This window comes from Pseudomonas sp. 10B238 (assembly GCF_000970615.1).
Lineage (GTDB): Bacteria > Pseudomonadota > Gammaproteobacteria > Pseudomonadales > Pseudomonadaceae > Stutzerimonas.
The window spans coordinates 1-227259 of the sequence record NZ_KQ033928.1 but is presented as its reverse complement, the minus strand read 5'-3'; the positions used below and the strand labels follow the sequence as shown (position 1 = coordinate 227259).

Here is a 227259-nt window from a genome sequence, read left to right as displayed (position 1 = left end):
CCGACACGCAAAAACAGCAGGCCGAACAACTGCTTTCAGCGGTTGGGCTGGCGCTCTGGCTGGACAAGGAATCGCTGATTGATGCGGTGACCGCTGTGTCGGGCAGTGGCCCGGCGTATTTCTTCCTGATGATCGAAGCCATGATCGCGGCGGGTGAGCGAATGGGCTTGCCACGTGACACCGCGGCACAACTGACCATGCACACCGCTTTGGGCGCCGCGCGAATGGCCTGCGAAAGCGATGTCGGAGCCGCTGAACTGCGACGCCGCGTCACCTCGCCGAACGGAACCACCGAAGCGGCGATCAAAGCCTTCCAGGCGGGCGGTTTCGAAAGCCTGGTCGAGCAAGCGATGGTTGCAGCCGCACGACGCTCGGCCGAACTCGCTGAACAATTGGGCAACTAAGGAGCCTTCATGTCGCAACTCTCGCAAGCCCTGATCCTGATCGTTCAAACGCTAGGCAGCCTGTACCTGCTGATCGTCTTGCTACGCTTCATCCTGCAGCTGGTCCGGGCAGACTTCTACAACCCACTGAGCCAGTTCATCGTTCGCGCCACGCATCCGTTGCTTAAGCCATTGCGCCGCGTAATCCCCAGCATCGGCGGACTCGACCTGTCGTCGTTGGTATTGGCGATCATCGTCCAGGTCCTGCTAATGGCCGCTATCCTGATGATCGCGTTCGGCACCATCGGCAATCCGCTGCAGCTGCTGGTCTGGGCGATCATTGGCGTGACCGGGCTGTTCATCAACATCTTTTTCTATGCGCTGATCATCAGCGTGATCCTGTCCTGGGTCGCACCTGGCAGCCACAACCCCGGCGCCCAATTGATCAGCCAGATTTGCGAACCGGCACTGGCACCGTTCCGCCGCCTGCTGCCGAACCTGGGAGGGCTGGATATCTCGCCGATTTTTGCATTTCTGGCAATCAAATTGATCGACATGCTGGTCATCAACAACCTGGCGATGATGACGCATATGCCCAACATCCTGCGTTCGCTCATCTAAAACCGAAACCGCCCATAGCCTCGTGTAGCCTTTTGGGCGGTGGATCACAAAAGGCTCGATTGACCCGTACCCGGCGGCAGGGATAATCGCCCCCTACGCCATCAGGAAGCACCATGCTCATGGAACGACTCGACAGGCAGGTGGATGCCTATGTCTCCTGGAAACGCGACCTGATCCGCGAAATCACGCGTTATCGCAGCTGGCTGGCGCACAACCGACTGAACTCCGATGTGGTTGAAGCCAGACTGGACCGCGCCCTCAAACTGTTGCGCACTGACCACATCACCCTTGCGTTTGTCGGCGAGTTTTCCCGCGGCAAGACGGAGCTGATCAACAGCTTGTTTTTCGCTGGCTATGGCCAACGCATCCTGCCATCGCGGGCCGGTCGCACCACCATGTGCCCGACAGAGCTGTTCTTCGATCCACGTGCGGAACGTTCCTACATTCGCCTGCTGCCGATCGAGTCCCGCTTGGAAGACACCAGCATCGCGCAGCTCAAACGCACCCCGCACCTTTGGACCAACATTGCACTGGATCCCGCTAACCCTGACGCCATGGTCGAAGCGTTCGGCCAGGTTGCCTCTACCCGGTCGCTGCCCGTAGAGCAAGCCATTCAGCTGGGCTTCCATCCCGACGCGCTGGAGGCGTCCGATGCCGACGGGGAAGTGATGGTGCCGGCCTGGCGACACGCCATGGTCAACTTCGATCATCCGCTGCTGCGCCAAGGCTTGCGCATCCTCGACACACCCGGCCTCAATGCCCTCGGCAGCGAGCCAGAGCTCACCCTTTCGATGCTGCCAAACGCCCAGGCGGTGATTTTCCTGCTGTCTGCAGATGCCGGGGTGACGGCAAGCGACATGGGCATCTGGCAACAGCACATTCGCCAACTCGACGACGGTGGACAAAACCGCTTGTTCGCTGTGCTTAACAAGATTGATGTCCTGTGGGACGACGTATCCGGTGACGCCTTCGTCAGTGAGGCGATCCAACGGATGCAGGCCGCTACGGCGCAACAGCTGGGCATTGCCATCAAAGATGTGCTTCCACTCTCAGCAAAGCAGGCCCTGCTGGCCAAAATTCGCGGCGACGAGGACCTGCTCAAACGCAGTCAACTGGTTGAGCTGGAGCACCTGCTCTGTGAGCGCATCCTCGCCCAGAAGGAGCGCCTGCTCGAGCAACAGGTCGTGCGCCAGGTGCTCGCGCTGCTGCAAAACAGCCAGCACATCCTGACCCAGCGACTGGCCAAGGTGCGCGAGCAATGCGAACTGCTCGACAGCCATCGCCAAGACAGCGGCCAGATGCTCATGGAGCTGACAGCCCGTACCCGCCATGACCATAACCAGCACCATAAGCGTTTGCTGCAGTTAAAAACCAACCAGCGACTACTGCAACGCCAGGGCGAGCTTCTGCGTTCGACGGTGCGCCCAGAACGTCTCGAGGAGCACCTTGCCCGACTGCGTCGCAGCCTCACAGGCAGCCTGACCACACTGGGTATCAACCTGAGCATCGTGCATTTCTTCCGCTCCGTAGAGCAGGATCTCGGTACGCTTGAGCACGAGGCGGCATTGGCAAACAAGATGGTCTCGGCCATCTACCGGCGCCATAACGACGAAAACCCGCTGCACGGCGTAGACGCCCCGCTGTTCCGTCTGGCGCGATACCAGAACGAACTTAAAGCCCTGCAAAGCAAGGCCGACCAATTTCGCCTGCAGCTCAAGACCCTGCTCACCGAGCAGCGCACCTTGACCCGACGTTTCTTCGCCACCCTTGTACAAGAGGTGGTCACCATGCATCAACGGTTGCGCCAGGAGGCCGAGCATTGGGCCAACGAAGCGCTGCTTCCGCTGATGCAGCATTCGCTGGAACACAAGCAGCAGCTGGAAGCGCATATGCTGCGCCTCAAGAGCTTGGCGCAGGATAGCCAGCAAAGCAGCCAGCGCGGCCGCCTGCTGACGCGTTACAGCCTTGAGCTGGAACAACAACTGGCCCAGGCCGGCGAAATGCTGCGTCTGCTGCGAAAACCCGCGCCGATCCGCCGCCAGGGCAAAGTCGTCAGTCTCACCAGCGCCAGCATCGGCTGACACAGACGTTGCGATTGAGGATGAATTGAGGCGCGCTAACCTTTAGACTTTGCCGCCTTCTTCCAGTACGAGCCAGGGTCAATGCCCACAGCTATTCCAGCCGATTCCGTTGGTCTGGTGAGTCCGAAGGTCGCGCATTTCGCCGAGCCGCTGGCACTCGCCTGCGGCCGCACGCTGAACGCTTACCAGCTGATCTACGAAACCTACGGCGAGCTGAACGCCTCGTGCAGCAATGCCGTGCTCATCTGCCACGCACTTTCAGGCCATCATCATGCGGCCGGCTTCCATGACGCCGAAGACCGCAAGCCCGGCTGGTGGGATAGCTGCATCGGCCCGGGCAAAGCCATCGATACGAACCGCTTCTTTGTGGTCAGCCTGAATAACCTCGGCGGCTGCAATGGTTCGACCGGCCCCAGCAGCACCAATCCAGCAACGGGCAAGCCTTATGGCGCGGATTTCCCGGTCGTCACCGTGGAAGACTGGGTCAACAGCCAGGCACGCCTGGCTGACATGCTGGGCATCGAGCAGTGGGCCGCAGTGGTGGGCGGCAGCCTCGGTGGCATGCAGGCCATGCAATGGACCATGAGTTACCCGGAGCGCGTCCGCCATTGTGTGGCGATCGCCTCGGCACCCAAGCTGTCAGCCCAGAACATTGCGTTCAACGAGGTAGCGCGCCAGGCCATCTTGTCGGACCCAGAGTTTCACGGCGGGCATTTTCAAGAGAAGGGTGTAATCCCCAAGCGGGGCCTGATGTTGGCGCGGATGGTCGGGCACATCACCTACCTGTCCGACGACGCCATGGGCACCAAATTCGGCCGTGGGCTCAAGAGCGAAAAGCTGAATTACGATTTCAACAGCGTCGAATTCCAAGTCGAAAGCTACCTTCGCTACCAGGGCGAAGAGTTCTCCGGCCGCTTCGATGCCAATACCTACCTGCTGATGACCAAGGCGCTGGATTACTTCGACCCGGCGGCGACGCACGACGATGATCTGGCCAAGGCACTGTCCACGGCGAAAGCGGACTTCTGCGTTATATCGTTCACAACCGACTGGCGCTTCTCCCCGGAGCGCTCGCACGAAATCGTCGACGCGCTGATGGCAGCGCGCAAGAACGTTTGTTATCTGGAGATCGACGCCCCTCAAGGCCACGACGCCTTCCTGATTCCGATCCCTCGATATCTACAGGCCTTTCGCGGTTACATGAACCGCATCGCCGTATAAGGAGCCTATATGCGCGCCGACCTGGAAATCATCCAAGACTGGATACCGGCGGGAAGCCGCGTGCTCGACCTGGGCTGCGGTAACGGTGACTTGCTGGCCTGGCTGCGGGACAACAAACAGGTGAGCGGCTATGGTCTGGAAATCGATCCAGACAACATTGCCGCCTGCGTCGAAAAAGGCGTCAACGTCATCGAGCAGGACCTCGACAAGGGCCTCGGCAACTTCGCCAGTGACAGTTTCGACATGGTGGTCATGACCCAGGCACTGCAAGCAGTCCACTACCCGGACAAGTTGCTCAAGGAGATGCTGCGGGTCGGACGCGAGTGCATCATCACCTTTCCCAATTTCGGTCACTGGCGCTGCCGTTGGTACCTGGCCAGCAAAGGCCGCATGCCGGTGTCGGATTTCTTGCCTTACACCTGGTACAACACGCCGAACATTCACTTCTGCACATTCGAGGATTTCGAGCGGTTGTCCCACGAACTTGGCGCCCGAGTGCTCGAGCGCCTAGCCGTGGACCGCCATCACAAGCACGGTGTGGCGAGCCGCTTGTGGCCTAATCTGATTGGTGAAATCGGTATCTATCGTGTCACCGGAGCCGTCCGCTGACCGCTCATTGCTGGAGGTAATCCATGAGATCTCGTTTGATATGCCTGCTCGCCCTGCTCTTTGCGCTACCCGCCGTGGCTGAGCGCAAACACAGTGTCGGCGAATACGACGTGCACTACATCGCGTTCAATTCCGGCTTCCTGCAGCCTGACATCGCCGCCGCTGCCGGCCTCGTGCGCAGCAAGACTCAAGGCGTGGTCAACCTATCGGTGCTCAAGTCCGGCAAACCGACTGCAGCTCAGGTCAGTGGCACGGTGAAGAACCTGCTCGGTCAGGATTACCCGCTGGACTTCAAGCAACTAAAAGAAGGCGAGCAGGCCATCTACTACCTGGCTCAGTTCCCCTTCGACTCGCAAGAAACCCTGCGCTTTAACCTGAACGTGCAGCCTGCCGGCGCCCCGGCGATCAATTTCGACTTCAGCCAAGAATTCTTCCCGGACGAATGATGCTCTTCAAAGAACTGGTGCTGGCCAGCCACAACGCCGGCAAGCTAAAGGAACTGCAGGCCATGCTGGGCGACGCCGTACGCGTGCGTTCGATTGGTGAATTCAGCGACATCGAACCGGAGGAAACCGGGCTTTCCTTTGTCGAGAACGCCATCCTCAAGGCACGCAATGCAGCGCGTATATCCGGCTTGCCTGCGCTGGCAGACGACTCGGGGCTGGCGGTTGATCACCTGGGTGGTGCGCCGGGCATCTACTCGGCGCGCTACGCAGGCGGCCAGGGCGACGCGGCGAACAATGCCAAACTGCTCGACGCCCTGAAGGACGTGCCGGACGCCGAGCGTGGCGCTCAGTTCGTCTGCGCGCTGGCATTACTGCGGCATGCCGACGATCCGCTGCCGATTCTCTGCGAAGGACTGTGGCAGGGCCGCATTCTGCACAGCGCTCAGGGGGAGCATGGCTTCGGTTACGACCCCCTGTTCTGGGTGCCGGAACGTGACTGCTCAAGCGCTGAGCTGGCACCGAAGGACAAGAACCAGCTCAGCCACCGCGCGCGCGCCATGGCCCTGCTCAAGCAGCGCCTGGGGATCGCATGACCGCTGCTTCCAACGGCGGCGCTCCCGAACCGCCTGCGGTATCGCGCCTGGAACTGCCGCCGCTGGCGGCTTACGTTCACATCCCCTGGTGCGTGCGCAAATGCCCGTACTGCGATTTCAACTCCCATGCTGCTGGGGCCTCGCTGCCAGAAGACGCTTATGTCGACGCGCTACTGGAGGACCTGGATGCCGATCTGGAGCAGATACAAAGCCGCAGGCTGACGTCGATCTTTTTCGGTGGCGGCACGCCGAGCCTGTTCTCCGCCAGCGCGCTGGAACGAATCCTCGAAGGCATGCGGCAGCGGGTCGGGTTCGCCGATGACATCGAGATCACCCTGGAAGCCAACCCTGGCACGTTCGAACAGGCGAAATTCCGTGACTACCGCAGCCTCGGCATCAACCGCTTGTCGATTGGCGTGCAAAGCTTCCAGCCCGCCAAGCTGAAGGCTCTTGGCCGCATCCACGATGGTGACGAAGCGATCCGGGCCGCCGATATGGCGCGCGCGGCGGGCTTCGATAATTTCAACCTCGACCTGATGCATGGTCTGCCTGAGCAGAGCCTGGAAGACGCGCTGAGTGATCTGCGCATCGCCATTGCCCAGCAACCGACGCACCTATCTTGGTATCAGCTCACGGTCGAGCCGAACACCGAGTTCTGGAGCAAACCACCCCAGCTGCCGGAAGACGAGACCCTGTGGGACATACAGGAAGCCGGACAGGCATTACTCGCCGCGCACGGCTATGGCCAATACGAAACCTCGGCTTATGCTCAACCCGGCAGGCAGGCGCGACACAACCTCAATTACTGGACCTTCGGCGACTTCCTTGGGCTGGGCGCGGGTGCCCACGGCAAGTGGACTGCACCGAATGGCGAGATCCGCCGGCACTGGAAGACCCGCCTGCCGAAAGACTATCTCGATCCAGCGAAACGCTTCCGCGCGGGCGACAAGCAACTCGCGCAGGACGAATTGCCCTTCGAGTTCCTGATGAACGTGCTGCGCCTCACCGACGGCGTGCCTTCATTGATGTTCACTCAGCGCACCGGCCTCTCGTTGGACTTGCTGGCCGACGGACGACGGGACGCGGAAGCACGCGGCTTGCTTGAACCCGACCCACAGCGGCTGGTTGCGACCCCCAAAGGCCAGCTTTTTCTCAATGACCTGCTGCAACTCTTCCTGCCTTAAGGACCCTGCATGGATCTCGTACTCGACCTCATCGCCACCCTGTCGCGCTGGAGCCGCCACCACCTGTTCGATATTTCCCTGGCGATCATGGCGACGCTGTTTGTCCTGTTCGGCCCGGCATTGAACGCCTGGGTGCAGAAGAACATCGGCGGGCTCAATTTCGTCCTTCGCACCCTGGCGTTCGTGGTCTTCTGTGCATTGGTCTACGGACTTGGCATCATCTATCTCAGCCCCTGGCTGGCCAAGGGGTTGGCGCAATTCAACAACTACACCCTGGCGCCGGTGCTGTTGCTGGTGCTGTTCATCATTGGCGTGGTCGCTGACCGAAACTGAACTGAACTAGTCTTCTCGCAAAAAACGGTCGAGGTCCACAGGCTCGCCAGGCATTCCGTGCAGCTGGTCGCGCAGATCCTCGAACATTGGATCGTAATCCGCGTGAAATGCGAACAGCACATCCGTGTGCAGGTGCAAACCGCGCTTGCGCAAGCATTGACGGATGCGCTGCAGGAAATTGAAAGCCACGTCGCGGTGCATTTCAAACCGTTCGTCAATCGGCGTCTGATCGACCTCCCCATGAAGGTGGAACGAGGCCCATTCTGGCTTTTGCTGCGGCCCTTCGACGTGGTATTCGAGTATCAAGTGATACCCGGGAAAGCCGTCCGATGGCAATCGGCTGACTTCCACATGACCTGGTCTGAACACGGACCTTCTCCTCAGTGAATCTGGCGTTGCCTGCCAGGCGCTCTAACTGCCGTGACCGCCACGGCACGCTAACAGCTCGATGCCATGCTGACACTCTCGTTCTGACGTTTGTTGACGCCCGTCATTACCCTGTCGCACGCCTGGGCGCCCAATGTCTCCAGTGCTGATCCTAAAAGGAAACAGGAACATGGCAACGGCCTCGAAACAATTGAAACTCGGTGCACTGATAGCGCTGGTGGTGGGCTCGATGATTGGCGGCGGAATTTTTTCGCTGCCGCAGAACATGGCCGCGAGCGCCAGCGCCGGCGCGATCCTCATCGGCTGGGGCATCACAGCCATCGGCATGCTCACGCTCGCCTTCGTCTTCCAGACGCTGGCCAACCGCAAGCCAGACCTGGATGCAGGCGTTTATGCCTACGCCAAGGCGGGCTTTGGCGACTATATGGGTTTCTCGTCGGCCTGGGGCTACTGGATCAGTGCCTGGATCGGCAACGTCAGCTATTTCGTCCTGCTGTTCAGCACCCTGGGCTATTTCTTCCCGATCTTCGGTGAGGGCAACACCTTGCCGGCTGTGATCGGCGCATCACTGGTGCTTTGGGGTGTGCACCTGTTGGTTCTACGTGGCATTCAGCAGGCCGCGTTCATCAATCTGGTCAGCACTATCGCCAAGATCGTTCCGCTGATCATGTTCATCGTCATTGCCGCCATCGCCTTTCGCCTGGAGGTATTCACGGCGGACTTCTGGGGCCGCGGCAATCTGGAGCTGGGCAGCGTCATGCAGCAGGTGCGCAACATGATGCTGGTGACCGTATGGGTCTTCATCGGCATCGAGGGCGCCAGCGTCTACTCTGCGCGTGCCGAGCGACGCAGCGATGTCGGCAAGGCGACCGTGATCGGCTTCATTGGCGTGCTTGCGCTACTCGTGCTGGTCAACGTCCTGTCCATGGGAATCATGAGCCAGGCCGAGCTTGCGGGCCTGAAAAACCCTTCCATGGCGGGGGTACTGGAGCAGGTGGTGGGACGCTGGGGCGCCGTGCTGATCAGTGTCGGGCTGGTGGTGTCACTGGCCGGCGCGCTGCTCTCCTGGACCCTGCTATGCGCGGAGATCCTCTTTGCCGGGGCACGCGACCACACCATGCCGAGCTTCCTGCGCAAGGAAAATGCGAATCACGTTCCCGTCAACGCGCTCTGGCTGTCCAACGGGCTGATCCAGTTCTTTCTGATCATCACCCTATTCAGCGCGTCGACCTATCTGAGCCTGCTCTACCTCGCCACTTCGATGATCCTTGTGCCCTATTTCTGGTCCGCGGCCTACGCGTTGCTGATCAGCATTCGGGGGGAAGGCTACGAGAATGCGCCTGGTGAGCGGCGCAAGGATCTGCTGGTGGCCGCCATTGCCACGCTGTACGCACTCTGGCTCGTATATGCCGGTGGCGTGCAATACCTGCTGCTTTCCGCCCTGCTCTACGCGCCAGGCGCTCTGCTGTTCGCCAAAGCCAAGCATGAACGCGGCGAGCCGGTATTCACCACCGTCGAGAAGCTGATCTTCGCCGCGGTCGTGATAGGTGCTGGCATCGCGGCCTACGGTTTGTACGACGGTTTCCTTTCGCTTTGATCCTTTTAGGCGCCAACTGCGCCTACTCCTCGACCATTGCCACGAGCGATGGCGAACCACTGAGCACCTACCGGTGCGAAGACTGCTAGGAGAACTGCTATGACCCCGCAACCCCAGAAACTGGGTGTCCATTCCGAAGCCGGCAAACTGCGCAAGGTGATGGTCTGCTCGCCAGGCCTTGCCCACCAACGGCTGACCCCGACCAACTGCGACGAACTGTTGTTCGATGATGTGATGTGGGTAAACCAGGCCAAGCGCGATCACTTCGATTTCGTCACCAAGATGCGTGAGCGAGGGGTCGAAGTCCTCGAGATGCATAACCTGCTGACCGAGACGGTAAGCAATCCAGAGGCGCTGAAATGGATTCTTGACCGCAAGATCACTGCGAACCAGGTCGGCACTGGTCTGCAGAATGAAGTGCGCAGCTGGCTCGAGGAGCAACAGCCCCGGCACCTCGCGGAGTACTTGATCGGCGGCGTATCAGGCAGTGACCTGCCCGGCACTCACAGCGGCGAGATCGTCAGCCTGTTCCGTGATTTCCTCGGCCACTCCAGCTTCATCCTGCCGCCGCTGCCCAACACGATTTTCACCCGCGACACCAGTTGCTGGATCTATGGGGGCGTATCGCTCAACCCCATGCACTGGACAGCACGGCGTCAGGAAACCCTGCTCACCGCGGCGATCTACCGCTTCCATCCCGAGTTTGCCGATCAGGACTTCAAGGTCTGGTATGGCGACCCGGAACTTGATCACGGCCTGGCCACACTGGAGGGCGGCGACGTGATGCCCATCGGCAATGGCGTGGTCCTGATCGGAATGGGTGAGCGCAGCTCCCGCCAGGCGATCGGCCAATTGGCCCAATCACTGTTTCGCCAAGGTGCGGCCGAGCGAGTGATCGTCGCCGGTCTGCCGCGTTCGCGCTCGGCGATGCACCTGGACACTGTGTTCAGCTTCTGCGATCGCGACCTGGTGACGATCTATCCAGACGTCGTTCAGGGCATCGTCGCGTTCAGCCTGCGACCAGACGAAAGCAAACCAGGCGGCATCGACCTGCGCCGTGAAGAGGCCGGCTTCCTCGAGGTGGTAGCCGAAGCCCTCGGCCTGACGGCGCTTCGAGTGGTCGCGACCGGCGGTGACAGTTACGAGGTCGAACGCGAGCAATGGGACGATGGTAACAACGTGGTGGCACTCGAACCCGGCGTAGTTATTGGCTACGACCGCAACACGTTCACCAATACCATGCTGCGCAAAGCCGGTGTCGAAGTCATCACCATCAGCGCCAGTGAGCTTGGACGAGGCCGCGGCGGTGGCCACTGCATGACCTGCCCGATCGTTCGCGACGCCATCGACTATTGATCACGGCGCCGGGCCTGGGCCCGGCAAGCCCCGAAACACGAGGAATTCCACCATGCCCTTCAATATCCACAACCGTAGCCTGCTCAGCCTGATGCACCACAGCGAACGCGAGCTGCGCCACCTGCTCGACCTGTCCCGTGATCTGAAACGCGCCAAATACACAGGTACCGAGCGCCAGCATCTGAAAGGCAAGAACATCGCGCTGATCTTCGAGAAAACCTCCACCCGCACGCGCTGCGCCTTTGAAGTGGCCGCCTACGACCAGGGTGCCAATGTCACTTATATCGATCCGAACTCTTCGCAGATCGGCCACAAGGAGAGCATGAAGGACACCGCGCGCGTGCTGGGACGCATGTACGACGCCATCGAGTACCGCGGTTTCAAGCAGGAGATCGTCGAGGAACTGGCCCGCTACGCCGGCGTGCCGGTCTACAACGGCCTGACGGATGAATATCACCCCACGCAGATGATTGCCGACGTGATGACCATGCGCGAGCACAGCGACAAAGCACTGCATCAGATCAGCTATGCCTACCTCGGCGATGCGCGCAACAACATGGGTAATTCCTTGCTGTTGATCGGTGCCAAGCTGGGCATGGACGTACGCATCGCTGCGCCCCGCGCACTCTGGCCAAGCGAAGCGCACATCAAGGCCTGTCAGGATTTCGCCGCACAGAGCGGCGCGCGGCTGACGCTTACCGAGGACCCGATCGCAGCCGTAGAAGGCGTCGACTTCGTCCACACCGATGTGTGGGTGTCCATGGGTGAGCCGGTCGAGGCCTGGGCCGAACGCATCGAGCAGCTGCTCCCCTATCAGGTGAACACGGCGCTCATGCAGGCCACCGGTAACCCGCGCAGCAAGTTTATGCACTGTCTGCCTGCGTTCCACAACAGCGATACCAAGGTGGGCAAGGAGATCGCTGCCAAGTACCCGCACCTGGCCAATGGCATCGAGGTGACCGAGGACGTGTTCGAGTCGCCCTACAACATTGCCTTCGAGCAAGCGGAAAACCGCATGCACACCATCAAGGCAATTCTCGTCTCGACGCTTGCCGACGTATAAGTCACCGGACGTATCAGGAGGACATAGCATGCGCATCGTGATTGCACTGGGTGGCAACGCCCTGCTTCGCAGAGGCGAACCACTGAGCGCCGACAACCAGCGAGAGAATGTCAGAACCGCTTGCAGCCAGATTGCCCGCATCTCGCCCGGTAATGAGCTGGTAATCGCCCACGGCAACGGTCCACAGGTTGGGCTGCTGGCCCTGCAGGGAGCTGCCTACACGGACGTACCCGTTTACCCGCTGGATGTACTCGGTGCCGAGACCGAAGGCATGATCGGCTACATTATCGAGCAGGAGCTTGGCAATCTGCTGCCCTTCGAGGTCCCCTTCGCCACCCTGCTCACGCAAGTGGAGGTGGATGCTGCTGACCCGGCGTTCGCCAATCCGAGCAAGCCGATCGGCCCGGTGTACAGCCGCGAAGAGGCCGAACGACTGGCCAGTGAAAAAGGCTGGCACATCGCTGCCGATGGTGGACGTTTCCGCCGAGTTGTTCCGAGCCCGCGACCGAAGCGGATTTTCGAAATCAGGCCGATCCGCTGGCTGCTGGAAAAAGGCAGCGTGGTTATTTGCGCTGGCGGCGGTGGCATTCCTACGGTGTACGACCAGAACGGGCACCTGCAAGGCGTCGAGGCAGTGATTGACAAAGACCTCTGCTCGGCGCTACTGGCCGAGCAGCTCGAAGCCGATCTGCTGGTGATCGCCACGGATGTCGACGGGGTCTACCTGGACTGGGGCACGCCGCAGCAGCGCCGCATCAACGAGGCCCATCCCGACCAGCTGGAACTGTTGGGCTTTGCCGCAGGGTCGATGGGGCCGAAGGTTCAGGCAGCGTGTGAGTTTGCCCGCAACACCGGCAAAGCTGCGGTAATCGGCTCGCTGGCCGACATCGAAGCGATCGTGCAGGGCCGCGCCGGAAGCCGCGTCAGCCTGTCGGCACACGGCGTGTCATAGCCAAAAACCACAAGGGCGCCCGCGGGCGCCCCTTCTGCTCTCAGCCAGTGCTGCTTAGTTGCCGCGACGCAGCGCCGCCGGTGAGAAGTCACGCGGGCCGAGCCGGGCACTGAAGTCATACATCGACTCATTGTTATCCAGACCGTCAACAAAATAGTTGTCGTCTTTCAGGTGATAGAGCGTTTCGACGGTGCTGTTGAACATCGGCACGTCGTAATAGCTGATTGGATGGCTTTCCTGCAGCCCGATCAGCTCGCCCTTTTCATCAAACAGGTCCACAGCCAGAATCGACCAGCTGTCCTCATCGACATAGAACCGGCGCTTGTCGTAGGGGTGACTGAAGCCCTTGCGCAGTGTGGCGTCAACGACCCAGACCCGATGCAACTCATAACGCAACAGTTCCGGATTCAAGGTTCGCGGACCGACGATTTTATCGTAGGGGATGCCCTTCTGATGCACCGCGTAGCTGTTGTAAGGCACGAGCATTTCGCGCTTGGCAACCAGCTGCCACTCATAGCGATCCGGTGCGCCATTGAAGGAGTCCACCACGTCCGCTGTGGCCAGGCCGCTAGTGTCGGGCTGCAGCGAATCGTAGGCGAGCGACGGCAAACGACGTACGCGGCGATCAGCCGGACTGTAGCGCCAGGCCTTGCGTACCGCTAGCACTTGGTCGAGCGGATCCTGGACCACCAGGGCGGTACCTGACAGTTTGGCCGGCGCAGTGACACGGTACTTGTAGTACAGCGAGGTGTTGTCCAGGTCGGCCTGGCTCATGCCCTCACGGTTATAAACGTAATAGATCTGCCGATCCCGTTTGATATAGCTCGGGTTTCCGTTGATCACCACGGCCTGATTGTTCACGAAGTGAGTCTGGTCGCCCTTGTAATGCAGAACATGGTTCCAGATCACCTCCATCCCGTCCTGCGGGATGGGAAATGGAATACCCGCTGAGGCGCCCTTGATCCCGTTGCCGTTGGCGATCAGCTCGGCATTCACCGCGTTCAGTCGCGTGGCGTCATAGATGCGCTGCGGGTTGCTGGCGCTGCGACGGGTTGGAAATACCCGCATATGAAAGTCAGGATGTCGCTCGACCAGCGCTCGCAGCCCCTCCGGCAACAACGCGGCGTACTGGGCCACATTGCTCTGGTCCACTCGGTAGAGCATCGGGTCGGCAGCGAAAGGGTCCGGATGGTGCATGCCGGCTTCGTAGCCTGCAGGTGGTTGCACACCTCCGGTCCAAGCGGGAATGGTGCCGGCGGCGTTACCGGCGCGCTCAGCACCCAGCGGGGTCAGGTCCTGACCCAGGCGCACGGCCTGCATCTCGTCGACCTTGGCATGAGCCTGGCTGGCACAGGCCGCCAGCAGCAGAATTCCAAATTTCCTGTACATCTGTTTGCTCCTTGCAGCGCGGCTGGCGCGGCAGATGACGGCTCTTGCCCGCAGGCAGAGCGCTCGTTGATGCGTTGGGATCGTGCCGTCCTGGCATTTTTCGTTATTGGATCGTCCCTGGGCCGCTTGGTCGCGGCTTTGGTGGATGTAGCGGTGACACGTGTTTCTTTTCAGCGAGTCAGTCGATGCGCTCGAACTTAAGGTCCCAGACGCCGTGGCCGAGGCGCTCACCGCGCCGTTCGAACTTGGTGGTCGGGCGCTCCTGCGGACGATCAACGTACTGCCCGTTTACGGCCTGGTTACGGTAGCCAGGTGCGACGTTCATAACGTCGAGCATGTGCTCGGCATAGGCCCCCCAGTCGGTCGCCATATGCAACACGCCGCCGACCTTAAGTTTCTGCCGGACCAACTCGGCGAATGCCGGTTGGACGATGCGCCGTTTGTGATGACGACTCTTGTGCCAGGGATCAGGGAAAAACAGCAGAACCCGGTCCAGGCTCGCATCGGGGACGCATTCACGCAGCACTTCGAGCGCGTCGCAACTGTAGATCCGCACGTTAGTCAGATTCTGTGACAGAAGTCCGTTTAACAGGGCCCCTACGCCCGGCGAGTGCACTTCGACCGCAATGAAATCCTGTTCCGGCGCCGCCGCGGCCATTTCCAGCGTGGAGTGGCCCATGCCAAAGCCGATCTCGAACGTGCGTGGTGCCTGCCGAGCAAAGACCTGATCGAAGTCGCGCAACCCATCTGCCAGTTCCAGGCCGAACCGGGGCCAGCCCTGATCCAGACCTCGCTGTTGTCCTTCGGTCATGCGACCGGCACGCATCACAAAGCTTTTGATGGTGCGCATGCGCCGTTGGCCCTCGGCCGGGATTGGAGTGTCACTCATGAACGAACCTACAGATAAAAAGGACCGGCCACGCGATCGAACACGCGGCCTGAGACGGGAGGAGAAGTATTAACGGATCAGGCCTTCCAGAGGCGAGGAAGCGCTGGCATAGAGTTTTTTCGGCATGCGGCCGGCCAGGTAGGCTAAGCGGCCGGCGTCGATCGCATACTTCATGGCCTCAGCCATCAGCACGGGGTTCTGCGCATGAGCGATGGCGCTGTTCATCAGCACCGCCTCACAGCCCAGCTCCATCGCGATGGTTGCGTCGGATGCCGTGCCGACGCCTGCGTCCACAAGCACCGGCACCTTGGCCTCCTCGAGGATGATGCGCAGGTTGTATGGGTTGCAGATGCCCAAACCCGTGCCGATCAGACCGGCCAGCGGCATCACCGCAATGCAGCCCATGTCGGCCAGCTGGCGGGCAATGATCGGATCGTCGCTGGTGTACACCATCACGTCGAAGCCATCCTTGACCAATACGTCAGCGGCCTTGAGGGTTTCGATGACGTTGGGAAACAGGGTTTTTTGGTCGGCCAACACTTCCAGCTTGACCAACCGGTGCCCATCGAGCAGTTCACGGGCCAGGCGGCAGGTGCGCACGGCCTCTTCGGCGTCGTAGCAGCCCGCGGTGTTCGGCAGGATCGTGTAGCGGTCCGGCGAGATCACATCCAGCAGATTAGGCTCGCCCGGGTTCTGGCCGATGTTGGTACGGCGGACCGCAACGGTGACGATCTCCGCGCCAGAGGCCTCGATGGCCGCGCGGGTTTCCTCGAGATCCTTGTATTTACCGGTGCCCACCAGCAGACGCGATTGATAGGTGCGACCGGCAAGCGTAAAGGGTTTGTCGTGCGGAACTGGGCTCATGCGACCATCCTGTTCAGACCTAATGAAGCGAAAAGTACGCTGCTGCACGGGCGGCGTCCGGGAATATCGATTTGTGGCTCAGCCACCGCCAATGGCATGCACGATTTCGATCTGATCGCCTTCGACCAGAACCGTCGCGGCATGTTGGCTGCGTGGCACGATGTCGCGGTTGAGTTCGACCGCTAGCCGGCGCCCGGTCAGCTCCAAGCGCTGCAGCAGATCAGCCACCGACTGGCCGTCCGGGAGCTCATAGCGCTCACCGTTCAACTGGATATGCATAGTGATCGCCACCATTGCAAAAGGGCCAGCATTCTAGCCCGATCGACTCGGTCCACCAAGGCAACAGCTGCCACCATTCATCTCCACCCGGACCGCTCCGTCAATCAGCCACGCAGATTCCAGGCGGCCAGCATCAGACAGATCCAGCCGGCCAGGAACGCCGTGCCGCCAATCGGAGTGATAATGCCAAGCTTGCCGACACCGGTCAGGGTCAGCAGGTAGAGACTGCCGGAGAACAGCAGGACACCCAGCGTAAACAAGCTGCCTGCTGCGACCAGCAGACGGCTCGGCGCATGCAACGCCAGCAAGGCGATGCCGAATAATGCCAGCGCGTGGATCAGTTGATAGTGCACGCCGGTCTGAAACACAGCGAGATAGTCAGCAGCCAGGCGGCTCTTCAAACCATGGGCTGCGAACGCGCCGAGGGCGACACCGGTCAAGCCGAAGAATCCGGCGAGCATAAGAAACGGGCGAATCATTCGGGGGCCTTCCGGTCAGGGACTGTATGCACCGTTATAATGCCCGTTCTCCCAGGTTGCGACCACGCCCCATGCTTCGAGCCCTGCTACGCCGACTGACCAAACTGCTGCTATGGCTGACGGCACTGTCCGTCCTGCTGGTGCTGGTGCTGCGCTGGGTGCCGCCGCCCTTCACTGCGCTGATGGTTGAACGCAAGGTCGAATCCTGGACCGGCGGTGAAAGCATTGACCTGCAACGCAACTGGCGGCCTTGGAAAGAACTGCCGGACGACTTGAAGATGTCGGTCATCGCAGCCGAAGACCAGAAGTTCGCCGATCATTGGGGTTTCGATGTTGCGGCAATTCGAGCTGCATTCGAGCATAACGAACGTGGCGGCTCGCTGCGTGGCGCCAGCACTCTGAGCCAGCAGGTGGCGAAGAACCTGTTTCTCTGGTCGGGGCGTAGCTGGCTGCGCAAGGGCCTTGAAGTCTGGTTCACCGGCTGGATCGAGCTGCTCTGGCCGAAACAACGGATTCTGGAGGTCTACCTGAACAGTGTCGAATGGGGCAATGGGATATTCGGTGCCGAAGCAGCTGCACAACATCACTTTGGGATTGGCGCACCCTACCTATCCGTCAATCAGGCTAGCCAGCTGGCCGCTGTACTGCCTAACCCTCGGGAGTGGGATGCCGGCCAACCCGGTCCGCACGTGCGCAGTCGCGCCGCCTGGATTCGAAAGCAGGTGAGGCAATTGGGCGGCAGCGGTTACCTGAACAAACTACAGGCGAGCGAGGCACGCTGAAGGCAAACCGGAACGATACGGCGACGGGTCGGCTCCAGCACCTCAGCGCCCTCTCACACGCAAGATCACTAGCCGGTACGCTCTGTCGGGGCGTTATGGCAGTGCGCCATCTCAGCGAGTAAGCTGCGATGAATATGTGGCGAATGCCGGGCCACAATCCGCATGTAAGGGCGGTCGCCAGACAGGCGTCTGATATTCTCGCCACTCGTCACTAACGCACGGCAGGCAGCATGAGCGAAACCAGTGCACCTTTCGGCAAGGTGCGGCAGTTCTTTCACTGGCGTAACAGCATCGCCTGGCTTGTACTGGCGTTAGCGCTGTTGGTACAGCTTGCGCTTCTCAATCATCTTCAGATGAAAGAAGAGCGGGCCGCGCTCAAGCAGTTCGACTTGCTGGTGAACACGACCATTGAAGCCATTCAAAAACGCATGACCGACCACGAGCAGATTCTGCTCGGAGCAGCCGGGCTGTTCGACGCCGCCGGAGAGGTATCGCGAGAACAATGGCGTGAATACAACGACCGGCTGCAATTGGCCGAACGCTACCCGGGCATTCAAGGTGTCGGTTTTGCCAAGGCCCTATTGCCGTCGGACCTCGAAGCGCATGTGCAGAACATCCGGGCTGAGGGATATAGCGACTACGATGTCTACCCGCAAGCGGCGGACCGCTCGCTCTATACGCCAATCGTCTTCCTCGAGCCCTTCCGTGATCGCAACCTGGCCGCTTTCGGCTTTGACATGTTCTCCGAGCCGGTTCGCCGACAGGCCATGCTCAGCGCTGCCGAAACTGGAACCACCCAGATTACCGGGAAAGTGACGTTACGCCAGGAAACCCACGGCAAGGTACAAGCAGGCGTCCTCATGTACGTGCCGCTGTACAGTGATGGGGAGCCGTTAACTGCCGTGACACAACGCCTGCAAGCGCTAAAGGGCTTCGTCTACAGCCCTTATCGGCTCGACGACCTGATGCGGGGCATTCTCGGCGCAGCCAATCCGAACCTCAGCTTGCGCATTTACGCAGGCGATACCGAGCAAACCGAGCAGCTTATCTTTGCCAGTCGAGATGCACCTATGGCCGGGCAAGCCCAGTACAGCAAGGAAGTGCAGCTGGGTCTTTATGGCCAGACATGGACGCTGCGCCTGGAGAGTCGGCCGGCCTTCGAGCAGTTCTTTCACACCAACAAAGGGCTGATAGCGGGCCTTGGTACTGGCCTGAGCGCACTATTGTTCCTCCTGACGTTTTCGTTGTCGCTCAGACGCCGCCGTGCTGAGGCGCTGGCCCAGCAGATGACCGAAGACATCCGGGAAAACAAACGTGCCCTTCAGCTCAGTGAAGAGCGCCTAAGCCTTGCGCTCAAAGGCAGCAATGACGGGCTGTGGGACATGAACCTGGATGCCGGGACCTTCTATGCATCGCCGCGCGCCTGGCACATGCTCGGCTACCGTCCCGGCGAGCTCAGTTCGGATCTCAAGCTCTGGGAGCGACTCGTCGTAGCCGAGGACCTGCCTCAAGCGCGGACCCAGCTGGCCCGGACCATGCTCTCCCCAGTCGATCACTTCACCACCGAGCTACGCCTGCAGCATAAAAGCGGCAAAATCACGCCTGTGCTGATCCGCGGCTACATTCAGCGCGACCGCAACGGCCAGCCGCTGCGCATTAGCGGCACCAGCATGGACCTGACCGAACACAAGCGCATCGAACAGATGAAAGACGAGTTCGTCTCGACGGTAAGCCATGAGCTGCGCACCCCGCTGACATCCATCAGCGGCGCCTTGGGCCTGATCACCGGCGGCGCTCTGGGCGAGGCACCTCCCGCCATCCAGCAGATGCTCGAAATCGCGCACCGCAACAGTTTGCGGTTGGGTTACCTGATCAATGACCTGTTGGACATGGAAAAAATCACCGCAGGCAAGATGACCTTCGATATGCGCGAGCACTCGCTGCGCCAACTGCTGGATGAGGCGCTGACCAGCAACCAGGCTTTCGCCTCGCATTTCGGGGTGAGCTGCATACTCCGCGACCCGATCAATGTGCACGTATGGGTCGACGGGTTGCGCCTGCAGCAGGTGCTGAGCAACTTTCTATCGAACGCCATCAAGTACACGCCGGAAGGTGGCCAGGTCACGCTGCATTGCAGCCAGCCCAATGCCGGCCATGTTCGCATCAGCGTCACCGATCAGGGGCCGGGCATCCCGCCAAGTTTCCAGAACCGTGTATTCGAGAAATTTGCTCAAGCGGATGCGTCCGACAGTCGCCAGAAAGGGGGCACCGGCCTGGGGCTTGCCATCACCAAGGAATTCATCGAGCGGATGGGCGGTCGTGTCGGCTTTGATACAGCCGAGGGCCAAGGCACAACGTTCTGGTGTGAGCTGCCCATAGTCGAATCGGCCACTGTGGCGCCAGACCAGGGCCAGCCTCGCCTACTGGTAATCGAAGACGAGCCGGACACCGGCCGGTTACTGTTGCTGATGCTACGCGATGCCGGTTACGCGGTTGACCGCGTTCAGAGTCTGCACGCGGCACGAGGCAAGCTTGCCAGTACCCGCTACGAGGCGATGACACTCGATTTGCATTTGCCCGACGGCAGCGGACGTGAGCTGATTGACGAAGTACGCAGCAACCCTGGCACGCGAGATCTGCCGATCATCGTGATATCGGCCGCCAGCCATTTCGAGCAGAACGCTGAAGACACGAGCATCACCTGGCTACACAAACCCATCAGCGCGGCACAACTGCTGATCGCTCTGACCGACACTTTGGAGCATTCCAAGCATTGCCGCTAATCCCGGCGATCATCCAGCTGCAGTCACCCTTCGCCGGCCAACGGCATAAAAAAAGGCGCTGCAGTTGCAGCGCCTTTGGGCTCTGGACTAGAAAGCTCAGGCTTCGGCTATCAAGCCTGGATTGAACCCTTGAGTTTGTTCATCGCATTCTTTTCAAGCTGACGAATCCGCTCCGCAGAAACCCCATACTTGGCGGCGAGGTCATGCAGCGTCGCTTTGGTATCACTCAGCCAACGCTGCTGGAGGATATCGCGGCTACGCTCATCCAGCGTGTCCAGCGCCTCGTGCAGATTCGTATTTGAGTTATCGCTCCAGTCGGCATCTTCGAGCTGCCGCGCCGGGTCGTAACGATGATCTTCGAGATAATGCGCTGGCGACTGGTAGGCGCTGTCATCATCCGCGTCGGCAGATGGATCGAAAGCCATGTCATGCCCGGTGAGACGGCTTTCCATCTCGCGGACTTCGCGCGCCTCAACGCCGAGGCTGTCGGCAACCCGCTCGACCTCGTCATTGTTCAGCCAGGCCAGACGCTTCTTCTGACTACGCAGATTGAAGAACAGCTTGCGTTGCGCTTTGGTCGTGGCAACTTTTACGATGCGCCAGTTGCGCAGGATGAACTCGTGGATTTCGGCCTTGATCCAATGCACGGCAAAGGAAACCAAGCGCACGCCCATTTCAGGGTTGAAGCGCTTAACCGCCTTCATCAGGCCGACATTGCCTTCCTGAATCAGATCGGCCTGTGCCAGACCATAGCCGGAATAACTACGGGCGATATGCACAACGAAACGCAGGTGGGCCAGCACCATCTGACGGGCGGCCTCGAGGTCCTGTTGGTAGAACAGACGCCCGGCCAAGTCGCGTTCCTGCTCGACCGTGAGCAGCGGAATGCTGTTGACCGTCTGCACATAGGCCTCGAGATTGCCTCCCGGGACCAGGGCTTGAACAGGTTGGAGATTAGATGTCATGCAGGTCCTCCAAAAATGAAGCTGCAGCAGTTTAGCACTGCCGCATGAGACTGCAAGCCTGTGGAAAAGTTTCCTTACAGCTACCTAAAGCCATATATATCAACAGGTTAGCGCGGTGAAAGCTCGTTCAAATGCCTCGCAACGGCAAGCCAAGCGCCTATGTAACCCAGCAGCACGGCTCCAAGCACAAGGGACAACCCATCGTCGGCTGGTACGCCCGCCAAGCCAAAATCACTGCCATACAAGCCAGCCAAGCCAATGACCGCCTCGTTCAACCAGCCGAGCCCATAGGCGAGCAAGCCCCAGGCAATCAGGCCCGCTCCCAGCCCGTACAACGCACCCATGTAGAGAAACGGGCGCCGCACATAGCCGTCGGTTCCGCCGACCAGTTTGACCACCTCAATCTCGGTGCGGCGGTTTTCGATGTGCAGGCGGATGGTATTACCAATCACCAGTAGCAGCGTGGCGATCAGCAACAGGCTAAGGCCGAACACGAACCGATCACCCAGTTTGAGAATAGCGGTCAGCCGTTCGACCCATAGCAGGTCCAACTGGGCCTGCTCGACCCCGGGCAAATCCGACAAGCGTTGGCGCAGCGCCTCGAGGTTATCGCGATCAACTTCGCTAGGCGTCACCAGGATCACACCGGGCAACGGGTTTTCCGGCAGTTCTCGCAAGGCCTCGCCAAGCCCCGACAGCTGCTGAAATTCCTCCAGCGCCTGTTCTCGACTGATCCAGCTGGCTTCGGACACGTCCGGCATCGCCAGGATCTGCTCGCGAAGCGCTTGCCCCTGCGTCGCATCCACATCCAGCTGCATGAACAGCGAAATCTGGGCTGCCCGCTGCCAGGAGCCACCGAGCCGCTCGACATTGTCCAGCAACAGCGCCAAGCCCATCGGCAAGCTCAACGCGACCGCCATGACCAGACAGGTAAAAAAGCTACCGATCGGTTGTTTGATCAGCCTGCCGACACTATCGACCACGCTGGCCCGGTGGCTTTCCACCCAGGCATGAAACAAGGCTTTGAAGTCCGGTTCGTCGCTTCTGGGCTGCTCGGGCTTGTTGCGTACACCGCCCGCGCGTTCAGCTGGGTTCGGGTTCTGCTCGGGTGCGCTCATCGGGTGGCCTCTCCATCGCCGATCAATCGACCACGCTGCAGTGTGAGCATGCGATGACGCATACGGGCGATCAGCGCCAGATCGTGGCTGGCAATCAGCACGGTGGTACCGAGACGGTTGATATCTTCGAATACACCCATGATTTCGGCTGCCAGCCGCGGATCAAGGTTACCGGTCGGCTCGTCAGCAAGCAGCAACGCCGGGCGGTGCACCACGGCGCGGGCGATGCCGACGCGCTGCTGCTGGCCCGTAGAGAGATCGGAAGGGTATTGCAGTGCTTTGTCCTTGAGACTGACACGCTCCAGCGCGGTCATCACGCGCTGGCCGATTTCACGCTTGTTCAAACCGAGGATTTGCAAGGGCAATGCGGCGTTGTCGAACACGGTGCGATCAAACAGCAGCTGATGGTTCTGGAATACCACACCGATCTGCCGGCGGAGAAAGGGAATCTGCGCATTGCTGATTCGCGATAGGTCCTGGCCGGCCAACAGCAGCTTGCCACTGCTAGGTCTTTCCATCGCTAGCAGCAAGCGTAACAAGGTGCTCTTGCCCGCTCCGGAGTGACCGGTGACGAAGAGGAACTCACCGCGCTTCACGTGAAAGGAAAGTTCGTGCAATCCGACGTGGCCGTTGGGATAGCGCTTGCCCACCTGTTCGAAACGAATCATGACGAGGCTCCGCCCGTCCCTTTCTCGGCGAACAGCGCGTTGACGAAGGCATCCGCCTCGAAGGTCCGCAGATCATCGATGCCTTCACCGACCCCGATATAGCGGATCGGGGTGCCGAACTGCTTGGCCAGCGCAAAGATCACACCGCCTTTGGCGGTACCATCGAGTTTGGTCAGCGCCAGGCCTGTCAGCTCGACCGACTGATTGAACTGTTTGGTCTGGTTGATAGCGTTCTGACCGGTTCCCGCGTCGAGCACCAGCAGCACTTCGTGCGGCGCCGTATCGTCGAGCTTGCCCATCACGCGACGGACCTTTTTCAGCTCCTCCATCAAATTGTCCTTCGTATGCAGGCGCCCGGCGGTATCCGCGATGAGCACGTCAATGCCTCGGGCCTTGGCAGCCTGCACTGCATCGAAGATCACCGAAGCGGAATCCGCCCCCGTGTGCTGAGCGATCACCGCGATGTTGTTGCGCTCACCCCAGATCTGCAGCTGCTCGACTGCAGCCGCACGGAACGTATCGCCTGCGGCCAGCATGACCTTCTTGCCTTCGAGCTGTAGCTTCTTCGCCAGTTTGCCGATGGTCGTGGTCTTGCCAACGCCGTTGACACCTACCACGAGGATCACGAACGGCTGCTTGCTGCTGTCGATCAGCAACGGTTGCTCGACAGGCTTGAGCAAGCTGGCCAGTTCTTCTTGCAAAGCCTTGTACAACGCGCCGCTGTCGGCCAGCTCCTTGCGCGAGACCCGGCGCGCCAGGTTCTGCATGATGGCGGTGGTGGCCTCTACGCCAACATCCGCGGTCAGCAGACGGGTTTCCAGTTCGTCGAGCAGGTCATCATCGATGGCCTTCTTGCCCAGAAACAGACTGGCCATACCTTCGCCAATGCTGGCGCTGGTCTTGGACAAGCCTTGTTTGAGCCGGGCAAAGAAGCCCAATTTGGCGGGCGCTTCTTGTACGGCCGGTGCTGGTGCAGGTTCGACGGCAATCTCAGCGAGGATTGGCGACTCGGGCACTTCCTGAGGATGAACAAGCTCCGGCGCTGGCTCGGGCTCTGCCTCCGGCTCAATCTGCAATTCAGCGTCCGGTTTAACGTGCGCAGCCTCGGGCTCCGCTTGGGTAGCCTCAGGCTCAGAACGCAAGGGCTCTTCGGCCGTCTCTACCTCGTCGGGCAAGGCCGTATCGGGCTCATCGGCGAACGGCTGGCTGTCTTCCAGCGGCTCGGCAGGCGGCGGCTCGGCCGCTGGGGTCTGCGGCTTCTTGCGAAACCAGCCAAACAAGCCTTTCTTCTCGCCAGCCTCGGCCGGCGCCTTCTTATCGTCGTTGGAACCAAACATGGAGAAGATTTTCTCAAGAGGGCGATACGCCGGCGGCCATGCCACCAGCCAGACGGGCGCTATCCTAGCACTGCGCATCGGCCTGCGCTAAGCGTGGCCATCCGCCCAGTCATCTGCATTGGCAAAGCGAGCTTTATATGCCTTTGCCCTGACACAAGGGCACCAGTACCATGGCCCGCGTGTCCTCACCAGCCGGCATTGTCGCGGGCGGGATCGATCACTGAACGAGCCTTTCTCCTATGTCTTTGATGCTACGCCGCGCCGCAGCCCTGCTACTCGGCACGTTATACCTTCCGCTGGCGATGGCTGCCGAAGCTCAGCCCACCCACGAGTTCTTCCTGGATAACGGCCTTAAGGTGATCGTACGCGAGGACCACCGGGCGCCGATTGTGGTCTCCCAGCTCTGGTACAAGGTCGGCTCCAGCTATGAGTCACCGGGGCAGACAGGCCTGTCCCACGCGCTCGAACACATGATGTTCAAGGGTAGCCGCAAGCTTGGCCCGGGCGAGGCCTCTCGCATCCTCCGTGAACTGGGCGCTGAGGAAAATGCATTCACCAGCGACGATTACACCGCTTATTACCAGGTCCTGGCGCGCGATCGCCTGGCCGTGGCGTTCGAATTGGAAGCCGATCGCCTGGCAAGCCTCAAGTTGCCGCCTGAAGAATTCGAGCGCGAAATCGAAGTCATCATGGAAGAGCGCCGGCTGCGCACCGATGACAAGCCCAGCGCGCTGGCCTTCGAGCGCTTCGAGGCCATGGCCTACCCTGCCAGCGGCTATCACATCCCGACCATTGGCTGGATGGCCGACCTCAAGCGGATGACCATCGAGGATCTGCGCACTTGGTACGAGCGCTGGTACGCGCCCAACAATGCGACCCTGGTAGTGGTCGGTGACGTCACGGTGGACGAAGTCCGGACCTTGGCCGAACGCTACTTCGGGCCAATCCAGAAACAGGAAGTGCCGAACGCCAAGCGTCCCCTGGAACTGGACGAGCCCGGCGAACGCCGACTGCGCCTGCATGTGCAGACTCAGGTACCCAGCCTGATCATGGCCTTCAACACACCGAGTCTGGCCACCAGCGAGGAGCCGAGTCAGATCCATGCGCTGCGGCTGATCAGCGCGCTGCTCGACGGCGGCTACAGCGCACGCCTGCCCCAGCAGCTTGAGCGCGGCGAGGAGCTGGTGACCAGCGCCTCAGCTTGGTACAACGCCTACGCCCGCGGCGACACACTGTTTGTTCTGAGTGCTGCACCAAACATGCAGAAAGGCCGAACGCTGGAAGAAGTCGAGGCGGGGCTCTGGAAGCAGCTGGAAAAGCTCAAGCAAACCGCGCCGTCCACCGATGAGCTGGAGCGGGTCCGCGCGCAGGTTATCGCCGGATTGGTCTACGAGCGCGACTCCATTACCCAGCAGGCCACCACCATCGGCCAATTGGAAACCGTTGGCCTCTCCTGGCGGCTGATGGACGAGGAGCTCAGCGCTCTGGAAGCCGTTACCCCAGAGGACATTCAGGAAGCCGCCCGTACCTATTTCACCCGCTCTCGCCTGAGCGTTGCCCATGTTCTACCCGAGGAGTCCAGCGATGAGTGATCGCCACCTGTTGCGTCGCGGCCTGCTCGGCCTGGCGTTGGCGTCCTGCCTCGGCCTGGCCGCCTGCACAGAAGAAGCCAGCGACGCCGCCGCATCGATTCCGGTTCCCACCGAGGAAACCGTCGCCACACCGTCCGAATCCGGACAGGCGATCGCCAAAGAGGCTGAAGAAGCTGAAGCAGCCAGCACTCAGCTCGAGTCCTTGACTGAGCTCGGCGACAAACCGTTGGCCCGGCGCGAATTGGACATCCAGAGCTGGCAGACCGACGGCGGCGCCAAGGTGCTGTTCGTCGAGGCGCACCAGCTGCCCATGTTCGACCTGCGCCTGACCTTTGCCGCCGGCAGCAGCCATGATGATGGGGTGCCCGGCACGGCAATGCTGACCAATGCCATGCTCAATGAGGGCGTCGAGGGCAAGGACGTCACCGCTATCGCCGAGGGCTTCGAAGGCCTTGGCGCGAATTTTGGCAACGGTTCCTACCGCGACATGGCTGTCGCCAGCCTGCGCAGCCTCAGCGAGGCTGACAAGCGCGAGCAAGCGCTACAGCTGTTCAGCCAGGTCGTGGGCAAACCGACCTTTCCCGAAGACTCGTTGCAGCGAATCAAGAACCAGGTCCTGGCCGGCTTCGAATTCCAGAAACAGAACCCGGGCAAGCTGGCCAGCCTCGAACTATTCGAGCAGCTGTATGGCGATCACCCCTATGCCCACTCCAGCGAAGGTACGCCCGAGTCGATCCCAGGCATCAGCGTCGCGGAGCTGCGCGCGTTTCATCAAAAAGGTTACACGGCCGGTAACGCAGTGATCGCGCTGGTTGGCGACCTCAGCCGCGAGGAGGCCGAAGCCATCGCCGCGCAGGTTTCCGCAGCGTTGCCTCAGGGCCCAGCCTTGCCGCCTCCACCCTCGCCAAGCGAGCCAACCGCCGGCACCCAGCACATCGAGTTCCCCTCCAACCAGACTCATCTGATGCTGGCGCAGCTGGGGATTCCGCGTGGCCATCCGGATTACGCCGCGCTGTATCTAGGTAACCAGATCCTCGGCGGCGGTGGCTTCGGCACTCGCCTGATGGAGGAAATCCGCGAAAAGCGCGGCCTGACCTACGGTGTCTATTCAGGCTTCAGCCCGATGCAAGTGGCTGGTCCCTTCATGATCAACCTGCAGACCCGCGCCGAGCTGGCTGAAGGTACGCTGGAGCTGCTTCAACGACTGGTTGCCGACTTCCTGCAGAACGGCCCGACCAACGCTGAGCTTGAGCGCAGCAAACGCGAAGTCGCCGGCAGCTTTCCGCTGTCCACGGCCAGCAACAGTGACATCGTCGGTCAGCTGGGCAGCATCGGCTTCTATGACCTGCCACTGACCTACCTTGAAGACTTCATGCAACAGGTCCAGGCGCTGTCGGTCGAAGACGTCAAGGCTGCGATGAACAAGCATCTGAGCCCGGATGACTTCGTGATCGTCACCGCGGGCCCGCAGGTTGAGCAGAAGCCGCTGCCACCGCCCAGCACGAAGCCCCTCGAACAACCCAGCAGCGTTCCGGAGCATTGATGGCCAAGCCACCCGTCCGTCCCTCCGCCCATGGGGGCCAGGGCCAGCTGCGTATCATCGGCGGTGAGTGGCGCAGCCGACGCTTCGGTTTTCCCGACGCCGATGGCCTGCGACCGACCCCTGATCGCGTCCGCGAAACGCTGTTCAACTGGCTCGCGCCGTACCTCTCAGGCGCGCGAGTGCTCGACCCCTTCACCGGAAGTGGTGCGCTCTACCTTGAAGCCCTCTCGCGCGGCGCCAGCATGGCACTCGCACTGGATGTGAATGCCAATGCCATTGCCAACCTGCGCAAGCATCTGGACACGCTCAAGTGCGGCCAGGGCCAGTTGCTGCAAAGCGACGCCCTGCGCTATCTCGAAACCCAGAACCCAACCCCATTCGACTTGGTGTTTCTGGACCCGCCGTTCAACAAGAACCTGCTGCAGCCCACCTGCGAGCTGCTTGAAAACAGGGGCTGGCTGGCTAAGCATGCCTGGGTCTATACCGAGAGCGAAGCTGCCCCCTCCAGTCTTGGCCTACCTGCCAACTGGCGCCTGCACCGTGAAAAGCAGGCGGGCAAAGTGAACTATGCGTTGTGGGAGCGCAGCGGCGCAGACTAAGCCTCAGAGCAGCGCTCTTCTGGCCGGGCAAAGCCGGCCAGCGTTACGGACCCGCATTGCAATCGAGCCTGGGTGACCATGCCCACCACCATTCCTGATACCAGCGCCGCACTCGAAATGGATCGCCCCTTCGCCCCGGCCAGGTGGCTGCCCGGCGGCCATCTGCAAACGCTATGGAACCCCTTCTGCCGTCGCGCGCCTCTCCTGCAACGCCGCCGTGAGCGGCTGTGGCTCGCTGACGGCGATTTCATTGATCTCGATTGGCATGGGCCGCATGAAGCGGACGCACCGCTCGTGCTGGTATTGCATGGCCTGACCGGCTCATCGAGCTCGCTCTATGTGCTCGGCCTGCAACAGGAGCTGGCGAACCGGAACTGGGCAAGCATCGCGATCAACTGGCGAGGCTGCTCGGGCGAGCCAAACCTGCTGCCGCGCGCCTATCACTCCGGTGCAAGCGATGATCTGAGCGAAGTCATAGCTCATCTACAAGCCGCGCGGCCACTGGCCCCGCTGTATGCCGTGGGCTACTCGCTCGGTGGCAACGTGCTGCTCAAATACCTCGGCGAAACCGGCCAGGCAGCACCGCTGCAAAAAGCCGTGGCGGTGTCCGTGCCGTTTCGCCTGGACCAGTGCGCCGACCGTATCGGCCTCGGCTTTTCGCGGGTGTACCAGGCGCACTTCATGCGCGAGATGGTGGCCTACGTGAAAGAAAAGCAGCGCCTCTTCGCGCGCAACGGCGATGATCTCCATCTCTCGGCACTGCAGCGTCTGGGCTCGCTGGAAGGCATGCGCACCTTCTGGGATTTCGACGGCCGCTTCACCGCCCCACTGCATGGCTATGCTGATGCAACCGATTACTACCGCCGCGCCTCAAGCCGCTACTTCCTGCCCGACATCCGCATTCCGACGCTGCTGATCCAGGCCGAAGACGACCCCTTCGTCTTCCGCCACAGCGTGCCCGAGCCTGATGAGCTATCCGCAACCACCATTCTCGAACTGCACAGGAGCGGCGGGCACGTCGGCTTCGTCGAAGGCTCCCCGCTCAAACCTCGCTATTACCTGGAGCGGCGAATACCGGAGTGGCTGAATGAGCCATAGCAGACCAGCCAGGCTTCGCTTGCCCACAGCTCATCCCGGCAGGATCGGGGCGTGTAATTTCGCCAGCAAGCCTGAAACGGCCGGACGAGCCTCGTCTGTCACAAAGCCCTCCTCGAGCGCCAGCAGTTGAAAAATGCCTCGGCGCAGCATGTTTCGGTCCATGCCCCTGTCCTCGCCTCCGCCCAACGTGCAGAGAAAAGGCACCCAGGAGGTCATGACGATCCATGCGTTGACGGCCAGCGCCTCAACTTGAGCCGGCGTCATCCGGAGGATCCCGGCATCGACAAAGCCTTGGTAGATGGTTTGCGCACTCAGCAAGTGGCGCTTGGCAAACAGCTCATAGCGTGCGGCAAGCTGGTCGTCGCCACTCAAAAGATGCTCAAGATCACGGTGCACAAAACGGTAATCCCACATCGCCGAAAGCAGCGATTCGAGGTAGCGGGTCTTATCCTCGATGGTCAGCGCCCGTCCTTCCGGCAGCTGTAGAAATCCATCGACATTTCGCTCATAGCGATCAAACAGCTCGGCGATGATCGCCTGCTTGTTACGAAAATAGTAATAGAGGTTGCCCGGCGATATCTCCAGGTGTGCAGCGATGTGGTTGGTGGTCACGCTGCGCTCGCCTTGAGCATTGAACAGCTCCAGGCTCGCTTGCAGGATGCGCTCGCGGGTGCTCGGTTTGGGTGACATGCAGAAAGCTACTTTCGTCGTGCTAAAGCCGGAACGCAAAGGTAACCCGCCATCGGGGCTGCGCACAGGTTTGACACTTTAGAGTTTTTACTCTAGAAATCGTCGATCTGTCGCCTTTCCGGAGCGCCTCTAGTGCTTGCCGACGCCGTGTATCCGCATCCCAGCCATTTCGAAGCCGAGCATTTGCAGGCGTTATTCGAGCGTCAGCGCAGCGCTTTTCAGGTCTATCCCAGCCCTACTGCCGCTGATCGTCTGCAATGGCTGGAGGCGCTCCACGATTTGCTCGCCAGTCATCAGCAGCCGGTGATCGATGGCATCAGTGAGGACTTCGGTAACCGCTCGGCAGACGAGACGCGGCTAGCCGAGATCATGCCCAGCCTGGATGGCATTCGACACGCCAAACGCCACCTGACGCGCTGGATGAAGCCCTCTAGGCGTCGTGTGGGCATGGCTTTTCAGCCCGCCAGCGCCCGCGTCGTCTACCAGCCACTCGGTGTGGTCGGCATCATCGTGCCGTGGAATTACCCGTTGTATCTGGCCATCGGCCCGCTGATCGGCGCACTGGCTGCCGGCAACCGGGTGATGCTGAAGATGAGCGAGTCCACGCCGGCCACCGGTCAGCTGCTCAAGGATCTGCTCGCACAAATCTTTCCTGACGATCACGTCGCGGTTGTCCTCGGCGAGGCAGATGTGGGTATCGCCTTTTCAAAGCTGCCCTTCGATCACCTGTTGTTCACAGGCAGCACCAGCGTTGGCCGGCACGTGATGCGAGCGGCCGCGGAAAACCTGACGCCAGTGACGCTCGAACTGGGCGGTAAGTCGCCCGCGATCGTCTCGGCCGACGTGCCGCTCGCCGATGCGGCCGAGCGGATCGCGTTTGGCAAGACGCTCAATGCCGGGCAGACCTGTGTTGCGCCGGATTACGTGCTAGTACCCCGGCCACGCATCGATGAGTTCGTCGAGGCCTATCGAAAGGTGGTTCGGCGCTTTTACCCACAGCTGGCAGACAATCCCGACTACACCTCGATCATCAACCGGCGCCAGCATGCGCGGCTGCAGGGCTACCTGGACGACGCCCAGGACAAGGGCGCGCGCCTGCTGCCGCTGTTCGAGCAAGGCCAGGAACGGCGAATGCCGCACTGCCTCCTGCTCGATGTCACCGATGAGATGCAGGTCATGCAGGACGAGATCTTCGGACCGCTGCTGCCAGTGGTGCCTTATGACGAGATCGGTCAGGCCCTCGCCTATGTCAATGCACGGCCCCGACCGCTGGCGCTGTACTACTTCGGGTATGACCGAGCCGAGCAACGCCATGTGCTGCGTCACACCCATTCCGGTGGGGTCTGCCTCAACGACACGCTGCTGCATGTCGCCCAAGATGATCTGCCGTTCGGGGGCGTTGGTCCGTCGGGAATGGGCCATTACCACGGGCACGATGGATTCCTCACCTTCAGCAAGGCCAAAGGCGTCTTCATCAAGCAACGTTTCAATGCCGCGCGAATGATTTATCCCCCGTACGGCAAGGCGCTGCAGAAACTGGTCTACAAGCTCTTCGTGCGCTGAGAAACGCAGCCGGTGACAACAACAATGATCAATACCGAGCGACCATTTTCCCGCCGCAGCCTTCTCAGGGTCGGCCTGTTTGGCAGCGCGGCCCTCGCCAGCGCTGGCCTGATCGGCAGTTTGTCCGGTTGCAGTGCCGAGCATTCTGCTGCTGGCTTCGTACAGTTGCGCGAAAGCGACCTGCCGGTGCTGCGTCGCCTGACGCCAATCATCCTTAAAGGCGCCGTCCCGGAATCGAGCATGCCCGACGCCGTGCGGGGCACCCTGACGAGCCTTGACGAGGGGCTCGCCCACTTGCCACCCGCCGTATCGAAACAAGTTTCGCAGCTGTTCGATCTGCTGAGTCTGCCGCTCACCCGCGGTCCGCTGACCGGTGTCTGGGGCGGCTGGGAGCAGGCGCAGGACGGCGAGATTCAGGCGTTTCTGCAGCGCTGGGAAAACAGCCCGATTGCATTATTGCGGCAGGGTCATGCCTCGCTTCAGCAGATGATTCTGATGGCGTGGTATGGCCGACCGGAATCCTGGCGCCACTGCGGGTATCCCGGCCCGCCGGTCATCTAGCGATGGACACGAAGACCGCTCGCCCGACCTGAGGAACCGAAATGCCTGTCACCGACCCCTTTGCCGAAGGTATCGCCCGCGGCTGGAAAACCCATGACGGTTCTCGACTCGAGAAGGACATCACGCTCGACGCCGATATCGCCATCGTTGGCAGCGGGGCCGGTGGTGCCACCAGCGCCGAGTTCCTCAGCGCGGCCGGTTACAAGGTGCTGCTGATCGAAGAAGGCCCGTTACGCAGCAGCCAAGACTTCGACATGCAGGAACCCGCCGCCTACGCCTCGCTCTACCAGGAGGCAATCGGACGGACCAGCAAGGACGGCGCCATCACCATTCTGCAAGGCCGCGCTGTCGGCGGCTCGACCCTGGTGAATTGGACATCGAGCTTCCGCACGCCAGCCGCCACACTGGAGCACTGGGCCCACGAGCACGCCGTCGAGAACCTCTCCGAACAGAGCATGGCGCCCTGGTTCGAGCGCATGGAGCAGCGCTTGGGCATCGAGCCATGGCCACTGCCGCCCAACGCCAACAATCAGGTGATCCGCGACGGCTGCGCCGCACTCGGCTACAGCTGGGCGGTAATCCCGCGCAACGTGCGAGGCTGCTGGAATCTGGGCTATTGCGGCATGGGCTGCCCGACCAACGCCAAGCAATCAATGCTGGTGACAGCCATCCCGGCCACACTGGATGCTGGCGGCGAGCTGCTCTACCTCGCCCGCGCCGACCGTCTTATGGTGGACAAGGGCCGCGTCACCGCACTGGAGTGCCTCGCCATGGATGCGCGCAGCGTTGCGCCAACAGGTCGCAAGATTAGGGTACGTGCACGTCACTACATCCTCGCCGGGGGCGGCATCAACACGCCCGCCATCCTACTGCGCTCGGATGCGCCCGACCCGCACCAGCGCGTCGGAAAACGCACTTTTCTTCATCTGGTGAATTTTTCCGCCGCACAGTTTGAAAAGGTGATCAACCCGTTCTACGGCGCACCCCAGTCAATCTATTCCGACCATTTCCAATGGGACGATGGCACCCGCGGGCGTATGTCCTACAAGCTTGAAGTACCGCCCATCCATCCGGCCCTGGCCGCGACGCTGCTTGGCCGCGCCGGTATCGACAACGCCAGGCGCATGGAGCAGCTGCCACATACCAACGCGATGATTGCGCTGATGCGCGACGGTTTTCACCCGGAGAGCGCCGAAGGGCAGGTCCAGCTGCGCAGCGACGGCACGCCCACACTCGACTACCGGATGACTCCCTACACCTGGGATGGCATTCGCCGTGCCTACCACAGCATGGCGGAAATCCAGTTTGCCGCCGGCGCCAGAACGGTCCTGCCACTGCACAACGACGCCAGCCATGCGACCAACCTCGGACAAGCGCGCCAGATGATCGACGGGCTGAATCTCGAGCTATATCGCACCCGGCTCGGCAGTGCTCACGTGATGGGCGGTTGCGCCATGGGCGAAGACCCGCGCCAGGCGGTCACCGACAGCCTTGGCCGGCACCATCAGTTGGAAAACCTGTCGATCCACGACGGCTCGCTGTTTCCCACCAGCATCGGGGCCAATCCGCAGTTATCCATCTACGGCCTCGCCGCGAAACTCTCGAGTCAATTGGCCGAACGATTGAAAAATGCGTGAACGGCTTCGTTGTGCTGACATTCCGCAGCCATCCGCTTTGATGCTTTACGCTGCCGACGCCGAGCCGCTACCATCCACCCCCCACGCATGCGTCAGGACGCCGCGATGAATCGAGTGCTGTATCCGGGAACCTTCGACCCGATCACCATGGGCCACACCGACCTGGTCGAGCGCGCCTCGCGCCTGTTCGACGAAGTCATCATTGCCGTCGCTGCCAGCCCCAACAAGAATCCATTGTTCCCGCTCGAGCAGCGCGTCGCATTGGCCAAGGAGGTGACCTCGCATCTGCCGAACGTCAAGGTCATGGGCTTCTCCACGCTGCTGGCGCACTTCGTCACCGAGCAGAAGGCCAACGTGCTGCTGCGCGGCCTGCGGGCAGTTTCGGACTTCGAATATGAATTCCAGCTGGCCAACATGAACCGCCAGCTCGTCCCGGACGTGGAAAGCCTGTTTCTGACCCCGTCTGAAAAGTTCTCTTATATTTCCTCGACTCTGGTCCGCGAGATTGCCCGACTCGGTGGCGATGTCAGCAAATTCGTCCACCCCTCGGTGATGAAGGCGCTGACCGAGCGCTACGCCTCGCGCTGAAGCAGCCAGCCTTCGCGCGGCGGATGATTGCCGACAGAAGGGTGAGCACTGCCGCGTGCACCGGGCGAGTCGATGCGGCAAAATTGGCGCATCGTTTTTACCTATGCTGCGGTCGATGCTGCAGCTGGAGTTAGCTGGATGTCCCTGATAATCACCGATGACTGCATCAACTGCGACGTGTGCGAGCCCGAGTGCCCGAACAGCGCGATTTCCCAGGGTGAGGAAATCTACGTCATCGATCCGAATCTTTGCACCGAGTGCGTCGGCCATTACGACGAACCGCAGTGCCAACAAGTCTGCCCGGTGGATTGCATCCCGCTCGATGAAAGCAATGTCGAGAGCAAGGATGAGCTGATGCAGAAGTACATGATCATCACTGGCAAAGCCTGATCGACCTTCCGACCTCGCCTTGAAGGTGAGGACGCCCGTCATTCCATACCGCTGCAAGAGCTGCCTAACCACCGTGGGTGAGGCTTCAAGTCGACCACGGCTGCTGAGCTGTTGATGCCACAAGGTAGCTGCTGGCTGCGCAGCACGTTAGAAACACAACAGCCGAAAACGACACGACCCCGCACGCGATGAAGCGGCGAGGCCGTAGAGCGAATCGGATAAACCGCCGACCCGGTAAAGCTGAACTGCGGGATCAATCCTGGCGGTTATAACCGACGCGGGTGCAACCCAGGCAGCGAGCAAAGGCCGCGGCACCTGGCTCAACAACCAGCGCATGCCCCGTCTCCTTGATGCCACCGCCCATGGCGCTGAACGGCAGGCTCACGACGAACAGGCCGGCTCCGACGACAGTGGCCGCGATCAGCAGCGGACGGGCGATCAGCAGATCGCCAACGATGGAAAAGGCTTTCGGGGCTTCGACGGTGTACATCGGATCGCCGCTGGCGTTCTGCTGTACCGATTGCGCCTGCACAGGCATCGTCAGCAGACCTGTAGTCAGGGCCAAGACAACAGCAGTGGAGCGAAACAGATTCATGGTGTGGTCCTTCAGCTGGGCGAAACGAGGCAGATGATTGTAGTGAGCGTCACTATAGCAGTGGCCGCCGGTTGTTGATCGTGAACACCGTCAATGCCTGCGCAGTGCATGGCTGATCGGTTTTTCATCGCTGGCAGCGTCCGCAATAGACACTGGCACGCTGGCCGAGGCGGATTTCGCGCAGGGTCGAGCCACAGGTTTTGCAAAAATCCCCGCCCCGACCGTAGACGAACAGCTCTTGCTGGAAGTAACCCGGCTTGCCATCGCCCCCCACGAAGTCGCGCAGCGTGGTGCCGCCGCGCTCGATGGCATAGGCCAGGATCCGTTTGATCTCGACAGCCAGCTTCAGGTAGCGCACCCGCGACACCGCACCGGCCGCTCGCCGCGGATCGATTCCGGCAGCAAACAGCGCCTCGCTCGCATAAATATTACCGACGCCGACCACCACCGCGTTATCCATGATGAACGGCTTGATCGCCATGCTGCGTCCACGTGACATCTGATACAGACGCTCTCCGTCGAACGCGTCGCTGAGCGGCTCCGGGCCCAGGCTGGCGAGCAGCACGTGGCTCAGCGGATCATCGCTCCACAGCAGGGCGCCGAAGCGGCGGGGGTCGGTGTAGCGCAGCGCCATTCCGGACTCCAGCACGATGTCGACATGCTCGTGCTTGCCCACTGGAAGATCAGCCGGTACCAGCCGCAGGCTGCCGGACATGCCTAGGTGCGCGATGAGCGTGCCCACTTCAGCCTTGATCAGCAGGTACTTGGCGCGCCGCTCAACCGACTCGATACGCTGGCCGGACAGCCGTACGTCCAGATCCTCCGGGATCGGCCAGCGCAACCGTCGCTCGCGCACGATGACCCGACTGACACGTTGGCCGACAAGATGCGGAGCGATGCCGCGGCGGGTGGTTTCGACTTCTGGGAGTTCGGGCATACAGGCAAATCGAGAAGGGAACGGCAGGCGACCTTAGCAGCTAACGCACGGCCCGGTCAGCCGACACCCAGCTCCCTAATGATGTCGCGCTGGCATTCGAAATCGTATTCGGAGAGGCCAACGTATTCGAGCACCAGCTGCGCCACGGCATCCCACTCATGGTCCTCCGGCTGATCGCCCAGTACACGATGGCAGGCGCAGATGTGCTCAGCCATCTTCAGGATCGCCAGCAACGTTTTGACTTGAGGGTCGCTCCATTCATCGTTGAACAGCGCTAGCGCGTTATGGTGATTGGCGATGGCCTCGCACAAGTGTTGCGGCAGCTTCCACGAGCGCGCCACGAAATACCCGACCACCGCATGATTGGTATTCAGCGCCCGGTTTTCGACATCTGTGATGCGCGTTTCGGCACCGACACTGGCGTAGGCCTCCTCCAGCACCCTCATATAGCCAGGAAAGCGGGTCAGCATCAGCGGGATGCCACAGTTGTGAAACAGACCGAGCGTGTAGGCCTCGTCAGGCGCCGGATGACCGATGCGCTTGGCCAACGCCAGACAGGTGCTGGCCACATCCTGCGCCGAATCCCAGAAACGGTTGAGCGTGACGATCGCCGCATCGGTCAGCTCGCCGCGGATCGATTGCGCATTGATCAGGTTGATGACTGAACGGCAACCCAGCAGGTTGACGGCCTGCTGGATCGAGGCGATGCGGTTGGCGAGGCCGAAGAACGGTGAGTTAACCGTTTTCAGCAAGGCGCCGGACAACCCTGGATCCTGGCTGATCAGGCGGGCAATGGCGCGCAAGTCGGGATCAGGCATGACCTGCTCCATCTGCAGGTCGACCATGATCTGCGGCTGCGGCGGCACGCTGATCCCCTGCAGCACGCTGCGGATCTGCTCGTCGGTGAGTTCAATGGACATAGAAAGCGGCTCAGCCTTGTCGATAGCACAAGGCCACCAAGAAAAGAGTGCGAACTTTGGCCGAGATGGCGGTCGGATTTCAAGTAGATCAATTTGAAATCCGACGAGGAGGAAAACGAAATGGCCGATTCCCTGAAAGGCAAACGCATCGCGATCCTGGTGACAGACGGTTTCGAGCAGGTCGAGCTGACTGGGCCAAAGGAGGCGCTGGAAAAAGCCGGCGCGACCGCCGAGATCATTTCGTCATCGAACGGCGAAGTGACCGGCTGGAACCACACCACGCCCGCCACTAAGTTTCACGTCGATAAGACGTTCGACACCATTCACATGGAAGACTACGACGCCGTTCTGCTTCCGGGCGGCGTGGTGAATTCCGACACCATCCGCACCGACGAGATGGCCCAGGAGCTGGTTCGCGATGCGGCACGCGCCAACAAGACCATAGCTGTGATCTGTCATGGCGCCTGGTTGCTGGCCTCCGCTGACTTGGTCAAAGGCAAGAAGATGACCAGCTGGCCGTCGCTGACCGATGACTTGAAGAATGCTGGCGCGCAGTGGGTCAACGAGCAGGTCGTGGTCGACGGCCATCTGATCAGCAGCCGCAAGCCGGACGACATCCCGGCGTTCAACGAAGCGCTGATCAAAGCCCTCGCGGCCTGACGCCACCTAGGTAACGCCGAGGCATCGCGAATACCGGTCGACCGCGACAGGCCGATGCCTCTTCTGAGCCGCCTGCTGGGGCAACTGCTCCCAGCAGCGACGGCTAACCCCAACGCCCTCCTCCATCCAGCCAGCGCTTTTGTCAGCCCTCTGGCCTATAATCGCGCCCTTTTCCCGGAGCCTCCCGATGAGCCTGCCCAGCCTGCGCCTCAAAGCCAACGCCGACCGCCGCCTGCGCGCCGGCCATCTGTGGGTCTATAGCAATGAGGTGGACACCGCAGCCACGCCGCTGAGCGGTTTTGCCGCTGGTGATCAGGCCATCCTCGAAGCAGCGGGAGGCAAGCCGCTGGGCATCGTCGGCGTCTCGCCGAACAACCTGATCTGCGCGCGCCTGCTGTCACGTGACCTCAAGCACAGCCTGGACAAGTCGCTGCTGGTCCATCGCATTCAGGTCGCACTGTCGCTGCGCGATCGCCTGTTCGATCAACCTTGCTACCGCCTGATCTACGGTGACTCGGATCTGCTGCCGGGCCTGGTGGTGGATCGTTTCCATGACCATCTGGTGGTTCAGCTGGCCTCCGCCACCATGGAGCGCAACAAGGATGCCGTGCTCGAAGCCCTGGTCCAGGTGCTCGAGCCGCGCGGTGTGCTGTGGAAGAACGACTCCAGCGCTCGCGATGCCGAAGGGCTGGAGCGCTACGTCGATACCGCGTTCGGAGTAGTGCCGGAATGGGTTGCGCTGGAAGAGAACGGCGTCAAGTTCGAAGCACCCGTGTTGCAGGGCCAGAAGACCGGCTGGTTCTACGACCACCGCATGAACCGCGCACGCCTGGCGCCCTACGTGAAAGGCAAGCGCGTGCTCGACCTGTTCAGCTACATCGGCGGCTGGGGCGTACAGGCCGCCGCCTTCGGCGCCAGTGAAGTGTTCTGCGTCGATGCCTCGGCGTTCGCGCTGGATGGCGTCGAGCGCAACGCCGCGCTCAATGGCGTTGCAGAGAAGATGACCTGCGTGGAAGGCGATGCCTTCGAAGCGATGAGGGAGCTGAAGAACGCCGAAGAACGCTTCGACGTGGTCATCACCGACCCGCCCGCTTTCATCAAGCGCAAAAAAGACATCAAGAACGGTGAAGCCGCCTACCGTCGCCTCAACGAAACCGCGATGCGTCTACTGAACAAGGACGGCATCCTGGTCAGCGCCAGCTGCTCGATGCACCTTGAGGAAGACAACCTGCAGAACATCCTGCTCGGCAGCGCCCGCCATCTGGATCGCAACATCCAGCTGCTCGAGCGGGGATCGCAGGGCCCGGATCACCCGGTGCATCCAGCGATCCCCGAGACCCGCTATATCAAAAGCATCACCTGTCGCATCCTCCCTAACAGCTGATAGCTGTCGCCAGATGAACGAAGCCCCACACCAAGACGCGTGCGGGGCTTCGTTAACCGCCTTACTCGATTCCCTTGCGCTGCTCGGTCCAAAGATAGCTGGTGCACAACCCGCAGAAGCGACCATAGAAGGTGCTGCGCGCCGTTTCATCCTCCATCAGGTGATAGCGGAACCACGCCGTTGAGGGTCCGCGGTAGGCTCCACCGTCGCCGACCGGCTCGAAGTGACTGACATATCGCCGCTCACCCCAGAACACCGGCACATTGGCCCGTGTGTAGACCGGCTGCGCGTTGAGGTACGGAAACGCGATGGTGTCGCCCCCGCCTGACATCAAAAACATCGGCCCCTTCTGATTTCGCTGCGACGACGGGTCATGCCCCAGCCCGATGGTGTAGGGCTGGATTGGCGCGGTCACGCTCACCCGATCATCCTGCCCAGCCATGATCGATCCGCCGCCGCCCTGGGAATGACCTGACGTGCCGACCCGACCGGTGTTAAGCACGCCAACGTAAGTGCCATAGGTGCGATTGCTCTCTTGTACCAGGTAGTCGAGGCAGGCCAGCATGTCCCGTCCAGTCCCGGCGTTGGACGTCTCCGCCGCTGCGACAACGAATCCATGGCTGGCCCAGTGCGATAAGAGGCCCGAATACGCAGTCGGCCCGGTCCCGGTACCGTTACCCCAAAGAATTACCGGATGCCGGACGCCGTTCTGCCCCAAGCTACTGGGACGGTAGACGCGGCAGTTCGGGCCTTCGCTGCGACTGGTTGTGGCATAGGGACCGGAGCGCTCGAAGTTCGATACCGCAGGAAAGGGCGCGCCGGGCGTATCCGGCAGCGGCGCAGCCAAGGCAGACCCGCAGATCGCCAGGCCCAGTGCAGCGGCAATGCCGCTAAGTTTGATGTCCAGCATGTGTGTTTCCTCTTGTTGTTCTGATCATGTGTATGGACGTTCGCACCAGCTCGCGATGTGAGTCGAACGCACTGCACCTCCTATGTTTCCCGCGTAACCATCGGCAGAGCGGGTGGCCAGTCGGCCCGAATCAACCCTAGCCAGCGAAAACCACCGCGCCACCTGATGCGCCCGTGCAGCGGACGAACGGCTGCGCTTCGCCCCGGCTGAATAATTCATCATTAGCTTCAGTGTTGATGCGCTTGACTCAACGCAGCATGAGCCTCGGTAATCGCGCCGTTTGGCTCGCCGACAGGAACGCGCGTAGAATCGGGCTATTCCTCGCCATCATCCCCAGGCGGGCCATGAGCCCAGGCCGCCCGAGCGATACCCCGCCTCGATCGGCCCCTCCGCACGCACGGTCACCTGCCGTTGCACGCGGCACAGGTGACGCTCACCATAAGCACTATTCGAACCGCTGATTAGCCGCAGGAACCGTCATGCCCGATTACCGCTCGAAAACTTCCACGCACGGCCGCAACATGGCCGGTGCCCGCGCGCTCTGGCGTGCCACCGGCATGAAGGACGAAGACTTCAAGAAGCCGATCATCGCCATCTCCAACTCCTTCACCCAGTTCGTGCCCGGTCACGTGCACCTGAAGGACCTGGGCCAGCTGGTCGCCCGTGAGATTGAAAAGCACGGCGGCGTAGCCAAGGAATTCAACACCATCGCGGTCGACGACGGCATCGCCATGGGCCACGACGGCATGCTCTATTCGCTGCCCTCGCGCGAAATCATTGCCGACTCGGTGGAGTACATGGTCAACGCGCATTGCGCCGACGCCATCGTCTGCATCTCCAACTGCGACAAGATCACCCCTGGCATGCTGATGGCTGCGCTGCGCCTGAACATCCCGGTGGTGTTCGTCTCCGGCGGCCCGATGGAAGCCGGCAAGACCAAGCTCGCCAGCCACGGCCTGGACCTGGTCGACGCCATGGTCATCGCTGCCGATGAAAGCGCCTCCGACGAGAAGGTCGCCGAATACGAGCGCAGCGCCTGCCCGACCTGCGGCAGCTGCTCCGGCATGTTTACCGCCAACTCGATGAACTGCCTGGCCGAAGCCTTAGGGCTAGCCCTGCCTGGCAACGGTTCGACCCTGGCGACCCACAGCGACCGCGAGCAGCTGTTCCTGCGCGCCGGCCGTACCGTGGTCGAGCTGTGCCAGCGTTATTACGGTGAAGGCGACGAATCGGTGCTGCCGCGCAATATCGCCAGTCGCAAGGCGTTCGAGAACGCCATGACCCTGGACATCGCCATGGGTGGTTCCACCAACACCATCCTGCACCTGCTGGCTGCGGCTCAGGAAGCCGAGGTCGACTTCGACCTGCGCGCCATCGACGCCCTGTCACGCAAGGTGCCGCAGCTGTGCAAAGTCGCGCCGAACATCCAGAAGTACCACATGGAAGACGTGCACCGCGCTGGCGGCATTTTCTCCATTCTCGGCGAACTGGCCCGTGGCGGCCTGCTGCACACCGACGTGCCCACCGTGCACAGCCGGACGCTTGCTGAAGGCATCGCCCAATGGGACATCACCCAGACCCAGGATGAAGCGGTACACACCTTCTTCAAGGCAGGCCCGGGCGGCATCCCAACGCAGACGGCGTTCAGCCAGTCGACCCGCTGGGACACCCTGGACCTGGACCGCGCCGAAGGCTGCATCCGCAGCGTCGAGCACGCCTATTCGCAGGAAGGTGGCCTCGCCGTGCTCTACGGCAACATCGCCCTGGATGGCTGCGTAGTGAAGACCGCGGGTGTGGATGAATCCATCCATGTCTTCGAAGGCACCGCCAAGATCTTCGAAAGCCAGGACAGCGCCGTGAAGGGCATCCTCAATGACGAAGTGAAGGCCGGTGACATCGTCATCATCCGCTACGAAGGCCCGAAAGGCGGCCCGGGCATGCAGGAAATGCTCTACCCGACCTCGTATCTGAAGTCCAAGGGACTGGGCAAGGACTGCGCCCTGCTCACCGACGGCCGCTTCTCCGGCGGCACCTCGGGCCTGTCCATCGGCCACGCTTCGCCTGAAGCCGCTGCGGGCGGCGCCATCGGCCTGGTACGTGACGGTGACAAGGTGCTGATCGACATCCCCAACCGCAGCATTCAGCTGCAGGTCAGTGATGAAGAGCTGTCCCACCGCCGCATCGAGCAGGACAAGAAAGGCTGGAAGCCTGCCGCCCCGCGCCCGCGCAAGGTGACAACAGCGCTCAAGGCCTACGCCCTGCTCGCCACCAGCGCCGACAAGGGCGCGGTGCGCAACAAGGCAATGCTGGACGGCTGATCCATCGCTGTAAAACAAGCCCGGCCTTCGCGCCGGGCTTTTTCATGGTTCGCCGATGGCCGGTTCCAGCCGAACTCCGTCAATTTCGATCGCGCTGAAGCGGGGCGCGACCAGTTCGAACTCACCCCTATCAAGAAGCTCGCCTAGCGCCTCGCCTTCCGGCAGCGCGCCTGCGGTGACGCGCAGCTGGCCAAGCCAACGCCAGCCTCCCGCAGCAATCCGTCCCAGCACTGGCACCACACGAGGCTCGCCGCGGAGCAGCAGCACTTCGAATTGGCCGTCCCGATCCAGATCCACTGCAAACAACCGACACTCTGCTAAGCATCCCTGATTGCTGACGGCACGTGCCAACGAGCCATCTTCATCCGTTACAGGTTCGCCAATCCAGGGCACTGGCGGCGCGGCTGCGACCTCCTGCTCGCGTTTCCACGCCCAATAGTGGTCCGCCTTATCAAGCCGTTGCAGATCGGCTTGCAGGCCCGTGCGCCGAGCCTCGTCTTCCCAACGCTCGCCTAGTTGCTGACGCAGCGCTTGCAGGTATCGCCGTCCCGGCTCACCCAGCTGAAAGCGAAGCGCGCCCATGTCGGTTCGCTCGACTGGCACCTCGTCACTCAGCAGACGCTGATACTGACTGGCCGCGCTCAGCTGCAGGGGGCTCAGCGCAGGCACATGCATCAGCACCAACAGGCAGGCGGCGAACAGTGCCAGAGGCGGGTTGCTCTGTCGGAGCCCGCTCAGCCACGCGGCATCACGTCGGATCACTGCTCTCACCAGTGCCAGGCCATGCACCATCGCTACGAGCGCCAGGAGCGCAGCCAACACGCGATCCGGCGTCAGCCCGTACTGGTCGATCCGCAGCCACAACGCATGCATCGCGAGGCCAGCCAGTAACGGCAGGCACAGCGAACTGGCATCCGCCAGCAACCGTAAGGGTCGCGGGTAGTGGGACCTCTGCAGCCCGTCCTGCACCACCCCGTTGAGCAGTGCGATATGCGCGAACACCAGCGCCAGCAAGATCGGCGTCGCGTGGCGTGTCGCCCAGAGCGGAGCAAGGCCGGTGAAAGGCAGGAAGACCACGAACAGCAGCAGGATCACCACCGTCAACGGCAGCAGAAAACGACACATGGCCTGCAGCACGTTGCGCAACGCATCGATGACCTGGCCACGTTCCAGCCCGATGCGCAGCCCGGCGGCGACAACGGTCGCGCTGGCGACCCAGACGAAGCCGGACGAATTGAAGAGCCGCTTGAACTGATCGACCCCAAGCATGCTGAACAGGCCCGCCCAGAGCCAGATCAACAGCCAGAACACCCCAAGCATCACGAGCGCCATGAACAGCAGCAAACCGTTGTTCCAGGCGTGACGGTAGAGCGCGCTGTAGTCGAAGCGCCAGCGATGCGCAGGGTCACGAGCCTGGATGAAGGGTGTGAGGATGTAGGCCAATGCCAGATGACTCCACAGCAGCAGCGTGCCGGTCGTTTCATCGAAGTAATACCAGCGCGGCTGATCGAACTGAACCCCAAGCCAGGCTGCCAACGCTGCGGGCAAAAGAATCGCAGGGAGCAGCAGTTTCCAGCGATCCGCCTCGCGCAATTGCCCCCAGAGCATCTGCAGCTGCCAGCCCCCCACCACGACCAACACAATCAGGGCGGAACAGAGGGACCGCCAGACAGACCCGTGCGGCCAGCTTTCGCCGGCCATCCATAGCGTCAGGCCCTGCAACAGACCCACCGCCAGATAAACCATCAGGGGTCGCTGCTCAATTACTGGTTGCATGATTTTTCCTTCAGGAAGTCGTGGCAGCGCGGTCAGGCGCAGATGATGCGGTTGCAACGTCTGAGTCTCAACATGCCGCGCTGCGCCCGTGAGGCTGGCAGGTAATTCAGCCGTCAGCCACTGGCCGTCCCGCTTTTCGTAAGAGCATGCAAACTCGCGATCAAGCTCTGAGATTCATGCTGCGCTAGAGCCCGGATCGCCAGCAAGCTGGCTCCTACAGGGGGCTGGCTATCTGAGTACAGCCTTCCGTGACCGGCCATCCCGGTTTTTGTAGGAGCGAGCTCGCTCGCGATCAAGCGCTAGACTCATGCTGCGGGAGAGCCCGGATCGCCAGCAAGCTGGCTCCTACAGAGGCTGGCGATCTGAGCACAGCCGTCAGCGACCAGCCGCCCCGCTTTTCGTAGGAGCGAGCTCGCTCGCGATCAAGCGCTGAGACTCATGCTGCGGGAGAGCCCGGATCGCCAGCAAGCTGGCTCCTACAGGGGGCTGGCTATCTGAGTACAGCCGTCAGCCACTGGCCGTCCCGCTTTTCGTAGGAGCGAGCTCGCTCGCGATCAGACCCGCGTCATCAGCCGACAGGTTCAGCTGTGCCCCATCGATGCTGCCACGTAGAATCGCGCTCTTTTTTGCTGGAGCATGCCATGAGCGCGCTGAAGTCCTCCCCCGACGAGCTTCGTAACGACCTGGTCTACGGCCTCGACGACCGCCCCCGTCCCTGGATCGCCTTTCTCGCCGCCTTGCAGCATCTGCTGGCGATCATCGTGCCGATCGTCACGCCCGGGTTGCTGATCTGCCAAGCCATCGGCGTATCTCCACGCGACACCAATATCATCGTGTCCATGTCGCTGGTGATTTCCGGCATCGCCACCTTCGTCCAGTGCAAACGCTTTGGCCCGCTCGGTGCGGGACTGTTGATCGTGCAAGGCACCAGCTTCAACTTCGTTGGCCCGCTGATCGCTGGCGGCGTGCTGATGGTCAAGCAGGGCACGCCGGTCGAAGCGGTGATGTCGGCGATTTTCGGTGTGGTGATTGCCGGCTCTTTTATCGAGATGGGCGTCTCGCGCGTGCTGCCGTTCATCAAGCGGCTGATCACACCGCTGGTAACCGGCATCGTGGTGCTGATGATCGGCCTGACGCTGATCAAAGTCGGGCTGATCAGCATGGGCGGTGGCTACGCCGCCATGGGTGACGGGAGCTTCGCCAGCCGCGAGAATCTGCTGCTCTCCGGCGTAGTGCTGAGCGCCATCGTCGTGCTCAACCGCCTGCCGGTGCAGTGGATGCGCAGCTGCGCCATCATCATCGCGCTGGCCATCGGTTATGCGTTGTCCGCCTATCTGGGCCGACTGGATTTCACCGGCATGCACGAAGCCGAACTGTTCGAAGTGCCGATGCCGCTGCATTTTGGCCTCGGCTTTTCCTGGAGTCTGTTCATCCCCATGGTGGTGATCTACCTGGTCACCTCGCTCGAAGCCATCGGCGACATCACCGCCACCAGCAAACTCTCACGCCAACCGGTGGAGGGCCCGCTGTGGATGCAGCGCATCAAGGGCGGTGTCTTGGTCAACGGTGCCAACTCGCTGCTGGCGGGCTTCTTCAATACCTTTCCCAGCTCGGTGTTCGCCCAAAACAACGGCATCATTCAGCTCACCGGGATCGCCAGCCGCTACGTCGGCATGTGGATCGCAGTCATGCTGGTGATACTCGGGCTGTTCCCAGCCGTCGCAGGCGTGCTGCAGGCCGTGCCCGAGCCCGTACTGGGTGGCGCCGCTATTGTGATGTTCGGTGCGGTAGCGGCCGCGGGCATCAACATCCTCGCGGGCATCAGGCTGGACCGGCGCGCGCTGTTGATCATTTCGGTCTCGCTGGCACTGGGCCTGGGTTTCTCCCAGGTACCAGAGTTCCTGGCAAACCTGCCGGGCGAGCTGCGCAACGTGCTTGAATCCGGCGTCGCAACCGGCGGCATCTGCGCCCTGGTGATGAACTGGTTCCTGCCCGAGTCGCCGGCAAGCACAGAGCAAGACCCGGTCTGATCAACTGGTACGCGCCTCCTGAGCGAGGCGCTGGCAGACCTCGTCGGCGATCGCCAGGGCAGCGGTCAGTCCTGGCGATTCGATGCCGAACAGATTCACCAGCCCCGCAACGCCATGCTCGGCCGGCCCGTCGATACGGAAATCCGCAGCCGGTACGCCGGGTCCACTGATCTTCGGGCGAATGCCGGTGTACGCCGGTTGCAACGCACCATCGGGCAATCCCGGCCAGTAACGGCGGATGGCGGCATAAAAACCGTCAGCGCGACTTTCATCCATCGTGTAATCCAGGCCGTCGACCCACTCCACGTCCGGGCCGAAACGCGCCTGACCGCCGAGGTCCAGTGTCAGGTGCACGCCCAGCCCGCCAGGCTCGGGCAACGGATAGACCAGATGGTGGAAAGGAGTTGCAGTCGACAGGCTGAAATAGCTGCCCTTGGCGAAGTAGCGCGCCGGCACCGATTCGGCGGCAAGCCCCGCCGTGCGCGCAGCGATCTCAGGCGCGGCATGACCGGCGCAGTTGATGACGCTGGCGGCAAGCAGCGTCATGGGCGCGTCGCCGCCGACTTCGACGCGCAACCCCGCGTCCATCACCGCCATTGCCGTGACCGGTGCATGCAGCGCCAACAGCGCGCCCGCGGCTTCGGCATCGCCTTGCAGCGCCAGCATCAAGGCGTGACTGTCGACGATTCCAGTGCTCGGCGAGAGCAATCCAGCCACGGCATTGAGCTGCGGCTCCAGCGTCTTCACCTCGTCCGCATGGAGTCTGCGCAAATCGTCGACGCCGTTGGCCAGGGCATGAGCCTGTAGCGCATCGAGCCCCGCCAATTGGGACTCATCGGTGGCGACGATCAACTTGCCGCAACGCCGATAAGGCACGCCGTGACTGTCGCAGAACGCATAGAGTGCATCGCGCCCGGCCACGCACAGCCGCGCCTTCAGCGAACCCTGTGGATAGTAAATGCCGACGTGAATGACCTCGCTGTTGCGCGAACTGGTGCCCGTACCGATAGCTGACTCAGCTTCCAGTATCAGGACCTCGCGTCCGGCCTGGGCCAGTGCACGCGATACCGCCAGCCCCACCACGCCAGCACCGATGACCACACAATCGACCTGCTCCATTCCCGCTCCCCTGCAATTAGGCGAGCGCCAGACTGCCGCAAGATCGAACCGCGGCCAAGCCTCGCTTGCCCAACATCCATACACTCATGAAAAAGGGAGCCACCATGCGCATAGGCGTCATCTCCGACACCCACGGCCTGCTGCGCCCTGAAGCCATCGCTGCGCTGCAGGGTTGCGAGCGCATCATCCATGCCGGTGACATCGGCAAACCCGAGGTCCTGGACAGGTTGCGCGAGCTGGCGCCACTGGACGTCATTCGTGGCAATGTCGACAGCGGTGATTGGGCCACAGCGGTTCCGGAGCACCTGGATTTGGAAATCGGCGGGCTGCGCATCCACGTCACCCATGACGTCAAGACGATGGGGATCGACCCGGTCGCCGAGCGGGTCGACGTGGTCATCGCCGGGCACTCGCACCAGCCCAAGATCGAGCAGGTCAACGGCGTGCTCTACCTCAACCCGGGGAGCGCCGGGCGTCGCCGCTTCACACTGCCTATCAGCCTGGCCCTGCTGGACATCGAGGACGGCCAGCCGCGTGCGCAGCTAGTGACGCTGGGTTAATCGCTCAGCTGACGCCCATATAGCGATCGCTGCGGTGATTGACTGCCAGCACCAGATTCAGTGCCACCGCGCCCAGCACCGAGAGCGCAACCTTATCCAGCGGCACGATGAACACCGCCGCCAGCACGATCAGCGCATCGATGCCCATCTGGAAGGTCCCGGCGCGCAGGCCGAAGCGCTCCTGCAGGAACAGCGCGAGGATGTTGACGCCACCGAGGCTGGCGCGGTGACGGAACAGCATCAACAGCCCGACGCCCATGGCGAAGCCGCCGAACAGCGCGGCGTAATAGATGTTCAGCTCGGCAAAGCGAATCCAGTTCGGTGTCAGTTCGGCCAGCAGCGACACCAGACCCACCGCAATGATGGTGCGCAGCGTAAAGCTCCAGCCCATGCGCCAGATCGCCAGTAGGTAGAACGGGATATTGAGCGTGAAGAACACCAGACCGAAGGGCCAGCCAGCGAAATACTTGAGCAGAAACGCCAGACCGACCGTGCCGCCAGTCAATAGCCCGGCATGGCTGTAGAAGGCAATGCCCAACGCCACCATCGCGGTGCCCAGCAGTAGCGCCAGCGCATCCTCCCAGAGCGGATGGCGGACGAAGATCGCGGCGATGGTTTCCGCCTGCTCCGCGTCCTCGCGTTCAGCGTCACGCTGGTTGACGTCCGCGTCCGCTGCGCCACGTTGCACTACGCCACGTTGCACTGCGCCCTGTTTGTCGTTCTGCATGAAAGGTGTCTCGTGAGAAGCGGAGGGAAAGCATAGAAGCTGACGCCAGGCGAGGACTTGGCGTCGGTCAAGGAAGCCTGGGGATGCCTCGGGTCAGCGACGCTGCCAGGTCTCGAAGCGATAGCCGGGCGCCTCGCCCTCGGCAGGATGTGACTGGCTCTCGGTACACTGCCATTCGGCTTCTTCGAAGGCGGGGAAAAAGGCGTCGCCTTCAGGGGCCGCATCGATTCGGGTGAGGTAGAGGCGCTGAGCCTGCCCCGATGCCTGGGCGTAGAGTTGCGCGCCGCCAATCAGCATCAGCTCCTCGACACCCTGCTCGCGCGCCCACTGCTCCGCGCGAACCAGCGCAGCGTCGAGCGTAGTAAAGGTTTCGGCACCGTCGAGCTGCAGGTCCTGCTGGCGGCTGACCACCAGATTCAGCCGACCCGGCAATGGGCGGCCGAGGGAATCCCAGGTCTTGCGCCCCATGATGATCGGCTTGCCAAGAGTCATCGCCTTGAAGTGTTTGAGGTCGGCCGGCAGGTGCCAGGGCATCGTGTTATCGAGGCCGATGACGCGGTTGTCCGCCATGGCCGCGATCATAGCGAGGGGAAGTGAGGTCTGATTCATGGCGGCGAGAATAACAGAGCGCCGGCGGAGCAGTCAGCGCCGCCAGATACACGTCAACAACATCGAACGGTCATCTTCGCTTTACCAAAGCGTCAAGCTATCGTCATTGTGACGCCTCAGGCTTACCGCTCCCCTTCCACGGAGACGCCCACAATGGCCCGCCACAGCCGCCCTACCTTGCGCCACCTGTTTGCCGCCTGCAGCCTGCTGCTGCCGATCGCCGCGTTTGCCGCCACGCCCGACGCCTCGGTCGCTGCCAAGAACGGCCGCGACGAGCCCCATCCGCTGGTCATTGCCCACCGCGGCGCCAGTGGCTACGTGCCCGAGCACACCCTTGCCTCTTACGCGCTGGCCATTCTGCAGGGCGCCGACTATGTCGAGCCGGACCTCGTCATGACCCGCGACGGCGAGCTGGTCGCCCGTCACGACAACGAGCTGGGGTTGACCACCGATGTGTCACAGCACCCCGAATTCGCCGACCGCAAGCGCACGCAAATGGTCGACGGCGTGAAGCTCACCGGCTGGTTCAGCGAAGACTTCACCCTAGCCGAGCTGAAAACCCTGCGCGCCATCGAGCGCATCCCAACGATCCGCCCCGGTAACGCGCGGCTCGACGGCAGCCTGGAAATCCCGACGCTGCAGGAGATCATCGATCTGGTGAAAACCATGCAGCTGAGCGAGCGCCGCCGCATCGGTCTGTACCCGGAAACCAAGCACCCGACGCACTTCCAGAAGCTTGGCCTGGCTATGGAAAAACCACTGGTGCGCGTCCTCCACCGCAACGGCTATGCAGGCCGCAGTGCGCCGGTCTACATCCAGTCCTTTGAAGTGGAAAACCTCAAGACCCTCAGCGGCTTGACGCAGCTGCGCCTGGTCCAGCTGTTTGGCGGTGGGCAGCCCTACGATCAGAAAGTACGTGGCAGCAAACTGACCTATGCGCAGATGGCAACCGCAGAAGGACTGAAGGCCATCTCGCGCTACGCCGCCGGCGTCGGCCCCGAAAAGAGCTACATCATTCCGCGTGACGCCAACGGCAATCTCGGCCAGCCCACCGACTTCGTGCCGAACGCCCACGCCGCTGGCCTGAAGGTGCACCCGTACACCTTCCGCGCCGAGAACGTGTTCCTTCCGGCCAATCTGCGCAACGGCGACTCCCCAACCGAGCGCGGCAATATCGAAGCTGACATACAGGCCTTCCTCGACGCTGGCATCGACGGGCTGTTCATCGATCAGCCGGATATCGCGGTAAAAGTGCGCGGGCAGTAATACCCAGCGCTACCCCGCCCGGCCAGGAGGGCCGGGCACTCCTACGTCCGGATTGTTATGCCAAGTGATCGGCGCTGAGCGAGCGAGTCAGCCGATCACGCCCGCTTGATGCAGCTCGGCCAATTCCGCTTCGCTTTTGCCGAGCACACGGGCGAGCACGCTGTCGGTGTGCTGACCGTGCAGCGGCGGCGCCTTGGCGACAACCGTTGGCGTACGCGAGAAGCGCAGCGGGCTGCGCACCATGCGCACCTCCCCGGCGACCGGATGCTCGGCGCTGATGACGAGGTCGCGGTAGCTTGCCGTTTCCGACTCCAGCGCCTGAGCGACATCCTTCACTTCACCGACCGGAATCGCCTGCGCGCGCAATGCGCCGATCAACGCCTCGTTGTTCCAGCTCGCAAAGGCATCCTGCAGTATCGGGAGCAACACTTCACGGTTCTCGGTGCGGCTCTTGTTCTGGGTAAAGCGTGGGTCGCTGTGGAGATCTGGACGCTTGAGCACGTCCAGACACAGGCGGCGATACTGCTCGTCGTTGCCCACGGCCAAGGCGATGCTGCCATCGGCGGTGTTGAACAGCTGGTAGGGCACGATGCTGGCGTGCGCATTGCCGTAGCGTTGCGGCACCTTACCCGTGTTGAGGTAGCCGGACGCGACATTGGCCAGGAAGTGCAGCGCACTGTCGGACAGCGCGATATCCACCGACTGACCGAGCCCGGACTTCTCGCGCTCGAACAGCGCCGCCAGAATGCCCTGAACCGCATTCATGCCGGTGACCAGATCGATGAAAGCCACGCCCAGGCGCATGGGCTCGCCCTCCTTGTCGCCCGTGATCGACATGAAGCCGCTCTCGGCCTGGATGATGAAGTCGTAGCCAGGCCGGTTTTCCATCGGGTTGCCGCGCCCGTATCCGGTAATCGAGCAATGGATGAGCCGAGGATTGACCGCTGCCAGCGTCTCGTAATCCAGCCCAAGGCGCTTGAGGCTCGCCGGCAGAAAATTTTCGACCACCACGTCGGCCTGCGCGGCCAGATCAAGGATCAGCTGACGCCCCTCGGGTTTACGCAAGTCCACCGCCAGGCTCTGCTTGTTGCGATTGGCGCTGAGGTAGTAGGTGGAGATGGCGGCCTTAGCCGGCGGCATCCAGCTGCGAGTGTCGTCACCCTCCAGGCTTTCGATCTTCCACACCTCGGCGCCGAGGTCCGCCAGGGCCATGGTCGACCAGGGCCCGGCGAGGATGCGTGTCAGATCCAGTACCTTGATGCCTTGCAGAACGCTCATCGACTCTCCTTCTAATCTGTACGGGCAATGGAGTCGAAACTGGCGCAAGCGGGTCGAAACCACAACAGATGGCCTGCAAACATCTGTGCGATTACCGAACCGTTTTTCGTTCATCGGACTCCCGTCAGGGTTCGATCCTTTTAAGGTGACAGCGTCGCCTGATCGCCATCCGCGCAGCCTTACAACAACTACAAGAAGAGAACACCACCATGCCCCTGACTATGAAGCGCACCCTGAGTCTGTTTCTCCTGGCCGCCACGCTCCCCCTCGCCTCGCTGGCCCAGGCCGCCGAATGGCCGACCGACACCGTCCGCCTGGTGGTGCCCTATGCACCGGGCGGGACCACGGACGTCCTGTCGCGCAAGGTTGCCGACCTGCTGCAGCAACAGATCGGCACGGTGGTCGTCGAGAATCGGCCGGGCGCCGGCTCGACCATGGCCACCGGACAACTGGCCCGCGGCGGGCGTGGCGCGGATCACACCATTCTGATGGCGTCTCCGGGGCATACCATCGGCCCGGTGATCTACAAGAAGTTGCCCTACGAGCCGGTGAAAGACTTCAAATTCATCCGTAACATCATCGAAATCCCCAACGTGATGGTGGTTCCGGCCGACAGCCCGTACAACTCGGTAGAAGAATTCATCGAGGCGGCCAAGACCAAGGAGATGACCTTCAGCTCCGCCGGCATCGGCAGCTCGATCCATATGTCCGGCGAGTTGTTCAAGACCATGACCGGCACCCAGATGACCCACGTGCCCTTCCGTGGCAGCGGTGAGGCACTGCCTGCGTTGCTCAGCGGCGACGTCGACGTCTCCTTCGAAAACATGCCGACCGTGCTCTCGCACATTCAGTCCGGCAAGCTCAAGGCGCTGGCTGTGACCTCGAAAGAGACCTCGCCCTACCTGCCGGATGTCGAGCCGCTGTCCAAAATCGGCGCGGACCTGGGCCTGGGCGAATTCGTCACGACCGCCTGGTTCGGGCTGATCGCCGATGACCAAATGTCCGACCATGCCGTCCAGACGCTGCAGACCGCACTGGACAAGGTCATGGACGATCAGGGCTTCAAGGATTTCGCCGCACAGATCGGTGGCGAGCCGGCGACCGAGGAAGGCGATGCTTTCCGTGACTATGTCGCCGAGGACGTTCAGCGCTGGCAGCGTGTAGCTGGTCAGGCCGAGCTGAACTGATCGGAGGCCGGTGATGACCACCGATGCTGCGGTGAGCCGCCCGCGCTGGGCCAATCTCAACACATGGCTGGGCGTGTTCTGGTTGATCGCGGCGCTGGTGTTTCTGTTCTACCTGGTGCCGAACCATATCGACGAAGCCCCCATGGTCGACAATCCCATGCAGTCGCCACGCTGGCTGCCCAGTGTGGCGGGCTGGCTGATCGCGGCGTTGTCGCTGGCGTTGATGGTTGAAGGCTGCTTGCGGCCGCCGGCACGGACCGCCGCCGTCGAATCCGAACGTGCACCAACCCGGCGCTGGCTGCTGATGTTGGCCGGGCTGGGCGCCTATTGGCTGCTGTTCGATCTGCTCGGCGCCATCGTCGCCGGTATTCTCGGCACGCTGCTGCTGTTTGCCGCTCATCCGGTGCGCAAGCCCTGGCTCTATCTGCTGGCGATCGCATTGCCGTGGCTGGTAAGCCTGCTGTTCATCCACGTACTGAATGTCCCGCTGCCTTCCGGCACGCTATGGAACTGACGGCGCCCTTACGCGAGTAACCGAATGGAAGGTTTTTCCGAAGTCCTGGACTTGTTTCTCAGCGTCGACAATTTCATCGCCATCTTCATCGGCGTGTTGATTGGGGTGGTCATCGGCGCGATTCCTGGCCTTACCGCGACCATGGCCGTTGCGCTAGCCCTGCCTTTCACCTTTTCGCTGGAGCCGGTGACGGCGATCCTGCTGCTAGTGGGCATCTACAAGGGCGGCATGTACGGCGGTTCGATCACCGCCATTCTGATCCACACGCCCGGTTCGCCGGCCGCCGCCTGCACGTTGCTCGACGGCTATCCGTTGACGCAGCAGGGCAAGGCGAAGAAGGCGCTGCAGATGGCGCTCTACTCATCATGCATCGCCGATGTGTTATCGAACCTGGCGCTGATCCTTTTCGCCTCCTACCTGGCCAAGGTCGCGCTCAATTTCGGGCCGCCAGAGTTCTTTTGGCTGATCTGCTTTTCGCTGACCATCATCGTCTCCATCGCAGGCGACTCGCCGATCAAGGGTCTGATCGCTGCCAGCTTCGGCGTCATCGTGTCCATGATTGGCATGGATGCGGTGTACGGCAGCCAACGCCTGACCTTCGATAACTACAACCTGATGGACCGGGTCTCCTTCGTGCCGTTGCTGATCGGCCTGTTCGCTATCCCCGAGGTGATCGATTTCTACCTGAAGAAGGCCGGCCCGCATATCCGCGCCGCCTCCAGCGGGGCTGGCCTGACGCTTGGCGAACTCAAATCCAGCCTCGTCACCATCGTGCGCGGCTCCTTTATCGGCGTGATAATCGGCGCCATTCCAGGCGCCGGCGCCACCGCGGCATCATTCATCTCCTATAGCGAAGCCAAACGGCGCTCGGCCAACCGGGCGAACTTCGGCAAAGGCGAACTCGAAGGCGTCGCCGCGGCCGAGTCAGGCAACAACGGCGTGGCCGGCGCAACCCTCATACCGCTGCTGTCGCTGGGTATCCCGGGCGATGTGATCACAGCGATCATCCTCGGTGCTTTCATGATCCATGGGCTGACGCCCGGTCCGGTGCTGTTCCAGGAAAACCTGACGTTGGTCTACGCACTGTTCTGCGGGATCATGCTGAGCTCGGCGGTGCTGCTGTTCGTCGGTCACGGCGTGATCAAGTATTTCTCACTGATCGCCGAGATCCCCAAGGCCATCCTGCTGCCCATCGTGCTGATGTTCTGCGTCTACGGTGCCTTTGCAGTGAACAACAGCCTGTTCGACATCGGCCTGATGCTGCTCTTCGGCGTGATTGGCTATCTGTTCAACCGTACCGGGTTCGCGACAGCGCCCTTCCTCCTCGGCTTCATTCTCGGGCCAATGTTCGAGGACAACCTCAGGCGCACGCTGCTGATCGGCCGCGGCGACCCGATGATCTTCTTCCGCGGGCCGATTACCTGGATCTTCATCGTGCTCACCGGCTTGTCGCTTTTCTTCGCCGTTCGGCGTTATTGGCAGGAGCGAATCCGGGCTCGTTGACCATTTCACCCTTGTGACCGGCAGCGGTTATCCTCAGGGCCGAGCCCTTCTACGAGAAACCGTGTGCCTGCACCTCTCCCAGCCTCACCGAATCCCCTCGACCGTCTCTGGCTGACCGAAGCCGTGCGCCTGCGGGAAGAACATGCCGGCCCGCTCGATGACGCCGAGGCCAACCGGCAAGCCCGTGCGCAAGGTGGGGCACTGCCAGACCTGATCGAGCATCGGGCGCTGTGGCTGGCGCGCCGCGACGGGCTGTTCGACGCGCTGCGTCATTGGCGGCAGGGCGCGAAGCTGGCCGGGTATGCGCTGATGCTACTGGCGCTGGTTACCGGGGCCGGGTTGGCGCTTGCGGCGCTGGGTGACGGAATACGGCCGGTCAATGTGTTCTGGGCACTGGGCAGCCTGCTCGGGCTGAATCTGCTGACGCTGCTGGGCTGGTTGCTGGGCTTTGTCTTCGCGGGCGACGCTAGCGGTGCATTGGGTCGGTTGTGGCTCTGGCTCAGCGAAAAGCTAGCCCGCGACGCCCGCGCGTTGCAGTTGGCGCCAGCCCTGTTGACGGTGCTGGAACAGCGACGGCTCGGGCGTTGGCTGCTGGGGCTGGGCGTGCACGGCTTATGGCTGGTTGCCATGAGCAGCGCCCTGGTGACGCTGCTCGCGCTGCTCGCCACGCGGCGTTACGGCTTTGTCTGGGAAACCACCATCCTTGGCGAAGACGCATTCGTCGGTCTGACGCAGGCGCTCGGCGTGCTGCCATCGCTGCTGGGTTTCAGCGTGCCGGACATGGCGCAGATCCGCGCCAGCGGTGATCTGGCCGACGGAGTAGAAAGCGCGCGTCAAAGCTGGGCGGGCTGGCTGGTTGGCGTGGTGCTGATCTACGGCCTGCTGCCGCGCCTGCTGCTGGCATTGCTCTGCCTGTGGCGTTGGCGACGTGGGCGGGCACAGCTGCGGCTCGACCTGCAACTACCGGCCTACCGGCTGCTGCGTGAGCGCCTTCAGCCGCCCAGCGAACACCTTGGCATCACTGACGCGGCGCCGGCAGAGTTGCATGCACCGAATGCCGGTGCGCAACTGGACGGCAGCGAGGGCGCGGTGCTGGTCGGCATCGAGCTGGACCAGAGCCAACCGTGGCCGCCAAAGCTGCCAAAAACCGTTGCTGATGCGGGCGTGCTGGATGACCGCGAGCAACGTCGGCGACTGCTCGAGCAGCTGACCCGCTTCCCACCGCAACGCCTGGCCATCGCCTGCGATCCGCGTCGTTCGCCGGATCGCGGCACCCTGGCGTTGATCGGTGAGCTGAGCCGTTGCGCGGCCCAGAGCCGTGTCTGGTTGCTGCAACCGCCCGCTGGCGAAGCGCTGGATAGCCATCGGTTGCATGATTGGCATCAGGCGCTCGATAGCCTCGGTCTACCTCATTCGGGCAGCGCACCCATGACTTGGTTGGAGACTGGCCATGATTAAGCTCGGCTCGGTTCCGCTAGAAGCCCGCTTGCTGGCTATCAAATCGGCCGCACGGCAGGGATCGCCAGCAAGCTGGCTCCTACACAAGCAGCGGATGCACGCGGCAGCCACGCAATATGCCGCGTGGCTCGTAAACGCCAACCTGGAGTCGAGGCCATGAGCGCACCTCTAAAACTCGCGCTGGTCGGACACACCAATGTCGGCAAGACCTCGCTGCTGCGCACCCTGACCCGCGACGTCAGCTTTGGCGAGGTCTCGCATCGGCCGAGCACCACCCGCCACGTCGAAGGTGCACGACTGTCCGTCGACGGCGAACCGCTACTGGAGCTCTACGACACGCCCGGCCTGGAGGACGCCATCGCTCTGCTCGATCATCTCGAGCGCATCGAACGCCCTGGCGAGCGCCTCGACGGGCCGGCCCGCACCGCCCGTTTTCTCGATGGCAGCGAGGCGCGCCAGCGCTTTGAACAGGAGGCCAAGGTCTTGCGCCAGCTGCTGGCCAGCGATGCCGGGCTCTATGTGATCGATGCCCGCGAACCGGTGCTCGCGAAATACAAGGATGAGCTGGCGGTGCTGGCCGGCTGTGGCAAGCCGCTGTTGCCGGTGCTCAACTTCGTCGCGCAAACCGGACACCGCGAAGAGCAATGGCGCGAAGCGCTGGCGCGCCTGGGCCTGCACGCGCTGGTGCGCTTCGACAGCGTGGCACCACCGATTGATGGCGAGCGCCGACTCTATGAAAGCCTGGCGCTGCTACTGGAACAGTCGCGGCCCAAACTGCAGCGGCTGATCGACGACCACGAGGCCCAGGCAGCCGCGCGGCTGAGCGAAGGCAACCGGTTGATCGCCGAACTGCTGGTCGATGTGGCCGCTTGTCGCCGCAGCGTTGCGGCGCAGCCAGACCTGGAGCGCGGCGCCATCCGTGAATTGCACGACGCCGTGCGTTCCCGCGAGCAACGCTGCGTCGAAGCATTACTGCGGCTATACGGGTTCCGTCCACAGGATGCGGCGGCCGCCGATTTGCCTCTGCTCGACGGTCGCTGGGGTAATGACCTGTTCAATCCCGAAACGCTCAAGGAGCTGGGCGTCAAGATCGGCGGCGGGATGGCGGCCGGCGCGGCCGCCGGTGCTGGGGTCGACCTCATGGTTGGCGGTATCACCATGGGCGCGGCCGCACTGCTGGGAGCACTTGCCGGCGGCGGAGCGCAGACCGCCAGGCACTATGGCAACCGCCTGTTGGGCAAACTCAAGGGCCAGCGCGAATTGACCGTCGATGATGGCGTGCTGCGCCTGCTCGCTGTACGGCAACGCCAGCTGCTCGTCGCCCTCGCCGCCCGTGGGCACGCCGCAATGGAGGCGATCCGTCTCGACGCACCGGACGACAAGGCCTGGCGCGAGGGTAAGCTGCCTGAGGCCTTGCATCGTTGCCGCGCACATCCGCAATGGTCTTCTCTGAACCCCGGCTCACGCCTGGAGCAATCCGAGCGACAGCAGCAACTGATGGAACTGGTGCGGACTCTGCAGCGCAGCTAAGCCGTTGCGGCAGTCCCTGATGTGCGGAGAGCCATGGGGATTCTGGTGGGCTGAAGCCCACCCTACATGAAGACACCACGCTCGGCCGTAGGGTGGGCTTCAGCCCACCGTAGCGCTACCGCATAAGTGTTTCACTTCCCCTAATGCCTGGACGTTGCCGGGCAGGCAGCCGGCTCCCTGCCCTCACCCACGACTGGCGCCGCCACGCTACCGAAACGCAACGCGCCCAGCGTCGCCAGCATGATCAGCAGCCCGCCGGACCATTCCGTCAGCGTCAATCGCTCCCCCAGCCAGAGCCCGGCGATAATCGCGCCGAACAGCGGCTCGGACCCCATCAACAAAGAAACACGTGTAGCGCTGGTGCGGCCAAGCGCCAGGTTCTGTACATAGAGAGCAAACAACGTGGCGAAGGCCACCAGGTACAGGGTCGCGGCCCAGAATGCCGGACTCTGCGGCAACGTCAGCAAGCCACCCGGCAGTGATAGGCCCAGTAGCAGACAACCCAACATCACAACCCCGCTTTGCACCGCCGTCAGTGCGAGCGGCGGCACCTGCTGATCAGCTGTCAGCCGTCGCGTCAGGCACACCAGCACGGCGCGCAATACTGCGGCTGCTAACATCAGCCCATCCCCCGGGTTGAGCGAGATTGCCATGCCTCCGGTCAGCAGCCAGACGCCGACCAACGACAGGGCACAAGCCACAAACAACAGGTTGCTCGGGCGCTGACGCACCATCGCCCATTCCACGAAGGGCGTGAACACCACGCACAGGCTGATGAGAAAGGCCGCGTTGCTGGCGGTGGTGAGCATCACCCCCCAGGTTTCGCAGAGAAAGATCCCCAGCATCACCAGGCCCAGCGGTAAGCCCGGCCGAATCGCGCGCAACCCATCCCCGCGCAGCTGCGGCAACAGCAGAACAAAGGTCAGCCCGAAGCGGATCGCCAGAAATCCCAGCACCGGATAGAACCACAGGGCCTGCTTGGCCACCGCGTAGCTGCTGCCCCAGATGATCGCCACCATCAGTAGCATGGCATCGGCCAGCCAGAGATTGCGTTGTGTGACACCGCGCCAGTCGTGCATGCCCATCACCCCTCTTCAGATCGAGGCGATTGTCCATTGATACGCTGAGGTCGATAATCCAGTGATTCAGCAAAGGACTTGTTCGCCATGAGAACGAATTACAGGACAACGCTGTTACCGGGAATGGCAGTGTTCGTGCGCGTGGTGGAAGCCGGCAGCTTCTCCGCCGCCGCCCGGCAGCTTGGCACCACCGCTTCGGCAGTGAGCCGCCAGGTCGCGCGGCTGGAGCAGGAGTTGTCGTTGCGGTTGCTGGAGCGCACAACACGGCAGCTGCGATTGAACGAAGCCGGCAGTGAGTTCTACGCCCATTGCAGGGCAATGCTCGACGCTGCCGAGCAGGCGCTGGCCATCGGCGAACGCCTGATGAGCCGCCCCCGCGGGCTTGTGCGCCTGAGCGTGCCAAAAGCCTACGGAAAGTTTGTCATCAGTCCGCTGATGCCGAATTTCCTGCACCGTTACGCCGATGTCGACGTGCAACTGCACATCAGCGACCAGAGCCCCGACCTGATCGAGGATGGCTTCGACCTGCTGGTGAAAGTCACCGACCAACCACCAGAAGGCCTCGCCGGCAAACCGCTTGGGCCGGTACGCCAGCTGCTCTGCGCGAGCCCGCACTACCTGCAACAGCAAGGCACGCCGCAGCATCCGCAGGAATTGCTCAGACACAGCTGCATGTTTCTGGGTGAAAACGCTGGCGACAACCGTTGGCATTTCAGCAACGGCGATCAGCAGGAAGTAGTGACGGTGCGTGGCCGCTATATCAGCAATCACAGCGAAGCGCGGCTGGATGCAGCGGTAGGGGATATCGGTATCACGGTGCTGCCGCAATTCACGGCGGCGCAAGCGCTGGCGGAGGGGCGCTTGCGCGAAGTGCTGCCGCAGTGGCGCTACACCGGCTCGTATCAGGGCGCGGCCTGGCTCCTGTGGCGACAGAACCTGCACCTGCCGCCGAAGCAGCGGGTGCTAATTGACTACCTAAGCGAGGCGCTGACCACGAGCTAAGCACCATACCGATATGTGACGGCTACTGCGGCGTGCCGCCTCTAGCGCAAAGGTAGCCAGAGCACCGAGCGGCCTTTGGCTCTTGGTGGGCTGAAGCCCACCCTACAATCTGGAAAACGAGCTCCCGTAGGGTGGGCTTCAGCCCGCCAGGGCAGTCACAGCGCCCGGCGTTTCCCCAAAAAGGATCAGTCGCGCTTGGCGACTTCCTCGGCCATGCGCGTAAGGCCCAGGTGACGCACGTCGGTGCCGCGCACCAGATAGATCACCATTTCAGCAATGTTGCGCGCGTGGTCGCCGATACGTTCCAGCGAGCGCAGCACCCAGATCACGCTGAGTACGCGAGAAATCGAGCGAGGGTCTTCCATCATGTAGGTGACCAGTTCGCGCAGCGCAGTCTTGTATTCGCGGTCGACCGTCTTGTCGTACTGCGCCACCGACAGCGCCAGCTCGGCGTCGAAGCGGGCGAAGGCATCCAGTGACTCCTGCACCATCCGACGTACCTGATCACCGATATGGCGGACCTCGACATAGCCGCGTGGCGACTCGCCGTCTTCGCACAGTTCGATGGCACGACGGGCGATCTTGGTCGCTTCGTCACCGATGCGCTCCAGATCGATGACCGACTTGGAGATGCTAATGATCAGGCGCAGATCGGAGGCCGCTGGCTGGCGGCGCGCGAGAATACGAATGCACTCTTCGTCGATGTCGCGCTCCATATGGTTGATCTGATCATCCACGTCGCGCACCTGCTGCGCGAGCCCGGAATCGGCATCGATCAGCGCAGTAACCGCATCGTTGACCTGCTTTTCCACCAGGCCACCCATGGCCAGGAGATGGCTGCGCACCTCTTCCAGCTCGGCGTTGAACTGCTGGGAGATGTGTTGGGTGTGGCTGTCTTTGCTGATCATCTGTTTCGCTCCGAGGAGGCTGCCGCTAGGCGGCTCTGGTGCGCAGCGCACCTGAAAAATTGTCGAGTTAACGTTGAGGCCCTTGGGAAATCTTCACTGGTGCGGAGGGCGCGCGCTGACAGTACGAGTAGTACGGCAAGCGCGCCCGACAAAGCCAGAGGAGATTTCCCATGGCATCAACCGTAGCGGCCGGTGATGTAGTCTTCGGTCTGCTTCTTTTCGGGATTGGTGAACAGCGTGTCGGTGTCGCCGTACTCGATCAGCTTGCCCATGTACATGAACGCGGTGTAGTCGGACACCCGCGCGGCCTGCTGCATGTTGTGGGTGACGATGACGATGGTGTACTTGGCCTTGAGCTCGTAAATCAGCTCTTCGACTTTCAACGAGGAAATCGGGTCGAGCGCCGAACTCGGCTCGTCCAGCAGCAGCACTTCGGGTTGCACGGCGATGGTACGGGCGATAACCAGACGCTGCTGCTGACCACCGGAAAGGCCGAGGGCCGATTCGTGCAGGCGGTCCTTCACTTCTTCCCACAGCGCGGCGCCCTTGAGCGCCCATTCGACGGTCTCGTCCAGCACGCGCTTCTGCTTGATGCCCTGGATGCGCAGGCCGTAGACGACGTTCTCGTAGATGCTCTTGGGGAACGGGTTCGGCTTCTGGAACACCATGCCGACGCGACGACGCAGGTCGGCGACGTCCTCACCCTTGCGGTAGATGTTGTGGCCATCGAGGTTGATGGCGCCTTCGATACGGCAGCCGTCGACCAGATCATTCATGCGGTTGAAGCAGCGCAGCAGAGTCGACTTGCCGCAACCGGACGGGCCGATAAAGGCCGTCACACGTTGGCGCGGGATGTTCATGCTGACGTTGTACAGCGCCTGCTTTTCGCCGTAGTAGAGGCTCAGGTCAGGCACTTCGATGGCCACGGCTTCGTTGGCCAGGCTCAGCGCCCGCTTGTCGCGACCCAGCGCCGAAATGTCGATGGAATGCGTCTTTGCTTGTGACATGGATGTCTCCGTATCGCTGGAGGCTAGAAGCTCGGGCTGCGATCGTTGCAGCGCCGGGCCACCAGCGGGTCTGTCGGCTATTAGTGGTCGAGCGCTTTGTATTTTTCGCGCAGATGGTTACGGATCACGACGGCCGAGAGGTTCAGCGTCGCGATCACCAGCACCAGCAGCAGCGCCGTTGCATAGACCAGCGGCCGCGCCGCCTCGACGTTGGGGCTCTGGAAGCCGACATCATAGATATGAAAGCCCAGGTGCATGATCTTCTGATCCAGGTGCAGGTAGGGGTAGTTACCGTTGAGCGGCAGGCTCGGCGCCAGCTTGACCACACCCACCAGCATCAAGGGTGCGACCTCGCCGGCGGCACGGGCCACGGCGAGAATCAGGCCGGTCATCATCGCCGGGCTGGCCATCGGCAGGACCACTTTCCACAGCGTCTCGGACTTGGTCGCACCCAGCGCCAGCGAGCCTTCGCGGAGAATACGCGGAATACGGGCCAGGCCTTCCTCGGTGGCCACGATGACCACCGGCAGCGTCAGGATCGCCAGGGTCAACGATGCCCACACCAGGCCTGGAGTGCCGAACACCGGCGCCGGAGCTGCTTCGGGGTAGAAGATCTGATCAAGCGAACCACCCAGGACGTAGACGAAGAAGCCCAGGCCGAACACGCCGTAGACGATCGAGGGAACCCCGGCGAGGTTGTTGACCGCGATGCGGATGATGCGGGTCAGCAGGCCTTGCTTGGCATATTCACGCAGGTAGACCGCCGCAATCACGCCGAACGGGGTGACGATCACCGCCATGATGATGGTCATCAGCACGGTGCCGAAAATTGCCGGAAAGATGCCGCCTTCGGTGTTCGCCTCACGTGGTTCGTCACTGACGAACTCCCACACCTTGGCAAAGTAGAAGCCTAGCTTGTCGAGCGTCGACATGGCGTTCGGGCGGTAGGCACGGACGATCTTGCCGAGGCTGATCTCCTTTTCCTGACCGTCCATGGTGCGCATGGTGATGCTGTCGCGATTGAAGCCTGTGTAGAGCGCGACCAGCTCGCTCTCGAGCGCCTTGTATTCGGCGTCCCACTGCGCCCGCTCGGCATCGAGTTCGGCCTGTGCGGCCGCATCGAGCTTATCGTCCAGCTCCAGCTTGCGGGTCTTCAGACGCAGGCGTTCCAGGCCATGGTTGATGCGACCGATGTCGACCTTTTCCAGCTTGGCGATCCCGGCATGCAGGCTGTCGATGCGGTCAATGCGCTTTTGCAGCTCTGGCCATGCGGCATCGCCCTCGGCCACCAGTTGACCGCCTTCTTTGACGTTCAACAGCTCGCCATAGAAGTTGCCCCACTCGCGGCGCTCCAGCGCCACCAGATCGGCCGGCTTGCGCTGATTGCTCAGCCACTCGCCGACGACCCAGGAGAAGTCCGCACCGTAGACCTCGCGGTTACCGACCTTGAGCAGCTCACGGGTCATGAACTCGCCGCCTTCGACGTCCACCGGCAGCCCACTGGCCGCCAGACGTGCACGCGGCACTTCTTCAGCCTGCACCACTTCGCCAGCCATCACCCGCGGCTGCGATCCCGGCACTTGGTAGTCGGCGACGATCACATCGTCCGGCCAGAAATGCTCGAGGCCGCGCACGGCGATTACCGCCAGCAGGCCGAGGGTCATGATCACGGCGATCGCCACGGCGCCCGCGTTCATCCAGACCCAGGGGCTGCCGCTCTTGATCCAGGTTTTCAGCGAATCCTTTTTCACGGATCGATACCTTTGTCGAAAACTTGTCGCAGCCGTCACCGGCTGCGTTCTTTATTACAGGCTGGCGTACTTGAGGCGCAGGCGCTGGCGGATCAGCTCGGCCAGGGTGTTCATCACGAAGGTGAACATCAGCAGCACCATCGCGGCGAGAAACAGCACGCGATAGTGAGTGCTGCCCACTTCCGATTCGGGCATTTCCACTGCGACGTTGGCCGCCAGGGTGCGCATGCCTTCGAAGATGTTGGCTTCCATGATCGGCGTGTTGCCGGTGGCCATCAGCACGATCATGGTTTCGCCCACGGCGCGGCCCATGCCGATCATCAATGCGGAGAAGATGCCGGGACTGGCGGTCAACAGCACCACGCGGGTCAGCGTCTGCCAGGGCGTGGCGCCGAGTGCCAGGGAACCTAGCGTGAGGCTGCGCGGCACACTGAACACGGCGTCTTCGGCAATCGAGTAGATCGTCGGGATCACCGCGAAGCCCATTGCGATGCCAATCACCAGAGCGTTGCGCTGGTCGAAGGGGATGCCCATGTCGTTGGACAGCCACAGGCGCATGTCACCACCGAAGAACCAGTTTTCCAGGTATCCGCTGATGGCCAGGGAGCCCCAACCCACCACAAGGATCACCGGTATCAGCAACAGCGCTTCCCAACCATCCGGCACGCTCAGGCGAATGTTTTCCGGCAGCCGGCTCCAGAACCAACCGGCGAAGAGAATCGCCACTGGCATCAGCAGCAGCAGGCTGAAAATGCCGGGCAGGTGGTTTTCCAAATAGGGCGCGAGGAACAAGCCGGCAAAGAAGCCGAGGATGACCGTTGGCAGCGCCTCCATCAGTTCGATCACCGGCTTGACCTTGCGGCGTAGCGTCGGCGCCATGAAATACGCGGTATACAGCGCGGCGCAGATCGCCAGCGGAGCGGCCAGCAGCATCGCGTAGAACGCCGCCTTGAGCGTACCGAACGCCAGTGGCGAGAGGCTCAGCTTGGGCTCGAAGTCACCGGTAGCCGACGTGGACTGCCAAACGTAGTCCGGCTCCGGGTAACTTTCGTACCAGACCTTGCCCCAGAGCGCGCTCCAGGAAATCTCCGGGTGCGGATTGTCGATCACGAAACGCTGCAGCTGGTCACCTGATTCGACCAACAGGCGCGTGGCCCGAGGCGACATGGCGGCGACGGCAGCGCCCTCTGCGACCTGCTCGGTCAGCAGCTCGCGATGAGCCGTGCTGTGGAAGATGCCCAGAGTGCCGGCGCTGTCGAGGGCAAGGAAGCCCTTGCGGCGCTCTTCGGGAAGAATTTGTGTGATCGGTTGATCGGCCAGCTGAAAGTTGCGCACGTTCTTCAGTTCAGGCTGACCGTCGTTGCTGCGCACCATGAACCACTGACCGATGCTGCCATTCGAGTCGCCGACCATCAGCGAGATGCCGCCCAGCAGCGAGGCTACCGTGGTGATCTCGCCTTTGCCGCCAAGTAGCTTGTAGCGACCGTTGAGTTGCTTGCGGCGCAGATCGAAGACATCAACGCTGGCGCGACCGCTCACGGCGAACAACCACATGTGCCGCGGGTCGATGCGCAGCGCCTTGATTGGCTCGGAGAGTTGCGGCAGATCCATCCGCTCCTCTTCAAGGCTTTTTTCACCGGTCATCAAATTTTCAGTGGAGACGATTTTCAAGGCATGCAACGCGCCATTCGTAGCGCCTGCGACCATCAGGGTCGAGCCGTTGAGACTGATGCCTGCATGCTCGATGGGCCGCCCTTGCGGATCAAGGTTCAGCGGTTGTTCACCGAAGGGGTAGTCCAGCTGCGGCGTGATGGTCTTCTTGCCTTCCGGGTAGCTGACTTTGTAATTGTGCTCTGCAACCAGCACTTGGCCGTTGCTCAGCCCCAGCACCATGCGGCGATTGCCCGGCGTGTCCTGGCCGACCGAGACGATCTGGCTGCCAGCCGGCAGCGGCAACTCTACGGTACGCAGCAGGTCGCCAGTGGGTACGCTGAAGAAACGAACGGCTCCGTCGCTACCCAGACGCATCGCCACCTTGTTCTGCTCTTCCACGGCCAGCAACAGCGGCTCGCCGGCATCGGCCAGCCAGGCCGGCTGCTGCACTTCACGCGCCTCCAGTTCGGCGCCCTGAAACATGGGCGCTACGACCTGCGCGAGATAGAAGAAAATCAGGGTGATGGCGCCAAGCACGGCGAGGCCGCCAATGGAGACATACCAGCGCGCCAGCTTGTCTTTTAATGCGCGGATACGGCGCTTGCGCTGCAGGGCCGGGGTGTTGAAATCCAGCCGCTGCACATCGGAATTCGCGCTCATGGTCTCGATATCGTTCATGCGAAGGTTCCTGGCCACTCAGGCCGCTTAAACTGCTGCGCCGTTGGCGCGAGTCGTTTCCTGGCTTGATGGCCGGTCGGGCGCCTAATTTAATGCAGCCGTGTGACAGAAAAATTACAGCGAGGTGACGTGACAACGCCCACCGGCGCAAGAAGCGTGGTGGGCGTCGAACTCAAGCCTTGCAGCGGTCGCTGCAGGCCTGAACGCTGCTGGGTTTAGTCGTTCTGCAGACCCAGGTCGCTAAGGGTCTTGTCGACCACTTTCTTCGGCAGCGGGATGTAGCCGTCCTTGACCACGACTTCCTGGCCCTGCTTCGACAGCACAAGCTTGAGGAACTCGGCGTCGATCGGGCTCAGCGGCTTGTTCGGCGCCTTGTTGACGTAGACGTAGAAGAAGCGTGCCAGCGGGAACTTGCCAGCCAGAGCGTTCTCTTCGTTGGCTTCAAAGGCTTCGCCACCCTTGGACAGGGGCACAGCGCGGACGCTGGAAGTCTTGTAGCCGATGCCTGAGTAACCGATGGCGTTCAGGGTGCTGGAGATCGACTGCACCACCGAAGCGGAGCCCGGCTGCTCGTTGACGTTAGGCTTGAAGTCACCCTTGCACAGCGCTTCTTCCTTGAAGTAGCCATAGGTACCGGAAACCGAGTTACGACCGAACAGCTGGATCGGCTTGCTCGCCCACTCGCCGGTCAGGCCGACGTCACCCCAGGTGGTGATGTCCTTTTCGCCACCGCACAGGCGGGTGCTGGAGAAGATCGCGTCGACCTGCTCGATATCCAGGCTCTTGATCGGGTTGTCCTTGTGGACGAACACGGCCAAGGCGTCGATAGCGACCGGCACAGCAGTCGGCTTGTAGCCGTACTTCTCTTCGAAGGCCTGGATTTCGTTGTCCTTCATCGGACGGCTCATCGGGCCGAGGTTGGCCGTGCCTTCGGTCAGCGCGGGCGGTGCGGTGGAGGAGCCGGCGGCCTGAATCTGGATGTTGACGTTCGGGTAGCTGCGCTTGAAGTCTTCAGCCCACAGAGTCATCAGGTTGGCCAGGGAGTCGGAACCGACGCTGGACAGGTTGCCGGATACGCCGGAGGTCTTCTCATAGGTCGGCAGTGCTGGATCAACCGCGGCCACTGCGTTGGCAGCGCCTACACCAGCGGCAACAAAGGTCAGGGCCGCCATCAAACGATTCAGTTTCATTCCATGCTCCTAGCAGGGGTGTGTCAGTGTTTGGAACGGGGGCCATTGTCTGCAGGCCGTGTGAACACTCTATGAACTGAATATGACAATCTGGTGACGATACTGAACTTTAGGCCTGCCCGGTCGCTGTGACTATCTACAGCCGCTATACTCGCCCCCGCCCGCACTGCTGCGGGCTTTTCGCGCAAGAAAAACAAACGCGCCGCGAGTCCGACCGATGAACGAATACGAACAGGAAGATCCAATCCCGCAGGGCGACCTGGCCTTGCAGCTGACCGCCCTGCCGCGTGAGACCAACGGTTTCGGCGATATTTTCGGGGGCTGGCTGGTATCACAGATGGATCTGGCCGGCACCGCCATGGCCAGCCGCGTCGCCGCCGGTCGTGTGGCAACGGTGTCCATCGACCGCATGGCCTTCATGGTGCCGGTGGCAGTCGGCGCGCAGCTTTCGTTCTACACCCAGACGCTGGATGTCGGCCGCAGCTCGATCCGCATGCTGGTGGAAGTGTGGAGTGATGACCCGCTGTCCAGCGAGTGGCGCAAGGTCACCGAGGCGGTATTCGTCTTTGTCGCCATTGATGGCAGCGGCCGCACCCGCCCGGTCACGCCACGCCGCTGAAAGCCGATCAGCGCACCACGTAGCGGTTTTTTCCGGCCTGCTTGGCTTGGTACAACGCCGAATCGGCGGCCTGATAGAGTTGTTCGGCGGTCTGCCCTGGCTGCCACATCGCAATGCCAATGCTCGTTGTGGCGCATGCGCTCTGAGCTGATGCCGGATGAGGGATGGCACGTTCAGCGAGTTCAGACAGAAGCTGCGCCGCGATGGCCTGCGCCGAGCTCTCATCGCAATTGAGCAGCAACAACGCGAACTCTTCCCCCCCGACCCGGGCTGCCAGATCCATCGGCCGCCGGGAGAAACGGCCCAGTAAGTCGCCGAAATCGCGGATCAGCGCATCGCCGGCCGGGTGTCCCAGACTGTCGTTGTAGGCTTTGAAGTTATCCAGATCCAGGAGTAGCAGCGCGAGCGGCTGGCGGTCCCGACGGGCTTGCAAGAGCGTCTGCCGCAGAGCTGCATCAAAGCTACGGCGGTTCGCCAGACCAGTCAGCGAGTCGTGCTGCGCGACCCAGCCGAGCAGCTGGCGTACCAGGAATTGCTCACGCTGCGAGTATTCATGGATGTAGCGACTGATTGCTCCGATCGTCAACAGCAACACGTAATAGCTGACCGAGATCCAATGCACCTGCATTTCGCTGGAAGAGAGGATGAGCGCGGCCATCAAGATATCGATCAGGATGATCGACGCCGCACTAATCAGCGCTCGCCAGAAGGTGATGCCGAGAAAGAAGAACGAACAGACGATCAACAGCCCAGCACCGTAGCGGAACGCCAGTTCCGTCTGGGAGACTTCGTAATGGATATCGATGCGCGCCGCAACGATCCCAACCAGCACCAGCAGCAACGGAAACAGTCGGTTGGCAACCAGCCGGACCCGCCGGTGAAAGACCGACATGAGCAGGATCGCTACACCCGGCGCCATTTCCACCAAACGCAGCAGGGTCAACTCGCGCAGCCACCTCGGGTCAGACCCGGCATATAGCTGCCGTTCGGCATAGTGATAACCGGCCACCACCAACAGCAAAAGGCAGGCACCCAGCACTTGCGCAAAGCGCGCCTGACGCCCCAAATAACGGCGAAATTCGCTTTCCAGGTCAGGTGCAAACAGCAGGCCACGAAAGCCTGCCAGCAGCTGCCTGCCATGCGGGGTATCGCGGAAATCTTCGGCAGACTGCTGTTCTAGGGGCTGCATCGACGTTGCTCAGGTGATGGCGCGGGCAATGATATCACTTAGACATTACCTCGACGGCTTTCCCGATGAACGTGCCAGCAACCGTTCCGGGGCAGATAAATCCGCATCGCTCGTCTCTTGCCGACGCCTTCACGAGACTCCACTATCGAGTCACCTGCACTGTTGGATGTATCGCGTGACCAGCCTTCTGCTCGCCCTATGGCCTCTGTTTGCCCTGATCATTGCCGGCTACTTTCTGCGCCTGCGCGACTTTCCCAACGAAGCCTTCTGGCCTGGCGCCGAGCGGATCAACTACTTCGTGCTGTTCCCGGCGCTGCTGTTCAGCAGTCTGGCCACCGCACCTTTGGACAACCCGGCGCTGCCCCGCTTGGCTGCGGCCGTGTTGCTGGCTCTGGGATTGGCGTGGGTCGTACTGCTGATCATGAAGCGCCTGCGCGGCTGGTCGGCGGCGCGCTTCGGCGCCTTTGCCCAGGGTGCCCTGCGTTTCAACACCTATCTGGGCCTTGCGGCTGTCGGCAGTCTGTTCGGCCAGGAGGGCCTGGCCATGGCCGCGCTGATGCTGGCGTTGATGGTGCCAACCGTTAACGTGATGTCGGTCTGGGCGCTGACCGCTGAACGCGGCGTCAGCGCGCGCGGCCTGCTGCTGCCGATCGCGAAAAACCCCTTGATCGTCGCCTGCGTCACGGGCGCCCTGGTCAACCTGTCCGGGTTCGGCCTGCCTGGCGGCACTGACCGGCTGCTGGGTCTGCTGGCAGCGGCCAGTTTGCCCTTGGGTTTGCTCTGTGTCGGCGCCGCCTTGAAGCCGAAGGAACTCGGAGGCGAAATTCCTGCGCTGGGCTGGAACAGTGCTGTGCGCCTTCTGGCAGTGCCGCTACTGGCCTACGCCGTCGCTCGCTTGCTCCAATTGCCTGTCATGGAAACCACCATCATCGTCCTGTTCTTTGCCCTGCCCACAGCGCCTACCGCCTACGTGCTAACCCGGCAGCTCGGTGGTGACAGCCACCTGATGGCCGGCATCATCACCCTGCAAACACTGCTCGCTGCGGCCAGCCTGCCGCTGGTGCTGACACTGCTCGAACGCTGAAAACCGTGACCGAGCGCCAGCCATCGCGGCCGTTATCGCGCTGTCGTGGTGCGGCGTTCCACTGGAACGCTGTCGGCAGCGAACGACTCGATCAAGCGCTGATAATCGCCACTGTCCTGAAGGGCTCTAAGTCCTTGGTCGAACCGCTCGATCAGCTGTCCGGCGTCCGGTCGGCTGCGGGGGACGATGAGGTGAATCGTCTGACGGCTCAACACCGAATCGGAAACATGAAAACGCCGCCGATCCACTTCGGTTGATTGCACGGCGTGGACGCCCAGCAGACGATCAGCCAAAAACACATCATCTCGGCCAAGCAGTAGCAACAACGCACACTCGCTCAGGCTCGGCGGCGAATGTCGGACCAGTACACCCCGATCAACCAGTGCCTGGACTCCGGCAGGCAGCTGCCAGCCCAGCGGGTGGCACAGCCGCCGGCCGCTGATGCCGGCAAGGTCATTGACTTCGACTGAATCCGTGGCGCGACTGAACAGATGTTGCTCGGAAACGTAGAGCGGCGCCGAGTAGAGGAAATCATGCTCGCGCTGCTCCGCACGGATATAGGGAAAAGTCGCGTCGTATTCGCCGCGAAGGGTCATCAGATAGCCCCGATTCCAGGGCTGCCAGGCAAGCGACGAGGCCAATCCGCTGCGCTCGAGCGCAGCCTGTGCGACCGCCGAGAGCATGCCGCCCCGAGGCAGTGCGCGATCAGTGAGCGGGGCGTAGTCATCGCCCGTCACCAGGCGCACATCCGCGGCATGTGCCCCCAGACTGACCGCCAGGCTCAGCAGAGCGCCTCGGCTACAAAATCCTTTCATCACCACCTTTGCCATCCTTGCGAAAACGAATGAAGCGCAACCTAGCGAATATCAAAGCCACCAACTATCAGCGCATCGGGTGCCGCTAGCGGACGACCTGGCCGCGCGACAATCGCAACAGCAGCAATGCCATGCCCACTCCAGCGGCGATCAGCACCAGTGTCGGGCCCAGATAGCCGACCAGCTCCTGCAGCCAGGCGAGCAGGTGGCGAACGATGAGCAGGTTCAGGTTTGGCCCCGCTGCGTCCGCATCAAGCCGATAGGCGCCCGCCAGCCAAATGTCATAGGCGGACCTCAGCGGCAGCAGCGTCAGTGGCAGCAACACCAGGCACACCCAGTAGCCGCTGCGCCGCCTTGGCCCCAGCAGCCCCCAGGGCCGGTAGGCCGCGCGGATCAGCTGGAAGAAACAGAGGCTGTAGTAAGCGATTAGCAACAAGACGAACGCGCCACTCCAGGATGGGGCAATCCAGAGTTCACGCACCACGACTCCAGTGAACGACAAGCTGAGCAGGCCACAGACCAGAAGAAAGAAGGTTTTCATCGCATGTCCCGGTTGTCGGTTATCGGTTGACGGCGAATCCACATCGAAACAGAAACCGAACGTGGATACGCGCAACCGTTTCACGAAACTGGCCGCGATGCGCAGCGATCATGCTCACTACGAGCGGCGGCGCACGCATCAGAACAGGCTGAGCTGATCGCCCGCCGGCTCGCTGGCCGGCTTCGGCAGGCCATCCCCCTCGCCTGTGCGCTTCGTGTCGCCTAGGCTCAGCCTTTCAGCTAGTCCGGCCGCGCGCTCGGCGCGGGTGCTTACGGCCTCGCCCAGACGCACCGGCAGCGCCCAAAGCTCCACCTTGCGCTTGGCACGGGTGATGCCGGTGTAGAACAACGAGCGCGTCAGCAGCGGGCTAGGCTGTTCCGGCAACGCCAGCAGCACCTCGGCGAATTCCGAGCCCTGGCTCTTGTGCACGGTCATGGCGAAGGCGCTGTCGTGGCTCGGCAACCGTGCCGGGGCGAAGCCGCGATAGCCCTCGTCCCCTTCGAAGAACACCCGCAGGCCCTGCTCGGTTTTAAGGCACAGGCCAATATCGCCGTTGAACAGGCCCAGAGCGTAGTCGTTCTGCCGGACCATCACCGCGCGGCCGGGGTACCAGCGTTCGCGCGCCGGCACGCCGAGGCGACGCTTGAAGCGCGCCTCCAGCGCCTCGTTGATGCCGGTGACGCCAAAGGCGCCCTCGCGCTGGGCAGTCAGCGCGCGGAAACCGTTGAAGGCCTCGAATGCGGCGGACGGCTCGGCCTGGCGCGCGGCCTGCAGATAGGGCGCGTAGCCCTGCTCGAGCCGCTCGATCAAGGCGGTCGGGCTGGGCGTCGCGTTCCAGGCGAGATCCGCACGGCCTTCCTGCAGCAGCGCGACGGTGCCTTTCGCATCGCCCGCGTTGATTCGCCGCGCCAGCTCACCGATGCCGCTGTCACCTGCGAAGCGGTGGCTGTGGGTGAGCAGGACCACCGCATCGCCCAGGCGCGAGCGCGGCGTCTCGATGGGAACATGCTGCCCGGTAATGCGTTGCAGATCGGCCGCGGCCTGGCTATCGAACCCTCGGCCTTCACAGAGTTCGGCGAACACCGCGCCGGCTTCCACGGCGGCCAGCTGGTCTTTGTCGCCGAGCAGAATCAGCCGCGCTTTGGGCGGCAGCGCAGCGACCAACTTGGCCATCAGCGCCAGGTCGACCATAGATGCCTCGTCCACCACCAGGACGTCCAGCGCCAACGGGTTAGCCGCGTCATGCCGTACTTTCGGGCTGTCGCCGCGGCTGCCGAGTAGGCGGTGCAGTGTGCGCGCCTCGTCCGGCAGGGCGTCCTTGACGGCATCACTGACCGGCAGATCAGCCTTGGCGTTGCGGATCGCTTCGGCCATGCGCGCCGCCGCCTTGCCGGTGGGGGCCGCAAGGCCGATGGCCAGGCGCCCGCCGCCGGGCTGTTCCAGCAGTGCCGCCAGCAGGCGCACCACCGTGGTGGTCTTGCCGGTGCCGGGGCCGCCGGAGATTACCGCCAGGCGCCGCCGTACTGCCTGGGCCGCGGCGAGGCGCTGCCAATCGGGGCTTTGCTGGTTGAAAGCGAACAGGCGCGCCAGGCTGTCGCTCAGTTGTTTTTCATCCACTGCTGGCGCATCCGCCGCGCGGGCCAGCAGTTGTTCGGCCAGCTGCTGTTCGTATGCTTGATAACGGGCCAGATAGAGCCGATTCCCCATGAGGATCAAGGGCGCGTAATCGCCTGGCGCGCCGACCAGGGGAGAGGCTTCCAGCTGTTCGCGCCAAGTTGCGAGCGGCGGCAGGCTTAGGTCGACTTCGGGCCAGGGGCGCTTGCCCGCCAGGCGTTCGAGCGGCAGACAGACGTCGCCGGAGGCCAGGGCCTCGCAGCAAAGCGCGGCGGCGAGCAGGACCATGTCAGGCGTGTCCGGCTCGAGGCGCTGCAAGCTGGCGACGAAAGCGCGCTCCAGTGGGCCGAACGGCAGGTCTGAAAGCAATGCCATCACACATCCCTCCACGCGGGCGGGGTCAGGCAGCACTTCAGCATGGAGCAGACAGCGGCCCGCCTTAGCCAATGAAGGCCATCGTTAAAGTGGTGGGCTGAAGCCCACCCTACAGCGCTGATATTGACCGTAGGAGCCAGCTTACTGGCGATGCTTTGTCCATTCCCCCGGATCGCCAGCAAGCTGGCTCCTACAAAAGCGGGCGATTTCCCATAGCGAGAGAGGGCTACTGCGAATCTAAGGCGCATCATCTCCCCTCCTCGAACAGATGGTCCAATGCATCGAGCACGGCATCGTCCGGCCTCGCGAAGTACACATGCCCGCCTCGGACATCCCCCGCAGGACTAGCCTGTAGGGTGGGCTTCAGCCCACCGATATGCTCAGTTGGATAAGCGCGCTGAACTGACGCAAATTGCAATCCGACGATTTCTACAAGCCCCACATGCATCACCGCCCCTCCTCGAACAATCGATCCAGCGCATCGAGCAGCGCATCGTCCGGCCGCGCGAAATACACGCCGGCTTCAGGCATGCCCCGCAGGAAGAGGTAGTAGGCGCCGCCGAGCTGCTCGTCGCGGAAATCCGCCAGCCGCTGGCGCAGGAAGCGGCGCAGCGCCACCAGATAGATCAGGTATTGCAGGTAGTAATGCTCGCCGGCCAGGGCCTGTAGCAGCCGCTCACCACCGTAGTAGCTGGCATCCGGGCCGAGCCAGTTGGATTTGTAGTCAGCGATGTACCAGCGGCCGTCGTGCTCGAAGGTCAGGTCGATGAAGCCCTTAAGAAAGCCCTTGAGGCTGTCGAATTCCAGCCGCGCCGCCGCCTCGCGCAAGGGTTCGGCGAGGCCGTTGGCCGGATCGACCAGCAACGTGCGCAGCCGCGCCACGTCCAGGTCCCGTACCGGGAAGGTGAAGCCCAGTTCCGGCAGGCGTCTGGCCGATTGCAGCGCGGCGAGGGTCAGGCCGGCGCCATCCATATCGGTGTCGAGCACCTTTTGCAGATGGCTGATGGCGATTTCCTTCCACTCCAGCGGCAGTCCGTAGGCCTGCAAAGCGGGTTCGACCAGCGCCTCCAGATCGCCTTTTCCACGCGCCCAGTCTTCGAGGATGGCGTGCAGGCAGGTACCGGCCCGAGCGCCACGGGGGAAGGCGAAGAATCCACTGCCCGGCTCGCCGGCATCAGGGATGGCCAGGGCGTCGCGGTCGGGCGCTTCCATATGCATGCCGGCTGCAAGACCGGAAAAGCTGCCGATCCGCCAGGCACTGTGGAGGCTGCGATTGAGCTGCGACAGCTGCTGAGGCGGCGCGGCGCGGCCGGGGCCCTGTGCATTGGCTTCGCGCGACTCCAGCGGCAGGCAGGCCATATGGCCTTCGCTTCCCTGCACCAGTCGCTCGATGGCCTGGCGCAGGCTGCCGCCGTTGAGGTCGGCTAGATGATTGCCCAGTTCACTCAACGGTTGCTCGCCAGGCAGTTCGCGGCCGTGTAGCAGCCAGGCCAGGGCGCTGCTGTGCAGACCTTCGTCCGCTAGGCTGCCATCCTTTTTTGGTTTGCAGAGATTCACAGGCCCCCAGTGCAACCAGAGCCGGTCGCGCGCGCGAGTCAGGGCGACATAGGCCAGGCGCAGCTGTTCGGCAAACACCTCCCGGCGGGCGCGTTCGAGGTTGTCTTCCAGCGCGTCGCTGCCGAGGTCCAGCAGCGGCTGGCCGCTGGCATCGTGGCAACGGGCGCTGTCGCGGTTCTTGCCGAGCAGTTTGCCATCCCAGAGGAAGGGGCAGAATACCAGCGGGTATTCCAGCCCCTTGCTGGTGTGGATGGTGACAATCTGCACCCGCTCGGCATCGCTTTCCAGGCGCAGCAGGGCTTCCTCACCGGCGCCTTCGCTACCGCGTTGCATGTTGAACCAGGCGAGCAGCGGCTCAAGACCCGGGCGCAGCAGGCTTTCGGCTTGCAACAGTTCACCCAGGTGCAGGAGGTTGGTCAGCCGACGTTCGCCATCGACCCGCGCCAGCAGCCGTTCGGCCACCGCCTGCTCGTCGAGCCAGGCACGGAATACGCGCATGAACCCCTGCTGCTGCCAGAGCTGGTGATAGCGCTCGGCGGCTTCGCGCTCGGCGTCCCACTGCTGCTGATCGTCCTGGCAGCGGGCGAGATCGGCAGCGCTGCGGCCCAGTAGGCGCGTGGCCAACGCATAGCGCAGCAAGCCTTCACGACCGGGCTCGGCGTAAGCGGCCAGTACTGCGGCCAGCTCAGCCGCCTCCTCACTGCGCCAGACGCTGTCACGCCCGCGGCGGACGCTGGGCACACCGCGCGCAGCCAGTTCGTCGGCAATCATCCCGGCTTGACGGTGATTGGCCACCAGCACGGCGATGTCACCCCCCTTGAGCGGTGTGAACTCGCCGTCCTTGTCGAAGCCGGCGCGGCCCTCGGCGGCACCGGCCAACTGTAGGGCGATGCGCCGGGCGGTGTCGCTTGCCGCCAGCTGCGCAGCCTCGCCCTTACCCAGCGGATCGTCACCGAGCCAGACCAGTGACAGCGACGCAGCCTCGCCCTCCTCCACCAGCCGCAAGCTCGCACGTGGCTTGTCGGCCGCGCCGACTGCTGGATAGCGCAGATCAGGTTGGGCGAACGGCTGCGGATGATCGAACAGCCGGTTCAGCGCGGCGATCAGCGCCGGCGTCGAGCGGTAGTTGGTGGGCAGGTTGAAAGGCTCGCGATCGGCCTGCTGCTTGGCCGTCATGTAAGTTGCCAGGTCCGCGCCGCGGAACGCATAGATGGCCTGCTTGGGATCGCCGACGAAACACAACGAGGCCTCGCTGGCCTTGGCATAGATGCGGTTGAATATGGCGTACTGGATCGGGTCGGTGTCCTGAAATTCGTCGATCAGCGCCAGCGGATAGGTGGCGCGAAGCGAGGCGGCCAGGTCTTCGCCGACCGGTCCCTGCAGAGCCTCATCCAAACGATTCAGTAGGTCGTCAAAGGCTAGCAGGCGCTGCGCCGCTTTGCGTTCCGGCAACTCGCGGTTGAGCCGTTCCAGCAGCGCGACTTGCAAGGCGATCAGCCGCTGCTTGCCGGCGGGCAGCGCCACGGCGACCTGATCGGCGAGTTCGTCTAGCGCATGGGCCAGTTCGCAGACGGGCGCGTCATGGCCCTTCTTGCAGGCTTTGCTCAACGCTCTGACACCGAACTTGGCCGCGCCCTCGGGTAGATCGAACATCACGGCCGGGTCGGCAAAATAGGCGTCGAGCTCGCTCCGCCAGTGCTCGAACTTGATGCCTTTGTGAGTACTCTGGCTGAGCCCACCGTGCGCCCGAAGCTCGGCGATCCAGGCGGTACCCGCTTCTCTCCACAAATCGGCGGCGCGTTGCCAAGCGGCCTCGACCGGACGCAGGTCGGTGGCGACCGGCGCACCCTGCGGTTCGACCCGCAGATAGGGCTTGCCCAGATGACTGCGCAGCCGCTGGCGCAACCAAACCGGGGTGATGCGGCTCTTGGCCAGGAAGCGCGCCCAGGCCGGATCGGCATCGGCCAGCTCGCTACGCCAGGCGTCGGCGAGCAGCGCGTCGATGATCTCGCGGTCATCGGCGGTCAGCTCGCTGTCGAAATCGCCGCCGGCTTCGAACGCGGCATCCTGCAGGGCCCGCTGACAAAATCCGTGAATGGTGAAAATCGCCGCTTCGTCGAAGCCGTGCACAGCCAACAGCAGGCGACGGCGCGAGGCTTCGTCCGGGTAGCGCGCATGCAGGCGGTTGAGGAAGTCGTCACTGCTCGGCGTGCCTTCATATACGGCGAGTAGATCGGCCAGCCGCGCACGGATGCGCTCGCGCAGCTCGGCGGTGGCCGCGGTCGTGTAGGTGACCACCAGAATCTGCCCCACCGACAGCTGCCGCTCCAGCAGCAGACGGGCATACAGCGCGGTCAGCGTCCAGGTCTTGCCGGTGCCGGCACTGGCTTCGATCAGCGAGCGGCCATCGAAGAGCGAATCGAGCAGGTCGAGTTTCATGCTTCCTCCTCGTCTTCAGCCAGGGCATCGAGCGCAGGGCCGATCAGCTCCTGCGCCAGGCTTTCGAAACGCTGGTCCAGCGGATCGCGGTCGCGGAAGGCCAGTGAATTCCAGGCGTCTTCGGCCTCGGGGGCAATGGGGCTGAACTCGGCACCCAGCCAGGCTTCACGGGCGCGCTTGCGGGCGCAGTCGAGCGGTTCACTGCCGCGGGCCGGCTTGCGATAGCCCTTGGCGAAGGCATGGCTGCTACGCGGCAGCAACGGCAGCGGTTCGCGGATGGCGCAGCGATAGGCCGCCAGCCAGGGTTCGAGGAGCTGCGCGGCATTGGCCAGCGGCCCAAGTTGCCAGTCACCAGCGGGCGACAGCATCAGGCTGTGGCGCTCGATACCGGGCGTGGCGGACAGGTTGAGCAGCAGATGGCGCAGCCAGAATGGTGGCAGGTCCCATTCGCCGAGGCGGCCGAGCTTCCAGCCAAACAGCCCGGCCGGGGTTACGCCGTCGAGCCAGCCATGCACGCGCACGCCGGCGAGGGTGATGTCCACCGGCAGCGGCTCGGGCACGGCGTCCGGGCGCAGTTCGAACAGCCGCGGCGCGAAGGCACGCACCGGCCCGCGCATCTTGCCCCACAGCGCCTGGCCCAGCTCGCCCGTCGGCAGCCAACCGGCCGCACAAGCCATGCGCCGCTCATCTTCGTCACTCCAGCCGTGTTCCATCGCCTGCAGCGACAGGCGCCGCAGGCCGTTCCAGGCCGGCATCTCCAGATCGAACGGCTCATCACTGGCGAGCGACTCCTGATCGTCAGCCAGGCGCAAACCGAGGCGTTGTTCGAGCAGGAAGCGCGCCGGGTGGCGGAAGCATTGCAGCAGCTGCGACGGCTCGATTGTCAGCCAGGCTTCGTCGGGCTCGGCGAGCAGGCTGGCGAATGGCTGCGGCTGGGTTTGCGGCGGCTCGGCCAGGCGCTGGGCGGCGCGGAACCACGGCAGCGAGAAACCGGCGCAGGCGGCAGCGCCGAAGTTGCGTGGTGAGAACGGCTGCAGCGGATGCGCGATAAGGATCTTTTCGCTGGCTTTGGGCGCTTTCGGCTGCGAGGTATCGGGGCTGGCAGGATCGCGAGCAAGCTCGCTCCTACAGACAGCGGTCATGTCCACCGCTTCGAGCACTTCGCTGAGCAGTACCGAGGGCGGCAGCACGGCGTTGTCGCGCGGGTCGCGGCCGACATAGGACAGGTACAGCGCCTCGCGTGCCGACAGCAGGGTTTCCAGCAGCAGGTAGCGATCATCGAGGCGTCGCGCACGGTCGCCGCGGCGCGGATGCCGGCCGATCAAATCGAAGCCCGACGGCGGCGTACGCCGGGGAAAGGCACCGTCGTCCAGGCCGAGCAGGCAGACCACGCGGAACGGCAGGCTGCGCATCGGCACCATGGTGCAGAAGGTCACCGCGCCGGTAAGAAAGCCCGAGGCGCCACCACCCTGCTGCAAGGCGGCGCTGAGCTGCTGGTGCACCAGTTCCAGTTCGATGGGTCGCGTGAGGTCCGCGGCCTGGGCCTGATCGCGCAATGCCGCGCAGGCTTGGGACAACAAGAGCAGCGTGTCGCCGGCTTCACGCTCGTCGAACAGGGTGTCGATCAGCACCTGCAGGTCATCGGCCCATTCGGCCAGCGGACGCGGCCGGGCCAGCTGATCGGCCAGGGTGCCGAGCCGCTCGACGAACTCCACCAGCCTCCCCAGCAACTGCCCTCGGGCCCCTTCCAGGGCATCCAGCGGCCAATGCACGCCCAGCAGCGGCGCGTTGTCACCGGCCAGTTGCGGCGGTGCGGCAAAGCCCAGCAGCAGACGATCCAGCCCCTGGCGCCAGGTAAAGGCTGATTCGTCGGGCAAGCCCAGGCGAACACGCTGGCTGCCGTCACGCCCCCAGCGCACACCGGCTTCACGCAACCAGTCGCGAAGCAGCGGTAGGTCTTCGCTTTCGATCCCGGCGCGCCGGGCAACGGCAGGCTGCTCCAGCCAGGCGAGGATTTCCTCGGCGGCAAAACGACTCTGCGCCAGCATCAGCAATTCAAGGAACGCCTCGATCAGCGGCATCTCGGCGCGCAGGCTGCGGTCAGCGAGGCTGTAGGGAATCCGCGGGCTGCCCTCGCGCGGGGCGAACACCGCTTCGATAAAGGGTGCGTAGCGCTCGATGTCCGGGGTCAGCACCACCACTTGATCAGGCGTCAGGCCCGGATGGGCAGCGAAACGCGCCAGCAGCTGGTCATGCAGGATCTCCACCTCGCGCAGCGGCGAATGAGCGATGTGCACTTCCAGCGAGCGGTCGTCCTCGGCCAGGGTGATGCGCTCATCGGGCTGGCGGGTGCGCAGGCGTAGGATGTCGTTCTGCAAGGCGTGCAGCAGGCTGTCGTCGTGCAGGTCGTCGTCTTCGGAATACAGGCCGAACTCCTGACTGCCTTCGCTGGCGGTCAGGCTGAACAAGGAATCGAAGAAGTCCCGGCCCTGCTTGCCCAAGCTCGCTAACAACGGATGGCCAACGTCGAGATACCAGTCGTCTGCTCCGCTCTCGGGCTGGCGTGCCAACTCGCGGATATCACGGATCTCGCCCCAGGCCTCACGGCTCGGGTTGAGTGCGCAGACGACCACGTCGATATGCCGCGCCAGCCCGTCGAGCACACGCAAGTGATGCGGTGGCAGGCTGCTGATGCCAAACACCAGCAGGCGCTCGGGCAGGCCGGGCAAGGGTTCGTCGCTGTAGAGCCGTTGCAGCAGATCGCCGAGTAGGCGCGCGCGGTGGGGGTGGCCGTCCTTGGTCAACTCGCGCCAAAGCAAAGCCTGCCAGGCCTCGTCCGGGCCGAGGTCCAGCGTTTCGCCACGCTCCCAGGCGGCCAGCCAGTCGTCGCGATAAAGCAGGTACTGGTCGAAGACATCGGCAATCTTGGCCGCCAGACTTAGCCTCCGGCGCTCGTCACCGCCGTCCAGATACTGCGCCAGACGCGGTGCGAGTTCGAGGTTGCCCGGATCGCAGAGCCAGCCGTACAAGCGCCAAGTCAGGGTGGTCGGGGAGAACGCCGATTGCTCCGGCAGGCTGCCGAGCACGGTGCGGCTCAGGTCCCAGACGAATTTGGCCGGCAACTGCATCTCCAGCTGCATGGCGATGCCCTGCTTGCGCGCCAGCTCCAGGGTCAGCCAGCGGCCCATGCCCTGGCTCGGCACCATCACCAGTGCCGGGGCGAAGGGGTCACTGAGCGGCTGTGCAAGCAGGCGCGTGGCCAGTTCGCCGAGGGTTTCGAGGTCAGGGGCGTGGTAGAGGCTGAGCATGGCGGCGGCTTCGACTGGATCAGCGGCCAAGGGTAACAAGTTCCGGTTGCGCAGCGGTGCTGCAAAGGCATGCGTAGATAGCCGGTGCGGCGTTCCTTCCTACTCCTTTCGCAGGAACTCAACGGTTCTTGTGTTCAATATCAATCCCCTACCCGCCATAGGATATTCCATGACAGGCAGTCCCAATGCCCCCAGCAACCTGTCGCCTGCCTCAGGCTAGGAGCAATCGATGAAATTGAACAACCGGAACCTGCTGACTCTCATGTTGGGCGCGGCCATCAGCGCGAGCCCGCTGGTCTACGCCGTGACCGACAACGCGCCAGCCAAAGGCTCAGTGGAGCGCAGCCATGCGCGCCAGGCCAGCGCGCTGCTTGAGCGCGCCACCGCTCACCTGAAGGCGAACGGACCCGAGCAGGCGCTGGCCGCGTTCAATGACCGCCAGGGGAGCTTCGTCGATGGCCAGCACTATGTGTTTGTCCTGGACCCGAACGGCACCATGCTGGCCAGTAACGGTGCGTCGCGCGCGCTGGTTGGGCTCAACGTGATGGACCTCAAGGACGCCGCCGGTAAACCCTTCATCCGCCAGATCGTCGACGGTGCCCGCACCGCTGACAGCGGCCAGGTGGACTACCACTGGCTGAACCCGGCCGACAATAAGGTCGAGAACAAGACCAGCCTGTACCGCAAGGTGGGCGATCAGATCCTCGCGGTGGGGTATTACATCCCGCGCTCTTCCGCCGAGCACGCGCAGAAAATGCTGGATGAAGCCGTAGCACTGATGAAACGTTCGGGTGGCGAGGCTGCGTTCAAGGCCTTCAACGACCCCCAGGGCGGCTTCGTGATGAATGACGAGTATGTGTTCGTTATCGGCCTGGAGGACGGCCAGTACCGCGCCAGTGGCGCTTCTCCAAACCTGGTGGGTGTCGATGTTCGCGAAGTCACCGATGCCGCCGGTACGCCGCTGTTCAAGCAGATGATCGAACTGGCCAAGAACAAGGGCAGCGGAACCGTCGACTATGTCTGGCGCAATCCGGCTACCAATGCGGTGGAGAAAAAGCACTCGCTGATCCGTCGGGTCGACGACGTGCTGCTAGGCGTGGGCTACTACTCGCCCAACTGATGCAAGCGCAGCGGTTCATGACGATTTCGTGAACGGGCGGCTGCCGACCATGGTCAACCGGATATAACCCACAGCTGACCTCCCGCCTTTGGCGAGACTGGCTGTGCCTGTTGATCATCCTGTCGCCGGAGACCCTGCCCGATGTTGACGCTGTTGCATCTGCTGTCCTCCATCGCGCTGCTGGTCTGGGGCACGCACATCGTGCGCACCGGAATCATGCGAGTGTATGGCTCGCACCTGCGCAGGTTGCTCGGCCACAGCATGGCCAACGCGCCCATGGCCTTCACGGCGGGAATCGGCGTCACCGCGCTGGTGCAGAGCAGCAACGCCACGGCCCTACTGGCCATCTCGTTCGTGGCGCAGGGTTTGATGGCGCTGCCGACCGCCTTGGCGATCATGCTTGGCGCGGACGTCGGCACTGCATTGATGGCCCGCGTGCTGACCCTGGACCTGTCGTGGCTGTCCCCGCTGTTCACTCTGGTCGGGGTCAGCCTGTTCCTTTCACGCAAACAGACCCGTGCAGGCCAGCTCGGTCGCGTGCTGATCGGCCTTGGCCTGATCATTCTGGCGCTGCAGCTGATCGTTGGCGCCGCCGAACCCATCACCGAAGCGCGCGGCATGCGTGTGCTGTTCTCCTCTCTGGCCGGCGACACCCTGCTGGCCGTGGTGGTCGGCGCGTTATTCGCGGTGCTGTCGTATTCCAGCCTCGCCGCCGTTCTGCTCACCGCAACGCTGGCCAGTGCCGGGCTGATCAGCCTGCCGGTGGCGCTGGGTGTGGTCATAGGTGCGAACGTTGGCAGCGGTGTGTTGGCCTGGCTCAATGCGACGCCGCAACCGGTGCCGGCCCGTCGGGTAGCGCTGGGCAATCTGCTGTACAAGCTCGCCGGCCTTGTGGTGCTGCCGTTCTTGCCGATGACGGTGGAATGGATGGCAACGCTCGGCTTCAGTGCGCAAACCCAGGTCATCGCCTTCCACCTGGCTTACAACTCGCTACGTTGCCTGGTGCTATTGCCAACGGTCGGCCTGATGGCCAGGCTCTGCGAGCGGGTACTGACGGAGCGGCCTCTGGATAACGGCATTGCGCAGCCGCGCCATCTCGACCCCACTGCGCTGGACACCCCCTCGCTGGCCCTGGCCAATGCCACACGCGAGACACTGCGCATCGGCGATCTGGTGGAAACCATGCTGGCACGCCTGCTCGAAGCCCTGCGTGAAGACCGTCCGGAGCCGGGCGAGGACATCCGCCGCCTGGACGACGATGTCGACGCGCTCTACAGCGGCGTCAAGCTCTACCTGGCGCGAATGCCACGCGAGGACCTGGCCGAACAGGAAAGCCGGCGCTGGGCCGAAATCATCGAGTTGGCAATCAACCTGGAGCAAGCCGGCGATATCATCGAGCACATGCTGGGCAAGGTGCAGAACCTCAAGATTTCCAAGCGGCGCTCGTTTTCCGACAGCGGGCTGGACGAGCTCGGTCAGCTGCACAGCCTGCTCAGCGCCAATCTGAGCCTGGGTCTGTCAGTGTTTCTCTCCGGTGATTCCCACAGTGCGCGCCAGTTGCTGCAGCAGAAGCGTCAGTTCCGCAAGCGTGAGCGCGAACTGGCCCACGCCCATGTCCATCGGCTGCACCAGCAGGTGGTGGAAAGCATCGAGACCAGCGCCGCCCATCTGGAGCTGATTGCCGACATGAAGCGGCTGAACTCGTTGTTCTGCAGCGCGGCGTACCCGGCATTGGAGGGCTCCGGCAGTGGAAAGCCGCGCGTCTCGGGCGAAAGCCAGGCAGTGCGAGAAACGCGGATCAAGCAGCAGCTGCCGCCGGGCAAGCCGGCCTGATCCCGACCGGTCCGATGGTCGGTGCGGGCAAGAAAAACCCCGGCGATGCAGTGCACGGCCGGGGTTGAAGTCAGCTTAGCAAACGGGTCAGTCCCGCTGCCGACGCCTCTGCATCCACACCACCAGTCCGAACAGCAACAGAGCGGGTAGCCACATCCACTCCTTGGCCCAGCGGTCGGTAGGCGCGCGCACGGCCAGAATTTCCTGATCGAACTGCAATCCGAGCTCGGCGGCAGGGCTGCCGAAGGTCACGCTGTCGATCAGCACCTTGCCGTCTTCCTCATAGGTCATCACGCCCAGCTTCTCCAGCTTTTCCGCGCCGGTCTCGCCGTTCGGGATGGCGATCAGCAGGCTGAACTCACGCATGTCACCCACGGCGTCTTCACCCCGAATGCGCAGGCGCAGCTGGCTGTCTTCCTCGACTGCTTCCAGCGCCTGGACCAACTGCGTAGGCGGTATGTCTCGGTAGGGGTCATGCACGATGTCCATCCAGAAGCCCGGACGGAACAGCGTGAAGGCGATCAACAGCAGCAGCACGTTTTCGTACCAGCGGCTGCGCACCAGGAAGTAGCCCTGGGTACCGGCTGCAAAGATCAGCATGGCCAGTGTCGCGATGACGAAGATCACCATTCCGTGCCAGAACGACACATCGATCAGCAACAAGTCGGTGTTGAAGATGAACAGGAATGGCAGCGCGGCAGTACGCAGGCTGTAGTAGAAGGCCACCACACCCGTCTTGATCGGGTCACCCTTGGACACGGCAGCCGCGGCGAACGAGGCCAACCCCACCGGCGGCGTCACGTCAGCCATGATGCCGAAGTAGAAGACGAACAGATGCACCGCGATCAGCGGCACGATCAATCCGCTCTGTGCCCCCAGTGCCACGATCACCGGTGCCAGCAGGCTGGACACCACGATGTAGTTGGCAGTGGTTGGCAGGCCCATGCCAAGGATCAGGCTGAGGAATGCCGTGAGCAGCAGCATCAGCATCAGGTTGCCCATGGACAGCAGTTCGACCAGATCGGCCAGCACCAGGCCCACGCCGGTCTGCGAGACGGCACCGACGATGATCCCGGCCGCCGCGGTGGCGATGCCGATCCCGATCATGTTGCGTGCACCGGCGATCAGCCCTTCGCGCAGGTCGATCACGCCGTCCATGAAGTTGCCGTGCGCATGAGTACCGTCGCGGCGCATCCAGGTCAGAAGCGGTCGCTGGGTCAGCAGGATGATGACCAGAATGACCGACCCCCAGAATGCGGACAGGCCAGGCGACAGGCGCTCGATCATCAGGCACCAGACCAGCACCACCACCGGCAACAGGAAGTGCAGGCCGGACAGCAGCACCGGTCGGGTCTGCGGCAGTTTTTCCAGCGGCGCGTCGGGGTCTTCGGCCGGCAGCGGCGGATTGCTCGCGGCGATTTTAAGCAGACCCAGATAGACCGCCACCAGCAGTGCCCCGACCACCCAGATCGCTGCGTCGCCCAGGGCAGGTTTGAGCCACCCGAGGCCGTAGTAGACCGTGAGCGAAACGCCGGAGATCAGCGCAACGCCAAAGGCGAAGCCGATCAGCCGCTGCATCCAGGGCTTGGCCACGTTGGCCCGTGGCAGCGCGGTGAGACCGAGCTTGAGCGACTCCAGATGAACGATGTAGACCAGTGCGATATAGGAGATCAATGCCGGCAGAAAGGCGTGCTTGATCACTTCGACGTAGGGGATGCCTACGTACTCAACCATCAGAAACGCCGCCGCGCCCATCACCGGAGGCATGATCTGCCCGTTGACAGATGAGGCCACTTCCACCGCGCCGGCCTTCTCGGCCGAAAACCCGGTGCGCTTCATCATCGGGATGGTAAAGGTCCCGGTGGTCACCACGTTGGCAATGGACGAGCCCGAAATCAGGCCGGTCATGCCGGACGCAACCACCGCCGCCTTGGCCGGGCCACCGCGGAAATGGCCAAGCATGCTGAACGCCAGCTGGATGAAGTAATGCCCGGCGCCCGCACGCTCAAGCAGCGCGCCAAAGAGGACGAAGAGAAACACGAAGCTGGTGGAGACACCCAGGGCGATGCCGAACACACCCTCGGTGGTGATCCACTGGTGGTTGGCGAGCGCTGTGAAGCTGACGCCACGATGCGCCAGCAGGCCTGGCATGTATGGGCCAGCCAGGCTGTAGCCGAGGAAGATCAGGGCAATCACCGCCAAGGCAGGGCCGAGTGCGCGGCGGGTCGCTTCCAGCAACAGCGGAATACCGATGCACGCCGTGATCAGGTCCATGGTGGTGAGGTTGCCGGGACGCTGGGCCAGCTGCTCATAAACGATGAACAGGTAGCCTGCGCTCGCGGCGGCAATCAATCCGAGCGCGATGTCGATCAGTGGCACCCGGTCGCGCGGCGAGCGCTTGAATGCGGGATAAACGAGGAATGCCAACAGCAGGGCGAACGCCAGGTGAATCGAACGCGCCTCGGTGTTATTGAACACGCCGATGCGCAGCATGAAGGGCAACGGCGAGGCGATCCACAGCTGGAACAGCGACCAGAGCAGCGCAAGGCTGGCGATCAGCTTGGCCATTGCGCCGCTGGGCAGCCGAGCACCGACGTCCTTGGCAATCAGATCTTCAGTAGAAGGATGGTTGTCTTGCATGAAATCTGGCCTGTTTTTTCAGGGAACGGAAACCGCGAAAACCCGCGGCACGAAGCACACGGGTTTTCAGGCAAATGCTGTGGACGGATAACCGTCCACAGCGATGCAGCGAGCCGTAAAGGCCGTTACATCCAGCCCCGTTCCTTGTAGTAACGCACGGCACCGTCATGCAGCGGCGCAGACAGACCGACTTTGATCATGTCTTCCGGCTTCAGATCCTTGAATGCAGGATGTAGGCGCTGGAAGCGCTCGATGTTCTCGAACACCGACTTGACCAGCTTGTAGACCACTTCGTCATCGACCTTGGACGTAGTGGAAAGCACGGCCTTGCCGCCAATCGACTGAGTGGCGCTGTCGTTGCCCTTGTACATGCCACCTGGGATTTCAGCCTTGGTGTAGTAGCTCTTCTCGGACAGCAGCTTGTCGATCTCAGGACCGGTGATCGGTACCAGAACAGCGTCGACAGTAGTGGTGGCTTCCTGAATCGCGCCATTGGGGTGACCGACGAAGTAGGTCATGGCATCGATGTTGTTGTCGCCCAGAGCGCTGGCCTGCTCGGCCGGCTTGAGTTCGGCGGCGAGCGCGAAGGCCGACTTGTCCCAGCCCTTCTCGTTCATGATCTCTTCGAGGGTGTCACGCTGACCGGAACCGGGGTTGCCGATGTTGACGCGCTTGCCTTTCAGATCATCCAGGCTCTTGATGTTGGCATCACGGCGCGCCAGGACGGTGAAAACCTCGCTCTGCAGCGAGAACACGGCACGGATGTCTTCCATGGCGCCTTCGCTCTTGAACGGCTCCAGGCCCTTCATCGCCTTGTACTGGTGGTCCGACTGCATGATGCCGAAATTGAATTCGCCGCTGCGCAGGCCGTTGACGTTCGCCACGCCGCCGCCACTGGCTGGCGCGTTGCACTTCAGGTCCTCGGCGTTACGGTTGACGAAGCGGCAGATTGACTGACCGGCAACGTAGTAGACGCCCGTCTGGCCGCCGGTACCGATAGTGACGAATTGCTCTTGCGCCTGAGCCATACCGCTCAGACCAGTCCCCGCCAATGCGGCGGAAAATATCCATGCCAAGGATTTGCCTTTCATGGATCCACTCCTTATTGGTTGTTTTGGAATTGTCCTGCAGGCCTCGTGAGCCACGCGGGAAGTTTGGAGTCTAGCAGGCCGCTGCCTCGGTAACAGCTCGGACCTCAACCTCACGGCTAATGGGCGCCCTGTGACTATGGCTATGACCCATTTGGGGATGGGGGGTTGCTCATCAGCGGAATAAACCTGAAATACCTATACAAATATCTGTACATAAATATTTATATGTATAAGATCGCCTCATAGCACAGAGCCACTATCCGACTAAAGCGGTCGGTCTTTCGGGCGGATGGCTGACCAAAGCAGCCGATATCACAATGCCATCACTCGATGTAATGCGAGTGCGCACTACAAGCAGAGCAATGTGCTGGCCGAAGCACCAACAAGGCCGTTTGAAGGCTCGGTTTAGCAAGACCGAATAGGATCCGTTTGGAAGTCCGAGGATTTCACCGCAAGGTGAATAGCAGGGTTGCGCGATGTCCAGTCTGGGCATCGGTCAAGACGTCCGTGGCGGAAAAATAATCTAGTTTCAGAGAATTCCACCATGCGCTTGAACGTACCGGTCACCGGACGCGACGTGTCCTTCAGTGAGACAGCCAACATACTGTCCACCACCGACCTCAACGGCGATATCACCTATGTAAACCCCGACTTCATTAAGATCAGCGGTTTCGAAGAGCGTGAGTTGCTCGGTCAGCATCACAACATAGTCCGCCATCCCGACATGCCCCCCGAAGCATTCGGTGACCTCTGGTCCAGCGTTCGTGCTGGCAGGTCATGGATGGGAATGGTGAAGAACCGCTGCAAGAACGGCGATCACTACTGGGTCAGCGCCTTTGTCACCCCCATCAGCCGCAACGGGAAAGTGGTCGAGTACCAATCGGTGCGGACCAAGCCGCAGGCCGCACAGGTAGCGGCAGCCGAAACGTTATATGCGCAACTGCGCGAAAAGCGGCCACCCGCCGCTCTGCGCCGCTCCCCCTTGGGCGTGCGTAGCCGCGTCGCCCTGCTCGTCGCCCTGGGTGCTGCTCCCTGCGCTATCGGGGGGGCACTGTTAGGTGGAGCAAGCCTCATAGCGGCGGTAGCGGCTGCAGCTGCGGCTACCTTGAGCGCGAGCGTCTTTGCATACATGGCGCTTGCGCCTCTGCAGCGTCTTGCTGCACAGGCTCGGCAGGTGGGGGATGATGCCGTCGGTCAGCTGGTCTACACGGGCCGCCGCGACGAGTTCGGTCAGATTAGCTATGCCATGAAACTGCTCGAAACCGAAGCCGGCGCCATGGTTGGCCGAATCGGTGATGCTTCACGCCAGCTGAGCATGCATGCACGGGAGCTGGTGGGAGCCATGGACAGCAGCGCACAGAGCGCATCGCGTCAGCAGAGCGAAACCGATCAGGTTGCCACCGCAATCAATCAGATGGCGATGAGCGTGCAGGAAGTCGCCAACAACGCCCAGCGCACCGCCGAGGCAGCCAGCCGAGCCAACAGCGAAGCTGCAACCGGTACGGATGTCGTCAATAAGACGGGGGCGGCTATCGGCCGGCTAGCTCAGGATATTCAGCACGCCGGTGATGTCATTCTCGAACTGGAAGCACACAGCAACGACATAACCAAGGTGTTGGATGTCATCCGCGGCATCGCCGAGCAGACCAACCTGCTCGCCCTTAATGCTGCCATTGAAGCCGCCCGCGCCGGCGAACAGGGCCGTGGCTTCGCTGTAGTTGCTGACGAGGTTCGTAGCCTGGCGTCTCGAACCCAGCAGTCCACCCAGGAAATCAACTCGATGATCGCGGCTTTGCAGGGCGGTGCACGTCAAGCGGTGGAAGTGATGCAACGTAGCCGAGATCAGGCCATGGAAAGTGTCGAGCAGGCTGAGCAAGCGGCACGCTCGCTCCAGGACATCAACAATCGAGTGAACGAGATCAGCGACATGAGCATGCAGATTGCCTCGGCCGTCGAGCAGCAGAGTGCCGTCAGCGAGAACATCAATCAGAACATCGTGAGCATTCGTAGCGGCTCCGATCAGCATGTAGAAAGTGGCCTGCGCAGTCGGGAGACCGCTTCGGGTGTCGCTCAATTGGCTGACAGCATGGAAATGCTGGTGCAGCAATTCTGGACACGGCGACGCGGTTAGCCGGTCAAGAAGGCTCCAGTTGACGTTCCGATGGGTGGGAGAGCCGTTAGTAGCCTAGCAGTGGTATCAAAACGACATTAGCCGTATCGTTTCGATGGCCAAACCACTGCCTGACCCTCACGGCTGCCTATGCGTCGCGATGGGTCGTTAGACGAGACCTCTCACCTGATGCGATTCCGCCGGCTCTTGCTCTGCTGCCTGTTAACCGCCTTTGCCGGCCTCATGTCGGGCCAGGCCATCGCAGCTTTTGTTCCAGGCGTCGTCAGCAAAAGCGGTGCGGAACTCCACATGGGCGAGGTGGAATGGCTACCCGGGCATCCCGATGCCGATTTCGCAACCGCTCACACTGCCCCTTGGCAGTGGCAGCCGTTAGCCAAGCCCAATCTCAAGAAACAGCGGGACGGCGCATGGGTGCGCTTCGAAGTTGATAGCAATGCCACAAGCGCCGAGCGCTGGTACCTGAGCCTGAAATGGCCTGTCCTGGACAAGGTGCGTGTACGTCTGTTCTACCCAGCCGAAGGCGAGTGGGGTCCCTTGATGCAGGCTGGCGATCACATTCCCAAGCGTGATCAACCGCTAGCAGACCACAACCTGGTCTTCCCGCTGGAGTTGCGTGGCAATGATCACGCCGTGGTGTACATGCAGGTACAAGCCCATGAACTCATGGCGTTGCCGTTGAGCATTTACGATGAAACGGCGTTCGCAGCGGAAAAAATTACCGACGTCGCGATGATCAGCCTGTTCTTCGGCGGCATGCTGGTGATTCTTCTCTACAACAGCAGCCTGTTCGTGTTCACCCGGGACGTGGCCTATCTGCTCTATGTTGCCTATCTTCTCAGCGCGCTTTTTTACGTACTCACGATAACCGGCTTCGGCCAGCTATTCCTGTGGCCCGACACGCCTGTTTTCGCCCGCCGCTTCTATGCGCTGTCGGCAGCCTTGTGTTTTTTCACCCCGTTGTTGTTCGCCAGTCGCTTTCTCAAGGTCCGAAGTTATGGCGGCTGGCCCTGGCTGGTCACCTGGGTGCTGATGGGCTACTGGGGCGTGGTGATTCTGGTCACCTTGTTCGCACCCTCGCTGGCTCGTTATCTGATGGCCGAACCGGTCGCCTTGGTTCACTGCATCCTGACGATGGCCGCCGTCATCAACCTGTGGATTCGAGGCAACCGTTCAGCACGCCTGTTCACCATCGCCTGGTCGACATTGTTGGTCGCCACCATCGCCCACCTGCTGGCGCTGGAGGGACTGCTGCCGCTGAATGCACTGACCCTGCATGGCCAGCTGATCGGTATGTTCGCTGAGTTCGTGCTGCTGTCGATGGCATTGGCCGAGCGCATTAATCACGAGCGTGACCGCCGGATCCTGGCGCAGCAGAGTGCCTTGCAAGCCTCCGATGCATTGGCGCAGGAGCGTGAGTCACGCCTCCAGGCGCAACAGCAGGCGCTAGAGATGCAGATCCGCAACAACGAGGCGCTTGAGGCGCGTGTGTACGAACGAACTCGGGCGCTGGAAGAGGCCAAGCGCGGCCTGGAGAGGGTCAACGAGCAACTGACCCGCATGAGTGTTACCGATGCGCTGACCCAGCTGTCGAACCGGGGGCATTTCGACCTGATGATCGACGAAGAGATCCGCCGCGCCCAACGCACGGAGACGCCATTGTCGGTGCTGCTGCTGGACATCGATCATTTCAAGCGGGTCAACGACACCTACGGGCATGCGTTTGGTGACGACTGCCTGCGGCTGGTAGCCGATACGCTCAAGCAACACGGCCAACGGGCCGGCGACGTGGTTGCGCGCTATGGCGGCGAAGAGTTCGTCATCGCGCTGCCAGGCATGAACAGCCGCGAAGCCGGCGAACAGGCCGAACGAGTCCGCGCAGCCGTGGCAGCGCTACGGCCCGCTCATGGCGAGCAGCGGCTGGAACTGACCATCAGCATCGGCGTGGCGACCCTGCAGCCGCCTGCGAACTGCTCCCCTTCACAATTGCTGGCGTGTGCCGATGCGGCGCTTTATCGGGCCAAACACAACGGTCGCAATCAGGTGGCAATTGCCGAAGCCGACGAGGCTCTCGAGCCGTCAGTCAACTGAATCGGGAACCGGTGGCGGGAAGCGCACCTTTACCAGCAGCCCGCCCAAGGCGCCCTGATCCAGTTCGATAGTCGCCCGGTGGGCACGAACAATTTCGCCAACGATGGCAAGACCAAGCCCGGCGCCCCGCCCTTGCTGGTGCACACGATAGAAACGGGCGAAGACCTTGGCGCGCTCCGCCTCGGGAATCCCCGGACCGTCATCCTCGACCTCCAGCACGCCCTCTTCCTTCACTCTCAGCACCACATTTCCGCCATTCGCCGTGTGCGCCAGGGCGTTATCCAGCAGATTGCTGAGCAGCTCCGTCAACAACGTCGGCTCGCCGTCGATCCATATCGGCTGATCGGCTTCCAGCGCCAGCGCGACGCCCCGTTTGTGGGCCAGCGCAGCCATGGCCAGGCCCAGTTCCCGCGCCAACTGGCTGAGGTCCAAGCACTGGGCACCGCCTTCAGCAATCGACTGCGCGCCGGTTTCGATACGCGCCAGCGACAACAACTGGTTGGCCAGATGAATCACCCGGTCGGTATGGGCTCGGGCTTCTTCAAGCGTCTCCTGCCAACGCTGCGGCTGTTGTTCACGCTGGCCGAGTTCGATCCGCGCCTTGAGCGCCGCCAATGGCGTGCGCAGCTCATGGGCAGCGTCGGCAATGAACTGCGCCTGCCGCTCGAATTGCCCGCGTAGCCGCTCGGTGAAGTGATTGAGCGCTGCCACCAGAGGTTTCAGCTCGCGTTGCACGGCCACCAGCGGTAGCGGCCGCAGATCGTCAGGCTGGCGCTGTTCGACCGCCTCGCTGAGTTTGCCCAGGGGACGCAACGCCGCGCTGACCGCCAGCCACACCAGCACCAGCGCAGCAATGGCCAGTGACCCAACACGCCACAGCGTATCCACCAGCAGGCTGCGGGCCATGCGCTCACGAGCGCCCAGCGTTTCGGCGACGCGGATTTCAGCAATGCCGTTGAGCTCCGGCTCGCTCACAGGTTGCAGAAGGCTCACCAGCCGCACACCTTCGCCCCGGAATTCTCCGTCGTAGAAGCGCGCCAGCGCGGGATAGTCGTCAGTGCGACGGATCTCGGCACCCGGCGCAGGCAGATGCTCGTAGCCGCTGACCAACCGGCCTTCGGTATCCAGCACCTGATAGTAGATGCGCCCGGCGCTGTCGTAGGCAAAGGTGTCCAGCGCCACGTAGGGCACATTGGCGCGGAGCTGCCCATCATTGGCAACCAGGCCATCGGCGATGGCGCGGGCCGAAGCCAGCAAGGTCCGGTCGTAGGCAGTGTCGGCGGCGGCGCGCCCGTTCCAGTAGGCGCTCCAACCACTGAACAGCATTAGCAGGGTCAACAGCATCGCCAGCCTGCGCAGCAACCCACCGCGCAAACTGCCAGCGCGCGGCTGTATCGCTTCAGGCATCCGCTGCCTCCAGCAGATAGCCCAAGCCTCTGAACGTCACGATGCGCACCGCGCTGCCTTCGAGTTTCTTGCGCAGCCGGTGGATGTAGATTTCGATGGCGTCGGCACTGGCGTCCTCATCGAGGCCGAACACCTGCGCCGCCAACTGATCCTTGCTCATGACCCGCCCAGGCCGTGTGATCAGCGCCTCGAGGACCGCCTGCTCCCGAGACGTCAGGCTGAGCGGCTGCCCCTGGAGGCTGAAGCGCCGCGCATCCAGGTCATACACCAGCGAACCGCAGCGCTGCTGGCGCTCGCCAGCAGCCACGCTGCGCCGCAACAACGCCTTGACCCGCGCCTCCAGTTCGGAGAGTTCAAAGGGCTTGGCCAGGTAATCGTCAGCGCCGAGATTGAGCCCATGGACCCGATCGGTGACCTCCCCACGGGCAGTCAGCATCAACACCGGCAGGGTCTTGCCACGCTCACGCAGGCGCGACAGCACCTGAAAGCCGTCAAGCCTGGGCAGGCCTACATCGAGGATCGCCAGCGCGTAATCCTCGGTCGACAACGCCAGATCAGCGGCGACGCCATCGTTGAGCAGGTCAACCGTCCATCCCGCAGCGCGCAACGCCTGCGCCACGCTTTCAGCCAGCTGGGGATGGTCCTCGACCAAGAGAATCCGCATTTGCCTGTCCTCTGCCACACACGGAACGGGCCGCCAGTGTAGCGACAAGGCACGCCGCCCGCTGCTTTCGCCCTTGAAAGCCTGGCGAAAGCTTCGCCGCCTAGGATCGGGCTCAGGTGGCTCGACCCACCTGGCGCGGCTCACGCCGCCACAACAAAAACAATAGTGGAGATTGAAGGATGCTGACTGCCGTCAGAATAAACCCCGTACGTGCTCGCCTTGCCCTCGCCGTCGCGGCTGCCTCTCTGGCGCCCATGGCCCAGGCCGATTTCATCGAAGACAGCAGCGCGACCCTGCAAACCCAGAACATCTATCTCAATCGTGATTTTCGCGAAGGCACCGGCCAGTCCAAGCGTGAAGAATGGGCGCAGGGTTTCCTGCTCAACATCGAATCAGGCTTTACCGAAGGCACTGTGGGCTTCGGCCTAGATGCCATGGGCATGCTCGGCGTCAAACTGGATTCCGGCGGTGGCCGCACCAACACCGATCTGCTGCCAGTGCGCGACGATGGCAGCACGCCGGACGAGTTCAGCCGCCTCGGTCTGACGGCCAAGGCGAAGTTCTCGGAAACCGAACTGCGTTACGGCAGCCACATCCCGGAAACGCCAGTGGTTACCGCCAGCGACAGCCGAACCCTCCCCCAGGTATTCGAAGGCACCCTGTTGGTGTCTCAGGACGTGACCGGTCTTACCCTGACCGGCGGGCGTCTGGACAAGGTCATCGACCGTGCTTCGACCAACTCTCAGGAGCTGCAGGTCAACAACAAGAACGGTCGTTTCGACAGCGCTGCCGAGGCCGATCATCTGACCTTTGCCGGCGCGCGCTATGACTTCAACGAAAAGCTCATCGGCACCTACTACGCCGCCGAGCTGGACGACATCTATCGTCAACACTTCTTCAACCTGCAGGCTGTGCAGCCGCTGAGCGAGAATTCGTCGCTGACCGCCGACCTGCGTTTGATGATCAGTGATGACACCGGCGCAGCCAATGCCGGCAAGATCGACAACCAGGCCTGGAACGGCATGGTGGGCTACAGCCTGGGCGGCAACAAGGTCAGCCTCGCCTATCAGCAAATGAACGGTGACACCGGCTACGCCTACGTCGACGGCAGCAACCCTTACCTGGTCAACTTCGTGCAGATCAACGATTTCGCCAATGCCGACGAGCGTTCCTGGCAAGCGCGTTACGACTACAACTTCGCCTCGATCGGCGTCCCCGGCTTGACCTTCCTGACGCGCTATATCTCCGGTGACAACGCCGAGTACAGCGGCGGCAGCAATGGCAGCGAGTGGGAGCGCGACATCGAACTCAAGTACGTCGTACAAACCGGTCCGCTGAAAAACGTGGCCGTACGCATGCGCAACGCCATGTTCCGTTCCGATTTCGCCCGTGACGCTGACGAAAACCGCCTGATCGTCAGCTACAGCCTGCCCATCTGGTAAAGCCGTCCACAATAAGAATCAGAGGAGACACCCATGAAGACAGCAATCCGTCGTATCGCCCTGCTCTCGTCCTGCCTGGTCCTGTCTAGCCAGCTGTTCGCCGAACCCAAGCGTCCCGAGTGCATCGCCCCGGCCAAGCCCGGCGGCGGCTTCGACCTGACCTGCAAGCTGGCCCAGAGCGGCCTGAAAGACGAGGGCCTGCTCGAATCGCCCATGCGCGTCACCTACATGCCTGGCGGAGTCGGCGCAGTGGCTTACAACGCAGTGATCGCCCAGCGAGCGGACGACCCGGCGACCATTACAGCGTTCTCCAGCGGCTCGCTGCTGAACTTGGCGCAGGGCAAGTTCGGCCGCTATGACGAGACCGACGTGCGCTGGCTCGCCGGCATCGGCACCGACTACGGCGCCATCTCGGTACGCGCTGATGCGCCCTACCAGGACCTTGATGACCTGATCGCGGCGGTGAAGAAAGACCCCAGCAGCGTGGTGTTCGGCGCTGGCGCCACCATTGGCGGGCAGGACTGGATGCAGACCGCGTTGATCGCCCGCGCCGCGGGTGTGGATCCGAAGAAACTGCGCTACGTCGCGTTCGAAGGCGGCGGTGAAACCCTCACGGCCATGCTCGGCGGTCACGTGCAGGTCACCAGCAGCGGCCTGGGCGAGGTCGCCCCGCAGCTCGAAGCCGGCAAGATCCGCATCCTCGCGGTGCTGTCCGATGATCGACTGCCGGGCAAGATGTCCGAGATCCCGACCGCCAAGGAACAGGGTTACGACATCAGCTGGCCGGTGATCCGCGGCTTCTACATGGGCCCGGAAGTCAGCGATGAAGACTTCAACTGGTGGAAGACCCAGTTCGACACGCTGCTGGCCGACGAGGACTTCGCCAAGCTGCGCGAGCAACGCGATCTGTTCCCGCTGTCGATGACAGGCGATGAGCTCACCGAGTTCGTCAACAAGCAGGTCGCCGACTACAAGGAACTCGCCGGCGAATTCGGCCTGGTCAAGTAACACCCTGCCGGTAGCGGCTTCCCGAGGGCAGCCGCTACCCGCTCCTCCCGAGGTAACCACCATGTACGTTCGTGTCTTTGCCGCGGCCTGGCTGCTCGCCTGCGCCGGACTGGCGCTGCTCGCCTGGGGTTTCGAGGCGCCCTTCGCCTACGACCCGGTCGGCCCGCGCGCCTACCCGCTACTGCTGCTGTTCCTGATGGCTTGCGGCGCGCTCTGGCTGCTCTGCAAACCACACGGCGACCCGACGCCGCCGTTCGATTGGACCATGGCCCGGCGCGCCCTGTACTGCGTCCTGGTCCTGCTGGCGTACGCATTGCTGTTCGAGCAGCTTGGCTTCGTCATCACCACCGCGCTGGCCACCTTCGCCCTTGGCCTGCTGTTCAACGGGCGCTTGTTGCCAAGCCTGATCAGCGGCGTGCTGATGGGCGTGCTGCTCTTTGGCCTGTTCGACCTGTTGCTTGATGTGCCGCTGCCGCTTGGCGTGCTGCGCTTGCTGGAGAGCTGAAAATGGAAACCTTGAATTTCTTGTGGCAGGGCTTTGACGTCGCCACGCGGCCGATGAACCTGCTGGTGGCACTGTTTGGCGCTTTTGTCGGCACCGTTGTTGGGCTGCTGCCTGGGCTCGGCCCGATCAATGGCGTCGCCCTGCTGCTGCCTCTCGCCTTTGCGCTAGGCCTGCCGCCGGAGACTGCGCTGATCCTGCTGGCCGCTGTGTACCTGGGCTGCGAGTACGGTGGTCGGATCTCGGCGATTCTGCTCAACGTACCCGGCGACGCTGCAGCTGTGATGACCACCCTCGACGGCTATCCCCTGGCACGCCAGGGCAAGGCGGGTATCGCCTTGTCGTTGTCGGCGGTCAGCTCGTTCATCGGCAGCATCATCGCCACCTGCGGTGTAGTGCTGTTCGCCCCTCTGCTGGCGAAATGGGCGGTGGCCTTCGGCCCGGCGGAATACTTCGTACTGATGATCTTTGCCATCGCCTGTCTGGGCGGCATGGTTGGCGACAAGCCGGTCAAAACCCTGATGGCCGCATTGATCGGCCTGGGTCTGGCAACCGTTGGCGTGGACTCCACGACCGGCGTCTACCGTTTCACCTTTGGCAGCGTGAGCCTGTCCGACGGCATTCAGTTCGTGATCGTGGTGATCGGTTTCTTCAGCGTCAGCGAAGTCTTGCTGATGCTGGAAAAGACCCACAGCGGCCAGAAAGCGGTCAAGGCCAGCGGACGCCTGCTGTTCAACTTCAAGGAGTTCTGCTTCACCTTCTGGACCATGGTGCGCAGTGCCCTGGCCGGCTTTGTCATTGGTACCCTGCCTGGTGCCGGCGCGACCATCGCCAGCGCCATGACCTACATGAGTGAAAAGCGCATGGCCGGCGACAGCGGCAAGTTCGGCGAAGGCGACCTGCGTGGTCTGGCCGCACCGGAAGCGGCCAACAACGCCTCCGCCTGTGGCTCGCTGATCCCGATGCTGACCTTGGGTGTGCCGGGCTCGGGCACTACCGCGGTGATGATCGGCGCACTGACGCTGTACAACATCACCCCCGGCCCACTGTTGTTCGAACAGCAGCCCGATGTGGTCTGGGGCCTGATCGCCTCGCTGTTCATCGGTAACGTCATCCTGCTGGTGATGAACATCCCGCTGGTCGGCCTGTTCTCGAAGATGCTCAGCGTGCCCAACTGGGTATTGGTCCCGGCCATCACCGCAATCAGCGTGGTCGGTGTCTACTCGGTACACAGCACGACGTTTGACCTAGTGCTGATGGTGGGCCTTGGCGTGTTTGGATACCTGCTGCGCAAGCTGGAATTCCCGCTGTCGTCACTGATCCTCGGCTTCGTGCTTGGCGAGATGATGGAAGACAACCTGCGCCGCGCGCTGTCGATCTCCGCAGGCGACCTGGGCATTCTCTGGGGCAGCCCGATCACGCTGGTGCTCTGGGCGATGGCTGCGCTGATGCTGGCCATGCCAGGGCTGCGCTGGTGGCGCCAGCGCCGTCGCGGCAAGCTGAACGAGGCGAGTGCCTGAGATGCCGCGCCAGCTGCCGGGATGGTGGGCGACGCCTCTGGTCGGCGCCCTCGGCGGCTGGCTGGCAAGCCTGGCGAACTGGCCGCTGCCGTGGATGGTCGGTTCGCTGCTGGCGGTCATTGCGGTGCGCTGCAGTGGCTGGCTGGTAAGGGAAGTCCCGCAGGGTCGGCAGGTCGGGCAATGGTTGATCGCCAGCGCCATCGGCCTGCATTTCACCAGCGAGGTCATGCAGCAGGTCGTTGATCATTTCGCCGTGATTCTCGCCGGTGCGCTATGCACGCTGCTGCTGAGCCTGATCGGCATCTACATTCTCCTGCGCAGCGGCACAGACCGCGCCACGGCGTTCTTTTCCAGCATGCCGGGCGGCGCCAGCGAGATGGTCAACCTGGCCGGTCGCCACGCCGCCCAGCCGGCGATGGTCGCTGCTGCTCATAGCATGCGACTGCTGCTGGTGGTGCTGATCATCCCCGCCCTGTTTACCTGGAGTCTGCCGCCAGTGGATGCCCCGCCACCGGCGCCGGTGAGCTGGCCTTGGTTGGCGGTGTTGTTGCCGGCGGGCGGGCTGCTGGCGTTGCTGTGGAAGCGGCTCGGCCAACCCAACCCCTGGATGCTGGGCCCGCTCACGGTCTGTGCCGTTGCCAGCGCCGCTTTCGATCTGCATCTGGGTATGCCTGAGGGCGTTGGTCAGTTCGGCCAATGGCTGATCGGCTGCTCGCTGGGCTGTCACTTCGATCGACCGTTCTTTCGCAGCGCGCCGCGATTCATGCTGCGCATCCTGCTGTTCACGGTGCTGGCCATGCTCGCTGCGGCGGGCCTCGCCGAAGTGCTGGGTTGGGCGGCCACGCTGAACCAGACGTCGCTGATGCTGGGGATGATGCCCGGCGGCATCACCGAGCTGTGCCTGACGGCCGAGGCACTGCAGCTGTCGGTCGCCTTGGTCACTGCACTGCAGGTGCTGCGATTGTTCCTCGTCATGTTCCTCGCCGAACCGCTATTCCGGTTTTGGCAACGAGCCACGCTTTAACCCGCCCATTGGCGGGTTCTTTTTTAGCGCCTGCGTCTTGCTGGCGGTCTGGGCGAGACCTTGCGAATTGCCGGGTTCAGCCAAAGAACCAATAGCAGACCAGAATCGCCGCGACAATGCCGGCGAAGTCCGCCGCCAGAGCGCAGCCCACCGCATGCCGCGCCCGCTGGATGCCCACCGCACCAAAGTAAACGGCCAATACATAGAAGGTCGTCTCGGTGCTGCCCTGCACTGTCGCCGCAACCAATGCTGGAAAGCTGTCGACACCCTGGCTCTGCATCGTCTCGATCAGCATCGCGCGTGCTGCACTGCCCGAGAAGGGTTTGACCAGCGCGGTCGGCAGCGCATCGACGAAACGGTTGTCCCACCCCAGTGCATCGACCACCCAGCGGATGCCATCCAGCCCGAAATCCAGCGCACCGGAGGCGCGGAATACGCCAATGGCACACAGCATGGCGATCAGATAAGGCAGCAGACTCTTGGCTACGTCGAAGCCCTCCTGGGCCCCTTCGACAAAGCTTTCGTAGACCGGCACCTTGCGCAACGCCCCAATGACCAGAAAGGCAATGATCAGGCCGAACAGCGTGAGATTGCCGAGCAACGACGAAAGAGAAGAAAGTGCAGTGGCCGATAGCCCTGCAAGCAACGCCATGAAACCACCCAGCAACAGCGCACCGGGTATCAGGTAGGCAAGGACCACCGGGTCCCACAGGCGCAGACGCTGCACCAGCGCCACGGCGAGCAGTCCCGCCAGCGACGAAGCGCTGGTCGCCAGCAATATCGGCAAAAAGACCAGCGTGGGGTCCTCTGCGCCTTGCTGCACGCGATACATGAAAATGGTCACCGGCAGCAGAGTCAGGCCTGATGTGTTGAGCACCAGGAAAAGGATTTGAGCGTTACTGGCGATGTGAGGCGTAGGGTTGAGCTCCTGCAATGCCCGCATCGCCTTCAAGCCGATCGGCGTAGCAGCATTGTCGAGGCCCAGCCCATTGGCAGCAAAGTTGAGCGTGATCAGCCCCAGCGCCGGATGCCCGGCGGGCACTTCAGGCATCAACCGACTGAACAGCGGACCCAGCAGGCGCGCTAGCTTTTCGATCATGCCGGCCTTTTCCGCGATGCGAAGGAAGCCGAGCCACAGGGTAAGCGTGCCGAACAGCACGATCATGATTTCCACGGCCAACTTGGCCATGGCAAAAAGGCTTTCGACCAGAGCGGCAAACACACCAGGATCGCCACCCAGCAGCCAGCGCGCCAGCGCCGCAACTGCAGCGATCAGAAAAAAGCCCAGCCAGAGGCCGTTGAGCATGGGGTTCTCCAACGAATGACTGCGGGCGATGATAGCGGTGCGGCTGGAGAACGGCCATGAACCAAACAGAGCGAAGCTATGGAAGGTGCAGCGAATATGCTGAGGCGCTGCACTAGATCGTGCATTAACCGCTATTGCCAGCGGCCGGTACGCCAATGAAAGAGCGAGATTCCCGCAAGGGGTGCTCTGCTGTGGAGAAATCGCAAGCCGAAGGTGGCATTCCACCTTCGGTCGCCTTTCGCTGAGCCCGGTCCATGACGGAGGTACTCCCTGTACCCCTAGGTCGCTCCATTAAGAGCGTCCCGACCCCTTGGCTCCCCCGCTGTAGGGGCTGATGGGTAAATCACGAGGAGGATGATTGACCTCAGTACCAGCACTTCGCTTTTTGCGAAGGCTTTGAAAAAAGGCATCCAGCCGCTGTTACTTCCCTAATATTGCAGCCGCCCTGACGAGCGGCGTTCCGCATCAGGCTCGTGGGCCGCGGCCTCGTCCGAAAATCAGCGAAGCAACAAACAACACCAGGAATACTACGAACAGGATCTTGGCGATACCTGTTGCAGTGCCCGCGATACCACCGAAGCCCAGTACTGCGGCGATGATGGCAATGATCAGAAACGTAATAGCCCAACTCAGCATGGTGTAACTCCTCTTCGGTTCAGGACATCTTCAGCGGACCGATCAGCAAGGATCGGGTCGCCTATCTCCAACTAGAAAACCCAACGTTGTTCCGACCGCTCCTGCAAATAATCAATCGTCTGCTGGGCAGGTCCGGTTTGCACAATCCCTACTGGTTGAGCGTCGTACATGCGGATTCGTTCCGCTGACTCATGCTGTGTCCGGCTGAGCGGTTCCGACATTGGCTGTTCGGCTCCGATGATCAACGTGACCACTGCGGCGGTAAGAAAACCTTTTCCAACCAGTAGGAAACGTGCTTGACGATTCATCCTCAACTCCTTCTAAGCATGCGGGGCATGTCTGTCTTAGCGGTTATGTTGCAGGGCTCGTGCCATCCGTTAGCTTTCCTATTAATCCTTTAATTTCAATAACTTAGATACACCAAACATCGCTGCGCCAATTTATATTGCACGATGCCTATGCACAGCGCCGGGCGATTTGCACGACGGACTAATCCCTGCGGTTCCTGTCGCTGTGATTGAGGGTATGAATGCGCTCATGACAGGCCCGGATTTTCGGCAGCTCAATGGCTAGCAATGCCTTCACATCAGGGTCAGCTGTTTTCAGTGCATCCTCGAAGGCCGCCAGGATGCGCTCTTCAGTCTGGTCAAGCTGGTCGATGTAAACCGCGTCGCTGTCGCCGAGCTTCGCCTTGGTGTCGGCGTACATCTCGCGCAGCTTACCTGCAGTAGTGCCGCCTTGTGCGGGTTGCTGCTGATTGGCCGCAACCTTTACCGACAGCGCTTGGATGATGTGCGTCTTGGCTTGAGCCATATCGCGGAACAGATGCTGCAATTCGACCTCTTTCACCTCGTCAATCGCATGCTGATAGAAATGCTGACCGTCGCGGGTGATCTCGATGAGCTCGTTGAGTTGGGTCATGTTCTGGTTCATGGGGCCTCCAAATGCAGATTGCGATGCGCCTCGACTGCTGTCGACCACGCGCGTTGCCAGTAACCACCGCAAGCCCCATGCCAGCGCCAAAAACCTCCCTACACCTTTATAATCAACAGCTTGCATCGCCGTTGCGCTTGATGTGCGATTGCAGACTGCAGGAAAGACCCGTGTATACCGTGCAACTTGCAAGGCTTTGCGTAGACTAAAGCAGGCGCTGAACTACCGCGTGCCAAAGCAGCACACAGGTTCCACCCCAACGACTCGCCAAACATTCACCGCTTTTGCCTGACTGGAGCATTCATGGACCAAACGACCGACACCGGCGGCCGCATCCTACTGGTAGACGACGAGGCAGCGATCCTGCGCACGTTCCGCTACTGCCTCGAGGACCGCGGTTATACGGTGGTCACGGCGGCCAGCGCTTCACAGGCCGAGGCGATCCTGCAGCGGCAGGTGTTCGACCTGTGCTTTCTGGACCTGCGCCTCGGTGAAGACAACGGTCTCGATGTTCTGCAGCAGATGCGCGTACTTGCGCCGTGGATGCGTGTAGTAATCGTCACCGCCCATTCGGCCGTGGACACCGCGGTGGACGCGATGCAAGCGGGCGCTGCGGATTACTTGGTCAAGCCATGCAGCCCCGAGCAGCTGCGCCTGTCGGCCGCCAAGCAGCTGGAGGTCCGTCAGATGGCAGCGCGCCTGGAGGCCCTGGAAGGCGAGGTGCAAAAACGCAGCGATGCGCTGGGCTCGTACAGCCCGGCGATGATGAGCGTGCTGGAGACCGCCCGCCAAGTGGCCGATACCGACGCGAACATTCTCATCCTCGGTGAGTCAGGCACGGGCAAAGGCGAGCTGGCGCGTGCGATTCACAACTGGAGCCGGCGCTCTAAAAAAGCCTTCATCACCATCAACTGTCCGTCTCTGTCGGCTGATCTGATGGAAAGCGAGCTATTCGGACACAATCGTGGCGCTTTCACCGGGGCTACCGAAAGCACCCTGGGACGCGTCAACCAAGCCGACGGCGGCACGCTGTTTCTCGACGAAATCGGCGACTTCCCCCTCGCTTTGCAGCCGAAACTGCTGCGTTTCATCCAGGACAAGGAATACGAGCGCGTCGGTGACCCGGTCACCCGGCGGGCCGACGTGCGCATTCTCGCCGCCACCAATTTAAATCTCGAGGAAATGGTGCGCGAAGGGCGTTTCCGTGAAGACCTGCTCTACCGTCTGAATGTCATCACCCTAAACCTTCCACCCATGCGCGAGCGCCCGGAAGACGTGCTGACCCTCGCCGAGCGCTTCCTGGCGTTCTTCGTAAAAAGCTATGGCCGACCAGCGCGCGGCTTCAGCGACAACGCGGTTGCCGCACTGAAGGCCTATCGCTGGCCAGGCAACGTCCGTGAGTTGCGCAACGTGGTCGAGCGCGCCAGCATCATCTGCCCGCAAGACATGATCGAAGTCAGCCATCTTGGCCTGGCCGATCAGGCCGTCAGCAACGCCCCACGCATCGGTGAGCCGCTCAGTTTGGAAGCGCTGGAAAAAGCCCATATCTCGGGCGTATTGAGCACCAGCGACACGCTTGAGCAAGCCGCCCGAATTCTAGGCATCGACGCATCGACGCTTTATCGAAAACGTAAGCAATACGGCCTATGAAAATCCAGATGAAGCTGAGAACCCGGCTGTTCCTGGGTTTCTCGGCATTGATGACGGTGGCCTTGCTTGGGCTACTGCTGGCGCTGGTTAGCGTCGTGCAAATGGCAAAGAGCCAGGAAAATCTCATTCGCGATAACTTCGGTGTCATCGAGGCCAACCAGCAGCTGCGCCAGGCCCTGGGAAACCAGCTACTGCTGCTGGTCCGTGAACAGCGCGACGCTGAAGCCCTGAACGAATACCGCGAAATCTTTCTGGGCGCTCTGGCGCGCGGTATGGCGAACGCCAACGACGAGCAGGACCGCAAAGCTTATGAAGCCATCGGCGACGCCTATACGCGCTTTGCCGTGCAGCTGGAAACACCCTCCAACCTGAACGTGACACTGCTCGAGGATAATCCCCTTAGCCAATCCTTCAACCGCGTTCGCGAGTTAATGGTGGACATGCAACAGTCCGCCTACAACCAGATTCGTGACACCGAGATTCGCAGCCGCGAACGGGCACAATTGCTCGCCGGGCTGCTCGGGTTGACCGGTATTGCGGTGCTGCTGATCGGCTTCGTCACCGCGCACAGTTTCGCCCGGCGCTTCGGTGACCCCATCGAGCAACTGTCCAGCGTGGCTGACCAGATCGGCCGCGGCGACTTCAATATCAATTTGCCCACCTCGCCCATCGCTGAGCTATCGTCGCTGATTCGTCGCTTCGGTCTGATGGCGCAGGCCCTGCACCAGTTCAAGCAAACCAATGTCGAAGCGCTGGTCGATGGCCAGCAAAGGCTGCAGGCATTGCTCGACAGCATCGATGACGGCCTTTTGATCATCGACCGCCAGGGCCGTCTGGAACATGCCAACCCGGTTGCGCAGCGCCAACTGGCCTGGGAGACAGAGCATCTGGGGTCGACGCTTGGCCAGGCCCTCGGCTATCCGGAGCTGGACGAGGCCGCTCAGCAAGTGCTGGCCGATACGCCCCTATCCGGGCCGCCGGAAGATCTGGTGATCGAGGCCGACGGCGAGCGCCGCCTGTTGTCATGGCGCATGAGCCCAGTGAACCATCACGACGGCCGCATCAGCGGCGCGGTGATGGTGCTTCACGACGTAACCGACCAACGAACCTTCGAACGGGTGCGCAACGAGTTCGTGTTGCGTGCCTCGCATGAGCTGCGCACCCCCGTGACAGGCATGCAAATGGCCTTCAGTCTGCTGCGCGAACGAACGCACTATCCGGACAATAGCCGCGAAGCCGACCTGTTCACCACCGTGCATGAAGAGATGCAACGCTTGGTCACGCTGATCAACGATCTACTGAACTTCTCGCGCTACCAGAGCGGTCAGCAAAAACTCGAACGCGTGCCGTGCGACCCGGCCGTGCTCCTCGAGCAAGCACGGCAGCGTTTCCAGGCGAGTGCTGCGCAGAACCATATCGAAATCAAGCTTGAACTACAGACGCCGCTGCCAAGCCTGTTGCTGGACCAGCAGCAGATGGACCGGACGCTCGACAACCTGCTCAGCAATGCACTGCGGCACACACCTGACGGCGGTGAGATCCGCCTACTGGCGCGGCATCACGGCGAACGGGTCATTCTCAGTGTCGAAGACAATGGCGAAGGCATCCCCTATAGCCAGCAGGCGCGCATCTTCGAGCCGTTCGTGCAGATCGGTCGACGCCGCGGCGGCGCCGGACTGGGCCTTGCCTTATGCAAAGAGATCGCTCAGCTGCATGGTGGTCGTATCGGCGTGCATTCGCGCATCGGCCACGGCACCATCTTCTATATCGCCCTGCCCATCTGAGCCTGGCACGGCGGGAAGAATAAAAAGGAGCCACCATGCCCAGCCTCAACCCCAGCCAAGAGCAGCTGAAGCGCTTCGCCGAGCATATGCCGGCCAACGAGCCGATCCTCATGCTCAACTTGCTGCGCTTTAACGATCAAGCCGCCTACCCTGCCGAAAGCGGTCACCCGCCTTGTTCCGGCAGAGAAGCCTATGCAGTCTACAGCCGCACCGCCATCAAGAAGGTGCGCTCAGCCGGTGGCGACGTGGAGATCATGGCCAACGCCCGTGTCGCGCTGATTGCGCCGGAGCAGGAGCATTGGGACGAGGTGCTGCTGGTGCGCTATCCCTCGCCTGAAGCCTTTCTGGCAATGCTGGCGGACCCGGAATACCGCGCCGCCACGATCCACCGTACCGCAGCACTCGCCGACTCGCGGCTGATCGGCTGTAACCCTCGCAGCTGAGCCGAAGCCTCAGCCTGCTGCGTTCAGCACCGCGAGCAGCGCTGCGGTTTCAGCGTCCGGTTCGCCATCGTAGCGTGCCGGGCGATATTTCATCTGGAACGCCGCAATGACGTTTCGGGTTTCCAGATCGAGATAGCCGTGCTCGGGCACCTTGTATCCCTGCTCCGCCAACTGCGCTTGGAACCAGGCCACATCCGGTATTGCCGTCGCAAACAGGCTGCGCTGGCGCGCTACAGCTTGGGCGTCAGGCCAGGGCACCAGACCGGCGTCCGCCAGCCGCTTCCAGGGAAACAGCGGGCCCGGGTCGACCTTGCGCTGCGGGGCAATGTCACTGTGCCCGATGATCGCGCCAGGCTTCAGACCGCGGCGCTGCATGATGTCCTTGAGCAGCACGATCAGAGCGTCAATCTGCTCATCGGAGTAGGGATACCAGAGACGCCCCTCGGCGCTTTCGATATAACCGCGGTTAACCAGCTCGATACCAATGGAGCTGGAGTTAAGCCAGGTACGTCCGTTCCATTGGCTTTCGCCAGCGTGCCAGGCACGACGATCTTCATCGACCAGACGGTAGATGGTCGCGGGCGCTTCTCCGATTAGGTAGTGGCTGCTGACGCCGTCGCCCTTGAGAATGTCGAGCGAACGCTGCAAGTCACTCGAGGTGTAATGCAGAACGATAAACTGCGCTCGGCTGTCCTGCCCCAGCGATGTATGACGGGTATCGATACGCGGACCGCTGGCGCAGCCGGCGAGCAACAGGCCAAACAAGGCGAGGATCAAACTTTTCATGCGGGGCCTCTGGTCGACAGCGTGATGACGCAGACTTGGGACATTCGATCGGACCTAGCAGCGGCCCGCAGAGAAACGCCGAGAGGGTCGGCGCCAGAGCATAGAAGGTAATTGTACCGGGGTGACCCTTGGGCTCCCAGCGCGGTCGGTCAGTCCGCTTCGATACGGTTGCGACCGGAATCCTTCGCCCGGTATAGGGCTCAGTCGGCGCGCTCGAACACCTGCTCGGCTCGATCAGATGCAGCGAAGCTTGCAAGCCCCCCAGACAGGGTGACCTGGATACGAGCGCCTTTGAAGTGGAATGGACAGCTTTCGATACCTGTACGCAGGTTATCGAGCAGCTTAAGCCCCGCCGCAGCGGGCGTCTCGGGCAGCAACAGCGCGAACTCTTCGCCACCGAAACGGGCTATAAAATCGGTCTTGCGCAGCCGCTTACGCAGCTCGTTGGCAATGATCTTCAGCACTCGATCACCAGCCAGATGGCCGAAACTGTCGTTGATACGCTTGAAATGATCGACATCCAGAACCGCGAGCAGCAGCTGACCACCGTAGCGTTGCTGACGTGCGACCTCGAGCTCCAGGCGCTCATCCCAGGCGGCTCGGTTAGGCAAGCTGGTAAGCGGATCCTGCAGGGCCTTCTGCCGCTGCTCTTCGAGGTGCTCGCGCATCCCCGTTGCGGCCTGCTCAAGGCTTGCCACCCGCTCGACCAGAGTGCTTAGGCGATCGCTCAAGGCCTGTTCATGGTCGCTACGCTGACGCTGATACGCGTCGACGGTTTCGAGTAACCCATCCAACCGAGCCTGAACAGTCTGCTTCAGGCTCGGCAGGTCCTTGGCGCCGAGCATGCTGTCTTGCAGACCACCGACTTGCTGGCGCAGCTCTTCGTCAAGCGCCTGGGCGGTTTCCTTGCTCTGCACGTGCCCTTCGCGGGCCGCGCCAAGGCTGTCCTGCATGGTGGCCAGACGCTCGTTGAGCAGACTCAGGTAGAGTTCGAATTCTCGCTGCCCTTGATCAGCCACGGCCAGCATCAACTGAGCCAGGTCATCAAGCACCGGTACGAGCTCATACCAATTCAGCCCTTGCTGAATCCGCTCGCGCATAGCCTGCACCTGCTCCTGCTGGTGCTCTGGCAGACGCAGATTCTCGAGAAGACCGAGCAGTGTCGACTCGACACGCTCGGCAATGGCACTGTAGGCCTGCTCCGGCGAAGGCGGTAACTGATACGGATCGGCCGACTGGCTCTCCGGCGTCGATTCTGGTGGCGTCGCGTTGGCTATCGCATCGCTATGCGGCGTCGCGATGTCGATCACAGCCTGCGGTGCGTCCGCCGCCTGAGGGCCAGAATCCGGAGCGGACGACCCTTGCAATGGTTCAGGCGTTTCGGCCTGATCAAATAGCGGCTGGCCTGGCAGCGATTGCACCGGGTCAGCCGTAATCAATGGCGAATCGTTGTCGGGCTTTTCCAAGCCCTCAATATTGCGGTCGCGCTGACCGAACAAACGGCCAAGCAATCCTACCGAGTTGGAGGTGCCGGATGGTCGCTGAGCCGCCAGCGCCTGGCTCTGTAACTCACCCAGCTCGCTCAATAGCGTGGGCAGCTCACGCGATTGGGCTGCTCGATTAGCAAGCTGCCGTGAAAACTGCTTCAACGGCTTGCGGATTTCGTTGGGCAGCCGCAGCTCGAGTAATTGCGAGGCCAGTCGGTCGAGCGCCTCGGTCAATCGCTCGAGGCGCTCCTGTTTAGTGCGCTCAGTGTCGAGGACCGCGCGCTCGAGCCGTGGGACCAGCGCACCCAGACGGTCATCCTGCACATCGTCGCGCAGCACATCACGTAGCTCACGCATGCAGCGCTCAACCGCCGGATCGGCGCCGTCCACCGCAAAACTGCTGCGCACCAGACTGCGCCGCAGCAGATCCAGCCGCGTGTTCCAGCGCCCTTCGAGCTGCTCCTGCTGTTCCAACTGGTGCAGATATTTGTCTTTCCAGCGTTGCGCGTCGTCGCTCATCAGGTCCTATCCGTAGGTACAGGCAGTGCGTCAGCATTGTGCAGCGCGTCAGGCAGGCGGATCTCCACCGCGACCGGTAGGTGGTCCGAAGTTGCCTGGGCCAGCACATCGACACGCTCGAGCGTCAGGCTGGGGCTCAGCAGAATGTGGTCCAGGCAGCGTTGCGGACGCCAGCTGGGAAACGTCGCCTCGATTTGTGGTGCTTGCAGGCCAAGATCACGCAGGGGTGAGTGCTCCAGCAGATCGCTGGCATGGGTGTTCATGTCGCCCATCAGAATCTGATGGCGGTAGCCACCAATCAGGTCACGGATATACGCCAGTTGACGGGTGCGTGCGCCACCGCCTAGAGCCAGATGCATCACCACCACGACAAGGGCGTTCTCACCCTGGCCAAAGCGGAGCAGAATCGCGCCGCGGCCGGATGGTCCTGGCAACGGATGGTCTTCCAGCCCCTGCGGTTCCAGTCGACTCAGCACGCCGTTGCTGTGCTGAGCGAAGCGTCCCAGGTTGCGGTTGAGCTGCTGGTACCAGTACGGAAAAGCCCCGAGCTGCGCAAGATGCTCGACTTGATTGACATAGCCCGATCGCATACTGCCGCCGTCCGCTTCTTGCAGCGCCACGAGATCGTAGTTGGCGAGCAAGTCGCCGATTCGCTGTAAGTTCCGCGCGCGCCCGGTGTGTGGCAACAAGTGCTGCCAGCTACGGGTGAGGTAATGGTGATAGCGCTCGGTGCTGATCCCGACCTGAATGTTGAAACTCAGCAGACGTAAGCGGCCATTACAGGGCAGGCCGCTGGAATCCAGGCAAAGCGGATTGACCTGCGCCTGTCCGGGGCCGGCCAGGCGTGGTGAGCTCCAGCGACGAAGCACGCGGGCTTACCGGGCCGCGCGTTCTTTTTCGATGAGGAAGTCAGCAACATCCAGTGCCCGCTCCGGGCCACCCGCAGATCCGATATCGAAACGGTACTTACCGTTGACGATCATCACCGGAACACCAGTGATCTGGTAAGCCATCGCCAGCTTCTTTGCCTGCTCGGCACGGCTCTTCACGCCAAAGGAGTTATAAGCCTTCAGGAAAGCTTGCTTGTCGACACCCTGCCCCTCGAGGAGCTCCGCCATCTTTTCCGGCGTGTCGAGCTTGTTACCGTCTCGGTGATAAGCGTTGAACACCGCGTCATGGACTTTCTGCTCGACGCCCATGGACTCCAGCGCGAGGAACATCTGCCCGTGCGTGTTCCAGACGCCACCAAACATCGCCGGGATGCGCTTGAAATCAACATCGTCAGGCAGTTGCTTGATCCATGGATTGATCACCGGCTCGAACTGGTAGCAATGCGGGCAGCCATACCAGAACAGCTCGACCACTTCGATCTTGTCCGGCTCGGCAACCGGTACCGGATTCTTCAGCTCGACGTATTCCTTTCCAGCTTGGAAATCTGCCGCACTGGCTGAAAAGCCGAACAGACTGGCGGTAACGAGAAGGGCACTGACGACGAGTTTACGCATGATGACTCCCTTGTAATGAACGGCTAACCGATAGCGCCACAGGCTGCAGCAATTCATGCTTGCTCGCCAGCGCTTTCCGCCGCTTTTCAATATCTTGACAATCATTATAGCGAGGCCGAAAACAAAAAAAGGCGTTCAGGCTCATGCCCTGAACGCCCTTTTTAGGCTGATCGGAAAACGATCAGTGCAGGCCTTGGATGTAGCTCGACAGTGCCTGGATGTCTTTGTTGCTCAGCTTCGAAGCAATGGTGCGCATGATGGCCGCGTCGCCATCGTTGGTGCGATCGCCTTCGCGGAAATCGGTGAGCTGCTTGGCCGTATAGGCCGCGTGCTGACCGCCCAAACGTGGGAAACGCGCCAGGTTGTTGCCTACGCCGTCCGGCGCGTGGCAACCGGAGCAAGCCGGCATGCCCTGCTCCAGCTTGCCGCCGCGGAAAAGCTGCTCACCCTGAGCGACCAGAGCCGGGTCGGCCGTGCCGATCGTCATCTTCTGGCTGGCGAAATAGGCGGCCATGTCCTGGAGGTCCTGATCGCTGTAGGGATCGAGAATACCGGTCATTTCCAGCACTTTGCGACCGACGCCCGGCTCGGCTGTGGGGCTGCTGCCCGCCTTGATATCCTGCAGCTGCTTGAACAGATAGTTCGGGCCCTGGCCTGCGAGTTTCGGGAAGTTCGGTGCGGCACTGTTTCCGTCGGCACCGTGGCAAGCACCACAGACGGCGACCTTTTCTTTTCCTGCTTCTGCATTTCCAGCCGCGTGGGCGATACCGGTGATGCCAAGGGTCAACAGCAGACTCACGAGTACTTTGTTCATCAGCTCATCCAACTACGGCTAAGGGTTTAAAGAAATCTTATTTGGCAGTCCGACCGCTTAGGGCCATGGCGACGCTCGTTATAAACAGGGTGACCTCTGACTTGGCGCTTGAGCAACGCCTTGCTCGCTTCCGGTCGGTCGCCGAAAGCGGCTAGCAGAGCGGCTACTCGGGCTCGTTTTTAGACCAAAGCGCACACAAAATCTGCGGCATTATATACTGGCGCTCCTGAAACGGAAATGAACCATTGCCGCACCCCGCGCACTCACCGGAAAGCCCATGCTCCCAAAAAACCCGATTCTAGGCCTCTGCCAGCAAGCCACGTTCATGACCAGCGCCGCCAAGGTCGATCAATGCCCGGCTGACGAGGGCCTGGAAGTCGCTTTCGCCGGTCGCTCGAACGCGGGCAAGTCCAGTGCGCTGAACACGCTCACCCATGCCAGTCTCGCCCGCACGTCGAAGACACCCGGGCGCACCCAACTGTTGAACTTCTTCAGTCTCGATGAACACCATCGCCTGGTCGATCTTCCCGGCTACGGCTATGCAAAAGTGCCGATTCCCCTGAAGCAGCATTGGCAGCGTCATTTGGAAGCCTACCTGAGCAGCCGCGAGAGTCTCGCTGGGGTGTTCTTGATGATGGATATCCGACATCCGCTGACCGAGTTCGACCGTATGATGCTCGATTGGTCCAACGCCAGCGAGATGCCGCTACACATCTTGCTGACCAAGTCAGACAAGCTTGCCTTCGGCGCAGCCAAAAACGCGCTGCTGGCGATACAGCGCGATATCCGCAAGGGGTGGGGAGATGGTGTCAGCGTACAGCTGTTCTCAGCGCCGAAGCGGCAGGGCGTGGAAGAAGCCCAGCTGGTGCTGGCGCAACTGCTGGGGATGATCGGCGAAGATAGCGATGAGGCTCTCGACGAGCCTTCGCAAGAAGGCTGAATTTTCGGTAGAGACTTCGCCCGCTCTCACCCAAGGGTCAGAACGGGCGGAGCTGCACTACTCGCGGTAATCCTCGACCGGCACGCAGGCACAGAACAGGTTTCGGTCCCCAAAAACATTGTCGACCCTATTCACTGCGGGCCAGTACTTGTGCGCCTGAGTGTGGGCGCTCGGCGTCACGCCTTCGGCGATGCTGTATGGACGATCCCACAGGTTGGTAACGTCGGCCAGCGTATGCGGAGCGCGTACCAGCGGGTTGTCCTCGGCAGGCCACCCACCGCTTTCCACCTTGTCGATCTCAGCACGAATGCTCAGCATCGCTTCGACGAAACGATCCAGCTCGGCTTTAGACTCGCTCTCGGTAGGCTCGATCATCAACGTGCCGGGCACCGGGAAAGACATGGTCGGCGCATGGAAGCCATAATCGATCAGCCGCTTGGCGACGTCCTCCTCGGTGATGCCGGTCTGCGCCTTGAGCGGGCGCAGATCGATGATGCATTCGTGTGCTACACGGCCGTTGCGGCCGCTGTAGAGGACCGGGAAGGCCTCGCCGAGACGCATCGCCAAGTAGTTAGCACTGAGAATCGCAACCTCGGTGGCGTCGCGCAGCTGCGGCCCCATCATGGCGATGTACATCCAGCTGATTGGTAGAATGCTGGCGCTTCCCCAAGGAGCGGCGCTGACCGCGCCATTTTCCGGATTCGGGCCTTGCAACTCGATCACCGGATGGTTGGCAACGAAGGGCTGCAGGTGCGCCTTGATACCGATCGGCCCCATGCCTGGGCCGCCACCGCCATGCGGGATGCAGAACGTTTTATGCAAGTTCATGTGCGAAACGTCTGCGCCGATATCGGCTGGACGCGCCAGACCGACCTGGGCGTTGAGGTTGGCGCCGTCCATGTACACCTGGCCGCCCTGCGCATGAATCGCTTCGCAGATCTCCCGAACGCCTTCTTCGTAGACACCATGGGTCGACGGATAGGTGATCATCAGGCAGGACAGCTTATCCCCCGCCTCGGCCGCCTTGCGTTTGAGGTCCTCGAGATCGACGTTCCCCGCCTTGTCGCAGTCGACGATTACTACTCGCATGCTGACCATCTGGGCCGACGCAGGGTTGGTGCCGTGGGCCGAAGATGGAATCAGGCAGATGTCACGCTGGCCCTCGCCGCGGCTCTCGTGATACTTGCGGATCGCGACCAGGCCGGCGTATTCGCCCTGGGCGCCTGAGTTGGGCTGCATCGAGATCGCGTCGAAGCCAGTGATCGCACAAAGCCAAGCTTCCAGTTCATCGATCATGAGCTTGTAGCCCTGAGCCTGCTCCTGCGGTGCGAACGGATGCAGGTTGGCGAACTCCGGCCATGTAATCGGGATCATCTCGCTGGTGGCGTTCAGCTTCATGGTGCAGGAACCGAGCGGGATCATCGCCTGGTTCAACGCCAGGTCCTTGTTCTCCAGCTGCTTAAGGTAACGCAGCATCTCGGTTTCGCTGTGGTGGGTGTTGAACACCGGGTGAGTCATATAAGCGCTGCTGCGCTGCAGTTCGTTCGGGATGCCGCTGAGGATTTCACCCGCGTCCAGCGTCGCGATGTTCAGTCCGTGATCGGCACCGAGGAACACCGCCAGAAGCTGTTCCACGGTCTGCTCGTTACAGGTCTCGTCGAGGCTGACACCTAGCTTGCCGCGACCGAGGATACGCAGATTGATCCGCGCCGCCCGGGCACTTTCGAGGATCGCCGTCTGTGCGCCGCCCACCTCGAGCGTCAGCGTGTCGAAGAAATGCTGGTTGGTGCGCTTGATGCCCTTCATTTCCAGCGCACTGGCCAAGATCGAGGTCAGCCGATGGGTGCGCTGAGCGATGCGCTTGAGCCCTTCTGGACCGTGGTAGACGGCATAGCAGCTGGCGATGTTGGCTAGAAGCACCTGCGCGGTACAGATGTTGGAATTGGCCTTCTCGCGACGGATATGCTGTTCGCGCGTTTGCAGCGCCATGCGCAGCGCCGTGTTACCGCGCGCATCCTTGGACACGCCGATAATACGGCCGGGCATGGCGCGCTTGAAGGCGTCGCGGGTAGCGAAATAGGCGGCGTGGGGACCACCGTAGCCCATCGGTACGCCAAATCGCTGGGTTGAACCGAGCACCACATCCGCACCGAGTTCGCCAGGCGGCGTCAGCAGCAGCAGGCTGAGCAGGTCCGCCGCGACGCAGGCCAGGGCTTGCTTGGCGTGGAGCGCCTCGATCGCCGGTCGCAGATCGCGAATCTCGCCATGAGTGTCGGGGTATTGAAGCAGCGCACCGAAGACTTCCTGCCCAGCGATATCCTCAAGCGCACCGACTACCAGATCGAAACCAAAGGCGTCGGCACGCGTCTGCACCACCGAGAGCGTTTGCGGGTGGCAGTTTTCATCAACGAAGAAGCAGTTGCTCTTGCTCTTGGCCATCCGCCGCGCCAGGGTCATGGCTTCCGCTGCGGCTGTGGCTTCGTCGAGTAGCGATGCGTTGGCCAGATCGAGCCCGGTGAGGTCGATGGTCAGTTGCTGGAAATTCAGCAGCGCCTCCAGACGACCCTGGGCGATCTCAGGTTGATAAGGCGTGTAAGCGGTATACCAGCCCGGGTTTTCCAAGACATTGCGCAAAATTACGGGCGGCGTGATGGTGCCGTGGTAGCCCATACCGATCAGGCTGGTCCAGAGCTGGTTCTGTTCCGCGTAGCCTCGCAAGCGCGCCAGTGCTTCCTGTTCATCCAGCGCGGCCGGCAGCGCCAGGTCACCTTGCAGGCGAATCGCCGGCGGCACGGTCTGCTTGACCAGCTCCTCACGGCTGGACAAGCCGAGCGCATCGAGCATGGCCTGTTGTTCACCCGCATCAGGGCCAAGATGGCGACGCAAAAAGGCGTCAGGTTGCTGGAGCTGGGAAAGGCGCGGCACTTGAGACATCACTGCTTCTCTCGAAAAAGGAAAGCCCCGATACGCGGACTGCTATGAAAATCGACTTCGCTCGGTTTTCACACGCCTGCACTGCGGGGCTTTTGGATTTGATCGCTTAGGCTTCGGCGTCGCAGGAGGCCTTGTAACCCTCTGCATCGAGCAGCTTCTCCAGTTGCGAGGCATCGCTCGGCTGAATCCGGAAGAACCAGCTGCCATAGGGCTCGCTGTTGACGTTTTCCGGCGAATCGGTGAGTTGCTCGTTGATCGAGACCACCTCCCCGGAAATTGGCGCGTAAATGTCCGAAGCGGCCTTTACCGACTCCACCACACCCGCTTGTTGCCCTGCAGTCAGCTGCTGGCCGATCTCCGGCAGCTCCACATACACCACATCGCCCAGCGCTTCCTGGGCATGGTCGGAGATACCGACGCTAACACTACCGTCGGCTTCGAGACGGGCCCACTCGTGGCTGGCGGCGTAACGCAGATCGCTGGGGATGTCGCTCATTCGTAGGTCCTCAAAAAAGCTGTCGGTTGCGGGCACGAAGCAGGCTCTGCGGCCCGTTGCAAAATTGCAGTTGGCCGAATTTACACCAGTACTTTGCCGTGACGCACGAAAGTCGGCTGCACCACGCGCACGGGATACCACTTACCACGGATTTCTACTTCGGCACGATCAGCCGTCCCGGCCGGAACACGCGCGAGCGCAATGGCTTTGCCAAGCGTAGGCGAAAAACTACCGCTGGTGATCTCTCCTTCGCCCACGCCGTTGACGCGCACGATCTGATGGGCTCGCAGCACGCCACGCTCCTCGAGCACCAGCCCTACCAGTTTCGGCAGATCACTTTGTGCCTTCTGGGCCTCGAGCGCGCTGCGGCCGATGAAGTCACGCTCGACCGGCTGCCACGCCACGGTCCAGCCCATATTGGCCTGCAGCGGCGAGACATCCTCGGTCATGTCCTGGCCATAGAGATTCAGGCCCGCCTCGAGGCGCAAGGTGTCACGCGCACCCAGCCCGATCGGCGGGATGCCGGCGCCGACCAGCTCGCTGAGGAAATCGGGAGCCTGCTCGGCCGGCAGGATGATTTCCAGGCCGTCCTCACCGGTATAGCCGGTGCGACCAATGAACCAATCCCCTGCGGCACGGCCGTTGAACGGCTTGAGTTCGTGGATCAATGCCGCTCGAGCCTGACTGACCAATTCAGCGGTGCGCGCCCGCGCATGTGGGCCCTGGACGGCCAGCATCGCCAGCTCGGGCCGCTCGGTCACTTCAACCGTAAACCCCTCAGCCTGCGCCTGCATCCACGCCAGATCCTTGTCGCGGGTGCTGGCGTTGACCACAAGCCGATAACCCTCTTCAGCGAGATAAACGATGAGGTCGTCCACCACGCCGCCACGCTCGTTGAGCATGGCCGTATAGAGTGCTTTGCCGACCTGCCCGAGACGATCTACGTCGTTGGCCAGCAGGCGCTGGAGATAGGCCTTTGCATCTGCCCCCCGGACGTCCACCACCGTCATGTGGGAGACGTCGAACACCCCGCAATCGCGGCGCACCTGATGATGTTCTTCTACCTGGGAGCCGTAATGCAGCGGCATGTCCCAGCCGCCGAAATCGACCATCTTGGCGCCGAGTGCGAGGTGCTGATCGTAGAGGGGAGTACGCTGACCCATGGGTTTCTCCTTCCGGGCAGGTCGCCGAAGCGGCGTGGGTAGAGCTTATTAGAGCCGGGCAGTAGGCCCGACGATTTTTGGATGGCGCGCATTGTAGCCTCAAGGTCGTGACAGGTCACTGCGAGGCGATGGAGCGCTTAGCCGACTCGCCGGGCTGAGCGACGGATCAGCAAGATGACCGGCAACAGCCCGACCAGCACCAACGTCAGCGCAGGCAGCGCGGCACGCGCCCACTCGCCTTCGCTGGTCATCTCGAAGATCCTCACCGACAGGGTGTCCCAACCGAACGGTCTCATAAGGAGCGTGGCAGGCATTTCTTTCAGTACATCGACGAACACCAACAGCGCGGCACTCAGTGTTCCGGGCAATAGCAACGGCAGGTAGACCCTGAAGAACAGTGCCGGCCCGCCCACGCCAAGGCTGCGCGAGGCCTGCGGCAGAGAAGGCCGAATCCGCGCCAGCGCGCTTTCCAGCGGCCCGAACGCCACCGCCATGAACCGAATCAGGTAAGCCAGGAGCAAAGCGCCGAGGCTTCCCAACAGGATCGGTTTGCCTGCGCCGCCGAGCCAGCCGGACAGCGGCACAACCAATTCGCGGTCGAGGTAGCTGAACGCAAGCATGATCGACACGGCCAGCACCGACCCCGGCAGCGCGTAACCGAGATTCGCCAACCCAACTGCCATCTTTATCGGACGCAGCGGTGCCTGGCGTCGGGCGAAAGCCAGCAACAGCGCCACAGTCACTGTAATCAGCGCCGCCATGCCGCCCAAATAAAGGGTATGCAGGATCAAGCCAGTGTAGCGCTCATCGAGATCGAAGCGCCCACGCTGCCAGAGCCAGACCAGCAACTGCAGTACGGGTATGACGAAGGCACAAAGAAACACCAGGCCACACCAACTACTGGCGGCCAGGGCCTTGACGCCACGAAGCCGATAAAGCACCGCCGAGCGCGCCCGATCGTTCGCGGGCCGGGCTGCCCCTCGCGCACGGCGCTCGCCATAGAGCACCAGCATCACCGCCAACAACAACAAGCTGGCCAGCTGAGTGGCGCTGGTGAGACTGAAGAACCCATACCAAGTCTTGTATATCGCGGTGGTAAAGGTGTCGAAATTGAAAACCGCCACGGCGCCGAAATCGGCAAGTGTTTCCATCAATGCCAAAGCCAACCCGGCACCGATTGCCGGTCGCGCCATCGGTAACGCGACGGTCCAGAACGCTTTCCAGGGCGACTTGCCCAGAACCCGCGCGGCCTCCATCAGCCCTTTGCCTTGAGCAATGAAAGCTGAGCGAGCAAGCAGATAGACATAAGGATAGAAAACCAGCACCAGTACGGTGATGACGCCGCCGGTGGACCGGACCCGAGGAAAGCGCACCCCACTGCCGAACCACTCCCGAGCCAGTGTTTGCACCGGCCCGGCAAAATCGAGTAGCCCGATGAACACGAACGCCAGCACATAGGCGGGAATGGCAAAAGGCAGCATCAGCGCCCAATCCAGCCAGCGCCGCCCCGGGAACTCACACAACGAAGTCAACCAGGCCAGGCTGACCCCAAGCACGGTCACACCCACCGAAACACCTAGAACCAGCGTTAACGTATTGCCCAGCAAACGCGGCAGCTGGGTCTGCCAGAGATGTGACCAGATGCTGGTGTCGATATCGCTCCAACTGAACAGCAGGACGCTCAGCGGCAGCAATACCAGCGCGGCAACTGCGAAAGTGATGGGATACCAGCGGCGCTCGACGGGGTGGGACACGCAAGCCTCAAAAGCAGAAAAGACGACGCCCCCGGCATGCGGGGGCGTCGATTATAGCCGTAGCTGCAAACTGCAAAACCAGGCATTCAGATATGAACGGAGCCTGGCTGGCCGCCTAGGCGGCCAGCCAAAAGCTGCTTATCGCCAACCAGCGCGGTCCATCAGCATGATCGCTTCAGCCTGGCGCTTGCCGGCAACTTCGACCGGGATAGTGTCCGCCTTGAAATCACCCCAAGCAGAGACCTCAGCCGAAGACTTTACCTCGGGGTTCGCCGGAAACTCCATGTTGATATCGGCAAAGATGCTTTGCGCTTCGGGGGTGGTCATCCACTCGACCAGCTTGCGTGCAGCCTCGGGGTGCGGCGCATGCTTGGTCAGGCCGATGCCCGACAGGTTGACGTGTACACCGCGACCATCCTGATTCGGCCAGAAAAGCTTGGCTTTCAGATCCGGGTTTTGCGCGTGCAGGCGGCCGTAGTAGTAAGTGTTGACGATACCTACATCACACTGACCGGCATCGATTGCCTGAACCAACGCGGTGTCGTCGGCAAACACGTCTGTAGCAAGATTATTGACCCAACCCTTGATGATTTCTTCGGTCTTCTCGGCGCCATGGGTTTCGATCAGGGTAGCGGTCAGGGACTGGTTGTAAACTTTTTTGCTGGTCCGCAGGCACAGACGGCCTTCCCAGTTCTTGTCGGCGAGGGCTTCGTAGGTCGTCAGCTCACCCTCTTCCACACGCTCGGGTGAATAAACGATGGTCCGCGCCCGCAGCGACAAACCCGTCCAGCCATCAGTAGAGGAGCGGTACTGCGAAGGGATGTTGTCGTTAACTACCGCCGAGTTCATCGGCTGCAGGATGCCCATCTGCTCGGCCTGCCAGAGGTTGCCACCATCTACCGTCAGGAGCAGATCCGCCGGCGTGTTTTCGCCTTCGGCCTTGATGCGGGCCATCAGCGGCGCTTCTTTGTCCGTGATGAACTTGACGTTGACGCCGGTCTTGGCCGTGTAGGCATCGAAAACCGGCTTGATCAGCTCATCGATCCGCGAAGAGTAGACCACTACTTCTTCGGCAGCCTGTACAGCACTCGACAGCGCGGTGAGCGCGAGAACGGCGAGTAAACCTTTGCTTGCCTGCATGGATCAGCCTCTTAGATTTGTTCAAGAGGCTGAATAGTAGTGAATGTCATTTACTTTCTCAACGCGACAATTCGCGCATCCAGCGGCAGACCCCTAGTCGATCAGAGCCTAGCCAGCTCCGGCATATCGCCGCTCAAGCCCAGCGCTTGGCGAACGAACAGCGCTTTGGCTGCGGGCAGAGCCTGAACACCTTTCAACCCGGCATTACGCAACCAACGCAGCGGCAGTGGGTCGGCTTGGAACAAGCGCTCGAACCCCTCCATTGCCGCCATCATGGCCAAGTTATGGGGCATCCGACGCCGCTCGAAACGCCCCAACACCCGCGGGTCACCCAGCCGAACACCACGCGATACCGCGCCCTGGATCACTTCTGCAAGCACCGCTGCGTCGAGCAACCCAAGGTTGACGCCCTGCCCGGCCAACGGATGAATGGTGTGAGCAGCGTCGCCAATCAATGCCAACCCGGGCTGTACGTAACGTTTTGCATGGCGTTGGCGCAGCGGGATGCATAAGCGCGGATCGGCCTCGACTATTTCACCCAAGCGATATTCGAAGGCGCGACCAAGCGCCTGACAAAACGCATCATCGTCCAGCGCCATCAACCGCTGCGCCTCGGCCTCCGTGACAGACCAGACGATGGAGCACCAATGGGCGTCGCCCTCCCGCTGTAAGGGCAGGAATGCCAGCGGTCCTTCGTCGGTGAAGCGCTGCCACGCAGCCTGCTGGTTCGGCTCAACACAGCGCACGCTGGTGACTATGGCGTGATGCAGATAATCCCATTCGCGGGTTTCGCAGCCGGCCAGTTGGCGGACCGTAGAGTTGGCGCCGTCGGCAGCGACTATAAGTCCGGCGCTCAGCTGCTGACCGTCATCCATCGTCAGCGTCCAACCGTTATCGTTCTGCTGCAGCTGCTCAAGACGGGCGTTGCCCTTGAGCTCCACCGAACCACGGCTCTTCAGCGCCTCCAGCAGAGCATCCTGCACGACACGATTCTCGACGATGTGACCCAATACATCGGCATGCACCGCGGCCGCGGAGAAATCAATATGGCCAGTGCCGGAGCCATCCCACACGTGCATGTCCAGATAGGGACTAGCGCGTCGATCAACAATCCCCTGCCAGGCGCCCACACGCTGGAGAATCCGCTGACTGGCAGCCGACAGGGCACTGACGCGAGGCTCGAAGGAGTCCGAGGGTTTGAACGGCTGCACTTCCAGCGGTCCGCCGTCGACCAGTTTGATGGTGAGGCCGGAATCCTGCAGGGCCAGGGCCAAGGTACTGCCAACCATCCCAGCGCCAACGATGATGAGGTCCGCTTGCATTACTGCTCTCTCCTGTTCGCCTAGCCTGCAAATTTGGTAGGTCCGCTCGACTGCGCTAACGCTCGCTCGAGCATCGTGCCTTACGGCTCAGCGTGGCAGCTACTGGTCGCGCATCGACGGAGCATTTAACGCGGCCCTAACGCTCGCGTACGCCCATTCCCATTGCCTGTCTCGCGAACCAGGCCTTGGCGGGCGGCAGCAGATCCAGCCCCAGCAATCCAAGATTCCGCCCGGCAATGAAAAGGCGCCCCGAATCACCGAACAGCTGGGTCAGTTGATCGGAAAAACCCACCGTGACGCGCTGGTCCGAGCGCTGCTTTTGATGGTAAGCCTGCAATACGCCCAGGTCGCCCGGAGGCGCCGAACTGCCCAAGAGCGCGACCGCAAGGGCCTCGGTGTCACGGAGGGAAAGGTTGTAACCCTGCCCGGCGATAGGGTGCAAGCTGTGCGCAGCATTACCCAGTACGACCAGGCCAGAGCGAACCTGCTCTTCAGCCTCGATCAGCACAAGCGGATAGAGGTGCCGCGCGCCAACCTGCTGAAAACCGCCAAGCCGATAGCCGAACGCCTGCTGGAGCTCTTCGAGGAACTCCGCTTCAGGGAGCGCGGCAAGACGCGCTGCATCCCGTTCCGGCCGAGTCCAGACCAGAGCGCAGCGGTTATCCGGCAGCGGCAGCAACGCCATCGGCCCCTCATCGGTGAAGCGCTCGAACGCGCGCCCCCCGTGCGGCATACCGGGCGTAACATTGGCGATCAGCGCCGTTTGCCAATAGGGCGATTGCTTGATTTTGATGCCGAGCTGCTCACGCAACCCTGAGCGACCACCATCGGCCAGAACCGCGAGATCACAGTCGAGCGTCTGACTGTCGGTCAATGTCAGCTGATAGCCGCCCGGCACGGCTCGCATCTGCTCGACTTCAGCAGGGCAATGGCGAACCACTACGTCGTCATCGAGTGCTTGCCAGAGACAATGGCCGATCCAGGCGTTTTCCACGACATAACCCAGCGCCGGGACACGCTGACTACTAGCGTCAAGCCTGGTGACACCTGCACGACCGCGGTCCGATATATGGATATCGGTGATTGGCTCTGCACGTTCGGCGATCTGATCCCATATACCCAGGCGCTGGTAAATAAGCCGGGTCCCGTAGGACAACGCGGTAGAACGCGCGTCATAGCTGGGCTGGTAGTGGTTGCCCGGCTCGAACGGCTCGATCAGCTCGATCGTCCAGCCACGCTGTTTCGCTCCACTTTGCAGTGCCAACGCCAAACTCGCGCCGACCAGCCCACCTCCGATGATCGCCAACGTTGCCATCTACGCGACCTCGGCGGAAACCGCCATCAGTGCCTCGATCTCGTCAACGGACTTAGGCACACCGCCAGTAAGAATTTCGCAACCGTTGCGGGTGACCACCACATCATCTTCGATGCGTACGCCGATGCCGCGCCACTTCTTTGCCACGTCCTGATTGTCAGCCGCAACATAGATGCCCGGCTCGACGGTCATCGCCATGCCGGGCTCCAGCACGCGCCATTCGCCGCCGACCTTGTAATCGCCGACATCATGCACGTCCATGCCCAACCAGTGGCCGGCGCGGTGCATGTAGAAGGGTTTGTAGGCTTCGGCGGCAATCAGCTCATCGACGTCACCCTGGAGCAATCCCAGCTCGACCAATCCGGCTGTGATTACCCGAACGGTCGCCTCGTGGGCCTCGTTCCAATGCCTGCCGGGCGCGATATGCTTGAAGGCTTCTTCGTTGGCAGCCAGGACCAGCTCATAAATAGCTTTCTGCTCGGGCGAAAAGCGGCCGCTGACCGGAAAGGTGCGGGTAATGTCGCTGGCGTAGCAATCAATTTCACAGCCGGCGTCTATCAGCACCAGGTCGCCATCCTTGAGCAGCGCGTCGTTCTCACGGTAGTGCAGGATGCAAGCGTTCTTTCCGGCCGCGACGATGGAACCGTAGGCCGGCATCTTCGCTCCGCCTTTGCGGAACTCGTAATCCAGCTCGGCTTCGAGATGGTATTCGTAGAGTCCAGCACGGCTGGCCTGCATGGCACGGATATGGGCGCGCGCTGAGATCTCCGCTGCGTGCTTCATCACCTTTATTTCGTTCGCCGACTTGTACAGGCGCAGGTCGTGCAGCAGATGGTCGAGGGCGACGAATTCGTTCGGCGGCTGCGCCCCCTGACGGGCCTTGGAGCGGATCGTGTTGATCCATTCCATCAAGCGATGATCGAATTCTTGGTTGCTGCCGATCGCGTAATAGACGCGTGAACGTCCTTCGATCAGACCGGGAAGGATGTCGTCTATATCGCCGATGGGGAAGGCATCATCAGCGCCGTAGTCCGAAATCGCGCCATCCTGACCCGCGCGCAGACCATCCCATAACTCGCGAGCCGGATCGCGTTCGCGACAGAACAGCACATACTCGCCGTGCTCTCGACCTGGGATCAGCGCAATCACTGCCTCTGGCTCGGGAAATCCGGAGAGATATTGAAAATCACTGTCCTGACGGTAGATGTGCTCGACGTCGCGGTTGCGAATGTACATCGGCGCGGCCGGCAGGATGGCGATGCTGTTAGGTTCCATCTCAGCCATCAGCGCCTTGCGCCGGCGGACATATTCCGACTTGGGGATACGGGTCATGGACGAGCGGTCCTCAATGCAGGGAAGGCTTGGGCGTCGGCGGTACCGGCTTAGCGCACTCAGTGAATAGCAGCAGGGGCGCTACGCGCAGGTATTCCGTGACCTCCATGTAGTCATTCTCGCCATCTTCGGACTCATCCAGCGAGTCCTGGATCTGCGCGATGGCCGCCAGATCCTGAAGCACTTCCATCGCTTCGCCGCTCAGCGCACGATCGCCGGCGACCAGGCCAAATCCTGTCAGGAAACTCTGGCACCACTGACCCAGAGCCAGCGCACGCTCGGTCAGCGATGCTTCATCGCTCGGCAGCAGCAGGACGATGGTGATGTCATCACCGGCGAGTTCGCCTTTGACCATTTCTTGCAGTCCGATAAGTGCTTGGCGCACCGGCTCGTCAGGTTCAGCACCAAGCAGCTCGACAGCATCGCTCAGCCAGGTTTCGGCATCGAAACCAGCGCCGGCGCAGCTGCGCCCGAGCAACAGTCCATGTAGCTCGGCGGGTGTGACGGGTTGGGCACTGCTGGCCAACAATGTAGCGAAAGCAGCGTAAGGCGAGTTCTGAATGGGCATTGGCAGCTAGGCGCGCAGAGGCGCTAATGTCTAGAATGAAGGCCTTGTATCCTAGCATCGGCATACGAGCCAAGACCATCGAAGCCGGCCCACCCAGCGCTCGCGCCACTGACCCGGGAATCCCATGGAAGACGCCGACCTGCAATTGCTGACTGCCAAGCTGGAGCAGCTGATTCAGCGTACCGAACAACTCAAGGCGCAGAATCGACTCCTGCGACAGAGTGAGCAGGCGTGGCGCGAGGAGCGCGCTCATCTGATCGAAAAGAACGAAATGGCCCGCGTGAAGGTCGAATCAATGATTTCGCGCCTGAAAGCTCTGGAGCAGGACTCATGACCCAGCCGAACACCGTTACCGTGCACATCATGGACAAGGAATATTGCATCTCCTGCCCACCCGAAGAACGCAGCAATCTGGAAGGCGCCGCCCATTACCTGGACCGCAAAATGCGTGAGATCCGCAGCAGCGGCAAAGTCATCGGCGCTGATCGCGTTGCAGTCATGGCCGCGCTGAACATCACTCACGAGCTGCTACATAAGCACGACCGACTGGATGCCGAAGCCAACAGCGCACGGGAGCATGTACGTTCCCTGCTAGAACGAGTCGACAGCGCACTGGCCGCCGATCCAAACCCAACCGGCAACTGATGAACGGTAGCCAGATTGCGTTATAATCCCGCTCACTCCCTGGCATGTTCGCCAGTCGGCGATGACCCTCTCCCGATAAGCAACACAATGGAGGCTACACGTAGTGCCGGTGTGCATGTCCGCCTGACGGAAAGCCTTAAGGTACTCTGTAGTCGCCACCTTGAACTCTCGGGTTCAAGGGCCTACGCGGGCAGCGGCATGCTGGGGAGCCTCATTTCATGATCGTAGCCGAAGGCCTTTCTCGCCCGGCGCTGCGACGTCAGTTGCGCCAAGCGCGCCGCCAGCTTTCTCCGACTCAGCAACGTCGGGCAGCACGAAATCTCTACCGACAACTGGCCCAGCACCCGATTTTTCGCCGGGCTCGCCACATCGCCTTTTATCTGCCCAACGACGGCGAGATCGACCCCCGCCCGTTAATGCTTGAAGCGCAGCGTCGCGGCAAGGCGACCTATCTGCCAGTGCTCAACGCCTGGCCGCGGACACGCATGGTGTTTCAACGGCTCATGCCGAACGAGCGCCTGGCGCCGAATCGCTTTGGCATTGCAGAACCCGCGCTTCGCCCGAACCGGCAAAGGCGCATCTGGACACTCGATCTGGTACTGATGCCTTTGGTGGGGTTTGACGAGGACGGTGGGCGCCTGGGCATGGGCGGCGGCTTTTACGACCGAAGCCTGGCATATCGCGGCAGGCGCAAAAATGGTCACAAACCGACACTTCTTGGGCTCGCGCATGAGTGCCAGAAGGTGGACAGACTACCGCTAGAACCCTGGGATGTGAGTCTGCAGGCTACCGTGACGGACCAGAGTTGGTACGGGGGATGAGGCGGGTGATGCGGAGAGTGTCGCTAGCCGCATCCATGCGGCAGACTCGATCAGCGTTGAAGCTGCTGAGAGTGACTGATCGGAACCATCGAAGACGAATCTCCTGATTGCTCCCAAAGGCCCTGCGTATAGCCGGTAGTGACGACACCGAGGCCGAAGATCAGCACCAATATCCAAAGAATATCTGGCTTGCGTTTCATAGTTTTCGCCTCCCCCTGCCAGGCGAATAGTTTCATTCGAGTCAGTATCGTTTTAGTTTTTCAGACTCGACAATGCCAACCTCAAGCGCGGCATTCTCCGCTATGCACCGATGCCACGCAAACAGGCGTTGCGACCGGTTGTCGGGGAGTTTCGCTTGAGGACCCAAGATGCAGATAGCAGCGAGCAAAGACCATGCCGTACTGGCTCATGAAGTCCGAACCCGACGAGTTTTCAATCGCAAACCTACAGCAACTAGGAACTGGTCGCTGGGACGGTGTGCGCAATTATCAAGCGCGCAACTTTCTACGAAACATGACCGAGGGGGACCTATTCTTCTTCTATCACTCCAGCTGCGCAGTACCGGGTATCGCCGGTATCGGAAAAATCACCCGCAGCGCTTATCAGGACCCAACTGCACTGGATTCTGCTAGCCCGTATTACGATGCGAAGGCAACTACGCCCAAAAATCCCTGGGATGCTGTGGACGTAGGCTTCGTCGAGCGTTTTCCGGTGACATTGACCCTGCCCCAACTGAAAGCGCAGCCGGCGCTTTCGCAGATGCCGCTCGTCAAGAAAGGTAGCCGGCTCTCGGTCATGCCTGTTACCGAGACGGAATGGCAGGCCGTGCTTTCACTCCGTTGACTCAGCAAGCCGCCCGCTGGAACCACGGTTACTGAATGATCAGATTGTTGAACAGAAGGTCGTCGACCAAGGGCTTGCCTTCTTCTTGAGTCAACACCGCCTGTACCTGTTTGAGCGCTTCCTGACGTAACGCTTCCTTGGCTTCGACCGAGCCGAGACTGGCGTCCGTTTGCTGGGAAAACAGTATGACCAGCTGATTCCGAATGAGCGGCTCATGGTGCTTGACCTTGGCCTCGGCTTCGCTGCCGGTTACTCGCAGCGCGATATCTGCCTTGTAGTACTTGAGCTTACCGTCGGAGCCATAGTTGCCGACCAATGCGGGTACCAACCCGTAGTAGATAGTCTTTGCAGCTGCGCCCTCTTCGGGCTCGGGGGAGTTGGCGAATACGGGCAGCGCGAGGCCCAGGGCCAGACAGAGAAGAATGATGCGTTTCACAGAGCTGCTCCTAAGGCTATTGGCACCAGCATACCCAGTGATACGCACGGACCCAAGCCCAGCCTTATGAATTGCCATCAGAGCCGAGCATGCTCGTTGCGTCGCCCGAGCAGCCTTCTAGACTGACCGGACACAACCCAGGCCATGAGTGCCATCAGTCCAGATACGACAATAAAAGGAAACTCGATGAAAGCTGTCCTGTGCAAAGCATTCGGCCCGGCCGAAAATCTCGTCGTAGAAGAGTGCGACAGCCCTCAGATCAAGAAGGGCGACGTGCTGCTCGATGTGCACGCAGCGGGCGTCAACTTCCCAGACACACTGATCATCGAGGGCAAGTATCAGTTCAAGCCACCGTTTCCGTTTTCCCCAGGTGGCGAGGCGGCTGGGGTGGTCGCGGCCGTAGGCGAAAAGATTACTCACCTGAAGGTCGGTGACCGCGTCATGGGTCTAACCGGCTGGGGCAGTTTCGCTGAACAGGTCGCGGTACCTGGGCACAACGTATTGCCGATCCCTCAGGAGATGGATTTTGAGACCGCCGCGGCTTTTAGCATGACCTACGGCACCTCGATGCATGCACTGAAGCAGCGCGCCAACCTGCAGCCGGGCGAAACCTTGCTGGTTCTCGGCGCGTCCGGCGGGGTCGGCCTGGCTGCCGTAGAGATCGGCAAGGCAATGGGGGCAAAAGTCATTGCCGCCGCCTCGACTGCCGAGAAGCTGGAAGTGGCAAAAAAAGCAGGAGCTGACGAACTCATCAACTACAGCGAAACCAGCCTCAAGGAAAAGCTGAAAGAGCTTACTGCTGGCCAGGGCGTCGACGTCATCTACGACCCGGTTGGCGGCGCACTGTTCGAAGAAGCGTTTCGTAGCATCGCCTGGAATGGTCGCATGCTGGTGGTCGGTTTCGCAGCAGGAGATATCCCATCGCTTCCCGCCAACCTGCCACTTCTGAAAGGCGCCTCGCTTGTGGGTGTGTTCTGGGGGTCCTTTGCCCAACGGCAGCCACACGACAACGCGGCCAACTTCAAGCAGCTTTTCGCATGGCACGCCGAGGGCAAGCTGAAGCCACTGGTGTCACAGACATTTGCCCTGGAGCAGGTAGCCGATGCAATCAATACGCTGGGGCAGCGCAAGGCGGTGGGCAAGCTGGTCGTGAAGGTCCGCTAAAGAGGATCCGCTCGTTGCCCACAGCTGTGTGCAACGAGCGGCCGCCGAATCAATGGGCGGTAGCTGGACTCTCGCCGCCCTGCTGCATGCGCGCCATTTCCTGGGCGTAGAGCGCGTCGAAGTTCACCGGCGCCAGCATCAAAGCAGGGAAGGAGCCGCGCGTGACCAGGCTGTCGAGTGTTTCCCGCGCATAGGGGAACAGGATATTTGGGCAAAACGCACCAAGCGTATGGCTCATGGCCTGCGCTTCGAGGCCCTTGATCAAGAAGATACCGGCCTGCTGAACTTCAGCAATGAACGCCACTTCCTCACCGGTCTTGACGGTTACGGAAAGCGTCAGCACCACCTCATGGAAATCACCTTCCAGCGACTTCTGCTTAGTGTTCAGATCCAGCGCAACGCTCGGATTCCATTCTTGGCGGAAGATTTCCGGACTTTTCGGGGCTTCGAAAGAGAGGTCACGGACATAGATCCGCTGCAGGGAAAACTGCGCGCCCTGCTCTTCCTGACCTGCGGCGGCACCGTTGTTTGCTTGTTCAGTCATGTGAAGCCTTCTTGTTGTGCATGTCGAGTTTGAGTCGCGCCGCCCGTAGCAAGGTTTCACCCGCTACCGACAGGCCGTTTTATTCGAGTCACGCCTGAAGCATCGCGTCCAGGCGGCCAGCTCGCTCCAACGCGTGCAGCTCATCGCAGCCACCAACGTGTTCGTCACCAATCCAAATTTGCGGGACAGATGTTCTCCCAGCCTTTGCCGCCATCTCCGAGCGCAACGCAGGCTTACCGTCGACGGGGATTTCCTCGTAGCTGACGCCCTTGCGATCAAGCAGGCTCTTAGCCCTGATGCAAAACGGGCACCAGGCGGTGGTGTACATGACGACTTTGGACATAATTATTTAACCACTGGCAGATTTTCGCCGCGCCAGCTGGAAATCCCTCCGGACAGCTTCGCGGCAGTGAAGCCCGCCTTCTGCAGTTCACGGCAGGCCGTTCCGGCGTGCTGGCCCATGGCATCAACGACCACGATGGTCTTGCCCTTGTGCTTTTCCAGCTCGCCCAGTCGGCTGACCAGCTTCTCGTGGGGAATGTTCAATGAGTCGACAATATGGCCCGCGTCGAACTCCTTCTTCGCGCGCACGTCCAACACCACGCCTTCGTCGCGGTTGACCAGACCGGTCAGCTCGCGGTTGCTCAGGCTCTTGCCGCCCTTGCGTGCCTCGGTGATGGCGAGAAGCACAAGCAACACCAAGAAGATGCTGACAAGAACATAGTGGTTAGAGACAAATTCAATCAGGTTAGCGACCATCTAAAGGGTACCCGGGGGATAAAATGCGGGCCAGTATACACAGCCCCCCCACCAGGCTGAACCCTGCGAATCGTGACGCCCAACCGGCCAACTATTAGACTGGCCGCCTTTTTTCGCGACCCCGTGCAAGGAGCCAGACACATGCCCGCCGCGCCCAAACCCCTGGTATTGATCATTCTCGACGGCTTCGGACACAGCGACAATCCTGAATTCAATGCCATCCACGCCGCCAACAAGCCCGTCTATGACCGCCTGCTCGCCAGCCAACCGCACGGACTGATCTCTGGCAGCGGCATGGATGTGGGTCTGCCGGACGGGCAGATGGGCAATTCCGAAGTGGGCCACATGAACCTGGGCGCGGGCCGCGTTGTGTACCAGGACTTCACGAAGGTCACCAAATCCATCCGCGACGGCGAGTTCTTCGAAAACCCCACCATCTGCACCGCCGTCGATAAGGCAGTGGGTGCAGGCAAGGCCGTGCATATCCTCGGCCTGCTTTCCGACGGAGGCGTTCACAGCCACCAGGATCATCTGGTTGCCATGGCTGAGCTGGCCGCAAAGCGCGGCGCCGAAAAAATCTACCTGCATGCCTTCCTTGATGGCCGCGACACGCCGCCCAAGAGCGCCCAGCACTCCATCGAACTTATGCAAGCGACCTTCACCCGTCTGGGCAAAGGGCGGGTTGCAAGCCTGATCGGGCGCTACTTCGCCATGGACCGTGACAACCGCTGGGACCGGGTCGAGCAGGCGTACAGCCTGATCGTTGACGGCAAAGCCGACTACCACTCCGATTATGCTGTTGACGGTTTGATAGCCGCCTATGAGCGCGGCGAGAGCGACGAGTTCGTCAAGGCCACCACCATTGGCGAGCCGGTCCGTGTCGAGGATGGCGATGCCGTGGTGTTCATGAACTTCCGCGCCGACCGTGCACGTGAACTGACGCGCTGCTTCGTCGAGCCTGGCTTCAGCGAGTTCCAGCGCGCCCGGGTACCGCAACTGGCTGGCTTCGTCATGCTGACGCAATATGCAGCAAGCATCCCGGCGCCCAGCGCGTTTGCCCCGGAAGGCCTGACCAACGTGCTCGGCGAATATCTCGCCAACAACGGCAAGACCCAACTGCGCATTGCTGAGACCGAGAAATACGCCCACGTCACCTTCTTCTTCTCCGGCGGCCGCGAGGACCCCTTTGCGGGCGAAGAGCGCATTTTGATTCCGTCTCCGCAAGTCGCCACTTACGACATGCAGCCTGAGATGAGCGCGCCCGAAGTGACCGATCGCATCGTCGAGGCCATCGAGAACCAGCGTTACGACGTGATCATCGTCAACTACGCCAACGGCGACATGGTTGGCCACACCGGCGTGTTCGAGGCCGCGGTCAAGGCGGTGGAATGCCTGGACAAGTGTGTCGGACGGATCGTTGAAGCGTTGGAAAAGGTCGGAGGCGAAGCGTTGATCACCGCCGATCACGGCAACGTCGAGCAGATGGAGGACGTCATGACCGGCCAGGCGCACACCGCCCATACTTGCGAGCCGGTTCCCTTCATCTATGTTGGCAAGCGTAACCTGACCATCCGAGAAGGCGGCGTGCTCGCCGATGTCGCACCGACCATGCTGACGCTGCTCGGCATGCCGGTACCGGCAGAAATGACCGGCCGCTCAATTGTCGAGCTGAGCTGATAGCTGGAAGCTGGAAGCTGGAAGCTGGAAGCTGGAAGCTGGAAGCTGGAAGCCAGGCTGTTACCTCCAGCTCTGGGGTTCAAGCTTCCAGCTTGGTTTTTAGGCATACTACGGCAGTCGTTGAACTCACGGTTACGCCCTCTCATGCCCCGTATTCTTCTTGTATTAGCGCTTTTTTGCCTGCTTGGCCCAGCCATGGCCGACGAGCGCGCCGATGCGCGCAAGCAGATCGAAGCGGCGCGCCAGGACGTCGCGGAATTGCAGAAGCTGCTCAAGCAGATCGAACAGGAGAAATCCACGGTCCAGAAGCAACTGCAGACTACCGAAAGCGAGATGGGTCAGCTGGAGAAACAGGTCGACTCTTTGCAGCAGGAAATCGATCGCAGCGAAGCCGAGCTGGAACGCCTCAACGACGAGAAAGCCACGCTTGAAGGTGCGCGCCTCGAACAACAGCGCCTGATTGGCATTCAGGCGCGCGCGGCTTATCAGAGCGGCCGCCAGGAATACCTGAAGCTGCTGCTCAACCAACAGAATCCAGAAAAATTCAGCCGCACGCTGACCTACTATGACTATCTCAGCAAAGCCCGCTTCGAGCAGCTCGAAAGCTTTAACGAGACGCTACGCCAACTGGCCGGCGTAGAAGCCGGCATTCAGAAGCAGCAGGCAACACTAGCCGAACAGCAGGACGGCCTCAAACAACGCCGCGAGCAACTGGCCGAAGTCCGCAAGGAGCGTCAGGTAACGCTGGCCAAACTTGATAAAGACTTGTCCAGCCGCGACCAGAAGCTCAAAGCACGCAAGCAGGAGCAGGCGCAGCTGGAGCGGGTGCTCAAGACCATCGAAGAAACCCTTGCTCGCCAGGCGCGTGAAGCCGAGCAGGCGCGTCAACGCGCGTTGGCCGAGGCCCGCGAAGAGCAGGCACGCCAGCAACAGGCCGGCCGCACTCCATCAGCACCGGCCGGCCCAATAGTCTCAAGCGCTGGCGGGAATTTTGGCGGTCCTTTCGCCAAGGCCAAGGGCAAGTTGCCCTGGCCGGTAGACGGAAGATTGGTGGCACGCTATGGCACTCCCCGCGGTGGCGACGCTCGAACCAAGTGGGACGGCGTGCTGATCGGCGCCGACGTTGGTACCCAGGTCCGAGCCGTGCACGGGGGCCGGGTGGTATTCGCTGATTGGTTGCGTGGCGCCGGCCTGTTGGTGATCCTCGATCACGGCAACGGCTACCTGAGCCTTTATGGGCACAACCAGAGCCTGCTGCGTGATGCAGGAGACATCGTCAAGGCGGGCGATCCGATCGCCACCGTAGGAACCAGTGGCGGGCAAGAAGCTGCCGCACTGTATTTCGCCATTCGCCAACAGGGTCGCCCGAGCGATCCGGCACAATGGTGTCGTGCGCAGGGATAAGCCGAGCCGGCTGTTAGCGCGCCCCTCACAACTGGAGTCAAACATGCTGCACCTGTGCCGTTTCGCCCAACCCTCCACCCTAGCCCTGACCGTCATGCTAGGGATGTACGGTAGCGCCTGGGCGCAGCAATTGCCCGCAGAGATCGCGCCAGAACCGCTGCAGCTGAACGCCGCGACCCAAAAAGCGCCGTTGCCGCTGGAGGAGCTGAGGACCTTTGCCGAAGTGCTGGACCGGATCAAGGCCGCATACGTGGAGCCGGTCGACGACAAGACACTTCTGGAAAATGCCATCAAGGGCATGCTCAGCAACCTCGACCCCCATTCCGCCTACCTCGAACCCGATGCCTTTGCCGAACTGCAGGAGAGCACCAGCGGTGAGTTCGGCGGCCTGGGGATCGAAGTCGGGATCGAAGACGGATTCATCAAGGTGGTATCGCCAATCGACGACACCCCAGCGTCCAAGGCCGGCATTGAGGCTGGCGATCTGATCGTCAAGATCGACGGCAAGCCGACAAAGGGCATGTCCATGATGGATGCGGTTGGCATGATGCGCGGCAAACCAGGCAGCGATATATCGCTGTCACTGGTGCGTGAGGGCGGCAAGCCGTTCACCGTCAAGCTCAACCGCGCGGTGATCAAGGTCAACAGCGTCAAGAGTCAGCTGCTTGAGCCCGGCTATGGCTACCTGCGCGTAACGCAGTTTCAGATCAATACCGGCGAGGAAGTCGGTAAGGCCTTGGCGAGCTTGCGCAAGGAAAATGGCAAGAAGCTCAACGGGCTGGTGCTCGACCTGCGCAACAACCCCGGCGGGGTGCTCCAGGCTGCGGTGGAAGTGTCCGACCATTTCCTGACTGATGGCTTGATCGTTTACACCAAAGGCCGCATCGCCAACTCCGAGCTGCGCTTCAACGCAGACGCGGCCGATGCCAGCGAAGGCGTTTCGCTGGTCGTGCTGATCAATGGTGGTAGCGCCTCGGCGTCGGAAATCGTGGCCGGGGCCTTGCAGGATCAGAAGCGTGGTGTAGTCATGGGGACCGACAGCTTCGGAAAAGGCTCGGTTCAGACGGTACTTCCACTGAACAACGACCGTGCACTGAAGCTCACCACCGCGCTCTATTACACACCCAACGGACGCTCAATTCAGGCACAGGGAATCGAGCCGGATATCCGGGTCACCCGCGCCAAACTGACGCGAGAACAAGCTGCGGAAGGCATCCGCGAGGCCGACCTGGCCGGGCACCTCGGCAATGGCAACGGCGGCGCGGAACGTCCTACTACGGCACCGGTCATCAGCGACTCTCCGCGCCCTCAGGACGAAGACTACCAACTCGGTCAGGCACTGAATCTGCTCAAGGGGTTGAACCTCACCCGCGGCCAGTAGCGGATGCCTTGGGCTCTAGCTCTGTTAGTAGGGGTTTTGGTCCCGCTGTCGGCAATCGGCGGGGCTACGATTGGCGACAGTAAAACAGCCGCAGCAGATCACCTGGCAACCGTCTCGCGAATGCCGAAGCTGGTGCTGGTAATCGATGACCTTGGGCAGAACGCAGCACGGGATGCACGCGTTCTGGCCCTGCCCGGCCCAGTGGCCATGGCGATTCTGCCGGATACCCGGAACGCCACGGACTTGGCCGAGCGGGCCAAAGCGGCAGGCAAGACCGTCATGTTGCATCTGCCCATGGCCCCCGCTGGCGGGCCTTACGCCTGGCAACCGCAGCTGCCTTCAGCCGAGCTTGACCGTCGACTGACCAGCGCCCTGGCAAAAGTGCCCCATGCCAGCGGCGTGAACAATCACATGGGCAGCCAGATGACCGACCGGCAGCAGCCCATGGCGTCACTCATGCGGCAGCTGCAACAGCGCCACCTGTTCTTTCTCGACAGCCGTACCAATGCGGCAACCGTTGCAGCCGCGACCGCGCAACGCATCGGCTTGGCGAGCCTGTCGCGTGACATCTTTCTCGATGACGACCCCAGCCCCGAGGCCGTTGCCATGCAGTTTCGGGCGGCCGTACAGCTGGCCCGCAAGCAAGGTTCAGTTGTGGTGATCGGTCATCCACACCCGGCCACACTTGCCCTGTTGGAGCGCGAGCTGCCGAAGCTGGCAGCGCAGGGTATCGATTGGGTGGACATCGGTCAGATGATCGCCACCCGGGGCAACCGCGCCATGGTCGCCCATGGCGCGAACGGCCTGTATCGATAAGTCATCAGAGATAACGGCGCATGATCGCGTCGATAGCGCCGTCGCTCTTCATCTCGTTCAGCGCTTTCTGCAACCGCGTAACGACTTCATCCGGCGTCTGCTTGTTCAGCGCAAGGAACAGCTGCGCGTCGTTAAAGCGCAAAACCGTGGTCAGTCCGCTTACGCCTTCCTGTTTGGCCAGATACGGCCCGACTGGGTCGGTTGTCGCCCATAGGTCTATCTGCCCCTTGAGCAGCTTGCTGATGTTTTCCTGGTCGCGAAGCGAATTGATCGGCTCGAAACCCTTGCTTTCCAGATGCTGGCTAACCGCGTCGTTCTTGTAGGCACCGATTCGGTACTGCTGCGCCTGGTCGAGCGAGCTCAGCCGCATCGGGCTACCGGCCGGGGCCAGCAGTACCCAGCCGGTACTGGCCAGCGGGCCGACCCATTTGAATAGTGGTTCACGCTCGGGTGTGTAGGTGGTGGAGAACAGCCCCTGGTCCGGGTGTTCCAGCGCCTGGTTGTAGATGCGCTCCCAGGGGAAACGCAGCGTCAGGCTGTAGGCGATCCCGGCACGCTTGAACATCTCGCGCACGATCTCGGCGTTAATCCCACTAATGTTGCGGTCTGCCGCGTAGTTCTTACCGTCAGCCGCCATGTTGAAAGGCGGAAAATTTTCGGTCAGCAGCACCATTTTGTAGTCATCGGGCAGTTCTGCCCTGGCCGATGCAGCCATCAACAGCAACAGCCCGGCCACTAGAATTCGTCTCATCGCTCCCTCCCCGTATGCAAACATCCCAGGCGACATAGCGCTGACAACTGCCAAGCAGCGTCCACGCGCGTGTCGCACCTTTATGATGTTTAGCAACTTGTGAACCAGGCGCCCTGTAGCTATCCCAGCAATGTGACGAGCCGCACAAACGATCGAGCCAATTTGCTATCAGCGACAACTACGCCGCTAAACGAAGGGCTCAGGGGAAGGACAGCCCTGCGCGCAAGCTGAGGAGATTCAGGAAAGCGCTCCGATACAGGGCATCGCAGCGCCACTACGCTGCGAGCGGGGACGTCGGCGTGCAAACTATCTATAAATAGCGGCTGCTGATGGTGTCTAACGTGCCGTCAGCGCGCATCTGCTCCAGCGCAGCCTGCAGCTTGGCTACAGTTGCATCGGGAATACCAAGGTTAAGCGCCAAGTAAAGCTCTGCGCTGTCGAATTTGAGCACCCGCTTAAGGCCGGTCACGCCTTGCTGCTTGGCCAAATAGCGTCCAGCCGGATCGCCCGTTGCCCAGAGATCAATCGCGCCGCTCTGCAGCTTATCCACGTTGGTTTGATCGCGCAGAACCAGCGACGGCTCCAGCCCCTGCGCCGCGAGGTGCTCGGCAATCGCATCGCCTTTGTATGCGCCGATGCGGTACTGACTGGCCTGTTGCAGGTCGTCTACCTTGATGGTGCTGTCGGCTCGTGCAAGCAGCACCCAATCGTCCGGGCCGATTGGCCCCACCCATTTGAACAGGTCCTCACGCTCCGGCAACCGAGCAGTGACGAATACACCATAGCCCGGCATGTCCAGGGCCATCTTATAGATGCGCTCCCAGGGGAAACGCAGTGTCAGCGTGTAATCGACGCCGGCGCGCTTGAACATTTCACGAACGATATCGGCGGCGATACCGGTGATATTTTCGTCACGCGCGAAGTTCTTGCCGTCTACCGCCATGTTATAGGGCGGAAAGTTCTCGGTGAGCAGGTTGATCGGTTCCGGCGCGGACTGTGCGGCAGAAGTAATCAGCGACAAGCTGACGGCCAGCGTCAACAGCGTGTTCTTGAACATGGCGTAGTTCCTTGATGCGGCAGCCGCGGTATGTGGCGGCTGTGTCCTTGTATGATTTTAAGTGCAGCTCTGAGCATTCCGCGACGCGCCGGTTCAGCGCATTACGATGCCGCAGCTGGCCATGTACGCCTTGGCTTCCGGCACGGTGTACTCGCCGAAATGGAAGATGCTTGCGGCTAGCACCGCATCGGCCTTGCCTTGCAGAACCCCATCCGCCAGATGCTGCAGATTGCCGACCCCACCGGAGGCGATCACCGGAATATGCACCGCTTCGCTGATGGCACGGGTGACGCCCAGGTCATAGCCGCTCTTGACGCCGTCCTGATCCATGCTGGTAAGGAGGATTTCACCGGCGCCCAGCGCTTCCATCTTCTGCGCCCAGAGCACCGCGTCCAACCCGGTAGGCTTGCGTCCGCCATGGGTGAAGATTTCCCAACGTGGCGTTTCGCCCGGTTTAGAAACCCGCTTGGCGTCGATGGCAACGACGATGCACTGCGAACCGAAGCGATCGGCCGCCTCGCCGACGAACTCCGGGGTGAAGACCGCAGCGGTGTTGATCGACACCTTGTCGGCGCCAGCATTGAGCAAGTTACGGATGTCCTGCACGCTGCGCACGCCGCCGCCCACGGTCAGCGGAATGAACACCTGGCTGGCCATCCGCTCCACGGTGTGCAGTGTGGTGTCGCGGTTGTCGACGCTGGCCGTGATGTCGAGAAAGGTGATCTCGTCGGCGCCCTGCTCGTCGTAGCGGCGGGCGATTTCCACCGGATCACCGGCGTCACGGATGTTCTCGAACTGGACGCCCTTGACCACGCGGCCATTGTCCACGTCGAGGCAGGGAATGATGCGTTTGGCCAATGCCATGGGGCTATCTCCGGAAGCAGCTTCTTCAAGCCGCAGGCTTCAAGCTGCAAGTAGCGGTAGGGTGGATCACGTTTCACCGATCCACCACTGATCAGCGATTCACTCGTCCTTGTATTTCAGGTCGCAGAGCGCCTGGGCCTCGGCAACATCGAGCGTGCCTTCGTAGATCGCCCGACCGGTGATGGCGCCGACGATCCCGCGGGTGTTGGTGTCGAGCAGCTTCTGGATATCGCCGATGTTATGGATGCCACCGGAGGCGATTACGGGGATGCGGCTAGCGTTGGCCAGGGCCACGGTCGCCTCAACGTTGCAACCCTGCATCATGCCGTCCTTGGCGATGTCGGTGTAGACGATCGCCGAGACGCCATCGGCCTCGAAGCGGCGCGCCAGATCGACCGCCTGCACGCTGGAAACTTCTGCCCAGCCATCGGTGGCGACGAACCCATCCTTCGCATCCAGGCCGACAATCACCTTGCCCGGAAAGGCGCGGCAGGCTTCACCGACGAACTCTGGCTGCTTGACCGCCTTGGTACCGATGATCACGTAGCTGACGCCAGCGCGAACGTAATGCTCGATGGTTTCCAGCGAGCGGATGCCACCGCCGATTTGGATCGGCAGGTTCGGGTAGCGCTTGGCGATGGCCGTGACCACCTCGCCATTGACCGGCTGGCCTTCGAAGGCGCCGTTGAGGTCGACCAGGTGCAGACGGCGGCAACCGGCCTCGACCCACTTGGCGGCCATGGCCACTGGGTCATCTGAGAACACCGTGGCGTCGTCCATCAGCCCTTGACGCAGACGCACGCAGGCGCCGTCTTTAAGATCGATCGCGGGAATAATCAGCATGGCTTGAACCTGTTCAAATCGGGTGTCGGTTAAGGTCAGCTCTTCTCGAGCGCCCACAAGTCGCTTTCGATGCTCTCGAACCTTTCTTTCAGGTGCGTCTGCACGTCGAAAATCGCCTTGTTGTAATACAGCGGAGCAATGTCACGGGCGAAGAGATCGAGCACTTCCTGAGCTTCGAACGAGCCGAGCTCCAGCTCGAAGCGATCTTCCAGAAAGCGCTTGATGATCTGCTGTGCAGCCTGCTCCTGAGCGGTATCCAGCGTAAGGACCGGTGCCTTGAGCTTCGCCCGGCTCATTACCAGCGGCCATCCCAGGCGGCAAAATTCTGCAGCAACTGCAGGCCATGGGTGTGACTCTTTTCGGGATGGAACTGCACAGCGAAGCGCGAACCATCGGCCAGCGCCGCAGCGAAGTCCTTGCCGTAGTGGCCACGACCCACTACCTGCCGTGGGTTGCCAGCCTCGATGTAATAGCTGTGAACGAAATAGAAGCGGCCATCGGCAGGAATGTTGTGCCAGAGTGGATGGGCAATCGCCTGTTCCATTTCGTTCCAGCCCATGTGCGGCACCTTGAGGCGCTCGCCGTCTTCCTCAAGATCCTTACCGAAGAAGCGAACCTGGCCGGGGAAAAGGCCGATGCAGTCGACGCCGCCGTTTTCCTCGCTGCGCTCCATCAGTGCCTGCATACCCACGCAGATACCGAGGAACGGCCGATCGACACTGACTTCCCGAACCAGCTCGTCGAAGCCCAGGCGGCGGATCTCTGCCATGCAATCGCGAATTGCACCCACACCCGGAAAGACCACACGATCAGCCTCTCGGATCACCTGCGCATCGCTGGTAATCAGTACCCGCCCGGCACCGACATGCTCGAGCGCCTTGGCGACCGAATGCAGGTTGCCCATGCCGTAATCGATGACTGCAACGGTCTGCATTACAGGCAACCCTTGGTCGACGGCATCTGCCCAGCCATGCGCTCGTCCAGCGTCACTGCCATGCGCAGCGCGCGGCCGAAGGCCTTGAACACGGTTTCGATCTGATGGTGGGTGTTGTGCCCGCGCAGGTTGTCGATGTGCAGGGTGACCAGGGCGTGATTGACGAAGCCCTGGAAGAATTCCTGGAACAGATCGACATCAAAGCCGCCAACCGTGGCGCGCGTGTAAGGGACATGCATCTGCAAGCCCGGACGCCCGGAAAAATCAATGACGACACGCGACAAGGCTTCGTCCAACGGCACGTAGGAATGCCCGTAGCGGGTCATGCCTTTCTTGTCGCCGACGGCCTTGGCAAAGGCCTGTCCGAGGGTGATGCCGACGTCTTCCACAGTGTGGTGATCGTCGATATGCAGATCGCCCTGGCATTCGATGTCGAGATCGATCAGCCCATGACGGGCGATCTGGTCGAGCATGTGCTCGAGAAAAGGCACGCCGATGGCGAAGCGGCTTTTGCCGGTTCCGTCCAGGTTGATGGTGGCCTTTACCTGGGTTTCCAGGGTGTTGCGCTCTACGCAAGCCGTACGTTCGGACATCAACAGCTCCGCTGATCGTGGGGCGAAAAATGAGCCGCATTATAGGCCCAAACCCACCCTCGTCGATACGCGCCCAGTGGCTCGGCTGCTACAGCCAGTCGCCGGCAGCTGTCGTGCGCCGGTAAGCCGGCACGGTTATGCTGCGGACATCCAAATCAGCACCGCAGGTCACCATGCCCGTATCAGTTGAAGCCGTAACCGAGCCCAGCCAGCAAGACCGCACCGATCTGGTGAAAATTTTTGCCGATGCACCGAGCTGGCTACTGGCGCCCCACCCAGACGCCGCAGCATTGATCGAGGCGGGACTGGCCGATCGCAGCCTTATCGCCGGTCGCTTTAACGACCGCCTGCTCGGCGCCGCCCTGCTGCAGCGCGACGGGCACCACTGGTGCCTCTCGCATCTGTGCGTGCGCGAGATCACGCGCCGTCGCGGCGTGGGCAGGCGGATCCTCGAAGAGAGCCAGCGCCTAGCTCGGGAAGCCGGAAAGGAGTTGCATCTGGCGGCACCGGCAGATCACCTAGAAGCTCAAGCATTGGCCGCACGGGCACATTTGCCGCTGGACTCCATCTAGTGATCGATCAGCGTTTCGTCGCGAAGCCGCAACCGACACGGTGCGTGCCAGTGCCACCGGCGCGCATAGGAACCCAGGCGCCGCTAGCCACTCCAACGCCAGCCACGGCAAACAGCCATGGCGCCCGGCGTTATACTCGCTGCTTTTGAAATACCAAACACAAAGGACCTGTCCATGAAATCGCTCGGCAAGATCCTGGGCCTGGTAATCCTCGGGTTGCTGCTCCTTATCGTCGCACTGGGCTTTGCCCTCACGCATTTGTTCGACCCCAACGACTATAAAGATGAGATCCGTGCACTTGCTCGCGAAAAGGCCGGGCTCGAACTGGACATCTCCGGCGACATCGGCTGGAGCCTGTTCCCCTGGCTCGGCCTGGAATTGCACGACACCACCCTGGCCAGCGTGCAAACACCCGAACAACCCTTTGCCGACCTGCGCATGCTGGGTCTTTCGGTCCGGGTGCTGCCATTGCTGAGCCGCGAAGTGCAGATGAGCGACATCACGCTCAACGGACTCAATCTGACGCTCAACCGCGACGAGAAGGGCCGCGGCAACTGGGAAGGTGTTGGCCGTCCGACCACTAGCGAACCGCCACCCGACAATGCAGCAGCGCAACCGGCCGAGCCCTCCACCGACGAACAGCCGTCCGACAACACCAGGCGTCCACTGCAATTGGACATCGACAGCCTGACCATCAGCGATGCAAGGGTGACCTACCATGATGCACAAAGCGGGCAGCAGTTCAGCGCCGAAGGCATCGAGCTAACCACGGGGGCCATTCGCGAAGGCACTTCGATTCCAATCAAGCTCAACGCCTTTTTCGGCAGCAACAAGCCGGTGATGCGCGCCCGCACCGAATTGCAGGGCGCGTTGCGCTTCGATACCAAATTGCAGCGCTATCAGTTGGAGGACCTGCGCTTGAGCGGTGAGGCCTCCGGCGAGCCATTACAGGGCAAGACTCTCTCCTTTAGCGCACAAGGCCAGCTGCTGGCCGACCTGGCGGCCGACATCGCCGAGTGGACCAGCCTTAAGTTCACCGCCAACCAGTTACGCGGTCTTGGCGAGCTGAAAGCCCGCGACCTGCAGAACCAACCGAAGATCAGCGGGGCACTGTCAATTGCGGAATTCAACCTGCGCGAATTCCTCGAGAGTATCGGCCAACAGCTCCCGGCCATGGCCGACAACACCGCGCTGGGCAAGGCCGAGTTGGTCACCCGTCTTGCCGGCACCCCGACTAGCCTGACCTTCGAAGAGCTCAATCTGAAGCTGGACGGCAGCACCTTCACCGGCCAGATCGCAGTCAGCGATTTCGCCAAGCAATCGTTGCGAGTCGACCTCAGTGGCGACCAGTTCAATCTCGATCGCTACCTCCCCCCACCAGGAAAGGATGATGCGGCTGCCGCCGCGCGCCAGAGCGAGGTCAAGGCCACCGAAGCGGCTGTGATAGGCAGCGGCACTACTCCGCTGCCTGACAAACCAACCCAGCAAGCCTGGAGCAGTGCAACCGTCCTGCCGGTCGGCTCACTGCGCAGCCTGGATACGCGCGTCAATTTGAACATCGACAACCTCACTGCAATGAAGCTGCCGCTCGATAACTTTGCCCTCAAGGCACGCACTGCGGGCGGTCTGCTAACCCTAGAGCAGTTGCGCGGAGGGCTCTACAACGGCCGACTGGAAGCCTCGGCAAGCCTCGACGTTCGACCACAGGTACCGTTGCTCACTGCCCAGACCCGCATGGCACACGTCCCGATCGAAGGTCTGCTGCAAAGCCAGGGCGAACAGGTAGTGATCAAGGGCTTGCTTAACCTGGACAGCGATCTACGCACTCAGGGCAACAGCCAGCAAGCCTGGATCGACAACCTCAACGGCAAGATCGGCTTCCTCATCGACAACGGTGTCCTCGTCGACGCCAACCTCGAGCAGCAGCTCTGCCGCGCCATCGCCACCCTCAATCGCAAGCCGCTTGGCAGCGAGCCGCGCGGCAAGGACACGCCGTTCCGCGAATTGAAAGGCAACCTCACCCTACGCAATGGCGTCGCCAGCAACCCGGACCTGAAAGTCAGCATTCCCGGCCTCACGGTAAACGGCAACGGCGATGTGGACCTGCGGGTACTTGGCATGGACTACCGCGTCGGCATCGTCATCGAGGGCGACAAGGGCGAGATGCCAGACCCGGCCTGTGCGGTCAACGAGCGCTACGTCGGCATCGAATGGCCGCTGCGCTGCCGCGGGCCTTTGGAACTGGGCGCCAAGGCCTGTCGCTTCGACAATGACCGCCTCGGCAAAATCGCCGCCCGGCTCGCGGGTGACAAGCTCAATCAGACCATCGAAGAGAAGCTGGGCGACAAAGTCAGTCCTGAGCTGAAGGACGCACTGAAAGGCCTGTTCAATCGATGACATCACAAGCACTGGGCGACGAGCAGTTCGGCGCTGCCGTTCTCGACTGGTACGACCGCCACGGGCGCAAGGATCTGCCCTGGCAGCAAGGCATCACGCCCTACCGTGTGTGGGTATCGGAGATCATGCTGCAGCAGACGCAGGTCAGCACCGTGCTTGGCTACTTCGATCGCTTCATGGATGCGCTGCCGACGGTGGAGGCACTGGCTAATGCCGACGAAGATGAAGTATTACACCTGTGGACCGGGCTCGGTTACTACAGCCGCGCGCGCAATCTGCACAAGACTGCCAAGCTGATCGTCGGCAAGCACGGCGGTGAATTTCCTCGAGACGTGGAACAGCTGTCCGAACTGCCGGGCATTGGACGCTCCACTGCCGGAGCCATTGCCAGCCTGAGCATGGGCCTGCGGGCACCGATCCTAGACGGCAACGTCAAGCGCGTCCTGGCACGTTATGTCGCTCAGCAGGGCTACCCCGGCGAACCGAAAGTCGCCAAGCAACTCTGGGAAGTGGCCGAACGGCTGACCCCGCAGAACCGGGTCAATCACTACACACAGGCGATGATGGATCTGGGCGCCACACTCTGCACGCGCAGCAAACCCAGCTGCCTGCTCTGCCCGCTGAAGGCAGGCTGCCGCGCTCATCTGCTGGGCCGGGAAACCGAATTCCCGGTGCCTAAACCTCGCAAAGCTTTGCCACAGAAGCGCACCCTGATGCCCTTGTTGGCCAATCCCGATGGCGCCATCCTCCTTTACCGTCGCCCATCGACGGGTCTCTGGGGCGGGCTCTGGAGCCTGCCGGAGCTGGACGACCTAGCAGCGCTCGACCCGCTCGCCCAACGCCACGCCCTACAACTTCAAGAACGTCGCGAGCTGCCGGGCCTGACCCACACCTTCAGCCACTTCCAACTAGCCATTGAGCCTTGGCTGATCAGGGTCAAGTCCGAGGCCCACGCCGTGGCCGAGCCAGACTGGCTCTGGTATAACCTCGCCACCCCGCCGCGACTGGGGCTTGCCGCCCCGGTAAAGACGCTGCTCAAGCGCGCCGCTGCCGAATTGAACGCAGGAGAGATGTCATGACCCGCACCGTGAACTGCCGCAAGTACAAAGAAGAACTCCCCGGCCTAGAGCGCCCTCCCTACCCCGGCACCAAGGGCGAAGACATCTATAACAACGTATCGAAAAAGGCCTGGGACGATTGGCAGAAGCATCAAACCATGCTGATCAACGAACGCCGGCTGAACATGATGAACGCCGAAGACCGCAAGTTCTTGCAAACCGAGATGGACAAATTCCTTTCGGGCGAAGAGTACGCACAGGCCGAAGGCTACGTACCACCAAGTGAATGAGGCGCGGGGTTGGGGTGACATGCTCAGCGACGTCCTACCCAACCCAGGCCAACCGTTTTAACCACAAACGCTGGCATGCATCGCTAAATGCCCGTTCTTGCTAAATATTTCCAAAGCCGTGCTTGACAGACAAAAGCCAAATCCGTCTAATAGCGCCCCGTTGCCCAGGTAGCTCAGTCGGTAGAGCAGGGGATTGAAAATCCCCGTGTCGGCGGTTCGATTCCGTCCCTGGGCACCACCTTTCGTTTTCAGGTGGTGTCAAAACCACCCGAAAGCCCACAAAAAGCCCGCCTAGTGCGGGTTTTTTGTTGTCTGCACTTCCCTACCCTTCCCTTGTAAGCCCAAACAATAGTGCGTAGATTCGTGAGTAGAGCCGGTTCGGTCTAAAAATCTACTCACAGCGGCACAATGGGGCGCCCGACTGGCGCGGCTTGCGAGGGAATTGCAATGGCCTTATCCGATACCACCATCCGCACCGCCAAGCCGAAGGAAAAGCTATACCGGCTCACGGACGCCAACGGGTTATGCCTGGAAGTGGCGCCGACCGGCTCCAAGCTGTGGCGCTATCGCTACCGCTTCGACGGCAAGGCAAAGATGCTGGCGCTTGGCACCTATCCTGCCGTCACGCTCCAGAAAGCCCGCCAGAGGCGCGACGAGGCACGCCAGCTGCTAACCGAGGGCACCGACCCCGGCGAGCAGAGAAAAGCCGCCAGACAGGCGCAACGGGCCGATGGCGTGACATTCGAGACGCTTGCGCGGGAGTGGTACGCCTACAACGCGCCACGCTGGGCCGAAAGCACGGCCTACAAAGCCAAGCTGTACTTGGAAAACGATCTGATACCCGGCATCGGTGCCCGCCCGGTCAAAGCCGTCACCCGCCCGGAACTGGTCGAACTCGTGCGCAAGGTCGAAGCGCGGGGCACCCTGAATGCCGCTGGCAAGATTCGCCAGTGGCTACACCAGATATTCCGCTTCGGTCTGGCGAGTGGCGTAGTCGAAGCCAACCCCGCCACCGATTTGGACGTGGTAGCCGCACCGCCAAAAGCGACCCGCCATCATCCGCACGTTGCCTTTGCCGAATTGCCCGAGCTGCTGGGCAAGATCGAATCGACCACGCTCAACACCCTGACCCGCTGCGCCATCCGTTTGTTGGTGCTGACTGCCGTTCGCCCTGGTGAGCTGCGCCAAGCGCCGTGGTCGGAGTTCGATCTGGACGGCGCCACCTGGACCATTCCGAAAGCGCGCATGAAAGCCCGCCGCCCGCATGTGGTGCCCCTGCCCCGCCAAGCCGTTGCCATCCTGCGCCAGCTCAAGGAAATCACAGGCGATTACCCGCTAGTGTTTGCAGGCCAGCAAAACCCCGACCGGCCAATGAGCGAGAACACGATTAACAAGGCGCTGCGCCTGATGGGCTACGAAGGGCGCCAGACCGGCCACGGCTTCCGCCATTTGCTGAGCACCGAACTCAACGGGCGCGGCTATAACCGCGACTGGGTCGAACGCCAGCTAGCGCACGGCGACAACGACGAAATCCGCGACACCTACAACCACGCCACCTACCTGGAGCAGCGCCGGGAAATGATGCAAGCCTGGGCTGATTCGATAGACGCGCAATGTGGCGGCACCAACGTGGTGAGCATCAAGCGCAAGGCTTAACGGTTTTTGGCTGGCCTAGCTCGACGGAGCGAAAAGCGGACTTCCCACCCGCCTGACCAGCCGATTATTCAGGAAGTGGGCGCCTGGGAGGGCGAGCGGTGGCCAAGATTGACCGAGTAGAAGACCTACCAGAATGGTTCAATTTAGATAGATACCGCGAGTGCGAAAACCTTAGTGCGACCGACTGGCTTGCGGAGCTAGAAATGCGGCGGACATTGTTTCGGGCTTACCAATCCCTCGGAGCAATGCCGATGTGGGAGAGCGACCTTGTGGTTGCGGTTCACTCGGGGGTTGCCGATTCGATTAGGGAAATGCCTATCGACCCGTCACGGAATGAATACGCAGACTTACACATTCAGCCAGTTCGAAACGTGAATGTGGCAGATCTGCTGATGCAAAGAATTAGAGACGAAATAGCAAACAAGGATGGGCGTGGGTCCGACGAGATGGCAAGCCGTTGGGCTGCCATAGGGGACTCGCAATATCCTTTAAACTCTGCGATGAGCGTTGCAGGGCTGCCCGTCGAAATCGACTTCTACAGCCCTTATGCCTTGCCTGCTGCGGTCATTCAGGTCGATCTAAATTCGCCCGACTCACTGCTAAGAGACGCCTTTACCGCTTGGCTAAAAGAGGCTAGGTCATTCCGCCAGAGTGATTCCGGAAAGCGCCAAAAGCCACTCTATGGCCGCTGGGCGCGTTATGGGCTGCTGCCTTACCTTGACCTAATGATCTGGGGAATGGAGACCCACACCCACATACCTGATCGTGTCATGAGCGCAGCCATAAGCCACTATGACGCAGGCGAGGCAAACCTACGCAAGACCATCGCCCCGTTAGCAGCGGATTTAATGCGCGATCTGTCAGGGCTTAGGGCTGTAGCTTTCTCCAAAAAGCCAGCCGAAACGGAAACTTCCGGTCTCTGAAACTTTCCGGAAACTTTCGCTCACTGAAACTCGGATCGAAACCGCTCTGGTTGTTGTATTCAATGCCAATCGTGTTCAACAAAGCCCGAGAGGCACACGATATGGCCGCACATACCAACCCCGCCCAACTTCCCCGCCGCTTTATCAAGCTGCCTAAGGTGAAGTACTACACCAGCTTTTCCACATCCGAACTTTACCGGCGCATCGCTGCCGGAACCTTCCCGAAGCAAATCCGGCTCGGCCCGAAATCCGTAGCCTGGGACGAGTCGGAAATCCTGGCTTGGTGCGATGAGATGGCCGCCCAACGCGGGGAGGCTGCATAAATGACCGACAAAAAAAAGGCCGACCAACAGGCCAGCCCCAAGAATACAGCGCACCATAATACCAGCTCCGAAGCGCAACGCGCCCGCTTGCTCGCCAGGCTGAAGGCTGGCCCCATCGACACGATCACGGCGCGTCGAGAGCTAAATATTCTGATGCCAGCCGCACGCATCAAGGAGCTACGCGAAGCGGGCTTCCCTATCGAAACCCAGCGCATCACCTTGATTGACGACCACGGGCGCAATCACAGCGGTATCGCGCTTTATTACCTGCGGACCACATCTGAAGCAGGGAGCGCTGCCGCATGACCGCCTCAACGCCCCATCTCTGCCTTGTCAGCCAGCGCCAGCGGCGCTATGGTTCGTCCGTCACGGTCAATCCCGTGGCCGACCTTGGCCGGTCGAACAAGCAAAAGGCGCTCAAGCGCCCCGACCCGATAGCAGGCGCTTTTTTTGTGCCTGCCGTATCGAGTTATGGCGGCTGTGCGTGGGATACCTTCGGGTATGCCGGGTTCCTTTTGCCCCGGTCGGCCAACCCGCGTACAGCTGCCACCCTAATTCGCTTGGCCGCGAACGGTGACAGCTCCCCAGCAAAAGGAGCACCACCCATGCAAACCACCCGCACCCCGTCCACCCATGCCGCCGCTTGGAAGGCCCGCGCCCTTGCCGCATTGCGCGCAGATTCGTCCCTGTCCGTCCGCCTGCGCCGCTACAACGAAGCGATGGCCCGCGCCCGTACCCTGGAAACCGTAGGGGGTGCGCGATGAGCACGGTCGAGAAAGTGGACGCAATCGACGCCTACGACCTGGCGACCTATTCGCGCGAACACGGCACCTGGCTTGCCGCCCTTATGCGCTCAATCACACTCGATGCAAGACACAACAAAGGGCACAACGTTGCCGCACTCGCTGGCTTGGGACAGTACTTGGCCGATGACCTAAGCAACTACATGGATTGCGAAGCCGAGCGCATCAAGCGTGCGGAGGGGCTGAAATGAAGGCCGCCTGCTGGAATCACCTACTGCCCGACCCTTCGCGCCTCACCCCCTTGGCCGCCGACGAGCTGGAAGCCATCGAGCGCACCGCTGAATGTGAGGCCATGACGGTAACGCACGGCATCGCCGCCATTGGCGAGCTGCTGGCCTTCACGGCTGACGCTGGCGAGCTAATGGACGATACCGCCCGCGATATCGGCTGGCTTATCAAGTCGCTGGGCATGTTGTCCGGCAGGCTTGTGGACGTAGCCAACGGCGCCGAGTACGAACTAGAGCGCCGCAAGTCCACCGCACCGACCCCGACCGCAGAGGGCTAAACCATGACCATTCAAAACGGCGTCCATTCGCCGAGGGGATCGGCTTGCTTGGAGAAAGCCGAACTGGCCTTTCGCGACGCCCTGCAAGCGACGTTCGGGCCGCTGGATTGGCTGCCTGTAGCAGACGGCACCATTCACCGTTTCCGCGTGCCAGACGACAAGCCCGGCACGCTAAATGGCTGGTATGTCTTGCACTTGGACGGCATCGCGTCGGGTGCGTTCGGAAGCTGGAAAGCGGGAGGCTCGAGCACCTGGACCAGCCGCAAGCCCGCCGATCCAATGGAGGCCGAATTGATCCGCCAGCGGGTTGAGCAGGCACGGGAGCAACGCGAAGCGGACCAGACCCGGCGCCAGATTGCGACAGCCAGCTATGCGGGCACGCTTTGGAGCGAGGCCCAACCGGCTGCGACGGATCACCCCTATCTGACCCGTAAAGGAACCGTCGCGCATCGCCTGCGCCAACGTGGTGACGTTCTGCTGGTGCCGCTGTATGCCGATGGCTACCTATGCAACCTGCAACGCATCGCTGCGGACGGCGGTAAACGTTTCCTATCTGGTGGCCGGGTGAAAGGCTGTTATTCGCCCATCGGCGTATTGGAGGCAGGCCAGCCGCTGTACGTCTGCGAAGGCTGGGCAACCGGGGCAACCATCCATGCCGAAACCGGCACTGCCGTGGCCTGCGCGATGAACGCGGGCAACCTGTTGGAAGTCGGGCGCCAGCTTCAACGGCACCACCCGGACAGCCCATTGATTATCGCTGGGGATGACGACCGCCAGACCGAGGCTGACGGCAAAGGCAACCCCGGACGCACCGCAGCCACTCAAGCCGCTGCCGTGCTGGGCTGTGGTCTGGTGCTGCCCCCCTTCCCCGCCGATGCCCCGCTGGAGCTTTCGGACTTCAACGATCTAGCCAACTGGAGGGCCGCACCATGAGCGCAGCCACCGTTACCCCGATTGTGCCGGAAGCCGCCGCGCCAGCTATAGAGCGCCCCTGTTATCGCGTCTATGACCACACCATCACCCTGGACGGCGTGAAGCTGCGCCCCGGGGTCTGGCATCACGGCCACCGGCAAGACAAGCAAGGCGGGGAGTTCCTGCCATTCGATGAGTGGCTGTGCGGGCCGTTGCATGTCGAAGCCGTCACCAGAAACGAAGGCCAGGACGGCGACTACGGACGCCTGTTGCGATTCCGCAATGCCGACCGCCGCGAACTGACCTGGGCAATGCCCAACGAGCTGTTGGCGGGCAAGCCCGATTCGATCCTGTCCGTTCTGCTGGGCATGGGCCTGGACGTTGATTACCAGCGCCGCGCCAAGGTCTGCCAGTACATCGCCGCTCAATACCCGAAAGATCGCGTGATAGCGGCCACGTCTACCGGATGGCATACGCGAGAGCTATTCATCATGCCGCGCCAGAACATCGGCAAGGGCAAAGCGATATTCCAGAGCGAAGCCGCAAACGGTGACGACTACCGCCAAGGCGGGACACTGGAAGGCTGGCAAGACAACATCGGGACCAAGTGCGAAGGCAACCCGCTGCTGGTGCTGAGCGTGTGCGCTTCATTGGCGGGGCCGCTGCTGTACCACGTCCAACGGCAAGGCGGGGGCTTTCACATCGTCGGCGATTCCAGCACCGGCAAGAGTTCCGCCATTCTGGCCGGGGCTTCGGTATGGGGGCACGGCGAGGACTTCAAACGCACTTGGCGGGCTACCGGCAACGGCCTGGAAGGTATCGCCAGCCAACGCAATGACACGCTGCTGGCGCTGGATGAGATAGGCGAAGCCGACCCACGAGAAATCGGCGCTGTGGTCTACGCGATGGCGAACGGCACCGGCAAGGCCAGAGCCAGCCGCAACGGTTCGGCAAGGGCTGCGAAGCGCTGGCGCGTCATGCTGTTTTCGTCTGGTGAGCTAGGGCTATCGGCGCTGATGGCCGAAGGCGGCAAGCGCAGCCGGGCGGGGCAGGAGATCCGCCTGCTGGATATACCCGCCCGCCGCGCTTTCGGTGCCTGGGATCAATTGCACGGCATGACCGGGGGCCGGGAGTTTTCCGACGCTATCCAACGCGCCAGCGTGACCCACTACGGGCACGCCGGGCCGCAGTTCATCCGCAAGCTGCTGGAGCTTGGCGAGCAGGACGACTTACCCGCGCTGCTGGCGCAATTCTGCGCGCAGTACCCCAGCACCAGCGGCCAAGAAAGCCGAGCCGCTGAACGCTTCGCCCTGGTGGCAATGGCTGGCGAACTGGCTATCAGCTTTGGCGTGCTGCCCCTTCCGGTCGGAACCGCCCGAGATGCCATGTTGGGGCTGTTTGAAGTATGGCGAGCAGGCCGGGGGCAAGGCCCAAGCGAGGATCGGCAGATATTGCGCGCCGTCGCTGATTTCCTAGCCCGCCACGGCGACACCCGGTTTTCATCCGCCGACGATCCACAAGGCGAAGCCAGGGACCGCGCCGGATATTGGGAAGACAGCCCAAGCGGACGCCTGTACCTGTTCAACCGCCCCGGCCTGGAGGAAGCCGCGAAGGGTTACGACCTGGGGCGCGCAGTGCTGGCGCTGGAATCGGTCGGGGCGATTGCCAAACGTGAACCGGGCCGCGCACAAGCTACCAAGCGGCTACCCAGCGGGCGCAAGGAAAAACTGTACTGGATCGACGCCGCCAGGCTAGAGCCAGAACAGTAAACGAACCTTGCATATCCCGCTGGGGACACCGGGGACAGTGGGGGCGCCCTAGTGCCGCAAGGGCTGGGACTGTCCCCACCCGCTGCAAAGGCAAGGGGACAGTGGGGACAGGCCGGGCAGTTTGCCCCCACTGTCCCCACCCAACGAAAGGTATAGGGGACAGCTACAGCCCGCGCCGTTACTGGCTGCCCCCTTTGTCCCCTCTGTCCCCACGGCAAAACACGAAAGGAAAGTGAAATGAGCGCACTTCGCCAGCTTGCCGAGAACTTGGGATTATCGAGCGACCAGCAGCCATTACCAGACACGGCGCCCGTCCATCCTGCCGCCAACGATCCGCAGCAACAAACCAGCGCCCAAGCCCTACCCGCCGCACTGGAAGCACCAGCCCATGCGGACGGCATCGCTGCCGCAACCGCGCAGCCCACCTACCCGACTCGATACATTGTTACAGCCGCCACGGCAGCACCTGAATGGCGTCAGCGTCGTGACCAATACATGAGCCACCTTATGTCCTGCCGGGCCTGCTATGCGCCGACAAACCGCTACTGCCAGACCGGCACCGAACTTCGCGCCATCTACAACGCGACGCCTTTTGCCGATAGCTAGAGGGGTGGCCTTGGGTCCTCCTGACGGGGTGGGCCTATGGGGGTGATTCGTGCCCCGCCCTTTCGCTTCATACGGATTTTTTGGGGCTTCCACCGCTTCCGGTTCCGCTTTCAGCTGGAAGCCCCGCCAGCAAGCCCGCAACGGTTACCAGCCACGCGGAAACGACCGGCGCAAGTTGGCCTATTACCCAGCAACAGCGCCCGAGCTGCGAAGCCTGGAGCCAGCCAACGAAACAACAACCAACCCGCCAGCCAGCTCCGTACATAGCGAAAGGTCACGGCACGAATCACCCGCACCCCTGCCGCCCTACCGGAAGGACCCGTTGCGGGGAGGGGGTGGGTTGAAAGTTCATCGCTTCGCTTTCCCGAACGATAGGGGGAGCTACATTCTTGTTTCCCCAAAATCCGCATTCCCCGCATGACCCGATAAGCCGATCACGACAGCGGTTCGCAATGTTCGCGCTATTGGTTCGCAGTCCTGGCGCGCAAGCTGGTACGCACGGAAGGCACGCATTTTTCACGCGCACTTTCCACGCACTACCCCGTTTCGTGGAATCAACCCCATGAAAGCCGGTTTGGTGACCAGTACGCGCACGCACGCGAGGCCACGAGGGTGATATCAGGGTGAGGCGGACGGCAAGGTTAGGGCAAGGGTGACCAGCCCCGGTGACGAGTCGGAGCGGTAAGACGAGGGCGAGATTAGGGCGAGGTAACCCCAAGATCACCGCAAGACGAAACGGTAAGGACACGGTGAGCCAATGGCGTAGCCGGACGATTAGCGCAAGGCGACACAGCAAGGTTCTAGCAAGGGTGACGGGGCGATTACGGGTAGGAACCCCAAGTTTGCCCCAAGGGGGGAGGCTAAAAAACAATCAATGGCTATCAAGCGCCCCGGCACCTCTTCCAAAGTAGATAGGGTTTAGATTCCGACGCTGACAGCAGGCCGGAGGACGCTAAGAAAACACCAAGGCACAACAGCGACCAGCAACCCCAAAACAGGGGCAGCAAAAGAAAAAGCGGGTAGATTTGTGCGTAGATTATTTACCGCACACAAGCGAAACCCTTACGGCACGCAGGTTTCAGCGCACAGTTCGGTTCCGTCCCTGGCACCATCTATTAATTTCAGGTGGTGCCAAAACCACCCGAAAGCCCACAAGAAGCCCGCCTAGTGCGGGTTTTTTGTTGCCCAGAAAACATGCCCATCCATCAGCCTTCAATCCCAGCGGCACTTGGCCTGATTCAGTTCACGGTTCGTCATTTGCGAACGTGACTCCGGCTTGCTCATGAGACATGGCTCCGGTTCGGCAACCAATCCGGCTGATACGCTCCCGCGCCCGCCCGATCCCTACGGATGCCGTCATGCTGCGCGCTTTAGTAACCTCTTTGCTCTTTTCAGCCCTGCCTGCATTTGCGGCGTCGTTCGATTGCCGGGTGACAGGTATTGCCAACGGCGACACCTTCAGCTGCCTTGATGCTTCAGGTGAGCATGTCAGGGTGAAGTTAGCCGAGATCGATACCCCGGAGCTCCGACAACCTTATGGGAGCCAGGCGCGCCAAGCACTTGCCAGTTATATCTTCGGCAAAACCGTGACGCTGACAGCTAAGGGTCGCGACGATGCGGAACGGACTTTGGCGCGGGTTAGGGCCGGTGACAGTGAGATCAATTCTGAATTGGTCAGGACTGGGAATGCATGGGCCAACCGCGGCCACCTCGATGACCGGGCGCTTCTCAATCTGGAGGCAGTCGCGCGCGAGCTTGGGCGGGGCCTGTGGTCGTTACCCAAAGCGGATCAGCTGCCTCCGTGGGAATGGCGCGAGCAGCAACGCAGCAGCCGTTGATACAAATCGCTCATAACTGACCGGCGTAACAGCTAACGCACAACGCAAACAACTAGCAACACAATCTTAATGCAAGTCATTTGCATTTAGTTTAACTTCTCGCTCCCCACGAAAAACACCAACATCGGGAGCCTTCACGTGTTTCGCAAAACCTGTCTGTGTCTGTCCGTATCCCTAGCGACCCTTTCACTCTCGTCGATGCCTGCGCTGGCCGATGACGCCACCGAGCTGGAAGCTGTCACCATCAGTGCGACACGTGCCAGAAGCGAAGCTGGAAAGACGCCGCAAAAGATCACAGTGATCAATCGCGAGCAGATCGAACAGCAGCTGGCGATCACCTCGGACCACGGCGCAGTACTGAGCAACCTGATTCCCTCCTACTCGCCGAGCCGTCAGAAGATGAGCAGCGCGGGCGAAACCTTTCGTGGCCGCTCGGCGCTGATCCTAATCGATGGCGTACCGCAATCGACCCCTCTGCGTGACAGTCAGCGTGACGGCTACACCATTGATCTTTCGATGGTAGAACGCATCGAGGTGATTCACGGCGCCAGTGCCGAGCATGGTCTCGGCGGCACCGGCGGCATCATCAACTACGTTACCCGTCGCCCCGAAAGCGGAACGTTGCGCCAGCACGCCGGGATCAGCTTCACCGCGCCTACCGATTACGAGTCAGAAGGGCTTGGCTACAAGCTGGACTATCGGGTCGAGGGCACACAGGGCAACTTTGACTATCTGGTCGGCACCAGCTGGCAGACCCAGGGGATGTTCTACGACGCGAATGGCGACCTGATCGGCGTCGACGATACCCAGGGCGATGTGATGGATTCGACCAGCACCGACCTGTTGGTCAAGCTCGGCTACTGGCTCGACGACAACCAGAACATCGGCCTGATGGTCAATCGCTACGAGGTCGAAGGCGAGCACGAATACGTCAACGTGCCCGGCGATGCCGACGCCGATATTCCCGCGACCTCGCGCAAGGGTGACCCTCAGGGCGAGGCGCCACAGAACGAAGTGCTGGCCACCAGCCTCTCCTACAAACATGCCGATCTGTACGGCAACGAGCTGGGCCTGCAGTTATATACCCAGCGCTTCCGCGCACGTTTCGGCGGTGGCACCAACGGCACCTTTCAGGACGCCGGCATCGCACCGGTCGGCACGCTGTTCGACCAATCACAGAACGAGTCGGACAAGATCGGCGGCAAGCTGACGCTCAGCCGTGACGGCCTGCTCGACAACCACCTGATGCTCACCGGCGGTCTCGATGTGCTGCAAGACACCACCAGCCAGCAACTGATCCTGACCGATCGCGAGTGGGTGCCGGAAACCGTTTTCCGCAACTATGCCCCCTTCCTTCAGGCGGAAATCAGAGCGCTGGAAGACCTTACCCTTTTCGCCGGGGTTCGCCACGAGTTCGCCGATCTGGATGTGGACAGCTTTAGCACCATCGCCTCAACCAACCCGGGCCTCGGAGGTGTGGACGTTGAAGGCGGCAATCCGACCTTCGAAGAAACCCTCTACAACGCGGGTTTGGTCTGGCAGATAACCGACTGGGTCCAGCTGTTCGGCAACTACTCCGAAGGGTTCGGCATGCCGGATGTGGGCCGCGTGTTGCGCGGCATCGGCACGCCTGGCACGAGCGTCGACAACTTTCTCGACCTGCAACCAGTGGTCACTGAGAACCGCGAGATCGGCTTTCGCCTGAACCATGGTCCGTTCGATGCCGAGATCAGCTACTACGAGTCCGACGCCGAGCTCGGATCGCGCCTGGACAGCGTGGGCGGGGTTTACCAGATTCGGCGCGAGCGCACCGAAATCGACGGCGTCGAATTCACCGGCGGCTGGCAGGTCAACGACGCGCATCGCCTGAAGCTGATGTACGCCCAGGTCGATGGCCGGTCCGATACCGATGGCGACGGCAAGGTCGATACCGACCTCAACGGCGCCAACATCTCACCGAACCGTTACGGCGCCAGCTGGCAGGCTAACTGGACCGACGAGCTGCATAGCCTGCTGCAGGCCAACCACTACGCCAGCCGTGATTTCGACACGCCCGGCCTGGAGTTCGAGGGCTACACGCTGGTTGATGCCTACGTGGGCTATCGTTTGCCGCTCGGCGAAGTCAGCTTAGGGGTTGAGAACCTGCTTAACCGTGACTATCTGACGTACTACTCGCAGGCCGCCAATACCGGCTCGAAAGTCACCCGTGACGGTCGCGTATTCAACGGCCGCGGGCGCACCCTCACGCTCGGATACCAAGTCAGTTTCTAAGCGATGGGCGCGGCGACGCAGAAGCAAAACGTGAAGACCGCCGCGGTCCGCCGGACCGGACGCGGCACCCTGATGCTACGTGTCGTCGCAGCGATTGGTGGCGGCTATGCCTGCACGGCATCGCTGGCCTCCGCTGGCGCTCAACTGCTGGTGCTGGCCGGAGGTATGGCGCGCAGCGAAGCGGTGTTCCTGGTCGCCATGCTGGGGTTTGTCCTGTACCTCGCATTGCTGCTGTGGAGCTTTACGGAGGCTAGCGTCTGGCGGGTCTGGGCCTGGCTGTCGGTAGGCATCGTGATAGGCGTGGGGCTGTCTTACGGGCTGGCTCCATCGCTGGTCGAGTACTGATGATGGCGCCAGGCAAAGGCTTTCGCCAATCAATGAGCTGGCTGCATACCTGGGCGGGCGTACTGCTCGGTAGCCTGCTGCTAGCAATCTTCTGGACCGGTTCGCTGTCAGTGTTCGATCGGGAAATCGACCGCTGGATGCAACCCGGTACTCGCCTGGCGGAGCCGCCACCGCAGTTGTCGCTCGATCGGCTGGTTCTGCCACATGCAAAAAACTTGGCCCCTGACGCGCCAGTCTGGACGATTAACCTGCCGACCCCACGCGTACCGGTGCTGCAACTCGATTATGAGGACCCGCAGCATGGGCGGGTGCGCCGTTACATCAACCCGCACACCGGCGAGTTGATTGTCGACCAAGGCAGCTGGGGCGGTACCCGCTTCATCTTCCCGTTCCATTTCAGCCTGCATCTGAACTGGCGCAGCGTCGGCTACTGGCTGGTCGGTGCCGCTGCCATGGGCATGCTGGTGCTGCTGGTGTCGGGCGTCGTAGCGCACCGAAAGCTGATTGCCGAGTTCTTCACCTTTCGCCCCCGCAAGCGACTGCAGCGCAGCCTGCTCGATCTGCACAACCTCACCGGCGTGGTGGTACTACCTTTTCATTTCATGATCAGCCTGTCCGGACTGGTCATTTGCTGCCTGATCTACTTTCCCAGCGTCGCTCAGGCGCTCTACCCGAGCGACCAGGCGCAGCTGAAGCTTGAGGGATTGGGCACCTATTTCCGCCCGCCGTCGGGCCCGTCCACTGACATCGCATCGCTAGACACCATGCTGGACAGTGCACAGGCGATCTGGACGAGCCAAGGCAAGCCTGGCGAGGCCTATCTGGTCCGCGTCCGGAATCCCTTTGATCGCAACGGACATGTCGAGATCCGCCGTGCTCATACCCGGGCTGTAACGATGAATGCCGACCGGCTGACCTTCGATGTGACCACCGGCGCGCTGCTTTACCAGCACTCGGCGGCTCCCATCGCCGGGGTTCAACGCTTCCTGACGGGCCTGCATTTCATCCAGTTCGATCACTGGACGCTGCGTTGGCTGTACTTCGCCGGCGGTCTGGCCGGCTGTGTGCTGATCGGTAGCGGCCTGTTGTTCTGGACCGGCTCGCGGCGGGCCAGGCACGAGCGTCAAGGACGGATCGGGGCGCGCCTGGTCGAAGCGCTGAGTGTGACGGCGGGCCCCGGGCTAATCATTGCCACCCTGACCTTTTTTGTTGCCAATCGCCTGCTGCCACTGGACGGGCCGGTAACCGGCAATCAGCGCGCAGTGCTGGAGGGTTGGGTGTTCTTCTTGAGCTGGCTCACTACCATGGCCCACGCCGCGTGGTACCCGGCCCAGGCATGGTGCCGTCAGTTGCAGGCCGTCGGCGGATTGGCCATCGCCTGCGTACTGCTGAACGGGTTCACAACCGGCGATCATTTGCTCCATAGCCTGTGGCACGGCAAGGCTGCCATCGCTGGCATGGACCTGATGCTGCTGGCACTCGCTGGCTCCTGCCTGCTAGCGGCACGACGAATTCGCCTGACCAGTCAGGCACGCCAGTCGAATAATCCTCCTGAACCTGAGGCGCACCGGCATGCCTGACTGGCTCGGCTCGGTGCTGGCGTTCTTTCTGTGTTATCTCGCTTTCGCACTACTAGCGCTCTGTCAGCAGGCGCATCGCAAGGGAGTCGACCCCAGCGCTTGCATCCCGACTGCGGGCGGCCAACGAATGCGAGCGCTTTGCGCGACCCTGTGCTTGTTCACGGCATTGGCGCTGCTGCTAGCCGGACAGGGCGGGGGCTTCGGTACAGTCCTGTGGGTACTGCTGGCTAGCGCGGCAGCCTTTAGCCTCGCGCTGACCCTTGCCTGGAAGCCCGCTTGGTTGCGCCCATTGCTTCAGGCCTGCTGCCTGCTTGGAGGGCAGGTATCGAACCAAACATAGATGCGCCGACTTAATCTCGGCTAGGCTAACAGCGACGACAGCGCAGGTCGCAAACCTGCCCCGGCTGCCATGCAGCCGCCAAGGAAAGGCCGGACACCTCGCAAGGAGCAAGCCATGCAAAGGGTTCTCTCGATTCTGCTGATCGGGTTGCTGTCGATCGCCACTCAAACCGGTGCGGCGCAGTGGCGCTTCGTGACCGAGGACTTCCCGCCCTTCACCTACCCTGCGCAAGGCTCGGTCAGCTCCGCTGCAGGAGCCAATGCCGGCGGCCCGCTGGTGGAGGTGGTACAAACAGTCTGCGCCCGTTTGCAGCAGGACTGCTCGATCGCTCTATACCCCTGGCGGCGTGCACTGCGGCTGGCCGAGCAGGGACAGGCGGATGGCATTTTCACGCTGGTACGGTCACCGCAACGTGAGCAAATTTTCCACATCAGTCGGATGCTGGTCACGTCACGCTACAGCGTCTTCGCCCGCACCGACAGCAGCTTTGTCTTCAATCAACCGAGCGACTTAGCTGGCCGGCTGGTCGGGGTCTACGGGCCTTCCGGGACGTCCTATGTGCTATCCGAGCGCCTCAAGTCGGTGCCTGACGTACGCCTGCACCTCACTGCCGATAACCGCCGCCTGCTGCGCATGTTGCAGTCCGGACGTTTCGGCAAGGAGGGTCTGGCGGTGCTCAATCAGGATGTTGCCTGGCACCTGATCGATGATGAGCAGCTTACAGGCGTGCGTGAGGCTGGCGAGATGGGCCCGATCACCTATGGCATCGGGTTGTCACGCAGCACCATAAGCGAGGCGCAGTTCAAGGCGTTCGAGCAAGCACTGGATGAGGCGATTGCCGACGGTACGGTGCCCGCGATCTTGCGCCGTCACCAGCTCGAACCCGCCTACTGAGCCAAACCCTAGCAACTCAGCCGATGCAACAGCGTGACGTCGCAGGCGAGCCGGCCTACTACGTCGTCAGTGCTGCACTCTGCAAGACAATTCCTCCGCATGAACATGATCTGGTGAGTATTCGCCGCCAAATCGCCGTCTACCCTTTCAGATAGCAGTTTCGCTTTGGGAGCCATAGCGCGTTTTCCATCCCACCCGCCAACCGGAGGCCAGCATCCTCATGGAAGCAGACAAAAAGCTACCCAGGTCCATCATTCTCTTTCCCGTGTTCATTCCAGCGGTGGTCGTCACCCTGCTGCTGGTGGTCGGCACGATCAGCAACCCGGACCTGGCCGGCGAGGTGTTCAGCTCGACGCTGGCCTTCATCACCACCAACTTCGGCTGGTTCTACATGCTCTCGGTGGCGTTCTTCCTGGTGTTCATCGTCGGCATCGCGATGACGCCCTGGGGCAACATCAAGCTAGGACCGGATCACGCAGAGCCGCAATACAGCTTCCCGGCGTGGTTCGCCATGCTGTTCTCCGCAGGCTACGGCATCGCGCTGCTGTTCTTCGGCGTCGCGGAACCGGTGCTGCACTACGCCTCGCCTCCGGCTGGCGCGGCGGAGACTGTCGACTCCGCCAAGCAGGCGATGCAGATCGCGTTTTTCCACTGGGGCTTCCACATCTGGGCCATCTACGGGCTGACGGGGCTGGTGCTGGCTTATTTCTCGTTCCGCCACGGCTTGCCGCTGTCCATGCGCTCGGCGCTGTACCCGATCATTGGCGAGCGAATTTACGGCCCGATCGGTCACGTGGTGGACGTGTTCGCCATTCTCGGCACCTTGTTCGGCATTGCCACGACGCTCGGCTTGTCGGTCACTCAGATCAACGCAGGTATCAATTACCTCTGGCCCTCGATTCCGATCAGCATCAACGTGCAGATCATCGCCATCGCGATCATCACCGGTCTGGCGATCTGCTCGGTGGTCGCCGGTCTCGACAAGGGCGTGAAGAACCTGTCGCTGCTGAACATGATCCTGGCGATAGGCCTGATGCTGTTCGTCTTTCTGGTCGGTCCGAGCATCTTCATCCTTGAGACATTTCTGCAGAACACCGGCAGTTACCTGAACAACATCATCGAACGCACCTTCAACCTCCAGGCCTATTCGCGAAGTGACTGGATCGGCAACTGGACCTTGTTCATCTTTGGCTGGACCATCGCCTGGTCGCCCTTCGTTGGTCTGTTCATCGCCAAGATCAGCCGCGGCCGGACCATCCGCCAGTTCGTCTTCGGCGTGATGTTCGTGCCGACCATCTTCACCTTTCTCTGGTTCTCGGTATTCGGCGATACCGCGCTGCATCTGATCATGGTCGAAGGCTATACCTCACTGATCACTGACGTGCAGGCCGATAACGCCATCGCGCTATTCAAGCTGTTCGAGCTGCTGCCAATGACGTCGATCGCCTCGTTCCTGGCGGTGGTGCTGATCATTACCTTCTTCGTCACCTCGTCCGACTCCGGCTCACTGGTTATCGACTCCCTGGCGGCAGGCGGCGCCAGTCACACACCGGTCTGGCAGCGGGTGTTCTGGGCCAGTATCGAAGGCGTGGTCGCCGCTGCGCTGCTCCTGGCGGGCGGGCTCAGCGCCCTGCAGACCATGACCATCGCCAGTGCCCTACCCTTTGCCATCATCATGATGATTGCGGCGCTGGGCATGTGGCGTGCGCTGGTGATCGAAGGGCACCATGAGACCAGCCTGCAGAACCATATGCAGAGCAGCCGACTGGCCAGCAATGCCGGCCCTGGCTTGTGGAAAAAGCGTCTGGCCGGCATGGTCAGCTTTCCCGATCGCGGGCACGTCGACGCGTTCATGAGCAGTACCGTCCTCAAGGCCATGCGCCGTGTGCAGCGTGAGCTTGGCGGCCAGGAGTGGAACGCCGAGGTGCATACCGACGAAGCCAACTCGCGGGTGTATCTGGAAGTAATCAAGGAGGACCAGGTGGACTTCGTCTATGAGATCCGCGCGGTCGGTTACGCCATGCCGGCGTTCGCCCTGTCCGAGGGACCAGACACGGACGAGCAGTACTACCGCGCCGAGGTGTTCCTGCGCCGCGGGGGTCAGCACTACGACATCTACGGGTACGACCAGGCTGACATCATCAGCGACATCCTCGATCAGTTCGAGAAGTACCTGCACTTCCTGCATATCTCACCCGGCAGCCTGCCTTGGAAAATGGGCGAGCACGACGAGATGCTCACCGGCGATCCCGATCTGCCGAAGAGCGACCCGACCTAAAGGGTTCGAACAGCTAGTCGCCGGCCCACCAAGCAGGGGCCGGCCAGCCGTTTGTCACCCGAACCTGCCGCCGTATCAGGCGGGTGACGTCAATTTCATCTATATAGGTAAGGGCACATTGGCCTTGGCAGATACCGTGACCGACCGGTCACTGCGCTCGGGGCCGCGCCGCGCTTGGCGCATGCCCCCTCGCATGCTAGGTTTGCGCCTCGCCAGGACGGCGAGCAGTTGGCCGGAGCGCAATTTACATAGAAACGAGCCAGGCAATGACCGGGTTCGAGAAGAGGAAGCTCTATGGCCGAGGCCATACCTGCACTGGAAATTCGTAATCTGCACAAGCGCTACGGCGATCTGGAAGTTCTCAAAGGGATCTCGCTGACCGCCCGCGATGGCGACGTCATCTCGATCCTCGGCTCGTCCGGCTCTGGGAAATCCACCTTCCTGCGCTGCATCAACCTGCTGGAAAACCCCAACGAGGGCGAGATCATCGTCGCGGGCGAGCAGCTGCGCCTCAAGCGCGCCAAAGACGGTGATCTGGTCGCTGCAGACGCCAAGCAGATCAACCAGATGCGCAGCAAGCTGGGCTTCGTGTTCCAGAATTTCAATCTCTGGCCGCACATGAGCGTGCTCGACAACATCATCGAGGCGCCGCGTCGCGTCCTGGGCCAGAGCAAGGCCGAAGCCACCGAAACGGCCGAGGCGTTGCTGGCCAAGGTGGGAATAGCCGACAAGCGCCACGTTTACCCGAACCAGCTGTCCGGTGGCCAGCAGCAGCGCGCTGCGATTGCGCGCACCCTGGCGATGCAGCCCCAGGTAATCCTGTTCGACGAACCCACCTCGGCGCTCGATCCGGAAATGGTACAAGAAGTGCTTGCAGTGATCCGGTCGCTGGCCGATGAGGGCCGAACTATGCTGCTGGTCACTCATGAAATGAACTTCGCCAAGCAGGTCTCCAGTGAGGTGGTCTTCCTCCACCAGGGCCTGGTCGAAGAGCAAGGAACGCCGGAGCAGGTGTTCGACAACCCCCAATCGGCACGCTGTAAACAGTTCATGTCCAGCCATCGCTAATGGAGCAACACACCGCATGAAAAGCTATAAGAAGATTCTGCTGACTGCCGCCGCCACCCTGATGCTCGGCGCCAACGCCTTCGCCGCCGACAAGCTGCGCATCGGTACCGAGGGTGCCTACCCACCCTTCAACCTGATCGACTCCAGCGGCCAGGTGGTCGGCTTCGACCTCGACATCGCTCACGCCCTGTGCGCCAAGATGGAAGTGGAATGCGAAGTGGTGACCTCCGATTGGGACGGCATCATCCCCGCCCTGAACGCCGGCAAGTTCGATTTCCTCGCGGCTTCGATGTCCGTCACCGAGGAACGCAAGAACGCCGTCGACTTCACCGATCACTACTACACCAACAAGCTGCAGTTCGTGGCGCCGAAGTCGGTCGATTTCAAGACTGACGAAAGCTACCTGGAAGGCAAGACCATCGGCGCTCAGCGGGCCACCATCGCCGGTACCTGGCTCGAAGACAACATGGACGACGTAGTCGACATCAAGCTCTACGACACCCAGGAAAATGCCTACCTCGACCTGGCCTCGGGCCGCGTCGACGGCATCCTCGCCGACTCTTTCGTGCAGTGGGAATGGCTCAAGAGCGATGCCGGCAAGGATTTCGAGTTCAAGGGTGAGCCGGTGTTCGACAACGACAAGATCGCTATCGCCGTGCGCAAGGGCAACGATGAGCTGCGCCAAAAGCTGAACAAGGCGCTGGCTGAAATCCGGGCCGATGGCACCTACGAGAAGATCAACGCTAAGTACTTCCCTTTCAACATCTACTGATCCGTCTGAATCAAAGCCCGGCCACCAATAATGGTAGGCCGGGCTTTGGTGTTTGAGCCTATATGATTCCCGACCTTCACGGATTCGGTCCGGCGCTGATCGCCGGTACCTGGATGACCATTCAGCTGGCCGTAGCATCCCTGGCCTTGGGCCTGGTGCTCGGCTTGCTCGGCGCACTTGCCAAGACATCGCCATACGCCACCCTGCGCTGGGTGGGCGGCACTTATTCGACCATCGTTCGCGGCGTTCCCGAACTGCTCTGGGTACTGCTGATCTATTTCGGCACCATCGGCTTGGTACGCGGCATCGGCGAGCTCTTCGGCATCGAGAATCTGGCGCTCAGCCCATTCGCTGCCGGTACTATCGCCCTCGGCCTGTGCTTCGGCGCTTATGCCACCGAGGTGTTCCGTGGCGCCTTGCTGGCTATTCCCAAAGGCCATCGCGAAGCCGGTCTCGCACTGGGCCTGGGCAAACGGCGGGTTTTCCTGCGACTGATCCTTCCACAAATGTGGCGCCTGGCCCTGCCCGGCCTGGGCAACCTGTTCATGATCCTGATGAAAGACACCGCGCTGGTCTCAGTCATCGGCCTGGAAGAGATCATGCGGACCTCACAAATCGCCGTGACGGCTAGTAAAGAACCCTTCGTCTTTTTCGTGGTGGCTGCCTGCATCTACCTGGGGCTGACGGTCATTGCCATGGCTGGCATGTATTTCCTTGAAAAACGCGCAGGTCGTGGCTTTATCAGGAGTGCCGCATGAGCTGGGAATTGTTCATCAAGTGGCTGCCCGACTTTATCGAAGGTGCCTGGCTGACATTGCAATTGGTTGGTGTCTCGGTGGTAGCAGGCCTGTTTCTCGCACTGCCGCTGGGCATCGCACGGTCGTCGCGCCTGCTGGCGGTGCGCGCGTTGCCCTATGGCTACATCTTCTTCTTCCGTGGCACGCCGCTGCTGGTCCAGCTGTTCCTCGTCTACTACGGCATGGCCCAATTCGAGGCCGTCCGCGAAAGCTGGATGTGGCCGTTCCTACGCGATCCTTACTGGTGCGCGATCATCACCATGACCTTGCACACCGCCGCCTACATTGCGGAGATCCTGCGTGGGGCGATCCAGAACGTACCGGCCGGGGAAGTCGAGGCGGCCCGCGCGCTAGGCATGTCACGCTATCAGGCTCTGCGCCATATCATCTTGCCGCGGGCAACCCGCATCGGCTTGCCTGCGTATAGCAACGAAGTGATTTTGATGCTCAAGGCCAGCGCCCTAGCGAGCACCATTACCCTGCTAGAGCTGACCGGCATGGCGCGCAAAATCGCTGCGCGCACCTACATGCACGAAGAGATGTTCCTCACCGCCGGCCTGATCTACCTCATCATTGCTTTCGTGCTGATGCAGGGCTTCAAGCTGCTGGAGCGCTGGCTGCGTGTCGACGCCTGCCAAGGGCGCTGAACCCTCAGCCCTACTCGCCTGAGCCCGCGGCCGTGCGCCGCGGGCCGTTCGGCACAGGCCCGGCCCCCTCGCTCGCCACGCACGGCCGTTCGCGGAATCCCTGAGCCACGGCAGGGTCTCAACACACCATCCCATAGCCAACGAGACAGCCCATGCCCGTCGACATTCAGCGCATCGAAAAGGACCAACTCAGCTGCTGGCGCCTTCGTCACGGAGACGCCGAAGTGATCGTCGCCGAGCAAGGCGCCCAGGTACTTAGCTATCGACAGGGCGAGGCGGCACCGATCATCTGGCTCAGCGAAGAAGCCGCGTTTGAAGCTGGACAGGCGGTGCGGGGCGGCGTGCCGGTTTGCTGGCCCTGGTTTGGCGATCTGGCGCGCAACCCGCAGCCGGTTCAAGACACCTACCAGGGCAGCCAGCCCGCGCCGGCCCACGGGCTGGTGCGCAACATCGACTGGGTGATGGCACGCAGCGACAGCAATGACGAGAGTGTCACCCTGGCGTTTGCCTGCAACCGCGAGCTGCCCGGCTGGCCGCATGCCGTCGAGCTGAGCCTGAAGATCTGCCTGGACAGCAAGGGCCTGCACCTGTCGCTGACCAGCCACAACCGCGGCGACACGACAATCGCGTTGTCTCAGGCCTTACACAGCTACTTCGCCATCAGCGACATCCATCAGGTGACGGTCGAGGGACTGGATGGGCGTCCCTATATCGAAACCCTGGACGACTGGCAGCAGCTACAGCAACAGGGCGACCTGGTATTCGGCGGCGAGACCGATCGTATCTATTGGGATCTGCCTTCCAGGCTGAGCCTACGCGACCCGGGCCTCAAGCGACAAATCCTTCTCGAGACGCGAGGTTCACGCTCGGCGATCCTGTGGAACCCCTGGATCGCCAAGGCACAGCGGTTGTCGCAGTTTGCCGACGATGCCTGGCAACGCATGCTGTGCATCGAGACGGCCAACGTAATGGATGATGTGATCCAGCTCGAGCCCAGCGCCAGCCACACGCTGAGCGTCTCGATCAGCGCCGAAAGCATCTGACCCGACCGGCAGCGAACGGCTGGCCAAGGATCCGGGCAACGAGACGTATTGAATCTATACTGCAAGCGAGCACCATCCCCACCCGGTCGACGGCCGGGGGCGCTGATGCAAGCCTGCCGGCCAGTTGCAATGCTCTGGAGGACTTCTGCCATGGAAGCCACGCCGCTAAAGACGGTCCCCCGCCAGCCCTCGCCGCGTCTGCATCATCCCAGCTCTGATGCGCTATGAACGCCGACTTCGATTTCCTACTGGCCGGCGGCGGACACAGCCATCTCGGGGTGCTGCGCCAGTGGGCCAGTCGCGACCGGCCAGCGGGCCGGATCGGACTGGTCTCGGCCGAACCCCACGCCTGGTATTCAGGCATGATGCCCGGGCTGGTTGCCGAGCATTACCAGACGCGAGACTGCCGCGTTGGGCTGCCCAAGCTGTGTGCCGCAGCCGAAGTGGAATTCATCCAGGGCACCTTGGTCGCACTGCTTCCCGAAACGCCTGAATTGCTTCTGGCGACCGGCGAGACGCTGCGCAGCACCTGGCTGTCGTTGAACCTGGGCTCCCTGCCCTGGCTGCCGGAACAGACCGATGACGGCATGGAGTTGCTCTCGGTCAAGCCATTCGCCGACTTCATCCGCCGCTGGCAACAGTGGCAGGAAATTCCCGAAGCGGTGGGTATAGTTGGCGGCGGTGCGGCGGGCATCGAATTGGCTTTGGCCGTGGCCGGGCGTGTTCCAGCGACTGATCTGTTCTGCTCAGACGAGCTGCTTGCCGGTCATCCGCCTCGCCTCAGACGGCTGGCACTGCGGCACCTGCAAGATGCCAAGGTGCACGTTCATGAGCACACCCCGATCCAGACCGTGCATGGCAGTACCCTGATCGGCGACGGCCAGGTGCGTTGGCGCGGGCGACGCCTGATCGTCGCCACAGGTCCCAGCCCGCTGGGTTGGCTGCGCGAGTCGGGCCTGCGCGTGGACGGACGTGGCTTCATCGAGATCTGCCCATCCCTGCAGAGTCGCTCACACCCCCATGTGTTCGCCAGCGGCGATTGCGCCAGCCTACCCGGCGCCGTTCATAACGGCGTACATGCGGTGCGCCAGGGGCGCGTGCTCGCCACCAACCTCGCTCGTGTATCGATCGGCCAACCGCTGCGCCACTATCATCCGCAGGCGCACAGCCTCGCATTGCTGGCCGATGGCCAACATGGCGCGCTGCTGAGCTGGGGCGGGGTGGCGGTCGAAGGGCGAATGCTCGGTGACCTGAAGGATCATCTCGATCGCCGCTTCGTGCGCCGTCACAGCGCCGAGAGCTAAGGGGTCAGCCGAGTAACTGCTGCAGACGCGCCTCCAGCAACTCTGGAAAACGCTTGAACCAGGTCAGGTTGCGTGGCGAGGGATGCGGCAGTGGATGCAGGTGAAACGTTCTCTGACCGCCCTCTTCCGCCGCCAGCCCAAGATCGAAATGCGCTGTGAAACGATCGTCTCGCCGCCAGAACGCCTCGAGTTGCTGGCGCACGTCGCGGGGCTGCTCCAGGCCAAACCAGAGAAACGCCTCACGGCCTAGCGTGATGATGTCGCGACCCTGCCAGTGGTCGAGCAACAACTGGCGCATCAGTGGATGAAAGCGACGCTTGACCGCCATCGACCATGCGCGATTACCGAGCGGCTTGTAAGGCACGGTGTTGATCCAGAATAACCCGTCACCGATGGCGCGGCTGGCCTCGAAATCCGGCATTTCGTCGCCATGCACATGCCGATAGAGAGCACGGCGGACCAGCTGGCCACCGCCGCCAATGAAGGGTTCACCGTGGCGCACTTCTTCGCGCCCTGGATCGCGGCCAAAGAACGCAAGGGGCGCGTCCGCCGGTCCGAGGCCGATGATCGGCTCCAGTGGGTCTTTATCGAACGCCTCGTAGACCGCCTCGTCGATACCCTCGGTTTCAACTGCCAGTTCGCGGAAGGCCTGGCGCAGTGACGGTTTAACGGGCAGCGGCTTGGACATCGGCTAGAGGTCGCTTTCGTCCACCAGCTTCACCTCGGCTGCCGAGATCGTGTAGGCCGCATCGGCCAGATCATTGCTCACGGGCTCGATCTGCAGCACGCCGTCGACCCAGAGCGGCGCGTAGATATCGTCCAGCATGATCCCGGCCGGGTAGCGGACCATCACGATCTGATTGGGAGGTGGCGGTGGGACATGAATACAGGCGCCCGGATAAGGCACCAGAAAGAACTCAGTGCTGCGGCCCTGGCTGTCGGTTTCCAGCGGGACCGGGTAGCCACCCAGACGGACCTGCTTGCCGTTGAGTGACGGCACGGTTTTGGCCGAATACATCACCGCGGGCAGACCAGCCCCTTGTTTGAGACCACCCTGATCGCTGAAACCGTCGTTTTCCGGCGAGTCATGCTCGATTTCCGGCATCTCTTCCAGCGCCTGACGATCCTCAGCAGGCATCAGCTCAAGCCAGTCGAGCTCCGCCGGGGCGGCATGGGCAATGGATACACAGCAAAGCAGGAGGGACAGAATTAAGGCGCGCATGACAACCGAGAGATGAGAGAACGGGGCCGCAGGGCACGGCCCCGGGGCGAATCAGTGTTTACGGCTGGTGACCATGCCGTAGATGACCAGCAGGATGATCGCACCGACGACCGCACCGATAAAGCCTGCACCTTCTCCGGCTTTATACAGACCGAGCGCTTGTCCGCCGTAAGTGGCCAGCAGCGAACCGCCGATACCCAGCAGGATGGTCATGATCCAACCCATGCTGTCGTTGCCGGGCTTCAGGAAGCGAGCGATGAGGCCTACGATCAGCCCGATGATAATGGTTCCGATGATGCCCATGGGCAATCTCCTCAAGTCCGAAAATAAGCGTTGCGTATTCTCGGACCTGAGGCGATCCAGCCAGTTCGCCGCCAAAAGCAGCAAGCCAGACGGCCGGACGGTCAATCGCGGGCAATCAGCGACTCAACGGCTGTGATCTGCCGATCCAGCGTGGAGCGGTCCGGGCAGCGCAGCGTGGCATGGCCGACCTTGCGTCCGACCTTGAACGCCTTGCCGTAATGATGCAGATGGCAGTCCTCGACGGCGATCACCTTGGCCACGGCGGGCACTTCACCGATGAAGTTGAGCATGGCGCTCTCGCCAACCTTGGCTGTCGAGCCGAGCGGCAAACCGCTTACCGCTCGCAGATGATTTTCAAACTGGCTGCACTCGGCGCCTTCGATGGTCCAGTGACCGGAGTTGTGCACGCGCGGCGCAATCTCATTGGCCTTGAGCCCGCCGTCGACTTCGAAGAACTCGAAGGCCAGCACGCCGACGTACTCCAGCTCTGCCAACACGCGCCCCGCGTAATCCTCGGCCAGCGCTTGCAGCGGATGGTTGCTGCTCGCCACTGACAACCGCAGGATGCCGTTTTCATGGGTGTTGTGGACCAGCGGATAAAAGCAGGTCTCGCCGTCACGCCCGCGTACCGCGATTAGCGACACTTCTCCGGTGAAAGGCACGAAGCCTTCGAGGATGCAGGGCACGCTGCCCAACTCGGCGAAGGCGGCGATGACGTCGGATGGCTTGCGAAGGACCTTCTGGCCCTTACCGTCATACCCCAGGGTGCGGGTCTTGAGTACGGCCGGCAGGCCAATGCTGGCGGCCGCTGCATCTAGATCGGCCTGGGACTGGATGTCGGCAAATTCGGGCGTCGGGATTGCCAGCGCCTTGAACATCGACTTCTCGAACCAGCGATCACGGGCGATACGCAACGCCTCGGCGCTTGGATAAACCGGCACGAACTGCGACAGGAAGGCGACGGTTTCAGCCGGCACGCTCTCGAACTCGAAGGTCACCAGGTCGACCTCATCGGCCAGCTGACGCAGGTGATCCTGATCGCTGTAATCCGCACGCAGATGCTCGCCGAGTGCCGCCGCACAGGCGTCCGGGGCCGGGTCGAGAAACGCGAAGTTCATGCCCAGCGGGGTTCCCGCCAGGGCGAGCATGCGGCCCAGCTGGCCGCCACCGATCACGCCAATCTTCATTTACGCGTCCCTCGGGTCCGGGTTATCGAGCACGGTCTGGGTCTGCTCGTCGCGGAATTTCTTCAGCGCGGCATGATATTCAGGGAATTCGTGGCCGAGAATGCTGGCCGACAACAGCGCGGCATTGATCGCGCCTGCCTTGCCAATAGCCAGGGTGGCCACCGGTACGCCGGCCGGCATCTGCACGATCGACAGCAGCGAATCGACACCGGAAAGCATCGAGGACTGCACCGGTACGCCGAGCACCGGAAGATGCGTCTTGGCCGCGCACATGCCCGGCAGATGGGCAGCACCGCCGGCGCCAGCGATGATTACCCGCAAACCCCGAGCTTCGGCCTGTTCGGCGTACTGGAACAGCAGATCGGGCGTGCGGTGTGCGGACACCACGGTGACTTCGTGCGGAATGCCGAGCTTCTCCAGCATGTCTGCGGTGTGGCTCAAGGTGGACCAATCGGACTTGGAGCCCATGATCACGCCTACCAGTGCGGTCATCGTCGTGCCTCTCTTCGGCGCCTAGGCGCATCAGGAACAACGGCCGCGCTGAAAACAGCGCGGCCGTGCAGGAACAGGGTCGGAACCGGTCCGACCAAAGGCCGCGCAGTATAACGCAGGCCCCCGCCCCCAGCACCTGCGACCGGTCATCTGAAACGGCTGGCAAATGTTCCCGGATTGCCCGAGGTCAATGGCCACGACGTCTGACCGGGTGCAGACTCGGCCTTCCGATCGCAAGGAGACAGCCATGACCCAGACCATGAAAGCCGCCGTGGCCCATGCCTACGGTGAACCGCTGCGCATCGAAGAAGTAAAGGTGCCCCTACCCGGCCCAGGACAGATTTTGGTGAAGATTGAGGCGTGCGGCGTCTGCCACACCGACCTGCACGCGGTCGAGGGCGACTGGCCTGTACGCCCGCCCCTGCCGTTCATTCCAGGTCACGAAGGCGTCGGCTATGTCGCAGCAGTCGGCAGTGGGGTCAGCCGCGTCAAGGAAGGCGACCGCGTTGGCGTGCCCTGGCTGTATAGCGCCTGCGGCTGCTGCGAACACTGCCTCACGGGCTGGGAAACCCTCTGCGCCGAGCAGCAGAACACCGGCTATTCGGTCAACGGCGGTTATGCCGAGTACGTCCTGGCCGACCCCAACTATGTGGGCCTTCTGCCCAAAGAGGTGGCCTTCGACGAAATCGCACCCATCCTCTGCGCGGGCGTGACGGTTTACAAAGGGCTGAAAGTGACTAACGCACGACCGGGACAGTGGGTGGTGATTTCCGGTGTAGGCGGGCTGGGGCATGTTGCGGTGCAGTACGCCAAGGCGATGGGCTTGCACGTGGCGGCGGTCGATGTCGACGACGCCAAGCTCGAACTGGCTAAAAAACTCGGCGCCAGCCTGACCATCAACGCCCATACGGAAGATCCGGTTGAAGTCATCCAGCGCGATATTGGCGGTGCCCATGGCGTACTGGTCACGGCGGTGTCCAACAGCGCGTTTGGCCAGGCCATCGGCATGGCGCGGCGGCATGGCACCGTCGCGTTGGTCGGGCTGCCGCCGGGCGACTTCCCAACGCCGATTTTCGACGTGGTGCTCAAGGCGATCAGTATCACCGGCTCCATCGTCGGCACCCGCGCGGATCTGCAGGAAGCACTGGATTTCGCCGCCGAAGGCCTGGTCAAGGCGACCATCCACAGCGGCAAGCTGGACGACATCAACCAGATCTTCGACCAGATGCGCGCCGGCACCATCGAAGGCCGGATCGTGATGAGCATGTAGCAACGCGCTAGGCCCGCACGGCCCTAGCGCCAGCCTGTAGGAGCCCAGCTTGCTGGCGATAAACGCAACTGAGCGACCTACGATTGGGCAATCGCCGCCGTAAACATAACGCTGCCAGCGGACGGCGGCTCACTCCACAAGCAACCCCTCCACGCCCTGCCCCGCACCCGCTTCCAGCTTGCGCCAAAGCAGGCGGACCGGCGCCTTGCGCACCAGTGCGCAGCGGTACAGGCGAATTTCCAACGGCACGCGCCAGTGCTCGCCGCCGCAGACCACCAGCTCCCCGCGTTCCAGCTCGGCCGTCACGCTCAACCGGGGCACCCAGGCCAGGCCGAGCCGCTGCATCGCCATGCTTTTCAGGCTATCGGCCATGGCGGTTTCGTACACCGTCGAGGATCGCAGACCGCGCTGGCGTAGCAGTAGGTTAACCGAACGTCCCAGCGAGGCACCGGCGCTGTAGGCCAGCAGCGGGACGGATTGGCCGCTGTCCGGATCGAACAGCGGTTCGCCCGCCGCATCGACTCCACAGACAGGCACGATCTCGGTACGCCCGAGCGACAGGGAGGGGAATAGCTCGGGATCCATCTGCAACGCGGCATCCGGATCGTAGTAGGCGAGGATCAGATCGCAGGTGCCCTCGCGTAGCGAATGCACCGCCTCGCCGACATTGGTTGCGACCAGACGGCTGTTCACCGGCACCCCATCCTGACGCAGGCGCGCCAGCCATTGTGGAAAGAAGCCTAGCGCCAGCGAATGCGCGGCGGCGATCTGCAGCACCTCGCCGCGCTGACCTTCAAGGTTGTGCAGGTACTGAACGACCTCGCCCATCTGATCGATCATGTTGCGTGCGGTGACGAGAAACAGCTGCCCCGCCTCGGTCAACTCAACCGGCGTCTTGGCGCGGTTCACCAAGGTCAGGCCGAGGCAGTTCTCTAGGCTACGGATACGTCGACTGAACGCGGGCTGGGTGACGAAGCGCCGCTCTGCCGCTTGAGAAAAACTGCGCGTCGCCGCCAGGGCGACCAGATCTTCCAGCCACTTGGTTTCGATGTTCATGCCGACTCCTGACGGGCCTGGGGATGGTCCCTCACACAGCGAAATAACGCTCGGCAACGCAACCGCGTCACACCACGCCTATGCCGATTTGGCATGACCCAGTGTTTAACGGCATTGGCCGATAAAGCCGCTCAACCCCTATGGTAGCGGCCTTCGCGGCAATCGCCGCTTTTCTCTCGGATGAGAACCCTCATGTCCTCCGCTGCATCGTTCCGCCTCGAAAAAGATCTGCTTGGCCCCCTTGAAGTACCCGCTGACGCCTATTACGGCATTCAGACCCTGCGCGCCGTGCGCAACTTTCACCTCTCCGGCGTGCCGCTTTCGCACTTTCCGAAACTGGTGGTGGCACTGGCCATGGTCAAGCAGGCGGCGGCGGACGCCAACCGCGAGCTAGGCCATCTCAGCGATGCCAAGCACACCGCGATCAGCCAGGCCTGCGCGCACCTTATCCGCGGCGAGCATCATGACCAGTTCGTCGTCGACATGATTCAGGGCGGTGCCGGCACCTCGACCAACATGAATGCCAACGAGGTGATCGCCAACCTGGCGCTCGAATACATGGGTCACCCCAAAGGCGAGTATCGCCACCTGCACCCGAACAACGACGTGAACATGGCGCAGTCGACCAACGACGCCTACCCCACCGCCATCCGCCTCGGCCTGCTACTGGGGCATGACACGCTGCTGGCCAGCCTGGATAGCCTGGTGCAGGCGTTCGCCGGTAAATCCGCCGAATTCGCGCATATCCTCAAGATGGGCCGCACCCAGCTGCAGGACGCGGTGCCCATGACCCTTGGCCAGGAATTTCGCGCCTTCGCCACCACCCTCGGCGAAGACCTCGAGCACCTGCGCCTGATCGCCCCGCAGTTGCTGGTCGAGGTCAACCTAGGTGGCACCGCCATCGGCACCGGCATCAATGCCGATCCGAACTACCAGAACCTGGCGGTGCAACGCCTGGCGACAATCAGTGGCCACCCACTGAAACCCGCCGCCGACCTGATCGAAGCCACCTCTGACATGGGTGCCTTCGTCACCTTCTCCAGCATGCTCAAGCGCCTGGCGGTGAAGCTGTCGAAGATCTGCAATGACCTGCGCCTGCTGTCCAGCGGCCCACGCACTGGCATCAACGAGATCAACCTGCCTGCGCGTCAGCCAGGCAGCTCGATCATGCCGGGCAAGGTCAATCCGGTGATCCCCGAGGCGGTCAACCAGGTGGCGTTCGAGGTGATCGGCAACGACCTGGCGCTGACCATGGCCGCCGAGGCCGGGCAGCTGCAGCTCAACGTCATGGAGCCGCTGATTGCCTTCAAACTGTTCGACTCGATCCGCCTGCTGCAGCGCGCCATGGACATGCTGCGCGAGCATTGCATCATTGGCATCACAGCCAACGAGGATCGCTGCCGTCAGCTGATGGAAAGCTCCATCGGACTGATCACCGCGCTGAACCCCTACATCGGCTACGAGAACGCCACCCGCATCGCCGGCCAGGCACTGCTCAGCGGCCGCGGCGTGTTGGAACTGGTGCGCGAGGAGCAACTGCTCGACGACGCCACCCTCGACGACATCCTGCGTCCGGAAAACATGATTGCGCCACGGCTGGTGCCGCTGAAGGCGTAACGCCGCCAGCACTGCCTGCGCCGCCTTCGGACGAGGCGGCGCAGGCGTACCCGCCAAAGCGTGATGCGGCACAAGCCACCGTTTTCCGCCCTTGCGTAGACTCCGCCGATTTCCCGGAGGCCCCATGCGCAGACTACTCGCCATCACCCTGCTGTTCAGCTCGATCATCGGCGCGCCGCTCGCTCATGCGGAGCTCCCGCAAGGCTACGAAGTGGTACTGCAGACCGAGAACTTCCCGCCTTTCAACATGGCTGACGGTGGCAAGAACTTCGCCAAGGAAGAGCACATCCAGGGCATCAGCGCCGTAACCGTTCAGGAAATGTTCAAGCGCGCCGGCATCGCCTACTCGATGACGCTGCGCTTTCCGTGGGATCGCATCTACCAGGCGACCCTGGACTCGCCGAATCACGGCCTGTTTTCGACGTCGATGACCGATGCCCGGCGCCCACTGTTCAAATGGGTTGGTCCTATCGCCCAGTACGAAAGCGTCCTGCTTTCGGCACCCGGCTCGACCCTCAAGCTGACCAGCCTCGAACAAGCGAAGGACTACACCATCGGTGCCTACAAGAGCAGCGCGGTGAGCCAACGCGTCGAAGCGCAGGGCCTGACGCCGGTGAACTCGCTGCGTGACCAGGAAAATCTGCAGAAGCTACTCAGCGGCAAAATCGACCTCTGGGCCACCTCCGACCCGGTCTGGCGCTACTACGCCAAGCAGGAAGGGGTGGGCGGGCTGAATACCGTGCTGGTGTTCAACTCCGCACCGCTGTACCTGGCGCTGAACAAGGAGACGCCGGATGAAGTGGTTACCCGCCTGCAGAACGCCCTGGACGAGATGAAGACCGAAGGCTACGGCACCTGCGTCAAGCATCCTGAACTCTGCTGAACCCAGCACCGGGTCGATGGCGCGAGGCGCGCCATCGCAACGTGCAACACCCCACCAAGCCGCTCTTCGCTCCAGATTTCAGCCGGCCTTGGATCAACCCTGATCGATCGCCCGCCAGCGCACCCCACCCTCACTCGATCTCGAACAACCCGTCGCGCAACGATACCGCCGCCAGTCGCTCGCGGATTTCAGGGTCGATGCGCGGATCATCCAGGCCATAGAGCATCACCTGCCGATAGGCATTGACCCGGTTAATCTCACGGCCCAGGTATTCCCAGACCACCCGGGTGCAGGCCGGGGTGCGGCGGTCACCGCTGGAAACACCAGTCTTCAATCCGTTAAGACGACTGATGCGACTTTTGAAGCTGGGAATGAGGATGGTCTGGCTCATTTCATTTCCCGTCAGCGACTCGTAGTCGATGAGAAACAAACGGTCCTGAAGATAGAACGCCGCACCCAGGTAGCGGCAGCGCACGACCCAGTCCTCCTGCTTGGGATTGTCGGGGCGCGACTGCTCCTGACGTTCCTGTCGCTCGAACACGTAGCTGCCACGGTCCTCGCGCAAATGCACCAGCGACAGCAGGATCTGCCCTGGCACGGACATGCAGTTGGCGTATTCAAAGTAGTAGCCGCAGTAACGCGACAGGCTGTTGGCGTTGTCGCGCATCGGCTGGAACAGCTCGAGCAGCGGGTCGCTGGCGGCGATGCGTTCCTGGTCATGGCTGCGCATGCCGATCAGCTGGGTGAACTGGTCGCTGGGCAGGCTCAGCTCGTAGCCTTCGACCCCGAAGAAATCACAGATGCGCTTGAGGTTGTGAGCGGTTGGGCGGCTCTGGCCATTCAGGTATTTGTTGAACTGAGCGCGGTTGATCGTCAGCTTGCGACAGACCTCGGCGATCGAGCGGTAATGGCTGCAGAGCAGCTTGAGATTGGCGCCGAGGTGGTCTTGCATGATCGATCCCTGTGATGCGAGCGGCGCGATTCTAGCATCAACTCGCGCCAGATCGCCGCGACCCGCGCAATTGCATGACCATCGAGTCTGGCCAACCATTCCGGCCCTGTGTTTCAACATTTGTCAAAACAACAAGAGAGACCCTTCCGTCATGCTCGATCTTCTCAATGATCTCATCTGGAGCAAGCTGCTCATCGTGATGCTGATTGGCCTAGGCCTGTACTTCACCATCGCCTCGCGCTTCGTCCAGTTCCGCTACTTCGGCAGCATGTTTCAGATCTTCGGCGAGGCCTTCAAACGGCAGCCGGGCCAACTCAGTTCATTCCAGGCGCTGATGCTCAGCGTCGCCGGTCGCGTCGGCGCCGGCAACATCGCCGGTGTCTCGGTCGCCATCATGCTTGGCGGACCCGGTGCGATTTTCTGGATGTGGATCGTCGCGCTGGTCGGCATGGCCACCAGCTATTTCGAATGTTCCCTGGCCCAGCTGTACAAGCGCCGCGAGAGCGACGGTGGCTATCGCGGCGGCCCAGCGTTCTACATCCAACACGGCCTCGGCCAGCGCTGGCTGGGCATCGTGGTATCGCTGCTGCTGCTGGTGACCTTCGGCTTCGGCTTCAATGCCGTGCAGTCCTACACCGTCGCCAGCTCGATGAACGACACCTTTGGCGTGCCGACCTACATCAGCGGCATCGTGCTGATGGTGGTGATCGGCCTGATCATCTTTGGTGGCATCAAGCGCATCGCCAAGTTCGCCGACGTACTCGTGCCGATCATGGCGTTTTCCTACATCGCCATGGCCGTCTTCGTCATCGGCAGCAACGCCAGCGCCATTCCTGAAGCCTTCGGCACCATTTTCCGCAGCGCCTTTGGTCTTGAGCCCGCCTTCGCCGGCGGCATCGGTGCGGCGATCATCATGGGGGTCAAGCGCGGCCTGTTCTCTAACGAGGCCGGCCTGGGCAGCGCGCCGAACGTCGCGGCAGTCGCCGAGGTCAAGCATCCGGTGGCGCAGGGCATCGTGCAGTCGCTGAGCGTGTTCATCGACACCATCGTGCTGTGCAGCTGCACCGCGCTGATCATCATCCTCTCCGGCGTGTTCGAGCCGGGCAGCGAGATGGCCGGCGTTGTACTGACGCAAACCGCCGTCGCCGCCGTCGTCGGCGAGTGGGGCCGGGTTTTCATCAGCGTGGCACTGCTGCTGTTCGTGTTCACCACCCTGATCTACAACTACTACCTCGGCGAGAACGCACTGGGCTTCTTTACCGGCAAGCGCTGGCCGGTTCTGGTCTACCGGGTCATGGTCATTGCTCTGGTGATGTGGGGCTCGATCCAGGACCTGGGCACGGTATTCGGTTTTGCCGACGTCACCATGGGTCTGCTGGCGATCTGCAACCTGATCGCCCTGGCGCTGCTGTTCAAGGTAGGCCTGCGCCTGATGCGCGATTACGATAGCCAGCGTAAGGCCGGTGTGGAGTCACCGGTGTTCGATCCGAAGAACTTTGCCGACCTGGATCTGGACCCGAGCGTCTGGCCAGCCAGAGTGGGCGACCAGTCTCCGGTCATGAACGCCACCGCTGCCAGTCAGGCACCTCAGCGTTAAGTTGGTCCGCGTCGCTTGAACAGGGGCCGCTGGCCCCTGTTTTCATATAGGAGACCCCTATGTCGGCTTCCAGAAACACCCTGGTGCTGTACACCGGCGGCACCATCGGCATGCAACAGAGCGCCGAAGGGCTGATGCCCGCTTCTGGCTTCGCCAGCAGATTGCGCGACCAGCAGGACAAGCACCCCGAACTGGCCGTGCCGGAATGGCAGTTCCGCGAACTGCTACCGCCCATCGACAGCGCCAACATGAACCAGACCCACTGGCTGGCAATGGTTGAGGCCATTCGGGCCGGCGTCGAGCAAGATGGCTGTGACGCCGTCCTGGTCCTGCATGGCACCGACACCCTCGCCTACAGCGCTGCTGCCTTGAGCTTCCTGCTGTTGGGCTTCGAGGTGCCGGTAGTGCTGACCGGGGCGATGCTGCCCGCCGGTGCGCCCGATAGCGACGCCTGGGACAACCTGTTCGGTGCGATGCAGGCATTGCACGCTGGCGTCGAGCCTGGTGTGCACCTTTACTTCGCCGGCAAACTCATGCACGGCGCCCGGGTCAGCAAACTGGGTACCGCCAGCCTCGATGCGTTCGGCGTGCTGCCGCGGCTGCGTCAGGGCCAACGCGCACCCAGCATTCCCGCAGCGCTCGACTATCGCCACCCCCGTCAGCAGGTGAACCTGGCGGTGCTTCCGCTCTATCCAGGCATCCAGGCGGCGCAGCTGCAAGCACTGCTGTCCAGTGGCGTGCAGGGGGTGCTGATCGAGTGCTATGGCAGCGGCACCGGTCCCGCCGATGACACCGAGCTGCTGCAGGCGTTACAGGACGCCCATCAGCGCGGCATCGTCCTGGCCGCCATCAGCCAATGCCCGCAGGGCCACGTCGAGTTCGGCATCTACGCCGCCGGCAGCAAGCTGGAAGCCAGCGGACTGATGTCAGGCGGCGGCATGACCCGGGAGGCCGCGCTGGGCAAGTTGTTCGCCTTGCTCGGTGCCGGGCTGTCGCAGACCGAGGTCGAGCATTGGTTCGCACTCGACCTCTGCGGCGAACGCGTCGACTGATCGGTGGCTCAACTCGGGTTGAGATCGAGTTCCTGGAGACAGTCCTGGACCCGCCGGCGCAGCTCGTCGAGGTCCAGTGGCTTGCTCAGCCACCCCTGGCATTCGAGCTTGGCTTTCAACTCACTCACCGCACTCAGCACGATCACCGGCAGGTACCGGGTAGCTGGGGCCTGACGCAGCAAACGCAGCAGCTGCTCCCCGTCAAGCTCCGGCAGATTGAGGTCCAGTAACAGCAAATCCGGCGGATCGGCCAGCAGGTGCTCCAACGCCACCCGCCCATTGCCGATTACGCTGACCTCAGCCAGATCGGCCAGCGCCTTGCGCACCAGCAGCTGGCTGGCCGGATCGTCTTCGACATAAACAATCCGAGGCCGATGGCGAAGCGGCCGTTGGCTGTGCGTGGCAAGCAGAGGCAGGGCTATCCAGAAACGGCTGCCGATCCCAGGCGCGCTCTTCACACCGATACTGCCGCCCATCAGTTTGGCGTACTCCAGACATAGCGATAGGCCGATTCCCGCGCCCTGAATATTCGAACTCTCACGGCCAAGCCGGCGAAACGGCTCGAACAGCTGCGCCTGCAGGCCTTCGTCGATTCCGAGACCGGTATCTTCGACCACCAGCCTCACCTGGCCGGCAACCGTCTCGATCCGCAGCACAATCTGCCCGCCTGGCTTGTTGTATTTGATGGCGTTGGAAAGCAGATTGAGCAGCACCTGACGTAACCGGCGTGACTCGGCCTGCACCTCGACGGGCCCTGGCGGCAGATCGAAATCCAACCGCAGCCCGTGGCGCTGAACATCAAGCGCCACCAGCTCGGCGCACTCACGCATCAAGGCGGTGACTTCGACAGACTTGAGCGTCAGCCGGGGCCGTTCGGCCTGTAGGCTCGACCAGTCGAGAATGTCGCCGAGCAGCTGGTTCAGGTGCCGGCTGGCCAGCAGGATCTCATCGAGGTAATCAGCGGCTTCCGGCTGCGCATCCGGTGAGCAGTCCATACGCATCAGCTGGGCAAACCCGAGGATCGCATTCAGCGGCGTACGCAGCTCATGGCTGATGCTGGATATCAGATGAGTCTTGGCCTCGTTGGCCGCGTGCGCCTGCTGGATGGCCTGGCGCAGATCGTCCTCGACCCGCTTGATCGCATCGATATCCACATGAGTACCGGCCACCAGCGTCGCTTCGCCTGTTCGAGGATCCCGCTCGAGCACGCGGCCGCGACTGAGCAGCCAGTGATACTCGCCCAGTGCATCCGCGAAACGGAACTCGCTTTCATAATGCAACGCCTGCCCTTCATGCATCCGGTCCAGTTCGGCCCGCACCTGAGCAACATCGAGCGGATGGATGCGCTGCAGAAACTGAGCCTCGCTCAGCTGCGCCGAAGACAACCCGAAGCGCGCAGGCAGGCGTCCACGAAGCTGCATCACGCCGCGGCGCATGTCGTTTTCCCAGAGGCTCTCAGTCGCGCTTTCGAGTACCAGCTCGAGATGCTCCTGAGCCTCCGCACGCTGGGCCTCGCTGTCTTCCAGCTGGGCGCCGATGGCCTGGGTGTGCTGTGCCAGATCGTCAAGCTCGCGGATTTCTGACGAGACGGGATCTGGCCGCCACCGACCGAGACCGATCTGGCCCATCATCTGAGAAATCCCCGCGATTGGCTTCAGCAGTGCCTGGCTGAGCTGGCGCGCGCGCAGCCACATGTACGCGAAGAACAGCAGATAGAACAACACCAGCCCGGCAATCAGCAGATAACCGATCTGTTGAAAGCGACTGGCCAAAGCGTTGGTCTGGCTGAAAACGGCATTTTCGTCGACCACCGCCAGCAGGTGCCAGCCGGTTTGCGGCACCGTTGTCCAGGCCACCAGCCGCTGTTTGCCTTTGAGCTCCAGGCTCATGACCCCTTCACCTTGGGTAGCGAGCGCCTTTGCCAGTTCGCGTGTCTGACCGCGACGATCGAGCCGGAAATCTTCAGGCTTGAGGGTTTCCTGGCGCACGGCGTCGTCGTAGTAGTGCTCGGTCAGCTCGTTGAGCCCGAATTCCCGTTCACCCGACTCCGGCAGCGCCATGATGCTCAGGTCGCGGCTGACCAGCATTGCATAGCCATCCCAGGGCACACGCAGACCGCTGATCTGATTGAGGATGCCGCTAACAGTGATATCGATACCGTTGACACCTTCCAGCATGTCACCCCGGTAAACCGGCGCCACGGCCGACATCATCCAGCCCTGCCCGGCCGGATCGAGGTAGACGTCGGTCCATACCACCCTGCGCGCCGGGTTGTGCCAGGCATTTGCCAGGTAATAGAAGTTGTAGCTGGGAATGTTCACATCCGGCGCGTACTGCCGGGCCGTGTCGAACCAGGGATAGATATGGTTGTAGCTGTCCCAACTGTTGAAATAGAGGCTGGCGACCAGCGGGTTGCTGGCGTGCAGTTCCTTCATCAGCGGGTCGAGCCGATGAAGCTTGGCAACCTTTTGCAGATCGTGGCGCTCCGGTGGTGTCAGCCCCGAGTAGAAGCTGGCGGCGCCGCCCGAGTCGCGGGGGCTATAGCGAACCCCATCGGCGTTGAGTTCAAGCGGCACCGGCGCTATCGGGCTGTCGTCTTCCAGCGCACGAACGGTGAGGTTACGAAACAGGGTGGCCGCGTTCGCCACTTCCTGCAGCTGCTGGCTGATCACCCGAGATTCACGAGCGACCGCTGTCTGCACTTCGGACAGCGCCGTTTCGCGCAGGTGCTCGATTTGCGCATCGCGGATGGCACTGTTGGTCAGCAGGTAGGCCGCGATCAGCACGACCTCGACCAGTACCAGTGGGATCAGCGTTGTCTGAACGAAGGCACGCCAGATCCATCGGCGTATCCCAGTTGGGTTTCTCGACACAGCGCGGCTCCAGCGTTCCGATTCAAGCGCTTGGCTTGCTCACGCCCCGAATCCTAGCATGGCCGTGAGCGCGGCCGATTTACCCGGAGGTCCGCGCGAATAACCAGCCTTCGGAGCGCCCTTTTCTCAACGCCTCGCCAGTTCCATCAGGTCGGCCCGCCATTCCGCGTCACGAGGTAACGCCAGGAACGAGGGGTTGAGGAAGTTCTCCCGTGCTTCGTAGGTCAGCGCTGCACCGGCGATATCCAGCACCTCACCACCAGCGCCTTCCAGTACCCCCTGGGCAGCCGCCGTGTCCCATTGAGAAGTCGGCGCCAACCGCGGGTAACAGTCGGCGGCCCCCTCGGCCAACAGGCAGAACTTCAGGGAGCTGCCGACACTGGCCAACGCGAGCTCGCCAAAACGGTGCCGCAAGCCATCGAGCAAGCGTTCCTGCGCCGGGCTCGAGTGGCGACGGCTCGCAACGACGGTAAAGCCGCCCGCTGCCTGATGCCGCACCCGCAGCGGCTGCGCCGCAGCATCGGCTTCGGCACGCCAGGCACCGAACCCGGCCCCTCCGTAATAGCAGCGGCCGTTGGCCGGAACCCCGACCACACCGAACAGCACCTGCCCCTGCTCGATCAACGCGACATTGACGGTGAATTCTTCGCTTCCGGCGATGAACTCCTTGGTGCCGTCCAGCGGATCGACCAACCACCAGCGCGTCCAATCGGCACGCTCGGCGAGGCCCAGCGCGCAGTCCTCCTCGGACAAAACCGGGATGGCCGCATCCAGCGCGCGGAGACCATCGGCCAATAGGTGATGGGCCGCCATGTCAGCGGCGGTAACGGGCGAGGCATCGGCCTTCTCATGCACCTGCACATCGTTGCGCCAGTGCGGAAGGATCGCCTCGCCCGCGGCGCGGACCAGATCGATGACGGGTGCCAGATAGGGATGGCTCATTGATCGAATTCGCCCCGTTGGCTGAGCAGGTCACGCACCAGGTACAGCGCTGCGAGGGCGCGTCCTTCGCTGAACTGCGGGTTCTGGATCAGGCTGGATAGTTCGCGCAAATCCACCCGATCGACGCGCATCGGCTCCGGCTCGTCCCCCGGCAGCTGCTCGGGATAGAGATCGCGCGCCAACACCACCTGAATCTTCTGGCTCATGTAGCCCGGCGACAGCGAAAGCTCGGTGAGCAGCTCCAGACTGCGCGCGCCGAAACCGGCCTCCTCCTTCAATTCCCGGTTGGCCGCGTCGAGCACGTCTTCGCCCGGCTCGATCAACCCCTTGGGCAGCGACAGTTCGTAGGTATCGGTACCGCCACAGTATTCCTCGACTAATAACGCCCGGCCGTCGGCTTCCAGCGCGACGATCATCACCGCGCCATAACCGGTCCCCTTGCCCACCAGCCGTTCATAGGTACGCTCCACGCCATTGGAAAACCGCAGCTGCAGTTCCTCAACACGGAACAGGCGGCTGCTGGCGACGATCTCACGGGCAAGTACGGTAGGTTTCTGGCGCATGGGGATATCCTTGAAACGCGAAGGCCAATCATAACCCGGCTTTTTGTGATCGCTGCGAACGCTTTGCATCGAGCCGACCGCTGTCGCACCATTGTGCCAACCGCCGAACAAGAGTCTGCCATGATCGCTTCACTGCCCTGGTCCGATATCGACACCGTCCTGCTGGACATGGACGGCACCTTGCTGGATTTGCATTTCGACAACCATTTCTGGCTCGACTTCCTGCCGCAGCGCTACGCCGAGCTGCACGGCATCAGCCGCGCCATGGCCGAGCTGGAGCTGGCCCCACTGTTCAACGAACACGAGGGCAAGCTCACCTGGTACTGCCTGGATTTCTGGACCCGCGAGCTGAACCTGCCGATCCGCGAAATGAAGCGCGAAATTGCTCATTTGATCGCGCTGCGGCCCGCTGCAGACGAGTTTCTCGCAGCCCTGCGCGACGCCGGCAAGCGCGTGGTGTTGATCACCAATGCCCATCGCGATTCGCTATCGCTGAAGCTCGAACGCATCGAGCTGGCCCCCTGGTTCGATCGCCTGATCAGTTCTCATGACTATGGCTTTCCCAAAGAGCAGGCCCAGTTCTGGCACGCACTGAAGACGGACCTCGATTTCGATCCGGCAACCGCCCTGTTCATCGACGACAGCCTGCCCGTCCTGCGCAGCGCGCGGGCTTACGGCGTCGCCCACCTGCTGGCTATCAGCGAACCGGACAGCCGCCGCGGCAAGAAGCAAACCGAAGAATTCACAGCTGTCGACGATTACCTCGAGCTGATTCGCAGCCTGCAGGGTTTCTCGTCCTGACCGAAAGTGGCTGGCGTGCTTAACTCAGGCCCATGTGTTTCCGCCTTAGAGAGATGGTGAGCGGATGGTAAAAAGGGCTATCCGGGTGACCGATGTGCACCTTGCAAACGAACGCTACATTAAGTGCAAAACTGTGGCCCACCCGGCTCGCTCAAATGGATGAACTATGGCTTTAGACGCAGGATCCTGGCCTTCCGAACGCAGCGAAATGGGCCGGCAGATCCGCCGGCGCGATTGGAGCGCAACGGTGCTGGGCGCGATCGAGCACTGGCCGACGACCCTGAGTGTGTTGCTCGACACCGTGCTCGACGCGCCACTGCCGATGTGCATCCTGTGGGGCGAAGCCGGCCTGCAGCTGTACAACGATGCCCATGCCGCTGCCATCGGAAATCATCATCCGGGCGCGTTAGGCATGCCGCTACAGCACACCGCGCGCGAGGCGTGGCCGGCAATGCTGGAGGCCTACCAGAAACTCGTTCGCGACGAAGCCTGCCTGCTTCGCCATCAGTATCTTCCGGGACCTGGCCAGCACGGGACAGGTCAGTGGTTCGACCTGTCGATCAGCCCCATCCGCAACGGCAGTGGCGTCGCTGGCCAGCTGTTGTGTTTGCGGCCCAGCGAAGACGAAGCACTTCGACGCCGCGAAGTCGAAATGAACATGATCACCGACGCGCTGCCGGTGCTTATCGGCTTCGTCGATAAAGACCTGCGTTACCGCTACAACAATCGCCATTACGAAGAGTGGTTCGGCCATTCCCCCGCCTGGCTGTATGGCAAACATCTGGTGGATGTTGTTGGCGAGCGCGCCTTCAACGCGCGCTCATGTGAGATCGCCAAGGCTCTCGCGGGCGAAGACGTGATCTTCGAGGCCTTCATGCCGCACCAGGATGGCAGTCAGCGGCAATCACTCATACATTACTTGCCGCGTCGCGACGACAGCGGTGACGTGCTGGGTTTCGTGGTGCTGGCTCAAGACGTCAGCGAACGCTGGGAGGCTGAGCAGGCGCTGCGCGAGCTCAACGATACCCTTGAAAGCCGCATTCAGGAGCGCACCACTGCGCTAGCCGAAGTCTACGAACGTCTGCTGACCGAAATGGCCAGCCGGGAACAGGCCCAGGAGGCGTTGCGTCAGGCACAGAAGATGGAAACTGTCGGCCAGCTCACCGGTGGCATCGCGCACGATTTCAACAACATGCTTACCGGCATCATAGGTGGGCTGGACCTCATCCAGCGTTACAACCAGTCAGGCCGTCATGGCGAGACCCAGCGCTTCATCGATGCCGCCGTCACCTCAGCCAACCGTGCCGCGGCGCTGACCCATCGCTTGCTGGCCTTCGCGCGGCGACAGCCGCTGAATCTCAAGCGAGTCGACCTCAACGAGCTGGTCGATTCGATGCGCGATCTGATCGTACGGACGCTGGGCAGCCATATTCTGGTCGATGCGCTGTTGCAGCCGGACCTGTGGCCGGCCAACAGCGATGAGAACCAGCTGGAAAGTGCCCTGCTCAATCTGGTGATCAATGCACGCGACGCCATGCCCGACGGCGGCAGCCTCTATATCGCGACGGCCAATGTGACCCTGCAGCAGGGCGAGGTGGGCGAGCTGCCAGCCGGACGTTATGTCAGTCTCAGCGTCATCGACAGCGGCTGCGGCATGACACCCAAGGTACTGGCGGCGGCCTTCGAGCCCTTTTTCACCACCAAACCCATCGGCCAGGGCACCGGGCTCGGATTGTCGATGATCTATGGCTTCGCGCGGCAGGCCGGTGGCCACGTCCAGCTGCGCAGCGAACCGGGCAACGGTACCGAAGTTATCTTTTATCTACCGGCACACCATTCATTGCTGGCGACCGAGGTAGCGGTCCCGCCGCTTGCACAGACCACACATGCGGCGCGGGGCGAGGCCGTGCTGGTGGTCGAGGATGATCCTGCCGTACGCCTGCTGGTGCTCGACGTGCTGGGCATGCTCGGCTACTGCGCACTGGAGGCGGCCGAGGCCAACGCGGCGGTCAAGTTGCTGCAGAGCGACGAGCGTATCGACTTGCTGGTATCCGATGTCGGGCTGCCGGGAATGAACGGCCGACAGCTGGCGGATGTCGCCCGCGAGCACCGCCCTGGGCTGCGTGTGCTGTTCATGACCGGCTACGCGGAGCAGGCGATCAGCAGCGGCTTTCTCGATGCCGGCATGGACCTGATCAGCAAACCATTCACCATCGATCAATTGGCGGCACGGGTACGCAAGATGCTCGTAGACATGCCCTAGCGGGCGCGTGCGGTCAGATCCATATGCGCAACATTAACGGGAGGCGCCCGGCGATTTTACAGAGCAATGACCTGAACATAGACGGTCGCTGAAGCTACCCTGATCTGCGCCGGCCAAGCTGCGGGATTTGCCGCAGCTACTTGCAAGCAGTGCCCGGCCAGGTTCTGTTACAGAGGGCTGTAGACCCGCGGTGCGTTGTGGTGCGGCAGGTGGATCAGATTGAGGTGGTGCTGACGCGCCCAGCGCACGCAAAGGTCGGTCGGTGCCGAGAGGCTGACCAGGGTCGACAGACCCGCACGCACGGCCTTGTGAATCAACTCGAGACTGCAACGGCTGGTAACTACCGCGAAGCCCAGACGGCCGTCACGGCCCTCCCGCCGCAGCGCACCGATCAGCTTGTCCAATGCGTTGTGGCGACCGATGTCCTCTCGGCACAGCACGATCTCGCCCTGCTCGTCGACAAACAGCGCGGCATGCAGTGCACCGCTCTGGCGCGCCAGGCGCTGCGCGTCGTTGATGCGATCGCGCAGCTCGTGCAGATGCGCGGCCGGAGGCAGCGGGCTGGGCGCCAGCGTGGTCAGTTTCGGCAGCGCCTGTTCGATGGCCTCCACACCGCAGAGCCCGCAGCCGCTGGTCCCGGCCAGATTGCGCCGCTGCTCCTTGAGCGCCCAGAACGCCCTATTGCCGATCTGCACCTCGGCGCTGAATGCGTCACCGCGACGATTGAGCTGGATGTCATGTATGTCTTCGATACCGCCAACCACTTCACCGCTCAGACTGAAGCCAACCACGAAGTCTTCCAGCGCACTGGGCGAGACCATCATCACCGCATGGCTGATGCCGTTATAAGCGATGGCCAGCGCGCACTCTTCCGCCAATACCGCGCGGCCCGAACCTGCCGCGTCATCCAGCTCGACATAGGTATAAGCGTCCGGCGCGGAGCTAATGACGGGCATGGTGGTACTAAGGGGCGCAGGACGCGGCATGAGGGTATTCCTTGCAGTCGAGCTGTAAGGATATTCGACTCAGGCGTGTACCTGCGGTTCGATCTGGTCACGCAGCCCGCTCAGAGCACTCAGGACGAACGGATTCAACCCTTCGCCGGCCGTGGCATCCAGGTGCGCAAAAAGCGCCGTACGCATCTGCGGGTCCCACTGGCGCTTGAGATGCAAAGCAAAGTCCATGCGCGCCTGCTCGGCGTCGGGCTGGGATGCGAAAAAGGCGCCAATCTGGTTGGCCATCTTGATCAGTTGCGTGGCATTCATGCCCATGGACGTACTCCGCTGTTCGACCAGGAAACCGCACCGGCTGGCTGCCAGGCGCGGCACGGGGGCGCATGGCGCACCCCGCCGACGGCTGTCGCTTCGAAGTGGCTCACAACTGCACCACGGGCAGCAGGTTCACCTGCTCGCGGGTGAAGGCGTCGAACTCCTGCTGCCACTTCGAGGGCACCTCGACCTTACGCACCTGCACGGCGGTGACCTTGTACTCGGGGCAATTGGTCGCCCAGTCCGAGTTGTCGGTCGTGATCACGTTGGCACCGGATTCCGGGTGGTGGAAGGTGGTGTACACCACACCGGGCTGCATCCGCTGGGTGACCTTGGCGCGCATCACCGTCTCACCCGCACGGCTGTTGATGCCGACCCAGTCTCCATCCTCAATGCCACGGTCCTCGGCGTCCACTGGGTGCAGCTCGAGAATATCCTCGGCGTGCCAGGCCTTGTTGGCGGTACGTCGGGTCTGTGCGCCCACGTTGTACTGCGAAAGGATCCGGCCAGTAGTCAGCACCAGCGGACGCTTGCGCGAGGTGCGCTCGTCGGTGGCGATGAACTCGGTGATCATGAAGCGGCCCTTGCCACGCACGAACGCTTCCTCATGCATGATCGGCGTGCCTTCCGGCGCCTCGTCGTTGCATGGCCATTGAATGCTGCCCATGCGATCGAGCTTGGCGTAGCTGACTCCGGTGAAGGTCGGCGTCAGGCGGGCGATCTCGTCCATGATCTGCGATGGATGCGTGTAGTTCATCGGATAGCCGAGGGCGTTGGACAGCGCCACCGTCACTTCCCAGTCTTCCTTGCCAGCCAGCGCCGGCATCACCTTGCGCACCGGCGAAATGCGCCGCTCGGCATTGGTGAAGGTGCCGTTCTTCTCCAGGAAGGAAGCACCGGGCAGGAACACGTGAGCGAACTTGGCGGTTTCGTTGAGGAACAGGTCCTGCACCACCACGCACTCCATGGCCATGAGGGCACCGGTGACGTGTTGGGTATCGGGGTCCGACTGCGCCGGGTCCTCGCCCTGGATGTACAGGCCTTTGAAGGTACCGGCATGCGCCGCCGCCAGCATGTTCGGAATGCGCAGACCTGGCTCATCGAGCAAGGTGACGCCCCAGGCTTGCTCGAACTGCGGGCGCGCGACCGGATCGGAAACGTGACGGTAGCCCGGCAGCTCATGCGGGAAGGAGCCCATGTCGCAGGAGCCCTGCACGTTGTTCTGTCCGCGCAACGGGTTCACGCCGACGCCCGGGCGACCAATGTTGCCGGTGGCCATGGCCAGGTTGGCGATTGCCATTACCGTGGACGAACCCTGGCTGTGCTCGGTGACACCGAGGCCGTAGTAGATCGCCGCGTTGCCGCCAGTGGCATACAGCCGCGCCGCAGCGCGCACCTCGGCCGCCGGTACGCCGGTCAGCTCCTGCATGGCTTCGGGGCTGTTGCGCTGCTCGCTGACGAAGGCGCGCCATTGCTCGAACGGCTCGGCCTCGCAGCGCTCGGCGACGAAGGCCTCGCTGACCAGATTCTCAGTGACGATCACGTGCGCCAAGCTGTTGAGCAGCGCAACGTTGCTACCCGGACGCAGCTGCAAATGGTGCTCGGCTTTGATGTGCGGGCTGCGCACCAGATCGATGCCACGCGGGTCGGCGACGATCAGCCGGGCGCCCTCGCGTAGGCGGCGCTTGAGCTGCGAGCCGAATACCGGGTGCCCGTCGGTGGGATTGGCGCCGATTACCAGCACCACGTCGGCGGACAGCACCGAATCGAAGTCCTGGGTGCCGGCGGATTCACCGAGTGTGACCTTGAGCCCGTAACCGGTCGGCGAATGGCAGACCCGCGCGCAGGTATCGACGTTGTTGTTGCCGAACGCAGCACGCACCAGCTTCTGCACCAGGTAGGTTTCTTCGTTGGTGCAACGCGAGGACGTCAGCCCGCCAACCGAATTCTGGCCGTACTGCGCCTGGATCTCCTTGAAGCGCCGGGCGGCATAGCCAATCGCCTCGTCCCAGCTCACCGGCCGCCAGGGGTCGCTGATACTGTCGCGGATCATCGGGGTCTTGATGCGGTCCGGGTGAGTGGCGTAACCCCAGGCGAAGCGGCCCTTTACGCATGCATGGCCGTGGTTAGCATGACCGTTTTTGTTCGGCACCATGCGCACCACTTCGTTACCTTTGACCTCGGCCTTGAACGAGCAGCCGACGCCGCAGTAGGCGCAGGTGGTGGTGACGCTGCGTTCGGCCTGGCCCATCTCAATCAGCGACTTTTCGGTCAGGGTGGCGGTCGGGCAGGCGTTCACGCAGGCGCCGCAGGACACGCACTCGGAGTCGAGGAAGTCCTCGGCCTGGCTGGCTGCGACCCGCGAGTCGAAGCCACGGCCATCGATAGTCAGGGCGAAGGTGCCTTGCACCTCTTCGCAGGCACGCACACAGCGGTTGCAGACGATGCACTTGGCCGGGTCGTAGGTGAAATAGGGGTTGGACTCGTCCTTGGCCTCGGCCAGGTGGGTCTTCACCGGGTCGTAGCGCACCTCGCGCAGGCCGACCACTCCAGCCATGTCCTGAAGTTCGCAGTTGCCGTTCGCCGAGCAGGTCAGACAGTCCAACGGGTGGTCGGAAATGTACAGCTCCATCGTGCCCCGGCGCAGTTCGGCGAGTTTGGGGCTCTGGGTGCGCACCTTCATGCCCGGCTCCACCGGGGTGGTGCAGGACGCCGGGTAGCCACGGCGGCCTTCGATTTCCACGGTACACAGGCGGCACGAGCCGAACGGCTCGAGGCTGTCGCTGGCGCACAATTTCGGCACCGAGATGCCCGCTTCTTGCGCGGCGCGCATCACCGAGGTGCCAGCCGGCACGGTGATGGCGTTGCCGTCGATTTCCACGGTTACCGGGGCGCCGGTGCGGGCAGGGGTGCCATAGTCGAGCTCACGATACAGGGCCATGTTTATGCCTCCGGATCAGCGGACTTCGGCGGTGTCGCCGAAATCCTCAGGGAAATGATTGAGTGCGCTCAACACCGGGTAGGGTGTCATGCCGCCGAGGGCGCACAGCGAGGCACCGAGCATGGTGTCGCATAGGCTCTTGAGCAGTTCGATCTGGCCCGGCTGCGGCCCTTCGGAGCGGGCGACGATGATCTGGTCGAGCAGCTCCTCGCCACGGGTCGAGCCGATCCGGCAGGGTGTGCATTTGCCGCAGGACTCGACCGCGCAGAACTCCATGGCGTAGCGCGCCATATCGGCCATGTCCACGGTGTCGTCGAAGACCACGATGCCACCGTGACCAAGCACCGCGCCGAGCGCGGCGAAGGCCTCGTAATCCAGCGGGGTGTCGAACTGCGACTCCGGCAGATAGGCGCCGAGGGGGCCGCCGACCTGCACTGCACGGATCGGACGGCCACTGGCCGAACCGCCGCCGTATTCATAGAGCAGTTCGCGCAGCGTGATACCGAAAGCCTTCTCGACCAGACCGCCACGGGCAATGTTGCCGGTCAGCTGAATGGGCAAGGTGCCGAGCGAACGACCCATGCCGTAATCTTTGTAATAGGCGCCGCCCTTATCGAGGATGATGGGCACCGAGGCCAGCGAGATGACGTTGTTGATAACCGTCGGTTTGCCGAACAGCCCCTCGATGGCCGGCAGCGGGGGCTTCGGCCGCACGGTGCCACGCCTGCCCTCGATGCTCTCGAGCAAGGCGGTTTCCTCGCCACAGATATAGGCGCCCGCGCCGCGGCGCAGCTCCAGCTGGAATGCGTGGCCGCTGCCGAGCAGGTCGTCACCCAGGTAGCCGGCGGCGTTGGCGCTGACGATGGCGGCGTTGAGAACGGCCTCGGCATGCGGGTATTCAGAGCGGAGGTAGATGTAGCCCATGGTCGCGCCGACGGCCAGGCCGGCGATGGTCATACCCTCGATCAGCACGAAGGGGTCGTCTTCCATCACCATGCGGTCGGAGAAAGTGCCTGAGTCGCCTTCGTCAGCGTTGCAGACGATGTACTTCTGCGCGGACTCGCAGCCGAGCACGGTGCGCCATTTGATGCCCGTCGGGAACGCTGCACCGCCGCGCCCGCGCAAGCCGGACTCGGTGACCTCGGCGACGATTGCCTCGGGCGTCATGCCCAGGGCGCGCCTGAGGCCGCGATAACCGTCGTGAGCGATGTAATCATCCAGCGACAGCGGGTCGGTGATGCCGACACGGGCGAAGGTCAGGCGCTCCTGGCGCTTGAGGTACTCGATCTCCTCGGTCAGGCCATGGCCCAGCGGATGTGCCCCGCCTTCGAGAAAACCGGCCTCGAACAAACCGGCAACGTCCTTGGCCTTGACCGGGCCGTAGGCGACTCGCCCTGCGCTGGTCGCCACCTCGACCAAAGGCTCGAGCCAGAACAGCCCGCGAGATCCGTTGCGCACCAGATTCAGTTCGATTCCGCGTGCAGCAGCCTCGGTCACGAGCGCCTTGGCCACCTTATCGGCACCAAGGCTCAGGGCAGTAACGTCGCGCGGCACATAGACAGTAATGGACGGATTCATGCGAGGGTCTCCTGTTCGGCCAGCAGTGCCATCAGCTCTTCGGCATCGACCCGACCGTGCAGCTCGCCATTGAGCATGGCGCTGGGCGCGCAGGCGCAGTTACCCAAGCAATACACCGCTTCGAAGCTCAGGCTGCCATCCTCGAGGGTCTCGCCAAGCGGCAAGCCCAGCCTTTGTTCCAGCTCGGCGGTGAGTGCTTTCACGCCCATCGACTGGCACGCCTCTGCCTGGCACAGCTTGAGCACATGCCGACCCGGTGGGCTGGCGCGAAAATCGTGATAGAAACTGACCACCCCATGCACCTCGGCGCGCGACAGGCAAAGCTCCTCGGCGATCATCGGCAACAGGTCCGGCGGAACCGCACCAAGGCGATCCTGAATGTCGTGGAGGATGGGTAGCAGTGCACCGGGTTGGTCGCGGTGGGCAGCCAACACCTCGCGGGCGACAGCCAGACACTGCTCGGGGGCGAAGCGCTGGGGAAGAATGGCCATGTTCGTAGCTCCAGCCGGCGGCTATAACCGGTACTGTCGGAGGCAAGCGCCACACATCACGGCTGATGGGCCACTTGTCTCTGGCGTAACCCAGCAGGCTCGCCAAATATGAATTGAAGTTCTTATACTTAGGCACCAGAGCGCCAGTTGACGCAAATTAGCACGGGCCATACCTTGAACAAATATGAAGCCAATATCATATGATTAGAATCGAGATTCAGCCGCGCTGGCGCTTCCATCAGCACGATGGCAGCAGCCTGGACCCACAGGGCCTGGCGCTGCTGCAGGCCGTGCACGACACCGGCAAGCTGACCGAAGCCGCTGCCCGCGTCGGCTATTCCTACCGCCATGCGTGGAATTTGCTGGGCAAGTGGGAGGCGTTCTTCGGTAGCCCCCTGATCGATCTGAAACGCGGCAAGGGCGCACGCCTGGCGCCGCTGGGAGAGAAATTGCTGTGGGCCGACCAGCGCATCCGCGCGCGACTGTCGCCGCAGCTGGACAACCTGGCCGGTGAGCTGGAACTGGAACTGAACCGGGTTTTGCAGGCCAGCAAACCCGGCCTGCGCATCCACGCCAGTCACGGTTTCGCCGTGGCGGCGCTGCGCGAGTGGCTGGAACGCGACCCCAGCTGGCAGTGGGAGGTGCAGTTTCGCAGTGGCAGCGAGGCGATGATCGCCTTGCAGCGCCACGACTGCGAGGTGGCCGGCCTGCACGTACCGGCCGGGCCGCTCGGCGCATTGAGCATCAACCGCATCCAGCCCTGGCTGCGCCCCGACCAGCGGGTGATCACCTTTGTCGTGCGTACCCAAGGTCTGATGCTCGCCCCCGGCAACCCACTCGGCATCAAGGCGCTGGCAGACCTGGCGCGCGCCGAGCTGCGCTTCGTCAACCGCGAGCCGGGCTCCGGTACACGCCTGCTGCTCGAAGACCTGCTGCGCCGCGATGGTCTGGATAGCACAGCGATCAAAGGCTTTCACAGCGAGGAGTTTACCCACGCGGCAGTCGCCGCCTACGTCGCCAGCGGCATGGCTGATGTCGGCTTTGGCGTCGAGGCGGCGGCGCGCCAGTTCGGCCTTACGTTCATTCCCATGGCCCGCGAACACTACTGTCTCCTGTGCCGCGAGGACAGCCTTGAGCTTCCGGCAATGGCCGCGCTGCTGCGCGTACTACAGGACCCGGAGTTCCAGGAACGCATCAGCCGTCTGCCAGGCTATGCCCTGAGCCGTCCCGGCGAGGTGCTGCCTTTTACCCAGGCAGTGGAGCAATGGAGTCGCGAAAGCCTGCTCTGAGTCGCTCAAAAGTGGTGGGGAAATCGTGAGCCGCCTCCCAATTCTGGCGAGCGGAACAAGCGAAGCGGGAACCTCCCGCGGCTCCTTCAGTCTATGGCGCAAATCTCGCCGCTAGGCGGCTCTGTCCTCGAGGTGTCTATGAAGTCTCTGCAGTTGCTCCTCCTCTCCCTCGGCCTGGCCAGCGGCGGTTCTGCCATGGCGAGCAATACCGAAGCCGCTGTCGGCGGTGCACTGGGTGGTGCGCTCGGCTCGGTCGTCGGTGAGCACATCGGCGGTTCGACGGGCGCCACGATCGGTGCGGGTGTCGGTGGTGCCGCGGGCGGCATGGTCGGCGCCGACAAGCGCAGCCGTACCGAAGCGGCCATCGGCGGTGGCCTGGGCGCAGCGGGCGGCAACGTCATCGGTCAGCGTGTCGGCGGCAGTACCGGTGGCCTGATTGGCGCAGCCGTGGGTGGTGGCGCAGGTGGAGCTATCGGCAATGCCTACGGCGATGACGACTATCGAGACGACCGCCGCTACCGGGACGACCGCCGTTATTACGGCCACCCTGGCAAGGCCAAGGGTCACTGGAAACACAAACACAAACACAAACATCACGACTAAGCAGCCGCTCCGTATCGCCGAGCGGGTCAGATCTCCTGACCGCCACAGCTCGGCCCTACGGAAACATCCGGAATACCTGTAGAAGCGGAGTCATTCAGCCACGACCACCAGCGCTTCCAGTGCCTGACGCAAACCACTCGGAATCGGGGTCGGTCGGTTGCTGGCGCGGTCCACGAACACGTGCACGAAGCGCCCCGCCGCACAGGCCTGCGCCTCGCCTGCCTTGAAGATCGCCAGCTCGTACTGCACCGAACTGTTGCCGAGCTTGCCGACACGCAACCCTACTTCCAGCAAATCCGGAAAGGCGATCGAGGCGAAGTAGTCGCAGGACGAACTGACCACAAAGCCCACCACCTCGCCTTCATGAATATCCAAGCCACCACGTTCGATCAGGTAGGCGTTCACCGCGCTATCGAAATAGCTGTAATAGACGACATTGTTCACGTGGCCGTAAATATCGTTGTCATGCCAGCGCGTGGTGATGGGCTGGAAGTGGCGGTAGTCGGCGCGCAGGTGCTGCGGTTGTTCAGCCATTGGAAAATCCTTGGTTTGGCAGAGCGCTGCGCCACGCAAACGCGACGCAGCGCAGGGGTCAATATGCAGCCCGGTAGATCGCCAGCGCGTCAGCCTCGGTCACTTCGCGCGGGTTGTTGACCAACAGGCGCTGCTGGAGCATCGCCTCCTTGGCCAGTTGCGGCAGCATGTCTTCCGGCACACCGGCGTCGCGCAGGCGGGTTGGCAGACCGACGCGGGCGCTCATCTGCTCGAACTCTTCAATCAGCTGCTCGGCGTAGGTAGAGGGATCATCTTTGCGCAAACGATCCCCAAGGATGATCGGCGCCAGCTCGCCGTAGTGTGTGGTGGCGGCGCTGACGTTGAAGCGCAGCACCTGCGGCAACACCAGCGCGTTCGACAGCCCGTGCGGGATATGGAAATTGCCACCCAGCGGATAGGCCAAGGCATGCACCGCCGCCACCGGCGCATTGGCGAACGCCTGCCCGGCCAGGCACGCACCGAGCAGCATGGCCTGGCGCGCCTCGCGGTTGCTGCCGTTGTGCACCGCCTCGTCGAGGTTCGCCGCCAGCAGGCGCAGCGCCTCGCGGGCCAACAGGTCGGACATGGGGTTTTTCTTCAGCGCGCTGGTATAGGCCTCGATGGCGTGCACCATGGCGTCGATACCGGTGGCCGCGGTGACTGCAGGCGGCAGGCCAAGGGTGAGATCGGCGTCGAGCAATGCCAGATCCGGCAGCAACAGCGTGGAGACCACACCCATCTTGGTCGTCTCGCCGGTGGTGATGATGGCGATCTGCGTGACTTCCGAGCCGGTGCCGGCGGTGGTCGGCACCTGAATAAGCGGCAGGCGCTGGCCCTTGGCATTGCCGACGCCGTAGATGTCCTGCAGTGATTGCGCACAGGCCGGATGCGCCAGCAACGCCACCAGCTTGGCAACGTCCATGGAGCTGCCGCCGCCGAAGCCGATGACGAGATCCGCCTGGGTTGCCTTGGCCTGGTCCACCGCAGCCATCACAATATTTTCCGGCGGATCGGCGACCACTTGATCGTAGACGGCGACTTGCAGCCCTTCGGTCTCGAAGCCCGGCAGCACGTCGTTGAGCAGACCGAAGCGAGTGATGCCGGGGTCGGTCACCACCAGCACCGAGCGCGCCCCGCGCTCCTTGCAGAGGCTGGCCAGCCGGCGCGACGAGCCAGGCTCGCAGATCAATTGAGCGGTTGTGGCAAAGCTGAACGGATGCATCGGTGCCTCCTGTGATCGATTAGCTCAAAACGCGAAATCGCTTTCCGGTAACGCCATCAAACACCCGGCACCACCCTGAATAGCTTCACGATGCGCACTGGCCCGCGGCAGTACACGACGCAGATAGAAGTCAGCACTGGCCAGCTTGGCCTGATAGAACGATTCTTCACCAGTGCCCTGCTCCAACGCATCCTGCGCGCGCGCGGCGGCCTGCAGCCAAAGCCCGGCCAACAAGACATAGGCGGAGTACTGGAGAAAATCCACCGAAACCGCGCCGATCTCCTGCGGATCGCGCCCGGTCGCCGCAATAATCTCGGCACTCAGCTCGCGCCATTCGCCGATACGTGCCTGCACCTTGCTGGCCATGTCGTGCAGTGCCGGGCGGTCGATCTGCCGATCACACACCTCGCTGAATTCCGCCTGCAGCGCCGAAAGCTCCGCACCACCATCACCGAGCAGCTTGCGCCGGATATAGTCCAGCGCCTGGATGCCGTTAGTGCCCTCGTAGAGCTGAGTGATGCGGCTGTCGCGCATCAGCTGCTCCATGCCCCATTCGCGGATATAACCGTGGCCGCCGTAGACCTGCACGCCCAGGCTCGCGACTTCTTGGCCCATATCGGTGAAGAACGCCTTGACGATCGGAATCAGCAACGCCGCGCGCTTGCTCGCCGCCTTGCGGTAACTCGGCTCGGGATGGCCGTGTTCGAGATCCAGCTGCCGGGCGCAATAGGCCGCCAGCATGCGGCTGCCCTCGACCAGTGTCTTCTGGGTGAGCAGCATGCGCCGCACGTCCGGGTGCACGATGATCGGGTCAGCGACCTTGTCCGGGTGCTGCGCGCCAGCCAGTCCGCGCGATTGCAGGCGTTCGCGGGCATAGGCCAGCGATCCCTGGTACGCCTGCTCGGCGATGCCTAGGCCTTGCAGGCCGACCTGGAAACGCGCGTCGTTCATCATGGTGAACATGCACGCCAGGCCCTGGTTGGGCTCACCGACGACCCAGCCGGTGGCGCCATCGAAGTTCATCACGCAGGTGGCCGCGCCCTTGATACCCATCTTGTGCTCGACGGCACCGCAACTCAGCGCGTTGCGCTCGCCCGGCGTGCCATCGGCATTGGCGATGAACTTGGGGACCAGCAGCAGGCTGATGCCTTTCACACCGGCCGGCGCATCCGGCAGGCGCGCCAGCACCAGATGCACGATGTTCTCGCTCATGTCGTGCTCGCCGCCGGAGATGAAGATCTTGCTGCCGCTGACCTTGTAGCTGCCGTCCGCCTGGGATTCGGCCTTGGTGCGCAGCAGCGCGAGATCGGTGCCCGCCTGCGGCTCGGTGAGGCACATGGTGCCGCTCCAACTGCCGCTGACCAGCTTCTCCAGATAGGCATTTTTCAGCTCGTCGCTGCCGTGCTTGTACAGCGCCAGCACCGCGCCCTCGGTGAGGCCGGAGTAGATGCGGAAGGACAGCGACGCGCCCATCAGCATCTCGTGGAAATTGCAGGCCACCAATTGCGGAAAGCCCTGACCACCGTACTCGGTCGGCCCGGTCATGCTCGCCCAGCCGTTGTCGACGTACTGTTTGTAGGCCTCGACGAAACCCTGCGGCGTGCGCACCTCGCCGTTTTCCAGGGTCACGCCTTCTTCATCGCTGTTGCGATTGAGCGGCGCGATCTCGCCGCCGGTGTAGCGTGCCGCTTCTTCCAGCACGCCGTCGATCAGCTCGCGGTCCAGGCCGTTGCCCAGCAGCTCGCAATGAGCGGAGGCGTCGAACAGCTCGTGCAACACGAAACGCATGTCGCGCAGGGGGGCCTTGTATTCCATGCTCAAGCCTCCTTTTTGTAATCAACGAAGCGACCGCCAAGGGTGGCCAGGCTGTCGATCAGTTCGGCCGGCTGCCAGTGCGGCCCGTGGCGATCGGCCAGCGCGTTCAGGCGATCACGGATGGCGGGCAGGCCCTGGCGATCGGCCCAGGTCATCGGCCCGCCGACTTCGGCCGGAAAGCCATAGCCGTAGAGGTAAACGGTGTCGATGTCGGCGCTGGATTCGGCCATGCCTTCCTCGAGAATCTTCGCGCCCTCGTTGACCAGTGCCAGCAGGCAGCGCTCGAGGATTTCTTCGCTGCCGATCTCGCGGCGCTGATAGCCAAGCCGCTCGGACTCGCGCTGCACCAGTGCATCCACTTCTGGGTCGTGCTCGGCCTGGCGGCTGCCTTCGGCGTAGCGGTAGTAGCCCATGCGTGATTTCTGGCCAAAGCGTCCGAGTTCGCAGAGGCGATTATCGACCTGTACCTCCGCCTCGTCCTGCCCTTTGCCGGCCAGTTCACGGGCGCGCCATTCCAGGTCGATGCCGACCACGTCGTACATGCGAAACGGCCCCATGGCGAAACCGAAGCCTTGCAGCGCGGCGTCCACCTGATGCGGATAGGCACCTTCGAGCAGCATCATCCGCGCCTCACGCACGTAGGTGGCGAGCATGCGGTTGCCGATGAAGCCCGGGCAGTTGCCGGCAATCACGCTGACCTTGCCCATACGCTTGCCAAGCGCGGTGGAGGCGTCGAGCACCGCTTTGGAGGTCTTCGCGCCGCGGACGATTTCCAGCAGCTTCATGATGTGCGCCGGACTGAAGAAGTGCAGGCCCACGACCTGCTCCGGACGCCCGGTGACGGCGGCGATGGCGTCAATGTCCAGCGCCGAGGTGTTGCTGGCCAGGATGCCGGCCGGCTTCACGATGCCGTCCAGCTCGCGGAAGATCTTCTGCTTCAGCTCGAGGTTTTCGTAGACCGCCTCGATCACCAGATCCACATCAGCCAGCGCCTGATAATCGGCTGCTTTGCTGATGCAGGCGCGTCGTGCGGCCGCTTGAACTTCGTCGATGCGACCCTGGCGCACGTTGTGCGCATAGGTATCAGCCACCACGCCCAGTGCCTGATCGAGCATTTCGGGATTGTTGTCCAACCACAGCACCTGCACGCCGGCGTCGGCCAGGCTCATGACGATACCGCGGCCCATGGTGCCCGCGCCGATCACGGCGGCGGTCTGGATATCGAAGCGGGTTTGGCTCATTGCAGCTGTCCTCGTCGCAGGGCGGAAAAAACTGGAGACCAACCATAGACGAAGACGCTACTATTTTTGAAATTTAGTCTTGTGATGTTTCAGATTCATCAGATGAATATCTACAACTTCGATCTCAATCTCCTCCGCGTGCTAGACGCCCTGCTGCGTGAGCGCAACGTTTCCCGTGCCGCCGAGCGGCTGTCACTCAGCCAACCGGCGGTCAGTAACGCGCTCAATCGCTTGCGTGAATTGCTCGATGATCCGCTGCTGGTTCGCGTGGGCCGGGCCATGCAGCCCACCCCGCGAGCACTGAGCCTGGAAGCGCCGATTCGCGATGCGCTGCAGCAGATCGAGCACACGCTCAATGCCGGGGACTTCTTCGACCCCGCCACCAGCCGCCAGCGTTTCGTCATCGCCGTGACCGACTACGTTGAGCTGATCTGCATGCCAGCGCTGATGGCGCACCTGACCCGGGTCGCACCGGGCGTGCAGCTCGCAATCCGACACCTGACCCCGAGCCTGCCTGCCGAAGCGTTGGATAATGGCGAACTGGACTTGGTACTGGGCCGATTCGTTGAGGTGCCGACGCGCTTTCGCACGCGTCGTTGGGCCAGCGAGACCCTGCAGGTCGCCATACGCAAGAGCCATCCGCTGGTTGGCGAAACGTTCAACCTCGATGGTTTTTTGCGCCTTCGCCACCTCTGGGTGCACGGCGGGCAAACGCGCGGAATGGTCGATCAATGGCTGGAGGAACAAGGGTTGAGCCGGGACGTCGTGTATACCACCCCGAACTACCTTCAAGCGGCGCATATCGTCGCCAGCAGCGATCTGGCCGCCGTACTGCCAACACAGCTGGCTCGCTATTTCGCGGAGCTGCTCCCGCTACAGCTACTCGACCTTCCCTTCGATCTCGGCAGCTTTCGGTTGGATATCGTCAGCGTCGCCCAGCGTGAACGGGATGCAGCTTTGCAATGGCTGATCGAGCAGATCGTAGCGGTGGGTGAAAATCACAGCCTGCAGCGCTAAGGCAGGTCAGCGCTGATTTTAACCGGGGCCACTGACGGCGTCGGCGGGTATCCGTAGAAATGCCCGCCAGTTTTCATAGGCAACAAAAAACCCGCCGAAGCGGGTTTTTCCTGACCATCCGAATCCTTCCGGTTGCCGTCCTGGCGATGGTCGATCTTCCTTGATCCTGAGCGCGTCCTGCGCTTCAGAGCTGGGCATAGATTAGTCATTCGACTGAATCAGCTAAAGAGCCAAAGGCTGGGATCCTTGTAAGCATTTCGCCATTCGGGAACAAACGCATCGTTTCGAGGTATCGCCTGTTTCTGAGTTTGTCGCCTTTCCCACGACTGCCGCATTGGCGGATGCAGACGCAAATACACAAAATGGCTTTTGTCGGACCGGGACGCCGGGCGGCCCCGTGTCATGGGTGCTCGGCGGGCCGATTACTTCCGAAGGAAGGCCAGCAGATCCTGATTCAGTCGCTCCTTGTGCGTGTCGGTCAGGCCATGCGGTGCGCCTGGGTAGATGATCAGCTCGGCATCCTTGACGATGCTCGCCGAGGCGCGGGCAGAGGTATCGATCGGCACGATCTGATCATCGTCGCCGTGAATCACCAGCGTAGGGACGTCAAATTTACGCAAGTCTTCTCGGAAATCGGTGGCCGAGAAGGCTGCGATGGAGTCGTAGGTGTTCTTGTGCCCGGCCTGCATGCCCTGCACCCAGAACGACTGGATCAGACCTTGAGAAGGCGTCGCACCGGGCCGGTTGTAGCCAAAGAAGGGGCCGGAGGCGATATCCAGATAAAGCTGGGAGCGGTTGTCCAACGAAGCCTGGCGAAGCCCGTCGAACACCTCCAGCGGCACGCCATCGGGGTTGCTCTCGGTCTTGAGCATCAACGGCGGCACCGAAGCGACCAGCACCGCTTTCTGTACCCGAGCCGTGCCGTGGCGACCAATATAGCGGGCCACTTCACCGCCTCCTGTTGAAAAGCCGATCAGCGTCGCGCCCTTCAGATCCAGCGCTTCGAGGACTGCCGCGAGATCATCCGCGTAATGGTCCATGTCGTTGCCGTCCCAGGGCTGGCTGGAGCGGCCGTGTCCGCGGCGGTCATGAGCGACGACGCGATAGCCCTTCGACGCCAGGAACATCATCTGCGACTCCCAGCTGTCCGAGTTCAGCGGCCAGCCGTGGCTGAAGGTGACGACCTGCCCGTCACGCGGGCCCCAGTCCTTGTAGTAGAGGCTTACACCGTCTTTCGTGGTGACATAGCTTTCGGAGCGTTCGCTGCCCAGCGTTGCAGCTGAGCGGGTATCGCCAGCTTGAGCAGCTTGTGCTGTGACAGCGGTGGCCAGCGTAAGGGCGGCGAGAGTCAGTGCGCGGTTCAGTGTGCTCATGATCATTTCCTCGATAGGTAAAGGCTTGCCCGTCCGGCGGTGTGTGCCGGCCGATGAAGCTATGGTGCCCATCTGCTGGAACCGAAAGGGTTCAAAAGGTCTCGGAAATGATGCAGATCGTCTAATACGAGAGATAGAGTCTGTGAAGACCGCAGGGGACGCTTGCAGAGGCCTGCTAGGTGGGCAAGGGGACGATCACGCTACGGTGCGACCTCTCTATAGCCTCCTTAACAACACAGGCAGAACGCTCGGGGCAGGACTGATCGCTGCTCATGATGCGGTCTTGGTAGATCACTCGATAATGCGAAAACCAGACGGAGCCCGGTGAATATATGTGCACCGAAAAACCTAAAGATCGAGTGATTAATGTCAGGCTTATTTATCAAGCAGCCAGGTCAAATAATTTAGTTGGAAATGAGTGAATTGCACCGACTATTCACTTCAGTTAATCAGCTGAATATCAATCTAAATAAACAAAAGCTGTACTTATATTTTTATCTGCGTATATTCGTGACCACTGCTTCGCAATTAACACTTCGACACCCGGCATGATGTTTCTCTGTTTCATCTCCTCGGTTCGTTTTGCTTCTCGCTTCTCAGTCTCGGCGCCGAACGGTTCAGCGCTGCAGCCTTAAAACACCTGGGAGATACTCATGTCTACTCGTCAAAATGGCACAGTTAAATGGTTCAACGATGAAAAAGGTTTCGGCTTCATTACGCCGACCGACGGCAGCGAAGACCTGTTCGTTCATTATCGTTCGATCGAAAGCGCAGGTTTCAAAAGCCTGAGCGAAGGCCAAGCTGTTTCTTTCATGGCTACTAAAGGCCAGAAAGGAATGCAGGCTGATCAGGTTCAAGTCTCCTAAGACGCCTGATTAAAAAAAAGCCCCGCTTCGGCGGGGCTTTTTTTCGTCCGAATTATTTAATTCACGCATAGAAGTTAGTCGACCAGATATTCGTTCGATCACGCATTGGCATCTCCTGGCAGACAAACCATGAGGCAATCGGTCATCGGTCATCGGGACGGGACGGGACGGCGAAAGCTCCGCGCTGAAAAATCAAAAACCCGCCGAAGCGGGTTTTTTCTGGCCTGTCCGAGTCCTTGCGAGCGCCATCCGGGGCGGGGGCCGATCATCCTAATCCTGAGCGCGTCCTGCGCTTCAGAGTGAGGCCAGAATAACCGGGGACGAAGCAGTCCCTGAATAGCGATACCCCTGCGCCGGATGTAAGCCAGGACCCTGGATCAGCTTGAGACATGACCAGAGCCGCACGCTAAAAAGGGCCTTCAGATTCGTCGAAACCCACGCCACCCCTACCGTTGCGCTGTAGGCGCGTTCGACGACCGGGCGGATCGCGCGCCAAGCGAGTCGTTTAGCCCGAACGGCGCGCAGGTCAGCCTAAGAATTGTCGCGCCGGAGCCTGTGCATGGCATCAGTGCTCGCTCATATCGAGCGCCGGACCGATAGGCCTGCCTCGAATGCATGCCTCGGCACAGCCTATTGGTCGTAGCTTTAACCAGCTAGCGTGGCCTCGCTGCATGCGGCGTATCTTTCGGATACGGGCTACGCGATAGGGCTTGCCCCTTCCTCCATCGAAACCGCCTCCTGATCAAGCCAGCCGGCGCCCCCTGGGCGGGGTGCAGAAAAGCAAAAACCCGCCGAAGCGGGTTTTTTCTGACCTTTCCGAATCCGTTCGAGCGCCTTCCTGGCCATGGTCGATCGTCCTGATCCTGAGCGCATCCTGCGCTTCAGAGTGGGCATAGATTAATTACTTCAGCCCCGAAGCTGAAGCGGCGATCTGCGCAGGTTGTTGTAAGCCTTTCGCTATTGCTGCGTAAACGATCGGACACCGAAGCCATTGCGGAGCAGCCCGGCCAGATCCGACAACTGCACTAATTGTCGCGGTTAATACTGCAAAAAAGCGCTGAATAGCAGCTATCTCTCAGCTTAACGCATCGATCAACACGCTGATTTAGCTGTGGTCTGCCTGTAAGCAATGGGTCGCTTCGAGAACCGCCCTATAGCCTACGTTTTGCCAGCATTACTCCTATCGGCTTTCGGTTTCGCAACTCGAGGCCGACTTGCGGTATCGACTCGGATGCCAGTAACCCGACAGCAGTGGTAGCGGCGGTCCGTGCCAACCGCGGCGTCGCAGCTGCGTGGCGATTAGCGCATTCATGATCTTGTGCCCCATCAACAACACGCTGCCATGGGTTTCTGCCAGTTCGATGAGCTTGTCTGCAGCCGCACTGGCCCGTCGCTTTGATTCGCTGACCGGTTCGGTGTGACGCGCGAAACCGAGAAACCAGGCTGTCCGAAAAGTGATGCGCCAGACACGCGAAGGCATCAACGGATATGCCCAGTTGGGATAAGGCAGGTGGGCCTCGGCGAACAACGGGTCGGGCTGGTGCAGGCATCGGCAGTTCAGGTGCTCGCGCGACTCCACGCAGCGCATCAGCGAGCTGCAAACCACGGTACCGGCCGCATCGGCGAGTCGCAGCAGGGATTCGGGCCGCTCACCAGCGACGACACTGGCGGCGTTGTAACGCTCGACCCAATCCTTCATGCCGGCCGGCGTGCTCCACGGGTCGGCACTGTGGTCAGGCCGCCCATGACGCACCAGGATGATCTGCATGACGGGGCTACCAGACGGGACGATACTTATTCGAAACGTAACGGCAAAGCCGGTTCCGGGCTGTACAAAAGATAACGGGGCCGATGCGGATACGGGTGGGAAGGCCCTGGCAGAAGACCAGGGCCGGACGCCTTACTTATCGAGGGCTTCCTGTTTTTCCAGGAAATCTTCTTCGAGCATCGCATCCTTGACTGCCTGCGGTTGTTCATCAAGCAGCGGATCATTGATCTCACCCCCTGAGAGCACCTTGGTATCCAGCTTGCCCATCAGGTGTTCAAGCGCATGACGCATCTTCTCGACAGCCCCATCGACCGCAAGCTGCAACGACTCGGCTTTGTGGGTGACCGACACGGCTTGATGCCCCTTAGGGCGCGCTTCTATCTGGCAGCGCTTGTCATCAGCGCCAGCCTTTTGTGCATTCTCGTCGCTGACGTGCACTTCGATGCGAGTGAGGAAATCGTCGAAGCGCTCCAGCCGCTCCTCTACGGTCGAACCGACCCATTCATGCAGCTCGACGCTGCCGGGGATGTGGTGGCTGTTGACTTGGACATGCATACGACTACTCCTGATTGATGACGTACCTACTAGGGTTCGAGGCGTCTGTACCGCCGAGGTTCAGCGGCTTCGTCTGTATGAATTGTCGCCAGACGTTGGTTGGCCTCGCCTGACGCAGGTCAGTGAAGCGGCGCGCCGGGCACATGCGGCGTCTCGCGCTCCTGATCATCAGCCGCTACGCCTCTGTAACTGATGTTATTCGCCCCCGGTTCGCCTGATCGGCCTGCGCACCGAGCCGCCATCCCACCGCACCCCATACCGCCGCACTCACCGCGCCGACCAGGGCAACCAGCCAGACACCGTGGCCGAAGCTGTCGAGCAGGGCTTTGGCCCAGCCGCTCAGAGCATCACCACCGCGATAAACCACCGTATCGATGAAATTCTTCGCCTTGTATTTGCTCTCGGCATCCAGCGGTGCGAAAAGCATCTCCCGACCCGGGCGGACAAAGGCATATTCGCCGACGCGGCGCACGATCATCACCGTCGCCAGCACAGCAAAGCTCGGCGCCAGCGCCAGTCCGATGAAACCCAGGCAGACCAGCGCCGGTACCGCCGTGAGCAGCACTCTGACCCCTAGACGCTGGGCGATGCGCCCGGTAATGAACAGCTGCGACAGCAACGCGCCAGCCTGCACCACGAAGTCGATTGCACCGAAGACTCGCACCTGCTCGGCGCGGTCGGGAAACAGCTCGGCTACCAACCGCGCCTGCTCGAAATAGAGGAAGGTACTGGCGGTGGTCAGCAGTAGCACAAAAGCTGCAATCCCCAGCAGGTAGCCCGAACCGAGCACCCTTGTCAGGCCACTGAACGGATTGCCCGCCACCGGCCGTTTTGGACTTTCGGCGTGTTCCGCGCCGGGCCTACCCGCGCCCAACACCTCGCGCCAATCCATCAGGTAATGCTTGATCACCACCGCAGCCGCCAGCAGCAGCGCTGCCAACAACATCAGCCCAAACTGGCCAAGCACGCCCACCAGCAAGGCGCTCATGGCTGGCCCGACCAGCCCGCCGACACTGGCACCAGCGGCGATGAAGGCAAACAGGCGCCGTGCCTGAGGCGCGTCGAACACATCGGCCATCAGACTCCACGCCACCGACACCACGAACAGGTTGTAGACCGAGATCCACACATAAAACACCCGTGCCAGCCAGACGCTGTCGTCGAGCAGGAAGAACAGCGTGGCGAACAGCAACAGGTTGCTGCAGAAGAAGCCGTACACCCAGTCGATGTAATGGATGCGCGCCACCCGCGAGTTGAGCCAGGCGAACAGCGGCACGGCGAACAGCATGGAAAAAAAAGTCGCGGTGAACAGCCATTGCAGGTTGTCGACGCCCCCCTGAATCCCCATGGACTCACGAATCGGTCGCAGCATGAAGTAGCCGGAGAACAGGCAGAAGAAAAGGCCGAACCCAGCCAGTGCCGCACTCAGCTCACCGGGACGGGCATTGATCGTAACTGCTGCGCGCGCAGCGAGCGGCTTCATTAATAAGCCTCCGCTGAAGCCTCTCCAACCGTCTTCATTGAAAGGCTTCGACAATCATTTCTCGCTGGCGCGCGTCCGGTAACCGACCCTGCCCGGCCATGATGTTGTCGGCCATGTAACGCGGATTGGAGGTGGCGGGAATCACGGTGGTCACCGCCGGCTCAGCGAGAATGAACTTGAGCAACAGCTGTGCCCAGGAACTGGCATCGACATCCGACGCCCAGGTCGGCAGTGGCTTGCGCTTGACCCGCGAGAGCAGGTTGCCGCGGGTAAAAGGCCGGTTGATTAGCGTGGCAATGCCGTTATCAGCGCAATACGGCAGCAATCGCTTTTCAGCGTTGCGCTCGCTGACCGAATAGTTGAACTGAACGAAGTCGACCGGCTCCTGCTTGAGCACCTCGAGCAACCGATCATGGGCGGATTCGACATAGTGCGTCACGCCGATATAACGGATGCGCCCCTGTTCCTTGAGCTCGCGCAACAAGCCCAGTTGGGTACGCGTGTCCTGCAGGTTGTGCACTTGAATCAGGTCGATCATGTCGGTCTGCAGCGTCTCGAAACTCTTCTCGATCTGTGCCAGACCACGCTCACGGCCAGTGGCGGAGACCTTGGTCGCGAGGAAAACCTGATCACGCACGTCACGACGCTGGATCAGCTCGCCCACCACGCGATCGGCATTGCCGTAGCTCGGCGCGGTATCGATCACCTTTGCGCCGCCTTCGACGAAGACTCGCAGCACATCCAGCAAGGCCTGCATGTCAGGGTCGTCGACACGGATGTCATGCGTACGCGAGGTGCCCAGCCCGATCACCGGAAGCAATTCGCCGGAGGCAGGGATTGGCCGCACTCGCAACGCTTCGGCGGCTCTTCCCAGCAATGGCAACAGCGGCCCGAGGGTGGCAACAGTGGCTAACAGGGCGGAACGATGGAGCAGCTGGCGGCGAGTCTGCATGAGCGGGTCTCCGGGTCGGGCGGTGGCGGCGACGTTGAGTATGGTCGACGCCGCACGACGCACCGGTAGATCCGATGACCAGAGCTTTTCTGTATGTGACAGCGAAGTGAGAGCAGACCGCCGAAGATGCGCAGCTTGCACGAACAGGCAGCCCATCGGCTCGGCCGCGCAGTAGTGGCATTATGCTTTCATTTAAGTTCTACTTCGCCGCGCCAAACTGGCAAGCACCGGCTCAGCTCGACCCATAGCTGCGGCTTGCTTCCTATCGAGAGAACGATGCACCCAACCCCTTCACGCCCCAGCGGGCAACCGACCAACGCAGCGCCACTGAAACAGCGCCGCAGGAGACAGCGCCTGATCAGCCTGGCCTATGCCCTGGGGCTGCTGCTGGTGTTTCTGCTCAGTCTGTTGCTGTTACCGGACGACGCCGGGCTGGGCAAGCTACTCTGGGGCGCACGCGGCCCCGGCTAGCCGATCGCCACGAACCACGGGAGCGGTCAGACCTGGAAACGTCCCACCAGGGCAGCCAGACTCTGCGACAGCCCCGACAATTGCTGACTGGCCTGCATGCTTTTCGATGAATTGGCGGCCGCATCATCAGATAGATCTCGGATATCGCTGATGTTGCGGGCAATCTCCTCGGTGACGCTGCTCTGCTCCTCACAGGCCGTGGCAATCTGCGCCGCCATGTCATTGATGCGCTGAACCGACTGCGTCGTATCCGCCAGCACCTGATCGACCCCAGCAGCCCGTTCTACGCTGTCGCGCGCCTTGCTACTGCCGGCATGCATCGCCTGCACGGCCTTGGCGACGCCCCCCTGCAACCGCTCGATGCGTAGCTGAATGTCCTTAGTCGAATCCTGAGTACGGCCCGCCAACGCTCGCACCTCGTCCGCCACCACGGCGAAACCACGACCCTGCTCGCCGGCACGGGCGGCCTCGATGGCGGCATTCAGCGCCAGCAGGTTGGTCTGCTCGGCAATACCGCGAATCACTTCAAGCACCGCACCGATGCTGGCGGTCTCCTCAGCCAGTGCCTCAATAGTTTTCGAGGTGCTTTCCACTTCCTGAGCCAGCTGACGGATCGACTGGACGGTACTGCTGACCACGGCAGCGCCCTGGCTTGATTGTTGTTGCGCATCGCGTGCCGCATCCGAGGCGTTCTGTGCATTCAGCGCGACCTCGTGTACCGCAGCGCTCATTTCCGTGGCCGCCGTGCTGACCTGGTCCACTGCGGCGTGCTCGCTGTTGATCAATTGATCATTGGTCGCTGCCATCCGGGCCATGTCACGTGCAGCCGTATCGACTTCCGCCGTCACCCGACCGACTTCGGCGATCAATGGTTGCAGCTTGTCGAGAAAGCGATTGAACGCATTACCGAGCTGGCCCAGCTCGTCAGCCGAGCGAACGTCCAGGCGAGCGCGCAGATCGCCGTCGCCTTCGGCGATCTGCTGCACACGATCGAGCAGCCGACGCAGCGGCTTGAGCACCACCAGCGGCAGGCCGAGCACCAGCAGCACGCAGCCCAGCAAGCCGATCACCAGCAGCGTGCCCTGTTGCGTCTCGGTGCTCGCGCCCTCGGCGATCGCCGCCGCGCCGATCGCGTAGGCAGCTTCATCCTCCAGGTTGCCGAGCTGGTCGATGGCGTCACGCATGCTGTCGAAGCGTGCCTCGCTGTCGCCGAAGCTCAACGTGCTGGCCGCCTGCGGGTCGAGATCGATCTGCTCGATGACCCGCTGCGACACCGCCGACCATTGGGCGAACCCGCGGTTGAATTGCTCGACCAGCGCCATGGCCTCAGGCCCCGGCTGCATCGCTGCATATTTCTGCACCCGGTCGTAGGCCTGTTGAAGATTTTCCGCGTGGCTGGCCTTAAGTGCATCGAGGTGATCCCCCGCATCGCTGTCGAGCAGGCTGCGCTCGGCGACGAAGGCTTGGTAGAGGTCGCGGTCGGCATTGAGCAGCAGGCTGATGGCAGGCAGATGCCGCGACGCGAGCTGCTCGCTGGAACCGGCGACGCGCTCGATGCCGCGTATGCCAAAGACTCCCATCAGCACCAGCAGGATGGCGAGCGCCGCGATGGGCAGGGTGATTTTCCAGCGGAATCCGAGATCGACGAAAAGGCGGGGCATTACAGTGCTCCTTGGCAGGCTTATCCATGGCTATCGGCCGCAATGGGTGCGGCAACAGGTCACCCGTCGACCATTGCACAGCAACCGCAACGTTCCGTTGAGCCAGGTCAACCCGCGAGACAGACGGCCCGGCATTGCCGGAGGCGTGCCACCGGCACCCACCGGTACTTTCGGATGAATGCCAAGGTTGCATGGCGATCTTTCCGCCGGCGACCGATAACGTGTCGGACGGTGACACCGCCTAGCCGTCTGCAGGCGACCCTGCCGAAGCCGATAACCAAGACAGCCGATCAGCGTTTCGACCGGTGCGGGAGCGGGCCGATGTTCCGCTTCGTCCTACCAAGCGCGAGTAATGCCCATGTTTACGCTCTCCCGATTCAAGCCAGGCCACACGCAAACCAACGGAACGGCAAGCTTGCTCTGCTCGGCTCAGCAGCTCTCACAGCAGCTCGCCGCCCTGCGCTTCAACCCGACCTACATTGCCGGCTTCGTCTCGCCGCATGTAAATCTTGATGAGGTGGCTCGGCAGGTATCGCAGCGCTTTCCGAACGCAACGATCAGCCTGTGTACCACGGCGGGCGAGCTGTCCAGCGAAGGCCAGCGGCTTTATTGTGCGACCGGCGCGCAATGGGATCGGGTGGTGTTGCAGCTGTTCGACGCCAGCGTCATCGCCGCTGCCGAGATCGTCCGTGTGCCGCTGGAGTGCGAGGACATCCGCGGCGGGGGTCAGCGGCTGTCGATGGGCGAACGCATCGCGCGCCTTACGGCGTCGATCAAGCGTGTGCAGGTGTCGATGAAGATCGATTACCGCGACACCTTGGCAAACATTTTCTTCGATGGTCTCTCCGCGTCTGAATCCTTCTTCATGGAAGCGCTGTACGAGTCCGGGCGCTTTCCCTGCCTGTTCGTCGGCGGCTCGGCCGGTGGCAAGCTGGATTTCCAGAAGACCCAGCTGCACGACGGCAAGCGCAGCTACCAGAACCATGCGCTGATCGTCTTCCTCAAATGCGCGCCGGACGTGCGCTTCGGCGTGTTCAAGAGCCAGAATTTCGAGCCGACGCCACTCAGCCTGAGCGTACTCAGCGCCTCCCTGGAGGACCGCTACATCAGCCAGGTGGTCGACTCACGCGGCAACATCCGCACCATGGTCCAGGCCCTGTGCGAGGCGCTCAAATGCGCGCCGCAGGAGCTGGAGCAGCGGCTCTCGGACTACTCCTTCGCCATCCGCGTCGGCGAGGAAGTGTTCGTCCGCTCGATCTCGCAGATCGACTTCGCCAACGAGCGCGTGCACCTGTTCTGCGACGTCGCGCCCGGTGAGGAGCTGATCATGGTCAAGCGCACGCCGCTGGCCGAAACCACCCGCCGCGACTACCAGAAGTTCATGCAGAACAAGCCAGGAAAGCCATTGGTGGGCATCCTCAATGACTGCATCCTGCGCCGGCTGAACAACGAGCAGGCACTGGGCGGCATGGACCCAGTATTCGATGACGTTCCCGTGGCGGGTTACTCGACCTTCGGCGAGATCCTTGGCCTCAACCTCAACCAGACCCTAACCGCGGTATTCTTCTTCCGCACCAACGGCAAGGAAGAGTTCCACGACGAGTACACCGACAACTTCATTGCCTACCACGGCGAGTTCAAGGCGTTCTTCCTGCGCCGGCAGATCAAGAAGCTGACCGGCCTGAGCCAGGTGGTGGTCAAGCAGATCGAACAGTTCAAGCGCCAGGACTACAGCAGCGCGGTGGACATTAACGGCCTCGACGAGCACATCCGCCCGGTGTTCCGCGGCCTGGCCGACCTTGGCCAGGTGCTGTCCCAGGCCGACCATGAGCGGCAGTCCATGTCCGAGCAGCTGAGCCAGTGCGCCAACGAGCTGCACGGGTCGATGGACGACCTGACGCTGAACATCAACCAGCAGGGCACGGTCATCGAACAGGCTGGCAGCTCGGTCAAGCAGATGGTTCACCAGGCCGACGAGGTGGTCAGCAGCGCCCGCGATCTGGCGCAGTCGAGCCAGCGCATCCAATCCGTGGTGCAGACCATTCAGCAAATCGCCGGGCAGACCAACCTGCTGGCGCTCAACGCGGCGATCGAGGCAGCGCGCGCCGGCGAGCAAGGCCGCGGGTTCGCGGTGGTCGCTGACGAGGTGCGCAAGCTGGCCGAGATCACCGGCAAGAACGCCGAGGAAATCGGCACCGACATCGACCGCCTGGCCAGCGAGATTCGCGCAGTGGCGCAGCATATCGAGACCCAGTCGGCCGGTGTCGGCTCGCTGACCGGGCTGCTCGATGCGCTGGAAAATTCGAGCAACCTCACCGCCGGCACCTCACGCCAGACCAAGGGTGTCGCCGACCGGCTGATTGGCCTGACCGCGCGCTGAGGCTGTTCGCCGATGGCCAGGGTCTGTTGACGTTTTGTCGCGAGCCGCGTTGCTGCGTCAAATGGCGCCAGGCCGGGCGGCGCTCCGCAAGGCGCGGGACGCAGGTAATGGTTGTTCCCTTGCCAAGTCCCGCAACGCCGCATGGCGCCATTTGACGCGCAACCCTTCGGGCCTGCACGGCCGCGAACGAAACGTCAACAGACCCTAACGCGTCAAGCGCGCGCGAACCTCGGCGTAGGGATAAGCCTCCAGCGAGGCGAAACCGGAGATCTGGCGCGCCTTGAGCTTGGTGAACACCGGCACGCTGATGCCGCAGAGAAAGCGCGTCAGGCACTCGGCGCTGGGCGTACCGCCCTTCAGCTGCGCGAAGCGCTGACTGAATTCGGCGCAACGGGCGGCCAGGTCAACCTGTTCCAGCGGCGCCATTGTCGGCGGTTCCGGCAGTTGCGCAACCTGCCCGCGACAGACCGAGCAATGGCCACACTTTTGCGGCGCCTGCTGATCGCCGAAATAGGCCGCCAACCGCTGACTCAGGCATTCGCTGGATTCGAACAGCGCCAGCATGTTGTCGATGCGGGTGATCTCGCTCGCTTCGTGCTGCTTGAAGTATTCATGCAGTTCGATGCTCAAGCTCTCTGCGTCGAAGTCTGGATCGAGCAGCGCATAGACGTCGGTCATCTGCTTGCTCTCCAGCTCGATCCAGCCCTTTTCCTGGAAGTACTCCAGCGCCTTGACCACCCGCGCGCGGTCGGCGCCGTGCTGCTGATAGAGCGCATCGAAATCCAGCGTGCACCAGGTCCTTGCCCGCGCCGAGGTGTGCACGATGGCCTCGACGAACTGGCGCCGCTCGCCTTCGAATTTCGCCACCAGCACCTCAGGTTCGAGCAGGTACTTGAAGCGGTACTCGGCGAAATAAGCGAAACGTGGCGCGATGATGCCGCGCAGCTCCAGCTGTACCAGCAAGGTCTTCAGCGGCAACTGGCGGATGTTGCTCTGGTCCGACAGCTGGTTGAGCATCAGCTCCCACTGCCCGCCCGCGCCGGATTGCAACAGCTCGTCGAGCACGCAGCGGATGCCCTCGCGCTCCGGCGTGTCGCCATAGACGAAGTTCTGAAGCACGCTGAGGCTGTCGCGATTGGCCAGCACCAGGCAGTCGGAGGGCTGTCCGTCACGTCCAGCCCGGCCGATCTCCTGGCTGTAATTCTCCACCGACTTGGGCAAGTCGTAGTGCACCACGTTGCGGATGTCCGCCTTGTCGATACCCATGCCGAAGGCAATGGTGGCGACGATGTAATTCAATTCGCCAGCCATGAAGCGCCGCTGGATCGACTCACGCGCCTCATGCGCCATGCCGGCGTGATAAGCGCTGGCCGGAAAGCCGCGCTGCGCCAGATGCTCGGCGACCTGCTCGGCGGTCTTCTGCTGGGTGACGTAGACGATGGTGGGCTGCCCAGCCTTGTCCTCTAGCCATTCCACCAGCCGGCGCTGCTTGTTGAAGCCGCTGACCGGTTCGACCAACAGATTGAGATTGGGCCGGTAAAAACCGGTCGTCACCACGTCGTCCGCGGCAATCGAGAATTTGGCCTGCATGTCGGCGATCACCGGTGGCGTCGCCGTCGCGGTCAGCAGCAGGACCTGGGGAATACTGAACTGGCGCTGATAGTCGGGAAGCTTGAGGTAATCCGGACGGAAGTTGTGCCCCCACTCGGAAATGCAGTGCGCTTCATCGACGACCAGCAGCGAGATCGGCACCTGGCTGATGAAGTTACGGAAACGCTCGTTCTTCAGCCGCTCCACCGAAATCATCAGGATCTTCAGTTCACCGGACTTGGCGCGGGCCATAGTTTCGCTCGCCTGCTCGCGGCTCTGCGCCGAGTCGATGCTGGCTGCGGCGATGCCGTGCCTGTGCAGGAACGCCAGCTGGTCCTGCATCAACGCCAGCAGCGGCGAGACGACCAAAGTGAGATGCGGCAACAGCAGCGCCGGCAGCTGATAACACAAGGACTTGCCCGACCCGGTGGGAAAGATAGCGGCGGCCGAGCGCCCGGCCACCACGGCGCGGATGGCCTGCTCCTGGCCGGGACGGAAGCCGTCATAGCCGAATGTCTGTTTAAGCGTCTGTTCGATCATGCTGAGTCACTCCTTTGACTGGAGGCCGGAGGGTAGCAAAAGGAGGGAGACGGTACTGCAAAGCGGCGGGAGGGTAACGGTCAGCCGTCTGGAAAGCGCATCGAGCCGGCCCTACGAGCAGGGCAGAACAGACAACAAGCGAAACGGCCAGGTTATTCGGTCAATCGGCTGGATTGGAATCGGCAATTATCGTTAGCACGCTAGCAAATTTAAGATGGCCGGGCTCCTGAAAAACAAGCATAAGCGCCGCTGGATCCGGTGATCCCGCCCGCGAACAGGAACGGACCTACGAACCAGATACAGGATTTCCTGCCATGCGCGTTACCCTTGCTACTGCTGCCGTACTCCTCTCGGCCGCCTCGCTTGCCCATGCCGACAGCGCCGATCCCGAACCTTACACCTACGGCTCCCGACTCGATATTGCCTCGGTGCTTTCCATCAAGATCGAGCCGACACCCTATTGCGAGGTGACAGATGCCGTCATGACTTATCGGGATTTTGCCGGAGAAGTCCGTAGGCTCGCCTACCGAACGCTTGCCGACAGCTGCAAGAACCAGAACTGACCAGCTACAGTTCCGAACTGGCAGACGCCGATCCGCCTTCAGGCCGATCGGCGCGCTTCGCATCAGACGTAAGCTTGTCCGAGACGATCAGAAACGATTGCGGATGACCACTTCCTCAAGCGGCAGCTTGCCAATACGTGGCTTAGGATCGGCAGCCCGCTTGCCCACCGCGACCATCATCGCGATCACATGGTTGTCCGGCAGGTTGATCAGCTTAGCCACGGCGTCGAAGTCGAAGCCATCCATCGGGCAGGAATCCAGGCCCTTTCCACGTGCAGCAAGCATCAGCGTTTGGGCCATCAGGCCGCAGCTGCGCATGGCTTCGTCACGCTGTACTTGGGGCTTGTCGCGGTAGTAGTTGTCGATGGCGCCTGCCATGTAGTCCTGCACTTCGGCCGGAGCACCGTCCCAGACGCGGCGGACATTCTTTTCCCAACTATCGACCTGAGCGCAGACCACCACCAACATCGAGGCATCGGTCATCTGCGCCTGGTTCCAGCCCACCTCGCGAATCTGCGCGCGCAGTTGCGGATCACTCACCTCAACGAAGCGCACGTGCTGCAGGTTGAAAGCTGACGGCGCGAGCAGTGCCAGCTGCAACAAGTCGTCCTTCTCTTCGCGGCTGAGCTCAAAGCTGGCGTCGTAGGCCTTGACGGCGCGGCGGGTCTGGATGGCTTCTTCGATCTGCATGGTGTGGCTCCAATCGGGTTTAAACGTGGCCGTTATGCTATGCGCCAACATGCATCGAATCCATCCATGTTGGTTGATGGAAGTTATCAACCGAACCGATGAAGGGTTCGGGTAATGCCTCGCAGTTAGGGGCCGCAGCGTTCGCAGCCAACCCCGCCGAGGCCGACTGAAGCCATCGGCCATACCGAACTGGCAGAAAGACGCCCACGAAAAAGCCGCCCTAAGGCGGCTTTTTCCATGGCTCGGCGCTACAGCTTAGAGCTGCGGGCCAGCGGCCTTGATGGCGTCAGAGACGTCGAACTTCTTGAAGTTCTCGACGAACTTGTTCGCCAGCTCCTTCGCGGCCTCGTCGTAGGCATTGGCATCGGACCAAGTGTTGCGTGGGTTAAGCAGCTGGGTGTCGACACCAGCGACGGCCTTCGGCACGTCGAGGTTGATGATCGGCAGATGCTCGGTTTCGGCACCGACCAACGCACCGCTCTGGATCGCAGCGATCACGGCACGAGTGGTCGGAATGTTGAAACGCTTGCCGACGCCGTAGCCACCACCAGTCCAGCCGGTGTTGACCAGATAGACCTTGGAGCCGAACGCCTGGATGCGCTTGATCAGCAGCTCGGCATAGACACCGGCCGGCCGTGGGAAGAACGGCGCGCCGAAGCAGGTGGAGAAGGTCGACTTGATGCCGCTGCCCGAACCCATTTCGGTGGAGCCCACCAGGGCGGTGTAGCCGGACAGGAAGTGGTAAGCCGCCTGCTCTTCATTGAGGATCGAAACCGGAGGCAGAACACCGGTCAGGTCGCAAGTCAGGAAGATTACTGCGTTCGGCTCGCCGCCCAGGTTCTTCTCGGAACGCTTCTCGACGTATTCCAGCGGGTAGGCGGCGCGGCTGTTCTGGGTCAGGCTGTCATCGGTGTAGTCGGCGGCGCGCTCGCCGTTCAGTACAACGTTTTCCAGCACGGTGCCGAACTGGATGGCTTTCCAGATCACCGGCTCGTTCTTCTCGGAGAGGTCGATGCATTTGGCGTAGCAGCCGCCTTCGATGTTGAACACCACGCCGGTGCCCCAGCCGTGCTCGTCATCGCCGATCAGATGACGCGATTCGTCTGCCGACAAAGTGGTCTTGCCAGTGCCGGAGAGACCGAAGAACAGCGTCACGTCGCCATCGTCGCCAATGTTGGCGGCGCAGTGCATCGGCAGTACGTCTTTTTCCGGCAGCAGGAAGTTCTGCACCGAGAACATGGCCTTCTTCATCTCACCGGCGTAGCGCATACCGGCGATCAGCACTTTCTTGGCAGCGAAGTTGATGATTACGCAGCCATCGGAATTGGTGCCGTCACGTTCGGGCACGCACTCGAAGTTCGCCACGTTGAGTACCTTCCACTCCTCCTTGCCGGCCGGGTTGTAGGTTTCCGGGTTGATGAACAGTTGGCGACCGAACAGGTTCTGCCAAGCGGTGGCGGTGGTCATCTTGACCGGCAGGTAGTGATCCTCGGCGGAGCCAACATGCACGTGAGAAACGAAGAAGTCCTGGTCGCGGTTGAACGCCTCGACGCGATCCCACAGCGCGTCGAACTTGTCGGCCGGGAACGGACGGTTGATCGGCCCCCAGGCAATGGAGGCCCGGGTGCTGGGCTCCTCGACTATATAGCGGTCAGCTGGCGAACGACCGGTCCGGTGGCCGGTTTTCACGACGAGCGCGCCAGTGGCGGCCAATTCACCTTCACCGCGCTTGATGGCTTCTTCGACCAGTTGAGCGGTGCTGATGTCGATGTATACGGCGTTAGTGGCTTGCGTCATGAGTTTCCCGTCGGCCCTGGGCCGATTCCTCCATGCTTTGTAGCCCACAGAGTAGTGGACTACACCGAAAAAAAGTGCGCGCGATTATGACAGAAATGACGCTGCGCTGGGTATGAGGGCGTGATGGCGAAAAGGTTCCTAGGCCCGGAAACCCTTTAATGCCGCGTGCCGGATGGACCTTCCGTTCCCGCACCGGCAAAAAGCTGGGCGATGTCGGCCGCGTCGAAGCGGTAGCTATGATTGCAAAACTGGCAATCGATGGTGATGGCCCCGCCCTGCTCCGTCAGCAGCAGTTCGGCGTCGTGCTGGCCGAGACTGACGACTGCATTGGCCGAGCGTTCACGCGAGCAGCTGCAGCGGAACACGATCGGCCGCGGGTCGAACAGCCGAACCTGCTCTTCATGATAAAGACGATGCAGGATGGTCTGGGTATCGAGCCCCAGCAACTCTTCGGTCGACAGGGTATCGGCCAGGGTGCGCAGGTGCTGCCAGCTGGCTTCGCGCTCTTCGCCGTCACGGATGCGATCAGCTGGCAGCTGCTGCAACAACATCCCGCAAGCACGGCGGCCATCAGCGGCTAGCCAGAAGCGCGTCGGCAGTTGCTCGGAGGAGGCGAAATAGCTCGACAGGCTGTCCGCCAAGGTCACGCCGTCCAGCGCAACAATGCCCTGATAGCGCTGCCCGTTGGCAGGGTCGATGGTCATCGCCATAACGCCATCGGGCATCAGTTCCGACAGGGTCGCGCCGGGGGCCAGCAGCGCCTCGTCATAGCGAGCAATGCCGCGCACCTCTCGATCGCTGGAGCACTCGACCATCAACAACGGCACCGCACCAGACGAGCGTGCCTGCAACACCATCAACCCATCGAATTTCAGCGTGCCGACCAACAGCGCCGCCGCCGCGAGCAGTTCGCCGAGCAACTGCGCAACCTGTTCAGGATATGCATGCTTGGCCAGGACCTCCGCATAGCTGCGCTCGAGCCCGACCCATTCGCCGCGTACGTCGGTGTCATCGAAAAGAAAGCGTTGGGTGTAATCGGAATCGAGCATGGGCATGACCAGAGCAGGTGGGCGTTCGGGGCCGTCATAAATGGCGGGACGTGGCACGTCTCGGCGATGGTGCGGCACCTAGAAGAAGGGACCGCATTCTAGGTCGAAAGTGGCGACCATCCAACCAGCGGCACTCAACCCGCGTCCGAATGAAACCGCTGCAACGCGCGACGCTGTTTTTTGCTTGGCTTGCCATCGGTTTCCACACCCAGGCTGCCGGCCTTGCGCATGGCCGCAGCGTTCTCCCGGCGAACCAGGCTTTCGGCGGTCTCCTCATACAGTAGCTGAGCCTCCGGTGCGCCCTTGCGCACGGCCGACAACGCCCTGATCACCACGGTGCGCTCATCATAGCCGGCACGAATCACCAGCTCCTCGCCGAGTTTGGGTTCCTTGCTCGGCTTGCAACGCTCGCCCTTGCAGTGCACCTTGCCGCCTTCGATGGCCGCTTTGGCCAAGGCGCGCGTCTTGAAGAAACGCGCCGCCCACAGCCATTTGTCCAGACGGACTTTGCCGTCGTCTTTCTCACTCATCGTTCAACTCTGCCTAGCGTCTCGTTGTCATAGGTTGGAACAGGGAGATGCGGTTGTCATGCAGCCTGTCTAGAATGCGCGGAAATTTACCGGATACGCTTTTGAACAGTCCCGACCTCCAAACAATCATCGGTTTGCGCGAATGGATCGCCTTGCCTGAGCTCGGTGTGGTCGGCCTGCGCGCGAAGATCGATACCGGCGCTAGCACCTCCGCCTTACATGCGACCGACATCAGCGAATTCAAGCGCAATGGTGAACGCTGGGTCCGTTTTACGGCGCACCTGGGGACGCTGGTGCAGAGTCGCCACCGCTGCGAAGCGCCGCTGGTGGCGCGCAAGATCATCAAAAGCTCCAACGGACACGTACAGACCCGCTACGTGGTGCGTACGCTATTGGCGCTGGGCGACCACCTGTGGCCCGTCGAATTCACCCTTACCTGTCGCAAGACCATGCGCTATCGCTTACTGCTGGGGTCAAAAGCCCTGATGGACGGCAAATGGCTGGTCGACCCTGCCCGCACCTACGTGCAGGAAAAACCCCAGACTCTCACTCTTTCCGGTGCCCCATGAAAATCGCCGTGCTGTCGCGCAACCCACGCCTGTATTCGACCCGCCGTCTGGTTGAGGCCGGCCAGCAACGTGGCCATGAGGTGGTCGTCATCGACACCCTGCGCGCGTACATGAACATCGCCAGCCACAAACCACAGATTCATTATCGCGGCCGCCCACTGGAAGGCTTCGATGCGGTGATCCCGCGGATCGGCGCCTCGGTTACCTTTTATGGCTGCGCGGTGCTGCGCCAGTTCGAAATGCAGGGCGTGTTTCCGCTGAATGAATCGGTAGCCATTGCCCGCTCGAGGGACAAGCTGCGCTCGCTGCAGTTGCTGTCGCGCCGGGGTATCGGCCTGCCAGTGACCGGCTTTGCCCACTCGCCAGACGATATCGCCGACCTTATTCAGATGGTCAACGGCGCGCCACTGGTGATCAAGGTGCTCGAAGGCACCCAGGGTATCGGCGTGGTCATGTGCGAAACCGCCACCGCCGCCGAGTCCGTGATCGAGGCCTTCATGGGCCTCAAGCAGGACATCATGGTGCAGGAATACATCAAGGAGGCCGGCGGCGCGGACATTCGCTGCTTCGTGGTTGGCGACAAGGTCATCGCCGCGATGAAGCGTCAGGCCAAGCCTGGCGAATTCCGCTCCAATCTGCACCGCGGCGGCACCGCCAGCCTGATCAAGATCACGCCGGAAGAGCGCATGACCGCGATCCGCGCGGCCAAGGTGATGGGCTTGAGCGTGGCGGGCGTCGATATCCTGCGCTCCAACCATGGCCCGCTGGTGATGGAGGTGAACTCATCTCCAGGTCTGGCCGGGATCGAGGAAACCACTGGCAAGGACGTCGCCGGGCTGATCATCCAATACCTGGAAAAGAACGCTGGCCCGCATCTGACGAGGACGAAGGGAAAGGGCTAAGCGAACGCTGGAGACCGGGAATCGCAGCTGCCGGATTCGCTAATCGAGAGACTTACGCGGCCTGCAAGTACCGGCTCGACAGTAGGGAACCGAAGCCTACGGCCACCCTACTGCTTCACCGCATCCCTCGGCAGCAACAACCCCAACGGCAGGCTCACCCGCGCCTCGAGCCCGCCGCCTTCGCGGTTGCGTAACTCGATCACACCACCATGTTGCGAAGCGATCCGCTTGACGATCGCCAGCCCCAGCCCGGCGCCCTGCCCGCCACGTGCCTTGTCGCCGCGGATGAACGGGTTGAATATTTCGCCGAGCTCCCGGGGATCGATGCCCGTGCCCCGGTCAAGCACGCTGAGGACGACATAGGGTGCATTGCTGTCGCCCGAAACATGGGCGGCCACTTCGACACCATGGCCGCCATAACGCAGCGCATTTTCAATCAGGTTCACCAGCAGTCGTTTGATCGAAACTCGTCGTAACGCCAATTGCGGCATCGGCTCGACACAGAGGCGAACGGTTTCTCCGTACTGGTTGTAGGGCGCCACGACTTCACGCACCAGCTCGCCCAGGTCGACGCTTTCCACCGGCTCGTCGCTGCCATCGCGAACGAAGGCGAGGAACTGGTCGAGAATCGCGTTCATGTCCTCGATATCGCGAACCATGTCCTCGGTCAGCTCGGCGTCGCTGGACATCAGTTCGAGGGACAACCGCAAGCGCGTCAGCGGCGTGCGCAAGTCGTGCGATACGCCAGCGAGCATCAGCTCCCGCTCGCGGCCAGCCTGTTCGACGTCCTCTGCCATCTGGTTGAACGCGCGATAAACCTCGGTCATCTCACTCGGCGTGTCGCTGATGGGCAACCGCACGCTACGCCCCTTGCCGATCTGCCGGGCCGCATAGACCAAGCGTTTGAGCGGCAGGTTGAGCTGGCTGACAAAGATCCACGCGGCGGCCGTGGACAGCAGCCCAATGCCGAGAAACCAGCCGAGCACGCTCCAGATCCGCTGACCGCGCAACGGGTATGCGTACAACGGCACCCGCAACCAGTCCGGCCCTAGGCTAGGCGCGCGGACCCAGATGGCTGTGTCAGGCTGAATACGCACCCGCACATCGGTTTCAACACCGAGTTCGGCCTGCATCTGCCGCTGGAAGATTTCCGTGTAAGGCCAGTGATATTCACTGGGCGGTACATCGTCCATCGTAACCCGCTGCAAGCCGGCCGCCTCTGCGATGCGTTCGCGGTTTTCCTCGTCAGCTGCCCAGTAGGCACGCAAGGTTAACGCCGCACCATGGCTGTATTGGCGATCGACCATGACGTCCTCGTTCATCATCAGGTACACGAGCATCAATACCTTGGAGAACAGGACCACGATCAGCACCATCCACAGGGTGCGAGCGAAGAAGCTTTGCGGGAACCAGAGCGGGGTTTTCATAAACAAGCCGATTTTGACCGCGGGAGGCTGAACCAAGAGGCCAGCGATGTGGGATTTCACAGTGAAGACTGGGTCGGAAGCTGCTCCGCTTTAGCCAACCGAGTCGAACAAGGGTGGTGGGCTAAAGCCCACCCTACGAGGCTGATGGCTCACTTCGTAATCCGTAAGCCATCCAATGATGCAGCCTGAGAAAAGCATTGCATCCCTATCGGGTTCGCAGGGAGCATGAACCGGCTCCTATTTGTTGCCATCAGGGACGAACACGTAGCCGACGCCCCAGACGGTCTGGATATAGCGCGGCTTGGACGGATCCGGCTCGATGAGCCGGCGCAAGCGGGAAATCTGCACATCGATGGAGCGCTCCAGCGCATCCCACTCACGGCCACGGGCCAGGTTCATCAACTTGTCGCGGGTCAGCGGCTCACGCGCATGTTGCACCAAGGCCTTGAGCACGGCGAATTCACCGGTGGTGAGCATGTGCACCTGATCGCCTTTCTTCAGCTCACGGGTGCCGAGGAACAGCTCGTAATCACCGAAGGTCACCGTTTCATCTTCGCTGCCCGGCGCACCTGGCACCTGCGGTGCCTGGCGGCGGAGCACCGCGCGGATCCGCGCCAACAGCTCACGGGGATTGAACGGCTTGGCCAGATAATCGTCCGCGCCCTGCTCCAACCCCTGAATGCGACTGGCCTCGTCACCCTTGGCCGTCAGCATGATGATCGGGATCTGGTTGCCGCCGGTACGCAGCCGGTTGCACGCAGACAGGCCGTCTTCGCCCGGCATCATCAGGTCCAGTACGACCAGATGGAACAGCTCGCGACTGAGCAGCCGATCCATCTGCTCAGCGCTTTCCACGGTTCGCACGCGATAGCCTTGCTCATCAAGAAACCGCTCGAGCAGACGCCGCAGACGGGCATCGTCGTCAACAATCAGGATCTTTTCGCCTTCGCTGGCGGGCGCAGTGCTGCTCATGGAAACTCCCGGAAAAATCGTCAACGCATTATGCGCACAGTGATGACAGCGCAACTCAAGCCATTGTTAGCAGATTTTTCCACGACCAGCAGCGCCCGAACGATTAGCGCTCGCGTAGCGCCTCGGCACGTGCTCGGATAATCGGCTTGAGCAGATAGCTGAGAATGCTCTTCTTGCCGGTAATTATGTCCACCGAGGCAACCATCCCAGGAATGATCAGTAGCGGCTTTTCGGCGCTGCCCAGGTGGCTTTTGTCCGTGCGCAGATGGATAAGAAAGAAGCTGTTACCTTCATCGTCCGTGACGCTGTCAGCGCCGATGTACTCGAGGCGTGCCTTCATGCCGCCGTATACGGTGTAGTCATAAGCAGTGAACTTGACCACTGCTTCCTGTCCGGGGTGCAGAAAGGCGATGTCTTGCGGTCGAATCTTTGCCTCGATCAGCAGGGTGTCGTCCAACGGCACGATTTCCATGATGTCGCTACCGGGCTGGATCACGCCGCCAACTGTATTGACAAGTAGCTGCTTGACCACGCCACGCACGGGTGAGGTCACCAAGGTGCGTCGCACACGATCCTCCAGCGCCTTACCAGTGGATTGCAGTTTGGTCAGGTCGGTGCGCGCCTCGTTCAACTGCGTCAGCGCTTCACTGCGATAACGACCGCGTGCTTCACCGATCTTGCTATCGATTTCCTTGATCGCGGCCTGAGCGCGCGGCATAGCGAGCGTGGTCGCATCTAACTGACCGAGGCTTTCCACCTCGGCACGCTTGAGGCGTAACACCTCTACCGGCGAGATCGCACCGGAACCCACCAGCGGCTCGGACATCTCAATTTCCTTGCGCAGCAGCGCCAGACTATTGCGGAACTGACTCTGCTTGGAGGCCATCTCGCGTAGCTCCTGGCGGCGTTGTACGAGCTGTTCTTCTAGCCCGCCGATCTCGTCACGCAGCTGTTGCTGCCGGCTGTTGAACAGCGCCAATTCGTTGGCCGCCTGGGTCGGAGCCCGGGCCGCAATGTCTTCGGGGAACGAAGGCACACGACCCTCGACTTCGGCCGTAAGCCGCTCGACACGCAACGCCAACGCATTGCTGTCAGCAGCCGTTTCGCCCACGTTCGAGGCGAAGCGGGTGTCATCCAGGCGCAGCAATGGGTCACCCACACCAACGATCTGTCCTTCGCGAGCATAAAGCTCTGCAACGATGCCGCCTTCCAGGTTCTGGATTTTCTGCAACCGCGAGGACGGGATGGCCTTGCCTTCGCCCCGAGTCACTTCGTCGACGATCGCGAAATGCGCCCAGACCAGCAGAAACAACAGAAACGCCAGTAGCCCCCAAATCGTCAAACGCACGATACGTGGCGCGTCCTCGATCAGGGCCTTGCGGACCTCGGGCAAGGGCTCAGCGGACGCACCGAACAGACCGCCAAAACCAGCACGGGCGAGGGTCGGCACCTCAGGCAGACGCTTAGCTGACACGGATCTGCCCCTTCTTCAAAGCCTCGAGAATGACCGGCTTAGGCCCGTCTGCCACGATCTGGCCACGGTCGACGATGATCAGCCGATCCACCAGCGTCAGCATCGAGGTGCGGTGAGTCACCAGCAGTAAAGTCTTGTTGGCTGTTACGCTCGCGATCTGCTGCTTGAGACGGTCCTCACTGGTGTTGTCGAGCGAACTGGTCGGCTCATCAAGCAACAGGATCGGAGGGTCGAGCAGCAATGCGCGCGCCAGTACAACAGCCTGGCGCTGCCCCCCGGAGAGCTGCTGCCCGCGTTCGCCGACTTGCAACTCGTAACCCTTGGGGTGCAGCCGGGCAAATTCATGTACGCCTGCGCGCTCAGCAGCTTGCAGCACCCGCTCGTCTTCAACGTAGCGAGCGCCCATCACGAGGTTGTCGCGCAGCGTGCCGGCAAACAGCTGTACGTCCTGAGGCACATAGCCGATGTTATGTCGAAGGTCGCTGACGTCCAGCTGACGCATATCGACGCCGTCGATCAGCAGGCTCCCCTCGCTTGGCTGGTTCAGGCCAACAATCAGTTTGGCCAGTGAACTCTTGCCGGATCCGCTACGACCGATGATGCCGACCTTCTCACCCGGGCGGATCGAAAGACTCACCTGGGTCAGCGCCGATTGCTGTTGGTCCGGGTAGTTGAAATTGACCTGGCGAAACTCGATTGCACCCTGTAGCGCTTCACGCTTGAGCGGCCGCTCACCCGCCTGACGCTCCTGCGGCAAATCCATCATCTCGTTGACAGAACGCACGGTGACCTTGGCCTGCTGATAGCGGGTCAACAATCCGGCAACCTGCCCCATCGGCCCCAGGGCCCGCCCGCTGAGCATGTAGCAAGCGATCAGTCCGCCCATGCTCAGCTGGCCAGCGATAATCTGGTACACCCCAAGCACGATTATTACCACGCCGGCTAGTTGCTGGAGCGCCATGGTCGAATTCAATGCCAGACTGGACAGCATCCGAGCACGCAGCTCAAGACGCCCGAGCGTGCCGATGGTCTGCTCCCAGAGGTATTGCCGCTCACTTTCTGCGTTGTTGACCTTTACTGCATCGAGCCCGCCGAGCGTCTCGATCAGACCTGATTGGCGCTCGGCCGACAGCGCCATGCTGCGCTCGAGCGTATCGGCGAGGGGCCGTTGCAATGCCAGGCTGATGCCAGCCGCCAGCGGGAACGCCATCAGTGGAATCCAAGCCAGATGCCCACCAATCACAGCGATAACGGCGACGATCAGCAGCGTGAAAGGCAAATCGATGAGGCTGGCCAGCGTCAGTGAGGCAAGAAACTCACGCAGTGATTGAAACTCATGAATGTGCTGAGCAAAGGTGCCGACGCGTGCCGGGCGGTGAGTCATGCGCATGCCAGTGATGCGCTCGAAAAGCGTTGCCGAAATTATCAAGTCCGTCTTTTTGCCGGCCAGATCCAGGCAGAAACCTCGTAGTGTCTTGAGGATCAGATCGAAGACGAACGCACCGCCGACGCCGATCGCTAACACCCAGAGGGTTGCCTCGGCCTGGTTTGGCACGACGCGGTCGTAGACGTTCATGACGAACAGAGGCGTGACCAGGCCTATCAGGCTGATCATGAAGCTCGCAGCAATCGCGTCAGCATAGAGCCAGCGTGAGCGCTTCAGCGTGTCACGGAACCAGTGACGCGCCCGCGGCACGAGCTCGCCCTGGTCAAGGTCGAACTTATGTTGTGGCTGCGCAAAGAAGGCCTGGCCGGAGTAATCCTCCTCGAGCAATTCGCGGTCTACGAGGATCTCGCCGCCCTCGGTCTCGCTCGGCATCAGCCGAGCCTGACTCTCGCCTGCCCACCCGAGCAGCAGCGCACTACGACCGTCGCGCAGCAGTAGCAGAGCCGGTAGGACCAGCGCTGGAATCTGGCCAAGGTCACGGCGCAGCCAGCGGCCGCGCAAGCCCGCACGAGCAGCAGCACGTGGCAGCAATTCGGCCGTCAGGCGTTGGTTGGCAAGTGGCAAGCCTGCCGAGAGAATCGCCCGGCTGGCAGGTTTCTGATGGCAGGCACACAGCGACAGCAGGCTGTCGAGCAGCGGATCGTCGTAACGCTCACGTGGATCATGACGCGTGATTTCAGGGCCCGTTTCGGCCGACTGATGTAACTGACTCATAGCCGGCCCCCCGGGGCACCCATTAGTTCATTGCAGGCAATTGAACCCGCGCCTGGACCTGGTCCATCGGCACGGCAGCCATAGGCGCGACGACGCCCTGGCTTTGCAAAAGTGAGCCGGTCACTGCCTTGATGCGGTACTGGGTCAGCGCCTCGGTGAAACGGACGTCCTCAAGGCGACGTGCTGCAGTGAACAGCTCGTTCTCACTATCCAGCAGATCGAGCAACGTGCGGTCGCCCAACGTGAACTGCTGCTGATAGGAGTCGCGCACCCGGCCGCTGCGGTCGACGTAGTCCTGTGCGATCGGTAACTGCTGGCGAGCATTGGAAAGGGCGTTCCAAGCCAGACCAAGTTCTTCGGTCAGCAGGCGCAGCGCGTTGTTGCGGATGTCCAACGCCTGGTTGGCCTGATGTGAGCGGGCGCGTAACTCAGCTTTGTTACTGCCACCTGCGAACAGGTTGTAGCGCATACGCACCATTGCTTGCCATTCGTTCTCGTGCCCAGGTACACCATCGATGTTTTCGTTGGCACCGGTGCTCAACTCGAGCGCAAACCGCGGATAGAACGCGGACTTCGCGGCAGCCATCTGCGCCTCAGCGGCATTTATATCGGCCTCGGCAGAGCGAAGTTGAGGGTTGTCCGCCAGCATTTTATCGCGGGCCAATTCGAACGAATCCGGGAGCTCAGGAACGATCGGCGCCGGTGCATCCAGCTGCTCCGGGGCCTGTCCCACCACGCTGATGAAGTTGACGCGCGCATCCGCCAGATTAGCCTGCTCAGTCAGCAGGTTGTTCTTCGCCTGGGCCAGGCGCGCTTCAGCCTGGTCCAGATCGGCCATGCGGCCTACACCGCGCTGACTGCGCAGATTGATCTGGTCAAAGATTCGCTCGTGGCTGCGCAGATTATCCTCCGCCAACCGAACAAGCGCCTGACGGCGCAAGACGTCCAGATAGACTTGAGCTACCTCGAGCGCGGTGCGCTCGGAGTTCCCCAGCAACTCAAGCGCCCGCGAGTTGACTACAGCACGATTACGCTTGACCTCACTGGACGTAGCGAAACCGTCGAACAACATCTGCTCGACGTTCAGCCGCGCCTCGCTGCGGGTCAGCGTCTCGTAATCATGGCCACCGTCAGCGCGGCCACTCGGATTGTCGGTTCCTTCCCTACCATAACCGCCGACGAGATCGACTCGGGGCATATAGCCACCTTTGGCAGCGCGCAACTCCTCTTCGGCGGCCAGCCGAGCGCTCACACCGGCGCGAATTTCAGGATGTACTTCCAAGGCGCTGCGCATCGCCTCTTGCAGAGTCTGCGCCTGGGTGGCGAACGGCAGGGCAACAGCCAGGGGGAGCATGAAGAGCGCGCGTTTCATGGAGAGATCCTTCGAAGAAATAACAGCTGACGGAGGGCCAGGCGGAACGGACATCAGCGGCCTTGGCGAGCCGTTACACCCCTTCACGTCACAGCGGCAGATGGATGTCAATAATTACCGTGCTAGCACAGTGACATCACTGTGCGCATTGTTTAACATCACACTATGGGGGTCAAGACTTTGACCTACCGTTTATCGGCGTTTACGCGTCGTCATTTTTTTGTCGAATGGACTCGGCTAGTCTGGAAATTGCTATTAGCGCCCAGATATGGCCTCACCCACTTCCGGAGCAACGGTCATGAGCAACGCCTACGCTGTTATTAAGAGCCTGTCGGGTCAGGTATTCGCCGTATCAGCAGAAGGCGTTCGCCGACAGGTTTTCGAAGGCGAGGTTGTTTTCGCCGGTGACCGGCTGGAAACGGACGCAGCTGGCTCGGTCACGCTAGAGCTACCAAATGGGGGATTCTGTTGAAAAAGTAGCGGCCTCCCCAT

The 227259-nt window shown here is 62.0% G+C and carries 205 protein-coding genes, 1 tRNA gene, 1 other RNA gene and 1 pseudogene (1 of these 208 only partly in view); 107 read left to right on the top strand and 101 right to left on the bottom strand.

All coding sequences use genetic code 11. From position 1 onward, the window contains the following. From proC to RT21_RS03305, 9 genes are all read left to right on the top strand, one after another. On the top strand, positions 1-404 hold the final stretch of the coding sequence (gene proC / locus RT21_RS03345) for a pyrroline-5-carboxylate reductase (protein ID WP_046161606.1). It extends 424 nt beyond the left edge of the window; 404 of the gene's 828 nt are visible here — the last part of the coding sequence; the start codon falls outside the window, past its left edge; it ends in the stop codon at positions 402-404. A 9-nt stretch (positions 405-413) separates the two neighbouring features. Then, a complete protein-coding gene (locus RT21_RS03340) occupies positions 414-1004 on the top strand; it encodes a YggT family protein (protein WP_045423695.1) in 591 nt (196 codons plus the stop codon). Between the two features lie 113 nt (positions 1005-1117). After that, positions 1118-3085: a dynamin-like GTPase family protein gene (locus RT21_RS03335; RefSeq protein ID WP_046161605.1), complete on the top strand. Its 1968-nt coding sequence runs from the start codon at positions 1118-1120 to the stop codon at positions 3083-3085. A gap of 81 nt (positions 3086-3166) precedes the next feature. Then, positions 3167-4306, top strand: coding sequence for a homoserine O-succinyltransferase MetX (locus RT21_RS03330; protein ID WP_046161604.1), 1140 nt, complete (start codon positions 3167-3169; stop codon positions 4304-4306). Between the two features lie 9 nt (positions 4307-4315). After that, positions 4316-4915 carry a methionine biosynthesis protein MetW gene (metW, locus tag RT21_RS03325; RefSeq protein WP_045423688.1) on the top strand — a complete coding sequence of 200 codons (600 nt, stop codon included), beginning with the start codon at positions 4316-4318 and terminating at the stop codon, positions 4913-4915. Between the two features lie 23 nt (positions 4916-4938). After that, a complete protein-coding gene (locus RT21_RS03320; protein WP_046161603.1) occupies positions 4939-5361 on the top strand; it encodes a DUF4426 domain-containing protein in 423 nt (140 codons plus the stop codon). Continuing rightward, positions 5358-5954, top strand: coding sequence for an RdgB/HAM1 family non-canonical purine NTP pyrophosphatase (rdgB, locus tag RT21_RS03315; protein ID WP_046161602.1), 597 nt, complete (start codon positions 5358-5360; stop codon positions 5952-5954). Before RT21_RS03320 ends, rdgB begins: the two co-directional genes overlap by 4 nt. Then, a complete protein-coding gene (gene hemW, locus RT21_RS03310) occupies positions 5951-7138 on the top strand; it encodes a radical SAM family heme chaperone HemW (RefSeq protein ID WP_082082101.1) in 1188 nt (395 codons plus the stop codon). The genes rdgB and hemW overlap by 4 nt, the downstream gene beginning before the upstream one ends. Positions 7139-7147: 9 nt before the next feature. Then, a complete protein-coding gene (locus RT21_RS03305) occupies positions 7148-7471 on the top strand; it encodes a DUF3392 domain-containing protein (RefSeq protein ID WP_046161601.1) in 324 nt (107 codons plus the stop codon). Positions 7472-7477: 6 nt separating this feature from the next. Here RT21_RS03305 and RT21_RS03300 read toward each other — a convergent pair whose 3' ends face one another. Beyond that, positions 7478-7840: a DUF5064 family protein gene (locus tag RT21_RS03300; protein ID WP_231108005.1), complete on the bottom strand. Its 363-nt coding sequence runs from the start codon at positions 7838-7840 to the stop codon at positions 7478-7480. A gap of 187 nt (positions 7841-8027) precedes the next feature. On the opposite strand from RT21_RS03300, the gene arcD reads away from it, so the two are divergent. From arcD to arcC, 4 genes are all read left to right on the top strand, one after another. Continuing rightward, positions 8028-9455 (top strand): arginine-ornithine antiporter, encoded by a 1428-nt coding sequence (gene arcD, locus RT21_RS03295; RefSeq protein WP_046161599.1) that lies wholly within the window; start codon positions 8028-8030, stop codon positions 9453-9455. 99 nt (positions 9456-9554) lie between these two features. Further along, positions 9555-10811 (top strand): arginine deiminase, encoded by a 1257-nt coding sequence (gene arcA, locus RT21_RS03290; protein WP_046161598.1) that lies wholly within the window; start codon positions 9555-9557, stop codon positions 10809-10811. A 52-nt stretch (positions 10812-10863) separates the two neighbouring features. Continuing rightward, the gene (locus RT21_RS03285) at positions 10864-11874 is read left to right on the top strand and encodes an ornithine carbamoyltransferase (protein WP_046161597.1); all 1011 of its coding nucleotides are present in this window, start codon (positions 10864-10866) and stop codon (positions 11872-11874) included. A 28-nt stretch (positions 11875-11902) separates the two neighbouring features. Next, entirely contained in the window at positions 11903-12826 is a 924-nt protein-coding gene (gene arcC, locus RT21_RS03280) for a carbamate kinase (RefSeq protein ID WP_046161596.1), read from the top strand. A gap of 54 nt (positions 12827-12880) precedes the next feature. Here arcC and RT21_RS03275 read toward each other — a convergent pair whose 3' ends face one another. The 5 genes from RT21_RS03275 to RT21_RS03255 form a co-directional block, all read right to left on the bottom strand. Then, on the bottom strand, positions 12881-14215 hold the full coding sequence (locus RT21_RS03275; RefSeq protein WP_046161595.1) for a DUF1329 domain-containing protein: 1335 nt from the start codon (positions 14213-14215) through the stop codon (positions 12881-12883). Positions 14216-14393: 178 nt separating this feature from the next. Beyond that, positions 14394-15065, bottom strand: coding sequence for a tRNA (guanosine(46)-N7)-methyltransferase TrmB (gene trmB, locus RT21_RS03270; RefSeq protein WP_218186910.1), 672 nt, complete (start codon positions 15063-15065; stop codon positions 14394-14396). A 108-nt stretch (positions 15066-15173) separates the two neighbouring features. Then, complete coding sequence (locus RT21_RS03265; protein WP_046161593.1) at positions 15174-15968, bottom strand: thiazole synthase; 795 nt, start codon at positions 15966-15968, stop codon at positions 15174-15176. 78 nt (positions 15969-16046) lie between these two features. Next, positions 16047-16247, bottom strand: coding sequence for a sulfur carrier protein ThiS (gene thiS, locus RT21_RS03260; RefSeq protein WP_046161832.1), 201 nt, complete (start codon positions 16245-16247; stop codon positions 16047-16049). A gap of 104 nt (positions 16248-16351) precedes the next feature. Continuing rightward, positions 16352-16726, bottom strand: a complete 375-nt coding sequence (locus tag RT21_RS03255; protein ID WP_045423664.1) for a DUF423 domain-containing protein — start codon at positions 16724-16726, stop codon at positions 16352-16354. A gap of 71 nt (positions 16727-16797) precedes the next feature. Between RT21_RS03255 and mtgA the strand changes: the two genes are divergently transcribed. Together mtgA and RT21_RS03245 are read left to right on the top strand one after the other, a co-directional pair. Next, complete coding sequence (gene mtgA, locus RT21_RS03250) at positions 16798-17508, top strand: monofunctional biosynthetic peptidoglycan transglycosylase (protein ID WP_046161592.1); 711 nt, start codon at positions 16798-16800, stop codon at positions 17506-17508. A gap of 230 nt (positions 17509-17738) precedes the next feature. After that, positions 17739-20291, top strand: coding sequence for a hybrid sensor histidine kinase/response regulator (locus tag RT21_RS03245; RefSeq protein ID WP_046161591.1), 2553 nt, complete (start codon positions 17739-17741; stop codon positions 20289-20291). A gap of 110 nt (positions 20292-20401) precedes the next feature. On the opposite strand, the gene rpoH is transcribed toward RT21_RS03245, so the two are convergent. The 4 genes from rpoH to ftsY all read right to left on the bottom strand — a co-directional run bounded on the left by rpoH (position 20402) and on the right by ftsY (position 24379). Beyond that, entirely contained in the window at positions 20402-21256 is an 855-nt protein-coding gene (gene rpoH / locus RT21_RS03240) for an RNA polymerase sigma factor RpoH (RefSeq protein ID WP_045423658.1), read from the bottom strand. Between the two features lie 107 nt (positions 21257-21363). Continuing rightward, positions 21364-22374, bottom strand: coding sequence for a permease-like cell division protein FtsX (gene ftsX, locus RT21_RS03235; protein ID WP_046161590.1), 1011 nt, complete (start codon positions 22372-22374; stop codon positions 21364-21366). Further along, the gene (gene ftsE, locus RT21_RS03230) at positions 22371-23042 is read right to left on the bottom strand and encodes a cell division ATP-binding protein FtsE (protein WP_045423654.1); all 672 of its coding nucleotides are present in this window, start codon (positions 23040-23042) and stop codon (positions 22371-22373) included. Before ftsE ends, ftsX begins: the two co-directional genes overlap by 4 nt. After that, entirely contained in the window at positions 23039-24379 is a 1341-nt protein-coding gene (ftsY, locus tag RT21_RS03225) for a signal recognition particle-docking protein FtsY (protein WP_046161589.1), read from the bottom strand. Before ftsY ends, ftsE begins: the two co-directional genes overlap by 4 nt. A 239-nt stretch (positions 24380-24618) precedes the next feature. Here ftsY and RT21_RS03220 point away from each other — a divergent pair, with 239 nt between their 5' ends. From RT21_RS03220 to RT21_RS03205, 4 genes are all read left to right on the top strand, one after another. After that, complete coding sequence (locus tag RT21_RS03220) at positions 24619-25971, top strand: M16 family metallopeptidase (protein WP_046161588.1); 1353 nt, start codon at positions 24619-24621, stop codon at positions 25969-25971. Then, positions 25964-27514 carry a M16 family metallopeptidase gene (locus RT21_RS03215; RefSeq protein WP_046161587.1) on the top strand — a complete coding sequence of 517 codons (1551 nt, stop codon included), beginning with the start codon at positions 25964-25966 and terminating at the stop codon, positions 27512-27514. Before RT21_RS03220 ends, RT21_RS03215 begins: the two co-directional genes overlap by 8 nt. Then, entirely contained in the window at positions 27514-28113 is a 600-nt protein-coding gene (gene rsmD, locus RT21_RS03210; RefSeq protein ID WP_046161586.1) for a 16S rRNA (guanine(966)-N(2))-methyltransferase RsmD, read from the top strand. The genes RT21_RS03215 and rsmD overlap by 1 nt, the downstream gene beginning before the upstream one ends. 117 nt (positions 28114-28230) lie before the next feature. Beyond that, positions 28231-29211: a hydrolase gene (locus RT21_RS03205; protein WP_046161831.1), complete on the top strand. Its 981-nt coding sequence runs from the start codon at positions 28231-28233 to the stop codon at positions 29209-29211. A 30-nt stretch (positions 29212-29241) separates the two neighbouring features. On the opposite strand, the gene RT21_RS03200 is transcribed toward RT21_RS03205, so the two are convergent. Further along, a complete protein-coding gene (locus RT21_RS03200) occupies positions 29242-29901 on the bottom strand; it encodes a TetR/AcrR family transcriptional regulator (RefSeq protein ID WP_046161585.1) in 660 nt (219 codons plus the stop codon). Positions 29902-30033: 132 nt separating this feature from the next. Between RT21_RS03200 and RT21_RS03195 the strand changes: the two genes are divergently transcribed. The 5 genes from RT21_RS03195 (at position 30034) to RT21_RS03175 (ending at position 34640) form a co-directional block, all read left to right on the top strand. Further along, positions 30034-31464 carry a coniferyl aldehyde dehydrogenase gene (locus tag RT21_RS03195; RefSeq protein WP_046161584.1) on the top strand — a complete coding sequence of 477 codons (1431 nt, stop codon included), beginning with the start codon at positions 30034-30036 and terminating at the stop codon, positions 31462-31464. A gap of 24 nt (positions 31465-31488) precedes the next feature. After that, positions 31489-32025, top strand: coding sequence for a hypothetical protein (locus RT21_RS03190; protein WP_046161583.1), 537 nt, complete (start codon positions 31489-31491; stop codon positions 32023-32025). Positions 32026-32066: 41 nt separating this feature from the next. Next, complete coding sequence (locus RT21_RS03185) at positions 32067-33662, top strand: GMC family oxidoreductase (protein WP_046161582.1); 1596 nt, start codon at positions 32067-32069, stop codon at positions 33660-33662. A gap of 105 nt (positions 33663-33767) precedes the next feature. Then, complete coding sequence (coaD, locus tag RT21_RS03180; RefSeq protein WP_045423625.1) at positions 33768-34250, top strand: pantetheine-phosphate adenylyltransferase; 483 nt, start codon at positions 33768-33770, stop codon at positions 34248-34250. A gap of 138 nt (positions 34251-34388) precedes the next feature. Continuing rightward, complete coding sequence (locus RT21_RS03175) at positions 34389-34640, top strand: YfhL family 4Fe-4S dicluster ferredoxin (RefSeq protein WP_045423623.1); 252 nt, start codon at positions 34389-34391, stop codon at positions 34638-34640. 253 nt (positions 34641-34893) lie between these two features. Here RT21_RS03175 and RT21_RS03170 read toward each other — a convergent pair whose 3' ends face one another. From RT21_RS03170 to RT21_RS03160, 3 genes are all read right to left on the bottom strand, one after another. After that, positions 34894-35235, bottom strand: a complete 342-nt coding sequence (locus RT21_RS03170) for a hypothetical protein (RefSeq protein WP_045423621.1) — start codon at positions 35233-35235, stop codon at positions 34894-34896. A gap of 124 nt (positions 35236-35359) precedes the next feature. Continuing rightward, entirely contained in the window at positions 35360-36172 is an 813-nt protein-coding gene (gene mutM, locus RT21_RS03165) for a bifunctional DNA-formamidopyrimidine glycosylase/DNA-(apurinic or apyrimidinic site) lyase (RefSeq protein WP_046161581.1), read from the bottom strand. A gap of 56 nt (positions 36173-36228) precedes the next feature. Next, positions 36229-37038: an HDOD domain-containing protein gene (locus tag RT21_RS03160; RefSeq protein WP_177327052.1), complete on the bottom strand. Its 810-nt coding sequence runs from the start codon at positions 37036-37038 to the stop codon at positions 36229-36231. A gap of 174 nt (positions 37039-37212) precedes the next feature. Here RT21_RS03160 and RT21_RS03155 point away from each other — a divergent pair, with 174 nt between their 5' ends. Both RT21_RS03155 and RT21_RS03150 read left to right on the top strand, forming a co-directional pair. Next, positions 37213-37752, top strand: a complete 540-nt coding sequence (locus RT21_RS03155) for a type 1 glutamine amidotransferase domain-containing protein (RefSeq protein WP_046161579.1) — start codon at positions 37213-37215, stop codon at positions 37750-37752. 187 nt (positions 37753-37939) lie between these two features. Then, entirely contained in the window at positions 37940-39136 is a 1197-nt protein-coding gene (locus RT21_RS03150) for a class I SAM-dependent rRNA methyltransferase (RefSeq protein WP_046161578.1), read from the top strand. 61 nt (positions 39137-39197) lie between these two features. On the opposite strand, the gene RT21_RS03145 is transcribed toward RT21_RS03150, so the two are convergent. Then, positions 39198-40046, bottom strand: a complete 849-nt coding sequence (locus tag RT21_RS03145; RefSeq protein WP_046161577.1) for a poly(ethylene terephthalate) hydrolase family protein — start codon at positions 40044-40046, stop codon at positions 39198-39200. Between the two features lie 479 nt (positions 40047-40525). Here RT21_RS03145 and ilvD point away from each other — a divergent pair, with 479 nt between their 5' ends. Beyond that, the gene (gene ilvD / locus RT21_RS03140) at positions 40526-42364 is read left to right on the top strand and encodes a dihydroxy-acid dehydratase (RefSeq protein WP_046161576.1); all 1839 of its coding nucleotides are present in this window, start codon (positions 40526-40528) and stop codon (positions 42362-42364) included. A gap of 42 nt (positions 42365-42406) precedes the next feature. On the opposite strand, the gene RT21_RS03135 is transcribed toward ilvD, so the two are convergent. Further along, positions 42407-44140, bottom strand: coding sequence for a DUF4153 domain-containing protein (locus RT21_RS03135; RefSeq protein WP_046161575.1), 1734 nt, complete (start codon positions 44138-44140; stop codon positions 42407-42409). A gap of 641 nt (positions 44141-44781) precedes the next feature. Between RT21_RS03135 and RT21_RS03130 the strand changes: the two genes are divergently transcribed. Next, positions 44782-46170 carry a uracil-xanthine permease family protein gene (locus RT21_RS03130; RefSeq protein ID WP_046161574.1) on the top strand — a complete coding sequence of 463 codons (1389 nt, stop codon included), beginning with the start codon at positions 44782-44784 and terminating at the stop codon, positions 46168-46170. Here RT21_RS03130 and RT21_RS03125 read toward each other — a convergent pair whose 3' ends face one another. Then, positions 46171-47289, bottom strand: coding sequence for an NAD(P)/FAD-dependent oxidoreductase (locus tag RT21_RS03125; protein ID WP_046161573.1), 1119 nt, complete (start codon positions 47287-47289; stop codon positions 46171-46173). A 104-nt stretch (positions 47290-47393) separates the two neighbouring features. Here RT21_RS03125 and RT21_RS03120 point away from each other — a divergent pair, with 104 nt between their 5' ends. Further along, on the top strand, positions 47394-47849 hold the full coding sequence (locus RT21_RS03120) for a metallophosphoesterase family protein (protein ID WP_046161572.1): 456 nt from the start codon (positions 47394-47396) through the stop codon (positions 47847-47849). Between the two features lie 4 nt (positions 47850-47853). On the opposite strand, the gene RT21_RS03115 is transcribed toward RT21_RS03120, so the two are convergent. Together RT21_RS03115 and RT21_RS03110 are read right to left on the bottom strand one after the other, a co-directional pair. Next, the gene (locus tag RT21_RS03115) at positions 47854-48576 is read right to left on the bottom strand and encodes a YitT family protein (protein ID WP_082082100.1); all 723 of its coding nucleotides are present in this window, start codon (positions 48574-48576) and stop codon (positions 47854-47856) included. Positions 48577-48669: 93 nt separating this feature from the next. After that, positions 48670-49185 (bottom strand): dihydrofolate reductase, encoded by a 516-nt coding sequence (locus tag RT21_RS03110; protein ID WP_046161571.1) that lies wholly within the window; start codon positions 49183-49185, stop codon positions 48670-48672. A 153-nt stretch (positions 49186-49338) separates the two neighbouring features. Here RT21_RS03110 and RT21_RS03105 point away from each other — a divergent pair, with 153 nt between their 5' ends. Further along, positions 49339-50451: a glycerophosphodiester phosphodiesterase gene (locus RT21_RS03105; protein WP_046161570.1), complete on the top strand. Its 1113-nt coding sequence runs from the start codon at positions 49339-49341 to the stop codon at positions 50449-50451. A gap of 87 nt (positions 50452-50538) precedes the next feature. Here RT21_RS03105 and RT21_RS03100 read toward each other — a convergent pair whose 3' ends face one another. Beyond that, a complete protein-coding gene (locus RT21_RS03100; protein WP_046161569.1) occupies positions 50539-51729 on the bottom strand; it encodes a CaiB/BaiF CoA transferase family protein in 1191 nt (396 codons plus the stop codon). A gap of 209 nt (positions 51730-51938) precedes the next feature. Here RT21_RS03100 and RT21_RS03095 point away from each other — a divergent pair, with 209 nt between their 5' ends. From RT21_RS03095 to RT21_RS03075, 5 genes are all read left to right on the top strand, one after another. Beyond that, on the top strand, positions 51939-52916 hold the full coding sequence (locus RT21_RS03095) for a Bug family tripartite tricarboxylate transporter substrate binding protein (protein ID WP_200598788.1): 978 nt from the start codon (positions 51939-51941) through the stop codon (positions 52914-52916). Positions 52917-52929: 13 nt separating this feature from the next. Then, positions 52930-53430 (top strand): tripartite tricarboxylate transporter TctB family protein, encoded by a 501-nt coding sequence (locus tag RT21_RS03090; protein ID WP_046161567.1) that lies wholly within the window; start codon positions 52930-52932, stop codon positions 53428-53430. A gap of 24 nt (positions 53431-53454) precedes the next feature. Next, positions 53455-54933 (top strand): tripartite tricarboxylate transporter permease, encoded by a 1479-nt coding sequence (locus RT21_RS03085; protein WP_045423590.1) that lies wholly within the window; start codon positions 53455-53457, stop codon positions 54931-54933. A 63-nt stretch (positions 54934-54996) separates the two neighbouring features. Then, positions 54997-56391 carry a DUF2868 domain-containing protein gene (locus tag RT21_RS03080; protein WP_046161566.1) on the top strand — a complete coding sequence of 465 codons (1395 nt, stop codon included), beginning with the start codon at positions 54997-54999 and terminating at the stop codon, positions 56389-56391. Positions 56392-56547: 156 nt separating this feature from the next. Then, on the top strand, positions 56548-57921 hold the full coding sequence (locus tag RT21_RS03075) for a GTPase/DUF3482 domain-containing protein (RefSeq protein WP_046161565.1): 1374 nt from the start codon (positions 56548-56550) through the stop codon (positions 57919-57921). A 140-nt stretch (positions 57922-58061) separates the two neighbouring features. Here the strand turns inward: RT21_RS03075 and RT21_RS03070 are convergent, their stop codons facing one another. Continuing rightward, positions 58062-59000: a DMT family transporter gene (locus RT21_RS03070; RefSeq protein ID WP_046161829.1), complete on the bottom strand. Its 939-nt coding sequence runs from the start codon at positions 58998-59000 to the stop codon at positions 58062-58064. An 87-nt stretch (positions 59001-59087) separates the two neighbouring features. Between RT21_RS03070 and RT21_RS03065 the strand changes: the two genes are divergently transcribed. Further along, the gene (locus RT21_RS03065; RefSeq protein ID WP_046161564.1) at positions 59088-60002 is read left to right on the top strand and encodes a LysR family transcriptional regulator; all 915 of its coding nucleotides are present in this window, start codon (positions 59088-59090) and stop codon (positions 60000-60002) included. A 185-nt stretch (positions 60003-60187) separates the two neighbouring features. On the opposite strand, the gene phoU is transcribed toward RT21_RS03065, so the two are convergent. The 5 genes from phoU to RT21_RS03040 form a co-directional block, all read right to left on the bottom strand. Further along, the gene (gene phoU, locus RT21_RS03060; RefSeq protein WP_045423579.1) at positions 60188-60910 is read right to left on the bottom strand and encodes a phosphate signaling complex protein PhoU; all 723 of its coding nucleotides are present in this window, start codon (positions 60908-60910) and stop codon (positions 60188-60190) included. 176 nt (positions 60911-61086) lie between these two features. After that, positions 61087-61917, bottom strand: a complete 831-nt coding sequence (gene pstB, locus RT21_RS03055; RefSeq protein WP_045423577.1) for a phosphate ABC transporter ATP-binding protein PstB — start codon at positions 61915-61917, stop codon at positions 61087-61089. A gap of 80 nt (positions 61918-61997) precedes the next feature. Next, a complete protein-coding gene (gene pstA, locus RT21_RS03050; protein ID WP_177327050.1) occupies positions 61998-63614 on the bottom strand; it encodes a phosphate ABC transporter permease PstA in 1617 nt (538 codons plus the stop codon). Between the two features lie 108 nt (positions 63615-63722). After that, complete coding sequence (locus RT21_RS03045) at positions 63723-65999, bottom strand: ABC transporter permease subunit (protein ID WP_046161562.1); 2277 nt, start codon at positions 65997-65999, stop codon at positions 63723-63725. A gap of 215 nt (positions 66000-66214) precedes the next feature. Continuing rightward, entirely contained in the window at positions 66215-67189 is a 975-nt protein-coding gene (locus tag RT21_RS03040) for a PstS family phosphate ABC transporter substrate-binding protein (protein ID WP_046161561.1), read from the bottom strand. Between the two features lie 217 nt (positions 67190-67406). Between RT21_RS03040 and RT21_RS03035 the strand changes: the two genes are divergently transcribed. After that, a complete protein-coding gene (locus tag RT21_RS03035) occupies positions 67407-67808 on the top strand; it encodes an acyl-CoA thioesterase (RefSeq protein WP_045423569.1) in 402 nt (133 codons plus the stop codon). A 7-nt stretch (positions 67809-67815) separates the two neighbouring features. Here RT21_RS03035 and RT21_RS03030 read toward each other — a convergent pair whose 3' ends face one another. Continuing rightward, the gene (locus RT21_RS03030) at positions 67816-68997 is read right to left on the bottom strand and encodes a GGDEF domain-containing protein (RefSeq protein ID WP_046161560.1); all 1182 of its coding nucleotides are present in this window, start codon (positions 68995-68997) and stop codon (positions 67816-67818) included. A 166-nt stretch (positions 68998-69163) separates the two neighbouring features. On the opposite strand from RT21_RS03030, the gene RT21_RS03025 reads away from it, so the two are divergent. After that, the gene (locus RT21_RS03025; RefSeq protein ID WP_177327045.1) at positions 69164-70081 is read left to right on the top strand and encodes an AEC family transporter; all 918 of its coding nucleotides are present in this window, start codon (positions 69164-69166) and stop codon (positions 70079-70081) included. A gap of 32 nt (positions 70082-70113) precedes the next feature. Here the strand turns inward: RT21_RS03025 and RT21_RS03020 are convergent, their stop codons facing one another. The 5 genes from RT21_RS03020 to recC all read right to left on the bottom strand — a co-directional run bounded on the left by RT21_RS03020 (position 70114) and on the right by recC (position 80730). Next, on the bottom strand, positions 70114-70896 hold the full coding sequence (locus RT21_RS03020) for a substrate-binding periplasmic protein (protein ID WP_046161559.1): 783 nt from the start codon (positions 70894-70896) through the stop codon (positions 70114-70116). Between the two features lie 85 nt (positions 70897-70981). Further along, positions 70982-71437, bottom strand: coding sequence for a hypothetical protein (locus RT21_RS03015; protein ID WP_046161558.1), 456 nt, complete (start codon positions 71435-71437; stop codon positions 70982-70984). A gap of 138 nt (positions 71438-71575) precedes the next feature. After that, complete coding sequence (gene recD, locus RT21_RS03010; protein WP_046161557.1) at positions 71576-73426, bottom strand: exodeoxyribonuclease V subunit alpha; 1851 nt, start codon at positions 73424-73426, stop codon at positions 71576-71578. A 447-nt stretch (positions 73427-73873) separates the two neighbouring features. Further along, positions 73874-77422: an exodeoxyribonuclease V subunit beta gene (gene recB, locus RT21_RS02995; protein WP_046161554.1), complete on the bottom strand. Its 3549-nt coding sequence runs from the start codon at positions 77420-77422 to the stop codon at positions 73874-73876. Further along, positions 77419-80730, bottom strand: coding sequence for an exodeoxyribonuclease V subunit gamma (gene recC / locus RT21_RS02990; protein ID WP_046161827.1), 3312 nt, complete (start codon positions 80728-80730; stop codon positions 77419-77421). The genes recB and recC overlap by 4 nt, the downstream gene beginning before the upstream one ends. A 229-nt stretch (positions 80731-80959) precedes the next feature. Here recC and RT21_RS02985 point away from each other — a divergent pair, with 229 nt between their 5' ends. Then, a complete protein-coding gene (locus RT21_RS02985) occupies positions 80960-81850 on the top strand; it encodes a cache domain-containing protein (protein WP_046161553.1) in 891 nt (296 codons plus the stop codon). A 141-nt stretch (positions 81851-81991) separates the two neighbouring features. Beyond that, entirely contained in the window at positions 81992-83683 is a 1692-nt protein-coding gene (locus RT21_RS02980) for a Na/Pi cotransporter family protein (RefSeq protein WP_046161552.1), read from the top strand. Between the two features lie 87 nt (positions 83684-83770). Here the strand turns inward: RT21_RS02980 and RT21_RS02975 are convergent, their stop codons facing one another. After that, complete coding sequence (locus tag RT21_RS02975) at positions 83771-86323, bottom strand: TRAP transporter permease (RefSeq protein WP_046161551.1); 2553 nt, start codon at positions 86321-86323, stop codon at positions 83771-83773. A 125-nt stretch (positions 86324-86448) separates the two neighbouring features. Then, a complete protein-coding gene (locus tag RT21_RS02970; protein WP_045423547.1) occupies positions 86449-87414 on the bottom strand; it encodes a TAXI family TRAP transporter solute-binding subunit in 966 nt (321 codons plus the stop codon). A gap of 544 nt (positions 87415-87958) precedes the next feature. On the opposite strand from RT21_RS02970, the pseudogene RT21_RS24335 reads away from it, so the two are divergent. The 3 genes and pseudogenes from RT21_RS24335 to RT21_RS02960 form a co-directional block, all read left to right on the top strand. Further along, positions 87959-88639 (top strand): annotated as a pseudogene (locus tag RT21_RS24335) (PAS domain-containing protein); the annotation flags it as partial. Between the two features lie 21 nt (positions 88640-88660). Next, positions 88661-89545, top strand: coding sequence for a methyl-accepting chemotaxis protein (locus RT21_RS24330; protein ID WP_371263597.1), 885 nt, complete (start codon positions 88661-88663; stop codon positions 89543-89545). 165 nt (positions 89546-89710) lie between these two features. Further along, the gene (locus tag RT21_RS02960) at positions 89711-91633 is read left to right on the top strand and encodes a sensor domain-containing diguanylate cyclase (protein WP_371263596.1); all 1923 of its coding nucleotides are present in this window, start codon (positions 89711-89713) and stop codon (positions 91631-91633) included. On the opposite strand, the gene RT21_RS02955 is transcribed toward RT21_RS02960, so the two are convergent. Together RT21_RS02955 and RT21_RS02950 are read right to left on the bottom strand one after the other, a co-directional pair. Continuing rightward, positions 91622-93040 (bottom strand): sensor histidine kinase, encoded by a 1419-nt coding sequence (locus RT21_RS02955; RefSeq protein WP_046161548.1) that lies wholly within the window; start codon positions 93038-93040, stop codon positions 91622-91624. The two genes, RT21_RS02960 and RT21_RS02955, sit on opposite strands and share 12 nt — an antisense overlap. After that, positions 93033-93704 (bottom strand): response regulator, encoded by a 672-nt coding sequence (locus RT21_RS02950; protein WP_046161547.1) that lies wholly within the window; start codon positions 93702-93704, stop codon positions 93033-93035. Before RT21_RS02950 ends, RT21_RS02955 begins: the two co-directional genes overlap by 8 nt. A gap of 179 nt (positions 93705-93883) precedes the next feature. Here RT21_RS02950 and RT21_RS02945 point away from each other — a divergent pair, with 179 nt between their 5' ends. The 5 genes from RT21_RS02945 to RT21_RS02925 all read left to right on the top strand — a co-directional run bounded on the left by RT21_RS02945 (position 93884) and on the right by RT21_RS02925 (position 99200). After that, positions 93884-95146 carry an OprD family porin gene (locus RT21_RS02945; protein WP_046161546.1) on the top strand — a complete coding sequence of 421 codons (1263 nt, stop codon included), beginning with the start codon at positions 93884-93886 and terminating at the stop codon, positions 95144-95146. A 33-nt stretch (positions 95147-95179) separates the two neighbouring features. Continuing rightward, positions 95180-96154, top strand: a complete 975-nt coding sequence (locus RT21_RS02940; RefSeq protein WP_046161545.1) for a Bug family tripartite tricarboxylate transporter substrate binding protein — start codon at positions 95180-95182, stop codon at positions 96152-96154. Positions 96155-96215: 61 nt separating this feature from the next. Further along, the gene (locus tag RT21_RS02935; RefSeq protein WP_045423533.1) at positions 96216-96659 is read left to right on the top strand and encodes a tripartite tricarboxylate transporter TctB family protein; all 444 of its coding nucleotides are present in this window, start codon (positions 96216-96218) and stop codon (positions 96657-96659) included. A 2-nt stretch (positions 96660-96661) separates the two neighbouring features. Beyond that, positions 96662-98176, top strand: coding sequence for a tripartite tricarboxylate transporter permease (locus tag RT21_RS02930; protein WP_046161544.1), 1515 nt, complete (start codon positions 96662-96664; stop codon positions 98174-98176). Position 98177: 1 nt separating this feature from the next. Beyond that, positions 98178-99200 carry an AbrB family transcriptional regulator gene (locus tag RT21_RS02925; RefSeq protein ID WP_046161543.1) on the top strand — a complete coding sequence of 341 codons (1023 nt, stop codon included), beginning with the start codon at positions 98178-98180 and terminating at the stop codon, positions 99198-99200. A gap of 76 nt (positions 99201-99276) precedes the next feature. Here RT21_RS02925 and RT21_RS02920 read toward each other — a convergent pair whose 3' ends face one another. The 4 genes from RT21_RS02920 to RT21_RS02905 form a co-directional block, all read right to left on the bottom strand. Beyond that, positions 99277-100506 carry a nucleoside recognition domain-containing protein gene (locus RT21_RS02920; RefSeq protein ID WP_046161542.1) on the bottom strand — a complete coding sequence of 410 codons (1230 nt, stop codon included), beginning with the start codon at positions 100504-100506 and terminating at the stop codon, positions 99277-99279. Positions 100507-100971: 465 nt separating this feature from the next. Next, on the bottom strand, positions 100972-101142 hold the full coding sequence (locus tag RT21_RS23160; RefSeq protein ID WP_019341907.1) for a DUF1328 domain-containing protein: 171 nt from the start codon (positions 101140-101142) through the stop codon (positions 100972-100974). Positions 101143-101213: 71 nt separating this feature from the next. Continuing rightward, positions 101214-101450 carry a hypothetical protein gene (locus RT21_RS02910; RefSeq protein WP_046161541.1) on the bottom strand — a complete coding sequence of 79 codons (237 nt, stop codon included), beginning with the start codon at positions 101448-101450 and terminating at the stop codon, positions 101214-101216. A 181-nt stretch (positions 101451-101631) separates the two neighbouring features. Next, positions 101632-102075, bottom strand: a complete 444-nt coding sequence (locus tag RT21_RS02905) for a ferritin-like domain-containing protein (RefSeq protein WP_046161540.1) — start codon at positions 102073-102075, stop codon at positions 101632-101634. 303 nt (positions 102076-102378) lie between these two features. Between RT21_RS02905 and algB the strand changes: the two genes are divergently transcribed. The 3 genes from algB to RT21_RS02890 are packed head-to-tail and all read left to right on the top strand — an operon-like array spanning position 102379 to position 105952. Continuing rightward, positions 102379-103725, top strand: coding sequence for a sigma-54-dependent response regulator transcription factor AlgB (algB, locus tag RT21_RS02900; protein ID WP_046161539.1), 1347 nt, complete (start codon positions 102379-102381; stop codon positions 103723-103725). After that, positions 103722-105509 (top strand): KinB sensor domain-containing domain, encoded by a 1788-nt coding sequence (locus tag RT21_RS02895; protein WP_046161538.1) that lies wholly within the window; start codon positions 103722-103724, stop codon positions 105507-105509. Before algB ends, RT21_RS02895 begins: the two co-directional genes overlap by 4 nt. Before the next feature lie 35 nt (positions 105510-105544). Then, positions 105545-105952 (top strand): DUF1330 domain-containing protein, encoded by a 408-nt coding sequence (locus tag RT21_RS02890; RefSeq protein WP_046161537.1) that lies wholly within the window; start codon positions 105545-105547, stop codon positions 105950-105952. A 9-nt stretch (positions 105953-105961) separates the two neighbouring features. On the opposite strand, the gene RT21_RS02885 is transcribed toward RT21_RS02890, so the two are convergent. The 5 genes from RT21_RS02885 to RT21_RS02865 form a co-directional block, all read right to left on the bottom strand. Beyond that, on the bottom strand, positions 105962-106738 hold the full coding sequence (locus RT21_RS02885) for an N-acetylmuramoyl-L-alanine amidase (protein WP_046161536.1): 777 nt from the start codon (positions 106736-106738) through the stop codon (positions 105962-105964). 200 nt (positions 106739-106938) lie between these two features. Continuing rightward, the gene (locus RT21_RS02880) at positions 106939-108744 is read right to left on the bottom strand and encodes a GGDEF domain-containing protein (protein ID WP_046161535.1); all 1806 of its coding nucleotides are present in this window, start codon (positions 108742-108744) and stop codon (positions 106939-106941) included. Then, positions 108744-109613, bottom strand: coding sequence for an endonuclease/exonuclease/phosphatase family protein (locus RT21_RS02875; RefSeq protein WP_046161534.1), 870 nt, complete (start codon positions 109611-109613; stop codon positions 108744-108746). The genes RT21_RS02880 and RT21_RS02875 overlap by 1 nt, the downstream gene beginning before the upstream one ends. 6 nt (positions 109614-109619) lie before the next feature. Then, positions 109620-110249, bottom strand: a complete 630-nt coding sequence (locus RT21_RS02870) for a thiol:disulfide interchange protein DsbA/DsbL (RefSeq protein WP_046161826.1) — start codon at positions 110247-110249, stop codon at positions 109620-109622. A gap of 181 nt (positions 110250-110430) precedes the next feature. Then, positions 110431-111063, bottom strand: coding sequence for a c-type cytochrome (locus tag RT21_RS02865; RefSeq protein WP_045423511.1), 633 nt, complete (start codon positions 111061-111063; stop codon positions 110431-110433). 277 nt (positions 111064-111340) lie between these two features. Between RT21_RS02865 and yihA the strand changes: the two genes are divergently transcribed. Next, positions 111341-112003 (top strand): ribosome biogenesis GTP-binding protein YihA/YsxC, encoded by a 663-nt coding sequence (yihA, locus tag RT21_RS02860; protein ID WP_045423509.1) that lies wholly within the window; start codon positions 111341-111343, stop codon positions 112001-112003. Positions 112004-112060: 57 nt separating this feature from the next. Here the strand turns inward: yihA and gcvP are convergent, their stop codons facing one another. The 9 genes from gcvP to RT21_RS02815 all read right to left on the bottom strand — a co-directional run bounded on the left by gcvP (position 112061) and on the right by RT21_RS02815 (position 124027). Beyond that, positions 112061-114937 (bottom strand): aminomethyl-transferring glycine dehydrogenase, encoded by a 2877-nt coding sequence (gcvP, locus tag RT21_RS02855; protein WP_046161533.1) that lies wholly within the window; start codon positions 114935-114937, stop codon positions 112061-112063. A 106-nt stretch (positions 114938-115043) separates the two neighbouring features. Continuing rightward, the gene (gene gcvH, locus RT21_RS02850; protein WP_045423505.1) at positions 115044-115433 is read right to left on the bottom strand and encodes a glycine cleavage system protein GcvH; all 390 of its coding nucleotides are present in this window, start codon (positions 115431-115433) and stop codon (positions 115044-115046) included. Between the two features lie 80 nt (positions 115434-115513). Then, on the bottom strand, positions 115514-116596 hold the full coding sequence (gcvT, locus tag RT21_RS02845; RefSeq protein ID WP_046161532.1) for a glycine cleavage system aminomethyltransferase GcvT: 1083 nt from the start codon (positions 116594-116596) through the stop codon (positions 115514-115516). 137 nt (positions 116597-116733) lie between these two features. Beyond that, complete coding sequence (locus RT21_RS02840) at positions 116734-118350, bottom strand: ABC transporter permease (RefSeq protein WP_046161531.1); 1617 nt, start codon at positions 118348-118350, stop codon at positions 116734-116736. Between the two features lie 138 nt (positions 118351-118488). Continuing rightward, complete coding sequence (locus RT21_RS02835; protein ID WP_046161530.1) at positions 118489-119490, bottom strand: extracellular solute-binding protein; 1002 nt, start codon at positions 119488-119490, stop codon at positions 118489-118491. A gap of 101 nt (positions 119491-119591) precedes the next feature. Continuing rightward, the gene (locus RT21_RS02830) at positions 119592-120812 is read right to left on the bottom strand and encodes a 2-octaprenyl-3-methyl-6-methoxy-1,4-benzoquinol hydroxylase (protein ID WP_046161529.1); all 1221 of its coding nucleotides are present in this window, start codon (positions 120810-120812) and stop codon (positions 119592-119594) included. Between the two features lie 136 nt (positions 120813-120948). Further along, complete coding sequence (ubiH, locus tag RT21_RS02825; RefSeq protein WP_046161528.1) at positions 120949-122127, bottom strand: 2-octaprenyl-6-methoxyphenyl hydroxylase; 1179 nt, start codon at positions 122125-122127, stop codon at positions 120949-120951. Further along, complete coding sequence (gene pepP / locus RT21_RS02820; RefSeq protein WP_046161527.1) at positions 122128-123459, bottom strand: Xaa-Pro aminopeptidase; 1332 nt, start codon at positions 123457-123459, stop codon at positions 122128-122130. A gap of 13 nt (positions 123460-123472) precedes the next feature. After that, entirely contained in the window at positions 123473-124027 is a 555-nt protein-coding gene (locus RT21_RS02815; protein ID WP_046161526.1) for a YecA/YgfB family protein, read from the bottom strand. A gap of 124 nt (positions 124028-124151) precedes the next feature. Between RT21_RS02815 and RT21_RS02810 the strand changes: the two genes are divergently transcribed. The 4 genes from RT21_RS02810 (at position 124152) to RT21_RS02800 (ending at position 125493) form a co-directional block, all read left to right on the top strand. Continuing rightward, positions 124152-124361 carry a TIGR02449 family protein gene (locus RT21_RS02810; protein ID WP_019341928.1) on the top strand — a complete coding sequence of 70 codons (210 nt, stop codon included), beginning with the start codon at positions 124152-124154 and terminating at the stop codon, positions 124359-124361. Continuing rightward, positions 124358-124672: a cell division protein ZapA gene (locus RT21_RS02805; RefSeq protein ID WP_046161525.1), complete on the top strand. Its 315-nt coding sequence runs from the start codon at positions 124358-124360 to the stop codon at positions 124670-124672. Before RT21_RS02810 ends, RT21_RS02805 begins: the two co-directional genes overlap by 4 nt. Positions 124673-124705: 33 nt before the next feature. Further along, positions 124706-124884, top strand: a non-coding RNA gene (ssrS, locus tag RT21_RS23155) — 6S RNA. 6 nt (positions 124885-124890) lie between these two features. Continuing rightward, on the top strand, positions 124891-125493 hold the full coding sequence (locus tag RT21_RS02800; protein ID WP_046161524.1) for a 5-formyltetrahydrofolate cyclo-ligase: 603 nt from the start codon (positions 124891-124893) through the stop codon (positions 125491-125493). 50 nt (positions 125494-125543) lie between these two features. Here the strand turns inward: RT21_RS02800 and RT21_RS02795 are convergent, their stop codons facing one another. Then, positions 125544-125729, bottom strand: a complete 186-nt coding sequence (locus tag RT21_RS02795) for a hypothetical protein (protein WP_045423487.1) — start codon at positions 125727-125729, stop codon at positions 125544-125546. 157 nt (positions 125730-125886) lie between these two features. Here RT21_RS02795 and RT21_RS02790 point away from each other — a divergent pair, with 157 nt between their 5' ends. Further along, positions 125887-126336, top strand: a complete 450-nt coding sequence (locus RT21_RS02790; RefSeq protein WP_046161523.1) for an EVE domain-containing protein — start codon at positions 125887-125889, stop codon at positions 126334-126336. 28 nt (positions 126337-126364) lie between these two features. Here the strand turns inward: RT21_RS02790 and RT21_RS02785 are convergent, their stop codons facing one another. After that, positions 126365-126772 (bottom strand): flagellar basal body-associated protein FliL, encoded by a 408-nt coding sequence (locus RT21_RS02785; protein WP_045423484.1) that lies wholly within the window; start codon positions 126770-126772, stop codon positions 126365-126367. Positions 126773-126958: 186 nt separating this feature from the next. Here RT21_RS02785 and RT21_RS02780 point away from each other — a divergent pair, with 186 nt between their 5' ends. Further along, positions 126959-127936 (top strand): NADPH:quinone oxidoreductase family protein, encoded by a 978-nt coding sequence (locus tag RT21_RS02780; RefSeq protein ID WP_046161522.1) that lies wholly within the window; start codon positions 126959-126961, stop codon positions 127934-127936. Positions 127937-127985: 49 nt separating this feature from the next. Here RT21_RS02780 and secB read toward each other — a convergent pair whose 3' ends face one another. The 3 genes from secB to RT21_RS02765 form a co-directional block, all read right to left on the bottom strand. Further along, positions 127986-128480 carry a protein-export chaperone SecB gene (secB, locus tag RT21_RS02775; RefSeq protein ID WP_045423480.1) on the bottom strand — a complete coding sequence of 165 codons (495 nt, stop codon included), beginning with the start codon at positions 128478-128480 and terminating at the stop codon, positions 127986-127988. An 88-nt stretch (positions 128481-128568) separates the two neighbouring features. Continuing rightward, positions 128569-128823: a glutaredoxin 3 gene (grxC, locus tag RT21_RS02770; RefSeq protein ID WP_045423478.1), complete on the bottom strand. Its 255-nt coding sequence runs from the start codon at positions 128821-128823 to the stop codon at positions 128569-128571. A gap of 2 nt (positions 128824-128825) precedes the next feature. Continuing rightward, positions 128826-129239, bottom strand: coding sequence for a rhodanese-like domain-containing protein (locus RT21_RS02765; protein ID WP_045423476.1), 414 nt, complete (start codon positions 129237-129239; stop codon positions 128826-128828). 141 nt (positions 129240-129380) lie between these two features. Between RT21_RS02765 and gpmI the strand changes: the two genes are divergently transcribed. The 4 genes from gpmI to RT21_RS02745 all read left to right on the top strand — a co-directional run bounded on the left by gpmI (position 129381) and on the right by RT21_RS02745 (position 134517). Then, positions 129381-130916 carry a 2,3-bisphosphoglycerate-independent phosphoglycerate mutase gene (gene gpmI, locus RT21_RS02760; protein WP_046161521.1) on the top strand — a complete coding sequence of 512 codons (1536 nt, stop codon included), beginning with the start codon at positions 129381-129383 and terminating at the stop codon, positions 130914-130916. 144 nt (positions 130917-131060) lie between these two features. Continuing rightward, positions 131061-132320 (top strand): murein hydrolase activator EnvC family protein, encoded by a 1260-nt coding sequence (locus RT21_RS02755; RefSeq protein ID WP_045423472.1) that lies wholly within the window; start codon positions 131061-131063, stop codon positions 132318-132320. Positions 132321-132363: 43 nt separating this feature from the next. Then, positions 132364-133701, top strand: a complete 1338-nt coding sequence (locus tag RT21_RS02750) for a S41 family peptidase (RefSeq protein WP_046161520.1) — start codon at positions 132364-132366, stop codon at positions 133699-133701. A gap of 3 nt (positions 133702-133704) precedes the next feature. Beyond that, on the top strand, positions 133705-134517 hold the full coding sequence (locus tag RT21_RS02745; RefSeq protein WP_101152835.1) for a divergent polysaccharide deacetylase family protein: 813 nt from the start codon (positions 133705-133707) through the stop codon (positions 134515-134517). A gap of 4 nt (positions 134518-134521) precedes the next feature. Here RT21_RS02745 and RT21_RS02740 read toward each other — a convergent pair whose 3' ends face one another. The 7 genes from RT21_RS02740 to hisB all read right to left on the bottom strand — a co-directional run bounded on the left by RT21_RS02740 (position 134522) and on the right by hisB (position 139559). Beyond that, positions 134522-135268 carry a substrate-binding periplasmic protein gene (locus RT21_RS02740; protein WP_046161519.1) on the bottom strand — a complete coding sequence of 249 codons (747 nt, stop codon included), beginning with the start codon at positions 135266-135268 and terminating at the stop codon, positions 134522-134524. 310 nt (positions 135269-135578) lie between these two features. Next, positions 135579-136325, bottom strand: coding sequence for a substrate-binding periplasmic protein (locus RT21_RS02735; RefSeq protein WP_045423466.1), 747 nt, complete (start codon positions 136323-136325; stop codon positions 135579-135581). A gap of 93 nt (positions 136326-136418) precedes the next feature. Further along, the gene (gene hisF / locus RT21_RS02730) at positions 136419-137189 is read right to left on the bottom strand and encodes an imidazole glycerol phosphate synthase subunit HisF (RefSeq protein WP_046161518.1); all 771 of its coding nucleotides are present in this window, start codon (positions 137187-137189) and stop codon (positions 136419-136421) included. A 99-nt stretch (positions 137190-137288) separates the two neighbouring features. Beyond that, positions 137289-138032: a 1-(5-phosphoribosyl)-5-[(5-phosphoribosylamino)methylideneamino]imidazole-4-carboxamide isomerase gene (gene hisA, locus RT21_RS02725; protein WP_045431504.1), complete on the bottom strand. Its 744-nt coding sequence runs from the start codon at positions 138030-138032 to the stop codon at positions 137289-137291. Between the two features lie 35 nt (positions 138033-138067). After that, on the bottom strand, positions 138068-138328 hold the full coding sequence (locus RT21_RS02720) for a DUF2164 domain-containing protein (protein ID WP_046161517.1): 261 nt from the start codon (positions 138326-138328) through the stop codon (positions 138068-138070). After that, the gene (gene hisH / locus RT21_RS02715; protein ID WP_045423460.1) at positions 138328-138966 is read right to left on the bottom strand and encodes an imidazole glycerol phosphate synthase subunit HisH; all 639 of its coding nucleotides are present in this window, start codon (positions 138964-138966) and stop codon (positions 138328-138330) included. Before hisH ends, RT21_RS02720 begins: the two co-directional genes overlap by 1 nt. Further along, complete coding sequence (gene hisB / locus RT21_RS02710; protein WP_019341947.1) at positions 138966-139559, bottom strand: imidazoleglycerol-phosphate dehydratase HisB; 594 nt, start codon at positions 139557-139559, stop codon at positions 138966-138968. Before hisB ends, hisH begins: the two co-directional genes overlap by 1 nt. Positions 139560-139732: 173 nt before the next feature. Here hisB and panM point away from each other — a divergent pair, with 173 nt between their 5' ends. The 28 genes from panM to RT21_RS02575 all read left to right on the top strand — a co-directional run bounded on the left by panM (position 139733) and on the right by RT21_RS02575 (position 166550). Continuing rightward, positions 139733-140131 (top strand): aspartate 1-decarboxylase autocleavage activator PanM, encoded by a 399-nt coding sequence (panM, locus tag RT21_RS02705; protein WP_046161824.1) that lies wholly within the window; start codon positions 139733-139735, stop codon positions 140129-140131. Between the two features lie 174 nt (positions 140132-140305). Then, complete coding sequence (locus RT21_RS02700; RefSeq protein WP_046161516.1) at positions 140306-142528, top strand: AsmA family protein; 2223 nt, start codon at positions 140306-140308, stop codon at positions 142526-142528. After that, entirely contained in the window at positions 142525-143607 is a 1083-nt protein-coding gene (gene mutY, locus RT21_RS02695) for an A/G-specific adenine glycosylase (protein WP_046161515.1), read from the top strand. Before RT21_RS02700 ends, mutY begins: the two co-directional genes overlap by 4 nt. After that, complete coding sequence (locus RT21_RS02690) at positions 143604-143876, top strand: oxidative damage protection protein (RefSeq protein WP_046161514.1); 273 nt, start codon at positions 143604-143606, stop codon at positions 143874-143876. The genes mutY and RT21_RS02690 overlap by 4 nt, the downstream gene beginning before the upstream one ends. 162 nt (positions 143877-144038) lie before the next feature. Beyond that, positions 144039-144114 (top strand) — tRNA-Phe (locus RT21_RS02685). Positions 144115-144323: 209 nt separating this feature from the next. Beyond that, the gene (locus RT21_RS02680) at positions 144324-145532 is read left to right on the top strand and encodes a tyrosine-type recombinase/integrase (protein ID WP_046161513.1); all 1209 of its coding nucleotides are present in this window, start codon (positions 144324-144326) and stop codon (positions 145530-145532) included. Between the two features lie 98 nt (positions 145533-145630). Next, positions 145631-146455: a DUF6387 family protein gene (locus RT21_RS02675; RefSeq protein WP_046161512.1), complete on the top strand. Its 825-nt coding sequence runs from the start codon at positions 145631-145633 to the stop codon at positions 146453-146455. A 101-nt stretch (positions 146456-146556) separates the two neighbouring features. Then, complete coding sequence (locus tag RT21_RS02670; protein WP_046161823.1) at positions 146557-146778, top strand: helix-turn-helix transcriptional regulator; 222 nt, start codon at positions 146557-146559, stop codon at positions 146776-146778. Beyond that, positions 146779-147084 carry a helix-turn-helix domain-containing protein gene (locus RT21_RS02665; RefSeq protein WP_046161511.1) on the top strand — a complete coding sequence of 102 codons (306 nt, stop codon included), beginning with the start codon at positions 146779-146781 and terminating at the stop codon, positions 147082-147084. A gap of 299 nt (positions 147085-147383) precedes the next feature. Beyond that, positions 147384-147542 (top strand): hypothetical protein, encoded by a 159-nt coding sequence (locus tag RT21_RS23755; protein ID WP_177327044.1) that lies wholly within the window; start codon positions 147384-147386, stop codon positions 147540-147542. After that, positions 147539-147772 carry a hypothetical protein gene (locus RT21_RS02660; RefSeq protein ID WP_046161510.1) on the top strand — a complete coding sequence of 78 codons (234 nt, stop codon included), beginning with the start codon at positions 147539-147541 and terminating at the stop codon, positions 147770-147772. Before RT21_RS23755 ends, RT21_RS02660 begins: the two co-directional genes overlap by 4 nt. Continuing rightward, the gene (locus tag RT21_RS02655; RefSeq protein ID WP_046161509.1) at positions 147769-148086 is read left to right on the top strand and encodes a hypothetical protein; all 318 of its coding nucleotides are present in this window, start codon (positions 147769-147771) and stop codon (positions 148084-148086) included. Before RT21_RS02660 ends, RT21_RS02655 begins: the two co-directional genes overlap by 4 nt. A 3-nt stretch (positions 148087-148089) precedes the next feature. Beyond that, complete coding sequence (locus tag RT21_RS02650; RefSeq protein ID WP_046161508.1) at positions 148090-149019, top strand: toprim domain-containing protein; 930 nt, start codon at positions 148090-148092, stop codon at positions 149017-149019. Then, on the top strand, positions 149016-150767 hold the full coding sequence (locus RT21_RS02645) for a DUF927 domain-containing protein (RefSeq protein WP_046161507.1): 1752 nt from the start codon (positions 149016-149018) through the stop codon (positions 150765-150767). Before RT21_RS02650 ends, RT21_RS02645 begins: the two co-directional genes overlap by 4 nt. Positions 150768-151004: 237 nt before the next feature. Next, positions 151005-151373 carry a hypothetical protein gene (locus RT21_RS24030; RefSeq protein ID WP_234463446.1) on the top strand — a complete coding sequence of 123 codons (369 nt, stop codon included), beginning with the start codon at positions 151005-151007 and terminating at the stop codon, positions 151371-151373. A 1358-nt stretch (positions 151374-152731) separates the two neighbouring features. After that, positions 152732-153211 (top strand): thermonuclease family protein, encoded by a 480-nt coding sequence (locus tag RT21_RS02635; protein ID WP_046161506.1) that lies wholly within the window; start codon positions 152732-152734, stop codon positions 153209-153211. A 138-nt stretch (positions 153212-153349) separates the two neighbouring features. Next, the gene (locus RT21_RS02630; protein ID WP_046161505.1) at positions 153350-155482 is read left to right on the top strand and encodes a TonB-dependent receptor; all 2133 of its coding nucleotides are present in this window, start codon (positions 153350-153352) and stop codon (positions 155480-155482) included. Positions 155483-155512: 30 nt separating this feature from the next. Beyond that, the gene (locus RT21_RS02625; protein ID WP_156155711.1) at positions 155513-155827 is read left to right on the top strand and encodes a hypothetical protein; all 315 of its coding nucleotides are present in this window, start codon (positions 155513-155515) and stop codon (positions 155825-155827) included. After that, positions 155827-157407 carry a PepSY-associated TM helix domain-containing protein gene (locus tag RT21_RS02620; protein WP_256203864.1) on the top strand — a complete coding sequence of 527 codons (1581 nt, stop codon included), beginning with the start codon at positions 155827-155829 and terminating at the stop codon, positions 157405-157407. Before RT21_RS02625 ends, RT21_RS02620 begins: the two co-directional genes overlap by 1 nt. After that, on the top strand, positions 157400-157747 hold the full coding sequence (locus RT21_RS02615; RefSeq protein WP_046161504.1) for a DUF3325 family protein: 348 nt from the start codon (positions 157400-157402) through the stop codon (positions 157745-157747). The genes RT21_RS02620 and RT21_RS02615 overlap by 8 nt, the downstream gene beginning before the upstream one ends. A gap of 114 nt (positions 157748-157861) precedes the next feature. Next, a complete protein-coding gene (locus RT21_RS02610) occupies positions 157862-158641 on the top strand; it encodes a substrate-binding periplasmic protein (protein WP_045423429.1) in 780 nt (259 codons plus the stop codon). Positions 158642-158861: 220 nt separating this feature from the next. Further along, complete coding sequence (locus RT21_RS02605; RefSeq protein ID WP_046161503.1) at positions 158862-160919, top strand: BCCT family transporter; 2058 nt, start codon at positions 158862-158864, stop codon at positions 160917-160919. Between the two features lie 294 nt (positions 160920-161213). Beyond that, on the top strand, positions 161214-161987 hold the full coding sequence (locus RT21_RS02600) for an ABC transporter ATP-binding protein (RefSeq protein WP_019340445.1): 774 nt from the start codon (positions 161214-161216) through the stop codon (positions 161985-161987). 16 nt (positions 161988-162003) lie between these two features. Next, positions 162004-162759, top strand: coding sequence for an ABC transporter substrate-binding protein (locus RT21_RS02595; RefSeq protein WP_046161502.1), 756 nt, complete (start codon positions 162004-162006; stop codon positions 162757-162759). 62 nt (positions 162760-162821) lie between these two features. Beyond that, on the top strand, positions 162822-163517 hold the full coding sequence (locus RT21_RS02590; RefSeq protein ID WP_046161501.1) for an ABC transporter permease: 696 nt from the start codon (positions 162822-162824) through the stop codon (positions 163515-163517). Beyond that, a complete protein-coding gene (locus RT21_RS02585; RefSeq protein WP_046161500.1) occupies positions 163514-164203 on the top strand; it encodes an ABC transporter permease in 690 nt (229 codons plus the stop codon). The genes RT21_RS02590 and RT21_RS02585 overlap by 4 nt, the downstream gene beginning before the upstream one ends. Before the next feature lie 152 nt (positions 164204-164355). Further along, complete coding sequence (locus RT21_RS02580) at positions 164356-165246, top strand: D-hexose-6-phosphate mutarotase (RefSeq protein WP_046161499.1); 891 nt, start codon at positions 164356-164358, stop codon at positions 165244-165246. 224 nt (positions 165247-165470) lie between these two features. Beyond that, positions 165471-166550 (top strand): FAD-dependent oxidoreductase, encoded by a 1080-nt coding sequence (locus RT21_RS02575; protein WP_046161498.1) that lies wholly within the window; start codon positions 165471-165473, stop codon positions 166548-166550. 4 nt (positions 166551-166554) lie between these two features. Here the strand turns inward: RT21_RS02575 and RT21_RS02570 are convergent, their stop codons facing one another. From RT21_RS02570 to purE, 5 genes are all read right to left on the bottom strand, one after another. Beyond that, a complete protein-coding gene (locus tag RT21_RS02570) occupies positions 166555-167238 on the bottom strand; it encodes a uracil-DNA glycosylase family protein (protein ID WP_046161497.1) in 684 nt (227 codons plus the stop codon). Positions 167239-167241: 3 nt separating this feature from the next. Then, on the bottom strand, positions 167242-167772 hold the full coding sequence (locus tag RT21_RS02565) for a DUF3299 domain-containing protein (protein ID WP_046161496.1): 531 nt from the start codon (positions 167770-167772) through the stop codon (positions 167242-167244). A gap of 51 nt (positions 167773-167823) precedes the next feature. Next, the gene (locus RT21_RS02560) at positions 167824-168075 is read right to left on the bottom strand and encodes a GlsB/YeaQ/YmgE family stress response membrane protein (protein ID WP_045423412.1); all 252 of its coding nucleotides are present in this window, start codon (positions 168073-168075) and stop codon (positions 167824-167826) included. Positions 168076-168176: 101 nt separating this feature from the next. After that, the gene (locus RT21_RS02555; RefSeq protein ID WP_046161495.1) at positions 168177-169262 is read right to left on the bottom strand and encodes a 5-(carboxyamino)imidazole ribonucleotide synthase; all 1086 of its coding nucleotides are present in this window, start codon (positions 169260-169262) and stop codon (positions 168177-168179) included. Beyond that, positions 169263-169754, bottom strand: a complete 492-nt coding sequence (purE, locus tag RT21_RS02550; RefSeq protein ID WP_045423408.1) for a 5-(carboxyamino)imidazole ribonucleotide mutase — start codon at positions 169752-169754, stop codon at positions 169263-169265. A 247-nt stretch (positions 169755-170001) separates the two neighbouring features. Here purE and adhP point away from each other — a divergent pair, with 247 nt between their 5' ends. After that, entirely contained in the window at positions 170002-171024 is a 1023-nt protein-coding gene (adhP, locus tag RT21_RS02545; protein ID WP_046161494.1) for an alcohol dehydrogenase AdhP, read from the top strand. A gap of 129 nt (positions 171025-171153) precedes the next feature. On the opposite strand, the gene RT21_RS02540 is transcribed toward adhP, so the two are convergent. Continuing rightward, the gene (locus RT21_RS02540) at positions 171154-172080 is read right to left on the bottom strand and encodes a LysR substrate-binding domain-containing protein (protein WP_046161493.1); all 927 of its coding nucleotides are present in this window, start codon (positions 172078-172080) and stop codon (positions 171154-171156) included. Between the two features lie 192 nt (positions 172081-172272). Here RT21_RS02540 and RT21_RS02535 point away from each other — a divergent pair, with 192 nt between their 5' ends. Together RT21_RS02535 and RT21_RS02530 are read left to right on the top strand one after the other, a co-directional pair. Further along, positions 172273-173697 (top strand): aspartate ammonia-lyase, encoded by a 1425-nt coding sequence (locus RT21_RS02535; RefSeq protein WP_046161492.1) that lies wholly within the window; start codon positions 172273-172275, stop codon positions 173695-173697. Positions 173698-173821: 124 nt separating this feature from the next. Beyond that, entirely contained in the window at positions 173822-174580 is a 759-nt protein-coding gene (locus RT21_RS02530; RefSeq protein WP_046161491.1) for a substrate-binding periplasmic protein, read from the top strand. Positions 174581-174710: 130 nt separating this feature from the next. Here the strand turns inward: RT21_RS02530 and RT21_RS02525 are convergent, their stop codons facing one another. Beyond that, a complete protein-coding gene (locus RT21_RS02525; RefSeq protein WP_045423396.1) occupies positions 174711-175532 on the bottom strand; it encodes a helix-turn-helix domain-containing protein in 822 nt (273 codons plus the stop codon). A 151-nt stretch (positions 175533-175683) separates the two neighbouring features. Between RT21_RS02525 and RT21_RS02520 the strand changes: the two genes are divergently transcribed. Both RT21_RS02520 and RT21_RS02515 read left to right on the top strand, forming a co-directional pair. Next, positions 175684-177129, top strand: a complete 1446-nt coding sequence (locus tag RT21_RS02520; RefSeq protein ID WP_045423394.1) for an alanine/glycine:cation symporter family protein — start codon at positions 175684-175686, stop codon at positions 177127-177129. A gap of 59 nt (positions 177130-177188) precedes the next feature. Continuing rightward, positions 177189-178181 (top strand): asparaginase, encoded by a 993-nt coding sequence (locus tag RT21_RS02515; RefSeq protein ID WP_046161490.1) that lies wholly within the window; start codon positions 177189-177191, stop codon positions 178179-178181. 8 nt (positions 178182-178189) lie between these two features. On the opposite strand, the gene RT21_RS02510 is transcribed toward RT21_RS02515, so the two are convergent. The 3 genes from RT21_RS02510 to nudE all read right to left on the bottom strand — a co-directional run bounded on the left by RT21_RS02510 (position 178190) and on the right by nudE (position 182559). Further along, positions 178190-181054: an ATP-binding protein gene (locus RT21_RS02510; RefSeq protein ID WP_046161489.1), complete on the bottom strand. Its 2865-nt coding sequence runs from the start codon at positions 181052-181054 to the stop codon at positions 178190-178192. Between the two features lie 126 nt (positions 181055-181180). After that, complete coding sequence (gene cysQ / locus RT21_RS02505; RefSeq protein WP_046161488.1) at positions 181181-181996, bottom strand: 3'(2'),5'-bisphosphate nucleotidase CysQ; 816 nt, start codon at positions 181994-181996, stop codon at positions 181181-181183. Beyond that, entirely contained in the window at positions 181993-182559 is a 567-nt protein-coding gene (nudE, locus tag RT21_RS02500) for an ADP compounds hydrolase NudE (RefSeq protein WP_046161819.1), read from the bottom strand. The genes cysQ and nudE overlap by 4 nt, the downstream gene beginning before the upstream one ends. A gap of 120 nt (positions 182560-182679) precedes the next feature. Here nudE and yrfG point away from each other — a divergent pair, with 120 nt between their 5' ends. Together yrfG and RT21_RS02490 are read left to right on the top strand one after the other, a co-directional pair. After that, complete coding sequence (gene yrfG, locus RT21_RS02495) at positions 182680-183360, top strand: GMP/IMP nucleotidase (protein WP_045423386.1); 681 nt, start codon at positions 182680-182682, stop codon at positions 183358-183360. 166 nt (positions 183361-183526) lie between these two features. Continuing rightward, on the top strand, positions 183527-185623 hold the full coding sequence (locus tag RT21_RS02490; RefSeq protein ID WP_046161487.1) for a PAS domain-containing protein: 2097 nt from the start codon (positions 183527-183529) through the stop codon (positions 185621-185623). A gap of 167 nt (positions 185624-185790) precedes the next feature. Here the strand turns inward: RT21_RS02490 and fdhD are convergent, their stop codons facing one another. The 5 genes from fdhD to RT21_RS02465 form a co-directional block, all read right to left on the bottom strand. Next, the gene (gene fdhD / locus RT21_RS02485; protein WP_046161486.1) at positions 185791-186609 is read right to left on the bottom strand and encodes a formate dehydrogenase accessory sulfurtransferase FdhD; all 819 of its coding nucleotides are present in this window, start codon (positions 186607-186609) and stop codon (positions 185791-185793) included. Between the two features lie 39 nt (positions 186610-186648). Further along, positions 186649-186894 (bottom strand): formate dehydrogenase subunit delta, encoded by a 246-nt coding sequence (locus RT21_RS02480; RefSeq protein ID WP_082082099.1) that lies wholly within the window; start codon positions 186892-186894, stop codon positions 186649-186651. Between the two features lie 103 nt (positions 186895-186997). Then, positions 186998-189832 (bottom strand): formate dehydrogenase subunit alpha, encoded by a 2835-nt coding sequence (fdhF, locus tag RT21_RS02475; protein WP_046161485.1) that lies wholly within the window; start codon positions 189830-189832, stop codon positions 186998-187000. 15 nt (positions 189833-189847) lie between these two features. Next, a complete protein-coding gene (locus RT21_RS02470; protein WP_046161484.1) occupies positions 189848-191410 on the bottom strand; it encodes a formate dehydrogenase beta subunit in 1563 nt (520 codons plus the stop codon). Beyond that, positions 191407-191901 carry a formate dehydrogenase subunit gamma gene (locus RT21_RS02465; RefSeq protein ID WP_052724717.1) on the bottom strand — a complete coding sequence of 165 codons (495 nt, stop codon included), beginning with the start codon at positions 191899-191901 and terminating at the stop codon, positions 191407-191409. The genes RT21_RS02470 and RT21_RS02465 overlap by 4 nt, the downstream gene beginning before the upstream one ends. Before the next feature lie 200 nt (positions 191902-192101). Here RT21_RS02465 and RT21_RS02460 point away from each other — a divergent pair, with 200 nt between their 5' ends. Together RT21_RS02460 and RT21_RS02455 are read left to right on the top strand one after the other, a co-directional pair. Then, the gene (locus RT21_RS02460; protein WP_046161483.1) at positions 192102-193190 is read left to right on the top strand and encodes a substrate-binding domain-containing protein; all 1089 of its coding nucleotides are present in this window, start codon (positions 192102-192104) and stop codon (positions 193188-193190) included. A gap of 138 nt (positions 193191-193328) precedes the next feature. Further along, positions 193329-193793, top strand: coding sequence for a YMGG-like glycine zipper-containing protein (locus RT21_RS02455; protein ID WP_046161482.1), 465 nt, complete (start codon positions 193329-193331; stop codon positions 193791-193793). Positions 193794-193883: 90 nt separating this feature from the next. On the opposite strand, the gene RT21_RS02450 is transcribed toward RT21_RS02455, so the two are convergent. Genes RT21_RS02450 through RT21_RS02435 form a run of 4 tightly spaced genes read right to left on the bottom strand, consistent with a single transcriptional unit; the run spans position 193884 to position 198605 of the window. Continuing rightward, positions 193884-194327 (bottom strand): acyl-CoA thioesterase, encoded by a 444-nt coding sequence (locus tag RT21_RS02450; protein ID WP_046161481.1) that lies wholly within the window; start codon positions 194325-194327, stop codon positions 193884-193886. A gap of 58 nt (positions 194328-194385) precedes the next feature. Further along, complete coding sequence (locus tag RT21_RS02445; protein ID WP_046161480.1) at positions 194386-195549, bottom strand: iron-containing alcohol dehydrogenase; 1164 nt, start codon at positions 195547-195549, stop codon at positions 194386-194388. 24 nt (positions 195550-195573) lie between these two features. Further along, positions 195574-197364: an acyl-CoA dehydrogenase C-terminal domain-containing protein gene (locus tag RT21_RS02440; RefSeq protein ID WP_046161479.1), complete on the bottom strand. Its 1791-nt coding sequence runs from the start codon at positions 197362-197364 to the stop codon at positions 195574-195576. Between the two features lie 2 nt (positions 197365-197366). After that, a complete protein-coding gene (locus RT21_RS02435) occupies positions 197367-198605 on the bottom strand; it encodes a 3-hydroxyacyl-CoA dehydrogenase (RefSeq protein ID WP_046161478.1) in 1239 nt (412 codons plus the stop codon). A gap of 102 nt (positions 198606-198707) precedes the next feature. Between RT21_RS02435 and RT21_RS02430 the strand changes: the two genes are divergently transcribed. Continuing rightward, positions 198708-199622 (top strand): LysR family transcriptional regulator, encoded by a 915-nt coding sequence (locus RT21_RS02430; RefSeq protein WP_046161816.1) that lies wholly within the window; start codon positions 198708-198710, stop codon positions 199620-199622. 422 nt (positions 199623-200044) lie between these two features. On the opposite strand, the gene RT21_RS02425 is transcribed toward RT21_RS02430, so the two are convergent. Then, entirely contained in the window at positions 200045-200995 is a 951-nt protein-coding gene (locus tag RT21_RS02425) for an alpha/beta fold hydrolase (protein WP_046161477.1), read from the bottom strand. Positions 200996-201648: 653 nt separating this feature from the next. Between RT21_RS02425 and RT21_RS02420 the strand changes: the two genes are divergently transcribed. After that, positions 201649-201861 (top strand): cold-shock protein, encoded by a 213-nt coding sequence (locus RT21_RS02420; RefSeq protein WP_003281102.1) that lies wholly within the window; start codon positions 201649-201651, stop codon positions 201859-201861. 1180 nt (positions 201862-203041) lie between these two features. Here the strand turns inward: RT21_RS02420 and RT21_RS02415 are convergent. From RT21_RS02415 to RT21_RS02400, 4 genes are all read right to left on the bottom strand, one after another. Beyond that, complete coding sequence (locus RT21_RS02415) at positions 203042-203629, bottom strand: histidine phosphatase family protein (RefSeq protein ID WP_045423362.1); 588 nt, start codon at positions 203627-203629, stop codon at positions 203042-203044. Positions 203630-203761: 132 nt separating this feature from the next. Beyond that, a complete protein-coding gene (locus RT21_RS02410) occupies positions 203762-204184 on the bottom strand; it encodes an HPF/RaiA family ribosome-associated protein (RefSeq protein WP_045423360.1) in 423 nt (140 codons plus the stop codon). A 175-nt stretch (positions 204185-204359) separates the two neighbouring features. Continuing rightward, the gene (locus tag RT21_RS02405; RefSeq protein ID WP_046161476.1) at positions 204360-205667 is read right to left on the bottom strand and encodes an NTP/NDP exchange transporter; all 1308 of its coding nucleotides are present in this window, start codon (positions 205665-205667) and stop codon (positions 204360-204362) included. A 34-nt stretch (positions 205668-205701) separates the two neighbouring features. Beyond that, entirely contained in the window at positions 205702-206619 is a 918-nt protein-coding gene (locus RT21_RS02400; protein WP_046161475.1) for an aldo/keto reductase, read from the bottom strand. Between the two features lie 276 nt (positions 206620-206895). Between RT21_RS02400 and RT21_RS02395 the strand changes: the two genes are divergently transcribed. Further along, a complete protein-coding gene (locus tag RT21_RS02395) occupies positions 206896-207090 on the top strand; it encodes a hypothetical protein (protein WP_046161474.1) in 195 nt (64 codons plus the stop codon). A gap of 26 nt (positions 207091-207116) precedes the next feature. Here the strand turns inward: RT21_RS02395 and RT21_RS02390 are convergent, their stop codons facing one another. Further along, a complete protein-coding gene (locus RT21_RS02390; protein WP_046161473.1) occupies positions 207117-208751 on the bottom strand; it encodes a methyl-accepting chemotaxis protein in 1635 nt (544 codons plus the stop codon). Positions 208752-209109: 358 nt separating this feature from the next. Between RT21_RS02390 and RT21_RS02385 the strand changes: the two genes are divergently transcribed. Then, positions 209110-211131 carry a methyl-accepting chemotaxis protein gene (locus RT21_RS02385; RefSeq protein WP_046161815.1) on the top strand — a complete coding sequence of 674 codons (2022 nt, stop codon included), beginning with the start codon at positions 209110-209112 and terminating at the stop codon, positions 211129-211131. Positions 211132-211335: 204 nt separating this feature from the next. Here the strand turns inward: RT21_RS02385 and RT21_RS02380 are convergent, their stop codons facing one another. Further along, positions 211336-213261: a RecQ family ATP-dependent DNA helicase gene (locus RT21_RS02380; RefSeq protein ID WP_046161472.1), complete on the bottom strand. Its 1926-nt coding sequence runs from the start codon at positions 213259-213261 to the stop codon at positions 211336-211338. A 314-nt stretch (positions 213262-213575) separates the two neighbouring features. On the opposite strand from RT21_RS02380, the gene RT21_RS02375 reads away from it, so the two are divergent. Further along, positions 213576-213824 (top strand): DUF2790 domain-containing protein, encoded by a 249-nt coding sequence (locus RT21_RS02375; protein ID WP_046161471.1) that lies wholly within the window; start codon positions 213576-213578, stop codon positions 213822-213824. 87 nt (positions 213825-213911) lie between these two features. Here the strand turns inward: RT21_RS02375 and RT21_RS02370 are convergent, their stop codons facing one another. The 4 genes from RT21_RS02370 to RT21_RS02355 form a co-directional block, all read right to left on the bottom strand. Beyond that, complete coding sequence (locus RT21_RS02370; protein WP_046161470.1) at positions 213912-214514, bottom strand: nitroreductase family protein; 603 nt, start codon at positions 214512-214514, stop codon at positions 213912-213914. Between the two features lie 255 nt (positions 214515-214769). After that, on the bottom strand, positions 214770-216311 hold the full coding sequence (locus RT21_RS02365) for a phosphoenolpyruvate carboxykinase (protein WP_045423348.1): 1542 nt from the start codon (positions 216309-216311) through the stop codon (positions 214770-214772). Positions 216312-216466: 155 nt separating this feature from the next. Continuing rightward, positions 216467-217360, bottom strand: a complete 894-nt coding sequence (gene hslO / locus RT21_RS02360; RefSeq protein WP_371263595.1) for an Hsp33 family molecular chaperone HslO — start codon at positions 217358-217360, stop codon at positions 216467-216469. 134 nt (positions 217361-217494) lie between these two features. Continuing rightward, positions 217495-217890 carry an RNA-binding S4 domain-containing protein gene (locus RT21_RS02355; RefSeq protein ID WP_046161468.1) on the bottom strand — a complete coding sequence of 132 codons (396 nt, stop codon included), beginning with the start codon at positions 217888-217890 and terminating at the stop codon, positions 217495-217497. A 101-nt stretch (positions 217891-217991) separates the two neighbouring features. Here RT21_RS02355 and RT21_RS02350 point away from each other — a divergent pair, with 101 nt between their 5' ends. Both RT21_RS02350 and rimK read left to right on the top strand, forming a co-directional pair. Beyond that, positions 217992-218459, top strand: coding sequence for a retropepsin-like aspartic endopeptidase RimB (locus RT21_RS02350; RefSeq protein ID WP_045423343.1), 468 nt, complete (start codon positions 217992-217994; stop codon positions 218457-218459). Then, positions 218456-219361, top strand: coding sequence for a 30S ribosomal protein S6--L-glutamate ligase (gene rimK / locus RT21_RS02345; protein WP_019340871.1), 906 nt, complete (start codon positions 218456-218458; stop codon positions 219359-219361). Before RT21_RS02350 ends, rimK begins: the two co-directional genes overlap by 4 nt. Positions 219362-219468: 107 nt before the next feature. On the opposite strand, the gene RT21_RS02340 is transcribed toward rimK, so the two are convergent. The 5 genes from RT21_RS02340 to RT21_RS02320 form a co-directional block, all read right to left on the bottom strand. Next, positions 219469-220788 (bottom strand): ATP-binding protein, encoded by a 1320-nt coding sequence (locus tag RT21_RS02340; protein ID WP_045431486.1) that lies wholly within the window; start codon positions 220786-220788, stop codon positions 219469-219471. Between the two features lie 237 nt (positions 220789-221025). Then, entirely contained in the window at positions 221026-221760 is a 735-nt protein-coding gene (gene ompR / locus RT21_RS02335) for an osmolarity response regulator transcription factor OmpR (RefSeq protein ID WP_045423341.1), read from the bottom strand. 103 nt (positions 221761-221863) lie between these two features. After that, on the bottom strand, positions 221864-223219 hold the full coding sequence (locus RT21_RS02330) for an HlyD family type I secretion periplasmic adaptor subunit (protein WP_046161814.1): 1356 nt from the start codon (positions 223217-223219) through the stop codon (positions 221864-221866). Between the two features lie 4 nt (positions 223220-223223). Next, entirely contained in the window at positions 223224-225395 is a 2172-nt protein-coding gene (locus RT21_RS02325; RefSeq protein ID WP_046161467.1) for a type I secretion system permease/ATPase, read from the bottom strand. A 22-nt stretch (positions 225396-225417) separates the two neighbouring features. Beyond that, positions 225418-226767: a TolC family outer membrane protein gene (locus tag RT21_RS02320; protein ID WP_046161466.1), complete on the bottom strand. Its 1350-nt coding sequence runs from the start codon at positions 226765-226767 to the stop codon at positions 225418-225420. Between the two features lie 298 nt (positions 226768-227065). On the opposite strand from RT21_RS02320, the gene RT21_RS23525 reads away from it, so the two are divergent. Further along, the gene (locus RT21_RS23525; protein WP_156155710.1) at positions 227066-227239 is read left to right on the top strand and encodes a hypothetical protein; all 174 of its coding nucleotides are present in this window, start codon (positions 227066-227068) and stop codon (positions 227237-227239) included. Positions 227240-227259: the final 20 nt, after the last annotated feature.

Excerpts from the sequence above, each read along its gene's own strand:
- RT21_RS03340 (WP_045423695.1), top strand. The coding sequence starts at position 414 with ATGTCGCAACTCTCGCAAGCCCTGATCCTGATCGTTCAAACGCTAGGC.
- RT21_RS03335 (WP_046161605.1), top strand. The coding sequence starts at position 1,118 with ATGCTCATGGAACGACTCGACAGGCAGGTGGATGCCTATGTCTCCTGG.
- RT21_RS03330 (WP_046161604.1), top strand. The coding sequence starts at position 3,167 with ATGCCCACAGCTATTCCAGCCGATTCCGTTGGTCTGGTGAGTCCGAAG.
- metW (WP_045423688.1), top strand. The coding sequence starts at position 4,316 with ATGCGCGCCGACCTGGAAATCATCCAAGACTGGATACCGGCGGGAAGC.
- RT21_RS03320 (WP_046161603.1), top strand. The coding sequence starts at position 4,939 with ATGAGATCTCGTTTGATATGCCTGCTCGCCCTGCTCTTTGCGCTACCC.
- rdgB (WP_046161602.1), top strand. The coding sequence starts at position 5,358 with ATGATGCTCTTCAAAGAACTGGTGCTGGCCAGCCACAACGCCGGCAAG.
- hemW (WP_082082101.1), top strand. The coding sequence starts at position 5,951 with ATGACCGCTGCTTCCAACGGCGGCGCTCCCGAACCGCCTGCGGTATCG.
- RT21_RS03305 (WP_046161601.1), top strand. The coding sequence starts at position 7,148 with ATGGATCTCGTACTCGACCTCATCGCCACCCTGTCGCGCTGGAGCCGC.
- arcD (WP_046161599.1), top strand. The coding sequence starts at position 8,028 with ATGGCAACGGCCTCGAAACAATTGAAACTCGGTGCACTGATAGCGCTG.
- arcA (WP_046161598.1), top strand. The coding sequence starts at position 9,555 with ATGACCCCGCAACCCCAGAAACTGGGTGTCCATTCCGAAGCCGGCAAA.
- RT21_RS03285 (WP_046161597.1), top strand. The coding sequence starts at position 10,864 with ATGCCCTTCAATATCCACAACCGTAGCCTGCTCAGCCTGATGCACCAC.
- arcC (WP_046161596.1), top strand. The coding sequence starts at position 11,903 with ATGCGCATCGTGATTGCACTGGGTGGCAACGCCCTGCTTCGCAGAGGC.
- RT21_RS03275 (WP_046161595.1), bottom strand. The coding sequence starts at position 14,215 with ATGTACAGGAAATTTGGAATTCTGCTGCTGGCGGCCTGTGCCAGCCAG.
- trmB (WP_218186910.1), bottom strand. The coding sequence starts at position 15,065 with ATGCGCACCATCAAAAGCTTTGTGATGCGTGCCGGTCGCATGACCGAA.
- RT21_RS03265 (WP_046161593.1), bottom strand. The coding sequence starts at position 15,968 with ATGAGCCCAGTTCCGCACGACAAACCCTTTACGCTTGCCGGTCGCACC.
- thiS (WP_046161832.1), bottom strand. The coding sequence starts at position 16,247 with ATGCATATCCAGTTGAACGGTGAGCGCTATGAGCTCCCGGACGGCCAG.
- RT21_RS03255 (WP_045423664.1), bottom strand. The coding sequence starts at position 16,726 with ATGATTCGCCCGTTTCTTATGCTCGCCGGATTCTTCGGCTTGACCGGT.
- mtgA (WP_046161592.1), top strand. The coding sequence starts at position 16,798 with ATGCTTCGAGCCCTGCTACGCCGACTGACCAAACTGCTGCTATGGCTG.
- RT21_RS03245 (WP_046161591.1), top strand. The coding sequence starts at position 17,739 with ATGAGCGAAACCAGTGCACCTTTCGGCAAGGTGCGGCAGTTCTTTCAC.
- rpoH (WP_045423658.1), bottom strand. The coding sequence starts at position 21,256 with ATGACATCTAATCTCCAACCTGTTCAAGCCCTGGTCCCGGGAGGCAAT.
- ftsX (WP_046161590.1), bottom strand. The coding sequence starts at position 22,374 with ATGAGCGCACCCGAGCAGAACCCGAACCCAGCTGAACGCGCGGGCGGT.
- ftsE (WP_045423654.1), bottom strand. The coding sequence starts at position 23,042 with ATGATTCGTTTCGAACAGGTGGGCAAGCGCTATCCCAACGGCCACGTC.
- ftsY (WP_046161589.1), bottom strand. The coding sequence starts at position 24,379 with ATGTTTGGTTCCAACGACGATAAGAAGGCGCCGGCCGAGGCTGGCGAG.
- RT21_RS03220 (WP_046161588.1), top strand. The coding sequence starts at position 24,619 with ATGTCTTTGATGCTACGCCGCGCCGCAGCCCTGCTACTCGGCACGTTA.
- RT21_RS03215 (WP_046161587.1), top strand. The coding sequence starts at position 25,964 with ATGAGTGATCGCCACCTGTTGCGTCGCGGCCTGCTCGGCCTGGCGTTG.
- rsmD (WP_046161586.1), top strand. The coding sequence starts at position 27,514 with ATGGCCAAGCCACCCGTCCGTCCCTCCGCCCATGGGGGCCAGGGCCAG.
- RT21_RS03205 (WP_046161831.1), top strand. The coding sequence starts at position 28,231 with ATGGATCGCCCCTTCGCCCCGGCCAGGTGGCTGCCCGGCGGCCATCTG.
- RT21_RS03200 (WP_046161585.1), bottom strand. The coding sequence starts at position 29,901 with ATGTCACCCAAACCGAGCACCCGCGAGCGCATCCTGCAAGCGAGCCTG.
- RT21_RS03190 (WP_046161583.1), top strand. The coding sequence starts at position 31,489 with ATGATCAATACCGAGCGACCATTTTCCCGCCGCAGCCTTCTCAGGGTC.
- RT21_RS03185 (WP_046161582.1), top strand. The coding sequence starts at position 32,067 with ATGCCTGTCACCGACCCCTTTGCCGAAGGTATCGCCCGCGGCTGGAAA.
- coaD (WP_045423625.1), top strand. The coding sequence starts at position 33,768 with ATGAATCGAGTGCTGTATCCGGGAACCTTCGACCCGATCACCATGGGC.
- RT21_RS03175 (WP_045423623.1), top strand. The coding sequence starts at position 34,389 with ATGTCCCTGATAATCACCGATGACTGCATCAACTGCGACGTGTGCGAG.
- RT21_RS03170 (WP_045423621.1), bottom strand. The coding sequence starts at position 35,235 with ATGAATCTGTTTCGCTCCACTGCTGTTGTCTTGGCCCTGACTACAGGT.
- mutM (WP_046161581.1), bottom strand. The coding sequence starts at position 36,172 with ATGCCCGAACTCCCAGAAGTCGAAACCACCCGCCGCGGCATCGCTCCG.
- RT21_RS03155 (WP_046161579.1), top strand. The coding sequence starts at position 37,213 with ATGGCCGATTCCCTGAAAGGCAAACGCATCGCGATCCTGGTGACAGAC.
- RT21_RS03150 (WP_046161578.1), top strand. The coding sequence starts at position 37,940 with ATGAGCCTGCCCAGCCTGCGCCTCAAAGCCAACGCCGACCGCCGCCTG.
- RT21_RS03145 (WP_046161577.1), bottom strand. The coding sequence starts at position 40,046 with ATGCTGGACATCAAACTTAGCGGCATTGCCGCTGCACTGGGCCTGGCG.
- ilvD (WP_046161576.1), top strand. The coding sequence starts at position 40,526 with ATGCCCGATTACCGCTCGAAAACTTCCACGCACGGCCGCAACATGGCC.
- RT21_RS03135 (WP_046161575.1), bottom strand. The coding sequence starts at position 44,140 with ATGCAACCAGTAATTGAGCAGCGACCCCTGATGGTTTATCTGGCGGTG.
- RT21_RS03130 (WP_046161574.1), top strand. The coding sequence starts at position 44,782 with ATGAGCGCGCTGAAGTCCTCCCCCGACGAGCTTCGTAACGACCTGGTC.
- RT21_RS03125 (WP_046161573.1), bottom strand. The coding sequence starts at position 47,289 with ATGGAGCAGGTCGATTGTGTGGTCATCGGTGCTGGCGTGGTGGGGCTG.
- RT21_RS03120 (WP_046161572.1), top strand. The coding sequence starts at position 47,394 with ATGCGCATAGGCGTCATCTCCGACACCCACGGCCTGCTGCGCCCTGAA.
- RT21_RS03115 (WP_082082100.1), bottom strand. The coding sequence starts at position 48,576 with ATGCAGAACGACAAACAGGGCGCAGTGCAACGTGGCGTAGTGCAACGT.
- RT21_RS03110 (WP_046161571.1), bottom strand. The coding sequence starts at position 49,185 with ATGAATCAGACCTCACTTCCCCTCGCTATGATCGCGGCCATGGCGGAC.
- RT21_RS03105 (WP_046161570.1), top strand. The coding sequence starts at position 49,339 with ATGGCCCGCCACAGCCGCCCTACCTTGCGCCACCTGTTTGCCGCCTGC.
- RT21_RS03100 (WP_046161569.1), bottom strand. The coding sequence starts at position 51,729 with ATGAGCGTTCTGCAAGGCATCAAGGTACTGGATCTGACACGCATCCTC.
- RT21_RS03095 (WP_200598788.1), top strand. The coding sequence starts at position 51,939 with ATGCCCCTGACTATGAAGCGCACCCTGAGTCTGTTTCTCCTGGCCGCC.
- RT21_RS03090 (WP_046161567.1), top strand. The coding sequence starts at position 52,930 with ATGACCACCGATGCTGCGGTGAGCCGCCCGCGCTGGGCCAATCTCAAC.
- RT21_RS03085 (WP_045423590.1), top strand. The coding sequence starts at position 53,455 with ATGGAAGGTTTTTCCGAAGTCCTGGACTTGTTTCTCAGCGTCGACAAT.
- RT21_RS03075 (WP_046161565.1), top strand. The coding sequence starts at position 56,548 with ATGAGCGCACCTCTAAAACTCGCGCTGGTCGGACACACCAATGTCGGC.
- RT21_RS03070 (WP_046161829.1), bottom strand. The coding sequence starts at position 59,000 with ATGCACGACTGGCGCGGTGTCACACAACGCAATCTCTGGCTGGCCGAT.
- RT21_RS03065 (WP_046161564.1), top strand. The coding sequence starts at position 59,088 with ATGAGAACGAATTACAGGACAACGCTGTTACCGGGAATGGCAGTGTTC.
- phoU (WP_045423579.1), bottom strand. The coding sequence starts at position 60,910 with ATGATCAGCAAAGACAGCCACACCCAACACATCTCCCAGCAGTTCAAC.
- pstB (WP_045423577.1), bottom strand. The coding sequence starts at position 61,917 with ATGTCACAAGCAAAGACGCATTCCATCGACATTTCGGCGCTGGGTCGC.
- pstA (WP_177327050.1), bottom strand. The coding sequence starts at position 63,614 with ATGAACGCGGGCGCCGTGGCGATCGCCGTGATCATGACCCTCGGCCTG.
- RT21_RS03045 (WP_046161562.1), bottom strand. The coding sequence starts at position 65,999 with ATGAACGATATCGAGACCATGAGCGCGAATTCCGATGTGCAGCGGCTG.
- RT21_RS03040 (WP_046161561.1), bottom strand. The coding sequence starts at position 67,189 with ATGAAACTGAATCGTTTGATGGCGGCCCTGACCTTTGTTGCCGCTGGT.
- RT21_RS03035 (WP_045423569.1), top strand. The coding sequence starts at position 67,407 with ATGAACGAATACGAACAGGAAGATCCAATCCCGCAGGGCGACCTGGCC.
- RT21_RS03030 (WP_046161560.1), bottom strand. The coding sequence starts at position 68,997 with ATGCAGCCCCTAGAACAGCAGTCTGCCGAAGATTTCCGCGATACCCCG.
- RT21_RS03025 (WP_177327045.1), top strand. The coding sequence starts at position 69,164 with ATGTATCGCGTGACCAGCCTTCTGCTCGCCCTATGGCCTCTGTTTGCC.
- RT21_RS03020 (WP_046161559.1), bottom strand. The coding sequence starts at position 70,896 with ATGAAAGGATTTTGTAGCCGAGGCGCTCTGCTGAGCCTGGCGGTCAGT.
- RT21_RS03015 (WP_046161558.1), bottom strand. The coding sequence starts at position 71,437 with ATGAAAACCTTCTTTCTTCTGGTCTGTGGCCTGCTCAGCTTGTCGTTC.
- recD (WP_046161557.1), bottom strand. The coding sequence starts at position 73,426 with ATGGCATTGCTTTCAGACCTGCCGTTCGGCCCACTGGAGCGCGCTTTC.
- recB (WP_046161554.1), bottom strand. The coding sequence starts at position 77,422 with ATGAAACTCGACCTGCTCGATTCGCTCTTCGATGGCCGCTCGCTGATC.
- recC (WP_046161827.1), bottom strand. The coding sequence starts at position 80,730 with ATGCTCAGCCTCTACCACGCCCCTGACCTCGAAACCCTCGGCGAACTG.
- RT21_RS02985 (WP_046161553.1), top strand. The coding sequence starts at position 80,960 with ATGAAATTGAACAACCGGAACCTGCTGACTCTCATGTTGGGCGCGGCC.
- RT21_RS02980 (WP_046161552.1), top strand. The coding sequence starts at position 81,992 with ATGTTGACGCTGTTGCATCTGCTGTCCTCCATCGCGCTGCTGGTCTGG.
- RT21_RS02975 (WP_046161551.1), bottom strand. The coding sequence starts at position 86,323 with ATGCAAGACAACCATCCTTCTACTGAAGATCTGATTGCCAAGGACGTC.
- RT21_RS02970 (WP_045423547.1), bottom strand. The coding sequence starts at position 87,414 with ATGAAAGGCAAATCCTTGGCATGGATATTTTCCGCCGCATTGGCGGGG.
- RT21_RS24330 (WP_371263597.1), top strand. The coding sequence starts at position 88,661 with ATGAAACTGCTCGAAACCGAAGCCGGCGCCATGGTTGGCCGAATCGGT.
- RT21_RS02955 (WP_046161548.1), bottom strand. The coding sequence starts at position 93,040 with ATGCCTGAAGCGATACAGCCGCGCGCTGGCAGTTTGCGCGGTGGGTTG.
- RT21_RS02950 (WP_046161547.1), bottom strand. The coding sequence starts at position 93,704 with ATGCGGATTCTCTTGGTCGAGGACCATCCCCAGCTGGCTGAAAGCGTG.
- RT21_RS02945 (WP_046161546.1), top strand. The coding sequence starts at position 93,884 with ATGCTGACTGCCGTCAGAATAAACCCCGTACGTGCTCGCCTTGCCCTC.
- RT21_RS02940 (WP_046161545.1), top strand. The coding sequence starts at position 95,180 with ATGAAGACAGCAATCCGTCGTATCGCCCTGCTCTCGTCCTGCCTGGTC.
- RT21_RS02935 (WP_045423533.1), top strand. The coding sequence starts at position 96,216 with ATGTACGTTCGTGTCTTTGCCGCGGCCTGGCTGCTCGCCTGCGCCGGA.
- RT21_RS02930 (WP_046161544.1), top strand. The coding sequence starts at position 96,662 with ATGGAAACCTTGAATTTCTTGTGGCAGGGCTTTGACGTCGCCACGCGG.
- RT21_RS02925 (WP_046161543.1), top strand. The coding sequence starts at position 98,178 with ATGCCGCGCCAGCTGCCGGGATGGTGGGCGACGCCTCTGGTCGGCGCC.
- RT21_RS02920 (WP_046161542.1), bottom strand. The coding sequence starts at position 100,506 with ATGCTCAACGGCCTCTGGCTGGGCTTTTTTCTGATCGCTGCAGTTGCG.
- RT21_RS23160 (WP_019341907.1), bottom strand. The coding sequence starts at position 101,142 with ATGCTGAGTTGGGCTATTACGTTTCTGATCATTGCCATCATCGCCGCA.
- RT21_RS02910 (WP_046161541.1), bottom strand. The coding sequence starts at position 101,450 with ATGAATCGTCAAGCACGTTTCCTACTGGTTGGAAAAGGTTTTCTTACC.
- RT21_RS02905 (WP_046161540.1), bottom strand. The coding sequence starts at position 102,075 with ATGAACCAGAACATGACCCAACTCAACGAGCTCATCGAGATCACCCGC.
- algB (WP_046161539.1), top strand. The coding sequence starts at position 102,379 with ATGGACCAAACGACCGACACCGGCGGCCGCATCCTACTGGTAGACGAC.
- RT21_RS02895 (WP_046161538.1), top strand. The coding sequence starts at position 103,722 with ATGAAAATCCAGATGAAGCTGAGAACCCGGCTGTTCCTGGGTTTCTCG.
- RT21_RS02890 (WP_046161537.1), top strand. The coding sequence starts at position 105,545 with ATGCCCAGCCTCAACCCCAGCCAAGAGCAGCTGAAGCGCTTCGCCGAG.
- RT21_RS02885 (WP_046161536.1), bottom strand. The coding sequence starts at position 106,738 with ATGAAAAGTTTGATCCTCGCCTTGTTTGGCCTGTTGCTCGCCGGCTGC.
- RT21_RS02880 (WP_046161535.1), bottom strand. The coding sequence starts at position 108,744 with ATGAGCGACGACGCGCAACGCTGGAAAGACAAATATCTGCACCAGTTG.
- RT21_RS02870 (WP_046161826.1), bottom strand. The coding sequence starts at position 110,249 with ATGCGTAAACTCGTCGTCAGTGCCCTTCTCGTTACCGCCAGTCTGTTC.
- RT21_RS02865 (WP_045423511.1), bottom strand. The coding sequence starts at position 111,063 with ATGAACAAAGTACTCGTGAGTCTGCTGTTGACCCTTGGCATCACCGGT.
- yihA (WP_045423509.1), top strand. The coding sequence starts at position 111,341 with ATGCTCCCAAAAAACCCGATTCTAGGCCTCTGCCAGCAAGCCACGTTC.
- gcvP (WP_046161533.1), bottom strand. The coding sequence starts at position 114,937 with ATGTCTCAAGTGCCGCGCCTTTCCCAGCTCCAGCAACCTGACGCCTTT.
- gcvH (WP_045423505.1), bottom strand. The coding sequence starts at position 115,433 with ATGAGCGACATCCCCAGCGATCTGCGTTACGCCGCCAGCCACGAGTGG.
- gcvT (WP_046161532.1), bottom strand. The coding sequence starts at position 116,596 with ATGGGTCAGCGTACTCCCCTCTACGATCAGCACCTCGCACTCGGCGCC.
- RT21_RS02835 (WP_046161530.1), bottom strand. The coding sequence starts at position 119,490 with ATGCAGGCAAGCAAAGGTTTACTCGCCGTTCTCGCGCTCACCGCGCTG.
- RT21_RS02830 (WP_046161529.1), bottom strand. The coding sequence starts at position 120,812 with ATGCAAGCGGACCTCATCATCGTTGGCGCTGGGATGGTTGGCAGTACC.
- ubiH (WP_046161528.1), bottom strand. The coding sequence starts at position 122,127 with ATGGCAACGTTGGCGATCATCGGAGGTGGGCTGGTCGGCGCGAGTTTG.
- pepP (WP_046161527.1), bottom strand. The coding sequence starts at position 123,459 with ATGACCCGTATCCCCAAGTCGGAATATGTCCGCCGGCGCAAGGCGCTG.
- RT21_RS02815 (WP_046161526.1), bottom strand. The coding sequence starts at position 124,027 with ATGCCCATTCAGAACTCGCCTTACGCTGCTTTCGCTACATTGTTGGCC.
- RT21_RS02810 (WP_019341928.1), top strand. The coding sequence starts at position 124,152 with ATGGAAGACGCCGACCTGCAATTGCTGACTGCCAAGCTGGAGCAGCTG.
- RT21_RS02805 (WP_046161525.1), top strand. The coding sequence starts at position 124,358 with ATGACCCAGCCGAACACCGTTACCGTGCACATCATGGACAAGGAATAT.
- RT21_RS02800 (WP_046161524.1), top strand. The coding sequence starts at position 124,891 with ATGATCGTAGCCGAAGGCCTTTCTCGCCCGGCGCTGCGACGTCAGTTG.
- RT21_RS02795 (WP_045423487.1), bottom strand. The coding sequence starts at position 125,729 with ATGAAACTATTCGCCTGGCAGGGGGAGGCGAAAACTATGAAACGCAAG.
- RT21_RS02790 (WP_046161523.1), top strand. The coding sequence starts at position 125,887 with ATGCCGTACTGGCTCATGAAGTCCGAACCCGACGAGTTTTCAATCGCA.
- RT21_RS02780 (WP_046161522.1), top strand. The coding sequence starts at position 126,959 with ATGAAAGCTGTCCTGTGCAAAGCATTCGGCCCGGCCGAAAATCTCGTC.
- secB (WP_045423480.1), bottom strand. The coding sequence starts at position 128,480 with ATGACTGAACAAGCAAACAACGGTGCCGCCGCAGGTCAGGAAGAGCAG.
- grxC (WP_045423478.1), bottom strand. The coding sequence starts at position 128,823 with ATGTCCAAAGTCGTCATGTACACCACCGCCTGGTGCCCGTTTTGCATC.
- RT21_RS02765 (WP_045423476.1), bottom strand. The coding sequence starts at position 129,239 with ATGGTCGCTAACCTGATTGAATTTGTCTCTAACCACTATGTTCTTGTC.
- gpmI (WP_046161521.1), top strand. The coding sequence starts at position 129,381 with ATGCCCGCCGCGCCCAAACCCCTGGTATTGATCATTCTCGACGGCTTC.
- RT21_RS02755 (WP_045423472.1), top strand. The coding sequence starts at position 131,061 with ATGCCCCGTATTCTTCTTGTATTAGCGCTTTTTTGCCTGCTTGGCCCA.
- RT21_RS02750 (WP_046161520.1), top strand. The coding sequence starts at position 132,364 with ATGCTGCACCTGTGCCGTTTCGCCCAACCCTCCACCCTAGCCCTGACC.
- RT21_RS02745 (WP_101152835.1), top strand. The coding sequence starts at position 133,705 with ATGCCTTGGGCTCTAGCTCTGTTAGTAGGGGTTTTGGTCCCGCTGTCG.
- RT21_RS02740 (WP_046161519.1), bottom strand. The coding sequence starts at position 135,268 with ATGAGACGAATTCTAGTGGCCGGGCTGTTGCTGTTGATGGCTGCATCG.
- RT21_RS02735 (WP_045423466.1), bottom strand. The coding sequence starts at position 136,325 with ATGTTCAAGAACACGCTGTTGACGCTGGCCGTCAGCTTGTCGCTGATT.
- hisF (WP_046161518.1), bottom strand. The coding sequence starts at position 137,189 with ATGGCATTGGCCAAACGCATCATTCCCTGCCTCGACGTGGACAATGGC.
- hisA (WP_045431504.1), bottom strand. The coding sequence starts at position 138,032 with ATGCTGATTATTCCCGCGATCGATCTTAAAGACGGCGCCTGCGTGCGT.
- RT21_RS02720 (WP_046161517.1), bottom strand. The coding sequence starts at position 138,328 with ATGAGCCGGGCGAAGCTCAAGGCACCGGTCCTTACGCTGGATACCGCT.
- hisH (WP_045423460.1), bottom strand. The coding sequence starts at position 138,966 with ATGCAGACCGTTGCAGTCATCGATTACGGCATGGGCAACCTGCATTCG.
- hisB (WP_019341947.1), bottom strand. The coding sequence starts at position 139,559 with ATGTCCGAACGTACGGCTTGCGTAGAGCGCAACACCCTGGAAACCCAG.
- panM (WP_046161824.1), top strand. The coding sequence starts at position 139,733 with ATGCCCGTATCAGTTGAAGCCGTAACCGAGCCCAGCCAGCAAGACCGC.
- RT21_RS02700 (WP_046161516.1), top strand. The coding sequence starts at position 140,306 with ATGAAATCGCTCGGCAAGATCCTGGGCCTGGTAATCCTCGGGTTGCTG.
- mutY (WP_046161515.1), top strand. The coding sequence starts at position 142,525 with ATGACATCACAAGCACTGGGCGACGAGCAGTTCGGCGCTGCCGTTCTC.
- RT21_RS02690 (WP_046161514.1), top strand. The coding sequence starts at position 143,604 with ATGACCCGCACCGTGAACTGCCGCAAGTACAAAGAAGAACTCCCCGGC.
- RT21_RS02680 (WP_046161513.1), top strand. The coding sequence starts at position 144,324 with ATGGCCTTATCCGATACCACCATCCGCACCGCCAAGCCGAAGGAAAAG.
- RT21_RS02670 (WP_046161823.1), top strand. The coding sequence starts at position 146,557 with ATGGCCGCACATACCAACCCCGCCCAACTTCCCCGCCGCTTTATCAAG.
- RT21_RS02665 (WP_046161511.1), top strand. The coding sequence starts at position 146,779 with ATGACCGACAAAAAAAAGGCCGACCAACAGGCCAGCCCCAAGAATACA.
- RT21_RS23755 (WP_177327044.1), top strand. The coding sequence starts at position 147,384 with ATGCAAACCACCCGCACCCCGTCCACCCATGCCGCCGCTTGGAAGGCC.
- RT21_RS02660 (WP_046161510.1), top strand. The coding sequence starts at position 147,539 with ATGAGCACGGTCGAGAAAGTGGACGCAATCGACGCCTACGACCTGGCG.
- RT21_RS02655 (WP_046161509.1), top strand. The coding sequence starts at position 147,769 with ATGAAGGCCGCCTGCTGGAATCACCTACTGCCCGACCCTTCGCGCCTC.
- RT21_RS02650 (WP_046161508.1), top strand. The coding sequence starts at position 148,090 with ATGACCATTCAAAACGGCGTCCATTCGCCGAGGGGATCGGCTTGCTTG.
- RT21_RS02645 (WP_046161507.1), top strand. The coding sequence starts at position 149,016 with ATGAGCGCAGCCACCGTTACCCCGATTGTGCCGGAAGCCGCCGCGCCA.
- RT21_RS24030 (WP_234463446.1), top strand. The coding sequence starts at position 151,005 with ATGAGCGCACTTCGCCAGCTTGCCGAGAACTTGGGATTATCGAGCGAC.
- RT21_RS02635 (WP_046161506.1), top strand. The coding sequence starts at position 152,732 with ATGCTGCGCGCTTTAGTAACCTCTTTGCTCTTTTCAGCCCTGCCTGCA.
- RT21_RS02620 (WP_256203864.1), top strand. The coding sequence starts at position 155,827 with ATGATGGCGCCAGGCAAAGGCTTTCGCCAATCAATGAGCTGGCTGCAT.
- RT21_RS02615 (WP_046161504.1), top strand. The coding sequence starts at position 157,400 with ATGCCTGACTGGCTCGGCTCGGTGCTGGCGTTCTTTCTGTGTTATCTC.
- RT21_RS02610 (WP_045423429.1), top strand. The coding sequence starts at position 157,862 with ATGCAAAGGGTTCTCTCGATTCTGCTGATCGGGTTGCTGTCGATCGCC.
- RT21_RS02605 (WP_046161503.1), top strand. The coding sequence starts at position 158,862 with ATGGAAGCAGACAAAAAGCTACCCAGGTCCATCATTCTCTTTCCCGTG.
- RT21_RS02600 (WP_019340445.1), top strand. The coding sequence starts at position 161,214 with ATGGCCGAGGCCATACCTGCACTGGAAATTCGTAATCTGCACAAGCGC.
- RT21_RS02595 (WP_046161502.1), top strand. The coding sequence starts at position 162,004 with ATGAAAAGCTATAAGAAGATTCTGCTGACTGCCGCCGCCACCCTGATG.
- RT21_RS02590 (WP_046161501.1), top strand. The coding sequence starts at position 162,822 with ATGATTCCCGACCTTCACGGATTCGGTCCGGCGCTGATCGCCGGTACC.
- RT21_RS02585 (WP_046161500.1), top strand. The coding sequence starts at position 163,514 with ATGAGCTGGGAATTGTTCATCAAGTGGCTGCCCGACTTTATCGAAGGT.
- RT21_RS02580 (WP_046161499.1), top strand. The coding sequence starts at position 164,356 with ATGCCCGTCGACATTCAGCGCATCGAAAAGGACCAACTCAGCTGCTGG.
- RT21_RS02575 (WP_046161498.1), top strand. The coding sequence starts at position 165,471 with ATGAACGCCGACTTCGATTTCCTACTGGCCGGCGGCGGACACAGCCAT.
- RT21_RS02570 (WP_046161497.1), bottom strand. The coding sequence starts at position 167,238 with ATGTCCAAGCCGCTGCCCGTTAAACCGTCACTGCGCCAGGCCTTCCGC.
- RT21_RS02565 (WP_046161496.1), bottom strand. The coding sequence starts at position 167,772 with ATGCGCGCCTTAATTCTGTCCCTCCTGCTTTGCTGTGTATCCATTGCC.
- RT21_RS02560 (WP_045423412.1), bottom strand. The coding sequence starts at position 168,075 with ATGGGCATCATCGGAACCATTATCATCGGGCTGATCGTAGGCCTCATC.
- RT21_RS02555 (WP_046161495.1), bottom strand. The coding sequence starts at position 169,262 with ATGAAGATTGGCGTGATCGGTGGCGGCCAGCTGGGCCGCATGCTCGCC.
- purE (WP_045423408.1), bottom strand. The coding sequence starts at position 169,754 with ATGACCGCACTGGTAGGCGTGATCATGGGCTCCAAGTCCGATTGGTCC.
- adhP (WP_046161494.1), top strand. The coding sequence starts at position 170,002 with ATGACCCAGACCATGAAAGCCGCCGTGGCCCATGCCTACGGTGAACCG.
- RT21_RS02540 (WP_046161493.1), bottom strand. The coding sequence starts at position 172,080 with ATGAACATCGAAACCAAGTGGCTGGAAGATCTGGTCGCCCTGGCGGCG.
- RT21_RS02535 (WP_046161492.1), top strand. The coding sequence starts at position 172,273 with ATGTCCTCCGCTGCATCGTTCCGCCTCGAAAAAGATCTGCTTGGCCCC.
- RT21_RS02530 (WP_046161491.1), top strand. The coding sequence starts at position 173,822 with ATGCGCAGACTACTCGCCATCACCCTGCTGTTCAGCTCGATCATCGGC.
- RT21_RS02525 (WP_045423396.1), bottom strand. The coding sequence starts at position 175,532 with ATGCAAGACCACCTCGGCGCCAATCTCAAGCTGCTCTGCAGCCATTAC.
- RT21_RS02520 (WP_045423394.1), top strand. The coding sequence starts at position 175,684 with ATGCTCGATCTTCTCAATGATCTCATCTGGAGCAAGCTGCTCATCGTG.
- RT21_RS02515 (WP_046161490.1), top strand. The coding sequence starts at position 177,189 with ATGTCGGCTTCCAGAAACACCCTGGTGCTGTACACCGGCGGCACCATC.
- cysQ (WP_046161488.1), bottom strand. The coding sequence starts at position 181,996 with ATGAGCCATCCCTATCTGGCACCCGTCATCGATCTGGTCCGCGCCGCG.
- nudE (WP_046161819.1), bottom strand. The coding sequence starts at position 182,559 with ATGCGCCAGAAACCTACCGTACTTGCCCGTGAGATCGTCGCCAGCAGC.
- yrfG (WP_045423386.1), top strand. The coding sequence starts at position 182,680 with ATGATCGCTTCACTGCCCTGGTCCGATATCGACACCGTCCTGCTGGAC.
- RT21_RS02490 (WP_046161487.1), top strand. The coding sequence starts at position 183,527 with ATGGCTTTAGACGCAGGATCCTGGCCTTCCGAACGCAGCGAAATGGGC.
- fdhD (WP_046161486.1), bottom strand. The coding sequence starts at position 186,609 with ATGCCGCGTCCTGCGCCCCTTAGTACCACCATGCCCGTCATTAGCTCC.
- RT21_RS02480 (WP_082082099.1), bottom strand. The coding sequence starts at position 186,894 with ATGGGCATGAATGCCACGCAACTGATCAAGATGGCCAACCAGATTGGC.
- fdhF (WP_046161485.1), bottom strand. The coding sequence starts at position 189,832 with ATGGCCCTGTATCGTGAGCTCGACTATGGCACCCCTGCCCGCACCGGC.
- RT21_RS02470 (WP_046161484.1), bottom strand. The coding sequence starts at position 191,410 with ATGAATCCGTCCATTACTGTCTATGTGCCGCGCGACGTTACTGCCCTG.
- RT21_RS02465 (WP_052724717.1), bottom strand. The coding sequence starts at position 191,901 with ATGGCCATTCTTCCCCAGCGCTTCGCCCCCGAGCAGTGTCTGGCTGTC.
- RT21_RS02460 (WP_046161483.1), top strand. The coding sequence starts at position 192,102 with ATGATTAGAATCGAGATTCAGCCGCGCTGGCGCTTCCATCAGCACGAT.
- RT21_RS02455 (WP_046161482.1), top strand. The coding sequence starts at position 193,329 with ATGAAGTCTCTGCAGTTGCTCCTCCTCTCCCTCGGCCTGGCCAGCGGC.
- RT21_RS02450 (WP_046161481.1), bottom strand. The coding sequence starts at position 194,327 with ATGGCTGAACAACCGCAGCACCTGCGCGCCGACTACCGCCACTTCCAG.
- RT21_RS02445 (WP_046161480.1), bottom strand. The coding sequence starts at position 195,549 with ATGCATCCGTTCAGCTTTGCCACAACCGCTCAATTGATCTGCGAGCCT.
- RT21_RS02440 (WP_046161479.1), bottom strand. The coding sequence starts at position 197,364 with ATGGAATACAAGGCCCCCCTGCGCGACATGCGTTTCGTGTTGCACGAG.
- RT21_RS02435 (WP_046161478.1), bottom strand. The coding sequence starts at position 198,605 with ATGAGCCAAACCCGCTTCGATATCCAGACCGCCGCCGTGATCGGCGCG.
- RT21_RS02430 (WP_046161816.1), top strand. The coding sequence starts at position 198,708 with ATGAATATCTACAACTTCGATCTCAATCTCCTCCGCGTGCTAGACGCC.
- RT21_RS02425 (WP_046161477.1), bottom strand. The coding sequence starts at position 200,995 with ATGAGCACACTGAACCGCGCACTGACTCTCGCCGCCCTTACGCTGGCC.
- RT21_RS02420 (WP_003281102.1), top strand. The coding sequence starts at position 201,649 with ATGTCTACTCGTCAAAATGGCACAGTTAAATGGTTCAACGATGAAAAA.
- RT21_RS02415 (WP_045423362.1), bottom strand. The coding sequence starts at position 203,629 with ATGCAGATCATCCTGGTGCGTCATGGGCGGCCTGACCACAGTGCCGAC.
- RT21_RS02410 (WP_045423360.1), bottom strand. The coding sequence starts at position 204,184 with ATGCATGTCCAAGTCAACAGCCACCACATCCCCGGCAGCGTCGAGCTG.
- RT21_RS02405 (WP_046161476.1), bottom strand. The coding sequence starts at position 205,667 with ATGAAGCCGCTCGCTGCGCGCGCAGCAGTTACGATCAATGCCCGTCCC.
- RT21_RS02400 (WP_046161475.1), bottom strand. The coding sequence starts at position 206,619 with ATGCAGACTCGCCGCCAGCTGCTCCATCGTTCCGCCCTGTTAGCCACT.
- RT21_RS02395 (WP_046161474.1), top strand. The coding sequence starts at position 206,896 with ATGCACCCAACCCCTTCACGCCCCAGCGGGCAACCGACCAACGCAGCG.
- RT21_RS02390 (WP_046161473.1), bottom strand. The coding sequence starts at position 208,751 with ATGCCCCGCCTTTTCGTCGATCTCGGATTCCGCTGGAAAATCACCCTG.
- RT21_RS02385 (WP_046161815.1), top strand. The coding sequence starts at position 209,110 with ATGTTTACGCTCTCCCGATTCAAGCCAGGCCACACGCAAACCAACGGA.
- RT21_RS02380 (WP_046161472.1), bottom strand. The coding sequence starts at position 213,261 with ATGATCGAACAGACGCTTAAACAGACATTCGGCTATGACGGCTTCCGT.
- RT21_RS02375 (WP_046161471.1), top strand. The coding sequence starts at position 213,576 with ATGCGCGTTACCCTTGCTACTGCTGCCGTACTCCTCTCGGCCGCCTCG.
- RT21_RS02370 (WP_046161470.1), bottom strand. The coding sequence starts at position 214,514 with ATGCAGATCGAAGAAGCCATCCAGACCCGCCGCGCCGTCAAGGCCTAC.
- RT21_RS02365 (WP_045423348.1), bottom strand. The coding sequence starts at position 216,311 with ATGACGCAAGCCACTAACGCCGTATACATCGACATCAGCACCGCTCAA.
- hslO (WP_371263595.1), bottom strand. The coding sequence starts at position 217,360 with ATGCTCGATTCCGATTACACCCAACGCTTTCTTTTCGATGACACCGAC.
- RT21_RS02355 (WP_046161468.1), bottom strand. The coding sequence starts at position 217,890 with ATGAGTGAGAAAGACGACGGCAAAGTCCGTCTGGACAAATGGCTGTGG.
- rimK (WP_019340871.1), top strand. The coding sequence starts at position 218,456 with ATGAAAATCGCCGTGCTGTCGCGCAACCCACGCCTGTATTCGACCCGC.
- RT21_RS02340 (WP_045431486.1), bottom strand. The coding sequence starts at position 220,788 with ATGAAAACCCCGCTCTGGTTCCCGCAAAGCTTCTTCGCTCGCACCCTG.
- ompR (WP_045423341.1), bottom strand. The coding sequence starts at position 221,760 with ATGAGCAGCACTGCGCCCGCCAGCGAAGGCGAAAAGATCCTGATTGTT.
- RT21_RS02325 (WP_046161467.1), bottom strand. The coding sequence starts at position 225,395 with ATGAGTCAGTTACATCAGTCGGCCGAAACGGGCCCTGAAATCACGCGT.
- RT21_RS02320 (WP_046161466.1), bottom strand. The coding sequence starts at position 226,767 with ATGAAACGCGCGCTCTTCATGCTCCCCCTGGCTGTTGCCCTGCCGTTC.
- RT21_RS23525 (WP_156155710.1), top strand. The coding sequence starts at position 227,066 with ATGAGCAACGCCTACGCTGTTATTAAGAGCCTGTCGGGTCAGGTATTC.